Origin of the sequence: Bacillus sp. 1780r2a1, assembly GCA_024134725.1 — a bacterium.
Taxonomy (GTDB): Bacteria; Bacillota; Bacilli; order Bacillales; family Bacillaceae_H; genus Priestia; species Priestia aryabhattai_A.
The window spans coordinates 3676421-3907106 of sequence record CP099863.1 but is presented as its reverse complement, the minus strand read 5'-3'; the positions used below and the strand labels follow the sequence as shown (position 1 = coordinate 3907106).

The 230686-nt window shown below is 37.6% G+C and carries 230 protein-coding genes, 20 tRNA genes, 3 rRNA genes, 1 pseudogene, 5 riboswitches and 2 other annotated features (2 of these 261 cut by a window edge); of the genes and pseudogenes, 186 read left to right on the top strand and 68 right to left on the bottom strand.

Translation table 11 applies throughout. The features are described 5' to 3' along the window. Positions 1 to 470, top strand: the 3' portion of a protein-coding gene (locus NIZ91_19800; GenBank protein ID USY54916.1) for a YebC/PmpR family DNA-binding transcriptional regulator. Its footprint begins 250 nt before the window's first position; only the last 470 of its 720 coding nucleotides appear in the window; the start codon falls outside the window, past its left edge; it ends in the stop codon at positions 468 to 470. Between the two features lie 37 nt (positions 471 to 507). Here NIZ91_19800 and NIZ91_19795 read toward each other — a convergent pair whose 3' ends face one another. The 3 genes from NIZ91_19795 to NIZ91_19785 form a co-directional block, all read right to left on the bottom strand. Beyond that, a complete protein-coding gene (locus NIZ91_19795) occupies positions 508 to 1710 on the bottom strand; it encodes an MFS transporter (protein USY54915.1) in 1203 nt (400 codons plus the stop codon). Positions 1711 to 1858: 148 nt separating this feature from the next. Next, on the bottom strand, positions 1859 to 2050 hold the full coding sequence (locus NIZ91_19790) for a YozQ family protein (GenBank protein USY54914.1): 192 nt from the start codon (positions 2048 to 2050) through the stop codon (positions 1859 to 1861). 111 nt (positions 2051 to 2161) lie between these two features. Then, the gene (locus NIZ91_19785) at positions 2162 to 3136 is read right to left on the bottom strand and encodes an iron-siderophore ABC transporter substrate-binding protein (protein ID USY54913.1); all 975 of its coding nucleotides are present in this window, start codon (positions 3134 to 3136) and stop codon (positions 2162 to 2164) included. 183 nt (positions 3137 to 3319) lie between these two features. On the opposite strand from NIZ91_19785, the gene NIZ91_19780 reads away from it, so the two are divergent. The 6 genes from NIZ91_19780 (at position 3320) to NIZ91_19755 (ending at position 8328) form a co-directional block, all read left to right on the top strand. After that, positions 3320 to 4321: an iron ABC transporter permease gene (locus NIZ91_19780; protein ID USY54912.1), complete on the top strand. Its 1002-nt coding sequence runs from the start codon at positions 3320 to 3322 to the stop codon at positions 4319 to 4321. Next, entirely contained in the window at positions 4318 to 5367 is a 1050-nt protein-coding gene (locus NIZ91_19775) for an iron ABC transporter permease (protein ID USY54911.1), read from the top strand. Before NIZ91_19780 ends, NIZ91_19775 begins: the two co-directional genes overlap by 4 nt. Before the next feature lie 30 nt (positions 5368 to 5397). After that, the gene (locus tag NIZ91_19770; GenBank protein ID USY54910.1) at positions 5398 to 6222 is read left to right on the top strand and encodes an ABC transporter ATP-binding protein; all 825 of its coding nucleotides are present in this window, start codon (positions 5398 to 5400) and stop codon (positions 6220 to 6222) included. Next, a complete protein-coding gene (gene fhuF / locus NIZ91_19765) occupies positions 6215 to 6952 on the top strand; it encodes a siderophore-iron reductase FhuF (GenBank protein USY54909.1) in 738 nt (245 codons plus the stop codon). Before NIZ91_19770 ends, fhuF begins: the two co-directional genes overlap by 8 nt. Continuing rightward, positions 6945 to 7193, top strand: a complete 249-nt coding sequence (locus NIZ91_19760) for a YusU family protein (GenBank protein ID USY54908.1) — start codon at positions 6945 to 6947, stop codon at positions 7191 to 7193. Before fhuF ends, NIZ91_19760 begins: the two co-directional genes overlap by 8 nt. 217 nt (positions 7194 to 7410) lie before the next feature. Next, entirely contained in the window at positions 7411 to 8328 is a 918-nt protein-coding gene (locus NIZ91_19755) for a proline dehydrogenase (protein USY54907.1), read from the top strand. 51 nt (positions 8329 to 8379) lie between these two features. Here NIZ91_19755 and NIZ91_19750 read toward each other — a convergent pair whose 3' ends face one another. Then, positions 8380 to 8529, bottom strand: coding sequence for a YuzL family protein (locus NIZ91_19750; protein USY54906.1), 150 nt, complete (start codon positions 8527 to 8529; stop codon positions 8380 to 8382). Between the two features lie 181 nt (positions 8530 to 8710). On the opposite strand from NIZ91_19750, the gene NIZ91_19745 reads away from it, so the two are divergent. The 24 genes from NIZ91_19745 (at position 8711) to NIZ91_19630 (ending at position 32404) form a co-directional block, all read left to right on the top strand. Next, positions 8711 to 11095, top strand: coding sequence for a 3-hydroxyacyl-CoA dehydrogenase/enoyl-CoA hydratase family protein (locus NIZ91_19745; GenBank protein ID USY54905.1), 2385 nt, complete (start codon positions 8711 to 8713; stop codon positions 11093 to 11095). A gap of 12 nt (positions 11096 to 11107) precedes the next feature. After that, positions 11108 to 12286, top strand: coding sequence for an acetyl-CoA C-acetyltransferase (locus NIZ91_19740; GenBank protein ID USY54904.1), 1179 nt, complete (start codon positions 11108 to 11110; stop codon positions 12284 to 12286). Between the two features lie 21 nt (positions 12287 to 12307). Beyond that, positions 12308 to 14092, top strand: coding sequence for an acyl-CoA dehydrogenase family protein (locus NIZ91_19735; GenBank protein ID USY54903.1), 1785 nt, complete (start codon positions 12308 to 12310; stop codon positions 14090 to 14092). Between the two features lie 149 nt (positions 14093 to 14241). Continuing rightward, the gene (locus NIZ91_19730) at positions 14242 to 14598 is read left to right on the top strand and encodes an arsenate reductase family protein (GenBank protein ID USY57244.1); all 357 of its coding nucleotides are present in this window, start codon (positions 14242 to 14244) and stop codon (positions 14596 to 14598) included. Positions 14599 to 14711: 113 nt separating this feature from the next. Beyond that, a complete protein-coding gene (gcvH, locus tag NIZ91_19725) occupies positions 14712 to 15095 on the top strand; it encodes a glycine cleavage system protein GcvH (protein ID USY54902.1) in 384 nt (127 codons plus the stop codon). A 108-nt stretch (positions 15096 to 15203) separates the two neighbouring features. Continuing rightward, complete coding sequence (locus NIZ91_19720) at positions 15204 to 15446, top strand: YusG family protein (GenBank protein ID USY54901.1); 243 nt, start codon at positions 15204 to 15206, stop codon at positions 15444 to 15446. A 229-nt stretch (positions 15447 to 15675) separates the two neighbouring features. Next, positions 15676 to 16026 (top strand): toprim domain-containing protein, encoded by a 351-nt coding sequence (locus tag NIZ91_19715; GenBank protein USY54900.1) that lies wholly within the window; start codon positions 15676 to 15678, stop codon positions 16024 to 16026. 13 nt (positions 16027 to 16039) lie between these two features. Next, positions 16040 to 16339 (top strand): thioredoxin family protein, encoded by a 300-nt coding sequence (locus NIZ91_19710; protein ID USY54899.1) that lies wholly within the window; start codon positions 16040 to 16042, stop codon positions 16337 to 16339. 143 nt (positions 16340 to 16482) lie between these two features. Further along, positions 16483 to 16589: riboswitch (SAM riboswitch) on the top strand. A gap of 110 nt (positions 16590 to 16699) precedes the next feature. Then, on the top strand, positions 16700 to 17728 hold the full coding sequence (locus NIZ91_19705) for a methionine ABC transporter ATP-binding protein (protein ID USY54898.1): 1029 nt from the start codon (positions 16700 to 16702) through the stop codon (positions 17726 to 17728). Continuing rightward, positions 17718 to 18386 (top strand): ABC transporter permease, encoded by a 669-nt coding sequence (locus NIZ91_19700; protein ID USY54897.1) that lies wholly within the window; start codon positions 17718 to 17720, stop codon positions 18384 to 18386. Before NIZ91_19705 ends, NIZ91_19700 begins: the two co-directional genes overlap by 11 nt. A gap of 16 nt (positions 18387 to 18402) precedes the next feature. Beyond that, entirely contained in the window at positions 18403 to 19245 is an 843-nt protein-coding gene (locus NIZ91_19695; protein ID USY54896.1) for a MetQ/NlpA family ABC transporter substrate-binding protein, read from the top strand. A gap of 122 nt (positions 19246 to 19367) precedes the next feature. After that, positions 19368 to 19733, top strand: coding sequence for a carboxymuconolactone decarboxylase family protein (locus NIZ91_19690; GenBank protein ID USY57243.1), 366 nt, complete (start codon positions 19368 to 19370; stop codon positions 19731 to 19733). Between the two features lie 226 nt (positions 19734 to 19959). Next, a complete protein-coding gene (sufC, locus tag NIZ91_19685) occupies positions 19960 to 20745 on the top strand; it encodes a Fe-S cluster assembly ATPase SufC (protein ID USY54895.1) in 786 nt (261 codons plus the stop codon). A 17-nt stretch (positions 20746 to 20762) separates the two neighbouring features. Continuing rightward, entirely contained in the window at positions 20763 to 22070 is a 1308-nt protein-coding gene (gene sufD, locus NIZ91_19680; protein USY54894.1) for a Fe-S cluster assembly protein SufD, read from the top strand. After that, positions 22070 to 23290 carry a cysteine desulfurase gene (locus tag NIZ91_19675; protein USY54893.1) on the top strand — a complete coding sequence of 407 codons (1221 nt, stop codon included), beginning with the start codon at positions 22070 to 22072 and terminating at the stop codon, positions 23288 to 23290. The genes sufD and NIZ91_19675 overlap by 1 nt, the downstream gene beginning before the upstream one ends. Continuing rightward, on the top strand, positions 23280 to 23714 hold the full coding sequence (locus tag NIZ91_19670; GenBank protein ID USY54892.1) for an SUF system NifU family Fe-S cluster assembly protein: 435 nt from the start codon (positions 23280 to 23282) through the stop codon (positions 23712 to 23714). Before NIZ91_19675 ends, NIZ91_19670 begins: the two co-directional genes overlap by 11 nt. A 54-nt stretch (positions 23715 to 23768) precedes the next feature. Beyond that, positions 23769 to 25166 (top strand): Fe-S cluster assembly protein SufB, encoded by a 1398-nt coding sequence (gene sufB / locus NIZ91_19665; protein ID USY54891.1) that lies wholly within the window; start codon positions 23769 to 23771, stop codon positions 25164 to 25166. Between the two features lie 100 nt (positions 25167 to 25266). Continuing rightward, entirely contained in the window at positions 25267 to 26115 is an 849-nt protein-coding gene (locus NIZ91_19660; GenBank protein ID USY54890.1) for a DUF72 domain-containing protein, read from the top strand. Between the two features lie 148 nt (positions 26116 to 26263). Further along, positions 26264 to 26566 (top strand): DUF1805 domain-containing protein, encoded by a 303-nt coding sequence (locus NIZ91_19655; protein ID USY54889.1) that lies wholly within the window; start codon positions 26264 to 26266, stop codon positions 26564 to 26566. Positions 26567 to 26682: 116 nt separating this feature from the next. Continuing rightward, positions 26683 to 27774: an HD-GYP domain-containing protein gene (locus tag NIZ91_19650; GenBank protein ID USY54888.1), complete on the top strand. Its 1092-nt coding sequence runs from the start codon at positions 26683 to 26685 to the stop codon at positions 27772 to 27774. 69 nt (positions 27775 to 27843) lie between these two features. Beyond that, entirely contained in the window at positions 27844 to 28599 is a 756-nt protein-coding gene (gene yunB / locus NIZ91_19645) for a sporulation protein YunB (GenBank protein USY54887.1), read from the top strand. 70 nt (positions 28600 to 28669) lie between these two features. Further along, positions 28670 to 28858: riboswitch (Lysine riboswitch) on the top strand. Between the two features lie 123 nt (positions 28859 to 28981). Continuing rightward, the gene (locus NIZ91_19640; protein ID USY54886.1) at positions 28982 to 30562 is read left to right on the top strand and encodes a Na+/H+ antiporter NhaC family protein; all 1581 of its coding nucleotides are present in this window, start codon (positions 28982 to 28984) and stop codon (positions 30560 to 30562) included. A gap of 227 nt (positions 30563 to 30789) precedes the next feature. Continuing rightward, positions 30790 to 32304 (top strand): sodium-dependent transporter, encoded by a 1515-nt coding sequence (locus NIZ91_19635; protein USY57242.1) that lies wholly within the window; start codon positions 30790 to 30792, stop codon positions 32302 to 32304. Beyond that, on the top strand, positions 32294 to 32404 hold the full coding sequence (locus tag NIZ91_19630) for a methionine/alanine import family NSS transporter small subunit (protein USY54885.1): 111 nt from the start codon (positions 32294 to 32296) through the stop codon (positions 32402 to 32404). The genes NIZ91_19635 and NIZ91_19630 overlap by 11 nt, the downstream gene beginning before the upstream one ends. A gap of 67 nt (positions 32405 to 32471) precedes the next feature. On the opposite strand, the gene NIZ91_19625 is transcribed toward NIZ91_19630, so the two are convergent. Continuing rightward, on the bottom strand, positions 32472 to 33416 hold the full coding sequence (locus NIZ91_19625) for a M23 family metallopeptidase (GenBank protein USY57241.1): 945 nt from the start codon (positions 33414 to 33416) through the stop codon (positions 32472 to 32474). 342 nt (positions 33417 to 33758) lie between these two features. On the opposite strand from NIZ91_19625, the gene lipA reads away from it, so the two are divergent. Continuing rightward, on the top strand, positions 33759 to 34655 hold the full coding sequence (gene lipA, locus NIZ91_19620; protein ID USY54884.1) for a lipoyl synthase: 897 nt from the start codon (positions 33759 to 33761) through the stop codon (positions 34653 to 34655). A gap of 29 nt (positions 34656 to 34684) precedes the next feature. Here the strand turns inward: lipA and NIZ91_19615 are convergent, their stop codons facing one another. Then, on the bottom strand, positions 34685 to 35296 hold the full coding sequence (locus NIZ91_19615) for a YhcN/YlaJ family sporulation lipoprotein (protein ID USY57240.1): 612 nt from the start codon (positions 35294 to 35296) through the stop codon (positions 34685 to 34687). Positions 35297 to 35470: 174 nt separating this feature from the next. Here NIZ91_19615 and NIZ91_19610 point away from each other — a divergent pair, with 174 nt between their 5' ends. Then, entirely contained in the window at positions 35471 to 35746 is a 276-nt protein-coding gene (locus NIZ91_19610) for a YutD family protein (protein ID USY54883.1), read from the top strand. Positions 35747 to 35790: 44 nt separating this feature from the next. On the opposite strand, the gene NIZ91_19605 is transcribed toward NIZ91_19610, so the two are convergent. Then, a complete protein-coding gene (locus tag NIZ91_19605) occupies positions 35791 to 36057 on the bottom strand; it encodes a DUF3055 domain-containing protein (GenBank protein USY54882.1) in 267 nt (88 codons plus the stop codon). 106 nt (positions 36058 to 36163) lie between these two features. Here NIZ91_19605 and NIZ91_19600 point away from each other — a divergent pair, with 106 nt between their 5' ends. Both NIZ91_19600 and NIZ91_19595 read left to right on the top strand, forming a co-directional pair. Next, positions 36164 to 36601 carry a DUF86 domain-containing protein gene (locus NIZ91_19600; protein ID USY54881.1) on the top strand — a complete coding sequence of 146 codons (438 nt, stop codon included), beginning with the start codon at positions 36164 to 36166 and terminating at the stop codon, positions 36599 to 36601. Positions 36602 to 36727: 126 nt separating this feature from the next. Further along, positions 36728 to 37498 (top strand): TIGR01457 family HAD-type hydrolase, encoded by a 771-nt coding sequence (locus tag NIZ91_19595; GenBank protein USY54880.1) that lies wholly within the window; start codon positions 36728 to 36730, stop codon positions 37496 to 37498. Between the two features lie 43 nt (positions 37499 to 37541). Here NIZ91_19595 and NIZ91_19590 read toward each other — a convergent pair whose 3' ends face one another. Then, entirely contained in the window at positions 37542 to 38042 is a 501-nt protein-coding gene (locus NIZ91_19590; protein ID USY54879.1) for a phosphatidylglycerophosphatase A, read from the bottom strand. A gap of 235 nt (positions 38043 to 38277) precedes the next feature. On the opposite strand from NIZ91_19590, the gene yutH reads away from it, so the two are divergent. From yutH to thrB, 5 genes are all read left to right on the top strand, one after another. After that, positions 38278 to 39294, top strand: a complete 1017-nt coding sequence (gene yutH / locus NIZ91_19585) for a spore coat protein YutH (protein USY54878.1) — start codon at positions 38278 to 38280, stop codon at positions 39292 to 39294. A 108-nt stretch (positions 39295 to 39402) separates the two neighbouring features. Beyond that, positions 39403 to 40389 (top strand): D-glycerate dehydrogenase, encoded by a 987-nt coding sequence (locus tag NIZ91_19580; GenBank protein ID USY54877.1) that lies wholly within the window; start codon positions 39403 to 39405, stop codon positions 40387 to 40389. Positions 40390 to 40616: 227 nt separating this feature from the next. Continuing rightward, entirely contained in the window at positions 40617 to 41918 is a 1302-nt protein-coding gene (locus NIZ91_19575; protein USY54876.1) for a homoserine dehydrogenase, read from the top strand. Further along, on the top strand, positions 41918 to 42979 hold the full coding sequence (gene thrC, locus NIZ91_19570; GenBank protein USY54875.1) for a threonine synthase: 1062 nt from the start codon (positions 41918 to 41920) through the stop codon (positions 42977 to 42979). The genes NIZ91_19575 and thrC overlap by 1 nt, the downstream gene beginning before the upstream one ends. After that, positions 42973 to 43887, top strand: coding sequence for a homoserine kinase (gene thrB / locus NIZ91_19565; protein ID USY54874.1), 915 nt, complete (start codon positions 42973 to 42975; stop codon positions 43885 to 43887). Before thrC ends, thrB begins: the two co-directional genes overlap by 7 nt. A gap of 48 nt (positions 43888 to 43935) precedes the next feature. Here the strand turns inward: thrB and NIZ91_19560 are convergent, their stop codons facing one another. After that, a complete protein-coding gene (locus NIZ91_19560) occupies positions 43936 to 44172 on the bottom strand; it encodes a NifU family protein (protein ID USY54873.1) in 237 nt (78 codons plus the stop codon). A gap of 195 nt (positions 44173 to 44367) precedes the next feature. Here NIZ91_19560 and NIZ91_19555 point away from each other — a divergent pair, with 195 nt between their 5' ends. After that, on the top strand, positions 44368 to 44697 hold the full coding sequence (locus NIZ91_19555) for a YuzD family protein (protein ID USY54872.1): 330 nt from the start codon (positions 44368 to 44370) through the stop codon (positions 44695 to 44697). Between the two features lie 28 nt (positions 44698 to 44725). Here the strand turns inward: NIZ91_19555 and NIZ91_19550 are convergent, their stop codons facing one another. Then, on the bottom strand, positions 44726 to 45793 hold the full coding sequence (locus tag NIZ91_19550) for an NAD(P)/FAD-dependent oxidoreductase (GenBank protein ID USY54871.1): 1068 nt from the start codon (positions 45791 to 45793) through the stop codon (positions 44726 to 44728). 298 nt (positions 45794 to 46091) lie between these two features. On the opposite strand from NIZ91_19550, the gene NIZ91_19545 reads away from it, so the two are divergent. Continuing rightward, a complete protein-coding gene (locus NIZ91_19545) occupies positions 46092 to 46331 on the top strand; it encodes a YuzB family protein (protein ID USY54870.1) in 240 nt (79 codons plus the stop codon). Between the two features lie 53 nt (positions 46332 to 46384). Here NIZ91_19545 and NIZ91_19540 read toward each other — a convergent pair whose 3' ends face one another. After that, on the bottom strand, positions 46385 to 47062 hold the full coding sequence (locus tag NIZ91_19540; GenBank protein USY54869.1) for a DUF2225 domain-containing protein: 678 nt from the start codon (positions 47060 to 47062) through the stop codon (positions 46385 to 46387). Between the two features lie 223 nt (positions 47063 to 47285). Here NIZ91_19540 and dapF point away from each other — a divergent pair, with 223 nt between their 5' ends. The 3 genes from dapF to NIZ91_19525 all read left to right on the top strand — a co-directional run bounded on the left by dapF (position 47286) and on the right by NIZ91_19525 (position 49322). Then, positions 47286 to 48140, top strand: a complete 855-nt coding sequence (gene dapF / locus NIZ91_19535) for a diaminopimelate epimerase (protein ID USY54868.1) — start codon at positions 47286 to 47288, stop codon at positions 48138 to 48140. 73 nt (positions 48141 to 48213) lie between these two features. Further along, positions 48214 to 48579, top strand: coding sequence for an iron-sulfur cluster assembly accessory protein (locus NIZ91_19530; GenBank protein ID USY54867.1), 366 nt, complete (start codon positions 48214 to 48216; stop codon positions 48577 to 48579). Between the two features lie 290 nt (positions 48580 to 48869). Further along, positions 48870 to 49322 (top strand): hypothetical protein, encoded by a 453-nt coding sequence (locus tag NIZ91_19525; protein ID USY54866.1) that lies wholly within the window; start codon positions 48870 to 48872, stop codon positions 49320 to 49322. Between the two features lie 27 nt (positions 49323 to 49349). On the opposite strand, the gene NIZ91_19520 is transcribed toward NIZ91_19525, so the two are convergent. Continuing rightward, the gene (locus tag NIZ91_19520; GenBank protein ID USY54865.1) at positions 49350 to 50342 is read right to left on the bottom strand and encodes an NAD(P)/FAD-dependent oxidoreductase; all 993 of its coding nucleotides are present in this window, start codon (positions 50340 to 50342) and stop codon (positions 49350 to 49352) included. Between the two features lie 467 nt (positions 50343 to 50809). On the opposite strand from NIZ91_19520, the gene NIZ91_19515 reads away from it, so the two are divergent. From NIZ91_19515 to NIZ91_19495, 5 genes are all read left to right on the top strand, one after another. Then, entirely contained in the window at positions 50810 to 52024 is a 1215-nt protein-coding gene (locus NIZ91_19515; GenBank protein USY54864.1) for an NAD(P)/FAD-dependent oxidoreductase, read from the top strand. 129 nt (positions 52025 to 52153) lie between these two features. Further along, positions 52154 to 52477, top strand: coding sequence for a YuiB family protein (locus tag NIZ91_19510; GenBank protein USY54863.1), 324 nt, complete (start codon positions 52154 to 52156; stop codon positions 52475 to 52477). 116 nt (positions 52478 to 52593) lie between these two features. Then, positions 52594 to 53211: a 3D domain-containing protein gene (locus NIZ91_19505; GenBank protein ID USY54862.1), complete on the top strand. Its 618-nt coding sequence runs from the start codon at positions 52594 to 52596 to the stop codon at positions 53209 to 53211. Positions 53212 to 53359: 148 nt separating this feature from the next. Further along, a complete protein-coding gene (locus NIZ91_19500) occupies positions 53360 to 54841 on the top strand; it encodes a leucyl aminopeptidase (GenBank protein USY54861.1) in 1482 nt (493 codons plus the stop codon). A 180-nt stretch (positions 54842 to 55021) separates the two neighbouring features. Continuing rightward, entirely contained in the window at positions 55022 to 56350 is a 1329-nt protein-coding gene (locus NIZ91_19495) for a Na+/H+ antiporter family protein (GenBank protein USY54860.1), read from the top strand. Between the two features lie 39 nt (positions 56351 to 56389). Here NIZ91_19495 and NIZ91_19490 read toward each other — a convergent pair whose 3' ends face one another. Both NIZ91_19490 and NIZ91_19485 read right to left on the bottom strand, forming a co-directional pair. Further along, entirely contained in the window at positions 56390 to 56581 is a 192-nt protein-coding gene (locus NIZ91_19490) for a hypothetical protein (protein ID USY54859.1), read from the bottom strand. 118 nt (positions 56582 to 56699) lie between these two features. After that, positions 56700 to 57236 (bottom strand): HD domain-containing protein, encoded by a 537-nt coding sequence (locus NIZ91_19485; protein ID USY57239.1) that lies wholly within the window; start codon positions 57234 to 57236, stop codon positions 56700 to 56702. A gap of 279 nt (positions 57237 to 57515) precedes the next feature. Between NIZ91_19485 and NIZ91_19480 the strand changes: the two genes are divergently transcribed. Both NIZ91_19480 and kapD read left to right on the top strand, forming a co-directional pair. Then, a complete protein-coding gene (locus NIZ91_19480) occupies positions 57516 to 57899 on the top strand; it encodes a hotdog fold thioesterase (protein USY54858.1) in 384 nt (127 codons plus the stop codon). A gap of 231 nt (positions 57900 to 58130) precedes the next feature. Next, positions 58131 to 58745, top strand: a complete 615-nt coding sequence (kapD, locus tag NIZ91_19475; protein ID USY54857.1) for a 3'-5' exonuclease KapD — start codon at positions 58131 to 58133, stop codon at positions 58743 to 58745. 35 nt (positions 58746 to 58780) lie between these two features. Here kapD and NIZ91_19470 read toward each other — a convergent pair whose 3' ends face one another. Further along, positions 58781 to 59164, bottom strand: a complete 384-nt coding sequence (locus NIZ91_19470; GenBank protein USY57238.1) for a kinase-associated lipoprotein B — start codon at positions 59162 to 59164, stop codon at positions 58781 to 58783. 75 nt (positions 59165 to 59239) lie between these two features. On the opposite strand from NIZ91_19470, the gene NIZ91_19465 reads away from it, so the two are divergent. Continuing rightward, positions 59240 to 59425, top strand: coding sequence for a hypothetical protein (locus NIZ91_19465; protein ID USY54856.1), 186 nt, complete (start codon positions 59240 to 59242; stop codon positions 59423 to 59425). A gap of 97 nt (positions 59426 to 59522) precedes the next feature. After that, the gene (locus NIZ91_19460) at positions 59523 to 60053 is read left to right on the top strand and encodes a superoxide dismutase family protein (protein ID USY54855.1); all 531 of its coding nucleotides are present in this window, start codon (positions 59523 to 59525) and stop codon (positions 60051 to 60053) included. Between the two features lie 34 nt (positions 60054 to 60087). On the opposite strand, the gene NIZ91_19455 is transcribed toward NIZ91_19460, so the two are convergent. Together NIZ91_19455 and NIZ91_19450 are read right to left on the bottom strand one after the other, a co-directional pair. Then, positions 60088 to 61260, bottom strand: a complete 1173-nt coding sequence (locus tag NIZ91_19455) for a pyridoxal phosphate-dependent aminotransferase (protein USY54854.1) — start codon at positions 61258 to 61260, stop codon at positions 60088 to 60090. A gap of 208 nt (positions 61261 to 61468) precedes the next feature. Next, positions 61469 to 62296 carry an alpha/beta hydrolase gene (locus NIZ91_19450; GenBank protein ID USY54853.1) on the bottom strand — a complete coding sequence of 276 codons (828 nt, stop codon included), beginning with the start codon at positions 62294 to 62296 and terminating at the stop codon, positions 61469 to 61471. Positions 62297 to 62455: 159 nt separating this feature from the next. Here NIZ91_19450 and NIZ91_19445 point away from each other — a divergent pair, with 159 nt between their 5' ends. The 3 genes from NIZ91_19445 to yugI all read left to right on the top strand — a co-directional run bounded on the left by NIZ91_19445 (position 62456) and on the right by yugI (position 64722). Then, entirely contained in the window at positions 62456 to 62956 is a 501-nt protein-coding gene (locus NIZ91_19445) for an Lrp/AsnC family transcriptional regulator (protein ID USY54852.1), read from the top strand. Next, a complete protein-coding gene (locus tag NIZ91_19440) occupies positions 62956 to 64116 on the top strand; it encodes an aminotransferase (protein USY54851.1) in 1161 nt (386 codons plus the stop codon). The genes NIZ91_19445 and NIZ91_19440 overlap by 1 nt, the downstream gene beginning before the upstream one ends. A gap of 207 nt (positions 64117 to 64323) precedes the next feature. After that, on the top strand, positions 64324 to 64722 hold the full coding sequence (yugI, locus tag NIZ91_19435) for a S1 domain-containing post-transcriptional regulator GSP13 (protein ID USY54850.1): 399 nt from the start codon (positions 64324 to 64326) through the stop codon (positions 64720 to 64722). A gap of 40 nt (positions 64723 to 64762) precedes the next feature. Here yugI and NIZ91_19430 read toward each other — a convergent pair whose 3' ends face one another. Further along, on the bottom strand, positions 64763 to 64993 hold the full coding sequence (locus tag NIZ91_19430) for a DUF378 domain-containing protein (GenBank protein USY54849.1): 231 nt from the start codon (positions 64991 to 64993) through the stop codon (positions 64763 to 64765). A 210-nt stretch (positions 64994 to 65203) separates the two neighbouring features. On the opposite strand from NIZ91_19430, the gene NIZ91_19425 reads away from it, so the two are divergent. Beyond that, on the top strand, positions 65204 to 66367 hold the full coding sequence (locus NIZ91_19425; protein USY54848.1) for an iron-containing alcohol dehydrogenase: 1164 nt from the start codon (positions 65204 to 65206) through the stop codon (positions 66365 to 66367). 38 nt (positions 66368 to 66405) lie between these two features. Here the strand turns inward: NIZ91_19425 and mnhG are convergent, their stop codons facing one another. From mnhG to NIZ91_19390, 7 genes are read right to left on the bottom strand one after another with little or no spacing between them, the layout of a single operon-like run. Beyond that, positions 66406 to 66765, bottom strand: coding sequence for a monovalent cation/H(+) antiporter subunit G (mnhG, locus tag NIZ91_19420; GenBank protein USY54847.1), 360 nt, complete (start codon positions 66763 to 66765; stop codon positions 66406 to 66408). Then, the gene (locus NIZ91_19415; protein ID USY54846.1) at positions 66749 to 67033 is read right to left on the bottom strand and encodes a Na(+)/H(+) antiporter subunit F1; all 285 of its coding nucleotides are present in this window, start codon (positions 67031 to 67033) and stop codon (positions 66749 to 66751) included. Before NIZ91_19415 ends, mnhG begins: the two co-directional genes overlap by 17 nt. A gap of 1 nt (position 67034) precedes the next feature. Further along, the gene (locus tag NIZ91_19410; protein USY54845.1) at positions 67035 to 67511 is read right to left on the bottom strand and encodes a Na+/H+ antiporter subunit E; all 477 of its coding nucleotides are present in this window, start codon (positions 67509 to 67511) and stop codon (positions 67035 to 67037) included. Positions 67512 to 67517: 6 nt separating this feature from the next. After that, positions 67518 to 69002 carry a Na+/H+ antiporter subunit D gene (locus NIZ91_19405; GenBank protein ID USY54844.1) on the bottom strand — a complete coding sequence of 495 codons (1485 nt, stop codon included), beginning with the start codon at positions 69000 to 69002 and terminating at the stop codon, positions 67518 to 67520. After that, on the bottom strand, positions 68992 to 69333 hold the full coding sequence (locus NIZ91_19400; GenBank protein ID USY54843.1) for a Na(+)/H(+) antiporter subunit C: 342 nt from the start codon (positions 69331 to 69333) through the stop codon (positions 68992 to 68994). Before NIZ91_19400 ends, NIZ91_19405 begins: the two co-directional genes overlap by 11 nt. After that, the gene (locus NIZ91_19395; protein ID USY54842.1) at positions 69333 to 69755 is read right to left on the bottom strand and encodes a Na(+)/H(+) antiporter subunit B; all 423 of its coding nucleotides are present in this window, start codon (positions 69753 to 69755) and stop codon (positions 69333 to 69335) included. Before NIZ91_19395 ends, NIZ91_19400 begins: the two co-directional genes overlap by 1 nt. Next, positions 69755 to 72160, bottom strand: a complete 2406-nt coding sequence (locus NIZ91_19390; GenBank protein USY54841.1) for a Na+/H+ antiporter subunit A — start codon at positions 72158 to 72160, stop codon at positions 69755 to 69757. Before NIZ91_19390 ends, NIZ91_19395 begins: the two co-directional genes overlap by 1 nt. A gap of 276 nt (positions 72161 to 72436) precedes the next feature. Between NIZ91_19390 and NIZ91_19385 the strand changes: the two genes are divergently transcribed. The 3 genes from NIZ91_19385 to NIZ91_19375 all read left to right on the top strand — a co-directional run bounded on the left by NIZ91_19385 (position 72437) and on the right by NIZ91_19375 (position 74747). Next, positions 72437 to 72643: a hypothetical protein gene (locus tag NIZ91_19385; GenBank protein USY54840.1), complete on the top strand. Its 207-nt coding sequence runs from the start codon at positions 72437 to 72439 to the stop codon at positions 72641 to 72643. Between the two features lie 256 nt (positions 72644 to 72899). Beyond that, positions 72900 to 74249, top strand: coding sequence for a glucose-6-phosphate isomerase (locus NIZ91_19380; protein ID USY54839.1), 1350 nt, complete (start codon positions 72900 to 72902; stop codon positions 74247 to 74249). A gap of 93 nt (positions 74250 to 74342) precedes the next feature. Beyond that, on the top strand, positions 74343 to 74747 hold the full coding sequence (locus NIZ91_19375) for a YugN-like family protein (GenBank protein USY54838.1): 405 nt from the start codon (positions 74343 to 74345) through the stop codon (positions 74745 to 74747). A 20-nt stretch (positions 74748 to 74767) separates the two neighbouring features. On the opposite strand, the gene NIZ91_19370 is transcribed toward NIZ91_19375, so the two are convergent. From NIZ91_19370 to cdaS, 4 genes are all read right to left on the bottom strand, one after another. Continuing rightward, a complete protein-coding gene (locus tag NIZ91_19370; protein ID USY54837.1) occupies positions 74768 to 75544 on the bottom strand; it encodes a potassium channel family protein in 777 nt (258 codons plus the stop codon). Positions 75545 to 75610: 66 nt separating this feature from the next. After that, a complete protein-coding gene (locus NIZ91_19365) occupies positions 75611 to 75997 on the bottom strand; it encodes a VOC family protein (GenBank protein USY54836.1) in 387 nt (128 codons plus the stop codon). 95 nt (positions 75998 to 76092) lie between these two features. Continuing rightward, positions 76093 to 77523 carry an alanine:cation symporter family protein gene (locus NIZ91_19360; GenBank protein ID USY54835.1) on the bottom strand — a complete coding sequence of 477 codons (1431 nt, stop codon included), beginning with the start codon at positions 77521 to 77523 and terminating at the stop codon, positions 76093 to 76095. A 209-nt stretch (positions 77524 to 77732) separates the two neighbouring features. Further along, positions 77733 to 78359 carry a sporulation-specific diadenylate cyclase CdaS gene (gene cdaS / locus NIZ91_19355; protein USY54834.1) on the bottom strand — a complete coding sequence of 209 codons (627 nt, stop codon included), beginning with the start codon at positions 78357 to 78359 and terminating at the stop codon, positions 77733 to 77735. A gap of 221 nt (positions 78360 to 78580) precedes the next feature. Continuing rightward, a riboswitch (SAM riboswitch) is annotated at positions 78581 to 78687 on the top strand. 104 nt (positions 78688 to 78791) lie between these two features. Between cdaS and NIZ91_19350 the strand changes: the two genes are divergently transcribed. The 8 genes from NIZ91_19350 (at position 78792) to NIZ91_19315 (ending at position 84881) form a co-directional block, all read left to right on the top strand. Next, positions 78792 to 78935, top strand: coding sequence for a YezD family protein (locus tag NIZ91_19350; GenBank protein ID USY54833.1), 144 nt, complete (start codon positions 78792 to 78794; stop codon positions 78933 to 78935). A 95-nt stretch (positions 78936 to 79030) separates the two neighbouring features. Then, positions 79031 to 79741, top strand: coding sequence for a phosphoadenylyl-sulfate reductase (locus tag NIZ91_19345; GenBank protein ID USY54832.1), 711 nt, complete (start codon positions 79031 to 79033; stop codon positions 79739 to 79741). Positions 79742 to 79760: 19 nt separating this feature from the next. After that, complete coding sequence (locus NIZ91_19340; protein ID USY54831.1) at positions 79761 to 80816, top strand: anion permease; 1056 nt, start codon at positions 79761 to 79763, stop codon at positions 80814 to 80816. 38 nt (positions 80817 to 80854) lie between these two features. Further along, positions 80855 to 82003: a sulfate adenylyltransferase gene (sat, locus tag NIZ91_19335; protein ID USY54830.1), complete on the top strand. Its 1149-nt coding sequence runs from the start codon at positions 80855 to 80857 to the stop codon at positions 82001 to 82003. 12 nt (positions 82004 to 82015) lie between these two features. Continuing rightward, positions 82016 to 82615 (top strand): adenylyl-sulfate kinase, encoded by a 600-nt coding sequence (gene cysC / locus NIZ91_19330; protein USY54829.1) that lies wholly within the window; start codon positions 82016 to 82018, stop codon positions 82613 to 82615. A gap of 119 nt (positions 82616 to 82734) precedes the next feature. Further along, positions 82735 to 83511: a uroporphyrinogen-III C-methyltransferase gene (cobA, locus tag NIZ91_19325; GenBank protein ID USY54828.1), complete on the top strand. Its 777-nt coding sequence runs from the start codon at positions 82735 to 82737 to the stop codon at positions 83509 to 83511. Between the two features lie 16 nt (positions 83512 to 83527). After that, a complete protein-coding gene (locus NIZ91_19320) occupies positions 83528 to 84295 on the top strand; it encodes a sirohydrochlorin chelatase (GenBank protein USY54827.1) in 768 nt (255 codons plus the stop codon). 40 nt (positions 84296 to 84335) lie between these two features. Then, positions 84336 to 84881: a precorrin-2 dehydrogenase gene (locus NIZ91_19315; GenBank protein ID USY54826.1), complete on the top strand. Its 546-nt coding sequence runs from the start codon at positions 84336 to 84338 to the stop codon at positions 84879 to 84881. 15 nt (positions 84882 to 84896) lie between these two features. Here the strand turns inward: NIZ91_19315 and NIZ91_19310 are convergent, their stop codons facing one another. Both NIZ91_19310 and NIZ91_19305 read right to left on the bottom strand, forming a co-directional pair. Then, positions 84897 to 85574 carry an MgtC/SapB family protein gene (locus NIZ91_19310; GenBank protein USY54825.1) on the bottom strand — a complete coding sequence of 226 codons (678 nt, stop codon included), beginning with the start codon at positions 85572 to 85574 and terminating at the stop codon, positions 84897 to 84899. Between the two features lie 118 nt (positions 85575 to 85692). Next, entirely contained in the window at positions 85693 to 87273 is a 1581-nt protein-coding gene (locus NIZ91_19305; GenBank protein ID USY54824.1) for an AMP-binding protein, read from the bottom strand. Between the two features lie 689 nt (positions 87274 to 87962). Here NIZ91_19305 and NIZ91_19300 point away from each other — a divergent pair. The 28 genes from NIZ91_19300 to NIZ91_19165 all read left to right on the top strand — a co-directional run bounded on the left by NIZ91_19300 (position 87963) and on the right by NIZ91_19165 (position 102925). After that, positions 87963 to 89515: ribosomal RNA gene (locus NIZ91_19300) — 16S ribosomal RNA — on the top strand. A 224-nt stretch (positions 89516 to 89739) separates the two neighbouring features. Further along, positions 89740 to 92674: ribosomal RNA gene (locus NIZ91_19295) — 23S ribosomal RNA — on the top strand. Positions 92675 to 92827: 153 nt separating this feature from the next. Next, positions 92828 to 92943: ribosomal RNA gene (gene rrf, locus NIZ91_19290) — 5S ribosomal RNA — on the top strand. Together the 16S, 23S and 5S rRNA genes with 20 tRNA genes alongside form the textbook arrangement of a ribosomal RNA operon. 11 nt (positions 92944 to 92954) lie before the next feature. Next, a tRNA-Val gene (locus tag NIZ91_19285) sits at positions 92955 to 93030 on the top strand. Between the two features lie 10 nt (positions 93031 to 93040). Beyond that, a tRNA-Thr gene (locus NIZ91_19280) sits at positions 93041 to 93116 on the top strand. Between the two features lie 5 nt (positions 93117 to 93121). Beyond that, positions 93122 to 93197: transfer RNA gene (locus NIZ91_19275), tRNA-Lys, on the top strand. Between the two features lie 18 nt (positions 93198 to 93215). After that, positions 93216 to 93301: transfer RNA gene (locus NIZ91_19270), tRNA-Leu, on the top strand. 16 nt (positions 93302 to 93317) lie between these two features. After that, positions 93318 to 93392: transfer RNA gene (locus tag NIZ91_19265), tRNA-Gly, on the top strand. 12 nt (positions 93393 to 93404) lie between these two features. Further along, a tRNA-Leu gene (locus tag NIZ91_19260) sits at positions 93405 to 93493 on the top strand. 9 nt (positions 93494 to 93502) lie between these two features. Beyond that, positions 93503 to 93579: transfer RNA gene (locus tag NIZ91_19255), tRNA-Arg, on the top strand. Between the two features lie 4 nt (positions 93580 to 93583). Beyond that, positions 93584 to 93660: transfer RNA gene (locus NIZ91_19250), tRNA-Pro, on the top strand. Positions 93661 to 93665: 5 nt separating this feature from the next. Further along, a tRNA-Ala gene (locus tag NIZ91_19245) sits at positions 93666 to 93741 on the top strand. Positions 93742 to 93764: 23 nt separating this feature from the next. Next, a tRNA-Met gene (locus NIZ91_19240) sits at positions 93765 to 93841 on the top strand. Positions 93842 to 93853: 12 nt separating this feature from the next. Then, a tRNA-Ser gene (locus NIZ91_19235) sits at positions 93854 to 93946 on the top strand. A gap of 20 nt (positions 93947 to 93966) precedes the next feature. Next, positions 93967 to 94043 (top strand) — tRNA-Met (locus NIZ91_19230). 4 nt (positions 94044 to 94047) lie between these two features. Continuing rightward, positions 94048 to 94123: transfer RNA gene (locus NIZ91_19225), tRNA-Asp, on the top strand. Positions 94124 to 94132: 9 nt separating this feature from the next. Further along, positions 94133 to 94208: transfer RNA gene (locus NIZ91_19220), tRNA-Phe, on the top strand. 8 nt (positions 94209 to 94216) lie between these two features. After that, positions 94217 to 94292 (top strand) — tRNA-His (locus NIZ91_19215). Between the two features lie 9 nt (positions 94293 to 94301). Further along, positions 94302 to 94375: transfer RNA gene (locus NIZ91_19210), tRNA-Gly, on the top strand. A 4-nt stretch (positions 94376 to 94379) separates the two neighbouring features. Beyond that, a tRNA-Ile gene (locus NIZ91_19205) sits at positions 94380 to 94456 on the top strand. An 8-nt stretch (positions 94457 to 94464) separates the two neighbouring features. Next, positions 94465 to 94539: transfer RNA gene (locus tag NIZ91_19200), tRNA-Asn, on the top strand. A gap of 7 nt (positions 94540 to 94546) precedes the next feature. Continuing rightward, positions 94547 to 94637: transfer RNA gene (locus tag NIZ91_19195), tRNA-Ser, on the top strand. 15 nt (positions 94638 to 94652) lie between these two features. Next, positions 94653 to 94724, top strand: a tRNA-Glu gene (locus NIZ91_19190). 273 nt (positions 94725 to 94997) lie between these two features. Next, the gene (gene glgB, locus NIZ91_19185; GenBank protein USY57237.1) at positions 94998 to 96923 is read left to right on the top strand and encodes a 1,4-alpha-glucan branching enzyme; all 1926 of its coding nucleotides are present in this window, start codon (positions 94998 to 95000) and stop codon (positions 96921 to 96923) included. Beyond that, complete coding sequence (locus tag NIZ91_19180; GenBank protein USY54823.1) at positions 96874 to 98016, top strand: glucose-1-phosphate adenylyltransferase; 1143 nt, start codon at positions 96874 to 96876, stop codon at positions 98014 to 98016. Before glgB ends, NIZ91_19180 begins: the two co-directional genes overlap by 50 nt. A gap of 31 nt (positions 98017 to 98047) precedes the next feature. Beyond that, positions 98048 to 99073, top strand: a complete 1026-nt coding sequence (locus NIZ91_19175) for a sugar phosphate nucleotidyltransferase (GenBank protein USY54822.1) — start codon at positions 98048 to 98050, stop codon at positions 99071 to 99073. Then, positions 99070 to 100500, top strand: a complete 1431-nt coding sequence (gene glgA, locus NIZ91_19170) for a glycogen synthase GlgA (protein USY54821.1) — start codon at positions 99070 to 99072, stop codon at positions 100498 to 100500. Before NIZ91_19175 ends, glgA begins: the two co-directional genes overlap by 4 nt. A 13-nt stretch (positions 100501 to 100513) precedes the next feature. Beyond that, entirely contained in the window at positions 100514 to 102925 is a 2412-nt protein-coding gene (locus NIZ91_19165) for a glycogen/starch/alpha-glucan phosphorylase (GenBank protein USY54820.1), read from the top strand. 108 nt (positions 102926 to 103033) lie between these two features. Here NIZ91_19165 and NIZ91_19160 read toward each other — a convergent pair whose 3' ends face one another. Then, entirely contained in the window at positions 103034 to 103777 is a 744-nt protein-coding gene (locus NIZ91_19160; protein ID USY54819.1) for a TraR/DksA C4-type zinc finger protein, read from the bottom strand. A 368-nt stretch (positions 103778 to 104145) separates the two neighbouring features. On the opposite strand from NIZ91_19160, the gene NIZ91_19155 reads away from it, so the two are divergent. The 8 genes from NIZ91_19155 to NIZ91_19120 all read left to right on the top strand — a co-directional run bounded on the left by NIZ91_19155 (position 104146) and on the right by NIZ91_19120 (position 115621). Beyond that, positions 104146 to 105567, top strand: a complete 1422-nt coding sequence (locus NIZ91_19155) for an isochorismate synthase (protein ID USY54818.1) — start codon at positions 104146 to 104148, stop codon at positions 105565 to 105567. Further along, on the top strand, positions 105554 to 107302 hold the full coding sequence (gene menD, locus NIZ91_19150) for a 2-succinyl-5-enolpyruvyl-6-hydroxy-3-cyclohexene-1-carboxylic-acid synthase (GenBank protein USY54817.1): 1749 nt from the start codon (positions 105554 to 105556) through the stop codon (positions 107300 to 107302). The genes NIZ91_19155 and menD overlap by 14 nt, the downstream gene beginning before the upstream one ends. A 3-nt stretch (positions 107303 to 107305) precedes the next feature. Continuing rightward, complete coding sequence (gene menH, locus NIZ91_19145) at positions 107306 to 108130, top strand: 2-succinyl-6-hydroxy-2,4-cyclohexadiene-1-carboxylate synthase (GenBank protein ID USY54816.1); 825 nt, start codon at positions 107306 to 107308, stop codon at positions 108128 to 108130. Beyond that, the gene (menB, locus tag NIZ91_19140; protein ID USY54815.1) at positions 108127 to 108945 is read left to right on the top strand and encodes a 1,4-dihydroxy-2-naphthoyl-CoA synthase; all 819 of its coding nucleotides are present in this window, start codon (positions 108127 to 108129) and stop codon (positions 108943 to 108945) included. Before menH ends, menB begins: the two co-directional genes overlap by 4 nt. A gap of 62 nt (positions 108946 to 109007) precedes the next feature. Beyond that, a complete protein-coding gene (locus tag NIZ91_19135; GenBank protein USY54814.1) occupies positions 109008 to 110477 on the top strand; it encodes an o-succinylbenzoate--CoA ligase in 1470 nt (489 codons plus the stop codon). Then, complete coding sequence (menC, locus tag NIZ91_19130) at positions 110474 to 111580, top strand: o-succinylbenzoate synthase (GenBank protein USY54813.1); 1107 nt, start codon at positions 110474 to 110476, stop codon at positions 111578 to 111580. Before NIZ91_19135 ends, menC begins: the two co-directional genes overlap by 4 nt. A gap of 413 nt (positions 111581 to 111993) precedes the next feature. After that, positions 111994 to 112180, top strand: a riboswitch (cobalamin riboswitch). Between the two features lie 181 nt (positions 112181 to 112361). Beyond that, a complete protein-coding gene (locus NIZ91_19125) occupies positions 112362 to 114557 on the top strand; it encodes a ribonucleoside-diphosphate reductase subunit alpha (GenBank protein ID USY57236.1) in 2196 nt (731 codons plus the stop codon). 17 nt (positions 114558 to 114574) lie between these two features. After that, complete coding sequence (locus tag NIZ91_19120; protein USY54812.1) at positions 114575 to 115621, top strand: ribonucleotide-diphosphate reductase subunit beta; 1047 nt, start codon at positions 114575 to 114577, stop codon at positions 115619 to 115621. 33 nt (positions 115622 to 115654) lie between these two features. On the opposite strand, the gene NIZ91_19115 is transcribed toward NIZ91_19120, so the two are convergent. Then, the gene (locus NIZ91_19115) at positions 115655 to 115858 is read right to left on the bottom strand and encodes a hypothetical protein (GenBank protein USY54811.1); all 204 of its coding nucleotides are present in this window, start codon (positions 115856 to 115858) and stop codon (positions 115655 to 115657) included. 101 nt (positions 115859 to 115959) lie between these two features. After that, the gene (locus NIZ91_19110) at positions 115960 to 116118 is read right to left on the bottom strand and encodes a DUF1540 domain-containing protein (GenBank protein ID USY54810.1); all 159 of its coding nucleotides are present in this window, start codon (positions 116116 to 116118) and stop codon (positions 115960 to 115962) included. Between the two features lie 212 nt (positions 116119 to 116330). Here NIZ91_19110 and NIZ91_19105 point away from each other — a divergent pair, with 212 nt between their 5' ends. The 3 genes from NIZ91_19105 to NIZ91_19095 are packed head-to-tail and all read left to right on the top strand — an operon-like array spanning position 116331 to position 117890. Beyond that, positions 116331 to 116612, top strand: a complete 282-nt coding sequence (locus NIZ91_19105; protein ID USY54809.1) for a DUF2325 domain-containing protein — start codon at positions 116331 to 116333, stop codon at positions 116610 to 116612. Positions 116613 to 116652: 40 nt separating this feature from the next. Then, positions 116653 to 117420, top strand: a complete 768-nt coding sequence (locus NIZ91_19100; protein ID USY54808.1) for a PD-(D/E)XK nuclease family protein — start codon at positions 116653 to 116655, stop codon at positions 117418 to 117420. 20 nt (positions 117421 to 117440) lie between these two features. After that, positions 117441 to 117890: a flavodoxin gene (locus tag NIZ91_19095; protein USY54807.1), complete on the top strand. Its 450-nt coding sequence runs from the start codon at positions 117441 to 117443 to the stop codon at positions 117888 to 117890. 30 nt (positions 117891 to 117920) lie between these two features. Here the strand turns inward: NIZ91_19095 and NIZ91_19090 are convergent, their stop codons facing one another. Further along, entirely contained in the window at positions 117921 to 118958 is a 1038-nt protein-coding gene (locus tag NIZ91_19090; GenBank protein ID USY54806.1) for a cytochrome d ubiquinol oxidase subunit II, read from the bottom strand. 17 nt (positions 118959 to 118975) lie between these two features. Beyond that, complete coding sequence (locus NIZ91_19085) at positions 118976 to 120304, bottom strand: cytochrome ubiquinol oxidase subunit I (GenBank protein USY54805.1); 1329 nt, start codon at positions 120302 to 120304, stop codon at positions 118976 to 118978. A 154-nt stretch (positions 120305 to 120458) separates the two neighbouring features. Between NIZ91_19085 and NIZ91_19080 the strand changes: the two genes are divergently transcribed. Beyond that, positions 120459 to 120710, top strand: a complete 252-nt coding sequence (locus NIZ91_19080; GenBank protein ID USY54804.1) for a type B 50S ribosomal protein L31 — start codon at positions 120459 to 120461, stop codon at positions 120708 to 120710. 32 nt (positions 120711 to 120742) lie between these two features. On the opposite strand, the gene NIZ91_19075 is transcribed toward NIZ91_19080, so the two are convergent. After that, a complete protein-coding gene (locus tag NIZ91_19075; GenBank protein USY54803.1) occupies positions 120743 to 121789 on the bottom strand; it encodes a zinc ABC transporter substrate-binding protein in 1047 nt (348 codons plus the stop codon). 85 nt (positions 121790 to 121874) lie between these two features. Further along, positions 121875 to 123062, bottom strand: a complete 1188-nt coding sequence (locus NIZ91_19070; GenBank protein USY54802.1) for a GTP-binding protein — start codon at positions 123060 to 123062, stop codon at positions 121875 to 121877. 127 nt (positions 123063 to 123189) lie between these two features. Between NIZ91_19070 and NIZ91_19065 the strand changes: the two genes are divergently transcribed. Continuing rightward, on the top strand, positions 123190 to 123774 hold the full coding sequence (locus NIZ91_19065) for a carbonic anhydrase (protein USY54801.1): 585 nt from the start codon (positions 123190 to 123192) through the stop codon (positions 123772 to 123774). Here NIZ91_19065 and yidD read toward each other — a convergent pair. Beyond that, complete coding sequence (gene yidD, locus NIZ91_19060; GenBank protein USY57235.1) at positions 123771 to 123992, bottom strand: membrane protein insertion efficiency factor YidD; 222 nt, start codon at positions 123990 to 123992, stop codon at positions 123771 to 123773. The two genes, NIZ91_19065 and yidD, sit on opposite strands and share 4 nt — an antisense overlap. 167 nt (positions 123993 to 124159) lie before the next feature. On the opposite strand from yidD, the gene NIZ91_19055 reads away from it, so the two are divergent. Beyond that, positions 124160 to 124633 (top strand): S-ribosylhomocysteine lyase, encoded by a 474-nt coding sequence (locus NIZ91_19055; GenBank protein ID USY54800.1) that lies wholly within the window; start codon positions 124160 to 124162, stop codon positions 124631 to 124633. A 74-nt stretch (positions 124634 to 124707) separates the two neighbouring features. Here NIZ91_19055 and NIZ91_19050 read toward each other — a convergent pair whose 3' ends face one another. After that, positions 124708 to 125847, bottom strand: a complete 1140-nt coding sequence (locus NIZ91_19050) for a lysine N(6)-hydroxylase/L-ornithine N(5)-oxygenase family protein (GenBank protein USY57234.1) — start codon at positions 125845 to 125847, stop codon at positions 124708 to 124710. Positions 125848 to 126028: 181 nt separating this feature from the next. Between NIZ91_19050 and NIZ91_19045 the strand changes: the two genes are divergently transcribed. From NIZ91_19045 to ytkD, 4 genes are all read left to right on the top strand, one after another. After that, a complete protein-coding gene (locus NIZ91_19045) occupies positions 126029 to 126469 on the top strand; it encodes a DNA starvation/stationary phase protection protein (protein USY54799.1) in 441 nt (146 codons plus the stop codon). Positions 126470 to 126606: 137 nt separating this feature from the next. Next, positions 126607 to 126999: a phage holin family protein gene (locus NIZ91_19040; GenBank protein ID USY54798.1), complete on the top strand. Its 393-nt coding sequence runs from the start codon at positions 126607 to 126609 to the stop codon at positions 126997 to 126999. Positions 127000 to 127068: 69 nt separating this feature from the next. Continuing rightward, the gene (locus NIZ91_19035; GenBank protein USY54797.1) at positions 127069 to 127377 is read left to right on the top strand and encodes a hydrolase; all 309 of its coding nucleotides are present in this window, start codon (positions 127069 to 127071) and stop codon (positions 127375 to 127377) included. Positions 127378 to 127539: 162 nt separating this feature from the next. Next, on the top strand, positions 127540 to 128013 hold the full coding sequence (gene ytkD / locus NIZ91_19030) for a nucleoside triphosphatase YtkD (GenBank protein USY54796.1): 474 nt from the start codon (positions 127540 to 127542) through the stop codon (positions 128011 to 128013). Positions 128014 to 128058: 45 nt separating this feature from the next. Here the strand turns inward: ytkD and NIZ91_19025 are convergent, their stop codons facing one another. The 3 genes from NIZ91_19025 to NIZ91_19015 are packed head-to-tail and all read right to left on the bottom strand — an operon-like array spanning position 128059 to position 130620. Next, entirely contained in the window at positions 128059 to 128862 is an 804-nt protein-coding gene (locus NIZ91_19025; protein USY54795.1) for an ABC transporter permease, read from the bottom strand. Continuing rightward, a complete protein-coding gene (locus tag NIZ91_19020) occupies positions 128840 to 129619 on the bottom strand; it encodes an ABC transporter ATP-binding protein (protein USY54794.1) in 780 nt (259 codons plus the stop codon). Before NIZ91_19020 ends, NIZ91_19025 begins: the two co-directional genes overlap by 23 nt. Positions 129620 to 129621: 2 nt before the next feature. Then, entirely contained in the window at positions 129622 to 130620 is a 999-nt protein-coding gene (locus tag NIZ91_19015) for an ABC transporter substrate-binding protein (GenBank protein USY54793.1), read from the bottom strand. Positions 130621 to 130794: 174 nt separating this feature from the next. On the opposite strand from NIZ91_19015, the gene NIZ91_19010 reads away from it, so the two are divergent. Both NIZ91_19010 and NIZ91_19005 read left to right on the top strand, forming a co-directional pair. Next, positions 130795 to 131577 (top strand): prolyl oligopeptidase family serine peptidase, encoded by a 783-nt coding sequence (locus tag NIZ91_19010; protein USY54792.1) that lies wholly within the window; start codon positions 130795 to 130797, stop codon positions 131575 to 131577. Between the two features lie 61 nt (positions 131578 to 131638). After that, positions 131639 to 131881, top strand: coding sequence for a DUF2584 domain-containing protein (locus tag NIZ91_19005; protein USY54791.1), 243 nt, complete (start codon positions 131639 to 131641; stop codon positions 131879 to 131881). Between the two features lie 29 nt (positions 131882 to 131910). On the opposite strand, the gene pckA is transcribed toward NIZ91_19005, so the two are convergent. Then, entirely contained in the window at positions 131911 to 133503 is a 1593-nt protein-coding gene (pckA, locus tag NIZ91_19000; GenBank protein USY54790.1) for a phosphoenolpyruvate carboxykinase (ATP), read from the bottom strand. 274 nt (positions 133504 to 133777) lie between these two features. Continuing rightward, a riboswitch (SAM riboswitch) is annotated at positions 133778 to 133895 on the top strand. A gap of 134 nt (positions 133896 to 134029) precedes the next feature. On the opposite strand from pckA, the gene metK reads away from it, so the two are divergent. After that, positions 134030 to 135232 (top strand): methionine adenosyltransferase, encoded by a 1203-nt coding sequence (gene metK, locus NIZ91_18995; protein ID USY54789.1) that lies wholly within the window; start codon positions 134030 to 134032, stop codon positions 135230 to 135232. Between the two features lie 36 nt (positions 135233 to 135268). Here metK and NIZ91_18990 read toward each other — a convergent pair. From NIZ91_18990 to NIZ91_18980, 3 genes and pseudogenes are all read right to left on the bottom strand, one after another. After that, a pseudogene (locus tag NIZ91_18990) lies at positions 135269 to 136416 on the bottom strand (glycosyltransferase family 1 protein). Positions 136417 to 136436: 20 nt separating this feature from the next. Further along, entirely contained in the window at positions 136437 to 136967 is a 531-nt protein-coding gene (locus tag NIZ91_18985; protein USY54788.1) for a phosphatase PAP2 family protein, read from the bottom strand. Between the two features lie 237 nt (positions 136968 to 137204). Beyond that, on the bottom strand, positions 137205 to 137726 hold the full coding sequence (locus NIZ91_18980; GenBank protein USY54787.1) for a gamma carbonic anhydrase family protein: 522 nt from the start codon (positions 137724 to 137726) through the stop codon (positions 137205 to 137207). A gap of 104 nt (positions 137727 to 137830) precedes the next feature. Here NIZ91_18980 and NIZ91_18975 point away from each other — a divergent pair, with 104 nt between their 5' ends. Both NIZ91_18975 and NIZ91_18970 read left to right on the top strand, forming a co-directional pair. After that, entirely contained in the window at positions 137831 to 138607 is a 777-nt protein-coding gene (locus NIZ91_18975; GenBank protein USY54786.1) for a lysophospholipase, read from the top strand. A 31-nt stretch (positions 138608 to 138638) separates the two neighbouring features. After that, positions 138639 to 139697, top strand: coding sequence for a tetraprenyl-beta-curcumene synthase family protein (locus tag NIZ91_18970; GenBank protein USY54785.1), 1059 nt, complete (start codon positions 138639 to 138641; stop codon positions 139695 to 139697). 22 nt (positions 139698 to 139719) lie between these two features. On the opposite strand, the gene NIZ91_18965 is transcribed toward NIZ91_18970, so the two are convergent. Both NIZ91_18965 and NIZ91_18960 read right to left on the bottom strand, forming a co-directional pair. Next, positions 139720 to 140292, bottom strand: coding sequence for a methyltransferase domain-containing protein (locus NIZ91_18965; GenBank protein USY54784.1), 573 nt, complete (start codon positions 140290 to 140292; stop codon positions 139720 to 139722). Continuing rightward, positions 140289 to 141251: a TIGR01212 family radical SAM protein gene (locus NIZ91_18960; GenBank protein USY54783.1), complete on the bottom strand. Its 963-nt coding sequence runs from the start codon at positions 141249 to 141251 to the stop codon at positions 140289 to 140291. Before NIZ91_18960 ends, NIZ91_18965 begins: the two co-directional genes overlap by 4 nt. A 194-nt stretch (positions 141252 to 141445) precedes the next feature. Between NIZ91_18960 and NIZ91_18955 the strand changes: the two genes are divergently transcribed. From NIZ91_18955 to NIZ91_18925, 7 genes are all read left to right on the top strand, one after another. Continuing rightward, the gene (locus NIZ91_18955; GenBank protein ID USY54782.1) at positions 141446 to 141709 is read left to right on the top strand and encodes a YtzC family protein; all 264 of its coding nucleotides are present in this window, start codon (positions 141446 to 141448) and stop codon (positions 141707 to 141709) included. Between the two features lie 13 nt (positions 141710 to 141722). Further along, positions 141723 to 141878: a glycogen biosynthesis protein GlgD gene (locus tag NIZ91_18950; protein USY54781.1), complete on the top strand. Its 156-nt coding sequence runs from the start codon at positions 141723 to 141725 to the stop codon at positions 141876 to 141878. 169 nt (positions 141879 to 142047) lie between these two features. Further along, positions 142048 to 143244 carry an MFS transporter gene (locus NIZ91_18945; protein USY54780.1) on the top strand — a complete coding sequence of 399 codons (1197 nt, stop codon included), beginning with the start codon at positions 142048 to 142050 and terminating at the stop codon, positions 143242 to 143244. A 160-nt stretch (positions 143245 to 143404) separates the two neighbouring features. Next, positions 143405 to 144727 (top strand): GntP family permease, encoded by a 1323-nt coding sequence (locus NIZ91_18940; GenBank protein USY54779.1) that lies wholly within the window; start codon positions 143405 to 143407, stop codon positions 144725 to 144727. A gap of 191 nt (positions 144728 to 144918) precedes the next feature. Continuing rightward, positions 144919 to 145140, top strand: a binding site (T-box leader). 64 nt (positions 145141 to 145204) lie between these two features. Next, positions 145205 to 147619 (top strand): leucine--tRNA ligase, encoded by a 2415-nt coding sequence (gene leuS / locus NIZ91_18935; GenBank protein USY54778.1) that lies wholly within the window; start codon positions 145205 to 145207, stop codon positions 147617 to 147619. 122 nt (positions 147620 to 147741) lie between these two features. Continuing rightward, positions 147742 to 148053 (top strand): rhodanese-like domain-containing protein, encoded by a 312-nt coding sequence (locus tag NIZ91_18930; protein USY54777.1) that lies wholly within the window; start codon positions 147742 to 147744, stop codon positions 148051 to 148053. Between the two features lie 371 nt (positions 148054 to 148424). Continuing rightward, a complete protein-coding gene (locus NIZ91_18925; GenBank protein ID USY54776.1) occupies positions 148425 to 148604 on the top strand; it encodes a sporulation protein Cse60 in 180 nt (59 codons plus the stop codon). 4 nt (positions 148605 to 148608) lie between these two features. On the opposite strand, the gene NIZ91_18920 is transcribed toward NIZ91_18925, so the two are convergent. After that, positions 148609 to 149883 carry an NAD(P)/FAD-dependent oxidoreductase gene (locus tag NIZ91_18920; GenBank protein USY54775.1) on the bottom strand — a complete coding sequence of 425 codons (1275 nt, stop codon included), beginning with the start codon at positions 149881 to 149883 and terminating at the stop codon, positions 148609 to 148611. Positions 149884 to 150091: 208 nt separating this feature from the next. Between NIZ91_18920 and NIZ91_18915 the strand changes: the two genes are divergently transcribed. Beyond that, a complete protein-coding gene (locus NIZ91_18915; protein USY54774.1) occupies positions 150092 to 151738 on the top strand; it encodes a polysaccharide biosynthesis protein in 1647 nt (548 codons plus the stop codon). A 60-nt stretch (positions 151739 to 151798) separates the two neighbouring features. Continuing rightward, positions 151799 to 152515, top strand: a complete 717-nt coding sequence (locus NIZ91_18910; GenBank protein ID USY54773.1) for an rRNA pseudouridine synthase — start codon at positions 151799 to 151801, stop codon at positions 152513 to 152515. A gap of 181 nt (positions 152516 to 152696) precedes the next feature. On the opposite strand, the gene NIZ91_18905 is transcribed toward NIZ91_18910, so the two are convergent. After that, on the bottom strand, positions 152697 to 152918 hold the full coding sequence (locus NIZ91_18905) for a DeoR family transcriptional regulator (protein ID USY54772.1): 222 nt from the start codon (positions 152916 to 152918) through the stop codon (positions 152697 to 152699). A 391-nt stretch (positions 152919 to 153309) separates the two neighbouring features. On the opposite strand from NIZ91_18905, the gene pepV reads away from it, so the two are divergent. Then, positions 153310 to 154713: a dipeptidase PepV gene (gene pepV / locus NIZ91_18900; protein USY54771.1), complete on the top strand. Its 1404-nt coding sequence runs from the start codon at positions 153310 to 153312 to the stop codon at positions 154711 to 154713. Between the two features lie 43 nt (positions 154714 to 154756). On the opposite strand, the gene cysK is transcribed toward pepV, so the two are convergent. Further along, positions 154757 to 155695 (bottom strand): cysteine synthase A, encoded by a 939-nt coding sequence (gene cysK / locus NIZ91_18895; protein USY57233.1) that lies wholly within the window; start codon positions 155693 to 155695, stop codon positions 154757 to 154759. A gap of 259 nt (positions 155696 to 155954) precedes the next feature. Between cysK and NIZ91_18890 the strand changes: the two genes are divergently transcribed. The 3 genes from NIZ91_18890 to NIZ91_18880 all read left to right on the top strand — a co-directional run bounded on the left by NIZ91_18890 (position 155955) and on the right by NIZ91_18880 (position 160132). Next, on the top strand, positions 155955 to 156908 hold the full coding sequence (locus tag NIZ91_18890; GenBank protein USY54770.1) for an NERD domain-containing protein: 954 nt from the start codon (positions 155955 to 155957) through the stop codon (positions 156906 to 156908). 92 nt (positions 156909 to 157000) lie between these two features. Then, on the top strand, positions 157001 to 159145 hold the full coding sequence (gene pulA / locus NIZ91_18885) for a type I pullulanase (protein ID USY54769.1): 2145 nt from the start codon (positions 157001 to 157003) through the stop codon (positions 159143 to 159145). A gap of 171 nt (positions 159146 to 159316) precedes the next feature. Continuing rightward, complete coding sequence (locus NIZ91_18880; protein ID USY57232.1) at positions 159317 to 160132, top strand: phosphotransferase family protein; 816 nt, start codon at positions 159317 to 159319, stop codon at positions 160130 to 160132. 6 nt (positions 160133 to 160138) lie between these two features. Here NIZ91_18880 and NIZ91_18875 read toward each other — a convergent pair whose 3' ends face one another. Further along, the gene (locus tag NIZ91_18875) at positions 160139 to 160417 is read right to left on the bottom strand and encodes a YtzH-like family protein (GenBank protein ID USY54768.1); all 279 of its coding nucleotides are present in this window, start codon (positions 160415 to 160417) and stop codon (positions 160139 to 160141) included. 146 nt (positions 160418 to 160563) lie between these two features. On the opposite strand from NIZ91_18875, the gene trmB reads away from it, so the two are divergent. Beyond that, a complete protein-coding gene (gene trmB / locus NIZ91_18870) occupies positions 160564 to 161211 on the top strand; it encodes a tRNA (guanosine(46)-N7)-methyltransferase TrmB (protein ID USY54767.1) in 648 nt (215 codons plus the stop codon). Positions 161212 to 161321: 110 nt separating this feature from the next. After that, the gene (locus NIZ91_18865; protein ID USY54766.1) at positions 161322 to 162179 is read left to right on the top strand and encodes an MBL fold metallo-hydrolase; all 858 of its coding nucleotides are present in this window, start codon (positions 161322 to 161324) and stop codon (positions 162177 to 162179) included. Here NIZ91_18865 and NIZ91_18860 read toward each other — a convergent pair. Then, complete coding sequence (locus NIZ91_18860) at positions 162154 to 162459, bottom strand: PepSY domain-containing protein (GenBank protein USY54765.1); 306 nt, start codon at positions 162457 to 162459, stop codon at positions 162154 to 162156. The two genes, NIZ91_18865 and NIZ91_18860, sit on opposite strands and share 26 nt — an antisense overlap. A gap of 167 nt (positions 162460 to 162626) precedes the next feature. Here NIZ91_18860 and NIZ91_18855 point away from each other — a divergent pair, with 167 nt between their 5' ends. The 8 genes from NIZ91_18855 to murC all read left to right on the top strand — a co-directional run bounded on the left by NIZ91_18855 (position 162627) and on the right by murC (position 171635). Further along, positions 162627 to 163700 carry a M42 family metallopeptidase gene (locus tag NIZ91_18855; protein ID USY54764.1) on the top strand — a complete coding sequence of 358 codons (1074 nt, stop codon included), beginning with the start codon at positions 162627 to 162629 and terminating at the stop codon, positions 163698 to 163700. 71 nt (positions 163701 to 163771) lie between these two features. Next, complete coding sequence (locus tag NIZ91_18850; protein USY54763.1) at positions 163772 to 164284, top strand: DUF84 family protein; 513 nt, start codon at positions 163772 to 163774, stop codon at positions 164282 to 164284. A 176-nt stretch (positions 164285 to 164460) separates the two neighbouring features. Beyond that, positions 164461 to 164778, top strand: a complete 318-nt coding sequence (locus tag NIZ91_18845) for a thioredoxin family protein (GenBank protein USY54762.1) — start codon at positions 164461 to 164463, stop codon at positions 164776 to 164778. A gap of 79 nt (positions 164779 to 164857) precedes the next feature. Then, the gene (locus NIZ91_18840) at positions 164858 to 165661 is read left to right on the top strand and encodes a DUF1444 domain-containing protein (protein USY57231.1); all 804 of its coding nucleotides are present in this window, start codon (positions 164858 to 164860) and stop codon (positions 165659 to 165661) included. Between the two features lie 3 nt (positions 165662 to 165664). Continuing rightward, entirely contained in the window at positions 165665 to 166270 is a 606-nt protein-coding gene (locus tag NIZ91_18835) for a DUF4479 domain-containing protein (GenBank protein USY54761.1), read from the top strand. 297 nt (positions 166271 to 166567) lie between these two features. Next, entirely contained in the window at positions 166568 to 169249 is a 2682-nt protein-coding gene (locus NIZ91_18830; protein USY54760.1) for a DNA translocase FtsK, read from the top strand. 255 nt (positions 169250 to 169504) lie between these two features. After that, the gene (locus NIZ91_18825; protein ID USY54759.1) at positions 169505 to 170167 is read left to right on the top strand and encodes a nicotinate phosphoribosyltransferase; all 663 of its coding nucleotides are present in this window, start codon (positions 169505 to 169507) and stop codon (positions 170165 to 170167) included. 169 nt (positions 170168 to 170336) lie between these two features. Continuing rightward, on the top strand, positions 170337 to 171635 hold the full coding sequence (gene murC / locus NIZ91_18820; protein ID USY54758.1) for a UDP-N-acetylmuramate--L-alanine ligase: 1299 nt from the start codon (positions 170337 to 170339) through the stop codon (positions 171633 to 171635). A gap of 54 nt (positions 171636 to 171689) precedes the next feature. Here the strand turns inward: murC and NIZ91_18815 are convergent, their stop codons facing one another. Beyond that, positions 171690 to 172805 carry an aminopeptidase gene (locus NIZ91_18815; protein USY54757.1) on the bottom strand — a complete coding sequence of 372 codons (1116 nt, stop codon included), beginning with the start codon at positions 172803 to 172805 and terminating at the stop codon, positions 171690 to 171692. A 255-nt stretch (positions 172806 to 173060) separates the two neighbouring features. On the opposite strand from NIZ91_18815, the gene NIZ91_18810 reads away from it, so the two are divergent. From NIZ91_18810 to motB, 7 genes are all read left to right on the top strand, one after another. After that, complete coding sequence (locus NIZ91_18810) at positions 173061 to 173552, top strand: DUF948 domain-containing protein (protein USY54756.1); 492 nt, start codon at positions 173061 to 173063, stop codon at positions 173550 to 173552. A 22-nt stretch (positions 173553 to 173574) separates the two neighbouring features. Beyond that, positions 173575 to 174015, top strand: coding sequence for a YtxH domain-containing protein (locus NIZ91_18805; GenBank protein ID USY54755.1), 441 nt, complete (start codon positions 173575 to 173577; stop codon positions 174013 to 174015). Between the two features lie 121 nt (positions 174016 to 174136). Beyond that, positions 174137 to 174460, top strand: coding sequence for a bacillithiol system redox-active protein YtxJ (ytxJ, locus tag NIZ91_18800; GenBank protein USY54754.1), 324 nt, complete (start codon positions 174137 to 174139; stop codon positions 174458 to 174460). Positions 174461 to 174678: 218 nt separating this feature from the next. Next, on the top strand, positions 174679 to 175746 hold the full coding sequence (locus tag NIZ91_18795) for a bifunctional 3-deoxy-7-phosphoheptulonate synthase/chorismate mutase (GenBank protein USY54753.1): 1068 nt from the start codon (positions 174679 to 174681) through the stop codon (positions 175744 to 175746). A gap of 471 nt (positions 175747 to 176217) precedes the next feature. Next, positions 176218 to 177216: a catabolite control protein A gene (gene ccpA, locus NIZ91_18790; GenBank protein ID USY54752.1), complete on the top strand. Its 999-nt coding sequence runs from the start codon at positions 176218 to 176220 to the stop codon at positions 177214 to 177216. 78 nt (positions 177217 to 177294) lie between these two features. Then, the gene (gene motP, locus NIZ91_18785) at positions 177295 to 178104 is read left to right on the top strand and encodes a flagellar motor protein MotP (protein USY54751.1); all 810 of its coding nucleotides are present in this window, start codon (positions 177295 to 177297) and stop codon (positions 178102 to 178104) included. Between the two features lie 37 nt (positions 178105 to 178141). Then, on the top strand, positions 178142 to 178810 hold the full coding sequence (motB, locus tag NIZ91_18780; GenBank protein ID USY57230.1) for a flagellar motor protein MotB: 669 nt from the start codon (positions 178142 to 178144) through the stop codon (positions 178808 to 178810). Positions 178811 to 178860: 50 nt separating this feature from the next. Here motB and NIZ91_18775 read toward each other — a convergent pair whose 3' ends face one another. From NIZ91_18775 to NIZ91_18765, 3 genes are read right to left on the bottom strand one after another with little or no spacing between them, the layout of a single operon-like run. Next, a complete protein-coding gene (locus NIZ91_18775; GenBank protein USY54750.1) occupies positions 178861 to 180039 on the bottom strand; it encodes an acetoin utilization protein AcuC in 1179 nt (392 codons plus the stop codon). Beyond that, positions 180036 to 180680 carry an acetoin utilization AcuB family protein gene (locus tag NIZ91_18770; GenBank protein USY54749.1) on the bottom strand — a complete coding sequence of 215 codons (645 nt, stop codon included), beginning with the start codon at positions 180678 to 180680 and terminating at the stop codon, positions 180036 to 180038. Before NIZ91_18770 ends, NIZ91_18775 begins: the two co-directional genes overlap by 4 nt. Positions 180681 to 180696: 16 nt before the next feature. Further along, positions 180697 to 181329: a GNAT family N-acetyltransferase gene (locus NIZ91_18765; protein USY54748.1), complete on the bottom strand. Its 633-nt coding sequence runs from the start codon at positions 181327 to 181329 to the stop codon at positions 180697 to 180699. A 222-nt stretch (positions 181330 to 181551) separates the two neighbouring features. On the opposite strand from NIZ91_18765, the gene acsA reads away from it, so the two are divergent. Then, positions 181552 to 183267 carry an acetate--CoA ligase gene (gene acsA / locus NIZ91_18760; protein USY54747.1) on the top strand — a complete coding sequence of 572 codons (1716 nt, stop codon included), beginning with the start codon at positions 181552 to 181554 and terminating at the stop codon, positions 183265 to 183267. Between the two features lie 114 nt (positions 183268 to 183381). Continuing rightward, positions 183382 to 183597: a binding site (T-box leader), on the top strand. Between the two features lie 59 nt (positions 183598 to 183656). Next, positions 183657 to 184913 carry a tyrosine--tRNA ligase gene (gene tyrS, locus NIZ91_18755; GenBank protein USY54746.1) on the top strand — a complete coding sequence of 419 codons (1257 nt, stop codon included), beginning with the start codon at positions 183657 to 183659 and terminating at the stop codon, positions 184911 to 184913. 83 nt (positions 184914 to 184996) lie between these two features. Here tyrS and rpsD read toward each other — a convergent pair whose 3' ends face one another. Together rpsD and NIZ91_18745 are read right to left on the bottom strand one after the other, a co-directional pair. Continuing rightward, the gene (rpsD, locus tag NIZ91_18750; GenBank protein USY54745.1) at positions 184997 to 185599 is read right to left on the bottom strand and encodes a 30S ribosomal protein S4; all 603 of its coding nucleotides are present in this window, start codon (positions 185597 to 185599) and stop codon (positions 184997 to 184999) included. A 299-nt stretch (positions 185600 to 185898) separates the two neighbouring features. Beyond that, positions 185899 to 186378 (bottom strand): GAF domain-containing protein, encoded by a 480-nt coding sequence (locus tag NIZ91_18745; protein ID USY54744.1) that lies wholly within the window; start codon positions 186376 to 186378, stop codon positions 185899 to 185901. Positions 186379 to 186624: 246 nt separating this feature from the next. Between NIZ91_18745 and refZ the strand changes: the two genes are divergently transcribed. After that, complete coding sequence (refZ, locus tag NIZ91_18740; GenBank protein USY54743.1) at positions 186625 to 187278, top strand: forespore capture DNA-binding protein RefZ; 654 nt, start codon at positions 186625 to 186627, stop codon at positions 187276 to 187278. Here refZ and hisJ read toward each other — a convergent pair. After that, positions 187264 to 188061, bottom strand: a complete 798-nt coding sequence (gene hisJ / locus NIZ91_18735) for a histidinol-phosphatase HisJ (protein ID USY54742.1) — start codon at positions 188059 to 188061, stop codon at positions 187264 to 187266. The genes refZ and hisJ overlap by 15 nt on opposite strands. 310 nt (positions 188062 to 188371) lie before the next feature. On the opposite strand from hisJ, the gene ezrA reads away from it, so the two are divergent. After that, on the top strand, positions 188372 to 190063 hold the full coding sequence (gene ezrA, locus NIZ91_18730) for a septation ring formation regulator EzrA (protein USY54741.1): 1692 nt from the start codon (positions 188372 to 188374) through the stop codon (positions 190061 to 190063). Between the two features lie 53 nt (positions 190064 to 190116). Here ezrA and brnQ read toward each other — a convergent pair whose 3' ends face one another. Continuing rightward, positions 190117 to 191478 (bottom strand): branched-chain amino acid transport system II carrier protein, encoded by a 1362-nt coding sequence (gene brnQ / locus NIZ91_18725; GenBank protein ID USY54740.1) that lies wholly within the window; start codon positions 191476 to 191478, stop codon positions 190117 to 190119. A gap of 263 nt (positions 191479 to 191741) precedes the next feature. Here brnQ and NIZ91_18720 point away from each other — a divergent pair, with 263 nt between their 5' ends. The 4 genes from NIZ91_18720 to NIZ91_18705 all read left to right on the top strand — a co-directional run bounded on the left by NIZ91_18720 (position 191742) and on the right by NIZ91_18705 (position 196124). Further along, a complete protein-coding gene (locus tag NIZ91_18720) occupies positions 191742 to 192884 on the top strand; it encodes a cysteine desulfurase (protein USY54739.1) in 1143 nt (380 codons plus the stop codon). Positions 192885 to 192890: 6 nt separating this feature from the next. Then, positions 192891 to 194102, top strand: a complete 1212-nt coding sequence (thiI, locus tag NIZ91_18715) for a tRNA 4-thiouridine(8) synthase ThiI (protein USY54738.1) — start codon at positions 192891 to 192893, stop codon at positions 194100 to 194102. A gap of 96 nt (positions 194103 to 194198) precedes the next feature. After that, positions 194199 to 194393 (top strand): alpha/beta-type small acid-soluble spore protein, encoded by a 195-nt coding sequence (locus NIZ91_18710; GenBank protein ID USY54737.1) that lies wholly within the window; start codon positions 194199 to 194201, stop codon positions 194391 to 194393. 135 nt (positions 194394 to 194528) lie between these two features. Beyond that, positions 194529 to 196124, top strand: a complete 1596-nt coding sequence (locus NIZ91_18705; GenBank protein USY54736.1) for an amidohydrolase — start codon at positions 194529 to 194531, stop codon at positions 196122 to 196124. 41 nt (positions 196125 to 196165) lie between these two features. Here the strand turns inward: NIZ91_18705 and NIZ91_18700 are convergent, their stop codons facing one another. Then, positions 196166 to 196966: an NAD kinase gene (locus NIZ91_18700; protein ID USY54735.1), complete on the bottom strand. Its 801-nt coding sequence runs from the start codon at positions 196964 to 196966 to the stop codon at positions 196166 to 196168. A 158-nt stretch (positions 196967 to 197124) separates the two neighbouring features. Here NIZ91_18700 and sppA point away from each other — a divergent pair, with 158 nt between their 5' ends. The 8 genes from sppA (at position 197125) to NIZ91_18660 (ending at position 204038) form a co-directional block, all read left to right on the top strand. Beyond that, positions 197125 to 198138: a signal peptide peptidase SppA gene (gene sppA / locus NIZ91_18695; protein USY54734.1), complete on the top strand. Its 1014-nt coding sequence runs from the start codon at positions 197125 to 197127 to the stop codon at positions 198136 to 198138. 13 nt (positions 198139 to 198151) lie between these two features. Continuing rightward, on the top strand, positions 198152 to 198661 hold the full coding sequence (locus NIZ91_18690; GenBank protein ID USY54733.1) for an RDD family protein: 510 nt from the start codon (positions 198152 to 198154) through the stop codon (positions 198659 to 198661). Between the two features lie 88 nt (positions 198662 to 198749). Beyond that, on the top strand, positions 198750 to 199439 hold the full coding sequence (locus tag NIZ91_18685; protein USY54732.1) for a DUF2953 domain-containing protein: 690 nt from the start codon (positions 198750 to 198752) through the stop codon (positions 199437 to 199439). Between the two features lie 13 nt (positions 199440 to 199452). Further along, positions 199453 to 199911 (top strand): GerW family sporulation protein, encoded by a 459-nt coding sequence (gene ytfJ, locus NIZ91_18680; protein USY54731.1) that lies wholly within the window; start codon positions 199453 to 199455, stop codon positions 199909 to 199911. Positions 199912 to 200042: 131 nt separating this feature from the next. Continuing rightward, positions 200043 to 200543 carry a thiol peroxidase gene (gene tpx, locus NIZ91_18675; protein USY54730.1) on the top strand — a complete coding sequence of 167 codons (501 nt, stop codon included), beginning with the start codon at positions 200043 to 200045 and terminating at the stop codon, positions 200541 to 200543. Positions 200544 to 200703: 160 nt separating this feature from the next. Continuing rightward, positions 200704 to 201693, top strand: a complete 990-nt coding sequence (locus NIZ91_18670) for a class I SAM-dependent methyltransferase (GenBank protein USY54729.1) — start codon at positions 200704 to 200706, stop codon at positions 201691 to 201693. 200 nt (positions 201694 to 201893) lie between these two features. Further along, positions 201894 to 203084, top strand: a complete 1191-nt coding sequence (locus tag NIZ91_18665; protein ID USY54728.1) for an acetate kinase — start codon at positions 201894 to 201896, stop codon at positions 203082 to 203084. 120 nt (positions 203085 to 203204) lie between these two features. Beyond that, entirely contained in the window at positions 203205 to 204038 is an 834-nt protein-coding gene (locus tag NIZ91_18660; GenBank protein USY54727.1) for an EcsC family protein, read from the top strand. Positions 204039 to 204333: 295 nt separating this feature from the next. Here NIZ91_18660 and NIZ91_18655 read toward each other — a convergent pair whose 3' ends face one another. After that, positions 204334 to 204648 carry a hypothetical protein gene (locus tag NIZ91_18655; protein ID USY54726.1) on the bottom strand — a complete coding sequence of 105 codons (315 nt, stop codon included), beginning with the start codon at positions 204646 to 204648 and terminating at the stop codon, positions 204334 to 204336. A gap of 314 nt (positions 204649 to 204962) precedes the next feature. On the opposite strand from NIZ91_18655, the gene NIZ91_18650 reads away from it, so the two are divergent. From NIZ91_18650 to NIZ91_18620, 7 genes are all read left to right on the top strand, one after another. Continuing rightward, positions 204963 to 206171 (top strand): argininosuccinate synthase, encoded by a 1209-nt coding sequence (locus NIZ91_18650; GenBank protein ID USY54725.1) that lies wholly within the window; start codon positions 204963 to 204965, stop codon positions 206169 to 206171. Beyond that, entirely contained in the window at positions 206168 to 207556 is a 1389-nt protein-coding gene (gene argH / locus NIZ91_18645) for an argininosuccinate lyase (GenBank protein ID USY54724.1), read from the top strand. The genes NIZ91_18650 and argH overlap by 4 nt, the downstream gene beginning before the upstream one ends. A 153-nt stretch (positions 207557 to 207709) precedes the next feature. Next, entirely contained in the window at positions 207710 to 207880 is a 171-nt protein-coding gene (locus NIZ91_18640; GenBank protein USY54723.1) for a hypothetical protein, read from the top strand. Positions 207881 to 207997: 117 nt separating this feature from the next. Further along, complete coding sequence (ald, locus tag NIZ91_18635) at positions 207998 to 209119, top strand: alanine dehydrogenase (protein USY54722.1); 1122 nt, start codon at positions 207998 to 208000, stop codon at positions 209117 to 209119. A 97-nt stretch (positions 209120 to 209216) separates the two neighbouring features. Next, complete coding sequence (locus NIZ91_18630) at positions 209217 to 209897, top strand: metal-dependent hydrolase (protein USY54721.1); 681 nt, start codon at positions 209217 to 209219, stop codon at positions 209895 to 209897. 91 nt (positions 209898 to 209988) lie between these two features. Further along, complete coding sequence (locus NIZ91_18625) at positions 209989 to 210228, top strand: hypothetical protein (GenBank protein ID USY54720.1); 240 nt, start codon at positions 209989 to 209991, stop codon at positions 210226 to 210228. 88 nt (positions 210229 to 210316) lie between these two features. After that, the gene (locus NIZ91_18620; protein USY54719.1) at positions 210317 to 211633 is read left to right on the top strand and encodes a CBS domain-containing protein; all 1317 of its coding nucleotides are present in this window, start codon (positions 210317 to 210319) and stop codon (positions 211631 to 211633) included. A 33-nt stretch (positions 211634 to 211666) separates the two neighbouring features. Here NIZ91_18620 and NIZ91_18615 read toward each other — a convergent pair whose 3' ends face one another. After that, positions 211667 to 211966 (bottom strand): YtpI family protein, encoded by a 300-nt coding sequence (locus NIZ91_18615; GenBank protein ID USY54718.1) that lies wholly within the window; start codon positions 211964 to 211966, stop codon positions 211667 to 211669. A 259-nt stretch (positions 211967 to 212225) separates the two neighbouring features. Here NIZ91_18615 and NIZ91_18610 point away from each other — a divergent pair, with 259 nt between their 5' ends. Next, positions 212226 to 213158: a bifunctional oligoribonuclease/PAP phosphatase NrnA gene (locus NIZ91_18610; GenBank protein ID USY54717.1), complete on the top strand. Its 933-nt coding sequence runs from the start codon at positions 212226 to 212228 to the stop codon at positions 213156 to 213158. A 38-nt stretch (positions 213159 to 213196) separates the two neighbouring features. Here NIZ91_18610 and NIZ91_18605 read toward each other — a convergent pair whose 3' ends face one another. Together NIZ91_18605 and NIZ91_18600 are read right to left on the bottom strand one after the other, a co-directional pair. Next, positions 213197 to 213715 carry a DNA repair protein gene (locus NIZ91_18605; protein ID USY54716.1) on the bottom strand — a complete coding sequence of 173 codons (519 nt, stop codon included), beginning with the start codon at positions 213713 to 213715 and terminating at the stop codon, positions 213197 to 213199. Further along, entirely contained in the window at positions 213712 to 214047 is a 336-nt protein-coding gene (locus NIZ91_18600) for a YtrH family sporulation protein (protein USY54715.1), read from the bottom strand. The genes NIZ91_18605 and NIZ91_18600 overlap by 4 nt, the downstream gene beginning before the upstream one ends. 142 nt (positions 214048 to 214189) lie before the next feature. Here NIZ91_18600 and dnaE point away from each other — a divergent pair, with 142 nt between their 5' ends. The 7 genes from dnaE (at position 214190) to fxsA (ending at position 224485) form a co-directional block, all read left to right on the top strand. Further along, the gene (gene dnaE, locus NIZ91_18595; GenBank protein ID USY54714.1) at positions 214190 to 217540 is read left to right on the top strand and encodes a DNA polymerase III subunit alpha; all 3351 of its coding nucleotides are present in this window, start codon (positions 214190 to 214192) and stop codon (positions 217538 to 217540) included. 177 nt (positions 217541 to 217717) lie between these two features. After that, on the top strand, positions 217718 to 218947 hold the full coding sequence (locus NIZ91_18590; GenBank protein ID USY54713.1) for an NAD-dependent malic enzyme: 1230 nt from the start codon (positions 217718 to 217720) through the stop codon (positions 218945 to 218947). A 62-nt stretch (positions 218948 to 219009) separates the two neighbouring features. Further along, positions 219010 to 219624: a GntR family transcriptional regulator gene (locus NIZ91_18585; protein ID USY57229.1), complete on the top strand. Its 615-nt coding sequence runs from the start codon at positions 219010 to 219012 to the stop codon at positions 219622 to 219624. 243 nt (positions 219625 to 219867) lie between these two features. Next, on the top strand, positions 219868 to 220764 hold the full coding sequence (gene accD / locus NIZ91_18580; protein ID USY54712.1) for an acetyl-CoA carboxylase, carboxyltransferase subunit beta: 897 nt from the start codon (positions 219868 to 219870) through the stop codon (positions 220762 to 220764). Further along, complete coding sequence (gene accA / locus NIZ91_18575) at positions 220758 to 221735, top strand: acetyl-CoA carboxylase carboxyl transferase subunit alpha (protein ID USY54711.1); 978 nt, start codon at positions 220758 to 220760, stop codon at positions 221733 to 221735. The genes accD and accA overlap by 7 nt, the downstream gene beginning before the upstream one ends. Before the next feature lie 525 nt (positions 221736 to 222260). Continuing rightward, positions 222261 to 224021, top strand: coding sequence for a pyruvate kinase (gene pyk, locus NIZ91_18570; protein ID USY54710.1), 1761 nt, complete (start codon positions 222261 to 222263; stop codon positions 224019 to 224021). A gap of 74 nt (positions 224022 to 224095) precedes the next feature. Next, positions 224096 to 224485 (top strand): membrane protein FxsA, encoded by a 390-nt coding sequence (gene fxsA, locus NIZ91_18565; GenBank protein ID USY54709.1) that lies wholly within the window; start codon positions 224096 to 224098, stop codon positions 224483 to 224485. A gap of 72 nt (positions 224486 to 224557) precedes the next feature. Here the strand turns inward: fxsA and ytvI are convergent, their stop codons facing one another. Continuing rightward, the gene (gene ytvI, locus NIZ91_18560; protein ID USY54708.1) at positions 224558 to 225667 is read right to left on the bottom strand and encodes a sporulation integral membrane protein YtvI; all 1110 of its coding nucleotides are present in this window, start codon (positions 225665 to 225667) and stop codon (positions 224558 to 224560) included. Positions 225668 to 225805: 138 nt separating this feature from the next. Here ytvI and NIZ91_18555 point away from each other — a divergent pair, with 138 nt between their 5' ends. The 5 genes from NIZ91_18555 to NIZ91_18535 form a co-directional block, all read left to right on the top strand. Then, a complete protein-coding gene (locus NIZ91_18555; protein USY54707.1) occupies positions 225806 to 226264 on the top strand; it encodes a DUF441 domain-containing protein in 459 nt (152 codons plus the stop codon). A 365-nt stretch (positions 226265 to 226629) separates the two neighbouring features. Further along, positions 226630 to 227748 (top strand): citrate synthase, encoded by a 1119-nt coding sequence (gene citZ / locus NIZ91_18550; protein ID USY54706.1) that lies wholly within the window; start codon positions 226630 to 226632, stop codon positions 227746 to 227748. 91 nt (positions 227749 to 227839) lie between these two features. Next, positions 227840 to 229126: an NADP-dependent isocitrate dehydrogenase gene (gene icd, locus NIZ91_18545; GenBank protein USY54705.1), complete on the top strand. Its 1287-nt coding sequence runs from the start codon at positions 227840 to 227842 to the stop codon at positions 229124 to 229126. Between the two features lie 31 nt (positions 229127 to 229157). Further along, the gene (mdh, locus tag NIZ91_18540) at positions 229158 to 230096 is read left to right on the top strand and encodes a malate dehydrogenase (protein USY54704.1); all 939 of its coding nucleotides are present in this window, start codon (positions 229158 to 229160) and stop codon (positions 230094 to 230096) included. A gap of 171 nt (positions 230097 to 230267) precedes the next feature. Then, positions 230268 to 230686: the 5' portion of an enoyl-CoA hydratase gene (locus NIZ91_18535; GenBank protein ID USY54703.1), read on the top strand. 58 nt of this gene lie beyond the right edge of the window; 419 of the gene's 477 nt are visible here — the first part of the coding sequence; its start codon is at positions 230268 to 230270; its stop codon lies beyond the right edge, outside the window.

Sequence of the window (230686 nt, the reverse complement as noted above, 5' to 3'; positions counted from 1 at the left end):
ATGAAGGTTTTGGCCCGAACGGTTCAATGGTTATTGTTGATGCATTAACAAACAATGTAAACCGAACAGCTTCAGACGTTCGCGCTGCTTTTGGTAAAAACGGCGGTAATATGGGTGTTAGTGGATCTGTTTCTTATATGTTTGATGCAACTGCTGTTATTGGACTGGAAGGTAAATCATCCGACGAAGTTCTTGAGATTTTAATGGAAGCAGATGTTGACGCTCGCGATATTTTAGAAGAAGAAGATGCAGTGATTGTGTACGCTGAGCCAGATCAGTTCCACGCTGTACAAGCTGCTTTTAAACAAGCTGGTATTACAGAGTTTACAGTAGCAGAAATTGTGATGTTAGCTCAGAGCGACGTGACGTTGCCTGAAGATGCAAAAGCTCAGTTTGAAAAAATGATTGATGCACTTGAAGACCTAGATGACGTTCAACAGGTCTATCATAATGTTGACCTAAGCGAATAATAAAAAAAGACGTTCTCATGTAGAACGTCTTTTTTTATTAGGCTAATTCTTTTTGTTTTGTTTCAGATCCTAAGAAGATAACCGATGCAACTCCGATTAAGATTGCCCCTGCAAAAATGGCAAATATAACAGTCAGAGAAGTGCCTTGGGTTGTTAAATAACCAATAAGGAGTGGCCCTAGAATTCCCCCAATTCTACCAAAGGAAGCAGCCATTCCTGCGCCAGTACCACGAATAACGGTTGGATATTGTTCAGGCGTATATGCATATAAAGCTCCCCAAGCACCTAGGTTAAAGAAGGATAAAAGCATTCCCGATGCAAGTAATAACGCAAGAGACTCTGCAGTTCCGAAGAAATATGCACTTGCAGCTGTTCCGATAAGATAGGTGATTAATACAAATTTTCGTCCCATTCTTTCAATAAACCAAGCCGCCGTATAATAGCCCGGCAGTTGTGCAAGAGTCATAATGAGTACGTATTCGAAGCTTTTAATTAAGCTAAATCCTTTTATGACCATAACGCTTGGTAACCATAGGAACATACCGTAGTAGGAGAATACAACGCAAAACCAAAGAATCCATAGCATTATGGTTGGTTTACGATAGTCTTTGCTCCATACATGCTTAATATTATCTAAAACGGAGGGCTTATTCTCTGCAATTGATTGTGTAAACTTCGGAGAATCTGGAAGTTTGATACGCAAATAAAGTGCGTAAAAAGCAGGTAAAGCGGTAATTAATAGTGCAATTTGCCAACCGAAGTTCGGGATGACGAAGTATGAGATGAGTGCGGCAGCTAACCAGCCGTATGCCCAAAAGCTTTCTAGCAGTACAATAATTTTTCCTCGTCGTTCAGGAGCTACAGTTTCTGATACTAGTGTCGAAGCAACAGGAAGCTCCCCGCCTAGTCCCATTCCGATAATAAATCGTAAAATTAAAAATACCCATAATGTTGTCGATAAAGCAGACAAGCCGCTCGCAATCGAAAAGAGTAGCAGCGTGATAATAAAAACCCATTTTCGGCCAATTCGATCTGCAAGCAAGCCAAAAACAAGAGCTCCAACAGCCATACCGATGGAGTTAACACTGCCAATCCAGCTCATTTCATTAGGTGTAAGGTTCCATTCTGTATGTAGAGCTGCAATAATAAATGAAAGAATGCCTACGTCCATTGCATCAAATAGCCACCCGAGTCCGGCGATGTTTAATAGCTGACGTTCAGACAAGTTGTTATTACTCATAAGGTCCTCCTCTAACAGATGTCTTTACATTAGTCTTAAACAGTTTACAACTGTCTTTACATTTTGTCACTAGTAATTTTGAGCTTGGAAAAAGTAAGAGAGAAGGGAAGGGAAAGGAAAAAAGACGCTAGAAAGCGTCTTTTTAGCATTAACGATTTGTATCTTCAACCGTACCTTCTTGGTAAGTATCACTCATTTGTTCATGCGTTTCAGCAAGACCTTGAGATACTTCATCACTATTTTTATAGTCTTCAGACTTAAACTGGCGTCCTGCTAAATCATTTGTATTAACTGGTTTGATTTGCTTTTGGTTTTGGTTTTCATTTTCATTTTTATTCATAGTGTATCTTCCTTTCCATAGTGAAATAAACTTCTTTCTCAGTTTGTGTGAGTAGGGAAGGATATATGCACAAAAAAAGAGACAGCCTTTCTGTAAAGGCTGTCCTGTTGTTTATTTTTCACCTAAAAATACTTTTTCAATATCATCTAGCATTTCATTTGCAGCTAATACGCCACCTGCAGTGTTCCAAATTGCATCTTCTACTGGATATACGCTATCTGTTTTAGATGCGTTTAGGTTCTTAAATAACGGATCGTTTGTCCATTCTTTAGCTACTTTTGTTGCTTCGCCATCACCAGTTTCGTATGAGAAGTAGAATATCTTATCTCCGTCCATCGCAGGAATTCGTTCCTTTGTTGCGTTCATTTCTGCAAAGTCGCTTTTATTCTGTGATTCAGGACGAGCAAAGCCAAGTTGATCTAGAATGACACCAGAAAATGAATCTTTATGATAAATACGTACATCTCCAGCCGTAAAGCGTACAACTGAAATTTCTTCTTTCTTTTGATCTCCAAGTTTTTCTTTTAAATCAGCTACTCGGTTATCAAAGTCAGCTAATACTTTTTTACCTTCATCTTCTTTGTTCACTGCTTTTGAGTAAAGCTTAAAGTTTTCTTTCCAGTCGCCTCGTAACTCTTCAGCAAAAACGGTTGGTGCAATTTGGCTTAATTGATCATACACTTTTTCTTGACGCATTTTGTTACCAATAATTAAGTCTGGCTTTAAAGATGCAATCGTTTCAAGGCTAGGCTCACTTTCAGTACCTACGCTTTTAACACCTTCCATCTTGTCTTTAATATGGTCATACCAAGGGTTTCCTAACCAAGACTCTACTGCTCCGACTGGCTTAACACCCATAGCTAATAGTGCTTCCGTACCTTCATTTGTTAAAATAACAACACGTTTAGGTGTTCCTTCAATCTCTGTTTCACCCATTGCGTGTTTAATTGTATAAGACTGATCCTTTGCTGCGCTATCTTTGTTTTCTTTTTCACCTTCAGATGATGAGTTACCGCAAGCTGCTAAGAAAACAAGAACCATTACAGCCATCAGTGAGAATAAATATTTCACCTTAGACGCTTTCATTTAATGAACCCCCTATGTATGATTGATAATGATTTTCAATTACAACTATGATAATATTTCAAAAAGTAAGGGCTGTCAATAAAAAGTTGAAAATGATTATCAAAGTCATTGACACTTATTTTAATGTTCCCTAAACTAAAAGAAAGTAATAGTGAAATAGGCTACCTTAGAGGAGCAATGAAGATGATTTTGCAAAACAGAAAAATGAGAGTAACGGGTTTAATTTTAAGTATGGTCATTCTACTAATTTGTATCGGTTTAAGCATTATCTTAGGCTATACAGATACAAATATAAAAACAGCTATCAATGCGTTTCAGTCGTTCGATGGTTCAAACGAACACTTAGTTATACAAAATGTACGATTGCCACGTGCTCTAATAGGTGCAGTGGTGGGTGCATGTCTTGGAATTGCAGGTGCAATGATGCAAGCATTAACGAAAAATCCGCTTGCTTCTCCTGATATTCTTGGTGTGAATGCTGGGGCAGGTTTTTTCATTGTTGTTGCCATTATGATTTTTTCAGTGAATTCCCTGCAAGCTTTTACGTGGGTTGCATTTATTGGAGCGGCTTTAACTGTTGTAGCAGTTTATTTCTTAGGCTCTATCGGTAAAGAAGGGCTAACGCCTATAAAAATGACGCTGGCTGGGGCAGCCATCGCTGCATTTTTTTCTTCTTTAACACAGGGCTTACTCGTATTAGATGAAACTGCACTAGATCAAGTACTATACTGGCTGGCAGGTTCAGTGCAAGGGCGTAAGTTAGAAGTCTTATATAGTGTGCTACCTTATATTGCGGTCGCCGTTATCGCGTCCTTTATTATGGCAGGAAAAATAAATATTTTAAATATGGGTGAAGATGTGGCGAGGAGTTTAGGGCAGCGAACCATTGCTGTCAAACTAACAGCAGGTATACTCATTGCCATCTTGGCAGGAGGAGCTGTTGCCATTGCAGGCCCTATTAGCTTTGTTGGTATTATTATTCCTCATATCGTAAGAGCATTTGTGGGCCACGACTATCGTTGGATTTTTCCTTATAGCGCAGTAGCAGGTGGAATTTTGCTATTAATTGCAGATATTGCAGCTCGCTATGTTATTATGCCTGAAGAAATTCCCGTTGGTGTTATGACTGCTTTTATTGGAACCCCATTCTTTATTTATTTAGCAAGGAAGGGGGCTAAAGCATGAAGAAGTACCAACCAATTCGTTTAAAAAACTTTTCTTTTTTACTTAATATAAAAGCTACAGCTATTATTTCAATCTGTACTTTGCTACTGTGTGCGCTCTTTTTATTAAGCGCTGGAATGGGTGAATTATTCATTGGTCCATTTAAAATTATAGGAATTTTATTTGGTCAAGGCCTTGAGTTTGAAAAATTAGTAGTCACATCATTTAGGCTACCTCGTATTCTTGTCGCTATCTGTGCAGGGATTTGCTTAGCAGCAGCGGGAGCTATTCTTCAAGGCCTTGTTCGTAACCCTTTGGCATCACCAGACCTCATTGGTTTAACAGGAGGAGCTTCTGTTGGAGTGGTGTTATTTTTAGCATTATTTAGCGACGAAAAAAACTCCCTAACAGTTAGCATTCATTGGTTACCGCTCAGCGCATTTTTAGGCGCTTTAATTGTAGCAATCTTGCTTTATATCTTTGCTTGGCGAAATGGTGTATCACCCATTACTTTAGTATTGATTGGTATCGGTTTAACCGCTTTGACCAAGGCGATGACAACATTATTTATGATTATGGGTCCAATCTATCAAGCGAGCCAAGCTAACATTTGGATTACTGGCAGTGTCTATGGATCAAACTGGGCAAATGTATATACGATTGCACCAATTACTGCTGTTTTAATGATTCTTGCATTAATTATGGTTCGTAATCTCAATATTCAAGAGCTAGGGGAAGAAGTTGCCACTAATGTAGGAAGTCACGTTCAAAAAAATCGTTTACTGCTGCTTGTAATGAGTACGGCACTAACGGGTACCGCCGTCGCGTTTGCTGGAGGTATTAGCTTTGTTGGGCTATTAGCTCCTCATATTGCTCGCCGTCTCGTTGGTTCGTCGTTTGGAGCGTTGCTTCCATTATCGGCACTGATTGGTGCAATTTTAATTGTAGCTGCAGATTTAGTCGGAAGAACGTTCTTTTTACCACTTGAAATACCAGCAGGTGTTTTCACAGCAGCAATTGGAGCCCCATATTTTATTTACTTATTATATAAGCAGCGGAACGTCTGAACGTAATCTTTTCAAAAAGGAGTGAAAGTCATGCATTCATTAGAAACAAAGTCGTTAAGCTTATCATACGGAGAAACAATGATTATCAATGAATTAGATTTGAAGATTCCTAAAGGGGAGATTACGGTCTTTATCGGAAGTAATGGCTGTGGCAAGTCAACGCTTTTGCGTTCACTTGCTCGGCTTTTAAAGCCACAAACAGGCTCAGTTTTGTTAGAGGGATCTAAAATATCATCATTACCAACAAAAGAAATTGCTAAGCAGTTAGCTATTCTACCACAAGGACCGGTAGCACCTGAGGGTCTTACGGTTTTACAGCTTGTAAAGCAAGGGCGTTATCCTTACCAAAATTGGTTTCGCCAATGGTCGAAGGAAGACGAAGAAAAAGTTCAAAAAGCTCTAGAATCAACAGGACTAAGTGATTTAGCTGATCGTCAAGTAGATTCTTTATCTGGAGGACAAAGGCAACGTGCTTGGATTGCTATGACTCTTGCTCAAGATACGGATATTATCTTACTTGACGAACCCACAACGTATTTGGATATGACTCATCAAATTGAAATTCTTGATTTGCTATTTGAACTAAATGAAAAAGAGGAACGAACAATTGTAATGGTTTTACATGATTTAAATTTAGCATGTCGCTATGCGCATCATATTGTAGCACTTCAGGACAAACAAATTTATGCGCAGGGAAAACCTGAAGAAGTGATTACGTGTCAGCTGGTTCGTAACGTGTTTAATATGAATTGTGAAGTAACGGTTGACCCGCTTTTTGGTACACCGCTTTGTATTCCGCACGGTAGAGGAAGATGTGTGGTTCAAAAGGTTGGGGCTGGACTTCAGCATGCTTAACACAAAAGAACAGAAAGCGTTCGAAGAGAAGTTTAGAGCTACTTTTATACAAACGTCAGCCTATGAGATGAAGCTAGCTGAGCTTGCTGATGAGCGGAAGGTCGAAAATGCTCTCTCGTTTATTCAAAATAAGATAGAAGCGCCCAACTTCAGAGTGGTCGCTTCTATTTTTGCAAAAAGGCTCGGCTTTGTAGCCGCAGGCTGCTTATATGCTTTTTCAGTATGTCAAAAAAGAGTAGACGTGCAGCACCTCTCTTTACAGGCAGAGTGTGAAGACGATGGATTGTGGTTACCTCAAGTCTATTATATAAAACAAGCCATTACCCAAGTTGACGTAGCGAATCGGAACGAAGAACGAAAAGAAATAGTGACTGAACTCTTTTCTAAAGGGTTTGAGCCAATCTGGGATGCGCTTAATCAATATACAGGTATCTCAAAAAGAGTGCTGTGGGAAAACATTGCTGTTTATATTCTTTGGTTATATGATCAATTAAAAGAAGATAGCAGTGTCAATCAGCATCAGTTAGAAACAGACTTCACTTACCTTTTCTATGAAGCAACGGGTGATCAATTTGGGCAATATGAAGTCAATCCGTTAAAGTGCTATGCGCGAAGAGAAAGTCGCCAAACGTGCTGTCTATCCTATCAGCTGGCCGGCAAGAAAAAGTATTGTAAAAGCTGTCCCATTTTATGTCGAGCAAAATTCAAGGAGGCGTCAATTTATGGATAAAGAGTTTAACGAGAAATTTGATGTGCTTCTAGAGAAATATACAGAGCTTATGGTGGGGGAAACGAATTCAGATTTAAAGGATAAGATTGAAAAGTGGGCTTTGTATACGTATATTTCAAAGTCAATGCCACCGTTAATCAAGCATTGGAATCATCAATATCCTGAGGCTAAGCAAGAGATGATCGAACTAATTAAAGAAATAAAAAGTTTAAATGAACAGCTTCGTGAAAGCAAAAGCTAAAAGCTCATATATGACAATATGAGCTTTTTTGTCTAAATAAATTGCAGAACCGGACAAAAATCAGGTACATATACTAGTAAAGAAAAGACGATAAGTTACTGCTTGAATGTATCTCTATTTTCAAAAAAATGTTAAAGTGTATAATAACTGCTATATTACATGGTTCGGTAAGGAATTGCAGATTTAATATAAGGGAAGAAAAATCGGGGGAAATGCTATGGAACAATCAATGCGCAACTTTTTTTTGTTTTTATCTCAAAATAAAATGTTAACAAAGCTAGCGAAGCATTATGGCTTACGCTTTGGAGCCGCGCGTTTTGTAGCAGGTGAGACGATTGATGGAGCAGTGGACGTGGTGCGTGAATTAAATGAACAAGGGCTTGAAGTTACAGTTGATCATCTGGGTGAATTTGTTACAACGGAGGAAGAAGCTGCTTATATGACGGAACATTGTATCCAAGCAATCCGACGCATTCACGATGAGAAGCTTAGTTCTCAGCTTTCATTAAAGTTAACGTCAATGGGTTTAGATATTTCGACAGATTTAGTGATGAAAAATATGGAATATATTTTGAAGGAAGCAAAGCAATACAATGTATTCGTTACAATCGATATGGAAGATTACCAGCGTTGCGGAAAGACGATTAATATCTTTAAGGAGCTTAAAAAGCGTTATGACAATGTTGGCACTGTGCTTCAAGCGTACTTATATCGAACGGAACAAGATATCAAAAATTTAAGTGAATACGCTCCAAACTTAAGGTTAGTAAAAGGAGCATATAAGGAATCCGCAGCGGTTGCCTTCCCAGATAAAATTGATGTAGATGATAGCTTTAAGAACATTATTAAAGTACATTTGCTTAATGGCCACTACACCGCCATTGCAACGCATGATGATCAGATTATTGAGTATGCAAAGAAGTTAGCAGTCATTCATGATATTCCGCGTGATCAATTTGAATTTCAAATGCTATTTGGCATTCGACCTGAGCGTCAAAAGCAGTTAAGGAAAGAAGGATATAAGATGCGTGTATATGTACCGTACGGAAAGGATTGGTACGGGTATTTTATGAGAAGGTTAGCTGAGCGCCCAGCGAATGTAGCTTTTATTTTAAAAGGCATTGTGAAAAAATAACCTTCATGAAAAGAATCGAACAAGACGGTATTTCCTTGTTCGATCTGTAGCTTAGTTATCCTGCATATTTTGTTTTCCGTATTGTTGATTCTGAGATGTTTTTTTACCGTGGTTATGAACTTCTTGTGTTGGGCCAGCATTTCCTTTAACGCTAGCTGCGCTTACACCTGCGGATGAAGGGTCTTTTTTTAAGCGTGACATGATATCACCTCCTGGCCTTAATATAACCAAAGAGATAAAAAATAGTTGCAAATAATGATGTTCGTATATTGCGAAAATTTAAAAAGTGTTTTATAGTAGTATCAGAGATTAAAAGTAGCTCTCTTTTTTTTAATTATAAAATGAATGACTATTCATTCAATGTATAGAGGGGGATATAAGAATGAGCTTTAAAATTAAGAAAGCCGCTGTAATTGGCTCAGGCGTAATGGGATCTGGAATTGCAGCACATTTAGCAAATGTGGGAATCGAAACCTTGCTATTGGATATCGTGCCTAGTGAATTAAATGCAGAAGAAACAAAAAATGGACTGACGCTAGAAAGTCCACAGGTACGTAACCGAATGAGCTTAACTGCACTAAAAAATTTAGCTAAGCAAAAGCCAGCACCTTTAATGGCCAAATCACGTGTTTCTTTTATTAAGGCAGGGAATTTAGAAGATGATCTTGAAAAGTTAAGCCAATGTGACTGGATTATTGAAGTTATTGTAGAGCGATTAGATGTCAAAAAGCAGCTTTTTGAAAAAATCGATGCAGTAAGAAAGCCTGGTACTATTATCAGTTCAAATACTTCAGGTATTTCAGTTGAAGCGATGGCAAACGGTCGATCGAACGATTTTAAAGCACATTTTTTAGGCACACATTTCTTTAATCCGCCTCGTTATTTGAAATTATTAGAAGTTATTCCTACTAAAGATACAAAAGAAGAAGTTGTTCAATATATGAAAGGCTTTGGTGAAAACGTTCTTGGAAAAGGCGTTGTCCTTGCCAAAGATACCCCTAACTTTATCGCCAATCGAATTGGGACTTATGGTTTGCTAGTAACGGTTCAAGAAATGCTTAAAGGTGGTTATAGCGTCGGTGAAGTGGATTCGATTACGGGGCCACTCATTGGAAGACCAAAAAGTGCTACGTTTCGAACGCTTGATGTTGTAGGGCTGGATACGTTTATTCACGTTGCTAATAACGTTTACGATAAAGTAGATGGAAAAGAAAAAGATGTTTTTACCATTCCTGCATTTATGAAAGTCATGCAGCAAAAGGGTTGGCTGGGAAGTAAATCTGGTCAAGGATTTTTCTTGAAAAAAGGTAAAGAGATTTTAGAATTAAACCCGGATACGTTACAGTATGAAGAACGTCAAAAGCTTAGAACTACTAGTGTGGAATTGAGTAAACAAGCAAAAGGGTTCTCCAATAAAATGAAAGCGCTTCTATATTCAGATGACCGCGCAGGGGCATTTTTATGGAAAATCATTAGCCCGGTACTGCTTTATTCAGCACAGTTAAAAGGAGAAATTGCTGATGATATCGTCGCTATTGACCAAGCGATGAAGTGGGGATTTGGCTGGGATTACGGACCGTTTGAAACATGGGATGCAATTGGATTTAATGCCGCTATTGAAAAAATGGAAGCTGAAGGATTAGAAATGCCGGGTTGGATTCAGGAGATGAAAGAAAACGGATTTTCTGCATTTTATAAGGAGTTAGATGGGCAAAAAATTTATTATGATCACAATGAGTATAAGCCGGTTGTAGAGAACAAAAAAGTTGTCCACCTATCAGCTTTAAAAGCACAGGATAAAGTTATTAAAAAGAACAGTGGCGCAAGTCTAATTGATTTAGGAGACGACGTAGCATGCTTACAGTTCACATCACCAAATAATTCCATTGGCTTAGATATTGTTCAGCTCTTAAATGAATCGTTAGAGGAAGTGAATCGAAATTATAGAGGTTTAGTTATTGGAAACCAAGGTAAAAACTTCTGCGTTGGCGCGAATCTAGCTATGATTTTGATGGAAGCTCAAGACGATAATTTCTTTGAAATTGAATTTGTAATTCGTCAATTTCAACAGGCGATGATGAAAGTGAAATACAATGAAAAGCCTGTCGTTGCCGCACCATTTGCAATGACGCTTGGTGGAGGAACGGAGATTTGTTTACCAACTGCTAAAATTCAGGCATCTGCTGAAACATATATGGGGTTAGTTGAAGTTGGAGTTGGCTTAATTCCAGGTGGTGGTGGAAATAAAGAGCTTTATCTAAAGCAGTTACAAGGTCTTCCAAATGATGTGAACTTAGATTTGCAGCAGATTGCAAATAAAACGTTTGAAACTATTGCGACAGCTAAAGTCTCTAGTTCTGCTCTTCATGCAAGAGAACTAAATTTCTTAAACCATCAGGACGGTATTACCTTAAACCAAGATCATTTGCTTGAAGAAGCAAAACAGTCTGTTCTGTCATTATCACAAGCTGGCTATGAGCCACCAGTTCGCCAAAAAGTGCCTGTAGTTGGTGAGACTGGCTATGCAACTTTATTGCTAGGTGCCCAATCAATGAAATATTCAGGATTTATTTCAGATCATGATTATGAGATTGCAAAGAAGCTAGCATTTGTAATTGCTGGTGGACGCGTACCTTACGGAACAAAAGTGGATGAAGATTATTTACTAGACTTAGAGAGAGAAGCATTCTTGAGCCTAGTGGGAGAGATGAAGTCTCAGCAACGTATGCAACACATGCTAGTAAAAGGGAAGCCATTGCGTAACTAAGGGGGAGAAGGAATGAGAGAAGCGGTAATTGTAGCTGGTGCAAGAACACCGGTTGGAAAAGCGAAAAAGGGGACGCTTGCTACGGTTCGTCCTGATGATTTAGGTGCAATTACGGTAAAGGAAACGCTAAGAAGAGCCGGAGGCTATGAAGGACCAATTGACGATTTAATTATCGGATGTGCGATGCCAGAAGCTGAACAAGGTTTGAATATGGCCCGTAATATCGGAGCATTAGCCGGGCTCCCATACACGGTCCCTGCTATCACAATCAATCGTTATTGCTCTTCAGGCTTACAAAGTATTGCCTACGGAGCAGAGCGTATTATGTTAGGGCAGGCCAAAACTGTATTGGCTGGAGGAGCAGAATCGATGAGTATGGTTCCAATGTTTGGCAACGTTGCGCGTCCAAACATACAGCTAGTAGAAAATGCACCTGAATATTATATGGGAATGGGACATACAGCAGAGCAAGTTGCTTTAAAGTATGGAATTTCACGAGAAGACCAAGATGCATTTGCTGTAAGAAGTCATCAAAAAGCAGCTCAAGCTCTTCAGGAAGGTAAGTTTAAAGATGAAATTGTTCCTGTTGAAGTGACAATGAGACGTTTAAACAGTAAAAATAAGCTGGAAGAAAACAAGGTTGTCTTTTCACAGGATGAAGGCGTACGTGAGGGAACAACAGCCGGAATCTTAAGTAAACTACGACCTGCATTTTCCGTAACGGGTTCAGTAACGGCAGGTAACTCGTCGCAAACAAGCGACGGAGCGGCAACCGTGATGCTGATGGATCGTGAACAGGCTGAAGCAGAAGGCCTTCGTCCGATAGCGAAGTTTCGCTCGTTTGCAGTTGGTGGTGTTCCACCGGAAGTGATGGGAATTGGACCGATAGCCGCGATTCCAAAAGCATTAAAATTAGCGGGGCTTGAGCTTTCAGATATTGGGTTATTTGAGTTGAATGAAGCCTTTGCATCTCAAGCATTAGGTGTTATTCGTGAGTTAAACATCGATGAAGATCGCGTGAACGTTAACGGTGGAGCAATTGCTCTAGGTCACCCACTTGGCTGCACCGGTACAAAACTAACGCTCAGTTTATTACATGAAATGAAGAGAAGAAATGAACAGTTTGGCGTTGTAACGATGTGTATTGGTGGCGGGATGGGCGCTGCTGGTGTATTTGAACTATTAGCTTAATGAAATAAGGGGGATATGGAGATGGCAAATCAAACGGAACAAACAATTAAAGGTGGTAGCTTTTTAATTAATGATCTTTCCGCAGAGCGAGTATATACACCGGAGGATTTCACAAGCGAGCATAAAATGATTGCTAAAACAACGGATGAATACGTTGAGAACGAAGTACTACCACAAGTAGAATTTTTAGAAAAACATGAGTTTGATCGCTCAGTGAAACTATTAAAGCAAGCTGGGGACCTTGGATTACTAGGAGCTGATGTTCCAGAAGAGTATGGTGGTCTTGGATTGGATAAGGTTGCATCAGCATTAATTGCTGAAAAGATGTCACGTGCAGGAGGATTCTCTATCACACACGGTGCACATGTTGGAATCGGTTCTCTACCAATCGTGCTATTTGGAACAGAAGAGCAAAAGCAAAAATATCTACCAGATTTAGCAACTGGAGGTAAGATTGCAGCGTATGCGTTAACAGAACCAGGATCAGGTTCTGATGCATTAGGAGCGAAAACTGTTGCTCGTCTAAATGCAGAAGGAACTCACTACGTGTTGAATGGTGAAAAACAATGGATTACAAACGCTGGCTTTGCTGACGTATTTGTTGTGTATGCGAAAATAGACGGAGAGCAATTTTCCGCATTTATCGTCGAACGTGATTATGCAGGTGTGTCTGTTGGTCCTGAAGAAAAGAAAATGGGTATTAAGAGTTCCTCCACACGTACCTTGATTTTAGAAGATGCACATGTGCCAAAAGAAAACGTACTTGGAGAGATTGGAAAAGGGCACATTATTGCGTTTAATATCTTAAATATTGGCCGCTATAAGCTAGGTGTAGGTGCAGTAGGAGCTGGTAAGCGTGCCATGGAGTTAACTTCTGAATACGTGAATCAACGTCAACAGTTTAAGACTCCAATTGCAAAGTTTTCGTTAACACAAGAGAAAATTGCAACAATGGCAGCTAAATTATACGCTTCTGAAAGCTCTGTTTATCGTACAGTAGGTCTCTTTGAAGATAGAATGGGTCAGTTATCAGAAGAGCAACAAAAAGATGGGAAAGAAATTGCTGCTTCAATTGCAGAGTATGCCATCGAGTGTTCATTAAATAAGGTATTTGCGACGGAAGTGCTAGATTATTTGGTTGACGAAGGAGTTCAGCTTCACGGTGGTTACGGCTTTATGAGTGAATATGAGATTGAACGCTTATACCGTGATTCTAGAATCAATCGCATCTTTGAAGGGACAAACGAAATTAATCGTTTATTGGTGCCAGGAACGTACTTACGCAAAGCCTTAAAAGGTGAACTTCCGCTTCTTCAAAAAGCGCAGTCACTACAGGAAGAGCTCATGATGCTAATGCCTGAAGAGGCTGGAGAAGGCGCGTTAGATCAATCAAAACTATTAGTTCGTAATGGTAAAAAGATTGCGCTATTATTACTTGGTTTAGCAGCTCAAAAGTATGGCAAAAAGCTTGAGGGTGAACAAGAAGTTCTAGTTAATATCTCTGACATGATTAGCAACGTATATGCAATGGAATCAGCTGTATTACGTACAGAAAAAGCGATTTTGAAAAATGGAGAAGAAAAAAATCAGCTTAAAGTAAACTATACAAAAGTATTCTGTCAAGAAGCATTCAATAAAATCGAAGCGGATGCAAAAGAAACGCTTATTGCTGTAGAAGAGGGAGATACGCTACGCATGATGCTTTCGTCATTACGTAAGCTAACTCGTCACACGCCGGTCAACGTTATTGCTGTTAAACGAGAAATTGCAAAGGTTGTATTGGAAGAAGAACGCTTTATTGTGTAATTTTAAAGTATGGAATAAGTGCTGTGTAAAGAGGAGGGGTAGACACCTTCCTTTACACAGCTTTTCTTTGTTTAAGTGAGAACTAAAATAGGTAAATTAAAGTTGAATATGTTAAAATACGAAAAAGCAAAGAGAAAGGAGGAAAAATGATGAGCGTATTATTTTATTCATACCCTAAATGTGGGACATGCCGAAAAGCAAAGCAGTGGCTAGATCAAAGTGGGGTGGCATATGAAGAAATTCATATTATTGAAAATCCCCCAACAAAAGATCAGCTGACTAGCTACTATAAAAATAGCGGGTTGCCATTAAAGAAGTTTTTTAACACAAGTGGTAAGAAATATCGTGAGTTAGGTTTAAAAGACAAAGTTGCAACAGCAAGTGATGAAGAATTACTTGAAATCCTTTCATCTGATGGGATGTTAATCAAGCGCCCTTTATTAACTGACGGTGATAAAGTAACGGTAGGATTTAAAGAAGAAGAATTTGAAACAACGTGGAAATAAATTTAAAATTCTGTGCGGATTCAAATAGAAAAAACCTCCTTTTTACGTTACACTGATAAGAGGTAGTCGTTGCTATTCGTTAGCGGCATACATAATTTATTGGAGGGATTAAGATGAGTACACCAAAAGAGTTGCGTTATTCAGAAGAGCATGAGTGGGTAAAAAACGAAGGAGAAGTTTTCCGAGTAGGAATTACACACTTTGCTCAATCTGAACTTGGTGACATTGTATTTGTTGAGCTTCCAGAAGTTGGCGATAAAGTTGAAGCAGATGAGCCGTTTGGTAGCGTAGAATCTGTAAAAACAGTATCAGAGCTATATGCACCAATTAGCGGTGAGGTTGTAGAAGTAAACGAAGAATTAAGTGACAATCCTGAGTTTGTAAACGAGTCTCCATATGAAAAAGCATGGATGGTTGTAATTAAGCCTGCTGATTCAGCAGATGTTGAGAAACTTATGACAGCTGAACAATACGATGAAATGATTAACGAAGGTTAATTGACTTCATCTTAAGACATTTCATTTGGTATATCCATAATTTGTCTTCATGTACCTATAACAAAAAGGGCACTCTATTTAGTAAACAAGCTAAAGGGGTGTCTTTTTATGTTTGAACGTAAAAAAGTTGACGTAACGGATCGAATTACAGCAAAATTTCATGAAAACGGTATGCAATTGTATGTCGATAAAGAATCGATTGGCCATGTGAATTACGGTGCAACGGGTAATGAATACAATTTAGAGTCAGGCTACACGCAGGAAAATAATAAGATTTATCAGTATGCTGACGTCCAAACTGGAACTACACAAAAGTATACGGACTGTGATTCAGAAGAGGGTTGGTGCTAAATTTAGCATGAAATCTCTGCGTGAAAGGGTGATGGCGCCAACCATATAAGGTTTGGCGCCATCAGTCTAAAATGACCGAAAATAGTCTATTCTTCAATAAAAACAGTCCATATATGTTCTTTTTACAGCAAAATCTTTTAAAAAACAGGGGAACTGTGTTACATTAACGAATATTGTATAGCATAAAGGAATAACGTTACTATACAACTGATAATTATAGGTGATGACGATGCGTTTAATAGAAATTGAAAAAGTAATTATTGTAGAAGGTAAGTCTGACAAAAAGAGAATCGAGAGCATTATTAATGAACCTATTGAGATTATTTGTACAAATGGAACCATTAGCTTGTCAAAGCTAGATGAGATTATCGATTCCACATATGATAAAGATGTGTACATCTTAGTCGATTCAGATGATTCTGGCAATAAATTACGAAAACAGTTTAAAAAAGAACTCCCAGAAGCGGAGCACCTTTATATCGATAAAATGTATCGCGAGGTAGCGGCGGCACCAAGAAATCACATTGCTACGGTGCTCTTAAGTGCTAATATAGATGTTAACGCAGAATTTTTAATATAGAAGGATGAATAACATGGAAGAATGGACAGAAGAGCAGCTAGACGAAAAGCTAAATAAAGACGAGCGTACCGTCATTTTTTTTCATACCCCCCTTTGTGGAACGTGCCAATTAGCTAAAAAAATGTTAACAGTAGCGGAGGCGGTTATTCCAGAGTTAACAATTGGAATGAGTAATTTAAATTATATGCCTGCTAAAGCTTCTTTGCTTGAAATTGAAAGTGTTCCATGCTTAATTGAATTTGAAAATGGCGAAATGAAACAGAAGCTTTATGCTTTTCACTCCGTTGAACACGTAATAGAACGTCTTAGCTAAATAAGTATTTGTTTACAAGTGTGCATGGGATTATTATCCTATGCATATTTTTGTTGACACCCTTTCTGACACATGCTAGAATCACAAACATAAATGAATGAATATTTAATGAAAACAAAATAATTTTAATAATTTGTCGTTAACTCTTATCAAGAGAGGTGGAGGGACTGTGCCCTGTGAAACCCGGCAACCGTCAGACTAACTGAAATGGTGCCAATTCCTGCAAAGCATAAGCTTTGAAAGATGAGAGAAAGGATTTAATCATAAACCTTTCTGCTCATGTGTAGAAAGGTTTTTTTATTTTCAAAAAGCAAGGACACACTAAGCAGACAGAGCAAGTCAACAAAGAAGGTGAAGAAGATGATTACGTTACAAGATGTAACAAAAATATATGATGCTAAAAGTGGAAAAGTTACGGCTGTTGATCAAGTTAATTTGTCAGTAGCAAAAGGTGAAATCTTCGGTATCATTGGATACAGTGGGGCAGGGAAAAGCTCCCTTATTCGCTTATTAAATGGTTTAGAAACACCTACTTCTGGAACTGTCGAAGTGGCAGGGAACCAAATTGGAAAGGTTAAGGGTGCTAAGCTTAGACAAGCTAGACAGGAAATTAGTATGATTTTCCAACATTTTAATTTGCTTTGGTCTCGTACCGTTCAGGAAAATATTGCGTTCCCGCTTGAAATTGCAGGTGTTTCTAAAGGTAAACGAGCAGAACGTGTAAACGAGCTTATTAAATTAGTCGGATTGGAAGGGAGAGAAAACGCCTATCCATCTCAGCTAAGCGGTGGACAAAAGCAGCGTGTAGGGATTGCAAGAGCGCTAGCCAACAACCCAAAAGTTCTATTATGCGACGAAGCAACATCAGCACTTGATCCACAAACAACAGATTCAATTTTAGATTTGTTAGTTGATATTAATGAAAAGTTAGGTTTAACGATTGTTTTAATTACTCATGAAATGCACGTTATCCGTAAAATTTGTCATCGTGTAGCCGTGATGGAAAATGGGAAAGTAGTTGAACAGGGAGAAGTACTTGAAGTGTTCCGTAAACCACAGCAAAATATTACAAAACGATTTGTACAGCAAATCTCAGAGCCAGAAGAAACGTTTGAGACAGTTGAACAGGTGAAAGAACTTTATCCGAGTGGTCAAATTGTTCAGCTTACATTTGTAGGTGGAAAAGCAGAGCAACCGCTCATTACGAGTATTTTAAAAGCGTTCGATGTCACGATTAACATTTTACAAGGGAAGGTCTCTTATACACAAACAGGCTCTTACGGAACTTTGTTTATCCATTTAGACGGTGAAAAGGTAGAGGTTAATAAAGTAATCGAGTACATCCGTGAACAACAGGTAGAAATTGAGGTGATGACGGATGCTAACTGAATTATTTCCAAACGTAACGTATGATAAGTTCAGCGCAGCAACGATTGAAACACTGTATATGACAAGTATCTCAGTCGTTGCTACCTTTATATTAGGAATTATATTAGGCCTACTTCTATTTTTAACAGGCAAAGGACAGCTTTGGGAAAACCGCTTCGTTAATATTATTATAGGAGCGTTCGTAAATATTTTTCGATCCATTCCATTTATCATCTTACTGATTTTGCTCATTCCATTTACAAAAGCGATTGTAGGAACGATGCTTGGAGCAGAAGCAGCACTGCCAGCTCTTATTGTTGGAGCAGCACCGTTTTACGCGCGTATGGTTGAAATCGGCCTTCGTGAAATTGATAAAGGTGTTATTGAAGCAGCAAAGTCAATGGGAGCTACAACAAGCACAATTATTTTTAAAGTGCTGCTTCCAGAATCAATGCCTGCTTTGATTTCCGGTTTGACGGTTACAGCAATCGCACTCATTGGCTATACGGCAATGGCTGGAGCGGTTGGAGCTGGTGGTTTAGGAAACTTAGCATATTTAGAAGGCTTCCAGCGAAATAATAGTGATGTAACCCTTGTGGCGACAGTTTTAATTTTAGTAATTGTATTTATTATCCAGTTCATTGGTGATTTTATCACATCTAAAATTGATAAACGATAAGAGGAGGAAATATATTATGAAAAAATGGGTTTCAACATTTGCTTTATCATCTGCTTTAGTTTTAGGTTTAGCTGCTTGTGGTTCATCTGGAGGCAGTGGTTCAGATTCATCAGAAGACGAGAAGAAAATTGTGGTTGGAGCGTCAAATATTCCGCATGCTGAAATTTTAGAAGAAGCAAAACCATTGTTAGAGGAAAAAGGAATTGAGTTAGACATTAAACCATTCCAAGATTATATTCTACCTAATACAGCATTAGATGGAAAAGAAATTGATGCAAACTACTTCCAGCACATTCCTTATCTAGACTCTGTATTAGAAGAAAATCCTAATTATGATTTTGTAAGTGCAGGAGCGATTCATATCGAGCCAATTGGTATCTACTCTAAAAAATACAAGTCATTAAAAGACCTTCCGAAAAACGGTACGGTAATTATGCGTGATGCAGTAGCAGAACAAGGTCGTATTCTTTCAATTTTTGAAAAAGAAGGCGTAGTTAAGTTGAAGGAAGGCGTTAAAAAGCAAGATGCAACGCTTGATGATATTGTAGAAAATCCTAAAAACCTAACGTTTAAAGCAGATGTTGAAGGTGGTTTATTACCTCAGGTTTATAACAACAATGAAGGTGATGCTGTTGTCATTAATGCAAACTATGCTTTAGATGCTGGTTTAGATCCTGTTAAAGACCCAATCGCTGTAGAGTCAAAGGAAAACAATCCGTATGCAAACATCATCACGGTTCGTAAAGGTGATGAAAATAAAGAAGAAGTAAAAGCATTAGTAGAAGTGCTTCATTCAAAAGAAATTCAAGATTTCATTGAAGAGAAGTATAAAGGCGCGGTGCTTCCTGTAAACGAGTAATATATTAAAGTCGACTAGTTTAGATCTGGTCGACTTTTTCTATTTTTATCGTCAAGTATAACTCCGATTTGTATCATCCATACTAATGAGGAAAACTATGACGAATGGAGTTGGCAAGAGAGATGCAACAAGAAACAAATCATTCAACAGAACAGGCACTTCATAACTATAAGGTAGGAATTGGAACATTCAGCGAAAAACTTCCAAAGTTGACTGAAGCGTTCAACACTTTCACAGAGGCTTGTTTTGAAGAAGGGTCTATTTCTAAAAAAGACAAGCAGCTTATTGCATTAGGAATTAGCGTTGTAGCTCAAGATGAATATTGCATGATTTATCATACAAAAGGTTGCCTAGATAACGGAGCAACTGAGCAAGAGATTCTAGAAGCTTGTGGTGTTTCGGCAGCATTCGGTGGTGGAGCAGCGATGAGTCAATCGGTCACGTTAGTACAGGAATGCATGCAGGAGTTAAAACGTCAAACACACTAAATATAAATGATAAGCAGACGTTGCTTTAAAGGCTAGTTATGCCTATGAAAGCAACGTTTTTTGTACGTTTAAAATATGTATACATATAAGGGAAAAGCGTTTATCGCAAAAGGTTGCTATAAGTTTTCATTTGTTATAAGATTGTAATGAGAATAAAATGAGAATAATTAAAAAGATATAGGTATATCTGATTTTAGTATATACATCTATAACTGGAGGTTTTAGTATGGCAGGTTCAACTTTAATCATTAAAGATCTTCATGTGTCAATTGAAGGCAAAGAGATTTTAAAAGGTGTTAACTTAGAAGTTAAAGGCGGAGAGATTCATGCAATCATGGGTCCAAACGGTACAGGTAAATCGACTTTATCTTCAGCAATTATGGGACACCCTAAATATGAAGTAACACAAGGTAGCATTACACTTGATGGTGAAGACGTGCTTGAGATGGAAGTGGACGAGCGTGCGCGTGCAGGTCTATTCCTTGCAATGCAATACCCAAGTGAAATTAGCGGTGTAACAAACGCAGACTTCTTACGTTCATCAATTAATGCACGTCGTGAAGAAGGCGATGAAATTTCACTAATGAAATTTATCCGTCAACTAGACAAAAACATGGATTTCTTAGAAATGGATCAAGATATGGCACAACGTTATTTAAATGAAGGTTTCTCTGGTGGAGAGAAAAAGCGTAATGAAATCCTTCAATTAATGATGTTACAACCTGCTATTGCAATCCTTGATGAGATTGATTCAGGTTTAGATATCGATGCATTAAAAGTAGTATCAAAAGGAATCAACGAGCTACGTGGTAGCGACTTTGGTTGCTTAATGATCACTCACTACCAACGTCTATTAAACTACATCACACCAGACCATGTTCACGTTATGATGCAAGGTCGCGTGGTAAAATCAGGCGGTCCTGAATTAGCTCAGCGTTTAGAAGCAGAAGGCTATGACTGGATTAAGAAAGAATTAGGTATTGAAGACGAAACTGTAGGGCAAGAAGCATAAGCATTAGGAGGATTTCTATGACTATTGATACAAAATTACCATTTGATCAAGGGTACGTTCGCAGTTTTTCTGAAAAAGCTGCTGAGCCGAAATGGTTGTTAGATCTTCGTTTACAAGCTCTTGCGAAAGCAGAAGATCTTCCACTACCAAAACCAGATAAAACAAATATTACAAAGTGGAACTTTACAGATTTCTCAAAGCATGATGCTGAAGCAAAAGCAATTTCTTCAATTGATGAGCTTCCTGAGTCTGTAAGAGCACTTATTGATACAGAAGCGGTTAAAAACTTATATGTTCAACGTGACCAAACAGCTGCATATGCAACGTTAACAGATGAGTTAAAAGAACAAGGGGTTATCTTTACTGATATCCAAACAGCTGCAAAAGAACATGAAGAGCTTGTACAAAAGTACTTCATGAAAGATGGTGTAAAAGTTGATGAGCATCGTTTAACAGCTCTTCACGCTGCACTGCTTAACGGTGGCGTATTTGTTTACGTACCAAAAAATGTTGAAGTAAAAGAGCCACTTCAAGCCGTTTTCGTACGTGAAGACGAAGAGGCAGCACTTTTCAACCACGTTATTGTGGTTGCAGAAGATAATAGCTCTGTTACGTATGTAGAAAACTACATTGCTACTTCTGAAGAATCAAACGGTGTAGTAAACGTTGTGACAGAAGTATTTGCAAATAATAATGCAAAAGTAACCTTTGGTGCCGTAGACTACCTTGCAAAAGGAACAACTAGCTACGTAAATCGCCGCGGTGTTGCTGGTAAAGACGGTCGCATTGAGTGGGCATTAGGCTTAATGAGTGAAGGAAACACAGTTTCTGAAAACATCACATACCTAATGGGCGATGGTTCATATGGTGATACGAAAACAGTTACAGTAGGTCGCGGTGAGCAAAAGCAAAACTTAACGACGAGCATTATTCACTTCGGTAAAAATTCTGAAGGTTACATCTTAAAGCATGGTGTAATGAAAGACAGCGCGTCTTCAATCTTTAACGGAATCGGTAAAATTGAACACGGTGCATCTAAATCAAATGCTGAGCAAGAGTCTCGCGTATTAATGCTAAGCGAAAAAGCTCGTGGAGATGCTAATCCAATCTTATTAATTGATGAAGATGATGTAACAGCAGGACACGCAGCTTCTGTAGGTCGCGTAGATCCATTACAGCTTTATTATTTAATGAGCCGTGGTATTCCACAAGTTGAAGCTGAACGCCTAGTTATTCATGGTTTCTTAGCTCCAGTTGTAAATGAGCTTCCGGTTGAAACGGTGAAAAAACAGTTAACGGAGTTAATTGAAAGGAAAGTTCGATAATGAACGTTTCTGATATTCGCAAACAGTTTCCGATTTTAGACCAAGAAGTAAATGGACACCCGCTTGTTTACTTAGATAGCGCTGCTACTTCTCAAAAGCCAGTTCAAGTGATTGAAGCACTTGATAAGTACTATAGAGAATATAACTCAAACGTACACAGAGGTGTTCATACACTAGGCACGATGGCTACGGATGGTTACGAAGGTGCACGTGAAAAAGTAAGAAAGTTTATTAATGCGAAATCAACAGAAGAAATTATCTTTACGCGTGGAACAACTACAGCTTTAAATATTGTTGCTGCTAGCTATGGACGTGCCAATTTGCAACCTGGTGATGAAATTGTGATCACTTATATGGAGCATCACAGTAACATCATTCCATGGCAGCAAGTTGCAAAAGCAACAGGAGCAACATTAAAATATATTGATCTTACAGAAGACCATGCTCTTTCATTAGAAACGGTTAAAGAAACGATTACGTCAAATACAAAAATTGTTTCGGTTATGCATGTTTCTAACGTATTAGGCGCAATTAATCCGGTAAAAGAAATTGCGGAAATTGCTCACCAACACGGAGCAATCATGGTTGTAGACGGTGCACAAAGTACGCCTCATATGAAGGTGGATGTACAGGACTTAGACTGCGACTTCTTTGCGTTTTCTGGTCACAAAATGTGCGGTCCAACAGGCATTGGCGTGCTGTATGGAAAAAAAGAGTTATTAGAAAAGATGGAGCCAGTTGAATTCGGAGGGGAAATGATTGATTTCGTTAACCTATACGATTCAACATGGAAAGAGCTTCCTTGGAAGTTTGAAGGTGGAACGCCTATTATTGCAGGAGCAATTGGATTAGGTGCAGCTATTGATTTTCTAGAGGAAGTGGGCTTGGATAATATTCTTGCTCATGAGCATCGATTAGCCAATTACGCACTAGATCGTCTTTCAGAAGTAGAGGGTATTACCATTTACGGACCGAAAGAGCGTGCTGGCGTCGTTACGTTTAATCTTGATGATGTTCATCCACATGATGTAGCAACCGTTTTGGATGCTGAAGGAGTTGCTGTACGCGCAGGGCATCACTGTGCACAGCCGTTAATGAAATATTTAAATGTATCTTCAACTGCACGTGCAAGTTTCTACTTGTATAATACAGAAGAAGAAATCGATCAATTAGTGTCATCACTAATTAAAACGAAGGAGTATTTCACAAATGTCTTTTAACAATTTAGATACTCTTTATCGTCAAGTGATTATGGATCATTATAAAAACCCTCGAAATCGTGGGTCTTTAGAAGAAGATACGGTTCAAATTCAAATGAATAACCCAACGTGTGGTGACCGTATCGAATTATCACTTAAAGTAGAAGATGGCAAAGTAACAGATGCAAAGTTTGAAGGAGAAGGCTGTTCAATCTCTATGTCATCTGCTTCAATGATGACACAGGCAATTAAAGGGCAAGAGATTGAAACAGCTCTTGAACTTGCGAACATCTTCTCAGATATGATGCAAGGAAAAGAGTATGATGATAGTATAGATTTAGGAGACATTGAAGCACTTCAAGGTGTTTCAAAGTTTCCAGCACGTATTAAATGTGCAACATTAGCGTGGAAAGCGATGGAAAAAGGCCTAAAAGAACAGAATTAAGTCCTGTTAGGCCTTTGTTCATTCCCAATCCTATCAAGTAGGGGGTAATAACAAATGGCAAAAAAGATGCCGGAAATCGGCGATTATAAATACGGGTTCTCGGATAAGGACGTTTCTATTTTCCGTTCTGAACGAGGATTAACAAAAGAAATTGTAGAAGAAATTTCTCGCATGAAAGACGAGCCACAGTGGATGCTTGATTTCCGCTTAAAATCACTTGAGCATTTCTACAGCATGCCAATGCCACAGTGGGGCGGAGACATGTCTAGCCTGAACTTTGATGAAATTACGTACTACGTAAAGCCTTCAGAGAAGTCAGAGCGCTCTTGGGATGAGGTTCCTGAAGAAATTAAACAAACGTTTGATAAGCTTGGTATTCCTGAAGCAGAGCAAAAGTACCTAGCTGGTGTATCTGCTCAGTACGAATCTGAAGTTGTATACCACAACATGAAAGAAGACCTTGAAGCACAAGGAATCGTATTTAAAGATACAGATACTGCATTAAAGGAAAATGAAGAGATTTTCCGTGAGCACTGGGCAAAAGTAATTCCGCCAACGGATAACAAATTTGCTGCGTTAAACTCAGCTGTTTGGTCTGGTGGTTCGTTTATCTACGTACCAAAAGGGATCAAAGTAGATACGCCACTTCAAGCATACTTCCGTATTAACTCTGAGAACATGGGTCAATTCGAACGTACGCTAATCATCGTAGATGAAGGTGCACACGTACACTACGTAGAAGGCTGTACAGCGCCGGTTTATACAACTAACTCTCTACACAGTGCGGTTGTAGAAATCATCATTAAAAAAGACGCATACTGCCGTTATACAACGATTCAAAACTGGGCGAATAACGTATATAACCTAGTAACGAAGCGTGCTGTATGTGAAGCAAATGCAACAATGGAATGGGTTGATGGAAACATCGGTTCTAAATTAACAATGAAATACCCAGCTGTTATCTTAAAAGGTGAAGGCGCACGTGGTATGACATTATCAATTGCCTTAGCTGGTAAAGGCCAACACCAAGATGCGGGTGCGAAAATGATTCACTTAGCACCAAACACATCTTCTACAATTGTTTCGAAGTCTATTTCGAAGCAAGGTGGTAAAGTAACGTACCGTGGTATCGTTCACTTTGGTCGCAAAGCTGAAGGTGCTCGCTCAAACATTGAGTGTGATACGTTAATTATGGATAACCAATCAACATCTGATACAATTCCATACAACGAAATTTACAACGATAACATCTCTTTAGAGCACGAAGCGAAAGTTTCAAAAGTATCTGAAGAGCAGTTATTCTATCTAATGAGTCGCGGTATTTCTGAAGAAGAAGCAACAGAAATGATCGTAATGGGCTTCATTGAACCATTTACAAAAGAACTTCCAATGGAATATGCGGTAGAAATGAACCGTCTAATCAAGTTCGAGATGGAAGGTTCTATCGGTTAATAAATGATTTTTTAAACTCGCTTGTTTATACAAGCGAGTTTTTTTCATGAGTTTGTATTAAAATAATAGTACATAGCTTAATACATATTGGAGGGATTTTGTGATATACGTAGGCGTAACAGGGTGGGGAGATCATTCATCTTTGTATGAAATGGGCGTGCCTGCGCGAGATAAGTTAGCTGTATATGCAGGTCATTTTCCAACAGTTGAAGTAGACGCATCTTTTTATGCGATTCAACCTAAAACAACCGTCGAAAAGTGGGTAGCAGATACCCCTGATTCGTTTCAATTCGTTGTAAAAGCTTATCAGGGTATGACAGGTCATATGCGAAATGAAATACCGTTTGATAGTAAAGACGAGATGTTTGATGCATTTATGGATTCAGTCAGTCCTTATGTAAAAGCTAATAAGCTTGCAATGATTCTGTTTCAAATGCCACCTTGGTTTAATTGTACGAAAGAAAACGTTAATTATTTGCGTTACAGCCGTGAAAAATTCGGTGATCTACCTGTTACTTTAGAGTTTCGTAATCAGTCTTGGTTTACGCCACAGTGGTATGATAAGACGCTTATGTTTATGGAGAAAGAGAAATGGATTCATGGCATTTGCGATGAGCCACAAGCGGGTGAAGGGTCTGTACCGACCGTTTTACATCCTACGAGTGCTGAGAAAACGCTGATTCGATTTCATGGTCGAAACGTTCATGGTTGGAATAAAAGTGGAGACCCTAACTGGCGTAAAATACGCTTTTTATATCGTTATAACCATCAAGAATTACTTGAGTGGAAGCAGCATATTGAAGCATTAAAGCGAAAAACAAAGGATATTTATATCGTTTTTAACAATAACTCCGGCGGAGACGCAGTTGATAACGCTAAGGAATTAATTAGTTTGCTTGATATCCAGTATACAGATTTAGCACCTAAACAGTTAAATTTATTTGATTGACTGGTAAAACAGATTGATAAGCGCATATCGTTTTTAACAATTAATCTAGACACAAAGTATGTAATTTCTTGTATAATTATAAAAAAGTAGTCTAAAGCTCACTCTTTTTGAAAATCATCATATTTTGATTAAGAAAGGAGTGGGAAATTTGATTACATTGGAACCTGTTGTTATTAATGGTCATACGTTTAATGCGGTTACCGTACTGCTTCCCAAAACAACGCTGCTAACTGTGTCTTCGGATAAGGGATATATTATGTGTGGAGCATTAGATGTTGGCCTTTTGAATGAAAAGCTAGTTAGTAGACAGATTATTGCAGGAAGAGCAGTTGGTGTACGTACAATTGACGATCTGTTAAATGCACCTTTAGAGTCAGTTACTGTGGAAGCAGAACATTTGGGCATTTATCCAGGTATGATAGGGCGCGAAGCTTTATTAAAAATGATCTAGTTGAGAGAAAATGTCTTTATGCTCCATTTTTTGTCTGAAAGAATTTAAACGAGAGGTAGTAAAGGTTCTACCTCTTTTATAGCGATTATAAAATAATAGATAGTTAGGGAGTTACTATGAAATTAGTTGCAATTCAATCATTGAGCCCAGGTGTATGTTTGGCAAAACCAATATTAGATGAAGCCGGAAACACGCTAATTAATGCAGGCATACCTTTGACAGAGACTATTATTAATCGTTTAAAGCAGCGAGGTGTTACGTTTGTATACATAGGTGATAAACGAACAAATGATATTGTTGTGAATTCTACTATTCCACTTTCGCTTCGGAAAAAAGCAATGAAATCAGTGGAAGATGTCTTTCAATCTCTTCAAAAAAAGCATGAAAAAACGCGTGTTACGCTTTTAGAACAATCAGTTCGCGAAGTACATAAAATTGGCAATCAATTAGTAGATGAGATGATGAATAATGATGACGTACTGTCATTGTTAACGGATGTATATATATACGACAATTATGTATTTTCTCATTCTGTGAACGTAACTCTTTATGCCCTTTCACTTGGAAAAGAAATAGGGTTAACTCAGCCTGCTCTAGAAAAGCTAGGTGCAGGAGCTATGCTACATGATGTAGGGAAAATGTTAATTCCCCAAGATATTTTAAACAAGCCTGGAAAGTTAACGGATGAAGAATTTAAGTTGATGAAAAAGCATACCACATATGGGTACGAGTTATTACGAAGTACGCCTAATGTCTCTATGCTTTCCGCCACTTGCGCGTATCAGCATCATGAAAGGCTAGACGGATCAGGGTATCCACTAGGAATTAAAGAAGAGCGAATTCATCTATTTAGTAAAATTATCGCAATTGCGGATGTGTACGATGCCGTGACGTCAAATCGCGTGTATAGAAGCGCTCTCCTCCCTCACGAAGGGTTAGAAATTCTATATGCGGGGGCGGGAAGTCAGTTTGATAAAGACATGATAAGCGCTTTTAGACGAGCAATTGCAGTTTATCCTATTGGTCTTTTTGTAACGCTGAATGACCAAAGAAAAGGCGTAGTAAGCCAGCAGAACAAAGGTCTAAGTGATCGACCTTATATTCTTATTCAGGAGGAAGAAGATAGAATATTAGATAAACCTTATGAAATTGATTTAAAAGAAAGTCCGACATTAATGATTATCAGCAGTGATTTAAAACAAACATAGAAAACTTTTAGAAAATAGCGTTAGCCCTCCTTGTTTATGCATACATATAGCTTGTAAGGAGGGATTTTTTTGATTAGGGTTCGCCGAAGAGTATTTAAAAAGGGACCTATACCATTTCGCTATGTCGTACTACTAACAATTGTTTTTTTTCTTTTTTCTACTGGAGCAGGAATATGGTTAATTAATAGAGGAATTGAACCAACTTTAATGAAATATGCAGAAGCTCAGACTAAAGAGATTGCAACGCTTGTTATTAATAAAGCTGTTAATAAACAAGTGGTGGACCAGCTCGATGTGAATGATATTATTAAAACAGAAAGTACGCCAGATGGGCAGGTAGCCAAGATTGATACAGCAGTCGTAAATCGTATTAGAGCTCAAACTACATCTTTAGTTCAGGCTAATTTACGAGAAGCTGAAAAAGGGAACTTAGAAGAATTAGAGATTCCAACTGATATTAATATTGAATCAGATGAAAAGCTTAGGCAGCGGGGGATTGTCTATCAGGTTCCATTGGGGCAAGCTACAAACAATGCTTTATTGGGAAACTTAGGACCATTAATCCCGGTTAAATTTCATGCAATCGGAGATGTGCAATCAGATGTTGTACGGAAAATAGAGGAGTACGGAATTAACGGTGCTTTTTTAGAGATTTCAATTGAAGTTCAGGTTAATGTTCAGGTAATTATTCCCTTTGCTACAAAGCAGACAACTGTTCAAGCGACAGTGCCTGTAGGAATGGCAATGATTCCAGGGAGCGTACCGGATTATTTTAACGGTGGCACTAATTCAGCCTCCCCATCTATTGAACTAAAGAAAAAATAGCCGGTTGATAACTTTATATTTTACCGATATAATGTACTAGATATAATTATATACCATCACCTTATCAGATCGATGAGGTAGAGGATGCAAAAAGTATGAGTATGCTATGTGAGGATGACAACTGTGATCATAGTAAAAAGGATTTTTTGCCGAAGGAAAGAAAAAGAGTCACCTTTTCTTTTCTGGGGTTACCTTGAAAAAGGGTAACACTGTCATTATGAAAATACGTTTGTTTTCATGATGGAGGGCTACTGATCGTGATGGAGGATAACATAACATTACAAAGAGTAATGATAGTTATTTTCTATCATTGCTCTTTTTGCGTTTTTTTCTCTATAAGTAGTTCTCCCGTATGTAAGCAAGCTTATATTAGGAGGATCTCATGGAAGGAACTATTTTTTCGTTATTACCACCATTTATCGCGATACTAATGGTTGTTTTAACACGTAAAGTACTACTTTCCCTAGGAGTGGGAATTTTAGCAGGTGGATTAGTATTAACCGAATTTTCGATAGGTGAAACCATTCAAAAAATTTGGGGAAGCTTTGCTACCATTTTCTATGCCGATGGTGCAATTAATACTTCAAATCTATTTATTTTGCTTTTTCTTTTAATTTTAGGTGTTATTACGGCTTTTATCTCAATCATTGGAGGAAGTCGTGCCTTTGGCGAGTGGGCTTTAAAGCGTATTAAAACACGTCGTGGAGCTCATCTATTAACAGCCGTGTTAGGGATTATTATTTTTATTGATGATTATTTCAATGCACTAGCTGTTGGTCAAGTGAGTCGTCCAGTAACAGATCGCCAGCGAATATCAAGAGCGAAGCTTGCTTACTTGATTGATTCAACGTCAGCTCCTGTATGTGTGATTGCACCGTTTTCAAGTTGGGGTGCCTATATAATTACAGTTGTAGGTTCAATTCTAGCTGCACATGGTATGAATAATGTGTCAGCATTTTCAGCATTTGTACAGATGATACCTATGAATTTTTATGTATTCACTGCATTGATTATGGTGTTTATTGTAAGTGTTTTTGATATTAACATTGGACCGATGAAAAAGCATGAGGAACATGCTATTCGTACTGGTGAAGTAACGGATCCAGAAAAAGGAGCAGTACCAGGAGAATTAAAAGAAGATTTGCCAGTTAGTAAAAATGGTCGTGTATTTGATTTGATTTTACCAATTATTGTATTGATGATTGGGACAATCGGTGCGATGCTATGGACAGGCTACCAAGCAACTGAAGGACAAGCTACAATCTTTACAATGTTTGAGAATACGAATGTTCCTAATTCATTGATGATTGGTGGTTTATCAGGTCTTGTTGTAACGCTATTGTTATTTATTGTACGCACTAGACAATCAAGTGAGTTATCTAATTCTGTGCTTGGTAAAGGTATAGTAGCGGGGATTAAATCAATGCTACCTGCTATTTATATTTTACTGCTTGCTTGGATGATTGGAGATTTAATCGGTCAGTTAAAGTCAGGAGAATTTTTAGCAGGGATTGTCGAAAGCTCTAATTTAAATATTGCCTTCTTACCAGTGGTACTATTTGTTATTGCAGGCATCATGGCATTTTCAACAGGGACATCTTGGGGAACGTTTGGTATTATGCTTCCAATTGCAGGTGACATCGTAGGAAATATTGAACCAGAATTATTATTACCAGCTCTTGCAGCTGTATTAGCTGGTTCTGTTTGTGGAGATCACTGTTCACCAATCTCTGATACAACTATCTTGTCATCAACGGGAGCAGGAAGTCATCATATTGATCATGTAATGACACAGCTTCCTTATGCAATTATTTCAGCTGTGATCAGCATCATTGGTTATGTTGTACTGGGTTTAACAGAAAGTACGTTAGCTGGATTTGGAACAGTAATGGCTTTATTAATGGTATTTGTCTTAGTGGCTCGTAAAAAAGGGAATATAACAGAAACATCATTAGAAAAATAGAAGAATAAAAATAGAGCAGATACGCTTCATAACGTCTGCTCTATTTTTTATTGTTTAATTATCAAAATTTTCTATAAAAAATATTTTGACATACTATAGCATAATAGCTATAATTCTTCGTAAGATAGTTCTAAAGACAGACTATGCTAAATTATCAGAAAGTTTTAACAACTTATCAGGTAATGACAGAGATAAAAGAAAAGAGAGAGTGTAAGGGGGAAACTATGATGGAAAATCGTCCTCAATGGGGTACGAGAGCAGGTTTTATCATGGCAGCAGCAGGTTCTGCAATTGGTTTAGGGAATATTTGGAGATTTCCGGCGACTGCCTATGAAAATGGTGGAGGTGCATTTTTCTTACCATACTTATTTGCGTTATTGACCGCAGGTATTCCAATTTTAATCATGGAATTTGCAATTGGACATAAGTATAGAGGTTCATCACCATTATCGCTAGCAAGATTAAATAAGAAAGCTGAATGGCTAGGGTGGTGGCAAGTTGGTATTTCCTTTATTATCGCAGTTTACTATGCTGCCATTATTGCATGGGCCATGTCTTACTTTATCTTTTCCTTAAAGTTAAGCTGGGGTCAAGATACGGAAGGATTTTTATTCGGTGATTACTTGAAATTAGCTGAAGTGCCTGGTCAAACGGGAAGTATTGTATCAGGTGTCCTAATACCTCTTATCTTAGTTTGGGTAATAGCTTTAGGTGTGTTGCTAAAAGGTATTAAAAAAGGAATTGAAGCAGCAAACAAAATTTTCTTACCTACATTAATTGTTTTATTCTTTATCATTGTACTTCGCGCTATTACGTTAGATGGTGCAATGGAAGGACTGAATGCATTCTTTAAGCCAGACTGGAGTGCTATTGCAAATGGGAAAGTATGGGTAGCGGCTTACGGTCAAATTTTCTTTAGTTTATCTGTTGGTTTTGCCATTATGATTACTTATTCTAGCTATTTACCAAAGAAATCAGATTTAACTAATAATGCTTTTATCACTGGCTTTGGTAACTCAGCATTTGAATTACTAGCTGGTATTGGTGTATTTAGTGCTTTAGGATTTATGGCAATGCAGCAAGGCGTGAGCATTGATGAAGTAGTAGCAGGTGGAGTGGGATTAGCATTCGTTGTATTCCCTCAAATTATTAACGAGTTTCCGGCGTTTAATCAGCTGTTTGGATTACTTTTCTTTGGGTCGTTAACATTAGCTGGTTTAACATCACTTATCTCCATTATTGAAACATTTGTAGCAGGGGTACAGGATAAATTTAATGTATCTCGCACGAAATCTGTCTTAATGGGTGGCGGATTGGCTTCTGTTATTTCACTATTATTTGCAACTCAAGGAGGCTTATACTTCCTAGATGTAATGGATTATTTCATTAATAACTTTGGTGTTGCTTTAGCAGGTTTAGTTGAAATTATCTTAGTAGCGTGGGTTTTCCGCGAGTTAAGCAATCTCCAAAAACATGCGAATAGCGTATCTGATATTATGCTTGGTGCTTGGTGGAAAATTTGCTTAAGTGTAATCACACCAGTCGTTCTTGGATATATGATGTTTGATAATATAAGAACAAATATTTCAGAAAATTATGAAGGTTATGCAACGAGCTTCATTGTTCCGTTTGGGTGGGGAGTTGCAGGTTTGGTCATTGTTGTTGGGATTTTATTATCATTTAAAGGTTGGAAGAAAGAATCATTATCTTCTGTGAAGGAGGATACAACGTATGGAAAGTAGTTCAATAATTATGATGGTTGCCGGGATGATTATCATCTGGGGCGGCTTAGCTGCAAGTATTACTCATGCTGTGAAGAAATCAAAGGAAAGTAAAGCATAAAAAAGAGTGCTTAGAACATTGTTCTAAGCACTTTTTTTATTAAATAAACGTTTGTTTAAATTGTACACTATTTTTTCTTTTGACGATCGATTCTTTCCCATGACCGAAGCTGCGGGTAAGGATCAAAAGACCATTCGTTTCGACCGTTATCCTTATACATACCGTAATGTAAATGAGGAGGGAACTTTCCAGAGGTTCCTGGAGGTCCATAACCTGAACTACCCACTCCACCGATGACCATGCCAGGTTCTACAATTTGTCCCATTTTTAAATCCTTTGCAAATCCGCTTAAGTGTGCCAGGTAGTGATAGTTATTATTTAGGTCTCGAATTCCTATGCGCCAGCCACCATATTTATTCCATCCTTTTAGCTCAATTATGCCATAGCAAGGAGACTTGACTGGAACGCCATAGTTAGCGAAGATATCAGTTCCTTCATGAATTCTTCTTCCACCCCATCCACGAGCGTCACCCCATGTACTACGATAGCTGTAATTTGAACGAATAGGAACGGGAAACGAAGTTCCTTTTAAGTCAATACGACCATAGGTTTTAAAGAGCTTAGCGTTTCCAAGGATAATATCAACCGCTTTAGCTCGATGATAATAACTCCATAGAGCAATTTTAATATAATCCTCGTTTGTTCCAAAAGTTTGGATGTAGTTAGCCATTGTGAAAAGCATGTCCTCATCATTTAATTGATCAGCTTTCCCATCGCCGTTTCCATCTTTTCCTAAACCACCTAATAAAGAAATGGTTGAAGGATTTTGATCATTTAAATTGGGATTTAAAGAACCCGCCCATTTTTCTGGAGAGTAATAAATAGCGATTGCGCCTTTTTCTCTTGGAATATCCTTATGAGAGCGACGGATATTTCTTTCATATTGGTCAATTCCAGCAAAGTAATACCAAGGTATTGATGATACAGCTTCCATCTGTTGATATAATTCCATGCGCTTCGTATTTAAAGCTGCTTCATCATCGGCAGAAAGCGGTGCAGCCTGAGGTGAAATCGAACATGAAAAGCATAGTGAAAAGAATAACAGAAAAAGCACATATTTTTTCAATGAGCTTCCTCCTTCCTAATTAAGGTATAGTGTTAGTTTGTGAAACGATGAAAAATTTAATAAATAATAATTAATGGAAATAAAATGATGTTAAGGTTATATGAACAATAAGTGAAGCGTTATCATTAACGATTATCAAGGGATGAAGAGTAGAGATAAATAAGTGTAGAGCGCTTGTCGAATCACTCTTTTGTATGATAAAGTGACATGTAGTATATTTTTTATTTGACAATTTAAAAATCAGCATATAGGTTACAGACATTTTCTAGATTGATGGAGTTGATACTAATGGCAACAAAGGAAGAGTATGTCCGCAAACCCGAGTGGCTAAAAATTAAGCTAAACACAAACGAGAACTACACGGACTTAAAGAAAATGATGCGTGAAAAAAATCTGCATACGGTATGTGAAGAAGCAAAATGTCCTAATATTCATGAATGTTGGGCAGTTCGTCGTACGGCTACCTTTATGATTTTAGGGCAAGTTTGTACACGTGCGTGTCGCTTCTGTGCGGTGAAAACAGGCTTACCAACAGAGTTAGATTGGGAAGAGCCAGAGCGCGTAGCGGATTCAGTTCAACTGATGAACTTAAAGCATGCTGTTATTACAGTAGTGGCGCGTGATGATTTAAAAGATGGTGGAGCAGGTGTACTAGCGGAGACAATTCGCGCTATTCGCCGTAAAAATCCATTTACGACAATTGAAGTATTACCTTCAGACATGGGTGGAGTAGAAGAGAATTTACGTATGGTAATGGATGCTCGTCCTGATATTTTAAACCATAATATTGAAACAGTACGCGAATTAACGCCCCGCGTGCGTGCAAGAGCTACATACGAGCGTTCATTAGAATTCTTACGCCGTGCAAAAGAAATGCAACCAGATATTCCTACAAAATCGAGCATCATGATTGGACTTGGAGAAACAAAAGAGCAAATCATTGAAACGATGGATGATTTGCGAGCAAATAATGTAGATATCATGACAATTGGGCAATATTTACAGCCGACAAAGAAACATATTAAAGTTCAGAAGTACTATCACCCAAGTGAATTCGAAGAGCTTAGAGAAATTGCTTTAACTAAAGGATTTAGCCACGTTGAAGCTGGTCCGCTTGTACGTTCTTCTTATCATGCGGATGAACAAGTAAATGCTGCTTCAAAACAAAAGCAAAATAATGGGTAATGAAAAAGGCGATGTTTCCATCGCCTTTTTTATTTCATCTTTTCATCGGTTAGATGTTCATTCAGTTCGTTTGTTCCTTCACCATTTGCATTTTCACCATCATTCATCTTACGGCCCTGAGGAGATTTAAGCATCTCTTTAATGGTTAAATGAACCGATTCTTCTACAGAACTGTCTTTTGTATTTGCTTCACTGAAACGTTCTATATCTTGAATATGCTGTGGGTTATCCGATACGTATACGTGATAATAACGGGGCATAATAGACATTGCTGTTCGCTTTACTTGATCAGCGGTAGCATTTCGGTCTTTTGCATCTGTTTTATAAGCAATTAGCACATCTTCATCTGTTACAAGCGTAGCTACGTCATTAACATTAGGAATGGCTGAGCTAAGTTTGCTAATTGAATCGGCTGCTTCCTCACGATCAAGTGTAGCAATGTTTTGTGCTTTTTCTGTATCGTTAGCAACAGGTGATTTTTGATAACGTACGTATCCGTAATCAGTAGCATTATCTTTTTCTTTATTATATAAATCGTTATGATCAGCTACGTTAATAGCATTTGGATTATTAGGTGATAGTGCTTCATTATCTGTTTCGCTGCCTGCTTGACAACCTGATAATGCAACAACTGTTAACATACCGCAATGAATTAAATATTTTTTCACTGTAAACAACCTCCCTATCTATAGGTTGCAGCGATTGATCAAAAAATTGCCTGTTAATTGCTGGTTTTCATCTTTTTTAATCAAACGATTGTTTAGAAAAAAATTTCAAAATGTGGTATGGTAATTTTGAAGAGAAGAGGTGAAACAATGATTTGTGTTAATAATATTTGCTATGAAGTAATCAAAGAAGAAAGAGAAGGGTTTGATGAGGAAGCCTTTCGAAGTCGATACATTGATGTGCTTAGTCGCTATGACTATATATTAGGTGATTGGGGTTATAACCAACTGCGTTTAAAAGGTTTTTTTGATGATCGTAATCAAAAAGCTACATATGATACAAAAATAAGTACAATTCAAGATTATTTACACGAATATTGTAATTTTGGCTGTGCGTATTTTGTACTGAAAAAAGTAAATAAATAAAAAAGGTCAGCAGAAGGTTTACTTTCTTTCCGCTGCCTTTGTAATTAGATGACCTCGTATAAGAACTCTCTAAGTTCTTGACCATCTTCTTCTGAAAGCTTAAATACGTGCTCTAAATAATTTGGTTCCTCTAAATCATCTGAGCCAATAATAGCAAAGCGTCCTCCTTGAATATCTAAAACAAGATGCTTGCCATAATAGCGATCGGACTGAATGATAGCAAGGTCAAAACGTTGATTTTCACCCATAAAGCTAACAAATCGTGTTTTCGTATTTACTACATCATCATATAAATAAAAGCGTTCGCTCATTCTTTCGCTCCTTTCTTCTATCCATGCTTTTATCATATCAAATGAAAAAAAAAGTGGGAAGAAGCGAGTTAGAAAGTTTATAAGCGAAGCGTTAGGAGGAAACATCATGTACTTTGTAGATCGTCAAAAGATTGAACACATACTACGTTTTTATGAGCAGCATTTAGTTGTTTTTTCTGAACAACTTAAGTGGGAAAGTACAATCGAGAAAAAAGCGTTAGAAAGAGTTGTTCACCTCTTAATTGAAAACGTTTTAGATGTCGGCAACGCAATGATTGATGGATTCATTATGAGAGACCCTGGAAGCTATGATGATATCATTGATATTCTTGTGGATGAGAAAGTAGTACAAACTGAGGAAGAACAAGGGTTAAAAGCAGTAGTTAATTTGAGAAAAGTCCTTGTACAAGATTATTTAGATGTCAAACATGATGAAGTGATACATGTTGTTCAAGAGAACAAGGAGGTCTTAAATCAATTTCCAACTCGTATTCGTACATACTTAGAGAATGAATTAGGTCCTGTTTCAGCTTTTCGTAATTAACATGAAAAAATTTTAAGGTGATTTGTGATTTTAGGAAAAATAAGCTATTATCGCATTGTAAACCCATCCGCTTTCTTATAGTAAAGAAGGCGTTTTTATTATCGAATGAATTAGTAGGAGGCAGTTATGAAGCAGTATAAAGGCTATTTAATTGATTTAGATGGAACGATGTATAAAGGGACAGAATTAATTGCAGAAGCGCGTGATTTTGTCATTGGATTAAAAGAAAAAGGTATTCCGTATTTATTTGTTACGAATAATTCAACGAAAAGGCCTGCTCAAGTAGCAGAAAAGCTTGAAAGTTTCGGAATACCTACAACAGAAGATCAAGTATTCACAACAAGCCAAGCGACAGCTAATTATTTATATGACCGTAAACCTAACGGTACAGTGTACGTAATTGGTGCAGAAGGAATTCGTCATGCTCTTACTGAAAAAGGGTTCACAATTCAAGATGAAGATACAGACTTTGTAGTCGTTGGCTTAGATCAAGAAATCACATATGAAAAGTTAGCAAAAGCTTGTTTAAACGTCCGTAACGGTGCATTCTTCGTATCAACAAACGGCGATATTGCACTTCCAACAGAAAGAGGATTGCTTCCAGGGAACGGTTCTATCACGTCTGTTGTTTCTGTTTCTACTCAAACACAACCAGTATTTATTGGAAAGCCAGAGAGTATCATTATGGAACAGGCATTAGAAGTAATCGGTACACCGAAAGAAGATACTTTGATGGTAGGCGATTACTATGATACGGATATCTTAGCTGGAATGAATGCAGGGTTAGATACTTTGTTAGTTCATACTGGGGTAACAACAAAAGAGCTACTTAAGGGGTATGACAAGCAGCCAACTTATGCTGTTGATTCCTTAAAAGAGTGGATGGATAAAATATAATGAGCAAAAAGAGAGTGATTCCATTGGAATCACTCTCTTTTTTTTATTCAACATTTTCAGCTCTGTGTGCCAGACGACTGGAGGCAGCGGCGGCAATAGCACCAACAATATCATCAAGGAATGTGTGACATTTTCCAGATGATTTATCATTTAATTTTTCTAATATACCCGGCTTTTGCTTATCGATATATCCATAATTCGTAAAACCGATTGAACCATACACGTTTACGATGGATAGCGCTAAGATTTCATCTATGCCATACAAACCTTCGTCTTTTTCTAAAATAGATAAAAGCGGCTCTTCAACCTGTTTCTTTTCCGTTAAAATATCTAGTTGAATACCTGTAAGAATGGCATTCTGTACTTCACGCTTTGAAATGACGCGCTCGACGTTGTACTCACATTCCTGAATGTTTAAATTTGGGTGGTATTTCTTTTGTAGATAAAAAACGAGATCAGCAATGTCTCTTACTGTGACACCACGTTTTGTTAGCCATTCTCTTGCTGTTTTCTCCATTTCACTTTGCTGATGCTTTTTCTCCAAGTATCATCACCTAATTTCTTTTTATTTTTTAATGCTTAAAGGGATACAGAAGCATATGTTTAGAAGTAAATCATCTACTTCACGATTTGGTGAGCATATCATTACATCTTCTAGTATGACTCACTCGGAGGAAATCATAATAAATTGTGTAATTCTAATCTATTCGATTGTGCATAAATATTATGACAAGTATTGAATTTCTTTATGGAAAAACTTCAATCAATGAAATGAGGGGATGTACGTGAAGCAAGCAATTTATGAAGGTTATGGTTTACATCCTGATGAATTATTAACTTTAGGCGCTTATCAAGCCTTTCAATATCGGGATATCTTGTATACGATTATTCATTTAAATCAAGTGGAAGAAGATGAATTGAACGAGTTGTATCAAATGAGTCAGTTTCTCATGAGTCAAGGTGACCGCTATATCTCTACATTTATGCCAAATCTAGAGGGAAATATGATTACGGAATCTAATGACCTTAAATTTATGATTTGTCGGTCGATAGCAGCACCGCGAAATGACCAATTTGTCATCGGTTCAGAGTTAGCAGAATTTCATCAGCGCGGTAGAATGTTTCCTTATGAAGTTGAGCATTCAAAGCGATTGGGTCAATGGAAATCATTGTGGGAAAAGCGAGTAGATCAAATGGAAGAGTTTTGGTATGGGCGCTTGAGAGCTTTACCGAATCAAGAAATTGAAAAGAAGTTCCTCGAAAGCTTTCCCTACTATCTAGGGTTAGCAGAGAATGCCATTCAATATTTGGTAGATACAGAAATTGATGATTTGCCAAGAGCAGTGGATTCTGCTACGATTTGTCATCATCGATTTGGAAAGACGACTTGGGGAAGTCAGTATATCTATAAACTCCCAGTGGATTGGGTCTTTGACCATCCAAGCAGAGACTTAGCAGAGTATATTCGTGAACAGTATTTATCATCCTACGAGCTAAATTCCCATCAGCTTCATCATTTTCTAAGCGAATACGAACGTATTAATCCACTCTCATCATTTTCGTGGCGCCTTCTCTATGCGAGGCTGTTGTTCCCTGTACATTATTTTGAAGTGGTAGAAGGATATTATAGTGTTCAAAGCGAAGAACAAAAACAAAGCTATTACAAGCAATTAGAAGCTGTGTTAGATCACTCATCTCATTATGAGCGATTTCTAAAGCAGTTTTATCAATCCGTTGGTATTTCTACTTCACGTTACCATATACCAGAGGTAGGATGGTTATCCAGCGGTGTTTAAGTGGTATAAGTATAGTAAAAGCATATAAAGATAATGTGACGTGACGCCTATTGCGTTAAACAATAAAGCGTCACGTTATGTAATTAAAAATCAATGAGGTGATCGATAATGGACAAGCCGTTTATCTTTATTACAAGGAGTATACCAGAAGAATTTGTAGAACCACTACGCGCAGTGGCTGAAGTGGAGATGTGGCATTCTGAAGAAGAGCCGGTCCCGTATGACTTGCTCACAGAAAAAGCAAAGAAAGCTCAGGGACTTTTAACCGTTTTATCCGATAAGATAGATGAAGAATTATTAAAGTCAGCGACTCATTTAAAAGTAATTGCGAACCTGGCTGTGGGATTTGATAACATCGATATCCAGGCAGCCACAAATCGTCAAATCTATGTTTGTAACACGCCTGATGTGCTTTCAGATACTACGGCAGATTTAGCTATGACGCTTCTTATGACTACGGCTAGAAATATTTTGGAGGCTTCAGCACATATTAAAGAAAACAAGTGGACAAGTTGGAGTCCATATTTGTTAGCTGGTCGCGATATTCACCATAAAACGCTTGGAATTGTTGGGATGGGAAAGATTGGTGAAGTGCTAGCAAAGAGGGCAGCAGGCTTTGATATGAATATTCTTTATCACAATCGTTCTCGAAATGAACAAGCTGAGAACAGTTTACCTGTTACATATGTCTCAATGGATGACTTATTAAAAAAGTCTGATTTTGTTGTGTGCTTAACACCTTTAACAAAGCAAACTAAAAACATGTTTAATGAGCAAGCATTTAAAAAGATGAAGAAGTCAGCGATGTTTATTAACGTTTCTCGGGGTGGTGTAGTGGATGAAGCTGCTTTATTAAAAGCGTTAAATGAAGAGGAAATTGCAGCAGCCGGTCTGGATGTTTTTGTGAATGAACCAATTGATAGTTCTCACCCGTTAGCTATACATCCAAAAGTAGTAGCATTACCTCACATTGGAAGTGCAACAGTGGAAACACGTACAAGCATGATTAAACTAGCAGTCCAAAACATAGAAGGTGTTTTAGCAGGTAATTTCCCATCTACCATTATTAATAGAGAGCTTGTTCCTAATAGCTAAAGAATAAAAGCATTTCTTTTATAGAAATGCTTTTTGTATGTTAAAAAACAGGAACATACATGTTATGATAAGGAAATGAAATATTTAAAAAATTTAAATTTATCTTTTTATTCAACAAATAACAAGATAAATTTAAAGTAAAGTATTGTAAAAAAGAAAAAAAGGGTCTATAATGTCCACTATAAGAAAACAAATGTATTCGTGAAGAGAACATAGAGGTGAATAATATGACAAAAAGTATTTCAGTAGGATTATTAGGATTAGGAACGGTTGGTAGCGGAGTAGTTAAAATTATTGAAAATCACCAGGATAAGTTAAGCCACCAAGTTGGCTGTCCGGTAACGGTTCAAAAAGTGGTAGTTAAAAATATTGATAAGGTGAGAGACGTAGAGATTAGTAGTGAAAAATTATCAACAAACGTAGAGGATGTCATTCATAATCCAGAAGTAGATGTTGTCATTGAGGTTATGGGGGGCGTTGAAGAAACTAGAGACTATATCTTAACAGCTCTTCGTAATAAAAAGCACGTTGTAACAGCAAATAAGGATTTGATGGCGGTTTACGGTTCTGAGTTGTTAACAGTTGCATCAGAAAATGGTTGCGACTTATTTTATGAAGCAAGTGTTGCTGGGGGAATTCCAATTCTTCGTGGGCTTGCGGATGGATTGGCATCAGACCGTATTACAAAAATGATGGGAATTGTAAATGGTACAACAAACTTTATCTTAACAAAGATGACAAAAGAAGGAAGCGCATATGAAGAGGTGCTAAAAGAAGCACAAGAACTAGGTTATGCAGAAGCAGATCCTACTTCTGATGTTGGTGGCTTGGATGCAGCAAGAAAAATGGCAATTTTAGCTACGCTTGGTTTCTCAATGAAAATTGATCTTGATGATGTACAGGTTCAAGGTATCACAGAAGTAACAGAAGAAGATTTACAATATAGTAAGCAATTAGGATACACAGTGAAATTAATTGGATATGCACATCGAGATGGAGATAATGTTGAAGTGAGCGTTCAGCCAACCTTATTAGCAGATACACATCCATTGGCATCAGTTAGCGATGAGTATAATGCGGTTTATGTGTATGGAGAAGCAGTGGGGGAAACAATGTTTTATGGCCCTGGAGCAGGTAGTTTACCAACAGCAACTGCGGTTGTATCAGATCTTGTGGGTGTGATGAAAAACTTGAGACTGGGTGTAAATGGAAAGAGTGCCGTAACGCCTCAATTCCCAAAAAAGTTGAAAACACAAGACCAAAAGTTTTCGAAACATTTCTTACGTATTCACGTAAAAGACCAAGTAGGCGCATTTGCTAAATTAACAACACTATTTTCTGAACGCGGCGTAAGTTTTGAAAAAATTATTCAATTACCGGTTACAGGCAGCGAGCTTGCAGAGATTGTTGTCGTAACGCATAAAACATCTCAAAAGGATTATGAAGAAATTTTACAACAATTAAGAGACTTACCAATTGTTGAAAACGTAAAAAGCAGCTATCGAGTAGAGGGAGTTGGCATCGTATAATGTGGAAAGGTTTATTACACCAATATAAAGAGTTTTTGCCAGTAACAGAAGAAACGCCAATGTTAACACTTCATGAAGGAAATACGCCACTTATTCATCTTCCGTATTTATCAGAAGAACTTGGTATTAACTTGCATGTGAAAGTAGAAGGCCTAAACCCTACAGGTTCATTTAAAGATCGTGGTATGGTTATGGCCGTTGCAAAGGCAAAAGAAGAAGGCAGTAACACAGTCATTTGTGCATCTACTGGTAATACTTCTGCAGCGGCAGCGGCTTATGCATCACGTGCAGGCATGCGCTGTATCGTTGTTATTCCTAATGGGAAAATTGCGATGGGTAAGCTTGCTCAGGCTGTTATGTACGGAGCGGAAATCGTAGCTATTGAAGGAAACTTTGATCAAGCACTTTCAATGGTTCGAAAACTTAGCGAAACGGCACCTGTATCTCTTGTAAACTCTGTGAACCCCTACCGAATTGAAGGGCAAAAAACAGCAGCTTTTGAAATCTGTGAACAGTTAGGAAAGGCACCGGATGTTCTAGCCATTCCTGTTGGAAATGCCGGTAATATTACAGCCTATTGGAAAGGTTTTAAAGAGTATAATGAACGTAATCAGAGCGGTTTACCACTAATGCATGGGTTTGAAGCAGAAGGAGCAGCTGCAATCGTTCGAAATCAAGTAATTGAAAATCCAGAGACAATTGCAACAGCAATTCGTATTGGTAATCCAGCGAGCTGGGACTATGCGGTAAATGCAGCTAATGAATCAAAAGGAAAAATTGATGAAGTGACAGATGAGCAAATTTTAGACGCATATCGCTTAATTGCTAGACGAGAAGGTGTTTTTGCAGAGCCAGGTTCTTGTGCATCAATCGCTGGTGTAATAAAAGACGTCAAATCAGGAAAAATTGCTAAAGGTTCCACAGTAGTAGCAGTGCTAACTGGAAACGGATTAAAAGATCCGAACGTAGCAATTGACGCGCATGATGTTAAGCCAGTTGTATTGCCAAATGAAGAAGAGAAAGTGTTTGAATATATTGAAGGTGTTGTCGCTTCATGTTAACTTTTGATCGCTTTAAAATCACAGTGCCAGCGAGCTCTGCTAATTTAGGACCCGGGTTTGATTCTATTGGAATCGCTCTTGGGCGCTACTTAATTCTAACGGTAGAGCCAGCTGAACAGTGGCTGTTTGTTCCAGAGACAGATGATGTTAAAGGAATACCAACAGGCAAGGAAAACTTAATGTATCAGGTAGCTGAGGATGTAGCGAAGCAATATGAAGTAACTCTTCCAGCAGCAAAAGTATACGTATCAAGTGATATACCTTTAGCTAGAGGACTTGGAAGCAGTGCTTCTGCCATTGTTGCAGGTATTGAATTGGCTAATCAGCTTGCCCAGCTTAATTTATCACAAAAAGACAAGCTGCGTATCAGCAGCTTAATGGAAGGACACCCAGATAATGTAAGTCCTTCTATTTATGGGGGCGTCGTTATTGGATATCATCATGAAGAAGAAACGTATATCAATCATATTCCCGACTTACAAACTGAAGTAATTATGATTATTCCGAGATACGAATTGAAAACAGCAGATGCTCGCAATGCTTTGCCGAAGGTAATTGATTATCGAACAGCAGTAGAAGCGGGAGCAATTGGTAATATGCTTGTGTCCGCACTGATGAATCGTGATTTTAAAGCGGTAGGTACATTTATGGAAAAAGATTTATACCATGAGCCTTATCGAACAAAATTGGTGCCAGAACTAGCTATAGCAAGAGCGGAAGCCAAAAAGCTAGGAGCTTATGGAACAGCGCTAAGCGGGGCAGGACCAAGTGTTTTGTGCTTAGCACCTGTTGGAAAAGGTAAAGATATTGCCAAGCATTTAGCCGCAAAGTTATCTCATTGTGAAGTAGAGATAGTAGATATTGATACAAAAGGTGTATATGTAGATGCTCAAGTCGTAGCAAACTAAAGCAAAAACCCTCAAGCATCGCTTGAGGGTTTGTTATATAAGGGATTATTAGAAAACTTGTTCAACTTCTACAACACCAGGTACTTCTTCTAAAAGAGCACGTTCAATACCTGCTTTTAGTGTGATTGTTGAACTTGGGCAACTGCCACAAGCGCCTAGAAGACGTAATTTTACAATGCCATCTTCAACGTCGACTAATTCACAATCTCCACCATCGCGAAGTAAAAATGGACGAAGCTTATCTAATACTTCTTGTACTTGTTCATGCATTTCCATTTCAGCCATGATTATCGACTCCTTTCCTTCTCTAGTTCTATTATAAACGCTCTTACATAAAAAATCTATTCAAGAATCTTTGATTACGTTCGTTCAATTTGAAAAACGATGTCCTTTAAATGATTTTTGTGTACAATAAAAGTAAGGTAGGGTGGAAGCTTTCTTTATTGAAGGAGTCACGACAAGGGAATAGGGGGAACAAATGTGGAAAAAAACAGCGTTGAAATCTGTGTATATGGAGCAGAAATTATTTGTGCAAGCTGTGTGAATTTACCGTCTTCAAAAGACACACAAGAGTGGCTTGAGGCAGCGCTCAGTCGAAAATACCCAAATGAATCATTTAACATACGCTACATTGATATTTATAACCCGCCTGTAGATGAAAAAGAGAAGCAAGAGTTTTCACAAAGAGTAATTGATGAGGATTTATTTTATCCGGTTATTTTAATTAACAATGAAATAGTGGGAGAAGGGAATCCTAAGCTAAAGCGCATTTTTGAAGAATTAGAGAAATATGGATTTGTATCTGCATAAAAAAAACGCCCGTTAGGCGTTTTTTTGATTAACCATTATGGTACTTATACATCCACAAAATTCCTGACTTTAATAAGCGAGCAACTCGACCTGTAATGGCGCGGTCATTTACTAATCCAAATCCGTGCTTTTTACCTAAAGAACCTAATACGCCTTTAAGTTTAATAGTAGGTAGCTCAGCAGGTAACTCTTCATTTTTCCATCGTGCTGTTAACACTTGAACAATCTGCTCAGCTTGCCCCTCGGCTAATTGAGCGCTAGGAGCATGTGGTAAGCTAGCACAGTCTCCCAATACATAGACATTCTCATTGTTAGGCAGATTATGATATTTGGTTAACACTACGCGACCTTGAGGGTCTTTCTCAACATTTAAATCCCTAACAACTTTGTTTGGTTGAATGCCTGCTGTCCACACAATCGCATCACTTTTTATTGGCTCATCATGATTGTACAAGATATTCTGCTCTACTCTCGTGATATTAGCACTGTTTACAATTTCAATACCGTTAGACGTAAACCATTCTTGCACATAATTACTCAAACGTTCTGGGAATGAAGATAAAATTAATTTTCCTCTATCAAATAGCATGATATTTAAATCAGAACGACTTTCTTTTAGCTCACTAGCTAATTCAACACCGCTAAGGCCAGCTCCGACAATCGATACGGTTGCATTAGCAGGTAAATTGTTTAACGCTTGATATGTAGCGCGAGAAGCATCAATGGTTTGAATGCTATACGTATGTTCTGGTGCGCCAGGCACGCCGTGATATTTATCTTCACATCCTAGTCCAATAATTAAATCATCATAATGGAGAACTTCGTTATCTTCAAGGTGAACTTGGTTATTTTCAAGATCAATGTTTGTAATGAAGCCATAGCGAATAGATAAACGAGGATGCTCTGGGAAAGAAACACGAACGTGCTGATCTGAAATTGTTCCAGCTGCTAACGCGTAGAATTCAGTCTTTAATGAGTGATAAGGTGCTTTATCAACCAGTGTTACATGTACATCCTCTGGTAGTTGATTTGGAAAAAGTCGCTGTAGGACACGCATACCACCGTATCCTCCACCGAGTATCACAAGGTTCTTCATCTGGATTTCCCCTTTACGTTTAGACATTGTATTCTCTCTATACTAATTGAGTTACTTAAAACATATAGGCATACAAAACGAAACCGATACGTCAATCGCATTCGATTTTGCATAGCATATTTTACTTAAATAATAATTTAATATAACCTGTTTTGTTTGTATTCACATAAAAGTATAACTAAATTGAATAAAAACCACAATATGTTTCAACATAATTTCCTTATAAGCATGCAGTTTGAACATTTGACGTCCTTTTAAAAACAAGGTAGGATAAACAATTAGTAGAGAGGTGAGAATAGTGATTCAACCAATTATTGAATTTTGTATCAGCAATTTAGCTAGCGGTTCTCAGCTTGCTTTGGAAGAGTTAGAAAAAGATCCAAACTTAGATATTGTTGAGTATGGATGTCTGGGCTATTGTGGCAAATGTGCACAATCTCCTTTTGCTTTAGTGAACGGGGATGTTGTAGTTGCGGACACACCAGAAGAATTAGTAGCAGCTATCTACACACATTTGGAAGAGAACACAATGTTTTAATATAGAATAAAAACGGAAGCGACAATGCTATTAGTATTGTCGCTTCCGTTTTACTATGAAATGCTACGAATCTCATGCCATCTTTCTTTAGTTCGCTCAAATGTTTTCCGATCGGGATGATTTTTGTGCTTATAGATAATTTCTGAAAAATAGAGGAGCGCCTGCTGTTGGAACCCAAGCCGATAGTTTAGTTCTCCTATAATATATAGCAATCGAACTTCGCTGCTGTTAGAAGGAAATGTTTCTTCTAAATATGCTGTGGTGTAGAACTTTAATGCATGTAAAGCGAAAGCTCTTTCTTGTTGTTTGTCATCAAGCATTCGATATAGCCAGCTTAATCGTAGAGTAAGGCTTGCAAGCACAGAAGACTTTTCTTTTTTTATGTTGGCACAATAAATAGCCAGCTTGTAAGCATTTATCGCTTGTTGCAACGTTCGTTCTTGATCATAGGGCTGGTATTTCCAATTTTTCATGACCTTTTCCTTAACTTGATTTTCACTGCCTGGAGGAAAAAGTTTTGAGAACTGTTCAGTGCTGGCATATCCACACTTTGGACAGATTACGACATCATATACAATAGGATGGAACTGTGGATTTTCATAATCAACGAAAAAGTCAGTATCGTATCTTTGAGGCTTTAAAAAGCGAGACCGAACTTTTTTAGAATAAAACCTGTGGCTACACAAAGCACAAGAGCTTTTTTTATCATAAAGAGGATGTAAAGCTTTCAATGAACTTCCTCCTTTTAAAAATATATAAATCTTTTTAACTATATTATACACGGGTAAATTTATTTTGTGGGTCTTTTGTAATGTTTTTTGGAGCTTTTTCTTTGTAAATAAAAAACTCCTTAACCAATTTGGCTAAAGAGTTGGGAAACGGGGGATGTTCTTATTGTTTCCTACATTCAATGCTTTTATACTAAGACCATACTAAAAAATGATGGGTGATTAAATGAAAAAATTTGCTTTTACAAAAATGCATGCGCTTGGAAATAATTATATCTACGTCAATCTATTTGAAGAACATATCGCGGAAGAAGATTTAGCTTCTGTCGCGATTAAAGTATCAAACGTTTACACAGGTATTGGGTCAGATGGAATGATTTTGATTTGTCCTTCTACTAGAGCGAATGTTAAAATGCGCGTATTTAATAACGATGGTTCAGAAGCAAAAAATTGCGGAAACGGCTTAAGATGTGTAGCTAAGTATGCATATGAGCATAATTTAGTAGAAACAGAAGAGTTTACAATCGAAACATTATCAGGCCTTGTCTATGCAACTGTTCATTTGCAGGATAAAGAAGTAAATGAGGTAACAATTGACATGGGTACACCAAAGCTAAAGCCAGCTGAAGTTCCAATGCTTGGATTTGAAGGAAACAGCATTGTGTCAGAAAAAATGAAATTTGGTGATAAAGAGCTTATAGGTACGGCTGTATCAATGGGAAATCCTCACGTTGTATTTTACGTAGAAGATATTGAAAAAGCACCTCTTCATACATTAGGGCCAGTGGTTGAAAAAGATCCACGTTTTCCAGAAGGTGTAAATGTCGAATTTGTAGAGATTATGAATGAATCGGAAATGCATTTCCGCGTTTGGGAACGGGGTTCAGGTGTAACGCAAGCTTGTGGAACTGGTGCTTGTGCTGCAGTTGTTTCTTCTGTTTTAAATAATCTTACGCAAAAAAATACTCCCACAATTGTTCACTTAGCAGGTGGAGACTTAACCATTACATGGAAAGAAAATAACCATGTACTAATGAAAGGTCCAGCAGTTGTTATTTGTGATGGAGTTTATTACTATTAAGAACTGAAAGCAGAGTAGTTGTTCATCATTTACTCACAGCGTATACTTATAGGTAAAAGGAGGTCATCTAATTATGAGTCAAGATATCCTAGAAATTACAGAGGCGGCTAGCTTTCAAATAAAAGATATGATGAAAGAACATGAAGAAGAGAATGCTTACCTTCGCGTAACGATTAATGGAGGAGGCTGTTCAGGTTTATCATACGGAATGGGCTTTGCACATGAAGTTAGTGAAAACGATATGCAGTTTGAACAACATGGCATTCAAATTCTTGTTGATAAAGAAAGTGCCCCAATCTTAAAAGGAGTTAAGATTGATTACAAGCAGTCTATGCTTGGTGGAGGGTTTACAATTGATAACCCGAATGCCATTGCATCATGCGGCTGTGGATCTTCATTCCGTACGGCAGCGAACGCTGGTACACCGGAAGAGTGTTAACAAGGTACTAAAAACAGCTCTATTCTAATGAATAGAGCTGTTTTTTATTTTGATATTTTGACTTTGTGTGAATAACGTCAGCTTAGCTATTTCAATTTTTTTGTTAGGAATTCTAATTCTGGTGAGTTGTATAAAGGATATACGTATATGATGGCGCATAGAGTATGAAATAACGTGTGATGAAACATAACACAAGATGTTATTCTAATTGACTTAATTGTCAGAATTATTTATAATTTTATATAAGAAACCCAGTTTTATTTAGACTGGTTTTTAAGGGGGTGCAAAGTTTGGTAGAAGAAAATAATACACTACGAACAAATGCCTATAGTTACGGAAGCTTTTTTAGAAAAAATCGTTTAATAAAAATGATTCAACAACTAACTGCATGGTTTATTCCGATAAAATCTCAGAAGCAAGATAAAATTGAATCGATGCTTTTTATCCAACATATCCCCACACCATTGCCAATAAAAACTACACTCCTATTTTTGGATTCCAACAAACAGATATCAATTCTATATTTAAATACTCAAGAGCAAGAAGTGGCGCAGCTCATTTTTCAAAGTGTGGGATCGCCATTTAACCTGTTGCCGTACCACACTTATATAAGTGAATTGAAGAATTATCAGGTATCGACTAACTTAATTCGTGAAGAAGAGCTTAAATATGAAGTCCAGTTACAGACGAACGATAAAAAAGGGCTACATGCATTAGCTGAAACCCTAAAAAAAAGCGAATAACCATTCAAATGGTCATTCGCTTTTTGATTACGAGAACATTGATGTACTATGCATTGGTTGTAGGCGAGCTTTTGGATCAATGTATGCTTTTGCATTGTTAACGGCTGTAGGACCTTCACCGAACCCTGCAACAATTAGCTTTACCTTTCCTTCATATGTACAAATGTCTCCAGCTGCATAAATTCCAGGGATATTTGTTTCTTGCTTAGAGTTAACCACAATTGTATTCTTTTCTAATTCTAACTCCCACTCTTTAATTGGACCTAACGATGATACAAAGCCAAAGTTTACAATAACATCATCAACGTCTACCACAATTTTTTCTTCACCTTTTGTATTTTCAAGAACGACTTGCGTAATGCGCTCTTCACCAATAAATTCTACTGGGATGTAAGGTGTTTTTATATCTACTTTGGAGTTTTTTAATTGTTCTACGCTGTGCTCGTGCGCGCGGAATTTATCACGTCTGTGTGTCAGCGTAACTTGCTCTGCAATCGATTCAAGCATTAATGACCAATCTACTGCAGAATCACCGCCGCCGCATACTAATACCTTGCGTCCTTTAAAGGCATTCATATCATCAACAAAATAATGTAAGTTTGCTTTTTCAAATTGCTCTGCATTCTCTAGCTCGATTTTACGAGGCTTAAAAGCACCGTTTCCAGCTGTGATAATAATTGTTTTAGAATAATGAACTTCTGAATTAGTCGTTAATCGAAAAACACCGTCCGCTTGCTTTTCTACTTTTTCAACCGCTTGTTCTAGCGCAACAGTTGGGTTAAACTGCTTCATCTGTTCTTTTAAATTATTAACAAGCTCTTGTGCACGAATTTTGGGGAATCCAGCAACGTCATAAATATATTTTTCAGGGTATAAAGCCGAAAGTTGACCGCCTAATTGAGGTAAGCTTTCAATAATCTTCACACTTGCTTGGCGCATTCCACCGTAAAATGCAGTAAATAGCCCGGTAGGTCCACCACCAATAATGGTGATATCGTATACTTGTTTATCTTCTTTCATAATTTAGTCACCTCATTCGTTAATTTAGGTTAAAGAAGTCTACTGTTATGATAGCACAATTAAAAGATAAAAATTTATTATAAAGCACTGAAGGAGAAAGAAAACTTTTTAGCACTTCTATAAATATGGAAAAAAGAAGAATATAGCTTTCGAAATTCTATTATTTAATGAAGAGATTGAAAATTAAAAAGCTTATAAATCAATCGATAGGTATTGAAAAATAACGTGAAAAAGCATAATATGTTTTTAGATATAATATCGTTTCAGTAAGGGTTCACTATGTCATTTTACGTGAAATGGTTCACAAACTATTAGGAATACTATGAGGTAAAACCGGGAAAAGAAATGGATAGCAATCGCTTTTCTTGTTTACACTAACATAAAAAAGTAGACCTTATTTATAACTTTATGACTTTTAATCCAAATATTTGATAACTATAAACTAAAAAAAGGTGGATGACCATTCAATGAAAAAGCCGAAAATTGTTGTCTTAGGTGCTGGCTACGGTGGAATTATGACAACCGTTCATTTACAAAAGAAATTAGGTACAAACGATGCTGAGATTACGCTCGTTAACAAAAATGATTACCATTATGAAACAACATGGTTACATGAGGTTTCTGCAGGTACATTACACCACGATCGTTCAAGATTCCCAGTGAAAAGTTTAATTAATACAGGAAAAGTCAACTTTGTAAAAGACACTGTAATGGATATTAATACTGCAGAAAAGCGTGTTATTTTAGAAAACAGTGAACTTGAATATGATTACTTAGTTGTGGGGTTAGGGTATGAATCTGAAACCTTCGGAATTAAAGGGTTAAAAGAATATGCATTCTCAATTGCTAATATTAACGCTGCGCGTCAAATTCGTGAACATATTGATTACGTATTTGCAACGTACAATAATGAACCTGTAAAGCGTGATGAGTTATTAACAATCGTTGTTGGTGGTGCAGGATTTACTGGAATTGAGTTTGTTGGCGAGTTAGCCAACCGCGTCCCTCAGCTCTGCAAAGAGTTTGATATTCCGCGTGAAAAAGTACGTATTGTGTGTGTAGAGGCTGCACCAACAGCTTTACCAGGGTTCGATCCAGAATTGGTTGAATATGCAGTAACACAGCTTGAGAGAAAAGGTGTCGAATTTAAAATTGGCACAGCAATTAAAGAATGTACAGAAGAAGGCATCTTAGTTGAAAAAGATGACCAAGTTGAAGAAATTAAATCAGCAACTGTTGTATGGGCAGCTGGAGTACGAGGAAGTCATATTATTGAAAAAGCAGGATTCGAAAATAATCGTTGTCGTGTTAAGGTAAGCAACTCCCTTCTGGCACCAGGTCATGACGATGTATTTATCGTAGGAGATTGCTCATTTATGATTAATCCTGAAAATGATCGTCCATACCCTCCAACAGCTCAGGTAGCTATGCAGCAAGGTGAAACATGCGCAGAAAACATTTCACGCTTAATTCGTGGTGAAAAAGAGCTTAAAGACTTTAAAGCAGATTTAAAAGGTACGGTATGTTCTTTAGGGCATGATGATGCGATTGGCGTTGTATACGGCCGTAAGCTATTTGGTTCAAGCGCATCATTTATGAAAAAAGTTGTTGATAACCGCTCTTTATTCTTGCAAGGTGGAGCTGGTTTAGTTCTTAAAAAAGGGAAATTTAATTTCTTTTAAATAAATTAGAGCAAGGAGATTCTTATAGAATCTCCTTTTTTTTGTGCAATAAACGAAAAATTCTGTTATTGACGCTATTTGTTGACTTAAGTACACTTAAAGAAAGAAGGACGGGGAGATGGATCAAAAATGGCAATGAGTGTACCAGAATTAATTATTTCGATGTTGTTATTCTTTGTGTTGTTTTTTGGAATCGGTTTCTTATTGAATATGCTCTTAAGAATGTCATGGATTATGGCGATTACGTATCCGGTTATTGTGATTTTGATTGTAGATGAAGTACGAGCAGTTAAGTATGTTCAAGAACCTTTAACATCAATTGCTCAGCTAGGTGAACGATTTCTTTCATTAGCTACCGCAGATATCGTTATTTTACTATCTGGATTTTTAGGTGCTCTTATGGCAGGGATGGCAATCAAAATGCTTAGGGTAAGAGGATATCAAATGTTTTAAGTGGATAATATTGAATGCACCCTTTCTCATGAGAAAGGGGTTTTTGCTCTTTCTACGCATAATTTAACTTTCCTTTGGAAACAAATAGATTCGTGGGAGGAGTTGGAAAGAGTCATATGATTAAAACATTAATAAAGCGTATTGGTATGTCTTTGCTTGTTGTAGGAGCATTGCTGACAACCTATGAAGCTGTCACAGGAGTACCCGTTACCGTCTTATTTGAAAGTCTGCTAAGGGTTGATTCTACACCTGTTAATCATAGTCTTCGAGCGGATGCTTCTGAGAAGGAACCATTAGCAATTGAAGAGGCTTTTGATTGGTCAGCGTATCCAAGCCATACGGTGTTAGCCACAGGGTATACAGCAGGGTATGAGTCAACGGGTAAAAACCCTACAGATCCAAGTTACGGTATCACATATTCAGGTGTAAAAGTAAAACGAGATTTATACTCGACAATTGCTGCAGACTTATCAATATTCCCAATTGGTACAATTTTATTTATTCCTGGATACGGATACGGCGTCGTAGCGGATAAAGGTGGAGCAATTAAAGGTAATCATTTAGATTTATATTTTGAAACAGTAGCTGATGTCTATGAAATGTGGGGTAAAAAAGAACTTAGTGTATACGTAGTTGAAAAAGGTAAGGGAACCCTGTCTGAACAGCAACTAACGGCTCTTAATGAAAACAAATCGATGCAGGTATTTAGGCAAAAAGTTAATTTAGTTCGCTAACACCCATATGCTATGGGTGTTTTATTTTGGTTGCTATAAATTAGACGTAAGTGAATATATTCGTTATTTATAATTGTTCATGAGACAATATTACATATAAAGAGCTCTATAGCTTTTAAAAGGTTTTACTATGAAAGGATGATTGTAGATGATTCAGTTACATACTAATTTAAATTTAGAGAGAGAAACAGAAGCACTAGTAGTAGGGATTTTTCATAGAAATGATTCATTTGAAGGCCCTTTAGAAAAGATTAATGCGACATTTGATGATTATCTTTCGCAGCTTGTAAAAGCGGGAGATATAAACGTCAATGAAAAACAAGTCTCCACCATTCCAACGTTTAATAAGATTGGGGCAAAGCGCCTAATTTTTATTGGTTTAGGGAGAAAAAGTGGACTTACTGAAGAAAGCCTAAAAGAAGCCTACGGCAATCTCTTTCAACAACTGAAGAAAGCTCAATTTAAAGAGATAACGATTGAACTTTCAACGTTTACCACGGATGCTATTAGTGAGGAAACGACGGCTCGTTTATTAGGTGAAATGAGTCAACTATCTACATACGAATTTGAACATTATAAAAAGCGTTCTAACGTGCCAACTGTTCAGTTGGAAAAAATCAATGTCATTGCTTCTGATAGCGTGGAAGATGCTTTTGAGCATGGCTATGTGTATGGTAAAGCTACCAACTCAGCACGTACGCTTGTTAATTTGCCAAGCAATATGTTAACAGCAACAGACTTAGCAGAATATGCTCAAAAGTTAGCTAATAAGTATGGATTTGAATGCGAAATTCTTGAAAAAGAAGAGATGGAAACGTTAGGGATGGGAGCTTTGCTAGCCGTTAATCAAGGGTCCATAGAACCCCCTAAGATGATTACATTAAAATATCAAGGGAAAAGTGAGTGGAAAGATGTTATTGGCTTGGTAGGGAAAGGTATTACCTTTGATACAGGTGGTTATTCAATCAAATCAAAATCCGGGATTGTTGGGATGAAAACGGATATGGGTGGAGCAGCATCAGTATTAGGGGCAATGGAAGTGATTGGTGAAACAAAACCAAAACAAAATGTTGTAATGGTCATTCCATCTACGGATAACGTAGTTAGCGCAACAGCATTTAAGCCAGATGATGTTATTACAGCTATGAGCGGAAAAACCATTGAAGTATTGAATACAGACGCAGAAGGAAGACTAGCACTAGCAGATGCTATTACGTATGCAAAACATCACGGGGCTTCGTATTTAGTAGATGTAGCAACATTAACAGGTGGTGTGATTGTAGCTTTAGGAACAGATACAACAGGCGCAATGACGAATGATTCTACCTTTTATGAGAAGCTACAGGTTGCAAGTCAGCATACAGGTGAGACGATTTGGCAACTTCCTATTACAGAAAAAGATAAAAAGAAAGTAAGAAGCAGTAAAGTAGCAGATTTAAATAATTCGCCAGGGCGAGAGGGACATGCTATTATGGCAGGAACCTTTTTGTTGGAATTTGCAGAAAATACACCTTGGATTCACTTAGATATTGCTGGAACAGCTACAACAAATGCTGGTGGTGCATATGGTCCTTCTGGTGCAACAGGGGTCATGGTTCGAACGTTAGCTCAATTAATTCGTGATTTCTAAACAGGATAATCGTGAATAAAAAGCGTGGATAGTTCATTCATCCACGCTTTTTGTATAGTAAAAGTAATTAATCAAACGTTTGTTTAGATTTTCCATTGACATTTGATTGTAAGGCATTATAATGAGTGTATCGTTTTAATTCTCTAATTGTTTAATACACTAAAGTACGGAGGTTTCAAAATGAATGCAGTTTTAGTAGCTGTAGCTGTTATGCTTGTACTGAGTTTACTTCGTATTAACGTTGTTTTCTCTCTAGCTATCGGTGCTCTTATCGGAGGGCTTGTTGGAGGAATTAGCTTAACAGATACAGTCAACATATACACAGAAGGGCTAGGAAATAGCGCGTCTGTAGCGTTAAGCTATGGATTGCTCGGAGCGTTTGCCGTTGTGATTTCAAGAACAGGTCTTCCAGACGCAGTAGTAGCAGGCGCGCTCAAGATTGTTGGGCGTGAAGGAGATACAAAAAGAAAAGCACTTTCTAAAGTACTTATGTTATTAATTATCTTAATTATTTCATGCTTTTCACAAAATGTAATTCCTGTACACATTGCGTTTATTCCATTGTTAATTCCACCGTTATTAACAGTATTTAACCAACTGGAAATTGATCGTCGTCTTGTGGCAACTGTCATCACATTTGGATTAGTAACACCATACATGTTTCTGCCAGCGGGGTTCGGGAAAATCTATCATGATATTCTCGCAGCAAACATACAAGAGAACGGTTTAGCAGTACACAGCGGTGACATTGTTAAAGCAATGGCTCTGCCTGCGTTAGGAATGGTTATCGGTTTACTTGTAGCGGTCTTTATTTCATATCGTAAGCCTCGTATTTATAAAAATAGTAATCTCACGATGAACGAAGAAACTAGTAATACTGAACCTTCTTATACACGTAAAGGTATTATCGTTTCATTGATAGCTATTGTTGTTGCATTAGCTGTGCAAATTCCATTAAGCTCAATGATTTTCGGTTCACTTGCCGGCATTATAGTCGTATACCTAAGTGGCGTTGTGAAATGGAACGAAGCGGATACGGTTTTAACTGATGGTATGCGTATGATGGCATTTATTGGTTTTGTTATGCTGTCAGCTTCAGGCTTCGCTAAAGTGATTCAAGAAACGGGGGACGTGGAAACACTTGTTCAAGGTTCGGTTAATTTAATTGGCGGCAATCAAGTACTAGGAATATTATTAATGCTTGTAATTGGTTTATTGGTTACGATGGGAATTGGGTCATCCTTTTCAACCATTCCAATCATTGCTACAATTTTCGTGCCACTTTGTTTAGAATTAGGCCTTAGTCCTTTAGCAACTATTGCAATTATTGGAACAGCGGGTGCGTTGGGGGATGCTGGTTCTCCTGCTTCAGATAGCACGTTAGGACCAACTTCAGGTTTATCGGTAGACCGTCAGCACAATCACATTTGGGATACATGTGTGCCAACCTTTTTACATTATAACATTCCGTTAATTATTTTCGGATGGATTGCTGCACTTATACTATAAAGAAAAAAGCGGTTGAGCTATGGCTCAACCGCTTTTTCTTTAAACTTGTGATAATGTTGAAGCCGTTGAGTCACATTGGCCTAAAGCAGTTTCAACAGCCTGTAAAGACTGCTCAATACGCTCACGATTTGAACCTTTTTCAACAGTTTGAAGAGCTTGCTCAAGGCTAGCCTTAGCAGCTGTTAATGATGTACATGAATCTTGTACAAATCCTCTAGCATTTTTTTGCATGATATGTACCTCCTTTGTAATTTAGAATCCTTATGTAGTATTTGCGAATATATGGGAAATATAAGCTTTATTTTTGCACATAAAAAAGGATTAACTTTCAATAGAGAAGTTAACCCTTTTAACCTAGTTGCTTAAATTGTTCTGACCCAAGAATTCGTTCCACATTCTGATCAAGCTCTTCAATTTTTTTAACAGCTAAAGCATAATCCATTTGACGATAGTGATGCTTTCCACCGGGTTCTTCATCCGCTTCATCTGCCAATTTGACCACTTTCTGTAGAGGACGTTGATGAATGGTTCCTTCTGGTAAGTAAGAATCAGTGTGAAGTAAAATAGCTAAAGCAATTTCTTTTGCTGCTTGAGGTTCTTCTCCAAGGCGTATTAATAACTTGTGGGCGCGCTCAGCTCCCTTAATTGCATGAATATCATTCTTTTTATATTTTTCATAGTCCCACTGACCATTTGTATACCATTCATAGTGACCAATATCGTGAAGTAGGGCCGCTTTAGTTGCTAAATCTGGATTGACGTTGTACTGAGTGGATAAACGAAAAGCATGATACGCCACAGAAACTGCGTGAGCAACTCCAGATCTTGTTAAATATTTTTTAGCAATTGGGTGTGTGAAGATGTCTAGCAAAGTAACATGTCTCATCATATAATCCCTCCTAAAAAAAGACAGTAAAAAATTATTTCTAACAACAATAGCATATTTGAATAGAAAAAACAACGATAATGTCAGGTGAATAAACATAGAAAACACGTTGTATATTAGTTTATTCATATCGTGAAAACATGTACGTAATATTTTATTAAAATAGAAAAATGGACAAGAGGGGTCATTTGAAAGGAAAGAGTTTTAAAGCTTTTATGAAGAAGATAACCATTGTAAAATAAAAAGTATGAAGGTGAAATGATATAGCGGAGGGATAAGATGAATACCGATAATACGTTATTAAGTACACTAGGCATTGAAATAATTTATGCTAGCAAAGATCAAGTAGAGGCGACAATGCCAGTAGATGAACGAACAAAGCAACCTTTTGGTTTACTACATGGTGGTGCATCGGTTGCATTAGCAGAGACAGTTGCGAGCTTGGGAGGGTTTCTAAGTATAGATCAAGAGAAGGAAATATGCGTGGGCTTAGAAATTAATGCAAATCATATTAAAGGAAAAAGAGATGGGCTAGTGACTGCTATTGGTAGACCTATACATAAAGGAAAAAAAACAGCTATCTGGGAAGTTAAGATTACGGACGAGAAAAATGAACTCATTTGTATTTCTCGCTGTACGTTAGCAATACTGCCCAAAAAATAGGAAAAGACAGTCTGTAGAAGTAAAAATAAATTGTAAAAGATATGGCGGATATCCTAATCATAGAGACATGCTTTGGAATATAGTAATAACAAAGCATTCTTTTTTTATTGTCCAAAAGAATATTCATAATATTATAAAATATCAATAGAAATAAACCTATCTTTTGCATAAGCGTGCTATAATTATAATAGCAGTCTCGTAGGCAGGTTTATCTAAAAAGGGGTGATAAAGATGAACAATTATGAACAATATGTCTTTATTGACTTTGAATTTACAATGCCCGAATACAAAGGGTATCCCAAAGGCTTTTTTCCTGAAATTATTGAAGTAGGGTTAGTTGCTGTAAGAAACCAAGAAATACAAGACCGCTTTTCTTCATATGTTAAACCCACTAGTTTTCCAAAGTTAACGGATCGCTGTAAAAGCTTTCTTCACATTCAGCAAAAACAAGTAGATGATGGAATTACATTTGAACAATTAATTCAGCAGCTAGCTCAGTATGAAAACAGTACAATTATCACTTGGGGAAATATGGATATGAAAGTACTCAAGCAAAACTGTCAAAAGCAAAGTTTGAAATTTCCTTTAAAAGGAAAAGAAGTAGATTTATCTATGGAATATAAGCGTTTCTTTGGCGACCAAAACCAAACAGGTTTATGGAAAGCTGTTCAGGAATATGGAAAAGAAGGAACAGGTAAGCATCACTGTGCGCTTGATGATGCTATGACTACTTTTAATATTTTTAAGTTAGTAGAAAAAGACAAACGTTATTTACAAAAGCCTGAACCTACTACAATTGGCGATCGGGTCGACTTCTCAAAGCTGTTAAACAAATTTGCATTATAAAAGCCAAGTCACCGTAATGTGAATTGGCTTTTTGTTTAAAGTGCATAATCCTTTTGAAGTTGTTCGAGGCATTCAATGCTTCGTGTTGCGTAAGGATTATCTTTTAAAGAGAGCTCATTTATCAGTGATGTTAAAGCAGTCTTTAATGAATCTCTGTATGGTGGAATTTCACTTGTATATGCTTTAACCATTGGTTTGGGAATATTAGCTTGCTCGTTAAAGGCTAGTGCACGACGTTCATGAAAGAATGGAACATCTACTTGTTGAGGGTTATGTAAATCTCCTTGTTGAGGATGTTTGATAACAGCTTTTACTCGCACTACGTAGTGCTGGTCACGTACTTGTGTAATTTCCCCAATGTATTTTCCAGTCTTGTATAAAGCAGTTACGGAATCACCGATTTCTAAACTCATATTTATCTCTCCTTTAAGTAATGTTCTACTCATTATTATAAGTCATTATAGTTTAAAGTTCATAGGGAAAGGATGAAATTGATGCAAGCATTAATCATGAATCTATATCTTTATTTTCCAGAAGATAAAACAGAGTATATTCCAGCATTTATATGGATGTTGGTGTTTTTTATAGGAGCATTTCTGACATGGAGGTTTGTTATTAAAATTTCAAAAAAAGAAGAAGAGAAAATAAAAGAGCAAGAGCGAAAACATTCAGCAGAGTAACTGTTTGCTCGGATCAAAATGAAAGCGTTTAAAAATGAAAGTTGCTGGACAATCTATGGGAAGGTAACCATAAGGGAATCTGAGATTGGAGGGCAACATGAAGAAGTTACTACTAATTGGCTGCATACCATTAGTAATGTTAGTGGGGTGTGGTGAAAAAGACATTTCGAATAAAGAAGTAAAAGTATATAACGCTGATGGAGATAGCTTAGGTAACATAAAGTTAAAAGAGGTATCTGACGGCGTAGAGATTACGTATAAATTAAAAGGATTACCTCCTGGTGAACACGGTGTACATATACATGAAAAAGGCGTGTGCAAAGCCCCTGCGTTTAAGACAGCAGGTAATCATTTAAATCCAGACGATAAAAAGCATGGATTACTTCATCCAGATGGTCCAGAGGCAGGTGACTTAAAGAACATTATCGTAAAAGATGATGGAACTTTTGATGGGACAGATATGGCGCCTGAAGTCACTTTAAAAGAGGGAAAAGGTTCCTTAATTAAAACGATGGACGGCTCTTCAATCATTATTACGGAGAACAAAGATGATGGTATGTCTCAACCATCTGGAGATTCTGGTACGCGAATTGCTTGCGGTGTCATTGCTAAGAAACAAGAAAAATAAACTGAAAGGACGCAATCAAGCGTCCTTTTTTAGGTTAAGATAGAGCAACCTGTAGTTTCTTTAAGCCTTCTTTTAGTTGTTCTCGAGGACAAGCAATATTTAACCGAATAAAGCCTTTCCCTTCAGCTTCACCGTATTTCATACCGCTTTCAACAGCAATTTTCCCTTTCGTTAATAATAGATTGTGCAGGTCTTCATCAGGTATATTTAATGTTCGACAATCAATCCATAATAAGTAAGTACCTTCAGGGTTAATTAACTTGAGCGCAGGTAGATTTTCTTTAATAAAGCTTCTAGTAAAGTCAATGTTCTCTTTTAAATATGCTAAGAGTTCTTCTAGCCAACTTTCTCCATGTGTATAGGCAGCCTCTAGACCAATCGTACCGAATGTATTTAATGCGAAAAAGCCTTGTTTATGCTGCTGCTGTTGATATTTTTCACGTAATTCATTATTTGGAATAATAATAGCTGAAGCTTGTAAGCCAGGAACATTGAATGTTTTGCTTGGTGCTATGCACGTAATAGTACGATTTTTAGTATCTTCATTAAGAGAGCTAATTGGAATATGAACAGACGGTGTATACACTAAGTCCGAATGAATCTCATCAGATAAAATTAATACATCATACTTTTTGCAAAGATCAGCAATCTTCTCTAGTTCACCACGAGTCCATACCCGACCTACAGGGTTATGGGGACTGCACAAAATAAACATTTTCACTCCAGAAGCAAGCTGCTTTTCAAGAGCTGAAAAATCAATTGAGTAGCAATCTCCCTTTAAGAGCAGAGGACTTTCTATCAATTTACGTTCGTTTACTTTCACCATTTCAAAGAAAGGTGTGTATACGGGCGGTTGAATCAAAATTGAATCTCCTTTTTGTGTATAAGCCTGTATAGCCATACTAATAGCAAAGACAATTCCTGGACTGTATGTAATCCAATCTGTTTCAATGCTCCACTGATGGCGCTTTTGGACCCAAGAACGAATAGATTCATTTGTTGATTCAGTTGGCGTTGTATATCCAAAAACGCCGTGCTCTACACGCTTAGTGATTTCGTTAACCACTTTTTCTGGAGCTGCAAAATCCATATCAGCTACCCAAAATGGTAATAGATCTTTTTTACCAAAGAGACGTTCCATCCCGTCCCACTTTACGGAGTTAGTGTTCATGCGGTTAATTCTATTGTTAAAGGAATAGTTCTTCATAATATAAGCCTCCATATAAACTGATTTTTAAATCTATAAGAGAGAATTTAATTACCTGTATGATATCTTTTATTTTGAACATTTTATGTTTAAAAAGTCAAAGATGTTGCTGTTTAAAGAGTAAGGGAAGAACAAAAATTATTATATTCCTTTTTATAAATGATAATAGTCCTGCCTCTTTGACAGGACTATAGTTTGTTGCAGAAAATTAGCTTGTTAAGAAATCCATCATATAATTTCGAATATCGTCCGGGCATTCTTCTGGTAACAGATGCCCAGTGTCTTTTAATGAAATAAAAGTAGAGCTTGGCAAATCTTGTTGAAGCTTTTTTCCTAAATGAAGAGGAACAACTCTGTCTTCTTCTCCCCATATTAATAAACTTGGCTTATCAATTGCTCTCAGGTCTTTTTCTGTTAGGTCTCCTTCACGATCACGAATCATCTTTGATAATGACATGAAGATACGATCATCTAAAAAAGGAGCAGTATAGCCTTCAATCATTTCTTCATCAATGAGATCGTGATTAAATACGACATTCTGAAGGTTAGCTTTAACACCTTTACGAGCTAGCCAAGTCTTGACCCACAGATAGAAAAAAGGTAAATGTGACGACATGACGAGGCCAGAATGCAATCGTCCTAGGTAAGCGGAGCTACAAAGTAAAACTAGCTTAGATACGTATTGGGGCTGCAACTTTGCGATATTCAGGCAAATTTGACCACCCATTGAGTGACCAGATAAAATGACTTGTTCTAACTTCAAATGTTCGATAACTTCTAAAACAGTTTTTGCTAAATTTTCATAAGAATAATGAAAGGTTAATGATTTTTCACTTCGTCCAAATGGTGGTAAGTCTATTGCAACAATTGAGAATTTCTGTTTCAATAATGGAATGAGTCTTCTAAAGCTAAAGCTAGATGATAGAAATCCGTGTATGAATACAATTGTTGGCTTTTTAGGATCAAAATGATGTAATTCATAATATACGTGTACATTGTTAAAAGAACGATAGTGTGCAGTCTCTATTTGAATCATTGGTTTCTTCACTCCAGCAATCTTTTTTAACAGTTTGCCCAGCTATCTTATTTAGTTACATGCAAAATATAGAAGATGAATATGAAATCTCAATGACTTATGAAATTTGTTATAATGTAAAAAGTGAGAATATTTGATCATTTTCAGGAGGTTATTTACATGTTTTTAGATGAAAAAGAATTAGAAATACTTGAGATCTTAGAAAAAAATAGTCGAATCTCAATAGATACAATTGCTAAAATGGTTGACTTACCCCTAGATGAAGCGACGCTTATTGTGAAAAAGTTAGAGCGTGAAAAAGTAATTGTTCAGTATTCTACTGATATCAACTGGCGTCGAGTGGATGGACATGAAGGCGTAACGGCTATGATTGACGTGAAGGTTGCTCCTAAAAGAGGTGTCGGATTTGATGAGATTGCTGAACGAATTTATCGATTTCAAGAAGTTAAATCTGTTTATTTGATGTCTGGAGCTTATGATTTATCTGTTATTATCGAAGGGAAATCAATGTCTGAAGTAGCATTCTTTGTTTCAGAAAAGCTGTCAACATTAGATTCCGTATTGTCCACAACGACGCATTTTATTTTGAAAAAGTACAAACACGACGGAACGATTTATGAACAAGGTGATGAAGACCGTAGAATCGTGGTGTCTCCGTAATGAAAGAACGCTTGTCTAATACAGTACAAGAATTACAACCATCAGGAATTAGACGTTTCTTTGATTTAGCAGCTAGTATGGATAACGTTATCTCCCTTGGTGTTGGAGAACCAGATTTTGTTACATCTTGGTCTGTGCGTGAAGCCAGTATCTTATCCCTTGAAAGAGGCTATACATCCTATACAGCGAACGCAGGCTTGCTTGAGCTTCGTCAAGAATTAATGAACTATATGAAGAAGCAGTTTGGTGTTTCTTATGATTATCAAAATGAGATATTAGTTACAGTTGGAGGTAGCCAAGCATTAGATGTGGCAATGCGTGCTATTATTAATCCTGGGGATGAGATTATTGTGGTAGAGCCAAACTTTGTCTCATATAGTCCGCTTATAACTTTAGCTGGAGGAGTTCCAGTTCCTGTTGAAACAACAGCCGACACGGAATTTAAACTACAGCCAGAACAAATTGAAGCAGTTATTACCAAGAAGACAAAAGCACTGTTGCTTTGTTCTCCCAATAATCCAACAGGTAGTTCATTAACAAAGAAAGAGCTTGAAGCCATTGCTGATATTGTCATAAAACATGATTTGCTGGTGATTACAGATGAAATCTATGCAGAGTTAACCTATGATGAACCATTTACATCGATTGCTTCAATTAGTGAAATGAGAGATAGAACAATTATTGTCTCGGGTTTTTCCAAAGGTTTTGCAATGACAGGTTGGAGATTGGGGTATATTTGTGCCCCGGTAGACTTGTTACAAGCCATGTTGAAAATTCATCAATACACTATGATGTGTGCACCAACAATGGCCCAATACGGGGCAATTGAAGCATTGAAAAACGGGTCACAAGATGTAGAAGAAATGAGAAAAAGTTACAGACGAAGACGAAATTATATGGTCAAATCATTAAATGAAATTCAGCTTTCGTGCCATACACCAGGGGGAGCTTTTTATGTGTTCCCATCCATTAAAAAAACAGGCTTAACTTCTGAACAATTTGCTGAACAGCTTCTCTTAGAAGAGAGGGTGGCAGTCGTGCCTGGTAGCGTTTTTGGATTAGGAGGAGAGGGGCACGTACGCTGTTCTTATGCTTCTTCTATGGAATCTTTAGAAGAAGCTATAAAACGTATTGGCCGTTTCATGCAAAATAAGTTATAATAGAAAGACCATGCTAATGAGCCATGTCAAAAGTTAGCATGGTTTATTTTTTGCGGATAGAATCAATTTTCTATTTATAATTTAAGGGAAATATGGGAAATAATAAAGTATAATAAATATAACTAGTTTTTGATTCAAAACGTGAACTGTGCTATAATTTTAAATTGGCTATAAAGATGAAAATAAAAGGTATTTAGGAGTGTTCATATGTCAAAATTTGAAATCGGTACTGTTACAAAAGGAAAAGTAACGGGCATTCAACCATACGGTGCATTTGTTGCATTAGATGAAGAAACACAAGGTCTAGTTCATATCTCAGAAGTTAAACATGGCTTCGTAAAAGATATCAACGAGCACCTATCAGTTGGAGACGAAGTAAACGTGAAAGTTTTATCAGTAGATGAAGCAACTGGCAAAATTGGTTTATCAATTCGTGCTACAGAGCCTGCTCCAGAAAAAACAGAAGCAGCGCCTAAAAAGCAAGTAGCTAAAAAGCGTCAAGCAACTGTACAACACACTGAGTCTACTCAAGGATTCAACACATTAAAAGAAAAATTAGAAGAGTGGATTGAGCAATCAAACCGCGAAGATCTAATTAAAAAATAATGTTTAAAAAGCGCACTGCATTCTGCAGTGCGCTTTTTTCTTAGTGAGTTGTTCTTGGTTCAGTACGCTCTACTTCCGCAGATGGTTTAAATAATAAGCCTAGGTTAATTAAACCAGCTATTCCTACTAATCCGTATACAATGCGAGAAAGGGCAGCTGATTGTCCACCGAAAATGGCAGCTACTAAATCGAATTGAAAAAATCCAATAAGTCCCCAGTTAATTGCCCCAATAATCGTTAATACTAACGCAAATCGTTGAACACCACTCATTTATTCTCCTCCTTTCTTTTTGTACTCACTCATTAGCTTTAGATGTTTAAGAAAAAATATTCGTGGAAAGAACCAAAGGTGAACATAGGAAAAAACGTCAGATAAATGAAGAGTGAAAAAAAGGGTTTTCGGAAATAATCTGTGAGAAGTCACTTTGCTTTACATCTTATATATCGTTGTTCATAATGATGATTGTCAGGAGGTTTTTTTATGAAAAATTTCACTTTTTACAACCCAACAAAATTAATTTTTGGTAAAGGTCAATTAGAACAATTAAAAACAGAAGCAGCTCGCTTCGGTAAAAAAATATTAGTCGTATACGGTGGCGGAAGCATTAAGCGAAACGGTTTATATGACCAAGTAATGAATGAATTAAAAGAAATTAATGCAGAAGTATATGAATTAGCAGGTGTTGAACCTAACCCTCGTTTAACAACTGTAAAACGCGGAATTTCACTTTGCAAAGAACATGATATCGAGTTTTTATTAGCAGTAGGCGGAGGAAGCGTAATCGATTGCACTAAAGCGATTGCGGCTGGAGCAAAATATGATGGCGATGTGTGGGATATTATTAATCGTGATGCTGTAGCAAAAGAGGCTCTTCCTTTTGGAACAGTTTTAACTCTAGCAGCAACAGGGTCAGAAATGAATGCCGGTTCTGTTATTACAAACTGGGAAACAAATGAAAAATACGGATGGGGCAGCCCTGCTACATACCCGCAGTTTTCTATTTTAGATCCTGTTAACACATTTACAGTACCACAAAATCAAACTGTTTACGGTATGGTTGATATGATGAGTCACGTGTTTGAACAGTATTTTCACGATGCAACAAATACACCGCTTCAAGATCGTATGTGTGAAGGGGTTCTACGCACTGTCATTGAAACAGGTCCAAAATTAATAAATGATCTTGAAAATTATGAACTTCGTGAAACCATTTTATATAACGGTACAATCGCTTTAAATGGCATGTTACAAATGGGGCACCAAGGTGACTGGGCAAGTCATAACATCGAGCATGCAGTATCGGCTGTATATGATATCCCTCATGCAGGTGGTTTGGCTATCTTATTTCCAAATTGGATGAAGCATGTGATGGATGAAAATGTAGAACGCTTTAAGCAAATGGCTGTACGCGTATTCGACGTTGATACAGAAGGTAAAACAGATAAAGAAGTCGCTCTAGAAGGTGTTGATAAGCTTCGTGAATTCTGGTCAAGCTTAGGTGCTCCAACGCGCTTAGCTGATTATGAAATCGGTGAAGATAAATTAGACCTTATGGCTGATCGTGCAATGGCGAAAGGTGAATTTGGTCGCTTTAAAAAGCTAAATCGCGATGATGTAATGGCAATCTTACGCGCTTCTTTATAATAGAAAATGCCCTGTGCTGACTAGCACAGGGCATTTTTTTATTCAGACATGCTTCGTTTTTTTTGCTTGTCTTTTAGGTCGTCTCGAACAGTACCTTTCCAAACTGGAGATCCACTGTAATAAGCAGCTCTTCCTAATAGATGTCCGGCAACTGGCGATGTAATAAATACAAAAACAATACCTAATAATAGCTGTCCGTTAATAGAACCGTCCTTAATCCAGAAAAATAGTAAACACCCTACCAGGATAAGCAGTACACCAAGCGTAGCGCTTTTAGAAGCCGCGTGGCTTCGTGTATAGGTGTCAGGTAGCCTAATGAGGCCAATCATTGTAACAACAGTCAACAGAGCGCCCATTAGAATAATAATACCGATAATTAAATCACTGATCGCGGTCATATTCAATAATCGCTCCTTTTTCTAAAAACTTACCAAATGCAACAGTACCAACAAAAGCGATAATTCCGATTAAAAGAATTACTTCTACAAATGATGTTGTACGTAGCATAATAGATAAGATGGCCGTAACGGCTATAATGTTAATACCAATTGCATCTAAAGCCATAGCGCGGTCACCCGTTGTAGGGCCTTTAACGATGCGGTATACAAAACCAATCGTTGAAATTGAAATTAAAAGAAGCGATAGATTTAGCAACATTTCTAGCATATTAGCGGCTCACCTCCATAATAGCTTTTTCAAATGAATGTTGAATATCCTTAATTACCTCATCAATGTCATCCACGTTCATCGCATGAATATAGAGCGTGGAGTTATCGTCTGAAACATCAATTACTACTGTTCCAGGCGTTAAGGTAATCAGTAGTGAGAGAGTGGTAATCTCCCAATCTTTTTCAAGCTTCGTTGGCATGGCAAAGATTGCCGGCTTTATATTTAATTTCGGACGCAACACGTCTTGAATAACCGCAATATTTGCTTTAAATAGCTCGACGAGAAAGATAAGAAGCAGCTTAATAACCGCAAATATTTTCTCTAGATAAAACCTTTGCGGGAAAAATCTTCGAAGGACAAACAGCATAACTGCTCCCCAAAAGAAACCAATAAGGAAAGAAGGCCCTGTCCAAATACCTCTTAAAAACATCCATGTAACGGCAATTACTACGTTTAATAATAGTTGAAATGACATGCAGATCTACTCCTTTAACACCGATTCGATATAAATAGAAGGGTCCATGAGTGTTTCAGCTGCCATTGAAATATAAGGGAATACAACCTCCGCACCTAATCCTAAGAACACTGAGATCGCAAGTAGAATAGCTGCTGGATACAGCATTCCTTTTGTAGACCCTTTTTCTTGCTCCTCGGTTAATTTTGGTGCGCGCCAGAAGCAGTTCATAAAGATCTTCATCGCAGAATATAACACCATTAAGCTTGATACAAGCAATACCGTAACAAACGTATAGCTCTGTGATTCTAGTCCACCTTGGACAAGAAGAAATTTACCAACAAACCCACTTAGCGGAGGTATACCAGCTAGCGAAACGACAGCCACAAAAAACATCCATCCCAACTTAGGGTGCCGCTTAATTAATCCGCCCATCTCTTTTAGCTTAGCTGTCCCTGTAATAGCAACGATGGCTCCGCCTAATAAAAACAGTGCCGCTTTGATGACCATATCGTGAATCAAGTAATAGATTGCACCTTCGATTCCGGCCTGAGTTGTTAAAGTGATACCGTATACGATAACACCAACTGCAATGACAATATTATAGATTAAAATCTTATTCATATCGTTATAAGCAATAGCGCCCACTGTACCGATGACGATTGTTAGCAGCGCCGTATAGCCAATAAGTTGATGAGTGACCTCAGGCTGATGATAAAAAATTAGCGTGAATGTACGGAAGATAGAATAAATTCCAACCTTAGTTAATAGTGCACCAAAAAGGGCTGTGACAACGGGAGGTGGTGCATTGTAGGCACTAGGTAACCAAAAATACATTGGGAATAATGCGGCTTTTAGACCGAACACAATAAAGAATAAAATCCCAATTGTTGTCAAAATCCCAGGTTGATTAACTTCCGCAACCTTTTGTGATAAATCAGCCATATTGAGGGTACCTGTAACAGAATATAGATACGCTACAGCTATAACAAATAAAGCAGAAGAAATAACGTTAATGAGTATATACTTTAACGATTCTCTAAGTTGTGCTCGTGTACCTCCGATCACAATTAAAGCGTATGAAGACATTAACATTACTTCAAAGAAAACGAACAAGTTGAAGATATCTCCAGTTAAAAAGGCGCCAAATACTCCGACCATTAAGAAATGAACGAGTGGATAGAAATAGAATCGTTCTCGTTTTTCCCCGATTGAGCGAAAAGCAAATAGTATACAGCAAAGTGCAACAATGCTTGCTGTTAATACAAGTAAAGCAGCTAACATATCAGCAACTAAAATAATTCCAAACGGAGGTTCCCAGTTCCCAAGTTTATGAGTTAGAACTCCGTTTTTATATACAAGTTGTACTAAATACGCTGCAAATCCAGTTGTAGCAATTAATGATATCGTACTGATTATCCTTTGAAGTTTAATATTGTCTTTGAAAAATATAAGCACAACACCTACAACAAACGGGATAAGCAGCGGAATGATTACAAAATTATTCATCATTTTCATGTCCCCTTAACTTGTCCATATCGTCTGTTCCAAGTTCTTGATACGCACGATAAGCTAATACAAGAAAGAAGGATGTAACCCCAAAGCTAATAACAATTGCTGTTAAAATTAATGCTTGTGGTAGGGGGTCTGTGTAAGCAGGAGCATTTTCACCAAGTAAAGGAACTGTTCCTGCTTTCAATCCTCCCATGGTTAGTACTAGCAGATGCACGCCATGACTTAGTATTCCTGTCCCAATAATTATGCGCAATATACTGCGAGATAACATCAGGTAGACGGCTACTGTAAATAAAATCCCTGATACAATTGACATTAATATTTCCATTATTCACTCTCTCCAATCGTTTGAATAATGGTCATCGTAACACCCACAACTACTAGATAAACACCGAGGTCAAATAAGACAACCGTCGCTAAAGCTGTTTTACCTAATATAGGAAGGTAAAAATAGTCAAATGTGTGAGTTAGGAAAGGAACTTTAAAAATAAAAGCTCCTAATCCTGTTAATATTGCTAAAAGCAACCCCGATGCTGCTACTTTTTTATGATCAAACGGAATTACTTTAGATACCGTTTTTATATCAAATGCTATTAGTAGCAAAACAAGAGCAGCTGCAGTCGTAAGACCTCCTATAAATCCTCCGCCTGGTGTGTAATGACCTGCAAAGAAAAGGTGAATAGCAAAAATGATAATGATAAACGTTACGACTTTAGTCGTTGTTTGCAAAATTAAATCATTTTTTTTCATTATCTATTTTCCTCCTTTGCTAAGCGTAATCTAATCATGCTGTAAATTCCAAGCGCGGCAATACATAGTACAGCAATTTCAAATAACGTATCAAAACCACGGAAATCAACGAGAATAACGTTAACCATATTTTCTCCACCGGCTTCTTTGTAGCTATTGTTAATAAAGTATTGTGAAATTGAATCGAATAGCTTTGTGCTACTAGATGCAATTCCAACCAGCGTTACCGTGACTCCTACGAGTAAAGCGATAATCAAGTTTGGTAAATGGAATTTAACTCGTACTTTTTTCGGTTTAAATTCCGGTAGGTGATAGAAACACAGTAAAAACAATGCAACAGATACTGTTTCAATTACTAGCTGTGTTAATGCTAAATCAGGTGCTCTAAATAACACGAAGAACAGAGCAAGGGTGTAGCCAACAACACCTAATGAAATGATTGCTGTTAGACGTGACTTTGCAAAAACTGTTGTAATAGCTCCTAGAACCATAATTACAGCTAGGATTGCTTCATAAATACCGATATCCGCCATATTACTAGTGTCTACTTTAAATCCACCTTGTGTAAATAAAGTGATTAAAATAGCAGTACTAATAAAGGCGAAGATAACCAATAAATAGTCACGAATAAAGCCTGTCATCATAAATTTCATAATTCCATTTGATCCCTTTTCCATACCGGCTAATCCGTTATTATACGCATTGTTTAACGTAATAGACTCAGGGAACAAGTGATAGATTTTCGTCCATTTGTGTAAGGTTAAGAATAATAGTATACCTACAGCAATGACACCAATTGTCATAAAGAGTTCAGGCGTAAAGCCATGCCAAAATGTAATGTGAACATGGAACTGTTCACCAGCATCTAGCAAGCTTGGCGCAACTGAAGCCATGGTAGGTTCAATAATGCTAGACTCTAATATATTTGGAAATAATCCAAAAATAACGACCAGTGAAGCTAAAATAACAGGTGAAATTAACATACCTACAGGAGCTTCATGTGGTTTTTTCTCTAATTTTTCAGGTTGGTATTTACCGGTAAATGTTTTAAATACCAAAATCATGCTGTAAACAAACGTGAATATACTTGCAATCCAAGCAACAACAGGGAACAAAATTCCCCATGTTTCCATGTTGTAAATATCCATCTTTGTAACGTTGACCATTCCCGTAAAGAACATTTCTTTACTTAGAAATCCATTAAAAGGTGGAAGACCAGCCATTGCAAATCCACCAATTACTGCAATTGTGAATGTTACTGGCATAAGGGTCATTAGCCCGCCTAGCTTGCGAATATCACGTGTTCCCGTTTCATGATCCACAATCCCAACAACCATAAATAGACTACCTTTAAATGTAGCGTGGTTAATAAGGTGGAATACAGCTGCTGTGATTGCGACAACATAAATGTTATCGTCTAAGAATTCATAGTGTAAAGCTGCACTTCCTACACCAAGCAATGACATAATCATTCCAAGCTGACTGATTGTTGAGAAAGCTAGGATTCCTTTTAAGTCTGTCTGCTTTACAGCCGAGAAAGAGCCCCAGAAAAGGGTTATAATCCCAACAGTTGATACGAGCGTAAACCACACTGCGTGATCTGCAAAAACCGGACTTAGTCGTGCAACTAGGTAAATACCAGCTTTAACCATTGTTGCAGAGTGTAGATAAGCACTAACAGGTGTTGGTGCTTCCATTGCATCTGGTAACCAGATGTGGAATGGGAATTGTGCAGATTTCGTAAAGGCACCAAGCAAAACAAGAATCATTGCGGGGATAAAGAGTGAACTTGACGTGACAACATCTAAGTTTGCGACAATTTCTCTAATACTAAATGTACCGCTTGGAATTGATAGTAATACGATTCCTGCTAATAAAGCCAAGCCACCAAAAACGGTAATAAGCATTGACTTTTGAGCTCCATAGCGTGACTTCTCTCGTTGATACCAATAGCCAATCAGTAGGAAGGACGAAAGACTTGTTAATTCCCAAAAGCTATAAAGAACAATTAGGTTATCAGACAAGACCACTCCAAGCATAGCTCCCATAAACATTAAGAGATATACATAAAAGGTATGAAGTGACTCTTTCGTTTTTGATAGATAGTAGATGGAATACAGGACAACTAGCGTTCCAATCCCTGTAATTAGCAAAGCAAATAATAAGCCCAGTCCATCAATATAAGCATCAAAATTAATCCCTAAGCTAGGTATCCATTTCAATGAATATAAATACGAATTTCCGTTTGCAACCCCGCTTATATACTTCGTAAAGTAAATGAACAGCACAAGCGGTAATGGCAACACAAACCACCCTGTATGAATCTGTTTAAATGATTTATACAGAAGTGGAATAAGGAATGCTAATAAGAATGGTGAGATGATCACCAGATGTAACCAAGACAAAACACAAACCTCCTTGTGACATCCAATAGATTAGATTTTCTATGAATGATTATATAATACTTTAACAGTGCGTGCATCCTTGCTACTCAGTAGTATCAACGTTTTTTACCTGTCTTATTAAATAAATAGAAACTCGTCCACACAACCGTAAAAAAATTTTTTTTTTGAATAAAACTCGTCGAGTTTTGTCACCCTAATAGTGAGGTGATAAATGTGTATCTCAGACAAATTATAGCGAGTGGCTCAATATTTGGAATTTTAGTCACTGGAGGGTATATGGTGAATAATCATCTAACGGTTAAAGAACAGCAAAAGTTCAACATGTCTCCGGTTCAATATGAACAAATGTCTACATCCGCTGATACGGCTATTATTGAAAGGCCGGTTGAGCTACCAACTTATAAGCCAAGAGAATATGTAAAGATTGGGGCAACCAATTATGTCATTTCTGAAGGGAAATCAATTCTTGAAGAAAATGAATAAATATTGAATAGGGAAGAATTGAAAACGGTTTTAAGAATACGCTCTTTAAACCGTTTTTTATTGTGATGAAAAATGGTATTATGAAAAGCAAAAATCTTCTATTAGAAGGTTGTTTTATGAAAGAGAAAAAGTGTATAGTGAAAAAAGAATTGTAAAAGACTGAGGTAACAACATTTTTATTGATGTCTTTTACTTGAATTCATGGCATCCTTTCGATAAAGTGGAGGGAAAGAACAATTTAATGGAGGAAAAGAATATGACACATGTTCGTTTTGATTATTCAAATGCTTTATCTTTCTTTGGTGAACACGAACTTACATACCTTCGCGATGCTGTTAAAGTAGCGCATCATTCAATTCATGAAAAAACAGGGGCAGGTAACGACTTTCTAGGATGGGTAGACCTACCAACTAACTATGATAAAGAAGAGTTTGCTCGCATTCAAAAAAGTGCTGAAAAAATTAAAAGTGATTCAGATGTTTTAATTGTAATTGGAATTGGTGGTTCTTATCTAGGAGCACGCGCTGCAATTGAAATGCTACAACACTCATTTTACAACACGCTATCAAAAGAACAGCGCAAAACTCCACAAGTAATTTTTGCTGGAAATAATATTAGCTCAACATACATGAAAGACTTAATGGATGTCCTGCAAGATAAAGATTTTTCTATCAATGTTATTTCAAAATCAGGTACTACAACAGAACCTGCTATCGCTTTCCGTATTTTCCGTAAACTATTAGAAGAGAAATATGGTAAAGAAGAAGCACGTGGACGTATTTATGCTACAACAGATAAAGCACGTGGAGCATTAAAAACGCTAGCGGATGAAGAAGGATATGAAACATTTGTTATTCCTGATGATGTTGGGGGACGTTATTCTGTTTTAACAGCAGTAGGTCTTTTACCGATTGCAGCTGCTGGTTTAAATATTGAAGATATGATGAAAGGTGCAGCAGCAGCACAAAATGATTTTGCAGCTTCTGAACTTGAGCAAAACCCTGCATATCAATATGCAGTTGCTCGAAACGTTCTTTACAATAAAGGTAAAACAATTGAAATGCTAATTAACTATGAGCCAGCTCTTCAATACTTTGCAGAATGGTGGAAACAGTTATTTGGCGAAAGTGAAGGAAAAGACCAAAAAGGTATTTACCCTTCTTCAGCAAACTTCTCTACTGATCTTCACTCATTAGGGCAATATGTACAAGAGGGTCGCCGTGACTTATTCGAAACAATTGTACAAGTAGAAAAGTCGCGCCATGAGTTAACAATTGAGTCTGATGCAGCAGATTTAGACGGCTTAAACTACTTAGCTGGTGAAACAGTTGATTTCGTAAATAAAAAGGCGTTCCAAGGCACAATGCTTGCTCATACTGATGGTGGTGTACCAAACTTAGTTGTAAGCATTCCAGCTTTAGATGAGTATACGTTTGGCTATTTAGTATACTTCTTCGAGAAAGCTTGTGCGATAAGCGGCTACTTATTAGGTGTAAATCCATTTGATCAGCCTGGTGTAGAAGCATACAAGGTAAATATGTTTGCACTTCTTGGTAAACCAGGGTTTGAAGAGAAAAAAGCAGAGTTAGAAAAACGCTTAAAATAATGTAGCAAGTAAAAGTGCGGAATTCATTTCCGCACTTTTTTTGTGGATAATTTATAGTGAAAAGGAGATGTTAACAAATGAGGAGGCGAGGTAATGATTGAATTAGCTTCAAAATTAGAAGGCGAACTATTTAAACTATACGTGTTGGAACAAACATTAAAACCGTTAGGATACGTTATAGGAGGAAACTGGGATTACGATCACGGTTTTTTTGATTATAAGATAAATGATGAAGTTGGATATCAGTTTTTACGAATTCCCTTTCAAGCTATGGATGGTCAGCTAGATTCACAAGGGACAACAGTTCAAATTGGAAAGCCCTATTTGCTTTCACACAAATATCAAATTGGGCTAGATGATAATGTTCACGTAGGAAATGCTAATGCATCCTTTAACCAATTTGCAGAGCCTCAGGACCCAGATGCACAATTTCCTGAAGAATACATTTCGTTAGGAAAAGAACTGTTAAAAGAAGCAGAAGCAGCCTTACAAAGCTAAAAGAAGATAGCAGACGCTCATTACTCTTTTAGCTTTGTAACAAAAATATTCTCATGCATTAATTGGCTGATGATTTCATTCGTTTTAATAATTTCATTAACCCCAATTGTTTCTGCATTCCGGATATGCTTTTCAGTTAAAAGCTCAGCAATGAGATAGACGGAAGGATGAACGCCTTTAATTGCTACTAGTGTCACAATTGTTTGCATATCAGCTTGTTCTTCTGTTGTATGTTGGTCAGCAGTAATTAATACTTTTTTGGCGTTTGAAAGATTGGCTAAGGATAACGTATTAGAATCAGAAGCGCTGCCTTTAATGAAGTGTAATCTGTCACAAATCATTGGGTTTTTCTTTAGGCTACTATCAATTAAGACAATAACTTCTTCGTGAAAAGCCTTCTTATATTCTTCAATAACCAATCTAGCTCTTTCATTCCAGCCAATAATAATAAGGTGACCTTTACCTAAAAACTTTAAATTTCCTTCTAGATAGGCGTTTTCCTTTGACACTGCGATTGTAGCTAGTGAGACAAAATAGGTAGTAATAAAACCTGTACCAATCAAAATTAAAAGCATAGCAATTAACTTACCAATAACCGTGTCGGGTACAAAATCTCCATAGCCAATTGTTGAAATGGTAATGACTACCCACCAAATCCCATCAAAAACTGTAGAAAAGGTTTGCGGTTCAGTTATATGCATAATAGTGCCAAATAAAATAACTAAGCACGTAATAATAAATAGTAAACGTGTTATGACAGAACGGCGAAAAAAACGAAACAGAAGCCAATCGACCATAAAAAAACCTCCAAGCATAAGGGTCTAGTTACTAGTATGACCAACTTATGAAAGAGGTATAAGAACTTATCTTGTTTTTACTTCCATATATTCAATCCATTCACCGTCAGGCCCGTAAAAGAACAAATATTTTGCCCCGTTAGGCAACGTCACAATTTCTTCGTCTACAAAGGAAACGTTAAGTTTCTTTAAGCGAGAACGCTCTGCTTCAATATCATCTACTGTCAGTGCAAAGTGGTGAACTTTCCCTTCTGCTGGTAGAGTAGAGTTATATCCTTCAATTAATTCAACAATGATGTTGTTGTCTATTCCTAAAAAAGCTAGCTTTAAAGAAGGATCTGTATGTGGAAACTTGTCTAAAAGTTCTAATCCAACAATTTCTGTATAAAATGTAATCGATTTTTGAATGTCTTTTACCTGAATACCTACGTGCTCAAACCCTAGAATTGCCATAAATTATCACCTTTTCTTATTAGTTTCTGTATGATAGTTTAAATTTTCTGTTAAATATAGTCAAATAAGAAAGCAGCATAATAGCTGCTTTTTTATTATTTATCGATTTCTCGAGAACGCTCCCAGAAATCTAAATTATCTAACCCTTTAACAGAATCTTTATAGAAAACCGGATCTTTTCCTGCTTTACGCTGAGATAGGTAATCGTTCAGGACTGCAATTGCCACCTTACCTAATAAAATAATTGCAACTAAGTTTGTAATTGCCATTAGAGCCATAAATAAGTCTGCAAGTCCCCAAACAACGCCCAAGCTTGCAACTGAACCGAATAATACCATTAAGATAACGCCGAATCGGTAAAGGTTTAACCAAATTTTATTTGATGTTAAAAATTCAATGTTTGTTTCTCCATAATAATAGTTAGCTACTAATGAGCTGAATGCAAACATAAATAAAATGATAGCAATGAATTGAACAGCCCATCCACCGATATGTGTACTTAACGCAACTTGAGTCAATTGAATTCCTTCAAGTCCAGGCGTTGCGTATGCACCAGATAATAACACGATGAATGCAGTACAGCTACAAATGATTAGCGTGTCGTTAAAGACAGCTAAAGCTTGAATGAAACCTTGTTTAGCCGGGTGACTAACAGATGCCGCTGCGGCCGCGTTAGGTGCACTACCCATACCAGCTTCGTTAGAGAACAATCCACGCTTGATACCATTCATGATGGCAGCACCGACAGCACCGGCAAATGCTTCTTCAAATCCAAAAGCGCTTTTTATAATTAATGCAATCATATGTGGAATTTCTGTAATATTAATAGCTAGAACCACTAATGCTAATCCAATATATACAACGGCCATTACTACTACAATTAATTCTGATGCTTTGGCTACTCGTTTAATACCACCAAAAATGAGAACACCCACAATGGCTGTAACGACAATACCAACAATTAAGCGATCAACGCCAAAAGCTTCTTCGAATGCAAGTGAAATCGTGTTTGCTTGTACAGAGTTAAAAACTAATCCGAATGAAATGGTGATTAAGATAGAAAACAAAACGCCCATCCAACGTTTGTTTAAACCTTTTTCCATGTAATAAGCAGGACCACCACGAAATCCGTCTTTATCTTTTACTTTATAAACTTGAGCAAGTGTACTTTCAATAAAAGCTGATGCTGATCCAACTAAAGCAACAACCCACATCCAAAATACTGCTCCAGGTCCCCCGAGAGCAATTGCAGAAGCAACACCGGCAAGGTTTCCAGTACCTACACGAGCTGCTGTACTAATAGCAAAAGCTTGAAAGGATGTAATTCCTTTTTTATCGCTTCCGTCGGTCTTAGCGCCTTCACCTAACAAGCGAACCATTTCTTTGAACTGACTAAATTGAACGAATTTTGTACGAATTGTAAAATATAATCCAACTAATAAAAGAAGCGCAATCAATATGTAAGTCCATAAAAAATTATTGGCCTCATTCACAAAGTTGCTGAATAGAGTCGATATGGTTTCCATCCTAAAAGTTCTCTCCCTTAATTAATGATTAACCTTAGCTGTTCATAAAAAGTGTCATTTTAATAATGATTTTTCAAATGTGTAAGGTTTTCTGACATTAGTGATTATAGCGCGTTAGACGTATAAAAGGCAACCTGTAATAAGTTTTTTTTATCGTTTAATCTCTTTTTTTATAACTATAAGGTATGATGTCAGACAGGTGCAGCCGCTTACAAATTATTTTTACTGGAATGAATTGGATATAAACTTCCATCTAAAGCAAAAGAGATTCGACCGCTTTCTTCCGATACTACTAAGATAAGTGCGTCGCATTGTTCAGACATGCCAAGAGCGGCACGGTGACGTGTTCCAAGTTTTTTTTGCAGTACCTTTGTGGAGAGTGGTAATACGTTAGCTGCTGAAATGATTTGATTCTTTCTAATTACAACGGCACCATCATGCAATGGATTTCCAGGATAAAAGATGGTTTCAACGAGCGTCGAGGTAACAGGAGCATGGATAGGAATTCCTTTTTGAATTAGATGCTCCACGGAGTCATCCCTCTCAATAACCATTAAGGCTCCGTGATGTTTCTCAGATAAATTATGTATCGCGAGTGAAAGAGCTGCGTATTCGTGAGTATAAGGAGACAAGTAGTGTCTTAAATAATAAGATGCAGCTGTGGACTGGACGCTTTGAAATAATTTTCGTAAGTCTTCAAAATCACATAAAACACAGTGGTCACTGCTTTCTAGATGTTGCTGAATTTTCATTGCTTCCGCTGCTATTTGATTTAAATGATCTTGTAAACTTTGTTTGATTACATCATCTAATTGAAAAGAGTGACTTTCTATCATTGAACATAGCTCCAATCTAAAATAATCATTATGTTTTAATGTGTACGAAAGATATAAATCTATACTATAGGGATTTGAGTTAAGAGTGACGCCCAAAAAAACTGTGCATATAATAAAAAAATAATAGATATTTCTGTTAATTTAAAGTATAGTTTTCTTATCGGATAAATAATTTTTTTGTTGTTGACAAATATTCTAAATATGCTAAAATTTTTAAAAAATACTTATCCAGAGTGGTGGAGGGAACTGGCCCTTTGAAACCCAGCAACCTGCACATTGTGCAAGGTGCTAACTCCAACAAAATGATTTTCATTTTGAAAGATAAGGTGAATTTGTTGCCTAATCAGTCTTTCAAGTGTGAAAGACTTTTTATTTTTTATGAAAAAACAGAAGCCTGTTGAATATATTGTTAACAAATAAGGAGGGACTGTGATGGCACAAAACTCTGACTTAAATTCTGTTTTTGCAAGTGTAGAAAAAATGCTAAGCGACATGAAGTTTGGTTCAATCACGCTTGTGGTTCAAGATGGGAAAGTAGTTCAACTTGAGAAAAATGAAAAAGTAAGAATTAAATAAATAGCTGACTAGACAAACTAGAGGCGGTTTTATCCTTCACCACTGGGATAAAACCGTCTTTTTTGATTGGATAACAAAGTATTGGAGTGAAAATCATGAGTGTATATACGTATGAGAATTGGCCAAATCAATTTCCAAATTTTGATGAGCAAGATGAAACAAAAGGAGCTTTAAAGGCTTTAGAGTGGGCATATAACCACTACGGTGATTCTCTTATTTATGCATCTAGCTTTGGAATTGAAGGAATTGTATTAATTGATTTAATTTCAAAAGTGAAAAAAGATGCGCATATTGTTTTTTTAGATACAGGTGTTCATTTTAAAGAAACGTACGAAGTTATTGAAGCAATTAAAGCGAAATTTCCAGACTTACGTATCCAAATGAAAAAACCTAACCTATCGCTACAAGAGCAAGCTGAAAAGCATGGTGATGAGCTTTGGAAAACTGAGCCTAACCTATGCTGTCAAATTAGAAAGATTATCCCCTTAAAAGAATCACTTGCGCCTTATGATGCTTGGATCTCAGGGTTAAGAAGAGAACAGTCTGAGTCAAGAAGTAAAACAGAATTCTTTAATAAGGATGAGAAATTTAAGAAGGTTAAAGTTTGTCCATTAATTCACTGGTCTTGGAAAGAGATTTGGCGATATGTATATAAGCATAACTTGCCTTATAACAAGCTTCACGATCAAGGATATCCAAGCATTGGGTGTGAGCCCTGTACGCTACCTGCCTATAACATGGATGATTTGCGATCTGGAAGATGGGCAGGTACTAAGAAAGTAGAATGTGGCTTACATGAATCTTAAATGAAAGAGCTGAAAATTTATGCTTGTTTACATTGCTTTTGCGATCGCTCTCTTTTTTGCAATGAATATTGGTGCAAGTGGTGCAGCAGCTGCTATGGGAGTTTCTTACGGTTCAGGTGCTATTAAGCATCGCAAAGTAGCACTAGCTATATGTGCATTAGGTATTTTACTAGGTGCTGTTATTGGCGGAGGAGAAGTTGTTAAAACAATTGGTTCTGGTATTATTCCAGAAAGCATCCTAACAGTTGAGCTAGTTATTATTATTTTAGCTTCTGCAACTCTATCATTATTCTTTGCTAATTTAATTGGAATACCTCTATCAACTAGTGAGGTAACAGTAGGGTCAGTTGTAGGTGTTGGAATTGCCTATCAATCTGTTTATATCCAAAAGCTATTGGTTGTTATGAGCTTTTGGATTATTGTACCGATTGTTTCGTTTGTGATTGCCTTTGTATGTGGGTGGCTATTAAAAAAGAAAAAAAAGCCTACTCAACAAAAGTGGAAAAAACCACTTGCAGCTTTAGTAATAGCTACTGGCTTTTTTGAAGCTTTTTCAGCGGGTATGAACAACGTAGCAAATGCTGTAGGACCACTTGTTGGGGCTGGTATGATCAGTACATCAACTGGTGTTATAGCAGGGGGATTAGCCGTTGCAATAGGCGCCTTACTTTTAGGAGATCGAGTAATTGAGACAAATGGAAAGAAAATTACGGATTTCACAGTGGGTGAAGGGTGTATTATTTCTGGGACAGGAGCATCGTTGGTTACCGCAGCTTCCATATTTGGGCTTCCTGTTCCCCTAACACAGGTTACAACCTCTTCTATTATTGGCATAGGAGCAGCTAAATCTGGTTTTACTTCGGATCAAAGACGGGTTATTGTTCAGATGTTAAAAGTATGGGTTGTATCCCCAGTCTTTTCTCTTGTTATCTCTTACGGTTTAGTGAAATTAGTGGTTGAAACAGATTTTTATGCATTTGTGGTATTAATGAGCGGTTGTATTGCAACTTATGGCATTCTTAGTTTAATTAAAACAACAAAACAAAAACAAGAAAACCAAAAGATGACTGCTTAAATATAAATATTAGTTATTCATTGAGGAGGAATTTTAGGATGAGTTCAATTCAAGCACATGGTGGAGAATTAGTTAATTTGTATCAACCTGACTATGATTATACAGGTGTTACTAAAGAGATTGAATTAGATAATATTGCATTAAGTGATTTAGAGTTAATTGGAATCGGCGGATATAGTCCTATTAAAGGCTTTTTAGGACAGCGTGATTATGAATCTGTTGTGGAAAGCATGAGATTAGCTGATGGTACAGTTTGGAGTATTCCAATTACTCTTCCAGTTACAGAAGAAAAAGCGCAGGAGCTACAAGTAGGAGATCAAGTCAAACTTGTGCAAAATGGTGTGGTTTATGGTGTCTTAACAGTATCTGAAACGTACAAACCAAATAAGGAAAAAGAAGCAGAACACGTTTATCGTACAGCAGAACTAGCTCATCCAGGCGTGCGCAAATTATTTGAACGTCCCAATGTATATGTAGCAGGTTCGATTATACTTGTAAATCGTACGCAAAAAGATAAGTTTGAAACGTATTATTTAGATCCAGTACAAACGAGAGCAATCTTCAAAGAGCGTAACTGGAAAAAAGTTGTAGGTTTTCAAACTCGTAATCCAGTTCATCGTGCTCATGAGTACATTCAAAAATCGGCTTTAGAAATTGTTGATGGACTGTTTTTAAACCCACTTGTAGGAGAAACAAAATCTGATGATATCCCAGCGGATATTCGTATGGAAAGCTATGAAGTATTGCTTAAAAACTACTATCCAAAAGATCGTGTATTTTTAGCTGTTTTCCCAGCAGCGATGAGATATGCTGGACCTCGAGAAGCAATCTTCCATGCATTAGTGCGTAAGAACTTTGGATGTACACACTTTATTGTAGGTCGTGATCATGCTGGTGTAGGTGACTACTATGGAACATACGATGCGCAATTAATCTTTAATAACTTTACAGAAGATGAGCTTGGGATTACACCACTATTCTTTGAACACAGCTTTTACTGCAAGAAGTGTGAAGGGATGGCTTCAACTAAAACATGTCCACATGAAAAAGAAGACCATGTCATTTTATCAGGAACAAAAGTACGTGAAATGCTTCGGAATGGTGAAGTTCCACCAAGTACGTTTAGTCGAAAAGAAGTAATTGAAGTGTTAATAAAAGGATTACAGCAAACAGTAACTTCAAATTAAGGAGCGGTTGAATTGAGTAAATCAACAAATATTACATGGCACGAGTCAGGGATTGATAAAAAAGCAAGAAGGCAACAAAACGGACACTACAGCTTTGTACTATGGTTTACTGGCTTATCAGGTTCGGGTAAGTCAACCGTTGCAAATGCAGTAGCACAAGCATTGTTTGAAAAAAATATTCGCAACTATGTATTAGATGGAGATAACATTCGCTTTGGTTTAAATAAAAATTTAGGTTTTTCTGCTGAAGATCGTACTGAGAACATTCGTCGGATTGGAGAAGTTTCCAAGCTGTTCGTTGACAGTGGGCAAGTTGTATTAACAGCGTTTATTTCACCTTTTAAAGAAGACCGTACACAGGTGAGAGAACTCTTAGAAGCAGATGAATTTGTAGAAGTGTACGTAGAGTGCCCACTGGAAGAGTGTGAAAAACGAGATCCTAAAGGCCTTTACAAAAAAGCTAGAAGTGGTGAAATTCGTGACTTTACAGGTATCGATTCACCTTATGAAGCTCCGGAAAATGCTGAGCTGGTTGTAAATACATTTAATCAAACAGTCGAAGAATGCGTTGAAACAGTTTTAGCTTATTTAACAAATAAAAAATTCATTTAAAAAGTAAGAAATAAGGGCCCTCACATCGCAAAAGCAAAGCTGTGCTTTGCATAGTGAGGGCCTTTGCTTTATTCGTTAATAAGAGTAGATTAACAGTATTGAGAGGGTGAATTGGAAGAATGGGCAAAGTGTATTTGGTTGGGGCAGGTCCGGGAGATCCAGAATTGGTTACGGTTAAAGCAATAAAAGCTATTCAAAAAGCAGACGTAATCTTATACGATCGCTTGGTGAATAAAGAGTTGTTAGAGTATGCTAAATCAGAAGTAAATATCATTTATTGTGGTAAATTACCTAATTATCACACGTTGAAGCAAGAAACAATTAATAGTTTTCTAGTGAAATTTGCTAAAAAAGGTAAAGTTGTCGTGCGTTTAAAAGGGGGAGACCCTTTTGTATTTGGACGAGGAGGAGAAGAAGCAGAGGCGTTGGTAGAGAATAATATTGATTTTGAGATTATTCCTGGTGTTACATCGGGAATTGCTGCAGCTTCGTATGCGGGAATACCTGTTACACATCGTGATTATAGTGCGAGCGTCGCTTTTATAACAGGACATCGCCAAGACGAGCCTTGTAAAGCTGTTAAGTGGGAGCAGTTATCAACAGCTGTTGATACATTGGTGATTTATATGGGGGTTAAAAATCTTTCTTATATCTGTGAATCGCTTATTGAGCACGGGAAATCAAAAGATACGCCCATTGCACTTATTAATTGGGGAACGTATGGTGAGCAGCGCACAGTTAGTGGTAAACTAGATACAATTGTTGATATTGTAAAAAAAGAGAAGATAGGAAACCCAAGCATAATTGTTGTAGGCGAGGTTGTCCGCTTTCATGAAAAACTAAATTGGTTTGAACAGTTGGCTTCTACACAATATGCTTGTGTAGAAGAAGCTTAATAAAGAGGTGAATGATATGGATGCAGTATTGTATATTTGTCACGGTAGCCGAGTGAAAAAAGGCTGTGATCAAGCCATTGAATTTATTGAAAGAAGCAAAGTGAAAGTTGATGTTCCAATTCAAGAAGTGTGTTTCCTGGAGTTAGCAAATCCTACAATTGAACAAGGTTTCAAGAAGTGTGTGGAGCAAGGAGCTACTAGAATTGCAATTGTTCCTGTCTTATTGTTAACAGCGGGTCACGCTAAAGTGGATATTCCAGAAGAAATACACAAAGTTTATCAACACTATCCACATGTCAAAGTCGCTTATGGTACCCCTTTTGGTGTTGATGATCAAATTGTGGATATCTTATTAGAGAGAATTAAGGAGACTGAAGTCCCCATTCAAAAAGACGCAATGGTTTTATTAGTAGGCCGTGGAAGCAGCGATCCTGAAGTCAAAAACGATTTCCGTGAAATTGCCAAACGCTTGGCATATAAAGGTGGATTTGAGCATGTAGACACTTGCTATTTAGCTGCCACAACACCCAAGCTTTTAGATGGCTTAAAACAAGCAAGTGAATCTGGATATTCACAAGTGTTTGTATTACCATATCTTTTATTTACAGGGATTTTGATGAACGAAATTCGAACAGAGTTAAAAAGATGGAATAAAGCTGACCAAGAATTTATCTTAGCAAATTATTTGGGTTATCATAATGCCTTAAGTAATATTTTACAAGATCGAGTGAATAGCTTATTAAACAGTAAGGGAAATGAATACGATGTTTACCGTTACTCTTAATCTAGAAGGGGAAACGGTCCTAATTGTTGGGGGAGGAAAGGTGGCAGTTAGGCGTGTTCGAAAGCTGCTGGAACAAAAAGCGAAGATTATTGTCGTATCGCCACATGTGGAAAAAGATATCTATGAATGGGAAGAACAAGGAAAAGTAAAGGTGAAAAATCGCTGTCTGCAAAAAGGAGATTTAGCCAACACATTTCTTATTATAGTGGCTACTCATCAAGTTGATGCTTTAGAGATAATAGAAAAAGAAAAGAGTGAGAATCAGCTTGTCAATGTGGCTAGTGCACATAAAAAAGGAAATGTTTATATTCCTGCAAATTTCTCTAGGGGAGAATTGTCTATCGCTGTATCCACAAATGGAGCAAGTCCGTTGTTAACAAAGAAGATTATTAGAGATTTGCAAGTTCAGTTTGACGATAGTTATACACAATACACATATTTTTTGAAGCAGTGCAGAGAAATTATTCACAGTATGGACTTGCCATATGTGGAGAAGTATGAGTTATTAACAGAAGCGACAAAAGATGAGTTTCGGTTATCTGAAAAGTCTCGAGAGTGGTTTTTAAAACATTTAAAAAATGTCTAAAAGGCATTGTGCCTTTTAGACATTTTCAATTTCGATGCTTCGAATACCTGAAATCTTCTGTATTTCGTAATAAACTTCAGTGGTAGGGCGCTTTTGGTGAACAGACACTTTCATTCGAATATATAGTTGCCCCGTATCTAAATCTTTAATACGTATATTCTTTATCGTAATATCTTTTTCTTTAATACTGGCTGTTGTCTCAACAATATTATGTTTGTTCGCCAGTTTCAATTGAAGGATGAGATCTTTTTCACGCAGCTGTTTTGGTCCGAAAACGGTAATTAAAAACGGGAGGAGCTCAACGCTAATAATGAGCAAAATAACCCCTACAAAGGCCTCCATATAAAAGCCTGCGCCTACAGCAATACCAATACCGGCAGCTCCCCATATAATAGCAGCCGTTGTTAACCCTGAGATACTGTCATTTTCTTTGCGTAAAATAACTCCTGCACCAAGAAATCCAATACCAGACACAATTTGTGCTGCTAAACGCAATGGATCCATAGTAATGTTATCACCATCATTAAGGATATGGGAGGATTCGATTGAGACAATGGTTAACAAGCAGCTGATAATTGAAATAACAAGGGAAGTCTTTAAACCTACAGGCTTACGCTTTAATTCTCTCTCTAATCCGATAATAAGTCCTAATAGAGCAGATATACCAAGCTTTAATAACATTTGATGATCCATTTTATTCACCTATTTCACTAAACTGTGTTGTTTATATCTGTATGATAAGGTTTGAACAGATATGTATAGTTAGTATAGTAAACTATTTTTAGTGTTTAGAGGCGAAAAATATCATTTTTTATGAAAAATTTTGAAGTTGTTCCCGTAATTTGTATTTTTGGATTTTTCCAGATGCAGTCATTGGAAATGTTTCTACGAAATAGATAGATTCAGGTATTTTAAAGTGTGAAAGTTTGTTTTTACAATATTCTTTGATTTCAGATGCTGTTGCTTCTATACCTGGCTTTAACTTAATGCAAGCCACAACTTTTTCTCCGTAATGTCTATCAGGGACACCAATCACTTGAATGTCTTCAATTTTTGGGTGAAGATATAAAAACTCTTCAATTTCACGTGGATAGATATTTTCTCCACCCCTAATAATCATATCTTTTAAGCGACCGGTAATTTTAATATAGCCTTCATTATCAATGACGGCTAAATCACCAGTATGAAGCCACCCATCATCGTCAATGGTATTAGCCGTTTCCTCTGGCATTTTGTAATATCCCTTCATAATTAAGTAACCTTTTGCGCAAAGTTCCCCCTGTACACCTGTCGGTAACGCATGTCCATTTACTGGATCGATAATCTTTACTTGTACATAAGGGTGAGCTTTGCCTACAGTTGTTACCCGCCTTTCTAAGGAGTCGGTAGTAGTTGTTTGAGTAATAACAGGTGAGCTTTCAGTTTGTCCATAAGCAATGGTGATTTCATGAATTCCCATATCATTCATTACTCGTTTCATGACTTCAGTAGGGCAATTTGATCCAGCCATAATTCCTGTGCGTAAACTTGATAAATCGTAATTGTGGAAATTTGGAAGGTTTAATTCAGCGATAAACATAGTTGGTACACCATGTAAAGCGGTGCATTTTTCTTTTTCAATAGTTTCTAATACAGCGGTAGGATTAAACTCAACAATGGGCACCATGGTTGCTCCAACACATACTGATGCTAATAATCCCATAACGCAACCAAAACAATGAAAAAAAGGTACTGGGATGCAAAGTCTGTCTTGGTGAGATAACTTCATTGCGTTAGCTACTAAAAGAGCATTATTGACTATATTATTATGACTGAGCATAACACCTTTCGGAAATCCTGTAGTGCCAGAGGTATATTGCATATTAATTACTTCTTCAGGATAAACGTCTTGCTCAGCAAGAGCGAGTGCTTGATCTGAAATGTTCATGCTATATAGTAGAAATTGGTTCCAGTCCATTTGGTGTTTTTTATTATCAATGCTAATCAGATGTTGTAGTCTTGGAAGTTTATGAACAATAGATGAAATGATTGATGAATATGAAGTTGTTTTAAAGGAATCAATATAGAAAAGGGCAGTTGTATCAGAATGATGTAAAAGGTATTCTACTTCAGCTTCTTGATAACTTGTGTTTACCGTAACTAATACGACACCAATTCGAGCGGAAGCAAGTTGAAGTAAAATCCATTCCAAACGATTAGTAGACCATACTGCAATATGTTCTCCTTTCTTAATCCCTAATCCTAGGAGAGCTTTTGCAACTTTTGTTGTTTCGTTATACAATTCGTTATACGTATAGTGAATATTCTCTTGAGAGTAGATAACCGCTGAATGATCTTTAAATAAAGTACTGGTTTCTTTTAATAATTGGCCAATTGTTAAGTTTTTTAGCATCAGTATTGGTTCCCCCTAACTTAATGATTGCGCTTACATTTAATATTGTACCAGCACTTTCTTTATGTTTCATAAAAAAACTTCGACAACCTGCCTGGGGAGGTTTGTCGAAGTGTAGAGAAATTTGTTAATAGAGTAACTGATAAAAATAAGAAGTTAAAAGAGTAAATACTAAGCTGAAGGATGAGAGAAAAACGAAAGGGATTCCTTTTACCTTTCCTTCAGAGTTCATTAAGCGCAAAGATTCAAAATACGCTTGAGAAATTAAAAAGATGGACATAATAAAGGATACGTAGAGAGCGATTGAAATCCATAGGTTCATTACATCAACTTCCTATCTATTCAATGTTATTACTAGAAGATATGTGAGAGTAAAACGTTCTATTCCTATAAAAGTTCAAGCATCTAGTAAAATGGTTTTTTTACTATAGTTAACTTTTTGAAAAAAATATTAAAAAAATAGTTGCTATATGAATAATATGATGATATATTATTAAATGTCGCTGAGATAACACAGCAGACGCGCTGAAAAAAACGAAAAAATTATTTTAAAAAAGTTATTGACTTTATGAAGATAACTTGGTAACATTAAAAAGTCGCTTAAGAGCGGCGGTTGAACTTTGAAAACTGAACAAAGCGACAAACGTCAACGTTAATTTTTTAAAACTTTTATGAGCAAGTCAAACATTTCTTCGGAGAGTTTGATCCTGGCTCAGGATGAACGCTGGCGGCGTGCCTAATACATGCAAGTCGAGCGAACTGATTAGAAGCTTGCTTCTATGACGTTAGCGGCGGACGGGTGAGTAACACGTGGGCAACCTGCCTGTAAGATTGGGATAACTCCGGGAAACCGGAGCTAATACCGGATAACATTTTCTCTTGCATAAGAGAAAATTGAAAGATGGTTTCGGCTATCACTTACAGATGGGCCCGCGGTGCATTAGCTAGTTGGTGAGGTAACGGCTCACCAAGGCAACGATGCATAGCCGACCTGAGAGGGTGATCGGCCACACTGGGACTGAGACACGGCCCAGACTCCTACGGGAGGCAGCAGTAGGGAATCTTCCGCAATGGACGAAAGTCTGACGGAGCAACGCCGCGTGAGTGATGAAGGCTTTCGGGTCGTAAAACTCTGTTGTTAGGGAAGAACAAGTACAAGAGTAACTGCTTGTACCTTGACGGTACCTAACCAGAAAGCCACGGCTAACTACGTGCCAGCAGCCGCGGTAATACGTAGGTGGCAAGCGTTATCCGGAATTATTGGGCGTAAAGCGCGCGCAGGCGGTTTCTTAAGTCTGATGTGAAAGCCCACGGCTCAACCGTGGAGGGTCATTGGAAACTGGGGAACTTGAGTGCAGAAGAGAAAAGCGGAATTCCACGTGTAGCGGTGAAATGCGTAGAGATGTGGAGGAACACCAGTGGCGAAGGCGGCTTTTTGGTCTGTAACTGACGCTGAGGCGCGAAAGCGTGGGGAGCAAACAGGATTAGATACCCTGGTAGTCCACGCCGTAAACGATGAGTGCTAAGTGTTAGAGGGTTTCCGCCCTTTAGTGCTGCAGCTAACGCATTAAGCACTCCGCCTGGGGAGTACGGTCGCAAGACTGAAACTCAAAGGAATTGACGGGGGCCCGCACAAGCGGTGGAGCATGTGGTTTAATTCGAAGCAACGCGAAGAACCTTACCAGGTCTTGACATCCTCTGACAACTCTAGAGATAGAGCGTTCCCCTTCGGGGGACAGAGTGACAGGTGGTGCATGGTTGTCGTCAGCTCGTGTCGTGAGATGTTGGGTTAAGTCCCGCAACGAGCGCAACCCTTGATCTTAGTTGCCAGCATTAAGTTGGGCACTCTAAGGTGACTGCCGGTGACAAACCGGAGGAAGGTGGGGATGACGTCAAATCATCATGCCCCTTATGACCTGGGCTACACACGTGCTACAATGGATGGTACAAAGGGCTGCAAGACCGCGAGGTCAAGCCAATCCCATAAAACCATTCTCAGTTCGGATTGTAGGCTGCAACTCGCCTACATGAAGCTGGAATCGCTAGTAATCGCGGATCAGCATGCCGCGGTGAATACGTTCCCGGGCCTTGTACACACCGCCCGTCACACCACGAGAGTTTGTAACACCCGAAGTCGGTGGGGTAACCTTTATGGAGCCAGCCGCCTAAGGTGGGACAGATGATTGGGGTGAAGTCGTAACAAGGTAGCCGTATCGGAAGGTGCGGCTGGATCACCTCCTTTCTAAGGATTTTTATAAGACGTACGTTTTGAAACTTTGTTCAGTTTTGAGAGTTCAATCTCTCATTAATAGAAAGTACATCACTTTCTTCTTATCTAATAAGAAGAATTTTGAGTGCGATTGTTCTTTGAAAACTAGATAACAGTAATAGCTGAGGAAAAGTGAAACTTTTCTTTAATCAAACCAATAAATAACGCAACGCAAGTTGCACCATTTATTCGCTAATGGTTAAGTTAGAAAGGGCGCACGGTGAATGCCTTGGCACTAGGAGCCGATGAAGGACGGGACTAACACCGATATGCTTCGGGGAGCTGTAAGTAAGCTTTGATCCGGAGATTTCCGAATGGGGAAACCCACTGTTCGTAATGGAGCAGTATCTTTATCTGAATACATAGGATATTGAAGGCAGACCCGGGGAACTGAAACATCTAAGTACCCGGAGGAAGAGAAAGCAAATGCGATTTCCTGAGTAGCGGCGAGCGAAACGGAATTAGCCCAAACCAAGAGGCTTGCCTCTTGGGGTTGTAGGACACTCTATACGGAGTTACAAAGGAACGAGGTAAATGAAGAGGTCTGGAAAGGCCCGTCAAAGAAGGTAACAACCCTGTAGTTGAAACTTCGTTCCCTCTTGAGTGGATCCTGAGTACGGCGGAACACGTGAAATTCCGTCGGAAGCTGGGAGGACCATCTCCCAAGGCTAAATACTCCCTAGTGACCGATAGTGAACCAGTACCGTGAGGGAAAGGTGAAAAGCACCCCGGAAGGGGAGTGAAAGAGATCCTGAAACCGTGTGCCTACAAGTAGTCAGAGCCCGTTAATGGGTGATGGCGTGCCTTTTGTAGAATGAACCGGCGAGTTACGATCCCATGCAAGGTTAAGTTGAAGAGACGGAGCCGTAGCGAAAGCGAGTCTGAATAGGGCGTTTAGTATGTGGTTGTAGACCCGAAACCAGGTGATCTACCCATGTCCAGGGTGAAGTTCAGGTAACACTGAATGGAGGCCCGAACCCACGCACGTTGAAAAGTGCGGGGATGAGGTGTGGGTAGCGGAGAAATTCCAATCGAACCTGGAGATAGCTGGTTCTCTCCGAAATAGCTTTAGGGCTAGCCTCACGTAGTGAGAGTCTTGGAGGTAGAGCACTGATTGGACTAGGGGCCCCCAACGGGTTACCGAATTCAGTCAAACTCCGAATGCCAAAGACTTATCCGTGGGAGTCAGACTGCGAGTGATAAGATCCGTAGTCAAAAGGGAAACAGCCCAGACCACCAGCTAAGGTCCCCAAGTATACGTTAAGTGGAAAAGGATGTGGAGTTGCTTAGACAACCAGGATGTTGGCTTAGAAGCAGCCACCATTTAAAGAGTGCGTAATAGCTCACTGGTCGAGTGACTCTGCGCCGAAAATGTACCGGGGCTAAACGTATCACCGAAGCTGTGGATTGACATCTTTGATGTCAGTGGTAGGAGAGCGTTCTAAGTGCTGCGAAGCTAGACCGTAAGGACTGGTGGAGCGCTTAGAAGTGAGAATGCCGGTATGAGTAGCGAAAGACAAGTGAGAATCTTGTCCACCGAATGCCTAAGGTTTCCTGAGGAAGGCTCGTCCGCTCAGGGTTAGTCGGGACCTAAGCCGAGGCTGAAAAGCGTAGGCGATGGCCAACAGGTTGATATTCCTGTACCACCTCCCCGCCGTTTGAGTAATGGGGGGACGCAGGAGGATAGGGTAAGCGCGCTGCTGGATATGCGCGTTCAAGCAGTTAGGCTGATGAGTAGGCAAATCCGCTCATCATAAGGCTGAGCTGTGATGACGAGGGAAATATAGTACCGAAGTTCCTGATTCCACACTGCCAAGAAAAGCCTCTAGCGAGGCGGGAGGTGCCCGTACCGCAAACCGACACAGGTAGGCGAGGAGAGAATCCTAAGGTGATCGAGAGAACTCTCGTTAAGGAACTCGGCAAAATGACCCCGTAACTTCGGGAGAAGGGGTGCTCTGGTAGGGTGTATAGCCCGAGAGAGCCGCAGTGAATAGGCCCAGGCGACTGTTTAGCAAAAACACAGGTCTCTGCGAAGCCGCAAGGCGAAGTATAGGGGCTGACGCCTGCCCGGTGCTGGAAGGTTAAGAGGAGGGGTTATCCTTTGGGAGAAGCTCTGAATCGAAGCCCCAGTAAACGGCGGCCGTAACTATAACGGTCCTAAGGTAGCGAAATTCCTTGTCGGGTAAGTTCCGACCCGCACGAAAGGCGTAACGATCTGGGCACTGTCTCAACGAGAGACTCGGTGAAATTATAGTACCTGTGAAGATGCAGGTTACCCGCGACAGGACGGAAAGACCCCGTGGAGCTTTACTGTAGCCTGATATTGAATTTTGGTACAGCTTGTACAGGATAGGTAGGAGCCTGAGAAGCCGGAGCGCTAGCTTCGGTGGAGGCGTCGGTGGGATACTACCCTGGTTGTATTGAAATTCTAACCCGCAGCCCTGATCGGGCTGGGAGACAGTGTCAGGTGGGCAGTTTGACTGGGGCGGTCGCCTCCTAAAGAGTAACGGAGGCGCCCAAAGGTTCCCTCAGAATGGTTGGAAATCATTCGTAGAGTGTAAAGGCACAAGGGAGCTTGACTGCGAGACCTACAAGTCGAGCAGGGACGAAAGTCGGGCTTAGTGATCCGGTGGTTCCGCATGGAAGGGCCATCGCTCAACGGATAAAAGCTACCCCGGGGATAACAGGCTTATCTCCCCCAAGAGTCCACATCGACGGGGAGGTTTGGCACCTCGATGTCGGCTCATCGCATCCTGGGGCTGTAGTCGGTCCCAAGGGTTGGGCTGTTCGCCCATTAAAGCGGTACGCGAGCTGGGTTCAGAACGTCGTGAGACAGTTCGGTCCCTATCCGTCGTGGGCGTAGGAAATTTGAGAGGAGCTGTCCTTAGTACGAGAGGACCGGGATGGACACACCGCTGGTGTACCAGTTGTCTTGCCAAAGGCATCGCTGGGTAGCTATGTGTGGACGGGATAAGTGCTGAAAGCATCTAAGCATGAAGCCCCCCTCAAGATGAGATTTCCCATAGCGCAAGCTAGTAAGATCCCTGAAAGATGATCAGGTTGATAGGTCAGAGGTGGAAGCACGGCGACGTGTGTAGCTGACTGATACTAATCGATCGAGGACTTAACCAAATTAGAAAAGCGAAGGCGACTGTTCAATTGTGAAAGGCGTAGGAGCCGTAGTTAGACAGTAAACTTAGTACTCAGCAAATTGTTATCTAGTTTTGAAAGAACAAGATAAAAAAAGTCTTGCTTTTTTTCAAAAGTATTATATAATATAATATGTCTGGTGGCGATAGCAGAGAGGTCACACCCGTTCCCATGCCGAACACGGAAGTTAAGTTCTCTAGCGCCGATGGTAGTTGGGACTTTGTCCCTGTGAGAGTAGGACGTTGCCAGGCTTTTATATAATGGAGGATTAGCTCAGCTGGGAGAGCACCTGCCTTACAAGCAGGGGGTCGGCGGTTCGATCCCGTCATCCTCCACCATGAATATGTTGCCGGTGTAGCTCAACTGGTAGAGCAACTGACTTGTAATCAGTAGGTTGGGGGTTCAAGTCCTCTTGCCGGCACCACTTTCGAGCCATTAGCTCAGTTGGTAGAGCATCTGACTTTTAATCAGAGGGTCGAAGGTTCGAGTCCTTCATGGCTCACCATTTTAAATACACACACATGCGGGTGTGGCGGAATTGGCAGACGCGCTAGACTTAGGATCTAGTGTCTTTACGACGTGGGGGTTCAAGTCCCTTCACCCGCACCATTTAATTTCATAATGCGCGGAAGTAGTTCAGTGGTAGAACACCACCTTGCCAAGGTGGGGGTCGCGAGTTCGAACCTCGTCTTCCGCTCCACAAATAAGTCCTGCCGGGGTGGTGGAATTGGCAGACACACAGGACTTAAAATCCTGCGGTAGGTGACTACCGTGCCGGTTCAAGTCCGGCCCTCGGCACCATTTTAATAAGCGCCCGTAGCTCAATTGGATAGAGCGTTTGACTACGGATCAAAAGGTTAGGGGTTCGACTCCTCTCGGGCGCGCCATAAACGGGAAGTAGCTCAGCTTGGTAGAGCACTTGGTTTGGGACCAAGGGGTCGCAGGTTCGAATCCTGTCTTCCCGACCATTTATGGGGCCTTAGCTCAGCTGGGAGAGCGCCTGCCTTGCACGCAGGAGGTCAGCGGTTCGATCCCGCTAGGCTCCACCAATTTAATACATTTCTGATAATATGGCGGTGTAGCTCAGCTGGCTAGAGCGTACGGTTCATACCCGTGAGGTCGGGGGTTCGATCCCCTCCGCCGCTACCATATATAATATACGGAGGAATACCCAAGTCCGGCTGAAGGGATCGGTCTTGAAAACCGACAGGGGTGTTAAAGCCCGCGGGGGTTCGAATCCCTCTTCCTCCGCCATTATATTATTATCAAATTATCGCGGGGTGGAGCAGTCTGGTAGCTCGTCGGGCTCATAACCCGAAGGTCGCAGGTTCAAATCCTGTCCCCGCAACCAAAGTGGTCCCGTGGTGTAGCGGTTAACATGCCTGCCTGTCACGCAGGAGATCGCGGGTTCGATTCCCGTCGGGACCGCCATTATAAAAAGGCTCGGTAGCTCAGTTGGTAGAGCAAAGGACTGAAAATCCTTGTGTCGGCGGTTCGATTCCGTCCCGAGCCACCATCTATATGGCGATTGTGGCGAAGTGGTTAACGCATCGGATTGTGGTTCCGACACTCGTGGGTTCGATTCCCATCAGTCGCCCCATATAATTAAGCGGGTGTAGTTTAATGGTAAAACCTCAGCCTTCCAAGCTGATGTCGTGAGTTCGATTCTCATCACCCGCTCCATAATGGGCCTATAGCTCAGCTGGTTAGAGCGCACGCCTGATAAGCGTGAGGTCGGTGGTTCGAGTCCACTTAGGCCCACCATTTATTATTCCACAGTAGCTCAGTGGTAGAGCAATCGGCTGTTAACCGATCGGTCGTAGGTTCGAGTCCTACCTGTGGAGCCATTATATTGGGGAAGTACTCAAGAGGCTGAAGAGGCGCCCCTGCTAAGGGTGTAGGTCGCGTAAGCGGCGCGAGGGTTCAAATCCCTCCTTCTCCGCCAGTCGATTTTAATACTGGCCCGTTGGTCAAGTGGTTAAGACACCGCCCTTTCACGGCGGTAACACGGGTTCGAATCCCGTACGGGTCATATCTGAAAAGGTTTGCATTTATGCAAACCTTTTTTATTTATTTGAAAACCATCTAGTAAATAGATAGTTTTTTTATTTTCATAAAAATATTCAGAAAAGAAGGAAAAAATAGATGCTTTATGGAATGTAAATTAGATAATAGAAATGAAAGAAGAAAGGTTTATTTACTAGGTTAGTCGTTAGAAAAGAGGGTATAGTAAATAATGGAAATAAAAAAAGAGGAGTTTATTTACTAGGTTAATTGTTATCAAGGAGGGGTATTTTTGAATTCGATTGTTCAACCTACTGATTTTGACATCCATCTTTATCATGAAGGAAATTTGTTTCATAGTTATAAGCTCTTTGGGGCACATAAGTTAACACTAAACGGCATAGAGGGAGTACGATTTTCTGTTTGGGCTCCTAATGCTTCTGCGGTAAGCATTGTGGGTGATTTTAATGAATGGGACGGTTTAAATCATCCGTTAGAGAGATTAAACTCTCAAGGGATATGGACAATATTTATCCCAAATCTTGAAGAGAATATGATTTATAAATACGAAATTACAACTCATAATGGAACCAAAATATTAAAAGCGGATCCATATGCTTTTCATAGCGAAGTAAGGCCTAACACTGCTTCTAAAATTTATTCTTTAGAAGGATACAAGTGGGGTGATCAGTATTGGAAGCGTAAAAAGAAGCAACACGCTGTTTATGAAAAGCCTATGTGCATTTATGAGCTACACGCGGGTTCGTGGAAGATTCACGAAGATGGTGAACTATATACGTATCGTGAACTAGCTGAAGAATTAATTCCTTATGTACTAGAACAAGGTTTTACCCATATCGAACTATTACCGCTCGTTGAGCATCCGCTCGATAAATCGTGGGGATACCAAGGGACTGGCTATTTTTCTGCAACAAGTCGATACGGTTCACCACACGACTTAATGTATTTTATTGATCAATGTCATCAAAGCAGCATAGGCGTTCTTTTAGATTGGGTTCCCGGCCATTTTTGTAAAGATGCGCATGGGTTATATATGTTTGATGGTTCACCCACGTATGAATACAAGAACGAATTAGACCGTGAAAACTATACATGGGGCACGGCTAATTTTGATTTAGGTAAGCCAGAAGTGCAAAGTTTCTTAATATCGAATGCATTGTTTTGGCTAGAGTATTTTCACGTTGATGGCTTTAGGGTCGATGCTGTTGCCAATATGTTGTATTGGCCGAATTCGCATGAATTGGTTGAAAATCAATATGCTGTTCAATTCTTAAGAAAGCTCAATGAAGCGGTTTTTGCCTATGATTCAACTATTTTAATGACGGCTGAAGATTCAACAGATTGGCCACTAGTTACAGCTCCTACATATGATGGTGGGCTAGGTTTTAATTACAAATGGAATATGGGCTGGATGAACGATGTCTTAACCTATATGGAAGCAGACACTCATCAAAGAGCGAATCTTCATGAAAAGATGACTTTCTCTTTAATGTATGCCTTTAATGAAAATTTCATTTTACCATTCTCTCATGATGAAGTCGTTCATGGGAAAAAATCAATGTTAAATAAAATGCCTGGAGACTATTGGCGAAAATTTGCTCAGCTGCGATTATTATACGGCTATTTTATTGCTCATCCGGGCAAGAAACTACTATTTATGGGTGGAGAATTTGGTCAATTCGATGAGTGGAAAGACGCAAGTGATTTAGATTGGCAGCTATATGACTTTGACATGCACCAAAATTTAAATAGTTATTTTAAAGAGTTACTTAAAATTTATAAAAGAAGTAAGCCACTTTATGAATTAGATCATAAAGAAGAAGGTTTCTCTTGGATTGATGTGAATAATCGAGATCAAAAAATCTTTTCGTTTATTCGAACATCAACAAATAGTCAGGATAAGCTTGTAGTGGTATGTAACTTCTCAGATGTTCCATATCATGCATATAAAGTAGGTGTTCCTCTAAACACAGAATATGTTGAGGTCATCAATAGTGATCATGTTGATTTTGGAGGTTCTGGAGTTGTTAACTCAAAACCTTTAAAAGTAGTTGAGGAAGGGTTTCACGGTCTACCGTTTCATATTGAAATGGATGTACCACCCTTTGGGATTAGCATCATGAGAACAAAGAAAAAACGGGGGGAGAGAAAAAAAAATGTTAAAAAAGAAGTGCGTAGCGATGTTATTGGCAGGAGGAAAAGGTAGTCGATTAAGTTCACTTACAAAAAATTTAGCAAAGCCAGCTGTCCCATTTGGTGGAAAATATCGAATTATTGATTTTGCATTAAGCAATTGCTCCAACTCTGGGATTGAAACAGTTGGAATCTTAACACAGTACCAGCCTTTACTTTTACATTCTTATATTGGTATTGGAAGCGCTTGGGACTTGGATAGGAGAGACGGAGGCGTTACGGTATTACCTCCTTATTCAGAGTCATCAGGGGTAAAGTGGTACAAAGGAACTGCTAGTGCAATTTATGAAAACTTAAACTACCTATGTCAGTATGAACCTGAGTATGTGTTAATTTTATCCGGAGACCATATTTACAAAATGAATTATGAGAGTATGCTAGATTACCATATTGAAAAAGAGGCAGATGTATCTATCTCAGTGATTGAAGTTCCTTGGGATGAAGCAAGTAGATTTGGAATCTTAAATACAAACGAAGCTTTAGAAGTTGAGGAATTCGATGAAAAGCCACAGCATCCAAAGAATAATCTAGCTTCTATGGGTATTTATATTTTTAAATGGAATATTCTTAAAGAATATCTAGAAATGGATGCACGTAATCCTTATTCTAGTCATGACTTTGGGAAAGATGTCATTCCTCTATTGTTAGAAGAGAAGAAGCGCTTAATAGCATATCCATTTACAGGGTATTGGAAAGATGTTGGTACAGTTAAAAGCTTGTGGGAAGCGAATATGGACTTATTAGACGAAAGTGATGAGCTCAATTTATTTGATTCTTCATGGAAAGTATATTCAGTAAATCCTAGTCAACCTCCTCAGTATATTGCTCCAACAGCATGCGTAGTGGAATCGTTAGTAAATGAGGGCTGCGTTGTTGAAGGTAGTATTGAACGCTCTGTGTTGTTTCCAGGAGTACAAATTGGCAGCGGTTCAGAGGTCAAACGAAGCGTTGTGATGCCATCGGCTAAAGTGGGAGTAAACGTATATATTGAAAATGCTATTATTCCGTCAGATGTAATCATTCCAGATGGAACTATTATTAAGCCAACACAGGGAAAAGAAGAAGTCATTTTAGTGACTAATGAACTTTTAGAATCAATTTCATAATGCATTTAATTAACAGAGAGGATGAACTACATTGAATAATCAAATGCTAGGCATTATTGATGCTTGCACAACTATGAGCTCTTTACAACCATTAACTTTTTATCGTTCAATTGCGGCTGTTCCATTTGCAGGACGCTACCGCTTAATTGATTTTATGCTGTCGAATATGGTGAATTCTGGCGTCCAAAGCGTGGCTATATTTCCAAAGGACCGCTATCGTGCTCTTACTGATCATATTGGTTCAGGAAAAGAGTGGGATCTAGACCGAAAAAGAGATGGACTATTCATCTTTCCACCTGTAAAAAACGATTTAAAATTAGAAGACCCATCGCTAATTGCTCAATTCCGCTATCATATTGATTATTTCCTTCGAAGTAAACAAGATTACGTTATTATTGCAAATAGCTATACCATTTGTACCATTGATTTCAGTCAAGTATTAAAGCGTCATGTAGCTCAAGGTGCAGTTGTAACGTCAGTAGTGAGTGGTAATACTCCTCTAAACATATACATTATTAATAAAAAAACGTTACTCGATATCCTACAAAATGAAACCCAAGATTTTGATACGATTACAGAGCTTGTGCACTATCTTTCAGAGTCATCCAAAGTGATTACGTATGAGCATAATGGATACCTTTCTCAAGTGGATTCGCTAGAAGCATATTATAAAGCTAGTATGGATATTTTATCTCCAGACACGTGGAAGCAGCTATTTCTAAGAACTCGTCCAGTTTATACAAAAACAAAAGATGAACCTCCAACGCGCTATGCAAAAACAGCTGTAGTGAAAAATTCAATGATTGCTAACGGATGTGTTATTGAAGGGCATGTTGAAAACAGTATTATTTTCCGAGGTGTAAAGATAGGAAAAGGCGCAGTTGTTAAAAATAGTATTGTGATGCAAAAAGGAGCTATTCTTGAAAATAGCGTATTAAACTATGTTGTTTTAGATAAAGATGTAAAAATAGGTAGTCATGAAGAGTTGAATGGTGAACCTAATCTACCAAGAGTATTAGCAAAAGGAACAGTTCAAGGAGCGTTGATGAATTCGTGAATGTATTATTTGCAGTGTCAGAATGTGTACCGTTTATTAAAACAGGAGGATTAGCGGATGTAGCTGGTGCTTTGCCTAAGGAATTGAAGCAGCTGGGCACCAACGTATCTGTAATTATGCCCAAGTATAGCTTAATTCCTGAACAGTACAGTGAGCAGATGACTTTAGAAAAAGTCATCTATGTACAAGTTGGATGGAGAAGACAATATTGTGGGATTTATACGCTAGAAATGAATGGTACTCAGTACATTTTTATTGATAATGAATACTATTTTAAAAGAGATAGTCTGTACGGTCATTATGATGATGCAGAACGCTTTGCCTTTTTCTCTAAAGCAGTACTAGAAGCTATTCCAACTTTAGTAAATGAGCCGGATATCATTCATTGTCATGACTGGCATACAGCCATGATTCCTTTTTTATTAAGAGCGCAATATAATATGTATGACCATATTGAAACGGTATTCACTATTCATAACCTACAGTTTCAGGGGGTCTTTCCAAAGCAAAATTTATATGAGCTACTAAACTTAAATGATTATCACTTTACGTCTAATCAATTAGAGTTTTATGGCAATTTAAATTTTATGAAAGGCGGTCTTGTCTCTGCGGATAAAATTACAACAGTGAGCCCAACTTATCGAAATGAAATTCAAATGCCTTATTATGGTGAAAAGTTAGATGGATTACTAAGACAAAGAGACCAGGATTTGATAGGGATTGTAAATGGTATTGATGATCAGGCCTATAATCCAGAAGTGGATGAGTTAATTGCATTTAACTATTCAGCACAAGATTTAGCAGGTAAGAATAAGAATAAAGAAGATTTACAAGCATACCTTGGATTAGATGTGAAAAATAATGTCCCACTTGTATCAATGGTAACGCGGTTAACAAAACAAAAAGGGTTAGATCTTGTAAAGCATGTTTTTCATGAAATAACTCGTTTAGGTGCGCAAGTTGTTATACTCGGGACAGGTGAAGAAGAATTTGAATCATTTTTCAAAGACATGGAGTCTCAGTATCCCAATCAGGTAAAAGCAATCATTGGTTTCAATGAAGCGCTAGCCCATAAAGTGTATGCGGGATCAGATTTATTTTTAATGCCTTCAAAGTTTGAGCCATGCGGATTAGGTCAATTGATTGCGTTGCGCTACGGTGCAATCCCAATCGTCAGGGAAACAGGTGGGCTAAATGATACGGTCCTTTCGTATAATGAGTCTACTCACGAAGGAAATGGATTTACTTTTGCAAATTATAACGCTCACGATATGCTTTACACAATTGAAAGGGCAATTTCCTTTTACAATGATAAGGACGTATGGGAGAAATTAATGCGAGATGCTATGAGTCAAGATTATAGCTGGGCGCAGTCGGCATTTAAATATAATCAACTATATGCGAACTTAACATCTATTTCATCTTGAAAGGGTGATAAGCTTGTTCTCTAATAAAGAAAGCTTTCAAAAAGTATTTTTAAAAAAGTTAGAAATGACTTATGGGAAAAGCTTCAAAGAATCGACGGTACAAGATCAATACCATACGTTAGGAAATATGGTCAGAGAGTATATTAGTAGTGATTGGATTGCTACTAATGAGGCTCAGAGGTCAAATCATTCAAAACAAGTGTATTATCTCTCGATTGAATTTTTATTAGGCAGGCTATTAGGACAAAATTTACTTAACCTTGGAATAAAAGAAGTAGTTGAAGAAGGGTTAAAAGATTTAAATATTTCACTAGAAGAAATTGAGGAAATTGAGGCAGATGCTGGGTTAGGCAATGGTGGGTTAGGCCGTTTAGCTGCTTGTTTTTTAGATTCTTTAGCTTCTTTAAATTTACCAGGGCATGGATGTGGAATTCGATATAAACATGGGTTATTCGATCAGAAAATTGTGGATGGTTTTCAAGTAGAATTGCCTGAACAGTGGCTTCGTCATGGTAACTCTTGGGAAGTGAGAAAAGTTGATCAATCGATTGAAGTAAACTTCTGGGGAGAAGTTGAATATTACAATGATAATGGCAAACTAGCATTTCGACATATTAATGGAGAGTCTATTTTAGCTGTGCCGTATGACATTCCGGTAGTAGGCTATGATACGACTACGGTGAATACGCTTCGACTTTGGAATGCAGAACCTGCCTCATTTCCAGTACATAAAGACGTAATGCAGTATAAGAGAGAAACAGAAGCAGTATCCGAATTTTTGTATCCAGATGACACCCATGAAGATGGTAAAATTTTAAGATTGAAGCAGCAATATTTTCTCGTATCCGCTAGTTTGCAAAGTATTATTCGTTCCCATCGTATTGTGTACGGGACGCTTGCCAATCTACATGAAAAGGTAGCGATTCATATCAATGACACTCATCCTGTATTAGCTATTCCAGAATTGATGCGCATTCTCTTGGATGAGGAAAAGCTTAGCTGGGATGATGCGTGGCATATTACTACACAGACCATTTCATACACCAACCATACGACGTTATCTGAAGCTTTAGAAAAATGGCCAATTCACTTGTTTAAACCGCTTCTCCCTCGTATTTATATGATTGTGGAAGAAATTAATCAGCGCTTTTGTGAAGAGTTGTGGAAAAAATATCCTTATCAATGGAAAAGAATTGAGGATATGGCCATTATCGCGCATGATATGGTGAAGATGGCTCATTTAGCGATTGTAGGAAGTCATAAAGTAAACGGCGTGGCAAAAATACACACCGACATTTTAAAAAAGCGAGAAATGAAAAACTTCTTTGATTTCTATCCACAGAAGTTTATTAATAAAACAAACGGTATTACTCATAGACGATGGTTGTTAAAGGCGAATCCAGAATTATCAATGCTTCTCAATGAAACTATCGGTGATGACTGGGTGAAAAATCCTTACGCATTAAAACAGTTGGAGCCTTATGCTCAAGATAACAATTTTAAAGACCAATTAAAACAAGTAAAGCAACAGCGGAAAGATATTTTAAGCGAAGTTATCAAAAAGCAAACTGGTATTGAAATAAATCCAGAGTCAATCTTTGATGTGCAAGTGAAAAGGTTACATGCTTATAAGCGACAGTTGCTAAATGTACTTCATATTATGTATCTATACAATCGTTTAAAAGAAGACTCTAACTTTAAAATTATACCTAGAACTTTTATCTTTGGAGCAAAGGCTTCGCCAGGATATTACTATGCTAAGAAGGTTATTAAGTTAATTAACTCAGTGGCTGATGTAGTAAACAGTGATCCAATCACATCGCCGTTTTTAAAAGTTGTTTTCCTTGAAAACTACCGCGTTTCTTTGGCTGAAGATGTTTTTACAGCAGCCGATGTTAGCGAACAAATCTCAACTGCCAGTAAAGAAGCATCAGGCACTGGGAATATGAAATTCATGATGAACGGTGCTTTAACTATTGGAACAATGGATGGAGCAAACGTAGAGATTGCGGAAGCTGTTGGAGAAAACAATATGTTTATCTTTGGTTTATCATCTGAGGAAGTTTTACACTATCAACAAAACGGTGGGTATCGCTCATTTGATTATTATCATCATGATCAGCGAATAAAAAAAGTGATAGAACAGCTTATAAACGGCTTTTTTAAGAATACTTACGATTTATTTGAACCAATTTACGATTCGTTGTTAATGCAAAATGATGAGTACTACGTACTGAGAGACTTCGCTTCCTATGTTCAAGCACAAGAAAAAGTAAATCAAGCATACTGTGACAAAGAGAAGTGGTTTGAAATGAGCGCGTTAAATATTGCTCAATCAGGTTATTTCTCTAGCGATCGCACAATATCAGAGTATGCAAAAGAGATTTGGGAAATTAATTCATCAAAACAAATATTGTCATATTAAAAAAGGAGCCTCTAGGCTCCTTTTTTATCTATTATCACTAAAGAAATTATGGGAATTTCTTTATACATATATTTTATACAGAATAACAGCCGTATTACGCTACTCCTGTTATTCTGTATAATGCTCTTTTTCATGAGGTGGTAGGTCACCAAAAGTTGTCATAATACCTTCTTCATCTAAGGTCTGCTCATATTCTTCATGCTGTTTGGACGGGTATACAACAATTTCTTTTCCATATAAATCAGTACCTACGAAGTTCTCATAGTCTTCTACATATCCAACGTTTTCATCATGTTCAATGTATGTGTCGTTATAAGAAGAGATATCTCCTTCGAAGTCAGATGGTGATTCAGACGTTCCATATCTTTCGACGTCTTGCCAAGAATCTTCCGCGTCATATTCAGTTGCTCCGGAAGTATCCAAATCGTATTGTCCAAATGGATGACGAAGGTTCAATTCTTCGACGGGTCGTTGTCGTGATGTTTCTTGCGACGGACTATGCTCTTTACAGTACAAGGTGGTAGGAACTGCTTGGAGACGTTCAAAGCTAATATCTTTTCCACAAGTTTTACATTTTCCATATGAGCTTGTTTCCATAGCATTTAAAGCAGCCTTAATTTCCTTTAGCTCTTCGCGTGTATGTTCATATAATGCAATATCTTTTTCACGTTCGTAAATTTCACTGGCCATATCTCCAGGGTGATTATCATAACTTGATAATTCTCCGGTTGAATCATGTAAACTTTGGGATCTTAACCCAAAATCATTATTGTCTTTTAACTGATGCATTAGGCTTTCTTGTTCAGTTAATAATGCTTCCCTTAATTGATTTAGTTGCTTATTGGAAATCATAAGACTTCTCTCCCTTTTCCCTTGAATTACTCAATTCCACATTATTATGTGTTAAATGATTTAAAAAAATTAAGTTCTATCGTGTTTCACATGTGAAATGATTGGTATTTATGATGAAATGTGTAACGACTTCTTCCCTTAGTTATGGAAAAACTAGTCGATAAATACTTTCATTGCTGAAGGAAAGTAAATATTTTTTTAAGTTATATAATGCAACTTGGAAACAAAGAGCACAAAATCGGTAACTTTTGTTGAGATATGATACAATCTTATCAAGGGAATTCAGTTGTCAAACTAGATTTTTTTACAGCGAAAGTTTATAATAAATTGGTTAAAGACTTACGACATTATAAACGGGGGGACGTAGTGTGATTGCAATAACTGAACAGTTAATACATGATCATTTATCAGAGGCAATTGAATGTGCCAAAAATGAAAGTAACACAAAACTTGTCAGCGTAGTCAAAAAAGTAAGACCTATTGACCCCCTTATTTTTTATGCAAACGGCTATAGACAGTTTTGTAAAGAACGTTTCTTTTGGAGAGATCCGAACCAGCAGTATACGTTCGTTGGGTTAGGAAGAGCTTATACGCTGTCTTCCAAAGAAGGGTCTGAGCGTTTTTTTGATACAGAAAAACAATGGAAGCGCTTTAAAAGAGATATTTTGTATACAAATGACGTAGAGTTTCCAAATGGTACAGGTCCTCTGCTTTTTGGAGGATTCTCATTTGATCCTTATCAAAAAAAGGACAACCATTGGAACGATTTTTCCAATAGTAAATTTGTAATTCCCTCTGTTCTTTATACAGAGACGGAAGGGAATGGATATCTAAGTATAAACATTAAAGTAAGTGGTGAAGACAATATACAAGCTCATCTTAATCGTATTGAAGAGCTTGAAGGATTGTTAGGGAACCAAGAATATGACGGTAGTAGCTATTCATCGCCTTTACTATTAACAAAAGAAGAAATTAATGTACAAAGGTTTAAAAAAAATGTTCAAAATGCTACTTCGTTAATCCAACAAGGAAAAATTGAGAAAGTGGTACTAGCTCGACAGTTAAAAGCAACATTTACCGAAGCAATTTCGACAGAGTACGTTATTCAGCGTTTGTTGAGAGAACAACCTACAAGCTATACCTTCATTTTTGAGAATGAAAATCAACATTTTGTTGGGGCGTCTCCAGAGCGTTTGGTGCAAAAAGAGGGAGACTATGTTTTTTCGACTTGCTTAGCGGGTTCTATTAAGCGAGGAAAAACAAGAAAAGAAGATGAGCTTTTAGGTAATGAGCTTTTAAATGATCAAAAAAATTTAATTGAACATGATGTGGTTGTTCATATGATAAAAGAAGCAATGGAAGCCTATTGTATGGAAGTAGAAATACCTATGCAACCAACACTGTATAAAACGAAGCATATTCAACATCTCTATACACCTGTTCGAGGCAAAACGAAGAAAGATGTAACATTGTTTTCGCTGTTAAAAGAGCTCCACCCAACACCTGCTTTAGGAGGATATCCACAAAATGAATCTTTGTCCATTATTCGAAAGTTAGAACCATTCGACCGAGGATGGTATGCAGCTCCAATTGGTTGGGTTGATATTAATGGTAACGGAGAGTTTATTGTTGGAATTCGTTCAGGTGTAATTGAACGACAACAGGCGATGCTGTTTGCAGGTTGTGGAATTGTAGCGGATTCGACTCCTGAGAGTGAATATGAAGAAACAACGATTAAATTTAATCCAATGCTATCAGCTTTAGGGGGTATAGCAAGTGGACCATACTAATCAGCTAACTGCTTATGTAGCAGCTTTTGTAGACGAATTAGCCAAATTAGGTGTGAATCACGTTGTGGTAAGCCCCGGCTCTCGTTCAACACCAATTGCTATGTTAATGTCTGAGCATGAGAAGATAAAAGTTCATTTAAATATTGATGAGCGCTCGGCTGGTTTTTTTGCTTTAGGTATGGCAAAAGCAAAAAATCAGCCTGTTGCGCTTGTTTGTACGTCTGGAACAGCTGCTGCGAACTATTTTCCGGCGGTTGTTGAAGCATATTATTCAAGGGTTCCTCTACTTGTTATTACTGCAGATCGTCCACATGAACTGCGTGAGGTAGGGGCTCCACAAGCAATTAATCAACAATACTTGTTTAGTCACTACGCGAAGTGGTTTGTAGATACTGCTTTACCAGAAGCAACAGAAGAGCCAATTCGTTACATTCGAACTTTGGCTGGAAGAGCTGTCAGCCTGTCAGCTAGTGGTCCAAAAGGACCTGTTCACATTAACATGCCGCTTCGTGAGCCAATTGTTCCAAATCTTTCTTTGGAAAATTTATGGAGCTTACATGAACGTGAAAACTCTTATGTATCGTTTGATGAAGGAAAATCAATGCTTTCTAGCCAAGCTTTTGAGCATATTGGTCAGTTCATAAAAGACGAAACAAAAGGTTTAATCATATGTGGAGACCAGCTAAATAGTGAGGATAAACAGGCTATTGTAGAGTTATCAGATTATCTTCAATTTCCAATTATTGCAGATCCACTCTCCCAGATGAGAAGTGGTAATCACGATAAAGATCTTATCATCGATACTTATGATTCATTTTTGAAAAAAGAAGGAATTCAACCACTATTGAAGCCAGAAGTTGTCATTCGTTTTGGTGCCATGCCTGTATCAAAGGGGTTAACTTTATTTTTAAAAGCTTATGAACCAAAAGCTGTTTTTGTAGTAGATGAAAGCAACGGATGGCGAGATCCTACTCTTCGCTCCACACATATGATTCAGTGCAACGAAGGACTATTTGCTCGTGAATTACCTAAGTATATAGGGAGTAAAAAATCTTCTAATTCATGGAGCGAAAAGTGGATTGAATTAAATAAGCAAGTTAAGGATTCATTAAAAGCCAGCTTACAAGATAAGTGGTTTGAAGGTAGCATTGTAGAGGAACTGTCAAAGCTTTTACCAGCTAATTCGGCTTTGTTTATCGGTAACTCAATGCCGATAAGAGATGTAGATTCGTTTTTCTTTGCAACAGATAAAAAGCTTCACTTATTTGCAAATCGAGGTGCCAATGGTATTGATGGTGTAGTTTCATCAGCTTTAGGCGTTAGCACTGAATATGAGCATACTGTACTTTTAATTGGTGACTTATCTTTTTATCATGATTTAAACGGCTTGCTTGCTGCTAAAATGCATAATCTCAATTTAACAGTCGTGCTCATTAACAATGATGGTGGAGGGATTTTTTCATTCCTACCTCAGTCAAAAGAAGAGAAGCATTTTGAGTTTTTATTCGGTACACCAACAGGCTTGCAGTTTGAGCATGCTGCAAATTTATATGCTGGTACATTTAGTAGAGCTTATACAGCAGGTGAATTTCATGATGCACTAAAAGCTTCGTTTAAAGAGGGCGGACTGCATATTGTTGAGGTACCAACAGTTCGTACAGAAAATGTCGAAATGCACCGTGAAATCTGGAATAACGTTTCACAGGTAATAAATTTGTCTAAGTTTGAGGAATAAGAGATGCATTATAAATATGAAGGTGTTTCGTACCATGTTGAAGTGCAAGGGAAGGGAATGCCTCTGTTATTATTGCATGGTTTTACAGGCTCTTCTCAAACTTGGAGTACATTTGCAAAGTCTTGGGCACGTTATTATCAGGTTATTACAATCGACATTATTGGTCACGGGAAAACGGATTCTCCGAAAACAGTTTCTCTATATACAATGGAACAGATGATGAACGTCATTGTAGGGTTGTTTGACCAACTCCATATTGAAAAAGCCGTTGTCCTGGGTTATTCAATGGGAGCACGTCTAGCACTGGCGTTATCCTGTCACTTTCCGGAGCGAGTAAAAGCACTTATTATGGAAAGTGGGTCACCTGGTCTAAAGACAGAGGCAGAAAAAATTGCAAGGCAAGCTGCAGATGAAAAATTAGCTGTGTTTATTAAGAACCAAGGTATTGTTAAGTTTGTTGATTATTGGGAAAACATTCCTATGTTTGAAACTCAAAAACGAATGTCTGTACAGGATCAAGCGCTAGTTCGACAAGAAAGGTTAGCTCAATCAGAACGTGGTTTGGGAAATAGCCTATTAGGTATGGGAACAGGAGTGCAAGAATCTTATTGGGAAAGGTTAAATGATTTGCTTTTTCCAGTCCTTTTAATCACAGGTGAGCAGGATCGGAAATTTTGTGAAATTGCAAAAAAGATGTCTAATCAGCTCAAATTTTGTAGGCATAAAGTTGTTTTAAATGCCGGCCATGCAATTCATGTGGAACAACCAAGAATTTTTGGTAAAATAGTAAGTGAGTTTTTATCAGAACATGAGGAGGAAGAAAGATGACAGTTGAATGGGTATCTCAACGTAATTATGAAGATATTTTGTATGAAACATATAATGGAATTGCAAAAATTACAATTAACCGTCCAGAAGTAAGAAATGCTTTCCGTCCAAAAACGGTAATGGAATTAATTGATGCTTTTGCATATGCGCGTGATGATTCAAGCGTTGGTGTAATTGTACTAGCAGGTGCTGGAGACAAAGCATTTTGTTCTGGTGGAGACCAAAAAGTACGCGGACATGGTGGTTATGTAGGTGAAGACGAAATTCCTCGCTTAAACGTATTAGACTTACAGCGTTTAATTCGCGTTATTCCAAAGCCAGTTGTTGCGATGGTTTCAGGATACGCAATTGGTGGAGGTCACGTTTTACATATCGTATGTGACTTAACAATTGCAGCGGATAATGCAATTTTTGGCCAAACAGGTCCAAAAGTTGGAAGCTTTGATGCTGGCTATGGTTCAGGCTATTTAGCGCGTATTGTTGGTCATAAAAAAGCGCGTGAAATTTGGTATCTATGCCGTCAATACAACGCACAAGAAGCACTTGAAATGGGACTTGTTAACACTGTTGTACCATTAGAAGAGTTAGAAGCAGAAACAATTAAGTGGTGTGAAGAAATGTTAGAAAAGAGCCCAACAGCTCTACGTTTCTTAAAAGCTGCATTTAATGCTGATACAGATGGATTAGCTGGTATACAGCAATTTGCTGGAGACGCTACGCTTTTATATTACACAACTGATGAAGCAAAAGAGGGTCGTGACGCATTCAAAGAAAAGCGTAACCCAGACTTCAAACAGTTCCCACGTTTCCCATAATGCTCAAAACAGCTTGATGACACTCATCAAGCTGTTTTTTCTATGGAAAGGAGAATAGAAGCATGAATTTTTTACCTAATTGGTTAAGTCAACGAGCAAAAGTCACACCTAACCGAATTGCCATTGACTTAGAATCGGAATCAATTACATTTTTTCAGCTGCATAAACGAGTAGTGAAGCGAGCTTTTCAATTAGCGAGCTATGGTATAAAAAAAGGGCATACAGTTGCTATCTATATGAGAAATCGAATAGAGTATATTGAATTGATTCATGCTTTAGCTTACATAGGAGCAAAAGCTCTATTACTCAATACGCGCTTAAAGCAGCAAGAGATTCAATATCAATGTAGTGATGCAAAAGCAAGTTTTCTTGTTGCCGATGAGAGTTATGAAGAAACTATACTAATTTCAGGAACAGAACTAATTCAACTGCAAGAACTTACCCAGCGATATGAACAAGAAATTGTGCTTCAATCTCAGTATGACTTAAACGATACATATACAATTATGTATACGTCAGGTACGACAGGTAATCCAAAAGGAGTTATGCAGTCTTATGGGAATCATTGGTGGAGTGCTACTGGATCATCACTAAATCTTGGACTCCAGGCAAATGACTGCTGGCTCGTTGCGGTGCCTTTATTTCACATTAGCGGCTTTTCTATTTTAATGAGAAGTGTTATTTACGGCATGAGAATTGTACTACACTCAAGGTTTGAAGCTATAGAAGCAAACGCTGCTATCGAAACAAAAGGTGTAACCATTATGTCGGTCGTAACATCAATGCTAACCCAGATGTTAAAGGAGCTAGGTGAAAGAAAATATCCGGAATCATTTCGTTGCATGTTAACAGGAGGAGGTCCTGTGCCAAGAGGTCTCTTGGATGACTGTATGGAGAAAGGAATTCCTGTTTACCAAACATATGGGATGACAGAAACTTCTTCTCAGTGTGTAACGTTAGCTCCAGAAGACAGCATCCAAAAACTTGGATCTGCAGGAAAGCCCCTGATGCCTTGCCAGCTTAAAATTGTAAATGCTAGCGGTAAAGAAGTAACGAATGGTCTAGAAGGTGAAATCGTTGTGAAAGGCCCTAACGTAACGCCTGGGTACCTCAATAAGCCAGAAGAAACAGCCAAAGCGATAAAAGATGGTTGGTTATATACAGGAGATATTGGTAAGCTTGATGAAGATGGGTTTTTATACGTACTAGATAGAAGATCAGATTTAATTATTTCAGGTGGAGAAAACATCTATCCAGCGGAAATTGAGAGCACTTTATTAAAGCATCCACTTATTGTGGAAGTCGGTGTTACAGGAGTGCCTGATAAACAGTGGGGACAAGTTCCAGCAGCTTTTTTAGTAGTCACATCGCCAATAAAAAAAGAAGAGTTGCATATACATTGTCAGGCAATGTTAGCTAATTATAAAATACCAAAGTATTATTTTATTGTAGATGAACTGCCAAGGACAGCGTCCAATAAAATTGTTAGACGAAAATTACCTAAACTTATAGAACAGGGGCACCAGCTATGATTCAGATTCATAAAGCAACTATTCATGCTATTGAATTGAACCTGTTATCACCGTTTTCAACTAGTTATGGAACTGTGACAAATCGAGAGCTACTGCTTTTAGAAGTAGAAGATATAAATGGTGAAGTAGGGTGGGGAGAAGTGGTAGCATTTTCGACCCCTTGGTATACAGAAGAAACTATTAAAACGTGCTTTCATATGCTCAATGATTTTTTGCTCCCTGCTTTAATTGGTAAGCGATTAAGCACGCCTTTAGATTTGCAGGAACTATTTAATCCTATTAAGCGAAACCATATGAGTAAAGCAGCGGTAGATTGCGCGGTTTGGGATTTATTTGCTAAGAAGAACAATCAGTCGCTATCTCAAGCTCTTGGGGGCACAAAAGAAGCTGTAGAAGCAGGCGTAGTAGTTGGGCTGGATAATATTCATCGAATGATTCATAGAATAGATCAACATTTGAAAGCTGGATATAAACGTTTTAAAGTGAAGATTAAGCCCGGAACGGATTACGATCTTATTAAGCAAATTAGAAAGCATTATCCCAAACTTCCACTGATGGTAGATGCAAACTCTGCTTACTCCTTAGATGATTTGAAGTTGCTTCAAAAGCTAGACGAGTTTGATCTCATGATGATTGAACAGCCTTTAAATTCTAGTGATATTATTGATCACCGCCATTTGCAAAAGCATCTGCGTACACCCATTTGTTTAGATGAAAGTATTGTGTCTTACGATGATGCTAGAAAAGCAATTGAGTTAGGAAGTTGTCAAGTTATTAACGTAAAGGTTGGACGAGTAGGTGGTTTAACAGAAGCAAAGCGGATTCATGATTTGTGCCAGAAAAGTAATGTGCGACTATGGGTCGGAGGAATGCTTGAATCCGGTATATCAAGAGCTCATAATATTGCACTTGCTTCATTAGAACACTTCACCATCCCTGGGGATATTTCAGCTTCTGCACGTTATTGGAACAAGGATGTCATTCTCCCAGAAGTAGAAGTAAATAACGGGTTAATTCATGTGCCAAAAGAACCTGGTATTGGCTATCAGATTGATAGAGTGTTTTTAAATAAAGTTTCCACCTATCAAAAAATATATGAGTGATATAAATCCACTTTAAAAGTGGATTTTTTTATTGGGATTTCTTCTGAAGAGCCTGCTTTCTTATCGTTTATATAAAAGCTATCTATCAGGTGAAAAAAAGTTTGATTAAATTTCACAAATCAAATAGTATAACCAATCCGAAAAAACATGTTATGATGGAATAGTTTGATGAAAAATGAAGCTGTTTATAATAGCTAGTTGCTAATACATAACAAAACTTTTAAAAATTTCTTTTTTATATGTATGCAAGAAACCTTATTAAATAAAGGCGTAGAAGGGTATGTCAAGTAAGGGAAGGGAAAATGAGCGGAAATTTATTTTGAAAAAAATATTGTAGTTCTGTAAGTTGTCCCTTATAATGTGTTTATAACACAACATCTTGTTTTTAATTAAAACTTCATATACTATATTTTGTGTTTTCCAGTAAAAAAGGTGTCTGATAAAAGACTTAAAAGGGAATTTGGTGCAAATCCAAAACTGTCCCCGCAACTGTGAATGCTGATGAAATAAGGAATAGCCACTGTGAATAACAATCATGGGAAGGCCTTAGAGTAAAGCGAAGCATAAGTCAGGAGACCTGCCTTTTTTATGACGTTTTATCTTCTTCGGGAGGTGAGAGGATAGAGCGAGGATTGAGAAAAGACATTTCGTCTTCTTTTATCTTCGTTCTATTCGCTCACTGCGTCAGGTGAGCGATTTTTTTATGCTGGAGAAAAAGGAGGAACTTATTCTTATGATTAATACAACAGATTTAAATAAACTTGAAAAAGTAAATTATGATATGAAATTACTTGGTGAAAAATTTCCACAACTTGATTTTTCAGGGTATGAGGAAAAGGTAGTGGAAACAGTTGCTGCGAAAGAGAATATGACGGATGAAAAAATAGCAAACGTGTTTATTTTAGCAGCACTTGAGCGAATTTCTATGGATGAGCCGGATTGGACATATGTAGCAGCTCATATCTACTTACAAGAGCTATATCGCAAAGCTGCAGTTAATAGAAAATATGATCAAGGTGAAAGATATGGATTATTTTACCAACTAATTAAAGAACTTACAGACATCGGGATTTATAATAAACAGCTTCTGGATACATACTCTGTGGAGGAAATCAATGAGCTAGGCTTAGCCATTGATTATACAAAAGATAGCTTATTTACGTATATTGGTCTGTTAACATTAGCTGACCGATACTTAGCAACATCACATGATAAGCGTGTATATGAGCTACCACAGGAACGCTTTTTAATTATTGCTATGACGCTGATGGCAAATGAAAAGAAAGAAAATCGCTTAGCGTTGGTAAAAGAGTCATACTGGGCACTTTCTAATCTTTATATGACAGTAGCAACACCGACATTAGCAAACGCAGGGAAAAGCTATGGACAGCTATCAAGCTGTTTCATTGATACGGTCGATGATAGTTTACGAGGTATCTATGATAGCAATACGGACTTAGCAACATTGAGTAAAAACGGTGGTGGGATTGGCGTGTATCTGGGTCATATCCGTAGCCGAGGCAGCGATATAAAAGGGTTTAAAGGTGTATCATCAGGAACAATTCCTTGGATGAAACAGCTTAATAACACAGCTGTTAGTGTTGATCAACTAGGCCAACGCCAAGGGGCGATTGCTGTATATTTAGACGTGTGGCACAAGGATATTTTTTCTTTCTTAGATGCACGTTTAAACAATGGAGACGAGCGTCAGCGTACACATGACTTATTTACTGGCGTTTGCCTGCCTGATTTATTTATGGAAGCCGTTGAAAAACGTGAAGACTGGTATTTGTTCGATCCGCATGAAGTTCGTACGGTAATGGGGTATTCACTAGAAGACTTCTATGATGAAGAAGAAGGCAGCGGCTCCTTTAGAAATCGTTATCGTGAATGCATTGAAAATGAAGCTCTATCAAGAGAAAAAGTGCCTGCGATTGAAATTTTTAAACGAATTATGATTTCACAATTAGAAACAGGAACACCATATATGTTCTATCGTGATACAGTAAACCGCGCTAACCAAAACCGTCATGAAGGCATGATTTATTGCAGTAATTTATGTACAGAAATTACGCAAAATCAAAGCATGACAACAGTAGTTGAAGAAGTTACCGAAGACGGAAAAATTGTTATTACAAAACAACCAGGTGACTTTGTAGTTTGTAATTTATCGTCTATTAACTTAGCGCGTGCAGTAACGGAAAATGTGCTTGAACGCCTTGTACCTATTCAAGTTCGCATGTTAGATAACGTAATTGAACTGAATAATCTACCAGTTTTACAGGCAAAACTAACAAACCAGCGCTATCGTGCTATCGGCTTGGGTACGTTTGGGTGGAACCATCTATTAGCTCTACAAAAGATTGCTTGGGAAACAGAAGAAGCGGTTCAATATTGCGATGAGCTGTATGAAAAAATTGCTTACCTAACGATTCAATCAAGCATGGAGCTTGCAGAAGAAAAAGGAGCGTACCCTCTATTTGAAGGGTCTGATTGGGAAACAGGAGCTTATTTTACAACACGTGGTTACAACAGTAGTCAGTGGAATGACCTACAGGCGCTTGTAAAAGAAAAAGGAATTCGAAACGGATATTTAATGGCTGTGGCTCCAAATTCATCTACTTCTATTATTGCTGGATCTACTGCGAGTATTGACCCGATCTTCCGTAAGTTCTATTCAGAAGAGAAGAAAAACTATAAAATTCCGGTTACAGCTCCGGATTTGTCACCGGAAACCAATTGGTATTATAAGTCTGTTTATTTAATTGACCAACATTGGAGCATTAAGCAAAACGCAAAGCGTCAGCGTCATATTGACCAATCTATCTCGTTTAACATTTATGTTCAAAATGATATTCGTGCAAAAGACTTACTAGATTTGCACATGACTGCATGGAAAGAAAAGTTAAAAACAACGTATTATGTTCGCTCTACGTCTAGCGAAGTAATTGATGAGTGTGAAAGCTGCCATAGCTAAGAAAGGAGCCGATTTTGTTGACGAACAGTCTAAAGAAACGTGAGATTATGAATGAAAATGCCCCGAACCGCTCAACGGGGATTATTAATGGTGAAACCTCAAACATTTTAAATTGGGATGATGTCCGATTTTCGTGGGCGTTTCCAAAGTATAAACGCATGTTAGCTAATTTCTGGACGCCGTTTGAAATTAATATGGGACAGGACATCAAGCAGTTTCCGCAGCTTACAGCGGATGAGCAGGAGAGCTTTTTAAAGATTATTGGTCTGTTGGCTTTATTAGACAGCATTCAGTCAGATTATGCGAGTAAAGTGGCTGATTATGTTACAGATTCTTCAATCAATGCGCTGATGATTATTTTAGCTCAGCAGGAAGTTGTTCATAATCACTCTTATTCATATGTATTATCGAGCTTAGTGCCAAAAGCTAAGCAAGATGAAGTATTTGAATATTGGCGTACGGATGAAAAACTTCGTGCACGCAATGACTTTGTAACAAATGGTTATAAAGCATTTGCCGAAGATGCAACGGTTGAAAACTTTTTAAAGTCCATTGTATATGATGTTATTTTAGAAGGCCTGTTTTTCTATAGTGGCTTTGCATTTTTCTACAACTTAGCACGTAATCAAAAAATGGTTGCCACATCTACAATGATTAACTATATTAACCGTGATGAGCAGCTTCATGTAGGATTATTTGAAAAAATCTTTAAAGAAGTCTTAAATGAAAATCCTGAACAGCGTACGGCTGAGCTTGAAGAGTTTGTTACTTCAACATTTAGACAAGCTGCTCAGCTTGAAATTGAATGGGCTGAGTCAGTCATCGGTGAGAAGTTTGATGGAATTACGATGAAAGATATTCGTCAATACATCGAGTATATGGCGAATAAACGCTGTAATCAAATGGGCTTTGGGCGCGTAGCGTTTCCTGATGCACCAATTGAGAATCCACTACGTTGGATTGTTGCGTATCAGGAAGTTGACCTTGGTAAGACAGACTTCTTTGAACAAAAATCAAGACAATATACAAAAGCATCAGATGTAAATGGGTTTGATGATTTGTAAAATAAAACAGCTGACTAAAATTCTAAACCAGTTTTAGTCAGCTACCTGTGTCGAAACAAGACCTAGCTCAAGAGCACGAGTGGTAATAAGTAGATCAATTTCAGGTGGAATGTTTTCCAGTGTTCCACATTCATGTTGCCATAAATGAGCAAATGATTGCACATAAATAGGGAACGTTTGTTTATTGGCTTTAACAGCTTCCGTTTTAAAAAAATGAACAAGTTGATTTGTATTCATATATTACCTTCACTTTCGTTGATATGAAAAAGGACAACCCACGTGGTTGTCCTTTTTTTATTAATTAGTAAGAGAACAAAGTTTGTCTTAGGATAACCAATTTAAATATCTTCAGGTTTAAATGTTTTACAGTCTGTTTCACGGCTATTAGAAGCCTTTTTACCAGCATGGCTGACTACGTAAATTTCGTCTGCTCCACAGTGGTTGCCTTGCTTCCAATAATGACAGTTATTCACTTCACAAAGAATGTTTTGTGACATGTAATCCCCTCCTTTATACGCGTGATATATGTAGTATGGTCAATTTTCATTATTGTTATAATCGAGAGATTGGAAAATTAATTGAGAATTTTTATCAATTAACAATTGACAAAGAGAATCATTCTCAATTATTCTATGTATATAGCAAACAAGATTAAATCATCGTTAAGATTTTAAATAAACCTAATTTTATCGTACAGGAGGAGAAAGAAATGTCATCAGTTATGGTTGTTGGAGGAGATCGTTTAAAGCATATTACAGATCGGTTAGCAGGCGAAGGATTTAACGAAATTATTCATCTTGATGGAAGAAAGAGTAATATGGTGAAGCGAGAAATCCCAGATCATATTGGTTTTGTACTTGTGATTACAGATTTTATTAACCACAACATGGCGAAGGTGATTAAAGAGAAAGCGAAGAAACAGCAAAAGCCAATTTATTTTGTTAAGCATTCATGGAGCGCGATTCGCAAAGTGATTGAACAAGTATCATAAGAAGAAAACAACATGTGAGTGTATAAAGCGTGGTGACAGAATGCAGTTAAAAGTTCAAATTAAAACCTTGGCCAGTCATCATATTGAAGAATTTATTCAATGTCCTTATAAATTTTATCAGAGACAGCTAAGAGATCGTAAACAACAATTGGCTGATTGGCGAGATTTCGTAGGGGTAACCGTTCATAAGGTTGTCAAAGAATATTATCTGAAAGCTCCTTATGAAAGGTCTTCCTATCTAATTTTAAAATTGATTGAAAAGTACTGGTCTAAGCTTTCACCGGACCTTTTTCAATCACAAATTCATTATTATGAAGTGTTAGCATCTGTCAGTGACTACTTATTAGCTTTTCTTATGAGTGAGTGGCAAGATGATACTCCATTATTTGTTTATGAGAAATATGGGGTATACGTTCCGGAGTTAGAAACAAATATATCCTTGCTGATTGATGCTGCGTATTGGTCAGGCTCCTCTTATGAAGTCACAAAGTTTCTACTTGATGATCAATTAGAAGTAAAAGAAATGATGACAGCTTTTATCGTTGTTTTTACAAAGCATGCATTCAATAGAGTACCAAAAGCTATTCATTTTTATTCGCTGCTAACAGGGCGGAGAGAAACTGTTCATATTGAACCTGAAGATTATTCGCAATCAATTAGAAAGTTAAAAATGATGAAAGATATACTGGAAGAACCAAAGTTCTTTCAAAAAACTGCTTCAATAGAAGAGTGTAGAAACTGTCCACTTCGATTCGAATGCAGTACAGGTTCAGATATTCAAGCTGAGAAATTAACAATGTTGATATAAAAAGGTAGGTTTTTTTAAAAGTGAAAGAAGTATTATTAGCCTATGCAAGTATGTCTGGCAACACAGAAGCAATAGCAGATGTGATTGAAGAAGTATTAATAGAAGAGAAGTTAGCTGTACATCGTCTCGAAGTATTTGACTTAACACCAGAAGATATAAGAAATTTTGATCATATCATTTTAGGATCATATACATGGGGAGATGGTGAGTTACCTGATGAGTTTTTAGATTTCTATGACGAAATGGATGATATTGATTTTTCTCAAAAGAAGGTAGCGGTATTCGGTTCAGGTGATATGTCCTATGATATCTTTTGCGGAGCCGTAGATTTATTGGAAGAGAAAGTGCAGAGTCAAGGTGGCTCGTTAATGACGGCGGGGTTAAAAGTAGAGCTTGCTCCATATGGAGAAGATGTAGAAAAGTGTAAAGCTTATGCGTGCAGTATTGTTAAAGAGATAAAAAAGAAGTAAAGAACAGGTGAACCGTTCTTTACTTCTTTTTTAATATGGCTTCTTTCCAACATACTTTCGATTGTCTTTCATAAACAAGCGCCAGAAATAATAGAATCCGGGGAATAAAATAGCAAATCCTACGATATATGTTATAAATAACGAGCGAAAAGCATCAGGATGAGTAAATCCAGTTTCAATTGTTACATTTGGATAAATAACATATGGTAAATGACCTCTTCCATATACATAGCTTGCTAAAAAATATTGAAGAACGATTGCAACAACCGCTAATCTTGGCATTCCTTTTCCCTTTGAGGATGGAAGTAAAAGCGCGCCTCCAGCGACTAAAAATAAAAACAATGAAACAAATAAAATAGGCCTGTATTCCATCATATTATTATAAAGCCAGGTAGCTTCCATACGCAGTGTCACCATAATGAGAATAGCCATAACAAGTGAAATGGGACCTGTGATAAGTGCATCTCTTCTATATACTTCATATGCTTCCATTTCATCTGACGACTTGGAGTAATCAGCTAAAAGTAAAGATGATAGAAATAACGAAGAGCTGACAGCAAACCCGATAAAAGCATATACGTTTGGACTAGTAAATACTTTGATTAAGTTTAGTTTTTCAACTCCATCAATGGTATCGATGTAACCGCCTTGGCTAATTGGTAAAACAGCAATTAAAAATGCTGGAATCAATACGCCTGATATGCCAGAAATATAAACAAGAGCCTTTTGATGACGAGCGCCCTTGGTATAATGTGAAAATACAAGGAAACCACTTCTAAGTGCCAAAAGCAATAGAATAATACTTCCCGGAATTAATAGAACCGTTCCAAGCGTAAACGTAGCGCCAGGAAAGAAGCTAAATAAACCAACTACAATTGCAACGATGAATACATTAGTTACTTCCCAAGTTGGAGAGAGGTAGCGGTTAGCGATATTTGTAGCATTTGTTTTTTCACGATTAATATAAATCATTGACCAGAATCCCGCTCCAAAGTCCATTGTTCCCATAACAGCATAAATAAAAATAAATCCCCAAATGACTGTGATGGCAAGTAGTGAATCACCCATATCAATTCCACATCCTTTTAGTTCATATCTGCAAGCTCTTTTTCCAAGGGATTACGCTTGAAGTAATAAATAAGAACAAGTGAAACAGCAACAACGAGTATAGCGTATACAATTAAAAATAGAGCAAATAAAAATTCTAAATTAGCAGAGGTAGTAACGGATTCAGAAGTCTTCATAATTCGATAAATCACCCAAGGCTGTCGACCTGTACATGCAAAAATCCACCCGAATTCTACTGATAGAATAGCCAAAGGACCAGAAATAACGAATGCCCACATTAACCACTTTGGAAAACCACGTTTTTTCATAAACTTATACCAAGCAATTCCTAGAATAGATAGTAAAATAAGCAGCGAGCCGATTCCTACCATACCGTTAAAAAGAGTATGGATGAAAAGAGGAGGCCAATATTCTTCTGGAAAATCATTGAGGCCTGCAACAACCGTATCAAAGCGATCATCTGCTAAAAAGCTTAGTGCCCATGGAATCTCAATGCCCCATTTGACCGTTTGAGTTTCGCGATCTGTAAATCCACCGATAGTAAGCGGTGCGTAGTCAGTTGTTTCAAATAAACCTTCTGCTCCTGCGAGCTTTTCTGGCTGATATTCATAAAGAAGCTGCGCAGATTCATGCCCGTTTAGCGCTGTTAAAAATGAAAATATACCTCCAACAATTAGTCCCATCATTAAAGCTTTTTGATGGAAGCGATAAAGCCGAGGCTCTTTTCGAGAGCGAAGCATTTTAAATGCAGCGATGGATGCAATGACAAATGCCCCAGTTGCATAAGCAGAAACAGCAACATGTCCAGCTGTTGTAATAAAGCTTGGGTTAAAGAAAGCTCCCCATGGGTCAACATCTGTAATTTCACCATTTACAATACGAAATCCAGCCGGAGTTCCTTCAAAAGCGTGGACGTTTGTAATTAACACAGCTGACGCCACAGCTCCAATGGCTACAAGGATAAGGCTTACAATTCGCATTGTTCGCGAAATTCGATCAGCTGCATACACATAGATAGACAAAAATAGTGCTTCAATAAAAAATGCATAGATTTCAATTTGAAAAGGTAATGACATAACTTTCCCTACAACCTCCATAAAACCAGGCCACAATAAAGCTAACTGTACTCCAGCGATGGTTCCAGTTGGGATAGCAACGCCTAATAAAATCGCGGCACCTTTTGTCCAACGCTTTGCCATTAGCTCATAATCTTTGTCTTTCGTGCGCTGATAGAGAAGTTCTGCTAATAAAATCATTAAGGGAATTCCTACGCCTAGCGTGGCAAAAATAATATGAACTCCCATGGTCATACCAAACATCGAACGAGCAGTTACTAAATGTTCCATTGAAATACAACCTTTCCAATCAAGTATTGATAAGCCTTATTGTCCACTTTTTACCACGATTTATTCATTAATAAATTTTCGAAACAGAATACTTGAAAATAAGAATCATTACGATATAATAGATATATATCTCATTAAAGGAGAGGATTATAATATGAAACCAAATATTCATCCAGAATACAGAAAAGTAGTGTTTATGGATACCAATAGCGGATTTAAGTTTCTATCAGGTTCTACGATGAATACGTCAGAGACTGTTGAATGGGAAGATGGTCAAACATACCCATTGATTAAAGTAGAGGTAAGTTCTGATACGCACCCTTTTTATACGGGCAGACAGAAATTTGCTGATAAAGGTGGACGTGCAGAGCGCTTCATGCAAAAATATAATATGAAACAAAAATAACTAGCCAGTTGGCTAGTTATTTTTGTTTGTAGTTAGTTTAGAGCTTTTTTTAGCGTTTCAATGTTTTTATCCATAATTGAGAAGTAATCTTCTTTGTTCGCTACATCATCTTTTGTAGCAGACTCCAGGTTGTGAAGGGTAAGAGCTTCTGCACCTACTTCTTTTTGAACAAGCTTAGATACTTTAGGCTCTAAGTTTTGATCGAAAATAAAGTACTTAATGTTATGCTCATTTGCTTCTTTAATAATAGACTGTAGCTGCTTTTGTGATGGCTCATTTGTTGGAGACAAGCCTGCAACGCTAATTTGAGTCAATCCGTAACGCTTTTCCCAGTATCCATATGCAGCGTGGGAAACTAAAATTTCTTTATGCTTTCCTTCAGAAATAGTTGTTTCTAGCTTTTGGTCAAGTTCTTCTAGCTGAGCCTTTAAGTCTTCATAATTTTTTTCAAACTCTTCTTTTGAGTCTGGTTTTAGTTCTACTAATTCATTCTTAATGTTTTCAGCTAATTGAATTGATAGTACTGGGTCCAACCAGATATGTGGATCCGTATCTCCATGATCATGGGCGTGCTCATCTTCATGGGCATGCTCGTCTTCATGGGCGTGCTCATCTTCATGGGCGTGCTCGTCTTCATGGGCATGCTCGTCTTCATGGGCGTGCTCGTCTTCATGAGCATGTTCGTCTTCATGAGCATGCGTGCTTTCAGCTAGTTCAATACCTTTAGCTGCTTCCACCATAGTAACATCTTCATTTTTTAATGTATCCTGTGCTTTATCAGCAAAGCCTTCTAATCCAATGCCGGAGTAAATGAAAGCATCACCTTTCGCAATTTCCACCATATCTTTTGTTGTTGGTTCGTAAGAGTGAGCATCTACTCCAGGAGGGAGCACACTTTCAACATTCACTTCCTCTCCACCAATTTTCTTAGTGAAATCTTGCAGTGGAAAAATAGTAGTATAAACCGTTAATTTATCGTCTTTACCGCTTGTTTGTTCATTTGAATTATCAGCACCGCATCCAGCTAAAAATGTTGCTGTCCCTAACGCTAATGCCATAAATGTAGCTTTAACTTTCATATATATAATTCTCCTTTCGATTACTAGTTACGAACAATGACCTATGTCATTATATCGTAATAGTTACGATTTGAAAACTATAAATTTATGACTGAACTGTGAACTTAGGTAGAGGGTCGCGGAAAGTCGACCAATCTTGCTGCATTTCTAAATCAGTAAGTAAGCAGTGGTCAAGCGTTGAGATGATTTCTTCTTCATTCATTTCTAATCCAATAAAGACTAACTCATTTGTGCGGTCACCAAATGTATCATCCCACTTTTCGAGAAGTTCGGGCTCTTCCTTTAATGTCTGTTGTTTTTCAGCTTCTGAATATGCTGCTACCCATTCGCCTGCACCTTGAATCATAATCGATGTTCCTGCTTGCGAGAGCAGTCCTGCCATATCATTTCGTGAAGCTAACCAGAAAAAGCCTTTTGCTCGGACAATATCAACTGGCCAATTCTCAAGCCATGTCATTAACCGTTCTGGATGAAACGGACGGTTTCGTCTGTAAACAAAAGAAGAAATACCAAACTCTTCTGTTTCTGGAGTGTGGTGATCTGTATTTAACTCCTTAATCCAACCAGCCGCTTGGCTTGCTTTTTCAAAGTCAAATAGGCCAGTATTTAGAATTTCTTTCAGGTCGATCACACTTTTAATTGTTTGAATAATTTTAGCTTCAGGGTTCAGCTTTTTTAATACTAACTCCAGCTCTTTTGCATCTTCTTCAGTCAGTAAGTCGACTTTGTTCAGAAGAATGACATTTGCAAACTCAATTTGGTCAATGAGTAAGTCAACAACTTCACGCGTATCATGTTCATCATTGCCTTCTTTGCGATCCAATAAGCTTTCACCTGATGAAAAATCTTCCCAAAATCGATTGCCATCTACGACTGTAACCATTGTATCCAAAGAACATTTTTTTGTTAAATCAATCCCAAGCTCTTCATCGATATAAGTAAACGTTTGGGCCACGGGGATTGGCTCACTAATTCCAGAAGATTCAATCACGATATAATCAATATTCCCTTTATCAACAAGACGTTCAACTTCTTTCATTAAATCGTCTCGTAGCGTACAGCAAATGCATCCATTTTGCATTTCAACTAATGTTTCTTCAGTACGAGAAAAGCCACCTTGCTTTACTAAGTCGGCATCAATATTTACCTCGCTCATATCATTAACGATGACTGCTACTTTAAGTCCGTCTCTATTTTTTAAAATATAATTCAATAAAGTTGTTTTACCTGAACCTAGGTAACCACTTAATACTGTAACAGGTACTTGTTTCATATTGTTCTTCCTTCCTTCCTTTAAATAAGAATAATTACGATTTATGCTGTTACATCATATAAAAATTTTTAGTATAATACAAGAGAAACGATTAAAAAATTTTTAAATAGGAAAGGAAGTAGAAAACATGAATCTATTAAACGAGATCCTAGATTACAATGAGAAGTTTGTGGCAAATAACGAATATCGCAAATATGAGACAAGCAAGTTACCGGATAAAAAGATGGTTATTTTGTCTTGTATGGACACAAGATTAGTGGAATTACTTCCTCAATCAATGAACTTACGTAACGGCGATGTGAAGATTGTAAAAAATGCAGGAGCACTTGTATCTCATCCTTTTGGAAGCGTAATGAGAAGTATTTTAGTAGCTGTATATGCACTTCAAGCAGATGAAGTATATGTAATTGGCCACCATGATTGTGGGGCAGGGAAATTAGAGCCGATTTCATTTTTAGAAGCTGTAAAAGAGCAAGGGATTTCAGAAGAAGTAATTGATACAATTGAAAAGTCAGGAATTGATTTAAAAAGCTGGTTAAAAGGGTTCGATTCGGTTGAAGAAACAGTCCAACATACGACGTCTACAATTCGTAATCATCCTTTATTTGCAAAGCATATTCCTGTACATGGTCTTGTTATTGATCCAGGCACAGGAAAGCTAGACGTTATCGTAGATGGATACGAGTATGTGAAAGAAAAGCAAAATAGCTAATTTTTGTTGACAGGTTCTTTTTCAGGAACAGGATCCATACCTCCTGGATGAAAAGGATGACACTTGGAAATTCGCTTTATCGTTAGCCATCCGCCTTTAAAGGCCCCAAATCGCTTAATCGCTTCAACTCCATAATGAGAGCATGTTGGATAGAAGCGACATGTGGGAGGGGTGAGTGGCGAAATCACTTTTTGGTATACCTTTATAATACTCAGCATGATTTTAGCGAGCACTGATATCACACCTTTCTAAACAGATTCTTTTTTATAAATATATCGAAAGAAAAGCACAGGATGCAAATACCAGGTATATAGTATATTAAATTGATGAAAAAAATCGGAATTAAGTGTATGATAGGTAGTAAGAATAAAAAAGGAGTGATAGCATGCCATCAGTAGAAAGTTTTGAATTAGATCATAACGCTGTAAAAGCCCCTTATGTAAGACATTGTGGTGTACACAAGGTAGGTAGTGACGGCGTTGTTAATAAATTTGATATTCGTTTCTGCCAGCCGAATAAACAAGCAATGAAGCCTGATGTTATTCATACATTAGAGCATTTATTGGCTTTCAACATTCGCACTCACGTAGAGAAATATGACCATTTTGATATTATTGATATTTCTCCGATGGGTTGTCAGACAGGATATTATCTTGTTGTAAGCGGAGAACCGAAAGTAGAAGAAATTATTGATCTTTTAGAAGATACATTAAAAGATGCAATTACAATCACAGAAATTCCAGCTGCCAACGAAAAGCAGTGCGGCCAAGCAAAGCTCCATGATTTAGAAGGAGCAAAACGCTTAATGCAATTCTGGTTAAGTCAAGATAAAGAAGAGTTAGCCAAGGTATTCGGTTAACAAAAAAACTCTAGCTACTTGAGCTAGAGTTTTTTTGTTTAACCATAATGTCAATCCTTAGTGTTAGACCATTTTTATAAACTATTCACAATAAGCTGCGCAGCTTGTCTAGCACCAGAAATATTCCTAGCAATCGGCCCCACTTCTAGCTCAGCTAATGCTCCTGTTACATATAAATTAGGTCCCCATTGCAGGGAGTGAGAAACAATAGGGTAGCCACATTCACTGCAATTTAATTTATGCTCATCAATTAACGGTGTAAGCCACTGCTTTTCAGGTAATGTTTGAACAAAGCCAGTTGCTAAGATGACACGTTTCACTTCGATCGTTAGACCATCTTTAAGGTGAAGCGTATTTTTATCGTAATAATCCACTTCTCCATCTACTATTGATAGATGGCCTTTTTCCGTTAAACGTTTAACTTTTAAAAATAATTCTTGTGGAATCGAGCCTTTGTGACGAGCTTCTTTTATCAATTCACGCCTCTTTCGGTAGCTAGATAAACGTCGAAATGGATGCTGCTTTTTTGGACCTAGCCATGCAGGATCACTATCAAAATCGTGAATGCGAAACGGATGTCTTTTAATAAGGGTAACGTTCCCAGGATAAAGAGAAGATAGCTTAACAGCAGTATGTACGGCCGTTATACCTCCACCAATTACAGCAACGGGACTTTTTACTTCTTCTAAGCTGTGTAAAGCTGGATCGAAAATATGTTGAGCGTTGGGATTTTCTTGTGCCCAATGAGGAATTGCTAGTTGATTTCCAATTCCTACCGATAAAACGAGATTATAACTTGTAAATGCTTGTCCAATTTCGGTTTGGATGGTCCAGAGGTTTCCTGTACGCTCAGCGTGAATAACCTTTCCTTGGTGCCAACACTTATTTAACCTTGTATCTTCTATAACGTGGCGGCAGTGCTCGTTAAACAAATCTAAGGAAGGACGTTTATACCGCCCGTAAAAATTCTTAGTCTCACCTTTGATTTTGTTGAATTCTTGTAGACTAAAAGGCAAGCTATCAATATGATGTACAGAAGGAGAACGTAAATAAGGCATATCAATTAAACCGGTGCAGTGTTTCCAATTTGCTAAGGGCTCCTCATGTGGATCTATAATAGCTAAACGTTCAACTGTGGTCTTTTTTTCTTTTAAAAGAAAGTTGGCAAGGGTAGACCCTTGAATGCCCCCTCCAATAATTATCCAATCGTAAATCAAATGTATCCACCTCTTTAAATCGTAATCATTTCGTTTTGTGAAAATGATAATAAAAAAATGGTTCATCGTCAATAGCGGAAGAGTACGAAAAACTTCTAAAAAAATGTTTTAATCAAGGAAAAAGGGGTACTACTATACTAGAGATAATTGAAGTAGAAATCATTAAGGAGTGGGTCTTATGTCTAAAGAATTAACAACAATCGTAAATAAGCAAGTAGCAAACTTTAGCGTGATGTATATCAAGTTACATAATTATCATTGGTATGTAAAAGGCGAACAGTTCTTTACATTGCACGAAAAGTTTGAAGAACTTTATACAGAGACAGCAACAGTAATTGATGACTTAGCAGAGCGTTTATTAGCTTTAGGTGGTAGCCCGGTTGCTACAATGAAAGAAATTTTAGAAATGAGCGCAATTGAAGAAGCTCACGGAAACGAAACAGCAAAAGATATGGTATCAGAATTAGTAAAAGACTTCACTACGCTCACAACAGAGTTAAAGCAAGGTATGGACGTAGCCGGCGAAGTCGATGATGAGACAACAGGAGATATGCTTCTTGCTATTCATCAAAGTCTAGAAAAGCATATGTGGATGCTAAACTCTTTCTTAGGAAAGTAAAAACTTGCGAGCTTCTCGCAAGTTTTTTTATTTCGTAAAAGTGTACAAACGATAGTATATATGAAGAACATTTCTCACTATTTTTCATATGATAGTATGTACTACTATGTAAATAGTTGAGAGGATGAAAAGTGAATATGTACAAACTATCCTTGTTATCTGTGTCTAGTTTAGGTTCATTTATCTTTTTCTTAGTCGGAGAATGGAATTATTTATTGATGGCTCTTGTAGCATTGGTAGCCGTTGATTATGTGACTGGAACAGTTGCAGCATTTATTGATAAAAGTTTATCTAGTAAGGTAGGCTTTCGTGGCATTGCCAAAAAGGTCTTTATTTTTGCTCTTGTGATGATGGCTAACTTCATGGACCAAGTATTTTGGCCGGAAAATCATTTTATCAGAGATGTAACGATATTATTCTATATTTTAAATGAAATGATTTCTATTACAGAGAATGCTGGACGAGTAGGTCTTCCTGTGCCTACCGTTATTAAGCAGGCGATTGAAAAATTAAAAAATCAAATTAAATGATTAGTATAAAAGGAAACCATTATACAAATAAGAAAGGTAAGTCAGTATAAAGGAGCTGAATATCTTTCAATGAAAAAAACGTATTATGTATCCCTCGGTTCAGGTGAGATTTCTCAAGTAAGTACAGCATCGGAATGGAACTTTAAAATAAGTGCGACAGATTTGGAAGTAGAACAACTGCGAGAACGCTTAGATCAACGTTATTCAGATGATTGGCAAGGTTTTTTTCGAGCACATATTCCTTATCTAGAGTATCATCATGATCGTCAAAATGATGCTTATGATGATATGAATACTCAGTTATATCAAATGTTGTATGAACTCGGAGATGAAGAGGCAAAGGCTCATATTCGTACGATGGGAATTCTACCTTCCTGAAAATAATAAAATTGTAAAACTAGTGCTTCAATTTGTGATTATTAAGGGCTTTTACTGAGAATATTGATAGAAAATCGGTTACTTCTATTCGAAAAGCTAAGAGATAGTACTTAAATGTGTGATAAAATAAGGGAAAAAGATCAAATGGAGTTTGAGTAGACGATGTACACATTTAAGGACGCATACCATAATCAAGTTTTTTTATCATTTGAACGCAGTCCGTTTTCCAAAACTCCTCGTCACGTTTGGGTTGTTTGTCGATACAAAGGGCAATGGTTGCTTACTAATCATTCTAAGCGGGGATTGGAGTTTCCGGGCGGTAAGTTGGAGTTGGAGGAAACTCCAGAGGAAGCGGCAGTTCGAGAAGTATTTGAAGAAACAGGTGGAGAGGTAGAGAACCTCTCGTATATTGGTCAGTATAAAGTAGTTAGTAAAGGAAAAACAATTATAAAAAATATTTATTTTGCAAATGTCTCAAATCTAGTTCCAAAAGATGATTATATGGAAACAAAAGGCCCGGTCATTATTCAAGAAATTCCAGAACAAGGAATTCAAAAAAATACGAAATACAGTTTTATTATGAAAGATAATGTTTTACAGTACGTGATGAAGCATGTAAAGCGTACATTTTTATAAGAAACAAAGAGCCCTGTTATGCATGACAACAGGGCTTTATTAGTATCAATGGCGTGTTAGTCGTTTCTCTAAATAGGAAATCCCTTGGTACATTCCAGTTGCAAATACAGCAATAAGCAACAAGCTTAAAATAACGAGAGTAAAATTGAACACTTGGAAACCATAAATGATCATATATCCAAGCCCTTTAGATGACACAAGAAACTCTCCAACAATTACACCTACCCATGATAAACCAACATTCACTTTAAAAGTTGAAATAATTGCTGGCATTGTAGAAGGTAATATTGCTTGTTTAAAACAATCATGCTTAGTAGCACCAAAGCTTTGTAGTAATTTCACATAGTTTGGGTCCACTTCCTTAAAAGCTGTGTAGACAACAATAGCAGTGATGATAACGGAAATGATTGCGCCCATTGTTAAAATGGAAAAGAAACCAGGTCCAATGGCTACAATCAAAATCGGTCCTAGAGCTACCTTTGGCATAGCATTTAAGATAACTAAATAGGGATCCAAAATCTTTGCTAAACGATTGGAGTACCATAGCAAAGTTGCTAAAATGATACCACACAGCGTTCCGATAATAAATCCAAGCACAGTTTCAAACAAGGTAAAACCAATGTGTTCTAATAATGAACCGTCTCCTATTTTCTCAATAAATAAATTCCATACTCGGAGTGGAGAACTGAAAATAAGAGGATCAATCCATTTGAATGAAGAAGCTAGTTGCCATATTCCGAAAAAAGATAAGAAAATAAATAATTGAACTAAACGAATGATTCGCTTTTCGCTATTTACTGCGGCTTTGTATTGTTGGTGTAAAACATCAGGATTGTGAGGCTGATTCAAGTTGATCTAACTCCTTCCAAATCTCCATGAACAAGTCGTTATACACAGAGTGTTGTCTAGCTTCAAAAGGAGACAGTGTCTGAAGAATTGGTGGTACAGTAAAAATTCGAGCAATTCTTCCTGGGTTGGCTGAAAATAAAACGATTCGATTACTCATCGCAATGGCTTCTCCAATATCATGCGTAACAAGTACCGCCGTTTTTTCATAGGTCATGAGCGTTTTTGATACAAGCTCTTCTAACTTTAACTTTGTTTGAAAATCAAGAGCTGAAAATGGTTCATCTAAAAGTAGAATGCTCGGATTCGTAGCGAGTGTTCTCACAAGTGCTACACGTTGACGCATTCCTCCAGATAATTGATGTGGAAAAAAATCAGAAACGCCTTTTAATCCCATTTCTTCTAGAAGCATTAATGCTCGCTGCTCATGCTCTTTTGTGAGATTACGCTGAATTGTGAGTCCAAGAAGTATATTGTCTTTTATCGTCTTCCAAGGAAACAGGTAATCTTGTTGAAGCATATAACCAACTTCTGCAGTAGGCTCTTGAACAAGTTTGTTTTTAATGTTCACTTCACCTGAAGTTGGTTTAATTAACCCAGCCAAGATAGAAAGAAGTGTCGTTTTTCCACATCCGCTAGGCCCTAGAAAAGAAACAAATTCTCCTTCTTTAATTGACAGGTTGATGTTTTCTAAAGCTGTGGTGGCTGATTTGATTGTGACATATACGTGGTGGACGTTTGTAATTTGCAGGCCTGACATGGTTACTGCTCCATGACATCAGTTGCAATTTTGGTGTTGACTAATGTTTTATGCTCAATACGTTTAGGGAGTTCACCAGCTTCATCCATAATACGCTGAAGGTTTTCCCATTCTTCTTTATCTAACACTGGATTGGTAGCAAATGAATTTTGGGCTTTATATCTCTCAACAACGATTTCAATTGTATCGGTTGATGTGTCTTCAAAATAAGGAGCAATTGCTTCAGCAACTTCTTTTGCACTATGCGTATTAACCCACTGCTGTGCATTATAGATGGCTCTTGTGAATTTTTCAGCTGTTTCTGGATTGTCTTGCAAAAAGCTGTTTTTTGACATGAACGTGGTATAAGGAACTTTTCCTGATTCTTCACCAAAAGAAGCTACGATATAGCCTTTTCCTTCTTTTTCGAAAATGCTAGCCGTTGGCTCAAATAACTGGACATAGTCGCCAGTTCCGGATGCAAAGGCACTTGAAACGTTAGCGAAATCAATGTTTTGAATAAGTGTTAAATCGTTTTTAGGATCAATATTATGTTCCTTTAAGACGTACTCTCCAACCATTTGTGGCATGCCGCCCTTACGCTGTCCTAGGAATGTTTTTCCTTTTAACTGGTCCCATGAAAAGTTATCAACTTTTTCACGTGCTACTAGAAACGTCCCATCCGTTTGCGTGAGTTGCGCAAAGTTAATAATGGGATCATCAGAACCTTGTGCAGCTACATAGATTGAGGTTTCTGAGCCAACTAATGCAACATCTATGCCATCTGATAAAAGAGAAGTCATTGTTTTGTCTCCGCCCCACGTAGTTTTTAATTCTACATTTAATCCTTCTTTTTCAAAAAAACCTTTTGATATAGCTACATATTGGGGAGCATAAAAGATGGATCTTGTTACCTCTCCTACGCGTACAGTTTCAATTGAACCTTGTTTACCACAGCCAATTAAAGTGAAAGTTAAAATAAAAACAGTAATGATGGACAGCAGCCATTTTAGTTTTCGCATGGTATTTCCTCCTAACGTTAAAATAAGGTTGTAAATCAATTATGATGAAACATATTTATAGGCTAATACATGGAATAGGACTGATAGCGTGACTTTTTCTACAATAATGTATGATAATGGATAAAATAGTGTGAATGCCTGGTTAAAAACGATTGAATGATAAGGAGGATTTTTATGAAGGACGGAACTATTATTAGTCAATATCCTTTCCCATCTCCCAATCCACGCATTTCTTTGTCAATCGTGACGTATATGTGTCAAGGTTTAAAGATTAAGGGGATGTTAGCGGAGCCAAAAGAAGAAGGTACCTATGATGGTTTTTTATATTTAAGAGGAGGTATAAAGAATATAGGCACTGTGAGGCCAGGGAGGCTAATCCAATTCGCATCTCAAGGGTTCATTGTTATGGCTCCATTTTATCGAGGGAATCAGGGAGGAGAAGGTAACGAAGATTTTGGTGGAGATGATCGGTATGATGCTTTTGCTGCCTATGACTTGCTTGTCAGTCACCCTCGAGTTCATCAAAATCGAATTCATGTATTTGGTTTTTCACGAGGAGGCGTAATGGCTTTATTTACTGCCATTGAAAAAAGTGCAGCATGTTCACTTGTTTTATGGGGAGGCGTAACGGATATGGTTCTTACCTATGAAGAGCGAACAGATTTAAGACGTATGATGAAAAGGGTTATTGGTGGAACACCTTCAAAATATCCAGACAGGTATGAATGGCGTTCACCGCTAGCTCACGCACATAATCTGAATGTACCGGTATTGTTAATACATGGAAAAGAAGATGCAAACGTTTCAATTGAGCATGCATATCAATTAGAGAAAATGTTGAAGGAACATAGAAAGCCTGTAGAAAGCTGGTACTTTGATGAATTTCCTCATGCATTTCCTCCTAAGCAAAATCGAGAGACAGTCAAGAATTTAACTGAATGGATGAAAACAAAATAAAAGATATGCCAGCATAGAAAAACCATTGTACAATAGAGGAAAAGAAAGGGAGGTAAGAAGAATGGGAATGCCACTAGAATTAAATACGATGATTGTTACAAAAGGAAATGAGAAGCGAGTAGTAGATAATGTATTTCAAATTGAAAAGAAAGGCTACCGCTTATATCCTCTTGAGGTTCCGCTTAGTATTCATAAAACAAAGAATGGTGAACGCGTCGGTACGGGCGTTATTAAAAAGCTTGAGTTAGAGCAAAATAAAACCGTTGTTACATATGAGCTAATAAAGTTACACTCTACAAATTAAAAAAAGCCGGAATTAATTCCGGCTTTTCGTTATTTTGAAATGATAGGACCACCCATTTGTGAAATTTCTGGAGCTACGTTTGCAAAGCGCTCAAAGTTTTTTGTAAACTTTTGTGCTAGCTGGCGAGCTTTTTCCTCATATAAGTTTGCATTCTTCCATGCCTTTACTGGTTGAAGTACTTCATCAGGAACACCAGGAACATGTGCAGGAATTTCAAGTCCGAAGATTGGGTCTTGAACCGTATCTACGCTAATAAGTTCGCCTTCTAGCGCTGCTTGAACCATCGCACGTGTATAAACAAGCTTCATTCGCTCTCCAACTCCGTATTCTCCGCCGGTCCATCCCGTATTCACCAAATAAACATTTACATTATGCTCATCAATTTTCTTACCTAACATTTCAGCATAAGCTGTAGGTGGAAGAGGCAAGAATGGCTCACCAAAACAAGTAGAGAACGTCGCTTGTGGCGCAGTAATTCCACGTTCTGTTCCGGCAAGTTTACTTGTATAGCCACTTAAGAAATGATACATTGCTTGTTCTTTTGTTAGTTTACTAATTGGAGGTAAAACCCCAAATGCATCTGCCGTTAAGAAAACAATTGCCGTAGGGTGTCCTGCAACACTTGGTAAGATTGTGTTATCAATTGCTTGAATTGGGTAAGCAGCACGAGTGTTTTCTGTTAAACTATTATCATTGTAATCTGCAACTCTAGTATTTGAGTTAATCACTACATTTTCTAAAACTGTCCCAAATCGAATGGCATTAAAAATCTGAGGCTCTTTTTCTTTTGATAGCTGTATACATTTAGCATAGCAACCACCTTCAATGTTAAATACGCCTGTACTAGACCAACCATGCTCATCGTCACCAATTAGCCTTCTTGTAGCATCAGCTGATAGCGTTGTTTTGCCGGTGCCAGATAGTCCGAAGAATAGCGCAACATCGCCTTCCTTACCAACGTTAGCCGAGCAGTGCATAGGAAGTATATCTTTTTGAGGAAGTAAAAAATTCATCACAGAGAAAATAGATTTTTTCATTTCACCTGCATATTCTGTTCCACCAATTAAAACAACTCTTCGCTCAAATGAAATAATAATAAATGTTTCAGAATTTGTCCCATCAATGTCTGGAACAGCTTTAAAAGTAGGAGCAGATACAATTGAGAATGATTCAGCATCATTTTTTAGCTTTGTGTCTTCTGGACGAATAAATAATTGATGAGCAAATAAATTATGCCATGCGTATTCATTTACCACTTGGATTGGAAGCTGATATTTATCATCGGCGCCGGCATATCCATTAAATACAAATAGTTCATTTTGTTCCTTTAAATGTTCTAATACTTTTTTATAAAGTGCGTCAAATCGTTCAGATGAAAAAGGTTGATTAACATCTCCCCATTCAACAGTATGAGAGGTTAAGGAATCGCTTACAATGAATTTATCGTGTGGGGAACGCCCCGTATATTTTCCTGTTTCAACTTGAATAGCACCCGTAGAAGTCAATACGCCTTCTTGTCGCTCTAAAATCTTTTCGACTAATTGAGAAACAGATAGTTGGTGATTCACTTTTTCAGATTCCAGGAGATTGGCTAATTCAATAGACATATTAACAGTACTCATGTGCACTACCTTCCTTTTTTTAAAATGATGTTTAAATGTACAATTAGTATAACACATTACTTTAAATAGTCTATACTATTCGGGTAAAAATGTTCAAATGTTGCGAAAAGTTTTTTGTTTTAGAGAACACAAATCGTTTTTATGAAATGGTCTTATTAATTGAAGATTTATGTGAATAATAGGAAAGGTAAATGCAACCTTTGCATGATTTTCACAGGAATGTTATTGACATAATAGAGCATTTTCCTGTATGATATGTCCTTGAACGGATACTCTCTTATCCCGAGCTGGTGGAGGGACAGGCCCTATGAAACCCAGCAACCATCACCCATTTCAATAGAGGTGATAAGGTGCTAACCTGATGCAAGGGAATAAACCTTGATCGATAAGAGTGAAAGGCTTATGCAGAACTTGATACCTTTCCTCGATACAAGGAAAGGTTTTTTATATTGAAAAAATGTAAATGGAACACAATAAGGGAATGAGTACCGTATCACAATGTATCGTATTTAAAGGAGGAAAACTGATGTCAACACAACGTCGTCTGTTTACGTCAGAATCTGTTACAGAGGGACATCCAGATAAAATTTGTGACCAAATTTCTGACTCAATTCTTGATGCTATTTTAGCTGAGGATCCAAATGCTCGTGTTGCTTGTGAAACAAGCGTAACAACTGGTTTAGTATTAGTAAGTGGTGAAATCACAACATCTACTTATGTAGATATTCAAAAAACAGTACGCGACACAATTAAAGAAATTGGTTATACGCGTGCAAAATATGGTTTTGATGCGGATACTTGTGGAGTAATCACAGCAATCGGTGAGCAATCTCCAGATATCGCTGCTGGTGTAGACCAAGCGTTAGAAGCTCGTGAAGGTTCAATGTCTGATGAAGAAATTGAAGCAATTGGAGCTGGTGACCAAGGTTTAATGTTTGGTTACGCTTGTAATGAAACAAAAGAATTAATGCCGTTACCAATTTCTTTAGCTCATAAGTTAGCACGTCGCTTAACAGAAGTGCGTAAAGAAGAAATCTTACCTTACCTTCGTCCGGATGGTAAAACGCAAGTAACGGTTGAATATGATGAGAATAATCAACCAGTTCGTGTTGATACAATTGTTATCTCTACTCAACATCATCCAGAAGTAACGTTAGAGCAAATTCAACGTAACTTAAAAGAATATGTAATTAATCCGGTTGTTCCACAAGAATTAATTGATGAGAACACGAAGTACTTCATTAACCCAACAGGACGTTTTGTAATTGGTGGTCCTCAAGGTGATGCAGGCTTAACGGGTCGTAAAATTATCGTTGATACTTACGGTGGATACGCTCGTCACGGCGGTGGCGCATTCTCTGGTAAAGATGCAACAAAAGTTGACCGCTCAGCAGCATATGCAGCACGTTACGTTGCGAAAAACATTGTAGCTGCAGGATTAGCTGATCGTTGTGAGGTTCAACTTGCATATGCAATTGGTGTAGCACAACCAGTTTCAATCTCTATTGATACATTTGGAACAGGTAAAGTAACGGAAGAAGTACTAGTTGAAGTAGTACGAAACAACTTTGATCTTCGTCCAGCTGGTATCATTAAAATGCTTGATTTAAGACGCCCAATTTATAAGCAAACAGCAGCATATGGTCACTTTGGCCGTACTGATGTTGAGCTTCCTTGGGAGTTCACTGATAAAGCAGAAACTTTAAAAGCAGAAGCTTTAGCGAAATAATGAAAAGTCGCTGCCTCAAAAGAGGCAGCGACTTTTTTATTGCACAAATTCTAACCCATGGGTGGATTTAGTCGCGACTGCTTCGTAGCGAAGCAGTAATTGGTCAAATACAGAATCCCACGATTGCGTAAGAGCATAACGACGAGCAGCATCTCCGAACCTTAAGCGAAGCTGGGGAGATTCTAATAAAGTGCAGATGGATTCAATAAACTCTTCAAGTGAATTAGGGGTACAGAGGTAGCCATTTTTCTTATTGCTAACAATATGTTTTACCCTCCTGCATTAGCAGCAATAACAGGCGTCCCACAGGATAATGCTTCTAATACAACATTACCAAAGGTTTCCGTTTCAGAAGGGAATATGAATAAATCAGAAGCTGCGTATAGTTTAGCTAAATGCTTATGTTCTAAGAAGTCAATGAACGTAATGGAATCACATGCTTCTTGCTCTAGTGCTTCTTTGCTAGGTCCATCTCCAACGATAAGCCATTGTACTTGGTGACGTAGATGATTAGGAAGTAAACGTGATAGCTTTAATAAAAATGCTACGTTTTTTTCAGGAGATAAACGTCCAACGTATGTTAGAATATAAGGTCTTTTTATATTATATTTTATGCGGATATCAAATTTATCATAGTAGGGATGAAATAAATGATGATCGACTCCTCGAGACCAGATAGATACATCTTTAAAGCCTTGATTTAAGAGCTGCTTTTTTGTTTCAAGAGAAGGAACAAAGATTTCTTCAAACGGTTCATAAAACCATTTCATGTATCTCCACAGAAGAGGAGATAGGTGTCCCAACTTGTAGCTTGGAAGATAGTGCTCAAAATCAGTGTGATGAGAACCGACTAAAGGAATGCTAAGTTTTTTAGCTACGTGAATACCACTCAGACCCATTGAAAAAGGAGTAGCAACATGCATAATAGTAGGATTGAACTCTCTTATCTTCTTTTTTATTTTTACAATATTAGGTAAAGCAAACCGACATTGTGGATAAAGAAAAAATGGTATACTTAATGAATGATTAATGGGTAATGGACTAAATGTGCGAGATGATGATTCAGGTGCAAAAATCTCATAGTCAATTCGTTGACGAGATAAGTAATAAGTAAAGCGCTCTAATGTCTTTGCGACTCCGTTAATTTCAGGAGAAAACGTATCTGATATCAATGCAATCCTCATCCTACCACCTCCACTTTGATTTAGTAGAATAACTGTAGACCAATAATTCCAGAAAATACACCTAACAGCATGCCCACAAATACGTCAGTAGGATAGTGAAGCCCTAAATAAATCCGCGACACGCCTACTAAAAAAGCAAGTGGAAATAAAAAGAAAATCGAAATAGGTACAGCAATCATAATGGGTGCTAGAAATGAAAAAATGGCTGTTGTATGCCCGGATGGAAATGAGTGATCTTGTAAGGGATTATCCAATACTTTTGTTTCTTTTAATTGAAGGTAAGGGCGTTTTCTTGGATAAATTTTCTTTGTAATCGCTACAGGAATGTGGCTGATTGCTAGAGATAAAGCGCATGCGTAAGCAAGTGATAAAGATGCGCGATCAATGAATAACATCAGGAGTAGTGCCAGGCTAATCATTGAAGTTGCCCCACCGATATGGGTAATCGTGCGAAAAAAAGTGTTAAGGGGCTTGAAATCGAAATATTTATTTACGACTTGAAACAAGTGACACTCCCAATCATAAACTTGACGAATTAGTTTTGTTCGCATATAGCAACCTCCTTTAAGCCCATTATGTTCATAGATAAAGTCATTGGTGACGATGAAACGTTAAAAAAGTATATGTTTTCGTTTTTTAACGAATGTGTAGTCGCTATATTATATTGTAAGGAATGTTTGTAGAGCCAGTGCTAATCTTATGTAAAGAATGTGTGGATTTATTTAGTGCATACTAAGTAAGGTCGCTGTACAAAAAACAAGCAGTGGAGTTGACCACTGCTTGTTTCATTACTTGTTAATCGGATTAAGTGATTTATAATGTTGTCCTTTTTCAACATACTGCGTGCGAATTCTGTTCATATCTTTTATATCTTCATCCGTTAATTCACGGACAACTTTAGCAGGGCGGCCTAGTGCAAGTGTATGAGGAGGGATTTTTTTTCCGGGTGGTACCAAGCTACCAGCTCCGATAAATGCACCTTCTCCAACTTCTGCTCCATCCAAGATAATCGACCCCATTCCAATCAGTGCGTTTTTGCGGATGAGTGCGCTATGTAAAATAACTTGATGACCGACTGTTACGTCATCTTCAATGATGAGCGGCAAATTAGGGCTTTGGTGAAGGGTAGATTGTTCTTGGATATTAACACGCTTTCCAATAATAGTTGGTGACACATCACCACGAATAACAGTATTAAACCAAATGCTACTTTCATCGCCAATCGTTACATCCCCTGTAATTGTTACGTAATCAGCGATATAGCAAGTGGGTGAAATAGATGGCGTTTTTCCTTTATAAGGATAAATCATGCGTTCATCTCCTTTATTAGTTGAAAAAAGAGTAATAATCTTCTAATGTAAGTGTACATAGTTTTTTTTTACAGGTAAATAGCAAATGAAAGGGAGTAACTCTAATGCGTAAGTGGGAAACAGAAAATCCAAAAGGTGTGGTAGTCATTGTTCACGGCGCAGCTGAGCATCAAGGACGGTACCGCTGGCTAGTCGAAATGTGGCGTTCAGTCGGTATGAACGTTGTGATGGGTGACCTTCCTGGACAAGGTCTAACAACAAGAAGAAGAGGACACATCTTATCATTTGACGAGTACGTACATGAAATTGAGAATTGGGTAAAAGAAGCACAAGCTTATGATTTACCTATTTTTCTATTAGGACATAGCATGGGTGGGCTTGCTGTTATTCGAACACTTCAGTTGAAGAACTTACCAATATGGGGAGCAATCTTATCATCACCATGTCTAGGTCTAAAAGAACAAGTTCCAGCTTATTTAGACGTCTTGTCTAAAGGATTAAATAAAGTAATGCCAACGAAATTATTTGACTTAGGCTTGACTGTAGAAAAAGCAACAAGAAATCCAGAAGTAAGAGACGAAGATCAGAATGATTCATTGTATGTGACAAAAGTTTCGGTTCGGTGGTATCGCGAACTTGTAGAAGCGATTAATATGGCGTTTCGTGATATTGAAAAAATGCCTGATGTTCCACTTCTTGTTATGCAAGCTGGAGAAGATAAAATTATTGAAAAATTAATTGTAAAGCAGTGGTTTGACGAAGTAGATTTAAGCGAAAAAATCTATAAAGAATGGCCTCAGCTTTATCATGAAATCTTTAATGAACCTGAACGAGATTATGTTTTCACATATGCAAATAGCTTTGTTAACCTTCATATTTAATAAAGCTTGAAACAACGGAGGTGGGGAACCTGTGAAGATACCGTCTCATCCCTTGTCTTTAATGGGGAAAATTTATCGAGGCATCATGCCAACTGTACATGAAGAATTGAAGCAGTGGCGTTTAAAAGCAGAGAAAATACCAAATATAGAGCTTAGAACGCAGGCTTTAGATAGCATTAATACCAAAACCTTTCACTGTGAAGGAGGAGGTATACTAGCAATTTTGGCAAAAGACCAAATGGAGGCCTGCATTCGATTTATCGTTGCGTATCAGACCATTAGCGACTATTTAGACAATTTGTGTGATCGCAGCAATTCGCTCGATCCAAAAGATTTTGCTGCGCTCCATGAGTCCATGCCAGATGCTTTAACACCTGGTGCACCATTAAAAGACTATTACCGTTATCGAGATGATAAAGATGACGGCGGATATCTTAATGCGCTCGTTCTTACATGTCAACAGACGTTGGCTAAAGCAGTGAACTATGCTATCGTAGCACCTTATTTAATTGAGCTAGCTACGTACTACTGTGACTTACAGATACATAAACATGTACGAATAGAAGAACGTGTACCTAGGCTCGAGAAATGGTTTTCAGAGCATAAGGAAGCATTACCACAGATGTCATGGTATGAATTTTCTGCATGTTCAGGGTCGACACTTGGAATCTTTTGTTTAGCTGCTTATAGTTTTACAAAAGGTTTTACATTGCAACATGCAGAGCAAGTACGTAATGGATACTTTCCTTATATTCAAGGGTTGCATATCTTGTTAGACTATTTAATTGATCAAGAGGAAGATGTGGTAGGAGGAGATTTAAACTTTTGCTTTTATTATCCTCATCATCAAGATATGATGAATCGATTTCTACACTTTGTTACAAAGTCCGGTGAGCATGCTAAAAACTTACCAGATGCTCATTTTCATCGCTTTATTTATCAAGGTTTACTAGGTGTTTATTTATCAGATCAAAAAGTTCGAAGCCAAAAGAAAGTAGCTCGAAGTGCTAAAAGGCTTATAAAAGCAGGCGGGTCTTTGAGTTATTTTTTCTATGTTAACGGTCGATTATATCGAATGTTAAAAAGATAAGCTTTTGCCAGATGGCAAAAGCTTATCTTTTTTCAATTGCCACAATAAATGGCGGGTTATTTTGCTGGTTGATGAATTGATAGCGTAAAACGTGAACGAGCTGTTGGTCAAGATTTGACACATAATGGAGTACATCATCACGCTCTAGCTGTCCTTGTTCATGCCCATGATAAATAACAAGTACAATCAGTCCCTCAGGTGCCAATAGCTCAATAAGCTGTTCAATGGCTTGGATAGTAGACGTCGAGAGAGTAACAATTTCTTTATTTCCACCAGGTAGGTAACCGAGGTTGAAGATTGCTCCTGTTAGCTTACCATGTAGATAAGGTGGAATATGCTTTTTTAAATGACTATGGCTATCTTTTATAAGTGTAACTTGTTGTTCAATACCTTGTTTAACCAATCGTTCAAATGTATTGTGAATTGCTTCATCTTGGATATCAAATCCGTATACATGTCCATTTGCGCCCACTAATTTCGCTAGGAATGACGTATCATGACCGTTTCCAACAGTCGCATCAATGACTGTATCACCTTCGTTAACAGCGCTTGTTAATAGTGTACGGGCAAAGGGAAGAATGCGTTCAATTTTCATAATGTTGAAACACCCTTTGAAAAGAATTTTCCTTGATAGCTACTTCGACGTTTGAGCTCTTGGTCAATTGTGTTCAATACATTCCATTTATCCACGCTCCACATCGGTCCAATCATTAAATCAATTGGGCCATCTCCTGTAATGCGATGAACAATCATTTCTGGTGGTAGCATCTCAAGCTGATCGCAAACAAGGCTGATATAATCATCAAATGATAAAAATTCGAGCAGACCTTTTTCGTACTGCTTCACCATTGGTGTGCCTTTTAATAAATGCAAAAGGTGGATTTTAATACCTTGGACATCCATTTGTGCTACTTCCTTTACAGTTTCCATCATCATATCTTGAGTTTCAAGAGGAAGGCCGTTAATAATATGAGTGCAAACGCGAATCCCATGCTTTCGCAGTTTGTTCACACCCTCTAAGTAACACGCATGGTCATGTGCGCGATTAATTAATGCAGAAGTACTTTCATGGATTGTTTGAAGCCCCAGTTCTACCCATAAATACGTACGTTCGTTAAGTTCTGCTAAATACTCAACTACGTCATCTGGTAAGCAATCTGGGCGGGTAGCAATCGATAATCCGACAACTCCTGGTAATGCTAAAACTTCTTCATATTTTTGACGTAGTTCTTCTACTGGTGCATGTGTGTTTGTAAATGCTTGAAAGTAAGCGATGTACTTTCCGTCTTTCCACTTGTGATGCATCTTTTCTTTTATCTTGTTAAATTGTGTAGTTAAGCTTTCAGCTCGGTTTCCAGCAAAATCTCCAGATCCCGCAGCGCTACAGAAAGTGCAGCCGCCGTGTGCGACACTTCCGTCTCGATTTGGACAGTCAAATCCTCCGTCTAACGCCACTTTAAATACTTTATGACCAAAATGCTGCCTTAAATGGTAATTCCATGTGTGATAACGTTTATCTTCCGCTTTATATGGAAATGGGTTCACTTGACTCAAGTTAATACCCTCCTTTATCTATCTACGGTACGTGCCCTAAATACAACATCAAATTGTATCAGAAAAAAAGGAAAGTTCCAAAGGCAATTTGAAATTCTATATTTTACAAATGATTTTTTCTAGAGATATGTCGTAAATTTGCCCAAAGATGAGCAAAATACATCTGAAACTAAAGAGTGTGGAGGGAGATACCCATGGCAACACGTCAATCAGTAGATAAGCTTCTTCAACAATGTGAAGATGCGCTCCAATATGCGCAAAGTCAATTGTCTGAAGGAATGAAACAGGAACATTACAACGATACAGAATATACAAAGGCACAGCTTGGTCTTGAAAATGCCTATAAAGAACTTGAAGAGCTTGCTCATAGCGCAAATGATCAACAACGTGAACAGCTTTATCGTATGCGCCTTCAAATTCAGCAGATCCAAAACCGAATGATTTTAACTGAACATTAAGGGGGAAACAGTGATGGCTACTCGTTCAAACCAGAATAATCCGGAACAAAAAACAAAAAATGGAATCAACAATAACGATATTGAAGCAGGTAAAGATTTTGATCCTGTAAAAGAATTAAAAGCTCGTAATAGCAAGCGTGCACAGCCTGATAAATCGAAAACAAAGTAAGGTAAAAAGAGCGCGAAAGTATTTGCTTTCGCGCTCTTTTTCAATAGAAAGTTAATTGAAAACATTTTTAATTGACTTTCTATATGCTAACTCATTGCGAAATGCAGTAGAAAGGACTAGAATGTACGTTGGCTTTAAAAGTTCTCAACAATTGAAAGGAGAAATAGATATGCCAAAGTCATTATGGTTTTTAATCATTGGAATGTTAGTGAATGTTACAGGCGCTTCGTTTTTATGGCCTTTAAACACAATTTATATACATGATCATCTTGGTAAATCATTATCGGTAGCAGGCTTTGTTTTAATGCTAAATGCTGGTGCTAGCGTAATCGGTAATCTTATTGGAGGTACTTTATTTGATAAAATAGGTGGATACAAATCCATTTTGTCCGGTATTATTATTACTTTGATAGCATTAGTCGGGTTAGTTTTTTTTCACGATTGGCCTACATACGTGGTACTGCTTGTGATCGTTGGTTTCGGATCTGGAATTGTATTTCCATCTATGTACGCAATGGCCGGGACAGTTTGGCCAGAAGGGGGACGTAAATCTTTTAATGCTATTTATGTAGCTCAAAATGCCGGGGTAGCCATTGGTGCAGCTCTTGGCGGAATTGTAGCTTCTTATTCATTCACCTATATCTTTTTAGCAAACACGTTACTGTACGTAGTTTTTTTATTGATTGCATTTTTTACGTACAAGAACATTTCAGTTACAGGTTCAGCTCAAACGAATGTATTGCAAGAGGCTAAAGGAATTAAAAATCACTATAAGCTGATTGCTCTATTAACGTTATGTGTGGGCTATTTGCTGTGCTGGATGGCATATGTACAGTGGCAAACAACAATTGCTACTCATACATTAGAGCTTAACATCCCACTCTCTCAATACAGCATGCTTTGGACAATAAACGGCATTTTAATCGTTGCAGGACAACCGTTTATTGTACCAGTTGTACAAAAGTTTGCAAAAACGTTAAAAGTACAAATTATGATTGGGACGGCAATCTTTATTGCATCTTTTGTCATTGTTCTACAAGCCACGACTTTTGTAGACTTTTTAGTTGCAATGATTGTTTTAACAATTGGAGAAATGTTTGTTTGGCCAGCAGTACCTGCGGTAGCAAACGAATTGGCGCCAAAAGGTAGAGAAGGATTTTACCAAGGTATTGTAAACAGTACGGCTACAGGAGGAAGAATGATTGGTCCTGTTTTCGGTGGAATGATGGTAGATCATTTTGATGTTTCTATACTTGTGTATAGCTTAATTGCTTTTCTGTCCTTAACATTTTTCACAACATGGTTTTATGATGTGAGAATTAGAGAAAAGTCTACAAAACGTTATCAAGTAACGGTTTCAAAATAAATAAAAATCTAAAAAGCGGTGCTATATAGCATCGTTTTTTTGTTCTATAAAACCTGGCATGTCTCAATGGTTTGTCTAATAAGATAGTAGAAGTCAACAGAGAGGAGGTTATTCTCCACTTAATTGTAAACGCTTTCTAAAGTAAAAGGGGGAAGAAAACGTGCTTAGTATGATCGGATTAATTGGTGGTTTAGTCTTACTTATTGTGCTTACGATGAGAGGGATGAACCTATTAATTGCAGGACCTTTAAGTGCTTTGCTAGTAGCTTTAACCAGTGGAATGCCTCTGTTTCCACAGCTTGTTAAAGAAGGTGAAATAAACTTTGTTGGTAACTATATGTCCGGATTTACAGGTTTCGTGACATCTTGGTATCTAATGTTCTTACTTGGAGCAATCTTTGGAAAAGTGATGGAAGACAGTGGTGCAGCTGATAGTGTTTCAAAATGGATTGTAGAAAAGCTCGGTATGAAAAGGGCTGTATTAGCCATTGTTTTAGCCTGTGCTGTATTAACTTATGGCGGAGTCAGCTTGTTTGTCGTAGCTTTTTCTGTGTATCCTATGGCGGTAAGTTTGTTTAAGCAAGCTAACCTTCCACGACGTTTTATTCCAGCTGCTCTTGCTTTTGGTTCTGTTACGTTTACAATGACTTCAGCTGGGTCACCTGAAATTCAAAACTGGATTCCAATTGATTATTTGAATACATCACCTTATGCAGGTTGGGAAGTAAGTTTAATTGTGGCTGTATTAATGGCAGTGTTTGGCTATTGGTGGTTGAGGAAAATTATTACAAAAGCAGTGCGAAACGGTGAGCACTTCGTTGAGAGAGAGGCGGACCCAAGAACGGAGGAAGGAAGAGAGTTACCTCATCCATTGCTTAGTTTAATTCCTTTAGTTGTCGTTCTTGTTTGTTCATTTGTATTCCATAATTCATTGATGCAATCAGCTCTTATCATTGCTTTATTAAGTGGGATTATCGCTACGTATGTATTAAACCGTCGTTACTTTAAAGACTTCTGGGGAGCGCTATCTGAAGGGACGATGGGTGCTTTGATTGCAATTGGAAATACGGCAGCTGTTGTTGGATTTGGTGGAGTAGCCAAAGCAGCTCCTGCTTTTAACGTCGCTGTCGAAGCAATGACTAGTATTCCGGGCAGTCCATTAATTGGAGGCGCCATTGCAGTAAGCGTTATTGCAGGGATGACCGGATCAGCATCCGGTGGCCAAGCGATTGCCTTACCTCTATTAGCACCACACTATATGGATGCCGGTGTTAATCCTGAAGCACTTCATCGGGTTGTGGCCATTTCATCTGGGGTATTGGACTCACTTCCTCATAATGGATATGTTGTAACAACAATTAACGCCATTTGCGGTGAAACGCATAAGGATGCCTATGGATCCGTTGCAGCTATGACTGTGGTTGTTCCCCTCGTAGGGTTAGCGGTAGCTATTGCTCTCTTTACATTTGGAGTAGGTATTTAAAGAGTAAGAGGTTCAGCACATGGACATTTTAGCTGTTTATGTGCTGAATGTTTGGATATTTCTTGAAAAAGTGGGCATTATGTATGTTTTTAAGAGATTTGTTTATAAATAAGAAGAGAAACTTTGATAAAATGGTGTGAACAACTTGCAGTTTAATCACATATTATTTACAATACAAGGTAGTTACTATATGAAAAGCATTGAGAAGGAATAGTAGTGGGCGATACGAGCAAAGAGAGTTGACGGTTGGTGGGAGTCAACAAACGACCGTTCATGAACTCACCTTTGAGCTGTAAATGTGAACAAAGTAGCATTTATCGTCATCCGCGTTAAGGAAAATGAGTGAGTACATACATAATTTGTGCTAATGTGGGTGGTACCGCGGGAAGTTTATTCAACCTCTCGTCCCTTTCTTAAGGGATGAGGGGTTTTTTATAGTTCTAACACCATTGTCTTAAAATAGAAGGAGGAGTATTCATGGCCTTTAACCATAAGCAAATTGAGAAGAAGTGGCAACAGGTTTGGGAAGAAAATCATACATTTAAAACGACTGAAGATAAAGGAAAGCGTAAATTTTATGCGCTAGATATGTTTCCATATCCATCTGGAGCTGGCCTACATGTAGGGCATCCAGAAGGGTATACAGCAACAGATATTTTATCTCGTATGAAGCGTATGCAAGGATATAACGTACTTCATCCAATGGGATGGGATGCATTTGGGTTACCAGCAGAGCAGTATGCGTTAGATACAGGAAATGACCCAGCGCAATTCACAGAGCAAAATATTAACAACTTCCGTCGCCAAATCAAATCTCTAGGTTTCTCATATGACTGGGAGCGTGAAATCAATACAACAGATCCAAGCTACTATAAGTGGACGCAGTGGATTTTCTTAAAGTTATACGAAAAGGGATTAGCGTATATTGATGAGGTTGCGGTAAACTGGTGTCCAGCTCTTGGGACGGTATTAGCGAACGAAGAAGTTATTGATGGTAAAAGTGAGCGTGGGGGTCACCCAGTAGAACGACGTCCAATGAAGCAGTGGATGTTAAAAATTACTGCTTATGCAGATCGATTACTGGAAGATTTGGAAGAATTAGATTGGCCAGAGAGCATTAAAGAAATGCAGCGTAATTGGATTGGTCGTTCTGAAGGGGCACATGTTCACTTCACAATTGATGGACATGATGAAACGTTTACTGTGTTTACTACGCGCCCAGATACTCTTTTTGGCGCGACGTATGCCGTATTAGCACCAGAGCATCCATTTGTGGATAAAATTACAACAGCTGAGCAAAAAGCAGCAGTAGGTGCCTATATTGAGAAGATTAAAAGTAAAAGTGACTTAGAACGTACAGATTTAGCAAAAGATAAAACAGGTGTATTTACAGGAGCTTATGCGGTTAACCCAGTAAATGGCGAAAAAATGCCAATCTGGATTGCAGATTACGTATTAATGAGCTACGGAACAGGTGCAATTATGGCAGTTCCAGCTCACGATGAGCGTGACTATGAGTTTGCTGTTAAGTTTGAGCTTCCAATTAAGGAAGTTGTAGCAGGAGGAGACGTTTCGAAAGAAGCGTATACAGGAGATGGCGAGCACGTTAACTCTGACTTCTTAAACGGCTTAAATAAAGAAGAAGCAATTGAAAATATGATTGCTTGGTTAGAAACAAACAAAAAAGGTGAAAAACAGGTTACGTATCGATTACGCGACTGGTTATTTAGCCGTCAGCGTTATTGGGGAGAACCAATTCCAGTAATTCATTGGGAAGACGGTACAACAACACCTGTTCCAGAAAGCGAGCTGCCACTAGTACTTCCAAAAACAACGGAAATTAAGCCTTCGGGTACAGGGGAATCACCATTAGCAAACATTGATGAATTTGTAAACGTAGTAGACCCAGAAACAGGTAAAAAAGGCCGTCGTGAAACAAATACAATGCCACAATGGGCTGGAAGCTGCTGGTACTACTTACGCTACATTGATCCAAAAAATGAAGATGCATTGGCTGATGCAGAAAAATTAAAAGAATGGTTACCGGTTGATATTTACATCGGTGGTGCAGAGCATGCCGTTCTTCACTTATTATATGCTCGCTTCTGGCACAAGTTTTTATATGATATCGGAGTAGTACCGACAAAAGAGCCGTTCCAAAAGTTATTTAACCAAGGAATGATTCTTGGTGAGAACAATGAAAAAATGAGTAAATCAAAAGGTAACGTTGTGAACCCGGATGAGATTGTTGAAAGTCATGGTGCAGATACACTTCGTCTATATGAAATGTTCATGGGACCTTTAGATGCTTCCATTGCTTGGTCAACAAAAGGTTTAGATGGAGCAAGACGCTTCATCGATCGCGTATGGCGTTTGTTAATGGATGACAACTGTGAACTAAGTGATAAAGTGAAAGAAAGCGATGATAAAACATTAGAGCGCGTATACCACCAAACGGTGAAAAAGGTAACGGAAGATTATGAAGGGCTTCGTTTTAATACAGCTATTTCACAATTAATGGTGTTTATCAACGATGCATATAAAGTTGATGTTCTTCCAAAACAATACGTGGAAGGCATTGTGAAGTTACTTGCACCGATTTGTCCACACGTTACAGAAGAGCTGTGGAATAAACTTGGTCATGAAGAAACAATCTCATATGAGGCTTGGCCTGCTTTTGATGAAGCAAAATTAGTAGATGATGAAGTTGAAATTGTTGTTCAAGTGAACGGTAAAGTACGTGCAAAGCTAAACGTTCCAGCCGAAGCATCACGCGAACAGCTTCAAGATATCGCAATGGCAAATGAAAGCGTGCAAGAGCAAATTGAAGGCAAGACTGTCAGAAAAGTGATTGCTGTGCCAGGTAAATTAGTAAACATTGTAGCAAACTAAGAACTAATAATAGAGGTCTGAGGCAAGAGCCTCAGGCTTTTTTTATGTAAGTAGAATTTCATTTATCACTTTTGTTACAATAATAGCAGAGGCACGAATACATAATGAGAGGGTTGAAAAAGATGGAACAAGTAAAAGAAATTACAACAGAAGAGCTAAAGAAGCGTTTGGAACAAAATGAAGAACTTGAGCTAGTAGACGTTCGCGAAGATGAAGAAGTAGAAGAAGGTATTATTCCAGGGGCAAGACATATTCGCATGAATGATATTCCTTCACATATTGATGCTTTTGATAAAGAAAAAGAATATATCTTTATCTGTCGCTCAGGTCGCCGTAGTGAGAACGTATGTTATTACTTACAAGAGCAAGGATACAAAGTGCGCAACATGGTTGGCGGTATGCTTGAATGGGAAGGCGAGATAATTAAAAAGTAAATGAACCAAGCCGAGGCACAATCGTTTCAGCGAATGAGATACTCGAACTATCGAAAGGTAATGACTTTTGATAGCTTGGGTATCTTTTTGTCATTCTCAAAACCAGCTGGAAAATTAGTGGAAGAAACGCAACTTCTGTGGAAACTGAAGGAAAGGCTGATACCTTATAATCCGATGGAGTAAAATGGTTATTTGAATTTTAATATTTTAGTGGAGGTATCATTTATCTTCTAGCAAGAATTAGTTGGATTTGTTCCACACTCTTTTTAATTCAACGTATAAATTTTATAAGAATGTCTATAGTGATTGATACATATATTAATAGAAGTGTCCAAGCAGTGATAATCATGGGATGAAAGTGGTGTCGCGGTGTGGTTCAAGTAAAAGTATTTGATAAAGAGCATGAAAAAGATCTAGAAGTAGCTCTAAATCGCTTTTTGAAAAAATTTGATGATGACGATATTGTAGACATTAAGTATCAGGTCACAGTAGATGTGGATCGAGATGAACAGGTATACTGTTTTTCAGCAATGGTCATATATAAAGCCTAGCGCATTAATGCGCTAGGCTTTTGGCATACTCTCCTGCATTTGTTCCAGCAAGCCTTCCTGTTACTAAAGCTGACGTAATGTTATAGCCGCCTGTATAGCCATGAATATCTAAAATTTCGCCGCAAAAGTAAAGGCCATTCATGAGTTTTGAAGACATTTCTTTTGGGTGAACTTCCTTTACGGATACGCCTCCACCCGTTACAAATGCTTTTTCAAGAGATAACGTTCCATTTACAGAAAACGTAAATCGTTTCATCAAACCGACAAATTCACGAAGGCGATCATGCGAAATTTGTCCTGCAAGCTCTTGCTCTTCAATATGAGAAGCTTGAAACAAAAATAGTAAATAGCGCTCAGGCACAAATCCTTTTAACACATTTTTGATTGCTTTTTTGGGCTCTTCTTTTAAAAGTGAAACAACTTTTTGAAAGAGGTTTTCTTCGTTTATATCTGGAAATGAGTCAATCATCATTTCAACAGTCGTTGTCTTTTGCTTTTTAAGCTCTTTGACAACATATTGACTGCAGCGTAATACGGCAGGTCCAGAAATTCCAAAGTGCGTAAAAATCATATCCATTCGATGCGTAATAACTGGCTTTCCTTTTTTATTTAAAACGCTTAACCCGACGCTACGTAATGATAAACCTTGCAATGTTTTTTCTCGAATAAATGCTTCGTTTGAAGTGACGGGAACTTCGGTTGGGTAAAGTTCTGTAATGGTATGCCCTGCTGCTTCTGCCCAAGCGTATCCATCGCCTGTAGAACCTGTATGAGGAACAGATTTTCCTCCAACAGCTAAAATAACTGCCTTGGTGTGGATTACTTCACCTGTCTCTAACTGAACTTCTTTTACTGCATTGTTCTCATATACAACTTTTCGTACAGGCGTGTTTGTGCGTACATGAACGTTTAAACGCTTTAGCTCACCAATCAGTGCATCAACGACTGATTGTGCCTTATTTGATACGGGAAACATGCGTCCGTGATCTTCTTCCTTTAAAGCAATTCCAAGGTTTTCAAAAAACGAGATAATATCTTCGTTATTAAAAATTGAAAATGCACTATATAAGAAGCGTCCGTTTCCTGGAATGTGCTTAATAATTTCATCAATTGGAAGTCGGTTCGTGACGTTACAACGTCCACCACCCGAAATAGCTAGCTTCCGGCCTAGCTTTGTTCCTTTGTCTACTAATAGTACCTTTGCGCCTTTTTCACCAGCTGCAATCGATGCCATCAAACCAGAAGGTCCTCCTCCGATTACGATTACATCATAAATCATATCTTCACCAACCTGTCTATTTTATAAAATTTGAGTTTGTTCACTGACAAATGAACAAACTTTGGATAAAATGGGCTATAGTCTTGTTTTTTTTCTAGCTGCTAGCAGCAGTTAACATTAAAGCATGTCTGAAATAAAACTGCAACTTGATTCCTTTTTATTTTATCACTATTATCAAAGTGTAACATTACGTATCGGAGGCAAGCTTATGTCTGATTCAAAGCTATTACGAGGAACATTTGTGTTAACGTTAGGAACATATATTTCTCGTATACTAGGAATGATTTATATTTTTCCATTTGCAACGCTCGTTGGAGCTGTAGGTGGAGCCTTATTTGGTTATGGGTATAACCAATATGCTATTTATCTAAGTATTGCAACGGCAGGAATGCCGATGGCTGTTTCAAAATTCGTATCTAAATACAATGCAATGGGTGATTATTATACGAGTAGGAGAATGTATCGTGCAGGCCTTAAGCTAATGCTTGTCACAGGAATTTTATCTTTTCTCTTACTTTATTCTTTATCTCCTTTTATTGCGAATTTAACACTGGGAGGAGCAGATTTAGATAATTCGTTAGAAGACGTTGTCATGGTTATGCGTATGGTGAGCGTGGCGCTTCTTGTCGTACCTATTATGAGTTTAATGCGTGGATTTTTCCAAGGACACCAGTCTATGGGACCAACTGCTGTTTCACAAGTTATTGAACAGTTTGTCCGCGTTGTCTTTTTACTCGCTTCTACGTACATCGTGTTAAAAGTTGTCGGAGGCAGTCTAGCCTTAGCGGTTGGATTTGCAACGATGGGGGCATTTGTAGGTGCGCTCGGTGGATTAGCTGTCTTGTTATGGTATTGGAAAAAACGAAAGCCTCATTTAGATAAGATGGTACAAGAGCAAAAAGTTACGCCAACGCGTATTTCAACGGTTTCTATTTTTAAAGAGTTGTTTACGTATTCTATTCCGTATGTGTTTGTTGGGCTTGCAATTCCGCTTTACCAGTATGTTGATCAATTTACATTTAACCGTGCAATGGTAGCTGCAGGCCAAAAAGAAATTGCGGAGACGATGAATGGGATTGTGCAATCTTATGTACCAAAGCTAGTAATGATTCCTGTTTCATTAGCTACTGCTTTTGGATTAACGCTGGTTCCAACAATTACACGATCGTTTGTGAATCAAGATTACACGGCTCTTCAAAAGCAGATTGACCAGACGTATCAAACGATTATGTTCTTAGTATTACCAGCATCAGTTGGTTTGATGGCTTTAGCAGGTCCAGCCTATGGAACATTCTTTGGTATAGAAGACGTTAAAGCTGGCGGAACAGTCCTATTAGCTTACGCACCAGTGGCGTTATTATTTTCATTTTTTACTGTGAATGCTGCGATTTTACAAGGTGTGAATAAACAAAAATATGCGGTAATCAGTTTAGCATTTGGTCTAATTGTGAAAATTATTTGTAACGTACCATTTATTTATCTATTTCACGAGTTAGGCTCTATTTTAGCAACGGCTCTTGGCTATCTTGTATCTATTGCATATACATTTTATCTCATTAAAAAGTATGCGAATTATGATTACCAAGCATTTATCAAACGTACAGTATTAATCTTTATCTTCGTTGCTATTATGGGATTAAGCGTTAAAGTACTTTCCTTTATTTTAGGTTTCTTCCTAATGTACGATCAAAGCCGTATTGCAGCTGTAGTAATTACCTTTATTGGAGCAGGTGTTGGAGGGGTTATATACGGTGTAGCTACGTATCGTTCGACATTATTAGAGCGAGTAATGGGAAAACGAATTATCAACATAATTGAACGAAAAATTTTACGCCGTCGTCCAGCGAACGGTTAAGAATAGAGTGACTCATTCAATGGGTCACTTTCTTTTCGAATATAAATAGAGGGGGATTTTATGAGATTAGATAAGCTATTAGCTAATATGGGTTATGGCAGTCGAAAAGAAGTAAAAGGGTTATTAAAAACAGGAGCAGTAAAAGTAAATGGTAAAGCGATTAAAGACGCTAAGCTACATGTGGACCCAGAAGCTGAAGAAGTGTCCGTTCACGGAGAGATTATTGAATACAAAGAATTTATTTATTTAATGATGAATAAACCGCAAGGAGTAATTTCTGCTACAGAAGATCATCAACATGAGACAGTTGTTGATTTATTAGAAATTGACGACGCTATTTATGACCCATTCCCAGTGGGAAGACTAGATAAAGATACGGAAGGATTACTGTTATTAACAAATGATGGACAGCTTGCTCACCAGCTGCTTTCACCGAAAAAGCATGTTCCTAAAACGTATTTTGCGATTATTAATATGGAAGTGACAGAGGAAGACGTGGAGGCATTCAGAAAAGGAGTTACACTAGATGATGGATACGTTACGAAACCCGCAGAGCTAACAATCTTAAGAAGCGGTGAATCATCTGAAATTGAGCTAACCATTGTGGAAGGGAAATTTCATCAGGTAAAGCGTATGTTTGAATCGAGAGGTAAAAAAGTAACATACTTAAAACGAATTTCAATGGGTTCGTTGTCGTTAGATGAAGAGTTGGAATTAGGTGAATATCGAGAGTTAACGGAAGGTGAGCTAAATTTATTAAGGGGAAAAAAGGAATAAGAGGCGAAAGAAAAAGGAACCTGTACATAAATTGGTTCCTTTTTGTTCACTCTACGCAAGTGAAACAATTCACGTTTAAATGCACCGAAGTAAAGTCGGACATTCAAAGATACTCAACACACATGGTGAAAAGTATGAGGAATCTTTATCTCTGTATATAAATACTTACCTTTGAAACTTACTAGGATGAAATCTTGACCTTCTTCTCTGTCGTCGTCCATGTACCACGACTTGGACTATGAACTAAATCATTGTATGCTAAGACATTTAAATCACGCTGAATAGTTCTAGGAGTGATACCAAACTCATCAACAAGCTCTTGAGTAGTAACAGTTCCCTTTTTACTAATGAACATGTAAACGGATTTGATACGCGTTAGCATTCGATTAGTTGAAGGTTTCAAAAAACCACTTCCTTATTCGTTTTTCGTAAGGCACAACTTCTTTATAACTTTGAGATGTCAAGCACTATTTAAGTCCTCAGTTACATTGTACACAAAAAACCATAAAAAATAAAAGGGTAAAGCTTAATTTAATAATTAATTTACAAAAATTGATATAAATGAGATAAATATGTACTTTTTTGGCAGGTCTCCTTTCTTAAGCTATACATTATTTATTTAATGTATGCAAAATATAACCAAATAGACCTATTCGAGCATAAATTTAGAGAAAAGGTTACAACCCTTTACCCTTTTTGCAGCTAATTAAACACCTTAGATGCTTTTTAAAAAAAGGTGTGATAAAGTGGAAAATAGTACAAATTGAATACTTCTGAAATGGTGGAGGATAAATATGGAAGCTATCAATTGGATGGAAGAAGTCAAAAAAAGAGAACGCGATATCTTGGAAGAAACGAAACGTTTTTTACAAATTAAAAGTGTTCTCGATGAATCTATAAAAGAAGATGAGCCGTTTGGAGAAGGAGTAGCTAAAGCTCTTCATTTTTTATTGGATAAAGGACATGCTGATGGTTTTGTAACTAAGAACGTAGATGGATATGCAGGACATATTGAATTAGGAGAAGGAAAAGAATTAATAGGAGTTTTATGTCACGTTGACGTCGTACCTGAAGGTGATGGTTGGTCTGTTGATCCATACGGTGGCGAAATTAAGGATGGGAAAATTTTTGCCCGTGGAGCCATTGATGATAAGGGACCAACAATGGCTGCTTATTACGCTATGAAAATTGTGAAAGAGTTGAAGTTGCCGCTCTCAAAACGCGTACGTATGATTATTGGAACGGATGAAGAAAGCGATTGGAGATGTGTAGATCACTACTTTAAACATGAAGAAATGCCAACGATGGGTTTTGCTCCAGACGCTGACTTTCCTATTATTTACGCAGAAAAAGGAATTACCGATGTGGAGTTACACCAACAACCGATTCAAGGTACAGACGGAGAGTATGTATTAATATCACTTGAATCTGGTCGTCGCTATAATATGGTGCCTGATTATGCAAAAGCAGTTCTTGCTGTGAAAGAAGAAGTAGACTTGAAAAAAGCGTATGAGAACTTCTTAAATAAACATGACGTAAAAGGTACAGTTGAATTCAACAACAGCCGATATACGATTACTTTAGAAGGGGTATCGGCACATGGAAGTGTTCCTCAAAAAGGAAAAAATGCAGGGCTGTTGTTAGTAAGTTTTCTACATGAATTAGCATTAAATGAACAAGCAAGACAGTTTATTACATATGTTAATCAATATTTTGTAGACGATACAATTGGTAACAAAATCGGTTTGCATGTTCGAGATGATGTAACAGGTGACTTGACCGTAAACGTTGGTATTTTATTTTACACTGATGAGAAAGCCGGGCAAATTGGCTTAAACATTCGTTATCCAGTTGCCGCTAATATTGACAGTATTATTTCTACACTCAAGAAACAAAGTGAGACCTATCAAATCACTGTTAAGCATTTTTCTGATTCAAAACCCCATCATGTAGATAAAAACCATGAGCTTATTAAAACGTTACAGCAAGTGTATCAAGACCAGACAGGAGAAGAACCAACGCTTATTTCTATCGGTGGAGGTACATATGCACGAGCATTAGAAGCGGGAGTAGCATTTGGCCCACTCTTCCCTGGAAGAGAAGAAGTGGCCCATGAAAAAGATGAATATATGGTGGTCGAAGATTTAATGAAAGCAACAGCCATTTATGCACAAGCTATTTATGAATTAGCTAAGTAAAAGAAAAAGACGCTCAAAAGCATGAGCGTCTTTTTCTAACTTATTATGAATCAAAAGAGAATAAATCACTTGATAAGTAGCGTTCGCCTGTATCGCAGGCAATGCACACAACGACTTGGTCAGGGCTTAGTTTTTTAGCTACCTCGATAGCAGCATAGCAAGCTGCACCAGAGGATGGGCCAACTAAAATCCCTTCTTCAGCAGCCAGTCTACGCGTAATATCATACGCTTCTTCATCTTTAATCTTTAAAATTTCATCATATACATCCACATTTAAGGTATTAGGTATAAAGCCGGGGCTTGTTCCTACAAGCTTATGCTTTCCTGGTTTTCCACCTGATAAAACGGGAGAGCCAGCAGGTTCCACTACATGAACGCTCATGTTTGGATAGCGTTCTTTTAGCGCTTCACCAGTTCCTGTTATTGTACCGCCAGTACCTGCTGTAGCAACAAATGCAGCTAATTCTTTATTTAAATCATCCATTGCTTCGACGATTTCTTTTGCCGTGGTGTGGCGGTGCGCGTCTGGATTAGCTGCGTTTTTAAATTGCATCGGCATAAAAGCATTTGGAATTTCTTTTGTTAATTCTTCTGCTTTACGAATAGCTCCTGGCATTTTTTCATCTCCTGGTGTTAGCACAACTTCAGCCCCGTAAGCTTTTAATAAGTTGATACGTTCTTGTGTCATAGTATCTGGCATAACTAGAATTGAACGATAACCTCTTGCTGCAGCATTCATAGCTAATCCAATTCCAGTATTGCCACTAGTTGGCTCAATTATAGTTGAATTTGACTTTAAAAGGCCTGCCTCTTCAGCTTTAACAATCATATTAAAGGCAGCGCGATCTTTTACACTCCTGCTGGGATTGAAGAATTCAAGCTTTAAATAAACGGATGCACCGTCAGCTGGCTGAAGGCGATTCAATTTGACAAGGGGCGTATCCCCAATTAAATCTGCCATGTTGTTAACAACTTTCATTATAACCATCCTTTGCATCGATAGAATTAATAATCTTTTTTAACTTAGTATAGACAACAATAGTGTACAGCTACACTTTCACAGTCAGAAAAAGACGTGTTTTTTCTATCATAACATAATCTATCGCCTTAGTAGGATAAAAGGGTTTAAGCATCCTGTTTCACTAAAAAGCTCTAATTACTAGTGGTATCTTTGTTTTAATATTAGTAAAATTGAACCATAAAAACAATCTGGCAGCTTTTAGCGAGGAGAATGATTTGATATGGCGCAACTTATTAAGATACAAGACTATCTTTCACGCTATGAGAGAGATTTGTATCATTATTCATCTCAATTTACACGTGTGAAACAACATAATTGGGATAGAGCAAAGGATTATTTTTACAATGGAAAAGAAGCGGATATAGCTGAGTTAGAAGAATCCCTGACTCCAGAACAATCGCTTTTTCAAAAGGTAAAGTTCTTCTTTAAAAAAGATGAACTAGTTGAAATAGATAAACAATATATGGAGGTAGCAATAGAAAAAGAAGAAGGAGAAGAAAGCTTTGATGCTGAAAATCTCACTACGTTCGTGACAGACCCTAAAAACCTACAAGATTTAAAAGTGTTGTTTTTAGAAAACGTTTTTCAAATGCAAATGAGGTGGGCGACATCAACTTTATTTGAGCTTTCAAATGCAGATAAGCGATATTTTTATGATGAAAAGCTTCAATATTTTTTGAAAAGTTTTCCTGATACGTTTCTACTTATGTATAAGCCTGTGTTTTTAGTGAAAAAAGCCCCTGTTGAAGCAGAGGTCATTTTAATTACGCCTACAGAAACTATCTGCATTGCAATGGTTGAAGGGAAAAATGGCTCTGTGTTTCAGTATTCAAAAGAAAATTTTTGGACAGAGTTAATAGGGAAAGACAAAAAGAAAGTGTTAAATCCTGTGCTTGGATTAAATAGAACGGTGCAACTCGTAAAAAGCCTTTACCAATCGCATAACATTGATCGACCTATTCGAAAAGTATTGCTGAGTCGTAATGGATTCTTTGACTCTCCTAAAGAACCTTATCAAATTGATTTTATTGATAAGAGGAATTATGAAGAATGGTTCTATAGTTTAAGGCGTTTATCAGCACCTTTAAAATTTAATCAGCTTCAAGCAGCTGAGGCACTTTTAAAACATAGTCAAAGCATTTATTTTGATCGAAGTGAGAATGAATCATTTTGATGTGAAATTTAGTATTTATCTAATAGAAAATGCTTTCATTTCTCCAATTTGAACATATAATGCTCATAATAAGTTATGTAGGAGGAGAACAGATGGCTTATGATGATCAAAGATTTGAAGCATATTTAGATAAGATGGATATGGTTACCGTTCTTGTTCCTAAATCTTACTACAATGGAGAAGTGAATTCGCTTTGCTTAATGAGAGGTGACCAATCTCTTTCTTTAACGTTAAAGGATAAAAAAGTCTTACATGAAGCTATAAAATATGAATACTATTGTCCAATGAAAGTAGAGATTGGTGAAGAGTATCGAGTGGTAGAAGAACGTGGTGCGAAAGCAGACTTAAAGATAGGAGCCGTCATCCGGACTCCTGAATTCGATGATGCTTTCTTTTATAATGAATCAGATTTGGGCGTGAGTTTTACTACCCAACATATCCAGGTGAAAGTATGGGCACCAACTGCTACGGATGTAAAAGTAAAGCTTATCAATCCTGAAACTTTAAACAAAGAATATATTAGCATGACTCGCCTGACAAAAGGAGTTTGGACTGCGGCCTGTGGACTTGAAAAAGAAGGGTATTACTACACATTTGAGGTAACGGTCAACGGCGTTACGAGAGAAGCTGTTGACCCTTATGCAATAGCAGCATCAGTAAATAGTAAATATGGTGTGCTGGTGAATTTAAAAAAAACGAAGCAGTCACCGGTGCAAAAGGCTCCGCTTCCAAACCCTACCGATGCCATTATTTATGAAGTGCACATTCGTGATTTTACCATTCATCCCTCCAGTAACGTGTCCAGTAAAGGAACATATGCAGGATTTACTAGAGCGTCAACAGAAAGCGGTGTATCAACAGGCTTAGCTTACTTGAAGGAACTTGGTATTACACATGTGGAGCTTTTACCAGTTAATGATTTCGATGGCGTAGATGAATTGAATCCTTTTGATGCTTACAATTGGGGCTATAACCCACTCCTATTTAATGTCCCGGAAGGTAGTTATTCTTTGGATCCGACCAATCCAGTAGCCCGTATTCTAGAACTAAAGGAGCTTATTCAAACCGTTCATGAGAATGACTTGCGTGTTATACTTGATGTCGTCTATAACCATGTGTATATAAGAGAAGAATCTTCATTTGAAAAGATTGTTCCAGGCTATTTCTTCCGCCATGATGAATTTGGAATGCCTTCTAATGGAACTGGTGTAGGAAACGACTTTGCTTCTGAGCGTAAGATGGCACGCAAATTTATCGTGGATTCGGTTTTGTTTTGGGTGAAAGAATATGATGTTGATGGCTTTCGATTTGATTTAATGGGAATTTTAGATATTGAAACGATGAATATGATTCGACAAAAGCTGTTTGAATATGATTCATCGATTTTACTATTCGGTGAAGGTTGGGATTTAAATACCCCTTTATCCTCAGAGGAGAAAGCAACCATTTATAATTCTGATAAGGTACCAAACATCGGTTTTTTTAATGATCGTTTTCGAGATTTTATTAAGGGAAGTACTTTTAACATCTATGATAAAGGTTTTATTTGTGGTAACACTCATCGAATAGACGAAGTAAAGCAAGTAGTAGCTGGCAGTGTTTCTTATCAAAAAGGAGAAAAGTATTTATTTACCCAGCCTACCTCCTCAATAAATTATGTAGAATCACACGATAATCATACTTTGTGGGATAAATTGAGTAAGTGTAATTCCCATGAAGAGAAGCGAATCTTGCAAAAGAGGCAAAAGCTTGCAAGTGCAATGGTGTTATTAGCTCAGGGAATACCTTTTCTACATGCAGGACAAGAGTTTTACCGAACAAAAAAAGGCGTTGAAAATAGCTATCGTTCCCCAGATAGCATTAATCAATTTGATTGGGAACAGCGAAAGATTTATAAAGAGGATATCAAATGGCTACAAGCAGTGATTCAGCTAAGAAAAGCACACGGCGCTTTTCGCTTTCATACAACTGAGCTCATTAGGAAGCATATGAAGTTCTTAGAATCAGTACCAGAAGTTGTTGCATATTCTCTTGTTAATGTAGAAGAGTACGGACCATGGAAAGATATTATTGTCGCGTTTAACCAAGACACATCGACTCGTTATATTAACCTGCCACCGGGAAATTGGCATGTTGTAATTGATGGAGAAAATGCTTATCAGTATCCATTTACAAAAGTCCTTTCAGGTAAAACAGCCGTTCCTGCAGTTGGAGTTTTAGCATTATTTAAAACATAAGTGCTATTCTGCTACTTGACGAGAAAAGCGGGAAGAGGATAAAATTTATGAAGGATAGCTATTGGTATATGTCCGCAATAGCTGTCTTTTTTATTTAATAAAACAAATACACGTTGTTGATGATATAAATAGAAGTAAACATAACTTTAAATTTTTAATGAAATGTGTGTGTTGAAATTGAAGGTGAATTGGTTGGAACATATATTAGGAAGCGAATGGGAAGTGACTCCTGCTGGCGGTGCAACTGGAGATGCTTATTTCGCAAGGTTTCAAGACCGAAAGCTATTTCTGAAGCGTAATTCATCTCCTTTCCTAGCTGTTTTATCAGCAGAAGGCATTGTTCCAAAACTAGTTTGGACAAAACGAATGGAAAATGGAGATGTAATTACAGCTCAACACTGGTTAGATGGTCGAGAGTTGAAGCCACAAGATATGAACTCGGATAGCGTAACAGAGTTGCTGAGTAAAATTCATCACTCTAAAGAGCTATTGGATATGTTAAAAAGATTAGGGAAAGAGTCATTATTACCACAAGACGTTCTACTCGATATTCGAGCGAATGTAGATGTAGACTTGCAAAAAGAACTGATTGTTGAGCAAGGAATTATGTATTTAGAACGAGAAGTGGATTTTGTTCAACCAGAGGAATATGTGGTTTGTCATTGCGATGTCAATCATAACAATTGGTTACTAGGCGAAAATGAACAGCTATATTTAATTGATTGGGACGGAGCGATGATTGCTGATCCAGCCATTGACTTAGGCCTCTTATTGTATTGGTATATCGATCCAGCAGAATGGAAGAGCTGGTTAGAAAAGTATGGTATTACTTTAACTGATAACTTACAAAAGCGAATGAAATGGTATGTGGTGAGTCAGAGCATTTTATTTGTACAATGGCACCGTACAAAGCAAGAAGTACCAGAAATGAACTACTGGCTTAACTACTTAAAAGTATTGCTTGAAAATGAGCAGCTAAGCCAGTAAGTTTAATTAAGATAGACTAGATAGTTCTTCAACCCATTGAGATAGATTTTGTTTGTTTGTCTCAATGTGTTGGTCAAGATGTGCCGCGCTTTTTGCAGTTTGTGTATACTCGCAAATATTTTGAAGCGTACGATACACTTGTTCATTAGCAGTTCCATTTGCTAGCATTGCTTGAGCCAAACGTTCAACTTGTTCGCATTCTGAGACTGTTCCACAGCAGTCTGTTTGGTGATTTGATAAGATGTCCTTTAAGATAGCCATTTGATGCTGAGCGTTTAAAGGCATAGTGCATCATCCTTTCTCGTATGATGCTTTTATTTTTTTCTTTATAAATACAATTATTCATACGAATGTCGGTTGTACAAAATAACCGACATTTTCCGTGTGGTTCAATTTTGATAATTTTTGATAATATAGATGAGGTGTGGAGTATGAGACTAAGAAATAAACCTTGGGCAAAAGAAAAATTGGCGCAGTATCCACAATATGCTGTGGGAAACCCTGCAGAACATAAGGGAAAGTGGAACGAAGTATTTGAAAACAATAATCCAATTCATATTGAAGTAGGAACTGGAAAAGGTCAATTTCTACTTGGAATGGCTAAGCAAAATCCAAATATTAACTATATTGGTATTGAGTTATACGAGAGTGTAATTGTGAGTGCTTTAGATCGTATAATTGAAGCAGAAGTACCGAACTTCAAGCTGCTAAGTGTTGATGCAAAAGACTTAACCGAATATTTTGCTAAAGGTGATGTTGAACGAGTGTACCTAAACTTTTCAGATCCTTGGCCAAAAGTTCGTCATGCTAAAAGACGCTTAACGTACAAAACATTTTTAAATATCTATGAGCAAATTTTAATTGATGGTGGAGAAATACACTTTAAAACAGATAATCAAGGGTTATTTGAATACTCTTTAATGAGCTTTTCTGAATATGGTTTGTTATTAAAGTACGTAAGTTTAGATTTACATGCGAGTGAATTTGAAGGAAATATTATGACTGAGTATGAAGAGAAGTTTTCTCAAAAAGGAAGTCGAATCTATCGTTCAGAAGTTAAATACATGAACGAAAAGTAATATCAACAGGGACCTTTCAACTAGTGAAAGGTCCTTTTTATTTAAAAAAGACTATAAAAACGCAAATAGGCAGTGATACAATAAATAGGAATATATGGGAGGTGTAAAAAATGGAAACGTTAACAATAGGGGATGTAAAAGTTACTTGGTTAAACGGTGGAGACAATCATCTTGATGGAGGCGCTATGTTTGGTGTTGTACCAAAAGAGCTTTGGTCTAAAAAATACCCTCCTGCCTATGATAACCGTATTCCGATGAGAACTGATCCACTTTTAGTTCAAATTGGTAAAGAAGTTGTCTTAATTGATGCAGGTATAGGAAATGGAATGATTGAAGGTAAGCAAAAAAAACATTTTGGTATTACGGAAGAATCTCATGTAGAAACGGATTTAATGAAACTAGGGTTAACACGACATGATGTCACCAAAGTAGCGATGACACATATGCACTTTGATCACGTATCGGGACTAACAACGAAAAGTCAAGGTACATTGGAGTCTACGTTTCCAAACGCAGTTATTTACGTAAGCGAAGTTGAATGGAACGAAATGCAAAACCCTAATATACGTTCAAAAAATACGTATTGGAAGCAGAATTGGGAAGCTATTGAATCTCAAGTTGTACCGTTTCATGATTCTATTCAATTGCTCCCGGAATTTACGATGCACCACACAGGTGGGCATAGCGATGGACATTCTGTCGTTGTCATTAGTAGCCGAGGTGAGCAGCTTGTGCATATGGGAGATTTACTGCCAACTCATGCTCATCACAATGTTTTGTGGGTTATGGCCTATGACGATTTTCCAATGACATCTATTTCACAAAAAGAAAAATGGCTTCAATACGCATACAATCAAAATGCATGGCTTAGTTTTTACCATGATGCTTATTACCGAGCAATTAAGTGGGATACTAAAGGTGATATCATAAATGCAGTGAAATTTAATCAATCTTTACTAAGTCAATAATGTTACCGCTACTTTTATCAATGAAAAATTCATATTGTTCACGACTGCCGTCTACAGAGCGAGTAATACCGCCAGAGTAACCTTCAAAAGCGAGACCATACCTATTTATAACCTTGGTCGTCGTCTGAATCCAAGAGCCGTTAATAGGACCATTTTGTTTAAATGCCTGTTTTGCAATTTGCAGTGCTTCCATGGATGAAAGAGACGACTTTTTCTTTTGATAGAGATAAGCGCTTGCAAAACCAACAGCAATGCCTGTTATGAGCTGGGTATACTTCATAATAATCACCTTCTTTATTTAATGAAAACAAAAGCTCTTACTACAGTCCATTATACAAAAACATACTTTAATTGTTAAGCAATCCAGGTGTTTAAGGAAGAAGAATGGAAAGTATTTTGACTTTTCGCTACAATAAAGGGTAATGACATACATAAAGGAGACGAAAGATGAATTCAGAAACTTTATCATTATTTAAAACGCTAACAGAACTTCCGGGTGCTCCAGGGCATGAGCACGCAGTAAGGGCTTTTATGAAATCACAAATGGAGCCTTTAACTGATGAAATTATTCAGGATGGACTTGGGAGTATTTTTGGGGTAAAAAAAAGCAATGCTTCAGGTCCAAAAGTAATGGTAGCTGGGCATATGGACGAAGTTGGATTTATGGTAACCGGAGTGACGGATAAAGGAATGTTACGCTTTCAAACATTAGGCGGATGGTGGAGTCAGGTACTCTTGGCTCAGCGAGTCGAGGTTGTTACAAGAACGAGAAAGGTTACAGGCGTTATTGCATCGATTCCGCCACATCTGTTAGAAGATGCGCAGCGTAATAAGCCAATGGCTATTAAAAATATGATGATTGATGTCGGCGCCGATTCTAAGCAAGAGGTTGCTGATATGGGGATTCGTCCTGGAGATCAGATTGTGCCCATTTGTCCATTTACACCAATGGCTAATGAGAAAAAAATCTTAGCAAAAGCATGGGATAATCGATATGGTTGTGGATTAGCGATTGAATTATTAAAAGAAGTAAAAGATGAAAAGTTGCCAAATATTCTATACGCTGGAGCAACTGTGCAAGAAGAAGTAGGTTTACGAGGTGCTCAATCTGCTGCAAATATGATTAAGCCTGATGTTTTTTATGCGCTAGATGCAAGCCCAGCAAATGATATGTCAGGGGATAAGAATGCATTTGGGCAGCTTGGAAAAGGTGTACTGCTTCGCATTTTTGACCGGACGATGGTAACGCATCGAGGTATTCGAGAGTTTATTTTAGATACGGCTGAGACCAATCATATTCCATATCAGTATTTTGTTTCACCAGGTGGTACTGATGCAGGGCGTGTTCATACATCTAATAGTGGAGTTCCATCTGCTGTAATTGGTATTTGCTCAAGATACATTCATACACATGCTTCTATGATTCATGTAGATGATTATGCAGCTGCGAAAGAACTATTAGTGAAGTTAGTGCGTGCAACGGACGAAACAACAGTAGCTACTCTTAAAGAGCAAGTTTAATCTTAGAACAGTCGCTTGTAAAAAGCGATTGTTTTTTGTGTTAATTAAACAATAAGCAAAGGAGAGATAAAATGAATATTGCAATTGGAACGAAAAATCCAACTAAAATAAATGCTGTTAAAAATGTATTTGGACAAGAAATGACCTACCATTTGTTTGAGGTGCCTTCAGGTGTATCTAGCCAACCGTTTTCCGATGAAGAAACCATTCAAGGAGCCATTAACCGTTCAGAGAGAGCATGTAAAGATGAGATGGATTTAGGGATAGGATTAGAAGGTGGCGTAACAGAAACAGATTATGGGTTGTTTTTGTGCAATTGGGGAGCTTTAAGTAGTCCTTCTCTCAAAAAGCCAATTATTGCTGGTGGTGCAAGGATTTTATTACCTCATGAAATTGCAACAATGTTAAAGAAAGAAAAAATTGAGTTAGCGGAAGCTATGGAACGCTTTACGCATAAAAAAAATGTGCGTTCAAATGAAGGGGCAATAGGTATCTTCACATCGGAAATGCTCACAAGAACAACGATGTTTGAACACGTTGTTCGCATGCTGTATGGTCAATATCAGTTTCATCAAAAACAATAAATAGGATATACTAACACCTTAATAATACCGAAACGCTCTACATACTTAGAAGTAAGATACTTGCACCATCTTGTTGACTATGGTTTCATATGAATGACTGTACAATTAAAATAATGATAAATAAGATGTCTTTTTTGGGAAGCAACAAGGCATACAATATAAAGGAGGAAGTAACAATGAAAAAAATGGAGAGTATTGAACAATATAATGAGGTCATTAAAGAAGGAAAACATATTATGATGTTCTCAGCAGACTGGTGTCCAGACTGTCGTGTCATTGAACCAATTTTACCTGAAGTGGAACAGAAATATAGTGACTATACGTTTCACTATGTAGATCGCGATCAGTTTATTGATTTGTGCATTGAACTCAATATCTTTGGTATTCCAAGTTTTGTAGGATACCACAACGGTGAAGAGAGCGGGCGTTTTGTAAGTAAAGATCGTAAAACGCAGGAAGAGATTGAACAATTTATCGAAAGTTTAAAAGGATAAGCTACCGCTGGGCCTGTTGTTTTAACAAGAGGCCTAATTTTAAGCTTTTTTGGTGAAAAGGAGGGATTCCTTAGTGAAGATGACGAGTATTAAAATGAAAAAATTAATTCAAGATCGTTTGAAAGATGAAAATTTACGTTTTCAATTCGATCAAAAAAACGATACGCTACGAATTGAGCATTCTGAAACGAAAAAAGGATTAACTGTTTCACTACCAGGACTCATTGCGAAGTGGGAAGAAAAAAAGGACGCAGCAGTAGATGAAATGATATATTATATAAGAGAAGCTGTGCGCGTAATGAATGATGAACAACAATTAAACTCAAAAGAAAAGAAGATTCTTCCAGTTATTCGATCTACTTCTTTTCCAACGAAAACAAACGAAGATGTTCCGCTCGTATATGATGATCATACGGCAGAAACAAGAGTTTATTATGCCTTAGATTTGGGTAATACGTATCGATTAATAGATGAAAAGCTCCTTGAAAAAGAAAAGCTTGAGGTAACATCTATTAGGGAAATGGCAAGATTTAATCTTCGGTCATTGCCGATTACATATAAAAAAGATACGGTTGCGGGCAACGATTTTTATTTTGTTAATGCTAATGACGGGTATGATGCGAGCCGCATTTTAAATGAATCTTTCTTACAAGAGTTTCAAGATAAAGTAAAGGGAACGCTCACAATTGCTGTGCCTCATCAAGATGTTTTGATTTTAGCAGATGTTCAAAATGAAACGGGCTATGATATATTAGCACAGATGAATATGAGCTTTTTTGCTAGTGGAAGAGTACCCATTACAGCACTCTCTTTCTTGTATGAAAACGGGCATTTAGAGCCAATTTTCATTTTAGGAAAAAATCGTAGTAAAGGACGGAGTTAAGGAATGAATATTTTTTACAACAAAGAAGGTATCGGTGATACGCTAATCGTATCTCTTCAAGACATCGAACTGTCAAACCGAACGTTTGAAACAAAAAAGAACGTCACGCGCATCTTTGATGAAAAATCAAATGTTACTGCTGGCTATAATATTTTCGAAGCATCGACTGTTTTATCTTTCTCAGGGCGTGGACCGATTAAGTTAACAGAAGAGCTAGTAGCGGAAGTAAACCGCGTTATTCAAGAAAGTGGATTTTCTGAATCGATTGAAGTAGACTTATCTCCAAAATTTGTTGTGGGCTATGTTCAGGAAAAAGAAAAGCATCCAAACGCTGATAAATTGAATATTTGTAAAGTGGATGTTGGCACAGAAACGTTACAAATTGTGTGTGGTGCTCCAAACGTTGAGGCAGGACAAAAAGTTGTAGTGGCAAAAGTGGGCGCTGTTATGCCAAGTGGTCTTGTTATTAAAGATGCAGAACTTCGTGGCGTACCTTCTTCTGGTATGATCTGTTCTGCAAAAGAATTAGCTTTGCCAAATGCTCCTCAGGAAAAAGGAATTTTAGTGTTGGAAGAAAGCGCAAAAGTAGGAGAAGAGTTCTCAGCTTAATTCTATATAATACAAAAGTCGGATGTTGCTTTACACCTATGTTTCAAAGGATTACAGTTTGTGAAAAGCAATTGTCAATAGTTTTATAAATTTGATAAAATTAAAAGCCACTAGTAGTTCTAGTGGCTTTTTTGCATATTTCATAAGATATCGGGTATCTAGTTAATAGATTTTATAGGAACCCTATTGGATACATGGTAAAATGAATGAGAGTGTATAAAAATTGAAAATTTTACAAGAAGCATACAGTTTTTTATAAATAGAAATACGACTGTTAAGGAAGAAAGAGTGATAAAAATGGGTTTTATGCGAAAAATGATGGATTATCTATTAGGTTATGAAGTGAAAGAAATTATAGTAGATGAAGAAGGTCGACAAACAGAGATTCCATTAAATGAGCCTAAGAAAGAGACAGAAATGAAGCAAAGGCCAGTTCAAGAAACGGTCAATGAAAAAGCAGCTACTCCAAAGAAGCAAACACCAGCCCGTTTACCAAGACAAGAAAAAGGGACAACCCATCAAGACTTAGAGGCAAAAGTAGCTTATCACTATCCAAAAGGTCAATTTCGCTTTCCACTTATAGATGACAATCAATTTAGTCGTTCAGATGATTCACTAAGTCATGAAGTCCGTCGAAGAGAAAGACCTGCTGAAGAGGTGAAAAATGAACGAGAGTTTGTACGGAAAAGTCGTCAGATGAATCGAGAAGAACCGGCTCCTTTTCAACGTCCAGAATATGTGAAGCCAGTACAAGAGAAAAAAGTATCAGTTGCTTCTAAGCCGACTTCGCAAGTGAAGAAGCCGTTTCGTCCAACTGAAATCCCGTCACCTGTATACGGATTTAACAAGCGTCCAGCTAATCATCAACTTTCTCAACAGCATTCAGAAGTGGTCGAATTTGAGCTTTCGAGCTCAGCTGGAATAAAGCCGACTCCTACGTATGAATCTCTGCGAAAAGAAATTCGTAACGAAAGGACGTACGTAGAACCTCTAGTGCGCAAAGAACAGCAGGAGGAGAGTAAGGAAGTAGAAAACGTAGACTCGTTTAATGAACAGGTAAAAGATGTTTATGTCGAACCCCAAACAGTCCCGTCTTTACATATTGAAGAACGGCCACTAGAAGAAGTAGAGAAACCATCAATTCAGTTTGAGGGACATGGAACTATTGAAAGCATAGCGCCTGAAGTAGTAGAGAAGTCAGAATCTATAGAAGAAGATGTTCCACAGCAAGAAGCGCCTATTGTAGACGAGTTTGAAGAGGTAAAAGAGTCTCAGCCTGCAATTGAAGAAGAGCCACAAGCATATGCAGATGAACCGGAAGACACTAATCGAAAACCGGAAAAGTCAAGTGCAAGCTCATCAAATGGAGGCCGCAGGTTAGTTCCGTTTAATGTCATGATGTTAAAAAAGGACCGTGAAAAAGTCGCTCAATCGTCGTCTGTAGAGCGTTTGAAAACGCAGGAGAAGCAAGAGGAGTGTGAAGAAGAACCAACTCCTATCCTACTTAAAGAAGCAACACCATTAGCGGATTCTCAAGCGGAATTGTCGTATCAATTCCCTTCTATGTCAATGTTAAATGCACCATTAATTGAAATGGAAGAGGATCATGATTGGGTACAAGAGCAAAGTGACCTGCTTGATATGACGCTAAACAATTTCAACGTTCGTGCCAAGGTAGTAAATGTGACGCAAGGTCCAACCGTTACACGCTTTGAAGTTCAACCAGAGCCGGGCGTTAAAGTAAATAAGATAACGAATTTAACAGATGATATTAAGCTGAGTTTAGCAGCAAGAGATATTCGGATTGAGGCGCCAATACCAGGTAAAAATACAATTGGCATTGAAGTGCCCAACCAACAAAGTAAGCCGGTTTTGCTTAGCGAAATAGTAAACGACCCAGCTTTCACCCAAAATAAGTCACCTTTAACGGTAGCATTGGGTTTAGATATCTCAGGTGCTCCAGTAGTCACGGATTTAAATAAAATGCCACATGGTTTAATTGCAGGGGCCACTGGTTCAGGAAAAAGCGTATGCATTAACACAATTATTGTGAGCTTACTCTATAAAGCAGCTCCTCATGAGGTCAAATTGATGCTTATTGATCCAAAGATGGTTGAGTTAGCGCCTTATAACGGTATTCCGCACTTAGTAAGTCCTGTTATTACAGACGCCAAAGCTGCCACAACAGCTTTAAAATGGGCTGTAGAAGAAATGGAACGTCGCTATGAGCTGTTTGCGCATACCGGTGTGCGTGATATTACACGCTATAATGAAAAAGTAGAAGAGCATAGCGAGAAAAGCGGTAAGCTTCCATATCTCGTCATTATTATTGATGAGCTTGCAGATTTAATGATGGTATCACCTGGTGAAGTTGAAGAAGCAATTTGTCGTATAGCTCAAAAAGCGAGAGCATGCGGTATTCATTTGCTGCTAGCGACACAAAGACCTTCTGTTGACGTTATCACAGGTCTTATTAAAGCGAATGTCCCAACCCGCGTAGCCTTTTCGGTCTCTTCTCAAGTTGATTCTCGCACGATCATTGATACAGGTGGAGCGGAGAAACTACTTGGTAAAGGAGATATGCTATTATTAGAAAACGGTTCGTCTAAAACGGTTCGAGTTCAAGGGAATTTTGTATCAGATGAAGAAATTGATCGCGTCGTCGATCATGTAAAATCGCAAATGAAGCCAACTTATTTATTTGATCAGCAAGAACTGTTAAAAAAGCAGCAGACGTTTTCAACACAGGAAGATGATGAATTATTCTATGAGGCGTGTGAATTTGCTCTAAACCAGGACGGTGCCTCAGCATCAAGCTTACAACGCCGATTCCGTATCGGTTATAATCGCGCTGCAAGATTAATTGATATGATGGAGCAGCAAGGGATTATTTCCGAAGCGAAAGGTAGTAAGCCAAGAGATGTGTTAATTACGGAAGATGAGCTGCATGAACTTGAAAATAAAACAGCCAGCTACTAAAGTAAAGACCTGGCTTGCTACGGCTATTTTAGCAGGGTAGCTTAGCCCAGGTCTTTATGTGTGTAATGAGGTTAGGTTATTTTGGAAGTGTGAGAACCGAGATAAAGGTTTGTCAGATTACAAAAAATGATTTAGTATATGTAAGGGTAACATTTCGTTGTTTTTTCCAGTTTAATTTGGAAAGTATAATTATTAATGAGGATGTCAGCTCACAAGCGATATGCTAAGGCTCCTCGATAATGAGTGTGAGAAGCAATGGCGAATAACCATCAAGACATTATTGATTTAATTGAAATTCGGAAAGAAAAACAATCCCAAGCGGACGAGGCCATTCAATCCTTTTATAATGAGTACCTTTTGTTTGTGATGAGGTATACAAACATTCGAGAAAAAGTGAGAGCAGCTCACCTTTTTCGTGAACGTACAGGACTTTCACAAAAGCAAATGCAGCTAAGCGACAAAGAGCATTTATTTCAACAGTGGCTTGCATTTGATTATGTTACAATTCAAGGCCGAACGTTGTTGCAGCAGTTTATAAGTGAAAAAACAGCTACACGAAACGAAACATTTTTAATTCAAAGTGCGTTGTTTTTAACAAGTGTATTAGAGCCGATTGTTGTATCAAAAGTATGTGAGTCTTTTTACGTAAAAGGATATAGTCCATTGACAAACAAGCAGGTTATCATCAAAGATGTAAAAGGAAGGTTTAAAAACACAGATGTTGAAAAAGTATTATGGGTTCGGAAAATAAAGTCACTCGGTTATGACGTGTTAGTAGGCTCTTACTTTATACAAGCAGAAGCTAGTTTGGAGAAGCTACATCAATCACTGAACCAAGAAGAAAAGCTCAATTGGAGACAATTTTTAAAAAGATATGCGGTTACCTATTTGACTGAGGCCCGAGTCTTTCAGAAATAGCCAAAAGTCAAGGCTTTCAAAGCTTGTTGAGCAATTTGCAGAAGTGATATAATATGCAGCTGTTATCATTCTATACAAACAAATGCGAAGAATGACATGTTTGTAAGAGCAATTATTGATAACCGTCATATACTGTCTTACAGATAGACGAATGTTGGAGGTTCTTTATATGACAGTTTACCATTTTGTAGGTATTAAAGGAACAGGGATGAGTGCGTTAGCACAAATCTTAAATGATACGGGCTTTCAAGTTCAAGGTTCGGATATTGAAAAAGAAATCTTTACACAGAAAGCATTAGAAGAGCAGGGGATTCCTGTTCTACCTTTTAATAAAGAAAACATTAAAGAAGGCATGGTTGTAATTGCTGGAAATGCGTTTCCTGATACGCATGAGGAAATTGCAGAAGCCATGGAGCGCGACATACCTGTTGTTCGCTATCACCGTTTTTTAGGTGACTATATGAATCAGTTTACAAGTATTGCTGTTACAGGTGCTCACGGTAAAACATCCACTACTGGTATGCTAGCACATGTTATTCAAGGCGCTGAGCCAACTTCATATTTAATTGGAGATGGCACAGGGAAGGGCGTAAAAGATAGCAAATATTTTGCATTTGAGGCATGTGAATATCGTCGTCACTTCTTATCCTATACGCCAGATTATGCAATCATGACAAACATCGATTTTGATCACCCAGATTATTTTGCAAACATTGAAGACGTATTTAGTGCGTTTCAAGAGATGGGCTTGCAAGTGAAAAAAGGTATTATTGCCTGTGGTGATGACGAGCATCTTCAGCAAATACAAGCAAAAGTACCAGTCTTGTATTATGGATTAGGTGAAGAAAACGATTTTCAAGCTCGCAATATCGTGAAAAGTACGGCTGGAACAGCATTTGATGTATTTGTACGTAATACGTTCTTTGCATCATTTGAAATTCCTGGATACGGAGACCATAATATTTTAAATGCTCTATCAGTAATTGCCCTATGTCATTATGAAGACATCCCGGTAGCTGTGTTACAAGAGCGATTTAAGACTTATCAAGGCGTAAAGCGTCGTTTTAGTGAAAAGAGTGTTGGAAAGCAAGTATTAATTGATGATTACGCGCATCACCCAACGGAGATTAACGCAACAATTTCAGCAGCTCGTCAAAAGTATCCAAATCGAGAAGTAGTTGCTGTATTCCAACCTCATACATTTACAAGAACACAAACGTTCTTAGAAGACTTTGCTACAAGTTTACAGCATGCTGATAAAGTATACTTATGCGATATTTTCGGCTCAGCTCGTGAACAGCAAGGCAAGCTTTCAATTGAAGATCTGCGCAGTAAAATCAACGGAGCAGAGCTTATTAATGAACAAACAATTGAAACGTTAAAAGGTCATAATGAAGCAGTTCTTGTATTTATGGGAGCTGGGGATATTCAAAAATTTGAAGAGTTATACCAAAAAACGGTTTCATAATAAAAAAAAGCTCAGATTAATAATCTGAGCTTTTTTTAGTACTTGGATAATGGATTATTTCAAATTATCTGGATTTAATCCTTTTAATTCTTCTAATACGAAAAGACCGTCTTTACGTATCAATACATCGTCAAAGTAAATTTCTCCACCGCCATATTCAGGACGTTGAATCATAACCATATCCCAATGAATGTTTGATTTGTTACCATTGTATGCATCTTCATAGCATTCTCCTGGGGTAAAGTGAAAGCTACCATCAATTTTCTCATCAAATAAAATATCTTGCATTGGGTGTTGAATATATGGGTTTACACCAATTGCAAATTCTCCAACAAAGCGAGCACCCTCATCTGTATTGAAAATTTCATTGATACGCTCTGTATCGTTAGCCGTTGCATCAACAATTTTTCCATTTTCAAACGTTAGCGTTACGTTTTCAAACGTAAATCCTTGATATGGTGAAGGTGTATTATAAGCAATGGTTCCATTTACTGAATCACGAACAGGTGCTGTGTAGACTTCTCCATCCGGAATGTTCATTTCGCCAGCACACTTTACAGCAGGAATATCTTTAATAGAGAATGTTAAGTCTGTTCCTTTTCCTGTTAAACGAACCTTGTCCGTACGATTCATTAAATCAACAAGCGCATCCATCGCTTTACTCATTTTGCTGTAGTCTAAGTTACATACATCAAAGTAAAAATCTTCAAATGCTTCTGTGCTCATTTTAGCTAATTGAGCCATTGCATCATTTGGATAGCGTAGTACAACCCATTTTGTTTTTGGAACACGGATATCACGGTGGACTTTTTTACCGATTGTATTTCCATGAATACGCATTTTGTCTCCTGGTACATCGGATTGTTCAAAGATATTAGAACCTGAACGTAATCCAATATAAGCGTCCATTTGCTTCATCACGTTTGCTTCAAAATCAGCCATCATGCTATATTGCTCTTCTTGTGCACCTTGAAGGAGAGCACGATCTACCGTATGGTCTTTTAATAAAACAAATGGATATCCACCTGCAGCATATGCTTCGTTTACAAGGGCAGTTACAAGTTCACGTTGCAAGCCAAAGTTTTCAATTAAAACTTTTTCACCTTTTTGAAGACGAACGGAATAATTAATTAAGTTATGCGCCAAAGTTTGAATTCTAGGATCTTTCATATGTATTCCTCCTTTAAAATAAGCGACAACTGTCACTTTCTTATTGTAACCGATTATTTATTTTTTGTTGATGAATATGGAATGTTTTAGTTATACTTTCCAAAGGATAAGGCAATAAATAATAAAAGTTTAAGAAAATGAGGAAGATAGTGTATGATAAGGATAAACGCTTCCAATTTTTGATCCTATGTTTAAGTTATTTTAAAATTGGGAACGTATTTGTATCAACAATTATGAACGAGGAGGGGATTAAATATGATTCTTATTTTATATTTAAGCGCTGCAGTAGTCGCTATTGCGATTTTTTATCTTGTTGTTTCAGTATCAAAGACGCTTCGTTCTGTACAACAAACTCTTACATCTGTGGCAGGAACGCTCGACGGTTTGGAAAAACAAATGACAGGTATTACAACGGAAACAACTGCACTCTTACATAAAACTAATTTATTGGCAGAAGATATTCAACGAAAATCCGAAGCTTTAAATACCGTAGTGGATTCGGTGAAAGGTGTTGGAGACTCGATTCATGATTTAAATAAATCTTTAAAGAACGTGTCTACTAGCGTCTCCCAAAAGGTAGAAGAAAACAAAGAGACTGTTGCACAAGTTGTTCAATGGAGCAATGTAGCAATGGATGTGTGGGAACGATTGAAAGCAAGAAGAAAGCCTGTGCAACAATCTACTGTTGATTCCACTGCTGCTGAGTTAGTTGAACCATCAAAAAAACGCTCAAGATCTTATTCTTAAAAGTATACTGGAGGAGAAAGCAATGGCAAATAATCAATCAACAAATAAAGACTTTTTATTAGGAACGATTATTGGAGGAGTAGTAGGAGCAGCGACTGCTTTATTGTTAGCTCCGAAAGCAGGTAAAGAACTAAGAGCTGATTTAAATGAACAAGCTGCTTATGTTCGTTTAAAAACGGAGCAAGTGAAAAATAGCGCTGTTGAAAAAGGACAAGAATTTGCTCAAACTGCGAAAGTAAAAACAGCAGATTTGTCGCATACTATCTCCGAGCAATCATCACAAGTCGTAGATAAAGTAAAAAATTTTAGAAAAGCTGATCAGCATGAAGACAATTTACCACCAACAAGCCTCGAGGTACTTGCTGATGAAGTAGAGTCTCAAAGTGATGAAGACTTTCATCAAAAGCTAACGGAAGCCCAAGAAGCGTTAGATGAAGTAGAAAGCAATATCAATCGCCCTTAAATTTGCTAGTAAGCGTTCATCTACTTGAACGCTTTTTTTTATGACTATCCCATATGTTAATTTATTGTGAATGAGTAATTGGGAAGGTAAAATAAAGAAAAAACTTAAAAGGATGATGAAAATGAAGAAAATTACAAGCGTAGAAGAGTTTAATGAAGTAGTCAACGAAAATGAATCTTTTCTATTTTTAAAGCATAGTACAACCTGTCCAATTAGCGGCGCAGGTTATGAAGCATTCTCGAACTATGTAAACAACCAAAACTCAGTGAAAGCATACTATTTACACGTCCAAGACGCACGTCCACTATCAAATTATATTGCTGAGACATATGGTGTTAAACACGAATCACCACAAGCCCTTTTCTTTGAGAATAATAAAGTAAGTTGGGATATTTCACACTGGAAGATTACGGAAGAAGAACTAAGTAAAAGAGTAAGTAAATAAAAGGTAAAGAAAGCTTGCGTGCTGAAAGATTGCGCAGGCTTTTGCTTTATTGTGCTTCAGGTGAATTTCGTATAAAATGAATGTAACTTAGTCGTCTCCTCTATCTATATCCTCCTAGATCAACAGATTCTTCAAAGGACTTTTGTGTTTTAGTTATTTTCAGCAGCGAGATAAACACATGAATATTGATAACCGTAAAGGTGAAAGGGTGGAACCAAATGGCGAAACAAGATTTACAGCAACTACGTGCTCAAATTGATGAACTGAACCTACAGCTATTAAAAGTTATTAATGAAAGAGGACTGCTCGTTCAAGAGGTTGGTAAACTAAAAGGAGTGCAGGGAACGAATCGTTTTGACCCCGTCCGTGAAAGAGCAATGCTTGATTTAATTGTTGAGAAAAATGAAGGGCCATTTGAAACATCTACTCTACAGCATATCTTTAAGGAAATTTTTAAAGCGAACCTCGAGCTCCAAGAAGATGATCATAGAAAAGCACTGCTTGTCTCAAGGAAAAAAAAGCCAGATAATACAATTGTCACGGTAAAAGGAGAAGCAATTGGCAATGGTAGTCAGCGGTTTATTGCAGGCCCTTGTGCAGTTGAAAGCTATGAGCAAGTTGCTGCGGTGGCAAAAGCAGTAAAGCAGCAAGGAATTAAGCTTCTTCGCGGTGGTGCTTATAAGCCTAGAACGTCACCGTATGATTTTCAAGGGTTAGGTTTAGAAGGGCTGAAGATTTTAAAGCAAGTTGCTGATGAATACGATTTAGCGGTGATCAGTGAAATCGTGACCCCTGGTGATATTGAAACAGCACTTGAGTATGTAGACGTTATCCAAATTGGTGCACGAAACATGCAAAACTTTGAATTACTAAAAGCAGCAGGAAGTGTGAATAAGCCTGTATTATTAAAAAGAGGTTTAGCTGCTACAATTGATGAATTTATTAATGCTGCTGAATACATTATGTCAAAAGGAAACGGTCAAATTATCTTATGTGAACGTGGAATTCGAACATATGAGCGAGCAACTCGCAATACGTTAGATATTTCGGCTGTTCCAATCTTGAAAAAAGAAACGCATTTACCAGTTCTTGTCGATGTTACGCACTCCACGGGACGAAGAGATTTATTGCTTCCAACTGCTAAAGCAGCGCTTGCAATTGGAGCTGATGGAGTCATGGCAGAAGTTCATCCAGACCCAGCTGTTGCATTATCAGATTCTGCCCAGCAGATGAATATTCCTCAATTTAATGAATTTATGAATAAGTTAAAGCCGCTTTGTAATTGAAATGTATAAATGAGAAGCCTGAAACTCATGTTTCAGGCTTCTTGTATGAAAAACTGTACTGTTATAAGTAGAAAAAAGCAATAATGTTGCATCTTTACAATAAGTTTGCTAAAAATAGGAAAGGATAAAAAGACAGAATCATTTTTTGAAAATCTGGTGAAATTTGTCGGAAAAAGGCGCTAAAGGCGTTGCGGTTCAGCACATAGTGTCGTATAGTAGTTACAGATATTCGCTATAATTCTGTCAATTATTTTTTATTCAAGCCCCTGTATGTACGTGTATATACATAAGAACTTTTGATGATTTATGAATAGACGTTATATAGAATGGGTATTTAATGGGTATATAAAAATCATGAATGAAAATCTTACAACTATTTCGTTATATGCAAGAAGGATTTATATACGTAATTACAAGTTATCATTTTAGGACAAAATAAGTGAACAAGTAATATAAAAGGAGCGTGTCGTTATGAACGTAACAATTTATGATGTAGCAAGAGAAGCGAGTGTATCAATGGCAACGGTTTCGCGCGTTGTGAACGGAAACCCTAACGTGAAGCCTTCGACAAGAAAAAAAGTATTGGAAACAATTGAACGTTTAGGCTATCGTCCTAACGCAGTAGCAAGAGGGTTAGCAAGTAAAAAGACAACAACAGTAGGGGTTATTATCCCAGATATCTCAAGTATCTTTTATGCAGAACTTGCACGTGGTATTGAAGATATTGCTACAATGTACAAATATAATATTATTCTAAGTAACTCCGATCAAAATCAAGATAAAGAACTTCACCTATTAAATACAATGCTAGGTAAACAAGTAGACGGAATTATTTTCATGAGTGGTAATTTAACTGAAGAGCATGTAGAAGAGTTAAAAAAGTCACCGGTTCCGATTGTATTAGCAGCATCTATTGAATCTACAAACCAAATTCCATCTGTCACAATTGATTATGAACAAGCAGCATATGATGCGGTTAAGTCTTTAATTGACAATGGCCACAGTAAAATTGCGTTCTTAGCAGGTACTCTAGAAGAACCAATTAATCATGCCAAAAAATTAAAAGGCTATGAAAGAGCATTAACAGATCATCAAATTGATGTTCAAGATTCCTATATTGTGGAAGGCGATTACACGTACGATTCAGGTATTGAAGCAGTTGAAAAGCTATTCGAAGAAAGTGAAAAACCGACAGCTATTTTTGTAGCTACTGATGAAATGGCTCTAGGTGTTATTCATGGTGCACAAGATCGTGGATATAACGTGCCAAATGACCTTGAGGTTATTGGATTTGATAATACGCGTTTAGCTACGATGGTACGTCCGCAGCTAACTTCTGTTGTTCAACCAATGTATGATATTGGTGCGGTAGCTATGAGATTATTAACGAAGTATATGAATAAAGAAACGGTTGATAGCAGCATTGTTCAGCTTCCACACCGTATTGAATACAGACAATCAACAAAATAAAAACAAATTTCCATAAGTAGCTAATGAGCTTAGTCATGCAAAAACATATTGAAGTTGCCATTAGTGGGGAGAGAAGGTATGAAGAAATTTGATCTATTAACGCCTATAGGGATACTAATTGGTATCTCTATGGTTGCGTTTGGCGTTATTTCTAGCGGCGGAGTACAAGGTTTTTTAATTTTTATTGATTTCCCGTCCATGCTTATTGTCTTGGGGGGAGTTTTCGGAGCTCTATGCGTAAGCTTTCCAATTAGGCAGCTTCGTAATATGTGGAGAGTTGGTTTACAAGCTTTTCAATCAAAAGAATCAAACGTTGATGAGATGATTGGGAAATTTGTACAGCTATCAGAATTAGCAAGGCGTGAGGGATTATTAGCACTGGAAGCAGAAATGCACAAGGTTCATGATCCATTCGTACGAAAAGGACTCTTATTAGCAATTGATGGCGTAGAACCTGAAATAATTAAAGAAATGTTAGAAGCAGAAATTATTGGAGTTGAGGAACGTCATTCTAGGGGGAGAAACATGTTTGAAAAAGCTGGTGACTATGCTCCAGCTTGGGGAATGGTAGGAACATTAATTGGACTTGTTTTAATGTTACGGAACTTAAATACTCCTTCTACACTTGGTCCAAATATGGCCATTGCACTTCTGACGACATTATATGGTTCTCTTCTTTCAAATTTATTATTTCAGCCAATTGCAGCCAAGCTAGCAGTAAAAACAGAGCAGGAAGTATTTATGAAAGAAGTAGTAATTGAAGCTGTTGTCGGTTTGCAAAACGGTCAAAATCCTAGATTATTGCAAGAAAAGCTAAAAGCATTTATACCAGCTAAAAAAGTAGGACAATCTCAGCTTAAAGAGAGGACTAGCGTCCGTGAAGCGTAGAAAAAAAGTTCAGCATTCTTCACAGTCAAACAAATGGATGGTGACGTTTGCAGACCTTGTTACATTAATATTGGTGTTTTTTATTTTACTTTTCTCTATGTCTAATATCGATAATATTAAGTTTAAACAATTAGTAAACTCTTTGGGCTTATCAGAATCTAACGGGGTAAACGCTTCTATTATTGAATTTGAATCATCGTCGTATCCGCGAGAAAAAAACAATGAAAAAGGCGTTAGTAACAAGTCAGCGGAGCTTGATCGTATTCTCTTACAGGTACAACAATATCTTGAAAAAAATAACCTTCAAGAAGTGATAACGGCGAATCGGGATAAGCGAGGAGTCGTTTTGGTATTACAAGAACAGGTGTTGTTTGAAACAGGAGAGGCAGAGATTTTAAAAAAAGGCTATCCGTTTTTAAATGAGCTAGGTGAGCTTTTTACGACCATACCTAACCAGATTAAAATTGAAGGCTATACCGATAATCGACCGATTAAAACGTACCGTTATCCATCGAACTGGGAGTTGTCTACTGCAAGAGCAAGCAGCGTTATTCGCTACTTTACAGCTAATTATGATTTGAAGTCTGAGCAATTTATCGCTATTGGTTACGGGGAAGCAAAGCCTGTTGTTGAAAATACGTCAGAAGCCAATATGCAAAAGAATCGACGCGTTGAGATTATTATTTCTGACCCAACCAATGAATAGTTATTCAGAGCATGGCCTCTTCTCAGATTATGAGAGAAGGCCATGCTTTTTTAGTGAGATGAAGCTTCTTTCTGATGCGAACGAATAGGAAAAAGAGCTCGAGAGACAGTATGAGCATTCTTTTCCTCAATTTCTTGCCTTCTTGGAATCGGGTCATAGATTCCATCTTCATCATCCCACTTTGTACAGATGGGGATGGGAGCTTCCCTCTCCCACTTTTGAACCCAGGTTGCGGGTAAACTTCCCGTAATATCTTGCTTTTCTAACATCTCTAGCCAAATAAAGGACCAAGCGCGTGGAACTACACGCCAAATATCATATCCTCCACCACCTACTCCAATCCACTTTCCATTGCAGTATTTATGAGCAATCTCATGCGCGATTTTTGGAATTTCCCGATACATTCTAGTTGTGCCGCAAAGGTGAGTAAGCGGATCATAGTAATGAGAATCAGCACCGTTTTGAGTTAAGATCACATCTGGCTTGAAGAACGCAGCAATCTCTTCAAGTGATGTTTTATAGGCATGTAACCATGAGTCGTCTTCTGTATAGGCATCAACTGGTATATTAAATGAATATCCGTATCCTTTATTATGGCCACGCTCGTTTACATCTCCAGTTCCAGGGAATAGATATCTTCCCGTTTCATGAATGGATAAAGTACATACAGAAGGATCATCGTAAAAAGTCCATTGTACGCCGTCACCGTGATGAGCATCTGTATCGACGTATAAAATGCGGGCACTATATTTTTCTTGCATATAGCGAATAGCTACCGCACTATCATTATAAATACAAAAGCCAGATGCTTTTCCTCGAAAGCCATGGTGAAGTCCACCACCAAGGTTTAGTGCATGGTTAGCCTGTCCTGACATGACTTGGTCTACGGCAGTAAGCGTACCACCAACTAGAAATGCACTAGCCTCGTGCATGTTATGAAAGATAGGTGTATCTTCTGTCCCTAATCCATAGCTTTCAGCTTTTGTGTTCGATAAATTTCCTGATCCAGCATCTTTAACAGCTTGTATATAAGCAGGGTCATGAACGAGCGCTAGCTCTTCATCAGTAGCCATTCTTGGCAAGACAAGTTGTTTTTCTGTTAGCATTCCAGACTCCAGCAACAGTTCATAAGTTAGCTTTACTCGAAGCTGGTTAAAAGGGTGGTGTTGATTAAACTTATAAGTTAATAAATCTTCAGAGTAAATAAAGACGGCATCTTGTTTTTTCATAGCGTATTCTCCAGTGATTTTGGCCAAATAACTTCGTAGCCGTGATCACGTAAATCGTTAAGAATGCTAAGTGGATTAAACGTTTGAACCCTAAAAACGAGTACTTTATATCGATCATCTTTATCAGGGTATACTAGGACGCTTAAGATATTTGTACGGTGTTGACCGAATATAGCTGTCACGTCACTTAAAACACCCGCTTGATTTTTAACTTTTACTTCAATATGTGACCCAGGCTTATGTGACCCAGTTAACTGAATAAAGCTTCGCAATAAGTCTCGTTCAGTAACAACACCGATTAGACGGTTCTCTTGTGTAACAGGTATGCATCCGATTTGGTTTTCATAGAAGACGTTTGCGATATCTTCCACAAAATCAAGGGGATGTGCAGTAATAACATTTTTTTTCATGATGCGATAAATAGGTTCTGATAATTCAGTAGACTGTGAAGATGGATCTAGAATTGATGGGCTAGCATCTCGTATATCACGATCGGAGATAATACCAACAATATGATTTACATGATTCACAATTGGAATGTGACGAATTTTATATGTATCTAGCAAATGAAGTGCTTCAGCAATGGTATCAGTCGGTGCTAGAGTAATAACATCTTGAATCATAATTTCTTCAACAAGCATATAAAACGCCTCCTTATCAATACATAAAGCGATTTTGAAAACGTAGGTGGTCAAACGATTGAACGCTATCTAAATTGACTCTTTTTCCTATTCGAGCCATTAAACAGTTGGCAGGATGTGAGCTGATTTCTGGATCATCTGTTGCATACCAGGTTAATCCACCTGTGTTCATCATTTTTTCCATGATTTTACGGTATTCCCACACGTTTAAGCCTGTTCCTTTTAAATCCCAATGCCAATAATATTCTGTTGTAATAATAATATAATCTTCCATTGCATCATCCATCATTGAAACCTTCAATAAACTTTTTCCAATAGAGTAGCTTCTAAATGGAGCTGCCACCTCAATGGCACCTAGCTCAATTAAATTATCCATTTTCCCTTCAGACCATCTTTCTAGAGGGTCTGGGTATAAGAAGGTGACATAGCCAACAACGGTATGGTTAATACGTGCAACAATAATTCTACCTTCAGGTAAGTCGGCAATTTCAACTAGAGCTTGCTTTTGCTGTTCAGCGGGTCTAAAGGCCGTTAATTCTTGGTGGAAATCTAGCTGTGCTAATGTTGTAGAGGAAACGGGACCTTCAATGACTAACGTCCCAACAGGAGTTTTAACTTCTTTCATATTGTATGTTTTGATGTGATTCAACAAGGTCACCACCTTTATTCGGTCTTATCTGTATTATACATAAAATCGAGATAAATGAAGCGTTTTCAATAAATTTATCGAGAAAAAAAGGAAATTGGTAGAATTAGTCGAATTATTTTATCGAGAACAGAGCTTGTTTTTGAAGAATATTTTTAAAATTGAGAAAACTATTACTCTGTTATATAATAGGGATGAGAATATTTACATAAGGGGGAGTTTGTGATGAAGGTGGAAGCGCTTCCTGTAATTAACGGTGAGTATAATTTACAGGACTATGATCAAATGTATACAGAATTTGATTGGTCACAGGTGGAAAAAGAATTTTCTTGGCATGAAACAGGTAAACTAAACGCTGCCTATGAAGCAATAGATAGGCACGCAAACTCTACGAGGAAAAATAAAGTAGCGCTTTATTATCGCGATGCGAATCGTAATGAAAAGTATACGTATCGTGAAATGAAAGATTGGTCAAATAAAGCAGCGAATGTTTTAAAACAGGCAGATGTTGAAAAAGGAGACCGCGTTTTTATTTTTATGCCGAGATCTCCTGAACTGTATTTTGCTCTTATAGGTGCTATTAAATTAGGAGCTATTGTTGGTCCATTATTCGAAGCATTTATGGAAGGTGCTGTGAAAGATCGACTTGAAGACAGTGAAGCGAAAGTATTAATTACAACTCCAGAATTACTCCAACGTGTACCCGTCCAGGAATTACCCGCTTTAAAACATGTTCTTCTTGTAGGTGAAGAAGTGGAAGAGCATGGACCATTTTTAGATTTTAATCAGCGTATTGCACAAGCAAGTAAAGAAGTTGAAATTGAATGGGTTGATCGAACTGATGGTATGCTGTTGCACTACACATCAGGTTCAACTGGCAAACCAAAAGGTGTTTTACATGTTCATAATGCGATGCTCCAACACTATCAAACTGCTAAATGGGTGTTGGATTTAAAAGATGAAGATGTATATTGGTGTACGGCTGATCCTGGTTGGGTCACAGGTACATCTTACGGTATTTTTGGTCCATGGCTAACCGGCTCAACAAATGTTATTATTGGTGGACGTTTTAGTCCAGATTCGTGGTATCAGGCTCTTGAAGAGTACGGTATTACCGTTTGGTATAGTGCACCTACTGCTTTTCGTATGCTGATGGGAGCGGGAGATGAGCTTGTAAAGCGCTATAATTTATCTCAGCTTCGTCATGTTTTAAGTGTAGGTGAACCTCTTAATCCTGAGGTTGTGCGCTGGGGGATGAAGGTATTTCAAAAGCGCATCCATGATACGTGGTGGATGACAGAAACAGGTGCTCAAACAATTTGTAACTACCCGTGCATGAAGATTAAGCCGGGATCGATGGGCAAGCCAATTCCAGGCGTGACAGCAGCTATTGTTGATGATCAGGGCCAAGAACTTCCACCTTATCGAATGGGGAATTTAGCTATTAAAAAAGGCTGGCCTTCTATGATGCATACAATTTGGAATAACCAAGCAAAATATGAATCATATTTTATGCCAGGTGATTGGTACGTATCAGGAGATTCAGCTTATATGGATGAAGATGGTTATTTTTGGTTCCAAGGGCGAATCGATGATGTTATTATGACAGCTGGTGAGCGTGTAGGGCCATTTGAAGTTGAAAGTAAGCTTGTGGAACATCCAGCAATTGCTGAAGCAGGAGTTATCGGAAAACCAGACCCTGTTCGTGGTGAAATTATTAAAGCATTTATCGCATTAAGGGATGGTCATCAACCTTCGGATGAGTTGATTGAGGAAATCCGTCAGTTCGTGAAAAAAGGGTTGGCTGCTCATGCAGCACCACGTGAAATTGAATTTAGAGACAAGCTTCCAAAAACAAGAAGCGGTAAGATTATGCGCCGCGTCTTAAAAGCATGGGAGTTAGATCTTCCAACAGGTGATTTATCAACTATGGAAGATTAATTTAAAAAACTCAAAGAGATTTCTCTTTGAGTTTTTAGTTTTTTATCACATAGATTGCTACTTGAATTTTAAAATGAAATCATTCATAATAATGCTGTATAGATTTTTTTAATATAAAATGCAGAGATAGGAAAAAGTAGTAGCTGTCTCCCTGTTAAAGAGAGCTGGTGGTCGGTGTAAATCAGCCATAGACAGATATGAAGTACATCCTTGAGCATCTTTTGTGAATATTTTAGTAGCAAAAGACGGGAAGACCGTTACATCGTTTAAGTGGAAAATAACCGTTGTTATTTTCAAATAGGGTGGTACCGCGATATTTTCGTCCCTTCTTTTATAGAAGGGGCGTTTTTGTGTTGTTTTGAAAGATATATTAAAGGAGAGAAATTTAGATGAGCATTTTACAAGATCTTGAATTCCGTGGTCTTATTAATCAACAAACGGATGAAAAAGGGTTAAGTGAGTTATTAAATTTGGAATCAGTTCGCTTATATTGTGGATTTGATCCAACGGCTGATAGTTTACATATTGGCCATTTGTTACCGGTGTTAATTTTACGTCGTTTCCAGCAAGCCGGTCATCAGCCAATTGCATTAGTTGGTGGAGGTACAGGTCTTATTGGAGATCCAAGTGGGAAAAAAGCAGAACGTACGCTAAATGAAAAAGAAACGGTAGCAATGTTTAGTGATCGTATTAAAGGTCAGCTATCTCGCTTCTTAGATTTTGAAAACGGAGATAATCAAGCGGTTATTGCAAACAACTATGACTGGATTGGATCTCTAGATGTTATTACTTTCTTACGTGATATTGGTAAGAACTTTGGCATCAATTACATGATGGCAAAGGATTCAGTTCAATCCCGTATTGAGTCAGGAATTTCTTTCACAGAATTTAGTTACATGATTCTGCAGTCTTATGACTTCTTGAATTTATACAAAACGTATAACTGTAAGCTACAAATTGGGGGAAGTGACCAGTGGGGGAACATTACAGCTGGCCTTGAACTAATTCGTAAATCTGAAGAGGATGCAAAAGCATTTGGTTTAACAGTTCCGCTTGTAACAAAAGCTGACGGTACAAAGTTTGGTAAAACAGAAGGTGGAGCAGTTTGGTTAGACGCTGAAAAGACAAGTCCTTATGAGTTCTATCAGTTCTGGATTAATACCGATGACCGCGATGTTGTAAAATACTTAAAGTATTTTACGTTCTTATCTCATGAAGAGATTACAGCACTTGAAGTATCTGCTAATGAAGCACCTGAAAAACGTGAGGCTCAAAAGGCATTAGCGTCTGAAATGACGGAGCTTGTTCATGGGAAGGCAGCTCTAGAGCAAGCAATTCGTATTTCACAAGCTTTATTTAACGGTAACATTTCTGAGTTAACTGCAGCAGAAATTAAAGAAGGATTTAAAGATGTACCTTCTTACAATCATAGTGGTGAAGAAGTAGGACTTATCGATTTGCTTGTTGAAAGTAAAATTTCTCCGTCTAAACGTCAAGCACGTGAAGATGTAACAAACGGAGCAATTTATATTAACGGAGAACGTATTCAAGACCTTCAAAAAGTAATGACGGAAGAAGATCGTATTGAAGGGCAGTTCACAGTTATTCGACGCGGTAAGAAAAAATATACGTTGATTCAATATTAATGAAAAAGACGCTCCGAAACGAGCGTCTTTTTCATAAGTAAATAAAAAAAAGATTCCCCACACAGGGAATCTTTTTTTTACTATTAACGAGAGTAGAACTCTACGATTAGTGCTTCGTTGATTTCAGGAGATAGTTCAGTACGCTCAGGTAAGCGAGTGAAAGTACCTTCTAATTTTTCAGCATCTACAGTTAAGTAGTCTGGTACGAAGTTTGTAGCTTCTACAGATTCTTTAATAATTGAAAGGTTGCGAGATTTTTCGCGAACACCAATTACTTGACCTGGTTGTACACGGTAAGATGGGATGTCAACACGTTTACCATCAACTAAGATGTGACCATGGTTAACTAATTGACGAGCTTGACGACGAGTACGTGCAAGACCCATACGGTATACTAAGTTATCAAGACGAGCTTCTAAAAGAATCATGAAGTTCTCACCGTGCTTACCAGTTAATTTACCAGCAGCAACGAATAAGTTACGGAATTGACGCTCGTTTACGCCGTACATGTGACGTAATTTTTGCTTTTCTTGTAATTGTAAACCGTACTCAGAAATTTTCTTACGTTGTCCTGGACCATGTGGACCTGGAGCGTAAGGGCGTTTTTCTAATTCTTTACCTGTACCACTTAGAGAAAGACCTAAGCGACGAGAAATTTTCCAACTTGGACCTGTATAACGAGCCATGATGACTCCTCCTTGTTTGTGTTTTTATTTTATGCAAAACAAAAACAGACACATTCTAGCGATATGCTCATTTTGTTTTCATGTACCATCGCTCTAGCAGCAGAGAGTTACACGATACACCATCAGCTTATGCTGAGGAACAAAATGAAAAACATAAAGAAGATTGTATAAGCTGCAATATTTTACACAACGAGTATTATATGTTTTCTAATTAGAATTGTCAAGTCCATGTCTTTGAAATGTGATGAGGCATATTCACTATAAAAGAGGGGTTCTTAAGAACCCCTCTTTATTACTTATCACATTGCTTCTAGTAAAGCTTCAACAAACTTCTCTAAATAAGCTTGATCTAGCTCATCGAAACGGCTTTTAATTGGGCTATCAATGTCAAGCACACCAATTAATTTACCGTCTTTTACAATAGGAACAACGATTTCTGATTGAGATGCAGCATCACAGGCGATGTGACCAGGGAACTGATGTACATCAGCAACGAGCTGAGTTTGATGTGTTTCAGCTGCAGTTCCACAAACACCTCGTCCAAATGGAATCCTTACGCATGCCGGTAATCCTTGGAAAGGGCCAAGCACTAGTTGGTTTCCTTCCGTTAGATAAAATCCAACCCAGTTTACATCTTCTAAAAACTGATTTAAAAGTGCTGAAGCATTAGAAAGGTTTGCGATGAAATTATTTTCACCGTCAATTAATGCACGAAGTTGTTTTAAAACGAGCTCGTAATTTTTTTCTCTTGATTCGCTATAGTTTTCGACATGAAACATGTTATTCTCCTCCATTCAACATAAAACGTATAAAAATGTATCAAAGCGCGTCGTTCTGTTCATTACTTTGTCGATAAAAGATTACAGGAACTTAGAAGCTTATCACGAATTATGTAGATAAGCCGATAAAACCCTTTTAAATAATGTAACGATTTCTCTGGGATTTTGCAATGACTTTGATTGCGCATAAGAATACGTAATTTCTGTTTAAATATCACTTGATTGAAAAAAGATGAGGTGGTAAAAATGGCTACTCAAGCTAAAACGAAGGAACGAATTATTGACGCTGCGGTTTCATTATTTAACGCGAAAGGCTTTGATGGAACTTCAGTACGCGAAATTGCTACAAGAGCAAAGGTGAACGTAGCGAATATTTCATATTACTTTGAAGGAAAAGAAGGTCTATTAGAAACCCTTGTTACAACTTACTTTGAAGGCTATATAGCAGCGCTTGAAAATGAATTTGAGCTCAGAGAATATAAAGATGCTAAGGAATGTTTACAAGGGATGATTGCTGCTGTACTGAATTATCAGCATGAAAACCGTACAATTGCGCGACTTGTTTATCGTGAGATTTCACTAGACACGACGTTCATAAGAGAAGTTATGACAACATACCTGGCAAAAGAGAAGTATTATCTTAAAACTGTTTTAGAAAAAGGAATGGAGAGCAGGGAATTTCGAAAGGTTAACGCTTCATTTATCATTATCCAGTTAAAAGCGCTGCTTTCGATGCCTTACCTCCATCCACAATATTTAACAGAAGTATTATATATCATGCCTCAAGAAACTTACTTTTTAGAACAATACACTGGTGAACTAACCGCTTGGATTCAAACGATGCTATATGAACAGTGTGAATCGAACAAGCAAGTGCACGTGCGTTTAACAAGAAAATAGCGCTTCGTAACCTTGACCGAGGTCCTTCGCACAATGGGCATCTGATCCATAGACAAGAGGGATCTTTTTTTGGCGTGCTAATTCAAGCACATTAGGAGCAGGGTATGCTTCTTGACAAAGAGGTTTAAATAGCCCAGCTGCATTATAATCAAGCTCTAAGTTATTTTTCTGAATGGCTAATAAAATCGTATTGATTTCTTCAGTAAACGGATTAGGACACGGAAATTGCTTTTGGAACTTATGAACGAGCGTCATATGTCCTATTCTCTGTGGCTTAAAAATTCCTAAGTCACAATTTATAGACTTCAACAACGTTTCGTAGTACTTATCATATGTTTTGCTTACACTTCCAAATTTCTGTACAATATGAGCAAATGCTTCGGGGCTATAATCTAAACAAAAGTACTGACGGTCAAACCTTAAAAAGTGAACAGACAGTATGCTGTCGTCTAAGTGAGGGCCGTATTCATTTAAGAATTGCGCAGTTTCCGTTTCAAATCCATCAATATAATCCACTTCAAGTCCAACATTGATCTTTAAGTCGTTGGCATACTGCTCTTTTATGCGATGGACATCCTTTAAATAACCTTCAAGCTGTGCCATAGACATGCTGCTATCTTGTTGTGGAGTAGGATCAACAAAACTCTCGGGAAGTGGGGCATGCTCTGTAAATGAAATTTCCTGAAATCCTAATTGGATGGCTTGTTCTGCATAAGCTTGTAATGAATCTTTTGAGCCATGTGGACAAAACGGTGTGTGAATATGACGGTCTACCTTTGTCAATTTGCATCATTCCTTTCGTTTTCTTTAATTGTAACGTTGCAGTCTAAAACTTCAACTGTACAACTCGAAATTTCAACAATTTTGTCGATAAGTTTAGAAAAGCAAAAGGTTTTTTTTGAAAGAAATGACAAAACGAGATACGGTCGACAAATTACCAATATTTTGTGCAAAAAAATTAAAATTTTTGCTCAAAAGCAAGGCTTTACATGGTATCATAAAAACATTGACGCTTAAACATTTAAAGGATTACAATAACCCTTTTTATAAATAGGAAACTTGTCATGTAGAACGTATTGTAAGGGGGCTTAGTATGGAATTTATTATTGCACTAATCATACTAATTATCGGATTAGTTGTGTACGGAATGTTTTCACGAAAAAAAATCTATCAAGAAATTGACCGGCTTGAATCACGTAAGATGGAGTTAGCAAACATGCCGGTAGCAGAGGAAATTTCAAAAGTAAAAGAACTAAACATGACAGGTCAAACTGAAGAGCTATTTGAACGCTGGCGTGAACAGTGGGATGATATCGTAGCAACTGAGCTTCCAAAAGTTGATAAATTACTTTTTGAGACGGAAGAATGTGCAGATAAATACCGCTTTAAAAAGGCGAAGCAGCTATCTATACATATTAATGAACTGTTAGATAAAACAAAGACTGAAATTGAGAACATATTAACGGAACTACAAAACCTCATTGGTAGTGAACAAGATAATCGTCATGATATTGAAGAGCTTAACCAGTTACACCGCCATGTAAAGAAAAAGTTGCTAGCGCATCGCTATTCATATGGAAAAGCTGAAAAAACGCTTGAAGCAGCAATTGATCATGCAAAGAAGCAGTTTGCTGTTTTTGAAGAAGAAACAGTAAATGGAAACTATTTGCAAGCACGTGAAACGGTTCTACAGCTAAAAATTGATTTAACGGCAATTGATACATGCTTAGAACAAATTCCAAAAGTATTAGTAGAATGTCAAACTACGCTTCCAGCTCAGTTTTCGGAATTGCTTGATGGATTTATTGGGATGACAAGGGATGGATACGTGTTAGATCACCTGCAGGTTGAAGAAACGATTGAATTTTTAAAACATGAAACAGACACGATTATTCAACAAATTGAAGAGCTTTATGTAGAAGAAGCAATGGCAAAGCTAGATAGCGTAAATGAACGTTTAGAACAGTTATATGATGCTTTAGAACACGAAGTGTATTCATATCATAAAATGAATCAGGAATCTCAAACGGTTTCACACTTTTTGAAAATTTTACAAGATAAAAACCGAGAATTGAGAGATGAAACACTGTTCGTACAGCAAAGTTATCATTTTAAAGAGAAAGACTTAGAGCTATATTACAAAATGGACCGCGAATTAAAGCGTTTAACGAATCTTTACTATAATATCACAGATAAAGTAGCGGAACATAACTTAGCTTATAGTGTGATTCAAGAAGAGCTTGAAGATGTGTCGAAGCAACTCAAACAGCTTCAACAGTCGCAAGACTCTTATAGCGATATGTTGCAAGCATTGCGAAAAGATGAGTTGACAGCTAAAGAGCAGATTGAAGAGTTGAAATCTCAGCTCATTGAAGCAAAGAGGTTAATTCAGAAAAGTAATTTACCTGGTGTACCTGAATATTATAAGGTTCAGTTAGAGAAAACGATGCACCTGTTGAAGGACGCAACGTTAAAGCTTCAGGAAAAACCGCTTAACATTCAAGCAGTCCAAACTCTTCTTAGTGAAGCTGTAGAAGCTGTAAAAGAGACGTTTGAAGAAACAGAAGCAATTCTAGAAGAAGCACAGCTTGTTGAAAAAATGATTCAATATGGGAATCGTTACCGTAGTCAGTATGGATCAGTAGCTCAAGCACTACGAGATGCAGAAGAGCTCTTCCGGAAATATGAATACAAAGAGGCTCTGAATGAAGTGGCTAGTGCCATTGAACAGGTCGACCCTGGTGCGGTAGAAAAAATTCAACAGTTTATGGTAACAAATAGATAGAATAAAAAAACGCCAGCTTAATTAGCTGGCGTTTTTTTATTGGTGATAGGAATTTATGAAGCCTTGCGAGAAGAGGATTCCACATCTTCGATATAACTTCCGCGAATCTTACTAATCATATAGCCGATGATACAAGCAATAAGTGTTGGAATTAACCAACCCATTCCGTCGCTATAAAGTGGAAGGTAGCTTGTAAATAACTTGTCAATGCTTGCAATTTTTAAATTAGCAGCATTTAGTCCATCAAAAAGACTAAAAAACGCACTTGTAATGACTGCTAGTACATATACTTCACGTCCAAATCGTAGTGCTGATGCAGCCAAAGAAAGAACAATTAAGCTAATAGCAATTGGATAGATAAATGTAAGGATTGGCACTGAAATAGAAATTAATTGTGTAAGCCCTACATTTGCAATAATTGCACTAAATATTGTGAGTATTACTACAAAGCCTTTATAGGAAAGCTTTGGGAATATACGATGAAAAAAAGAACTACAAGCAGAAATTAAGCCGATTGATGTAGTTAAACATGCGAATGTAATTGCTAATCCTAAGATAATCGTTCCAAAGCTACCGAATAGTTCCCTAGCAACAGCCGTTAAGATAGCTCCTCCATTGGATTGCATGCCGATAGACTCTACGCTGGATGCGCCAATGTAAGCTAGTGATACATATACTACAATCAATCCAATCGCAGCAATAAAACCTGCTTTAATACAAATAGCCGAAAGTTTCTGACTATTTATAATACCTTTTTCTCGAATACTTGAAATGACAACAATCCCAAACACAAGAGCCGCAATAGCATCCATTGTTAAATAACCATCAACAAACCCTGCTACAAATGAAGCTGATTCGTATCTTGGTTGTGGAAGCTGAAATTCTCCCATTGGTGTCAGTAAACTTTTTAGAACAAGTATAGCTAAGACTGTTAATAATAAAGGTGTTAAAATCTTACCTATGCGATCTACAATTTTTGTTGGATTTAATGATAGAAATAACGTAATACCAAAGAAAATAATGGTATAGATCATTAAAGGTACATTACTAGCTAATGCGCTATCGGACAAGAATGGTGTAACGCCGATTTCAAACGCTACAGTATCTGTCCTTGGAATACCAAAAAAAGGTCCAATTGCTAGATATAAAACAATTGTAAAAAATATTCCGAAAATAGGGTGTACTCGGTTTGCTATTTTTGTGAAATCTCCATTGGTTTTGGACGTGGCGATAATTCCTAGTAACGGTAATCCAACACCCGTTATTAAAAAGCCAATTGTTGCACTCCATGTATTTACCCCTGCTTGTTGTCCTAACGAGGGCGGAAAAATCATATTACCTGCACCAAAAAATAGGGCAAAAAGCATTAAACCAATAGCTAACGTCTCTTTGCGAGTTAGTGCTTCTTTTTTCATAATGCCTCCTATATTCTATAGAAATAGTATAAAGTTTCTGATACATACTATCATATTTCATAAAAAAAATGTCGAAAATTTTAAAAATCTAAATATTCAGTTTAATTATCTGGGCAGTTATATGATATTTAGACTTCTGTTTAGAAAGGTAATTAAGAGTATTATCTGTTTCATTTGGATAAATAAACAACATCATTTAAAAAATAATGAAGGTATGCTATGATAAAAAGTTGTTTCTAAATATTTTTAAAGGGGCGTGCACATTGATTTACTTAGATAATAGTGCTACTACTAAGCCTTATGATGAAGTTATTCAATCTTTTACAAAGGTTGCTACAACATATTATGGAAATCCTTCTTCGCTCCATCAGTTTGGTGTTCAAGCGGAAAATCTTATGACAAAATCAAGAGAGCAAGTAGGACAATTATTACACGTATCACCAAAAGAAATTATTTTTACATCTGGGGGTACGGAGGGAAATAACATGGCAATAAAAGGTGTAGCCATGAAATATAAAAATAGAGGTCGTCATATTATCACAACGGCTATTGAACATGACTCCGTTCATGAACCTTTTAAACAACTACAAGAGCTTGGTTTTGATGTAACATACTTACCTGTTTCTAGAGACGGGTTTGTAAATCCTCATGACCTTAAGAGTGCAATTAGACCTGAAACCATTTTAGTTTCAATCATGCATGTTAATAATGAAATCGGAACAATTCAGCCGATTGAAGAAATCGGGGAAATATTGAAGGAGTATCCAACGGTTTTGTATCATGTAGATCATGTTCAAGGTATTGGAAAAGTTCCTCTTTCGTTGCGAGGTGCTCATATTGATTTATGCACAATATCAGGTCATAAAATTCATGGTTTAAAAGGAACAGGGATTTTATATATAAGCCAAGGGGTTGAACTTTCACCATTGATTAGTGGAGGTTCTCAAGAGTTACAGAAGCGCTCTGGCACTGAAAATGTGCCTGGAGTTGTCTCATTTGCAAAAGCGCTTCGTTTAACTATGGAACATGCATCGAAGAATAGTAATAAAATGAAAAAGATGCAAAGTGAACTGAAAGCTCAATTGGAAAAGCACGAACGTATTATTATGAATACTCCAGTTGAAGGTTCTGCTCCTCACATCTTAAATTTCACTGTAAAAGGAATTAAAGGGGAAGTATTCGTTCATGCTCTAGAGGAAAAAGGTGTTTTTGTATCAACAACATCAGCTTGTTCTTCTAAGCGTCAAAAGCCTAGTAAAACATTATTAGGAATGGGAAAAAGTTACGAAGAAGCCGATCAGTCAATTCGTATTAGCCTGTCTCATGTTAATGATTTTAATGAAATAACGCCAACAGTTAATGCAATCTTCACAGTCATTGAAGAACTAAAAAAAGTAATGGGGTAAAAATAAATGATTTATAACCATATATTAATTCGTTATGGAGAAATCTCCACTAAAGGACAAAACAGAAAAAAATTTGTTGCTCAGCTACGTCAAAATATTGTCCACGCTTTAACCGAATTTTCTAACGTGGATATTAAATACACAAGAGATCGTATGTACATCCACTTGAATGGAGAAAACCATGAGCCGATTGTAGAACGTCTTCAAGAAGTTTTCGGTATTCAAAGCTTTAGCTTAGCTTTAAAAGTAGAAAATGAATTAGAATCGATTCAAGAAGCTGCATTAAAAGCGATGAAAGAGTTTGATGTAGAGAATAGAACATTTAAAGTATCAACACGTCGTGCTTATAAAGAATTTCCGCTTGATACTAGCGAGCTTAACTATGCGGTTGGTAGTCATATTTTGCGAAATACAACAAATTTAAAAGTGGATGTACGTAATCCTGATGTAAATGTAAGAGTAGAAGTTCGTCGTGAAGCCACGTACATTACGTGTTTTGACTATCAAGGAGCTGGAGGGCTTCCTGTAGGGACAAGTGGACGCGCAATGCTTATGCTGTCGGGGGGAATTGATAGCCCGGTTGCAGGTTACCTAGCAATGAAAAGAGGACTAGAAATTGAAGCAGTTCACTTTTATAGCCCACCGTTTACAAGCGAGCGGTCTAAGCAAAAAGTAGTTGATCTTGCTCAAAAGCTTACGAAATATCATTCGAATATTAAGCTTCATATCGTGCCGTTTACAGCTGTTCAGCAAGCTATTCAAAAACAGATTCCAGAAAATTATACGATGACATCTACAAGAAGGATGATGCTTCGTATTACAGATCTATTGCGTACTCAAAGAGAATCCTTAGCAATTGTAACAGGGGACAGTTTAGGACAGGTTGCTAGCCAGACTGTTGAAAGTATGTATGCAATTAATGAAGTAACAAACACGCCAATTTTAAGGCCACTTGTCACAATGGACAAAACGGATATTATTAAGATTGCTCAGCAAATTGATACGCATGAGATTTCAAATCGTCCATATGAAGATTGCTGTACAATTTTTACACCAAGTGCACCAAAAACAAAGCCAAAACGTGAAAAAGTAAATCGATACGAAGAATTTTATGATTTTGATACGCTTATAAAAGAAGCAGTTCAAAATACAGAAACCCTTGAAATAAAGGCGTTAGAGCCACAAAATCTACTTGAAAATGATGCCGATTTATTTTAATAAATAAAAAAGATAAAAATTACCAAAAAAAAAGCGTATGAAGCCATGTGTTTTGACACACTCTATATTCAACAAGCAACGAGGAGGTGAAAACACATGGCAAACACAAACAAATTAGTAGCTCCTGGTTCAGCAGCTGCTATCGACCAAATGAAATACGAAATCGCTTCTGAATTTGGTGTAAACCTTGGACCAGAAGCAACAGCTCGCGCTAACGGTTCTGTTGGTGGCGAAATCACTAAACGTTTAGTTCAAATGGCTGAACAACAACTTGGTGGTAGCTACAAATAAGTCATATTAATTGAATAATGATGGCTAACGAAGAGTGAGGGAAACCTCACTCTTTTCGTTTGGGTGATTTTCTTTTGTCATTTGTGGCAAAGCTTTATACTAAATGTAAAGTGCGTTTGGGAAAGGGAGAGAGAGATGGGAACATTGTTTTATGGTGGAAAAATTTACACAATGGCTCAAGAAGGAGAATGGGTAGAGAGTGTTTTTGTGAAAAATGGAGTAATTGAAGACCTAGGCTTCGAACGTAATGTCAGAAATGCACAACAAAATGATATTCAAAACGAAGTGAACTTAGGTGGCAGCGTTATGTATCCCGGCTTTGTTGATAGCCATTTACATCTAATTGGACACGGAGAAAAACTGCTTCGCTTAGACTTGTCCCAAGCGTCTTCTGCCAATGAGGTATTGAAGTTAGTTGAAGAAAAGGTTAAGAAAACCCCATTGGGAGAGTGGATTATCGGAGAAGGATGGGATGAGAACCAGTGGGATGACCCCGAATTACTTCATCATCGAGATTTAGACGTACTGACAGACCAACACCCAATTGTTCTTAAACGTGTTTGTAGACACGGACTGCTTGCAAATGGCAAAGCATTAAAAATAGCGAACATTTCTAAAGGCACGAAATCTCCAGAAGGAGGTGCCATTCACGTTGATGAATTGGGAAGGCCAACAGGTTTTTTAGCAGATCAAGCACAGGAATTGGTAACCAAACACATTCCAGTTGTATCAGAAGCTTATTTAGAAGAAGCTTTGCAGGTTTCAATTAAAGATTGTGTCCAACATGGGCTTACAGGTGTACATACGGAAGATTTAAATTATTATGGGGGGTTTACCCGGACATACCAAGCATTTAAGAAAGTGATAGAGGATCAAAAAAATTTATTTCGCTGTAACTTACTTGTTCATCATGGGGTTGTAGAGTCAATGGACCAATATGTGAAACAGCAGTCTACTCACTCTGCATTTTTAGAATTTGGTGCGATGAAAATTTTTGCTGATGGTTCATTAGGTAGTCAATCTGCACTGCTTAGCTTTCCATATAAAAGTGATCCATCAACAAATGGACTAGCTATTCAAAGTCTATCAGAGCTCAAACAGCTTGTTCGAAAGGCGAGAGAGCTTAGCAGGCCTGTAGCTATTCATGCTATCGGTGATTTAGCTTTTGAATACGTATTAGATAGTATTGAGCAATATCCACCTAGTGAAAATGTGCGGGATCGTATTATTCATGCACAAATCTTAAGAAAAGATTTGATTGAAAGAACCAAGCATTTACCCGTTGTATTAGATATTCAACCGCGCTTTTTAGCAAGTGATTTTCCATGGGTAATTGATAAAATAGGTGAGGAGAAATTGAAATATTGCTACGCCTGGAAAACGCTATTAGATAGCAATATTATGTGTGCAGGAGGCTCAGATGCACCTATAGAGCCAATTAACCCACTATTAGGAATACACGCAGCCGTAACGCGTAAAGTAGGGCCAGGAGACTTACCTGAATATATGCCAAACGAAAAGGTAACAATGTTCCAAGCGATTCAATTATTTACCTTAGGGAGTGCCCAAGCGACTAGTGAAGAACATATAAAAGGAAAGATTGAAAAGGGATACGTTGGTGACTTTACAGTGTTTAAAAAGGACTTATTTGAAGTAAACGTGGATGAGCTACTTGAAGTTCAAGTTCATTTCACCATTATAAACGGGGAGATTGTCTATAAGTGCTCATAAAAAAAGAGGTGTGCTGTAAAGCACGCCTCTTTAAATAATATTTATAAGAATGTACGCTGTACGCGTTGCCAAAATGAATTATCTTTTAATTTTACAGTTTTGATTTGGCGATCGCTTAGACGCACTTGGATTTGATCCACATGTTTTGTACTGATTGCTTCGTTATCTAAGCCAATAACAGGGTAATGGCTGTTATCGTTTGAGAGCTTTAGTGTTAATGTGTGCTCACTGCTTAAAATAAAAGAAGACCCAAGCGTACGGTAATTGTTATTGTTTAAAGATGCAAGTTCGCTGATTTGCATACACGGTAAAAGCGGATCAACGACGGCACCGTTAACAGATTTATTATAAGCGGTACTTCCTGTTGGTGTTGAAATAACCATACCATCGCCACGGAATGTCTCAAAGTGATTTTCATTAATAAACACGTCCATTGTAAACGTTTTTATTAATGCGGATCGCACAAGACATTCATTTAGCGAATGGAGTGTAGTGCCTTGATCAATAGTTGTTTCTAATACAGGAAAGCGTCTTACCTCAATGTTTTCGGAAGTAATAGCATCAATCATTTTTTCCTTTTCATTAATATGAAAATCACAGTAGAAATTTAGCTGCTCAGATGTTGCTACCCCTGCATATAAGCAGTCATCTCTAAAACCTGTTTGACGGACAGCCTGTAAAAAAGCACCGTCATCTCCAATACTTACGATAATATTTGCATCTTTCGCATGCTCTACTACTGTAAAATCATAATTAACCGCTAACTCTTGTAAAGGTTTTACTGCGGCATTCGTTTCTTTATTTCTAGGATGAAAGAAATAAACATTGCGACGATTTGACATATGTAGTTCCCCCTTGTTTTCCCGTCTTTGATGTAAAAAAATAGTATAAAAGTAAACTTTCTTACAAAAGTTTGTTACAATAATTATATCACTATTAAAACATAAATTGAAAGATTATTCTTTCAATTTGTACTCAGGATTAATTTAGGAGGGTTTTCATGAATACGAAAAGGTGGGTAGCACTGGCCATCGCAGTGGGTGTATTTATTATTTCAATACTAGTAAACACAGTTTCCGCTTTTCTTTTTGCTAGTGATGAGGAAAGTGGCGTTGCTGGATTCTTTGGTGGAAGTACTAGCGAGCTAACGGAAACGGTAATTGAAGAGGGTGCGTCTCTTAATAAGATTGCTGTTTTAGAAGTGAACGGCACGATTCAAGATACCGGAGATAGCACATCAGTGTTTTCGCAAGGGGGCTATAATCACGAGCTGTTTTTAGAGCAACTTGATGCAGCTAAAGATGACGACATGGTCAAAGGAATTATCATAAAGGTGAATTCACCAGGTGGCGGAGTAGTAGAAAGTGCTCAAATACATAAGAAAATAGAAGAGATTCAAGCTAATACAAAAAAACCTATTTATATTTCAATGGGTTCAATGGCTGCATCTGGCGGTTATTATATCTCGACATCAGCTGATAAAATTTATGCAACTCCGGATACGCTAACAGGTTCACTAGGTGTTATTATGCAAAGCGTGAACTATGGAGAGCTTGCTGAGCGTCTAGGAGTAAGAGATGTCACGATTAAGAGTGGTGAGCATAAAGACATTATGTCCCCTACAAGAGATATGACAGAGGAAGAACGTCAAATTATGCAAAAGCTTATTGATAACTCATACAGCGGCTTTGTTGATGTAATCTCAAAAGGGCGTGACTTATCGGAAAGTAAGGTCCGTGAAATTGCTGACGGAAGAATCTATGATGGACGTCAGGCGAAAGAGTTAAAATTAGTTGATGAACTAGGGTTTTTTGAAGACAGTTTAGCAGATATGAAAAAGCAATATAAGTTAAAAGATGCTCAGGTTATTGAATACGAATCAGGCTTCGGTTTTCCTTCATGGTTATCTATGAGTATGAACAAAATGATGGGAAGTGATCAGCAGCTATCTTCTATTTTGAAATCATTAGCTGAGCCAAATTCTCCTCGTATGATGTATCTATATCAAGAATAGAGGTGGATGAATAATGGAAAATAACTCATATGATAAAGAAATAGAAATAAAGGGTGTTGAACATTCATCACCTTTAGAGGATAAAATAGTAAATCCTTCTGTAGTTGAAAATCGCTATGCTGGATTTTGGATGCGCTTTTGGGCATACCTACTTGATATCATTGTAGTAGGAAGTATTAACGGCATTGTTGTAAAGCCAATTTTTAAAGCGTTTGATCTTGCTCAAGTTGATCAATTATTCTCACCTTTTTGGTTCATTACGGCACTGACATTTTACGGTTATTTTATTTTAATGACCAAGTTCTTTGGGCAAACATTAGGAAAGATGGTGTTCGGCTTAAAGGTAGTCTCATTAAATGGAACTCCGCTTAGCTGGTCAGTCGTTTTGTTCCGAGAAGGGATTGGACGTTATATTTCAAAAACGGTTCTATTTATTGGTTATATCATCGTTGCCTTTTTACCTAAAAAGCAAGGTGCGCATGATTATTTTGCAGAGACTGCGGTAGTGCATGAAATAAAATAATATAGAAGGCCTCTACTCAATGAGTAGGGGCCTTTCTTGTTAGGTTTAACTTCATGATGTATGGGACATAATGGAAGGGGAAAAAGGAGTGAAGAAAGTGATATGGGTGTCATGGGTTATCGCAATACTACTTGTCCTTGTGTTCATAGTGATGGTTACGAAAATTACGGTATATATTGACTTACGACATGCCAAGGATAACGATTATTATCGCGTGACGTTTATGGCGTGGTTTAAGCTCATTCGCTATACATATGAAATACCAGTGGTAAAGGTTCAAAAAGATTCCAAAACCCTGCTTGTCGAAGAAAAAAGCGGAGCGGGAGAAAATACAAATAAAGATAAATGGAAAGACTATTCCGTTGAAGACGGTCTCAATCTTCTGGAAGATGCAAAGCAATTCTTAGAACATGTTGTTGGCTTTCATACTATTTTCCAAAAATTTTTAAATCGGGTAGCAGTGAAAAACCTAAAGTGGCATACGCGAGTAGGTCTGGGTGACGCAGCTCTCAGCGCTATTTTAGTGGGCGTTGTATGGTCTGCAAAAAGTGGTGTTGTTCATCTACTAGACCGCTATATGAGGCTGAAAAATCCTCCTACGATGACAGTAGTGCCAGTCTTTCAACAGATGTGGTCTGAAACCATTTTTCAATGCATAATTTCATTCCGATTAGGCCAAGCTATATTAGTAGGTTTACGTTTAGTTAAGCACTGGCGCAAGATTCCTCGCTTTTATAAGCCTGAAAGCGAAAGTAAGGCGCATTCTGTTAAAACATAAGGAGGTTACTTAAATGGGAGAACATCCAATTAAGAGTCTAATGTCCACAGCAATGGAAAATTTAAAAGAAATGATTGACGTCAATACAATCATTGGAGACCCAGTAGAAACACCGGATGGAAGTGTTATTCTAACGGTATCAAAAGTAGGATTTGGCTTTGCTGCAGGAGGCAGTGAATTTAGTGGAGAAGGGCAAAAGTCATCTTCACAACAAGGCGGTCAGTCATCTGATTCAAGCCATCCGTTTGGTGGAGGAAGTGGTGGAGGAGTATCAATCACGCCAATCGCTTTCTTGATTGTCAGCTCAGCTGGAATTAAAATGCTCCATTTAAATGAAAGCACGCACTTATACGAGAAAATACTAGACACGGCCCCTCAAGCAATCGAACGCATGCAGCATATGTTTAAAAAAAATCGTCATGATCATGACCATCACGACCGCCATGATAGTAATGATTCGTTTAATCTATAAACTACAAGCTCTCGTTGTATAATTATAAAAACGAGGGCTTTTTATATGAAGGAAAACGCATTTAATTGCAATCTTTTTATATAGGCGCTAATATGAAGGATGTACATATTTATTTAGGGGAGGAATCATTCGTGACAACAGTTAAGTTTAAAGGTAACGATGTAACATTACTAGGGAATCAAGTAAAGGTAGGAGACAAAGCGCCTAACTTCACGGTTCTTGCAAACGATTTGTCAGAAATAACGTTAGATGACACAAAAGGTTCAGTGCGTCTAATTAGTGTTGTTCCTTCTATTGATACAGGTGTTTGTGATGCACAAACTCGCCGCTTCAATGAAGAAGCATCAAAGCTAGACAATGTGAAAGTATTAACAGTAAGTGTTGATTTACCGTTTGCACAAAAGCGCTGGTGCGGTTCAAATGGTATTGAAAACGTACAAACGTTATCAGATCACCGCGATTTATCTTTTGGTGAAGCATTTGGCGTAACTATTAAAGAACTACGTTTATTAGCTCGTTCTGTGTTTGTGGTAGATTCAAACGACGAAGTAACATATGTTGAATATTTACCAGAAGTTACGGATCACCCAAACTATGAAGCAGCAATTGAAGCAGCAAAAGCAGCTAAGTAATTGAACATGCTTTAGACAAAGAAGGCGGAAAACATTGTTTTTCGCCTTCTTTGTGCGGCATGAACTATTTGTGATAAAATAAAATTCTTTGTTAGAGTTCTATATAAAGCATTGTAATGAAAGATAGATTAGTAAATGGAAGGTTCAAGGAGGAGTAGACGTGAGCGAGTTATCAAAAATGGAGCAGTTGTTTAAGGTTATCGATCAGAGTGCAGTAATTTTACGAAAAGAGCTAGACTGCTTATATCTAGAAGCGGTTGCTGAAACAGGTGAAAACTTATTTCAAGAAGACATCTTACAAGACGAATTAGATGAGGTAACGAAAAAAAGATTACAGAAAGAGTATAGCTCTATAAAACTGAATCAATTTGAGAAAGAGACAATTCGAAAAGCATATCAACTAGCAGTTTTAAAAGGAATGAAAGAAGCTGTTCAACCTAATCATCAAATGACACCAGATGCAGTAGGGTTGTTTATGGGATATGTCATTGGTAAGTTTATGCAAGGTAAAGAAAAATATACGGTGCTAGATCCAGCAGTAGGAGCTGGTAATTTAATTACCACGATTTTAAATATGCATTCATATTCAATTGAACAAGTGTATGGCGTTGATATTGACGATTTATTGCTTCAGTTAACCTATGTAAATGCAAACCTTCAAAAGCACGGTGTAGAGTTATTTCACCAAGATAGTTTACAGCCACTATTTATCGATCCTGTTGACCTTGTGGTTTGTGATTTACCAGTAGGCTATTATCCAAATGATGAAGGTGCTGCTCAATATAAAGTAAAGTCAGAAGAAGGGCATACGTATGCTCATCATTTGTTTATTGAAAAAAGCTTAAACCACGTTAAATCAGGTGGATATGTAGTCACGCTGATTCCAAATAATTTATTTGACTCTGAGCAATCTCATCTTCTGCAGCCATTGCTTAAAGAAGAAGCGATTGTACAAGCAATCATTCAACTTCCGCTATCAATGTTTAAGCAGGAAGAAGCAGCAAAAAGTATTCTGGTTTTACAAAAGAAAGGTGAGGGAGTAACTCCACCAGAGAATGCACTTCTTGTGAACCTACCTAAGTTTAGCAATAAGCAAGGAATGAACGATATTATGAATCAGATGAATGAATGGTTTAAGTTAAATAAATAATTTGTCTTTTTAGAAAATAATGATTTTTTTATGGTGGCGCTTTTAATCGTGCATAGCCCTTGAAATCTATAGTGGTGAATGATTAAATGAATAAGGATAGAATTTGTGTCGAAATGCATAGAATATTGTAGAGAATATCGTTTTGTACTTTTTCGTCAAGTTCATAATGCACGTATATAAAAAGGAGCTGTTTTTAGTATATGTCAAAAATTATCGCAATTAATGCTGGTAGCTCATCTTTAAAGTTCCAGCTGTTTGAAATGCCAAGCGAAGCAGTTTTAACAAAAGGTTTAGTAGAGCGTATCGGCTTAGACGACGCTGTTTTCACTATTTCAGTAAATGGTGAAAAACAAACAGAAGTAAGAGAAATCCCAGATCACTCTGTAGCAGTTCAAATCTTAGTAGATAAGCTTTTATCCCAAGGAATTATTGAGTCATATGATGAGATTACAGGTGTTGGACACCGCGTTGTTCACGGCGGAGAGAAATTTGCTGACTCTGTGTTAATTACAGATGAAACACTAGCTGAAATTGAAGCACTATCAGATTTAGCACCTCTTCATAACCCAGCTAACGTTGTTGGTATTAAAGCATTCCAAGCAATCTTACCAAATATTCCAGCAGTTGCAGTATTTGATACGGCATTCCATCAAACAATGCCTGAAAAATCATTCTTATACAGCTTACCTTATGAGTACTATGAAAACTATGGTGTTCGTAAGTATGGTTTCCACGGTACATCACATAAGTATGTATCAGAGCGTGCGGCTGAACTATTAGGTCGTCCAGTTGAGCAACTACGTTTAATTTCTTGTCACTTAGGTAACGGTGCAAGTATCGCGGCAATTGAAGGTGGAAAATCAATTGATACATCAATGGGCTTCACGCCGTTAGCTGGTGTAGCAATGGGAACTCGTTCTGGTAACATCGACCCTGCGTTAATTCCATTCATCATGGAGAAGACAGGAAAAACTGCAGACGAAGTACTAAATGTGTTGAATAAAGAAAGTGGCTTACTTGGTGTATCTGGTATCTCAAGTGATTTACGTGACTTAATTAAAGCAAGTAGCGAAGGAAACGATCGTGCAGAAACAGCTCTTGAAGTATTTGCTGGTCGTATTCATAAGTACATTGGTTCTTATGCAGCTCGTATGTCTGGTGTAGATGCAATTATCTTTACTGCAGGTATTGGTGAGAACAGTGATGTTGTACGTGCTCGTGTACTTCGTGGTTTAGAATTTATGGGCGTGTATTGGGACCCAGCATTAAATGATGTTCAAGGAGAAGAAGCATTTATTAGCTATCCTCACTCTCCAGTAAAAGTTATTGTCATTCCGACAAACGAAGAAGTAATGATTGCTCGCGACGTAGTTCGTTTAGCAAATATTTAATAGCATAAAAAAAGCTAGCGTCTTTCGCTAGCTTTTTTTGTTTTATGAAAATAGGTGTCTTTCTAAACATTTGTTATAATGGAAACAAATTCTATTACTTAGCTTTAAAGGAGTGAAAGCATGAGCCTAACCAATCGAGAAGAGCAGTTGTTACACGAAATTCAGGAGTGGGAACAAACATTGGATGAATATGATCAAAGTCAGATTGAAATTACATATGATGAATGGCTGCATAAAGCCGTTAGTCTTGTACCTGAGCATATTCTACAAGAATATTTAGCCAAAACAGATGATTTTATGTTTCACTTTACATCCTTTATTCAAAATACAGATATTCAGATACAAGCTGAGAAACAAATTATTAATACAGCGCGCGTATTTCAACCAGATATTACAGATATACCAGAACTTCAATCACTACAGATTGATCAACTATCTTACATTTGTGACCAACAGCTAGCCAAACAAAGGCTTTATGCATTGGGACAAGGCGCTTTATCCGGTACGGGAAAGACTCTATTAGTAGGTACAGATATTCCAGCTTTGTTATTTATTAATTTACAATCGATTCAAAAAGCAGCAATGAGCTATGGCTATAATATCCATACACCGTTTGAACTTATGATGACGTTAAAGGTATTTCATTCAGCGTTATTGCCGCCCGAATTGCAAAAAGCAGGTTGGCTTGAATTGACAGAAGAAATTCAACATGGCGTAGATCCTTATTTTTATGAAGGCAGAGATCAAGTAGTAACTGAAGCGCTTGTTTATAAAGCTGCTGCTCAGATTGGGAAGAGCCTACTTATAATCATCTTAAAGCGAAAGGCATATGGTCGTATTCCGTTACTAGGTATGGCAATCGGTGGAGGAATGAACTATAGATTTACAAAGCAAGTAACAGATTATGCGAAGCGATTTTATCAATATCGTCTTTTAATAGAAAAAAGTAAATGACGAGGCCGGGATATAACGCCATAATTCCTTCTCAAAGACAAATTATGGCGTTTGGAAATGAGTGAGGTTGGAGAAAAACATGTTGATTCCATTGAGCTGCAGAAAAGCTTGAGCCTCCTCACTGCTTTGTGGCGCCTCAAGCTTTTCTCTACCTCCTCTACAAATTGCGTGCCTTATTCTTCATTTCACTCTTTTTTAACTTATTATCTCCACCAACAAAAAACCGAACGGTTGAGAGTTGAATCTCAACCGTTCGGATAGATCATTAACGGAAACGCTTATGTCTTGACCTTGTTTACAAATGAGTTTTAGCAGATACATCTTGTTCCGTACGATACCAAATCCATAAATCATTAATAATAGAGGCCAACTCAGCAATTTCTTCGTTTAATTTACAAGACTTTTGAAAGTTATCTTCTTCCTCTAGAGCTGCCTGTTTTTTATTAATTTTCCTTTCGATTTCTGCAATCCGATCAGGAATTAAGCCTCTATTTTTTTCCCACTGACTTAAAATCTTGTCTTGCAGTGCTGGAGTATATTCATTCCATGAATGTTCTAAAACAGGAATAGAGATACCCAACCTTTTATTATATAAGAACATATTTTGCATAAATAAACGCCTCACTTGCATCTAAAATCTTTTCACCAATGCTTTTTCCAATTTAAAAATACAAACTTATACTGTTTATGATAAAGGAAGTAATGAGAAAAATCATGCGTTTTATTACTTTATATATGCAATTTTATTTTACAGTTAGAGCATATTTATCTCATAAAATAAGGTTTCAGAAAGATTATTTGTGAATTTATATACTTTTTTATGAATAAGTATTGAAAAAAACTAATAAAGTTGTTAAAGTAATAGTAGATTAAATGAATAAAAATTTATTGAGATGTATTTATATATATTAGGAGGAAATGTTGATGAGTAATCCGAAAATTGTTCTTGCATATTCAGGTGGTTTAGATACTTCAGTTGCTATTAAATGGTTACAGGAAAAAGGTTATGATGTGGTCGCGTGTTGTTTAGATGTTGGTGAAGGAAAAGATTTAAACTTTATTAAAGAAAAAGCTATTACAGTTGGAGCGGTAGCATCACACGTGATTGATGCAAAAGAAGAGTACGCAAATATTTATGCATTAGCAGCTTTGCAAGCTCACACATTATATGAGGGGAAATATCCATTGGTATCTGCGTTATCAAGACCTCTAATTGCAAAGAAGCTTGTTGAAGTAGCTGAGCAAGAAAATGCAGTAGCCGTGGCGCATGGTTGTACAGGAAAAGGAAATGACCAAGTTCGTTTTGAAGTGTCAATTAAAGCCTTAAATCCAGATTTAGAAGTTATTGCTCCAGTACGTGATTGGAAATGGTCTCGTGAAGAAGAAATTGAGTATGCGAAACAGCATAACATTCCAATTCCAGTTAACTTAGACAGCCCGTTTTCAATTGATCAAAACCTATGGGGAAGAAGTAACGAATGTGGTGTTCTTGAGGATCCTTGGGCTGCTCCACCAGAAGAAGCTTACGATTTAACTGCTGCATTAGAAAATACGCCGGATACTCCTGAAACGGTTGAAATTGAATTTGTTCAAGGCGTACCTGTTTCATTAAATGGCCAATCGTATACGTTAGCTCAGCTTATTCTTGAACTGAACGATATTGCTGGAAAGCACGGAGTTGGACGTATCGACCACGTAGAAAATCGTCTAGTTGGAATTAAGTCACGTGAAGTATATGAGTGTCCAGCTGCGATGACTCTTATTAAAGCTCATAAAGAGTTAGAAGATTTAACACTTGTAAAAGAAGTAGCACACTTCAAACCTATTATCGAGAAAAAACTAACAGAAGTTATTTATGAAGGACTTTGGTTCTCACCGTTAACAAATTCATTACTAGCATTCTTAAAAGATACGCAACAATATGTAAACGGGACAGTACGTGTGAAGCTGTTTAAAGGTCATGCGATTGTGGAAGGGCGTAAGTCTCCAAACTCTCTATATAACGAAAAACTTGCTACGTATACAAAAGAAGATGAATTTGACCATAACGCAGCAGTAGGATTTATCTCTTTATGGGGACTTCCAACAAAAGTTAGCAGCATGGTGAATACTAAGAAGGTGACGACAGTATGACCAAATTGTGGGGAGGACGTTTTACGAAACGTCCTGAACAATGGATTGATGAATTTGGAGCATCCATTTCGTTCGATCAACATTTAGTAGAAGAAGATATTGAAGGTAGTTTAGCTCATGTATCTATGTTAGAAAAGTGCAAGATTCTTTCTAGTGAAGAGGCGAATCAAATTAAAGCAGGGTTACAAACCCTGCTTCAAAAAGCAAAAAATAAAGAGCTTACGTTTTCTGCTCAGTACGAAGATATTCATTTGAATCTAGAAAAGCTCTTAATTGATGAAATCGGTCCTGTAGGTGGAAAACTGCATACAGGTAGAAGTCGTAACGATCAAGTTGCAACTGACATGCATCTATATTTAAAGAAACATGTCCAGCAAATCATCCAGCTAACAAAACATTTACAGCATGTATTAGTTGAAAAAGCTGATCAGCATGTTGAAACGATTTTTCCTGGCTACACTCATCTACAAAGAGCGCAGCCTGTATCGTTTGCTCATCACTTGTTAGCATATGTATCAATGTTTAAGCGTGATTCTGAGCGATTTGAAGAATCGTTAAAACGCATTGATATCTCTCCGCTAGGAGCAGGAGCGCTTGCTGGTACAACATTCCCAATTGACCGTTACTATAGCGCTGAGCTGTTGGGCTTTGCAGATATCTATCAAAACAGTATGGATGCAGTAAGTGATCGTGATTTTATTTTAGAATTTTTGAGCAACAGCTCAATTTTGATGATGCACTTATCTCGTTTCTGTGAAGAGTTAATTTTATGGTCGAGTCAAGAATTCCAGTTTATTGAAATGGATGACACGTATGCCACAGGAAGCAGTATTATGCCACAAAAGAAAAACCCTGATATGGCTGAGCTGATTCGTGGGAAAACGGGAAGAGTTTATGGACACCTGTTTAGCTTATTAACAGTGTTGAAAGGTACGCCTTTAACATACAACAAAGATTTACAAGAAGATAAAGAGGGTATGTTTGATACAGTTACAACGATTGAGGGTTGCTTGACAATCTTTGCTGGAATGATTGAAACTATGACTGTTAAAACAGACGTTATGGAATCATCAACCAAAAAAGATTTTTCTAATGCAACAGAATTAGCAGACTACCTCGCTTCAAAAGGGATGCCGTTCCGTCAAGCTCATGAAGTTGTAGGCAAGCTTGTTCTAGAATGCATTCAGCAAGGGATTTATTTAATGGATTTACCATTAGAAAACTACCAAGCCGCAAGCAATTTGTTTGAGGAAGATATCTATCATGTACTTGACCCAAAAACTGCGGTTAACCGCCGTAATAGTGCGGGTGGTACAGGTTTCGACCAGGTAAGACAAGCAATCTTAAAGGTTAAAGAGGATTTAAAACAAGAAATTAATGCATAAAAAATACGCACTTACTGAAGTGCGTATTTTTTATGCATATTTTTTGTAAAAGCATATAGAGTTACAATCCCATCTACGTCGTGCATAACTCCAACAAGTTAGAAGAAAAATAGTGGGGAATAAAACAACATGTTAGCTAAGGAGAGATTAACAATGAAAGAAAAAAAGAAACCTCAGCACGTTTATGAATATGATCATGAAGGAGAAAAAAAAACGTTTCAACAATTAATGGACTCCTACTCAAGTGGTGTAGTAGGAGATGGTCACATGGCTTCAACATTTGAAAATGTTGAAGATAAAAGTGACAACGAACTATATGAATAAAAAGATGGATAAACTATAGGTAAGGCAAAAACTCCCCACTTTATAAGCATAAGGTGGGGAGCTTATTTTACATATCATTCATATGATAAATAAACAATGAATTAAGGAGTGACAATCGTGAAAATAGGTGTTCCAAAAGAAATTAAAAACAATGAGAATCGCGTTGCTATTACACCAGCTGGCGTGACGGCATTTACAAATGCCGGTCATGAGGTATGGGTTGAAAAAAATGCCGGTGAAGGGTCTGGATTTACGAATGAACAGTATGTAGAAGCTGGAGCAACCATTGTTGAAACAGCTCACGATGCGTGGAGTGCAGAAATGGTTATGAAAGTAAAAGAACCATTGCAAGAAGAGTACAATTATTTTCGTGAAGGGTTAATTTTATTTACGTATTTGCACCTTGCTGCTGAAGAAGCATTAACAAAAGCATTGATTGAAAAGAAAGTAGTAGGTATTGCCTATGAAACTGTGCAGCTACCGAATCGTACGCTTCCTCTTTTGACACCAATGAGTGAAGTAGCTGGAAGGATGTCTTCGCAGATTGGCGCACAATTTTTAGAAAAAACAAAAGGTGGCAAAGGAGTGTTACTAAGTGGTGTGCCCGGTGTTCAACGAGGAAAAGTGACAATCATTGGTGGCGGAGTTGCGGGAACAAATGCTGCGAAAATTGCTGTTGGTCTAGGAGCAAATGTAACCATTATTGATTTAAGCGCAGAGCGACTTCGACAACTAGACGACTTATTTGGCAAGGAAATTACAACATTAATGTCAAATCACTATAACATTGCAGAATCTGTGAAGGATTCAGATTTAGTAATTGGAGCAGTATTAATTCCAGGTGCCAAAGCTCCAAAATTAGTTACAACTTCCATGATTAAAACAATGTCTCCTGGCTCAGTTGTCGTAGACATTGCTATTGACCAAGGTGGAATTTTTGAAACAACAGATCGTATTACGACACATGATAACCCAACGTATGAAAAGCACGGTGTTTTACATTATGCGGTAGCTAATATGCCTGGAGCTGTTCCTCGTACTTCAACCATGGCTTTAACGAACGTGACTGTTCCTTATGCACTTCAAATTGCAACCCTAGGATATAAAAAAGCATGTTTGAAAAATCCGCCGTTACTTCAAGGAATTAATACATTAAACGGCTTTGTAACATATGCAGCGGTAGCTGATGCACATGGATTAACATACTCTGATGCTACAACATTGTTAGAGCAAGCATAACCGATTTATAATAAAAAGAACGTACCCTTTCTGTTTAAAGTAGTATAGAAAGGGTATGAACTAGTTAATTAGTGATAATGACAAAGGAGAGGTTATTATGCACATTTCGTATCATGGACATTCGGTTGTGAAAATTGAAACGCAAGGGAAAACGATTTTAATTGACCCATTCATTACTGGGAATGGTCAAACGGATTTAAATGCAGACGATGTACAGGCAGACTATATCTTACTAACCCACGGTCATAATGATCACGTAGGAGATACAGTTGCTATTGCCAAACGAACAAATGCGCAAGTAATTGCTATTGCTGAACTCGCTACATATTTAGGTTGGAAAGGTTTAAACGTTCATCCAATGAGCATTGGCGGAGCTTATACGTTTGAATTCGGTAAAGTTAAACTTACACAAGCTTTCCATGGATCAAGCTATACGGAAGAAGACAACAAGCAAATTGTTTACACGGGTATGCCAGCCGGTTTATTACTAACAATTGAAGGAAAAACTATTTATCATGCGGGCGACACGGCCCTTTATTCCGATATGAAGTTATTAAGCGATTACCATCCAGATGTAGCGTTTTTGCCGATTGGCGATAACTTTACAATGGGGCCAGAGGATGCAGCAGTTGCAGCTTCATGGATTAATGCCAAACTAGTCGTTCCAATCCATTACAATACATTCCCTGTTATTAAACAAGATCCTCATGAGTTCGTTCAATCCTTAAAAGGAATTGAAGGAAAAGTTTTAAATCCTGGAGAAGGTTTAGAGTTATAAGAGAAAAAGCAAGACGGTGCAATTTTAATGTGCATCGTCTTTTTTTGGGTGTACAAGCATACTATGTAAATAAAAAAGGGGGAATGTATTGGTGTTAAAGCGAAATAGAGCGCTTTTATATTTGTTGCTGTGTGGCCTTATGCTTTATTATGTAAAGCCCTATATTGTCATAAGCATAGATAGTCTTCAAGGGATTTTTAGCCTTGCTTGGTTAGGGTTAGCACTGCTAGTTGTAGGTGGTAATGTATCAGCACTTTTATACGCGAAAAAAGAAGAGCAAAAAAAGCTTTTGCAACAAAAACTTCGCAAGCCAACTCGTCAAAGAGGATGAGATTGAATCCCGCTCCTTCCACCTTTATAATAAAAAGAAAAGAGTAAAGCGCCGAGTACGTCCGGTGCTTTAGAAGGGTGAAGTACATTTGGCGACAAAACATGAACAGATACTACACTATATTGACTCGTTACCAATTGGTGAGAAAATATCAGTCAGGCAGATTGCAAAAGAGCTGACGGTAAGCGAAGGTACTGCTTATCGAGCTATTAAAGATGCAGAAAATAAAGGGTACGTTTCTACAATAGAGCGTGTTGGGACCATTCGAATTGAGCGTAAGAAAAAAGAAAATATTGAAAAACTTACGTTTGCCGAAGTTGTAAATATTGTAGATGGACAAGTGTTAGGCGGACGAGAAGGGTTATATAAAACGCTTAACAAATTTGTTATAGGGGCAATGAAGCTGGATGCCATGATGAGATATACAGAAGCAGGCAACCTTTTAATTGTTGGAAACCGAGTAAATGCACATGAACTAGCTTTAGAAGCCGGAGCAGCTGTTTTAATTACAGGAGGATTTGATACGGAAGAGTGGGTGAAAAAGCTCGCAGATGACTTGAAACTTCCGATTATTTCTACAAGTTATGATACGTTTACTGTTGCAACCATGATTAACCGTGCCATCTACGACCAACTAATTAAAAAGGAAATTGTACTGGTTGAAGATATCTTAACGCCAGCTGAAGAAGCTGTTAGTCTAAAGCTTAATGATACAATTGCCACGTGGCATAATCTTAACACAAAAACGCATCACAGTCGTTTTCCGGTAGTGGATGATCAGATGAAAGTTCACGGGATGGTGACTTCTAAAGATGTCATTGGTTATGATGTGCAAACCCCTATTGAGAAGGTAATGACCAAAAATCCAATGACGGTACATGGCAAAACGTCGGTGGCATCTTCTGCTCATATGATGGTTTGGGAAGGTATTGAAGTTCTACCTGTAGTTGATGATTCTCACCATTTAGAAGGAATTATCAGTCGACAAGATGTCTTAAAAGCACTTCAGATGATTCAAAGACAGCCTCAGGTTGGTGAAACAATTGATGATATTGTCACTAATCAATTCATCGATGTAAAAGATACAAAAGCGGAACCATTCTATCGTTGTGAAGTGACACCGCAAATGACAAACTATATGGGAACTATTTCGTACGGGGTATTTACAACGATTGTAACAGAAGCGGCAAATCGAGCACTTCGTTCATTTAAAAAAGGTGACTTAGTTATTGAGAATATTACCATCTATTTCATTAAACCTGTACAAATTGACAGCATTGTTGAAATTCGACCAAAAGTATTAGAGTTGGGACGAAAGTTTGGAAAGGTAGATGTTGAAGTATACAATGAGGGCGTCGTTGTTGGTAAAGCAATGCTGATGGCACAGCTCTTAGAACGTGTATGAAAAAAGTGTGCACTCATTCAGTGCACACTTTTTTCATGAAGACGTTTGAGCTTCTTTTGTAGCAAGAGGAAGATAATACTTATATGCGCGAATACCTGTAATAATACTTCCGAGACCAAATAAAGCAAAGATGATACCGATAATGAGAGACGTTGTAGTTGCATAAATAAACCACTGGTTAATTCCAAAAAAAAGTACAAAAGCTCCGAGTGAAATGCTCGATTTTGCAGAAATCCATTTGCGCTCAATAGGACGTTTGGAGCGGACATACTTAACTTTTAAATAGAAATAAAAGACAAATGAAATGACAATTAAAATGGCGAGAATAGGCATTAATTCATTCAGCTCCTTTTAAAGATAATGACTTATCGGTGGTAAAATATCTAAAAAATTTCGGCTTCATAGCCCTGAATGCGTTTTCTTTAAGCTGTATGTAACAGACTACTTATTCTTATTCTATCGATAGATGCCAGAAAATTCTAGTATTAATTAATTCTGCTTTTAAACTTCTAGCTATCTATGATTTAATAGAACTAGCTATTAGGTTTGGTACATAAATAGTTTGCTAATTTATCGATGGGAGTGCTGCTAGATGAAAACACAAATTTTAGATGCAATTAAAAGTTTCGATACAATTATTATTCACCGTCATGTAAGACCAGATCCTGACGCATATGGTTCTCAATGTGGGTTAGCAGAGCTTTTAAAAACATCTTTTCCGGAAAAAAATATTTACGTAACAGGAAAAGAAGCGGAATCTCTTAAGTTTTTATATCAAATGGATGATGTTGCTGATGATTTGTATGAAAATGCACTCGTTATTGTATGTGATACAGCCAATCAAGAACGAATCTGTGATCAGCGATATGCAAAAGGGAAAATGTTAATTAAAATTGATCACCACCCGAATGAAGACAAGTACGGAGATTTACTATGGGTGGATACAGAAGCATGTTCAACAAGCGAAATGATCTATGAATTTTTCCTTCATGGTAAAGAGGATGGACTTATGTTAAATGATCGCGGTGCCAAATTAATCTTTAGTGGAATCGTAGGAGATACGGGGCGCTTTTTATTTCCAAGCACAAAGCCTAAGACTTTCCGCTATGCAAGCGATTTGATTCAATATGATTTTGAGTTCAAAAATGTTTATGATGAGATGTATAAAACAAAAGAAAACGTAGCACATTTGCACGGCTACGTACTGCAAAACTTCTCCCTATCGGAGTCGGGAGTTGGATATATGAGAATACCAAAAGAAATTCTTGAAAAGTATAATGTAACACCAGCAGATGCATCACAGCTAGTTAGTTCGTTAGGGCATATTGAAGGTATAAAGGTATGGGTATTCTTTGTGGAAGAAGAAGATCAAATTCGAGTAAGGTTAAGATCAAAAGGGCCGGTTATCAACACAATTGCTCGTAAGTATAAAGGAGGAGGTCATCCACTTGCAGCTGGTGCTTCCATTTATTCTTGGGATGAGGTTCAGCCACTGCTGCAAGATTTAGAAGCACTATTTCAGTAAATGTTTAAGCAGGCGTACATTCTCTTAGTACGCCTGTTTTACATAACTTTTTCTACTTTCTTTATGCGAATTTCAATTGACAAAGTGGTGTAAAAGTAAATTTGATGCACTTCGACTTCATAAATCATTTTATCGAATTCATATTTTTTATTTTCGATTGCTTTTTTTAATACGTTTCGTGCGTCATACGCACTCTCAATATCTTGAGCAATTAAATGCAATGCTTCCTCTTCAACGCTAGCTTGAAGATGGTAAGAAGTGAGAGAGCCTAATTTATATTGCTTCGTATTTGTTAAATTTACTTTTACTTCTTGAATTAAAATGTTTTTTTTCATTTTTTTATTTAATTCTCGTACATCTTCTTGCCAAATTAGGCTGTTTTTTTCTGCTCTTTCTAGCTGCTGTTCAAGCTGCACTAATGATTTTGTTTGTTCATGCTGTAGCTCACCATAAATAATTAAAAAAACGCCCCAGCTAACAATGGCACCGATAACTAATCCAGCGAAAAAACGTTCTAAATCTGACCGCTTATATAGACGTTTGTTTGGGACTCTCATAAACCTAAGCTCTCTTGAGTTAACCATTTAATAATTAGTGCCCCTGTTTGAGCACCACCCATCGCTGAAAGTATTAACAAGATTTGTTTTACAACATCTTTAGTAGCACCTTCAAATAAGCCACGTTCAAAACTATAGAACGTATCAAAGGTGCCTCCAATTGCTCCCACAATTGCCCAGATTTTTAAACTGTTACTTAAAGTATACATGATATGAAATGGAGATTTACCAATTAAAAATCCTGCAAACGAACCAATTAAAGCACCGCCAAGAATAATACCTAATGAAGTGAAGTAGCTCCAAATAAACAATGACATAAAGGGCTCTTTCATCTTTTCCCTCCTTTTATACATTTTCTATCATTTCTGCTGTAATTCATGTATATGGACAAACAAAACAAGTTATGTGATTTGTATGGAAGAACAACAAAATTTATAATGGATATAAATACATAAAAAGAAGGTGGGAAGACTCGTGCCTTTTGTTCATCTACAATTAAAAAGTGCATATAGCATCTTAAATAGTACAGTTCGAATTACGCAGCTAGTCGAACGTGCAAAAGCATTAGATTATAAAGCTGTTGCTCTAACGGATGAAAACGTGATGTACGGAGCTATCCCTTTTTATAAAGAGTGCAAAAAAGCCGGTATAAAGCCAATCATCGGTTTGACTTTACATGTGCTAAAGCAAGAAGATGAATCGTTTTCTTATCCGCTTGTTTTACTTGCTCAGAATGAGAAGGGTTATGAAAATCTAGTGAAGTTGAGCAGTCTTGTTCAAACAAAAGAAAAGAACGGTGTGAAAAAAAAGTGGCTCCCTCATTATAAAGAAGGCATAATTGCTTTTACGCCTGGATTATCAGGAGAAATTGAATCACTTGTTTTAGATAATAAGCTAGATGAAGCGAGACAAACGATGGCATTCTTTAAACACATATACGGAGAAGAAAGCTTTTATGTGTCTCTTCAACGTCACGGAAATCAAGAGCAGGCTGTAAACGAGGAGCTTCGTAACTTAGCTAAAGAATTGAATGTGAAGTTACTAGCTACTAATGACGTGAAATACCTTGTTCAAGAAGATTATGAGGCCTATGAATGCCTAACTGCTATAGGTGAGGGTAGTATGCTTCAAAGTCTGATAGAAGAGGATTCGGATAAGAAAGAATACTACTTTAAAACACAGTCTCAAATGGAGAGCCTGTATACAGATGTTCTTTCCGCTGTCTATGAAACAAATTGTGTAGCCGAACGGTGTAACCTGGAGCTTTCACTTGGTAAAATGATGATTCCATCCTATCCAATCCCAAATAGTGAAGATACGGCGGATAGCTATTTACAGAAGCAGTGTCAAGCAGGGTTGAAGAAGCGTTTAGGCACAGTACCCCCTGAATATGCAGCACGACTAGATTATGAACTTAGTGTTATTCAAGAGATGAAGTTTAGCAATTACTTTCTAATTGTGTGGGATTTTATGCAGTATGCGCATCAAAATGGAATTATTACAGGTCCGGGACGTGGTTCAGCAGCAGGTTCTTTAGTTGCTTATACGTTAGAAATTACCAATGTTGATCCAATTAAGCATCATTTATTATTCGAGCGGTTTCTAAATCCTGAACGAATCTCAATGCCCGATATTGATATTGATTTTCCAGATAATAAGCGTGACCAAGTTATTCAATATGTTGCTGAAAAATATGGTCAAATTCATGTGGCTCAAATTATCACGTTTGGAACATTGGCTGCTAAAGCTGCCATTCGAGATGTTGGAAAAGTTATAGGAATAGATAAAGAAGAACTGTCCATTATTTCAAAACTGTTACCATCTAAGCCAGGAGTCATGCTACAACAAGCGGTTGTACAATCTAAGCCTTTCCGTGAGTATATTCAAACTACGCCGACTAGACAAAAGCTTTTACAATTAGCGATGCAAGTAGAGGGGCTTCCGAGACATACGTCTACTCACGCTGCAGGCGTTGTTATTAGCGACAAACCGTTGACATCGTATACGCCTATTCAAGATGGTCAGCATAATGTGTACCTCACTCAGTATCCAATGGAAGCACTGCAGGATATCGGCTTACTTAAAATGGACTTTCTAGGTCTTCGTAACTTAACGTTAATTGATTATATTCTTGCAAAAGTGGAGCGAGATACAGGGAAAAAGCAGAAACTATCAGATATCCCTATGCAAGATGCTAAGACGTTTCAGCTTTTAGCAAGTGGTGATACAACTGGAATCTTTCAGCTAGAATCAGACGGCATGCGTAAAGTATTAAAAAAGTTACAACCAACGGAACTAGAAGATATTGTAGCAGTCAATGCTTTGTATCGTCCTGGACCGATGGAACATATTCCAACGTATATTAAAAGAAAGCACGGCTTAGAAAGGGTTACGTATGTTCATGATGTACTAAGACCAATTTTACAAACCACGTATGGAGTTATTGTTTATCAAGAGCAAATTATGCAAATTGCTTCGCAAATGGCAGGATTCTCACTAGGTGAAGCTGACCTTTTAAGGCGCGCCGTCAGTAAAAAAGAAAGTACGACGCTCCAGAAAGAGAGAAAGCATTTTGTTGAAGGAAGTAAACTGCAGGGGTATAGCGAAGAAGTCTCAGACCAAGTTTATAATTTAATTGTTAAGTTTGCTAACTATGGATTTAACAGAAGTCATGCCGTTGCATATAGCTTTATTACTTATTACTTGGCCTATTTAAAAGCACATTACCCTCTTCAATTTTTTGCAGTTTTATTAACCAGTGCGATTGGAAATCAATCAAAAAGTGAGCAATATATTCAAGAAATGAGAAAAAGAAAGATTGCTCTTTTACCGCCATCTATCAATCGAAGCGCGTTTGCTTTCAATGTAGAAAAGAAACAGATTCGCTTTAGCTTAGGAGCAATTAAATATGTAGGTGGAACAGTGGTTCAAGAGGTACTTAATGAGAGAAAGAATAAACCATTTGAGGATCTATTTGACTTTTGTATGCGCGTATCGACGAAGGTTGTAAATAAAAAAATTCTTGAAATGCTGATTAACGCTGGTTGTTTCGACGAGTTTGGTGAAAACCGCGCCACTCTTATTGAAACGATAGACGTGGCATTCGAGCACGCACAGCTGGTTGATCCACAAGATGATTTTGGCATGGAGTTTTCCCTCAAGCCAAAGTACATTATAGTAGATGAATTCAGCGAACAAGAAATCCTAGAACGTGAAAGAGAAGCAGTAGGCTTCTATTTATCAAATCATCCAACTTCTCAGCATGAAAGGTTAATGGAAGCTCATTCTACAATCTCACTATGCGATATTGCAAACTGTAAAAGTGGTACACAAGTTTCAGTTATTGGGCTTATCTCAAGTGAACGCGTCATTCGTACCAAACAAGGTGAACAAATGGCCTTTATTGCAATTGGTGATGAAACAGGCGATGCGGATGCAGTAGTGTTTCCGAGAAGCTACGAAAAATACAAACAGCTGTTAAGTATTGGACAAATTGTATTGATTAAAGGCAAGGTGGATATTCGAACAAATAAACAACAAATTGTTGCACAAGAAGTTTATTTAGCAAAGGAACTTGAAGAAGAGCTACCGAAACAAGAAGTATATTTAAGGATAAAGTCATCAGCTCAAAGTGATAAAGTAATTCGTAGTATTTATAAAAAAATTAACAGTGCTAAAGGAAATGTACCAGTTCTGGTGTACTATGAGTTAGAGAAGCGATTATTACGCTTACCGTCGGACTATTTTATTTCACTAGAAAGTGATATCGTTACACAGTTTAAAGACCTATTAGGAGATGAAAATGTCGCTGTAAAAACGCTATAGTCTTTACAGATTGTAGATGATGTTATATTGTAAAGAAGTTAAAAAAAAAGTGGTCTGACCACTGTTACTTAATTTTACATTTACTTAGATGCAATAAAATTGAGCACTTAACGCTTAACTGCATCGTTTCTATTTTAATAGCTATATGTATACTTATATCGAATGAGGAGTGAGCTCATGTCTTTACGCGAAGAAGCACTGCATATGCACCGTATCAATAAAGGAAAGTTAGAATCTAAATCGAAAATCCCTGTTCGAAATGCTCAGGACTTAAGCCTAGCTTATTCACCTGGAGTAGCTGAACCTTGTAAAGAAATTTATGATGATGTGAATAATGTGTATGAGTATACAATGAAAGGGAATATGGTCGCAGTGGTATCTGACGGAACTGCGGTTTTAGGATTAGGAAATATTGGTCCGGAAGCAGCTTTACCCGTAATGGAAGGTAAAGCAGTATTATTTAAAAGCTTTGCCGGAGTCGATGCGTTTCCTATCTGCTTAAAGACCACAGATATTGACCAGATTGTAGAGACAGTAAAGCTATTAGAACCAACATTCGGTGGAGTAAACCTAGAGGATATTGCGGCACCAAATTGTTTTGAAATTGAGGAACGCTTAAAAAAAGAAACCAATATTCCTATTTTTCATGACGATCAGCACGGAACTGCAATTGTAACGGTAGCTGGCTTGGTAAATGCACTGAAGTTAGCAAATAAGAAGATGTCAGAAGTGAAGGTAGTAGCCAACGGTGCTGGAGCCGCGGGGATTGCCATCATTAAATTATTGCATCGCTACGGCGTGCGCGACATTATTATGTGTGACTCAAAAGGTCCAGTTTATGAAGGTAGATCGTTTGGAATGAATAAAATAAAAGACGAGGTAGCCGCTTATACCAATCGTCAAAAAGTAACGGGCACTTTAGAAGATGCACTTGCTGACGCAGATGTGTTTATTGGTGTATCTGTCGAAGGGGCTCTAACAAAAGAGATGATTCACAAAATGAATGAGGATCCGATTGTTTTTGCAATGGCCAATCCAATGCCTGAAATTATGCCGGACGATGCAAAGAGTGCAGGTGTCAAGGTAATTGGGACAGGAAGATCTGATTTTCCTAACCAGGTGAATAACGTACTGGCGTTTCCTGGTATATTTCGCGGTGCCCTAGATGTACGAGCTACTCATATTAATGAGCAGATGAAAATTGCTGCGGTAGAAGCAATTGCAAGTCTTATCTCATCAGAAGATTTACATGAAGATTATGTTATTCCAGCACCATTTGATCCTAGAGTTGCACCAGCAGTAGCAGCTGCTGTGGCGAAGGCAGCGATGGAAACAGGTGTTGCAAGGTTACAGGTTGATCCAGATGATATTGCATTAAAAACGCAGCGTTTGGCTATCATTGAATAAAGTAAGATAGCGAAAAAAATGTGTGGATACTAAGCGGATAAGGTGAGTGAAAAAATAGGTTGATGAATGAACGTTCAAAAGTTTATGTAGAAATCTTAAAGCAAATTCGGCAATTGATGCAGTCTAATCAGCTGCAAACAGGAGATAAAATTCCGTCAGAGCGAGAGTTAGCAGAGCGACTAAATGCCGGTCGCTCTTCTGTGCGTGAAGCACTTCGCGCATTGGAGTTGCTAGGCCTTATCGAAACACGAAGGGGCGAAGGCACGTTTATTAAAGAAGTAGGCGATCATCAGCTTATCGACATTTTAGCAACGTTTCTCTTACATGATAACAAGCCAAAAGAAGACTTAATCGAAACAAAATATATGTTAGAAAAAGCATGCTTAGAATCCATACTACAAAATAATAAAAGTATTGTTGATCAGCTAGATAACAAAACCCTAACAATTAAGCATCTATTTGAGCAGCTATTTCGGCTTCAAACTAATCGATTGTTACAGCGAATTTGGTTAATTGTTAGTAACTTTTACTATACATTTCAACAGTCAACAACGATGCAAAATCAAGCCCAAATCGCGTTATTAATTCATGCTATTAAACATGGAAACGAGCATGATGTTTTTACGATTCACAAGGGGTGGTATCATCCTTTTGATGATTCAAAAAATGTCGAATAGCACGTTGCATGTTTCTACACAAAATGTACAACTTTTCTTGTAAAGTAAATATCAACTAGTACACAAAATGAAGAATTATGAGTCGATTCATACTTCATGGTCTGTTTTCACCGATTGTGTAACCTATTTTTGAATAATAGGTGATAAACGCTCTATTGGTTTCAGACTGATGCTTATTATATGGTAAGCAAAGGATACGAAGACGGATTCTTTTAGATAAAAGAATCAAAAGGAGGTTACACTTTGTTAAGAGATCTATTTACTAAAAATACAAAGAATACAAAGAATACAAAGAATACAAAGAAGAGAAAGTATGCTTCAGTTCCATCAGAACACCTAAAACAAGATGTACCTGAAGGAATTATGACAAAATGTAAAAAATGCAAAAAAATCATGTACACGAAAGAACTTAATAAAAATCTAAAAGTGTGCTTAAACTGTGGGCATCATCATCAAATGACTGCTCAAGAAAGAATTAGTAGCTTAATTGATGAAGGCACATTTATTGAATATGATCGTACAATGCGCTCTCAAAACCCTCTAGAATTTCCCGATTACGTTGAAAAATTAGAGAAAGATCGTGAAAAAACAGGGCTTAGTGAGGCTATCGTAACGGGTGAAGGCGACATTAATGGTTTAAAAGTAGTCGTCGCTGTTATGGATTCACATTTTAGAATGGGAAGCATGGGGTCTGTTGTAGGTGAAAAAATTACAAGAGCTATCGAAAAAGCAAAAGATTTAGGCGTACCGTTTCTTATTTTTACAGCATCAGGTGGAGCTAGAATGCAAGAAGGTATCTTAAGTTTAATGCAAATGGCTAAGACAAGCTCAGCGTTAAAAATGTATAGTGATAAAGGTGGACTCATTATTTCAATTATGACGCACCCTACAACCGGAGGCGTATCTGCTAGTTTTGCTTCGCTAGGAGATTACAACTTAGCAGAGCCCGGTGCTTTAATCGGTTTTGCAGGTCGAAGAATTATTGAGCAAACGATTCGAGAAGAATTACCAGAGGACTTCCAAACAGCAGAATTTTTATTAAAACACGGACAATTAGATGCGGTTGTGGCGCGTCATAACTTAAAAGAAACGCTCACAAATATTTTAGACATTCATGTAGGAGGTGACGTACAGTGGTAAGTGAATTAGAATTTGAACGCCCAATTGTGGAGTTGCGTAATAAAATTGCAGAGTTAAAAGAGTTTGCAACAAACACGGATGTTGATTTATCAACAGAGATTGAAAAGCTAGAAAAGCGTTTGGAAAAAGTAGAAAAAGATATTTATAATCACTTAAGCCCATGGAATCGTGTACAGATTGCGCGTCATCCTGAACGTCCAACTACGCTTGATTATATCTCAAGATTGTTTACTAATTTTTTAGAGTGCCATGGTGATCGTTATTACGGTGATGATGAAGCTATCGTGGGAGGCATTGCGAAGTTTCAAGGTGTACCTGTTACGGTCATTGGACATCAGCGCGGTAAAGATACGAAAGAGAATATCCGTCGCAATTTTGGAATGCCACATCCTGAGGGCTATCGTAAAGCGTTACGTTTAATGAAGCAGGCTGAAAAGTTTAACAGACCAATTATTTGCTTTATTGATACAAAAGGTGCTTACCCAGGAAAAGCAGCGGAAGAAAGAGGACAAAGCGAAGCCATCGCAAAAAATCTTTTTGAAATGGCTGGCTTAACTGTACCTATCGTTTGTATTGTTATTGGAGAAGGAGGAAGCGGAGGAGCATTAGGACTTGGTGTAGGAAACCATCTTCATATGCTTGAAAACTCCACGTACTCAGTTATATCTCCAGAAGGTGCTGCTGCGTTATTATGGAAAGATGCAACGCTTGCTAAGCAAGCAGCAGAAACAATGAAAATTACCGCGCCTGATTTAAAAGAACTAGGTATTGTGGATGAGGTTGTGGAAGAGGTTAAAGGTGGAGCTCATCGTAATATTGATGAACAAGCAAGTTACATGGAAGCGGCGATTCGTAGCTCTTTACAAGAATTAACAAAACTCACAAAAGAGCAATTAGTTGAAGAGCGTTATGAAAAATACAAAAAAATTGGACAATTTTCAGCTGAAACCGATGCCATCGGTGTAAAATAAACAATAAAGCATCCTCTATTTTGATAGGGGGTGCATTTTCTCGTTTCTACAATAGCTCTTCTCTATTGTGTTTCATAGTTCTTCATGGTATTTTATAGACAGCAAAACCCTATAGGATTCTTAAGAAGAAGCCTGCATTTTCCTTCAATGGATTTAAAAGACATTGTTATAGGGAAAGCAACTCGCTTCTTTTATTGTAATGCCTAAAACCAATTTTATAGGCATGCTTGTCAAATAGACGGGAATAGTAAAATCATTAGATAAACCAAGTTAATTGTAATGAAAAATCAACTCGTTAAGCGTAAAAATTATGCTATGAGTATACAATACATCATGTGTTGTGATAGTCTATTTACTGCTTACATAATAGTTTTTTCTTTGGTTTCAGTGAGCATATCATTGCCTGACTAAACTACATATTGCTGTTAGAGTTTAAAGTGAAAAGTAATTAGGCCAGTGACTTTGAGTGCAAAGTTTGTATTAATTGAGAAGCTTGGTTATACCACTATATAGGAGGAAGATAGAATGCGTAAAACAAAAATTGTAGGTACTATTGGTCCAGCAAGTGAGAGTGTAGAAAAGTTAGTTGAACTATTTAACTCTGGTTTAAATGTTTGTCGTTTAAACTTTTCACATGGTGATTTCGAAGAGCACGGTGCACGTATTGTTAACATTCGTGAAGCAGCTCAAAAGACAGGAAAAACAATTGGAATCTTACTTGATACAAAAGGTCCTGAAATCCGTACAAATACAATGGAAAATGGTGCAATCGATTTAGAAGAAGGTTCTGAGATCATCGTGTCTATGAAAGAAGTAGTAGGGACAACTGAAAAATTCTCAGTTACGTATCCTGGTCTAGTCGACGATGTACACCCAGGTTCTAAAATTCTTTTAGATGATGGTTTAATTGGACTTGAAGTATTAGAAGTTAATAAAGCTGCTGGTGAAATCAAAACAAAAGTATTGAACCCAGGTACTTTGAAAAATAAAAAAGGTGTTAACGTACCAAACGTAAGTGTAAACTTACCAGGTATCACAGAAAAAGACGCAAACGACATTGTGTTTGGAATCGAGCAAGGTCTTGACTTCATTGCTGCCTCTTTCGTTCGTCGTGCGTCAGATGTATTAGAAATTCGTGAGCTATTAGAAAAACATAATGCTACACACATTCAAATCATTTCAAAAATTGAGAACCAAGAAGGTGTCGATAACATCGACGAAATTCTTGAGGTGTCTGATGGTTTAATGGTTGCTCGTGGTGACTTAGGAGTAGAAATTCCTGCTGAAGAAGTACCATTAGTACAAAAAGATTTAATCAGAAAATGTAATGAGCTTGGTAAACCTGTTATCACTGCAACACAAATGCTTGATTCTATGCAACGTAATCCACGTCCAACTCGTGCAGAGGCAAGTGACGTAGCGAACGCAATCTTTGATGGTACAGATGCAATTATGCTATCAGGTGAAACTGCTGCTGGTTCTTATCCAATTGAAGCTGTTCAAACAATGCATTCGATTGCATCACGTGCAGAACAAGCACTTAACTACCGTGAAATTCTACAACAACGTAGTAAGCAAGTTGGTACATCAATTACAGATTCAATTGGTCAATCTGTAGGGCATACTGCACTTAACCTAAATGCAAGTGCAATCGTTGCTCCAACTGAAAGTGGATATACGGCAAAAATCGTTTCAAAATATCGTCCGCAATCTCCAATCGTAGCGGTAGCAGCAAACGATTCAGTAGCTCGTCGCTTAGCTTTAGTATGGGGCGTTACACCAGTTGTAGGTGAGCGTTGCACAAATATTGATGACATGTTAGAGCATGCTGTAAACGACGCTGTGAAAACGGGTATTGTATCACATGGTGATCTAGTTGTTATTACAGCTGGTGTACCTGTTGGAGAATCTGGTGCTACAAACCTAATGAAAGTACAAGTTGTAGGAGATGTGCTAGCAAAGGGTCAAGGAATCGGACGTAAGTCAGCAGTTGGCCAAGTAGTTGTAGCGAAAAGCGCAGCTGAAGCAAATGAAAAGATGACAGAAGGTGCAATTTTAGTTACAAACAGTACAGACCGCGACATGATTAGTGCAGTTGAAAAAGCAAGTGCATTAATCACAGAAGAAGGTGGCTTAACAAGCCATGCAGCTGTTGTAGGACTAAGCTTAAGCATTCCTGTCATTGTAGGCGTAGAAGGCGCAACAGCAACGTTCCAAGATGGACAAGATATTACAGTGGATTCAGCTCGTGGCGTTGTATATAACGGGCATGCAAGCGTTCTGTAAGTCATAAATAATTTATAAAGGAGAAGGTTTTTTACCTTCTCTTTTTCTATAGTCAGATAGAAGGAGAGTTGACGGTGAAATTTCTCGTTCCAATTTTAATTATTATTCCTGCTATCGAAATTACGTTATTGCTAACAGTAAGTTCAAAAATTGGTATTTTACCAACGTTTTTCTTAATTTTAGCAACAGGAATATTAGGGGCTTATTTAGCAAAGAAGCAAGGTGTAAAGACCTTACAGAGAGCAAGTCAGCAAATGAATTCTGGACAAGTTCCTGGCGATGCAATTGTAGATGGACTTTGTATTTTAATTGGTGGACTTTTATTATTGACGCCAGGCTTCTTTACCGATACAACGGGTTTTTTATTACTTATTCCGACAACAAGAAAATTTATCAAGCCAACTGTTATGAAGCTGTTTCAACGACTATTTCAAAACCGTAGCCGTTTTACAATTATTCGTTAATAATGAAAATTATAGCGTTCATTAAAAAAGAGTGTGCTGTCAATGAGAGAACTGTTCTCATGAAGCACACTTTTATTTTGCCATAATAAAGTTTTTGATATCGTGAAATATGCCGGCTGAATAGAGCGTACGAATAATAACTAGTAAGATAGGCCCGACAATTAATCCAAGAAAACCAATTAATTTAAAGCCGACAAACAAAGCAACTAAAGTAGCTAAAGGGTCTAATCCAATACTAGATGATAGAATTTTCGGTTCCATAATTTGGCGTTGTACGATAACAACCAAGTATAAAACAGATAAACCAACAGCAAAGGAAATATTTCCAGTTGTAAACGCATAAATAATCCAAGGTACGAAAATGAGTCCAGTTCCTAAATAAGGTAATAAATCTACAAAGCCGATAAGTAAAGCGATGGTAATTGAATAATCGACTCGTAAAATGAGCAGACCAATAAGAACAATAATTGTTGTAATGGAAATAAGCGTGAGCTGAGCTTGGATAAATCCAAAGAGTGCTTTTTTTAGCTCTCCTACTACAGCTTCACTACTCTGTTTTACTTTTGGTGATAAAAAGCTTTTACTAAATGTAAGAAAACGATTCCAGTCTTTACTAATAAAGAAGGTAGCAAGTAAAGAAAAAATAACAACAGTTGCGATATTAGGGAGCCATCCGAGAAAAGTTGGAATGGCTTGTAAAAGTCGTTGTACAAAATCTCCTACATTTGTTGTAATACTACTGCCGACATTTTGAATATTTGTTAAAATAGTTTCTTGTTGATTATGGTTTAAACTGTTAAACATGGAAGCGATTTGGTTATAAAGAGGAATCAGTTTGCTGGCAATGAAATTTTCAATGTATACGATGACGGCTTCAAAATTATTTGGAACGACTTTTGCTAGATAGGTTGTACCAGCTATTATTTCAGTTACTAAGAGCGTAATTGAGCCTGCTAGAATGGAAAAAATAAGCATGATTGAAATGAGAACAGCAATGTAGCGTTTACACTTTAACTTACGCTCAAAAAAGTTTACGATTGGGTTCATGAAGAGTGCAATGATAAAGGCAATGATGAATGGATAAAGCAGCGTTGAAAGGTAATAAGCGACTAGAAACGTGACGGTTAAACCAGTCAATAAAATCACGGTGCGTAAAAAGCGAATCCAATAGATCTTAGGCAAGTAGTTAACAACCTCCTTTAAAAGTGGTTTTGTTAGTATTTTACAACTTTTATGAAAGAGTGAAAAGAAAAAAGTGAGGTTTTCACTAGAAAATAAAGTTCAAATAAGTATCAAAGTAATGAAAGGAAGGGGAAACAAATGTTTTCACAGCCAGTTATGTTTTTAGCTATTTTATTCGTTATAGGATTAATTGCAAAAAATCAGTCGTTAATCATAGCAGTAGGTTTCTTATTAGTTATTAAATTAATAGGTCTAGACGGTAAAGTATTCCCTTACTTACAGTCTAAAGGAATCAATCTAGGGGTAACCGTTATTACAGTTGCGGTATTAGTACCGATTGCAACAGGTGATATTGGTTTTAAACAATTGGGAGAAGCTATCAAATCCTCATATGCATGGGTTGCATTAGCTGCTGGAATCCTAGTGGCAATTATTGCTAAATATGGACTGACTTTATTGTCGGAAGATCCTCATATCACAACAGCTCTTGTATTTGGTACAATCCTAGCTGTGGCGCTATTCCAAGGAGTTGCAGTAGGACCTCTGATTGGTGCTGGAATTGCCTATTTATTTATTAAAATTACAGAGTTATTTTAGTAGAAATTTTTTTATAATAACAATTTTTTTAAAATTTATTTACTCTTTTCATTCACAAAAGTCAGATAATTGTTTATAATATAGTTTGAAGCCGCATCTCATTACATACAATTGTATGGTATAACGTATACGATAAAACAACTAAAAAAGCATACTAGATAGCATATTTTCTTTATGTTATTTAGCAATACGAAAATGTAAGCATTTTCTTTTTTTATCAGGGTCTTAAGAAAACCCTATGAGAAACGATGCGCTTCTATAGAAATGTCTTATGTGATGTGGAATTGAGCCAGCGCTCAATTAATTTATTTTCGTATGTACAATAGGGTGTATGGGGAAATCTTTTCTGTAAAGGAGATGGGAATATGACTGCGACTCGAGGTTTAGAGGGAGTTGTTGCGACAACTTCAGCGGTAAGCTCCATTATTGACGACACGCTAACTTATCGTGGTTACAATATTGATGATTTAGCAGACTATGCTACATTTGAAGAAGTAGTTTATTTGCTTTGGCATGGAAAATTACCAAATAAAGAAGAGTTATCTATTTTTTCTAGGTTACTAGCAGAGAATGCTAAATTACCTCATGAAGTATTAGATCATTTCAAAACATATCCAATCAAAGATGTTCATCCAATGGCAGCTTTAAGAACAGCCGTGTCACTAATTGGTCTGTACGATCCAGAAGCAGACCTAATGGATGAAGAAGCTAATTATCGTAAGGCAGTTCGCCTACAAGCCAAATTACCAACAATTGTAACAGCCTTTTCACGCATTCGAAAAGGAATGGATCCAATTGAACCGAACGAAAACTATAGCATTGCTGCTAACTTCTTGTACATGTTAACGGGTAATGAACCGACTGACATTGAAGTTGAAGCATTTAATAAAGCACTTGTCTTACACGCTGACCATGAACTAAATGCATCGACATTTACCGCTCGTGTCTGTGTAGCAACTCTTTCAGATATTTATTCTGGCATTACAGCAGCAATCGGAGCCTTAAAAGGTCCTCTTCATGGTGGTGCAAATGAAGCTGTTATGAAAATGCTATCTGATATTGAAACGGTAGAAAATGCAGAGCCTTATATTCGCAGTAAGTTAGCAAATAAAGAGAAGATTATGGGCTTTGGTCACCGTGTGTATCAGCAAGGAGATCCACGTGCTAAACATTTGAGGGAGATGTCTGAGAAGCTTACAAAACAAGCTGGAGACGCTACTCTTTATGAAATGTCTGTAAAGATTGAAGAAATTGTTACAAGTGAGAAGAAGCTGCCACCAAACGTAGACTTCTATTCTGCTTCTGTCTATCACAGCTTAGGAATTGATCATGATTTGTTTACACCAATCTTTGCGGTAAGCCGTGTATCAGGTTGGGTAGCGCATATTTTAGAACAGTATTCAAACAATCGATTAATTCGTCCACGTGCCGATTATATCGGTGAAGGAAAACAAGCGTATATCCCGATTGAGCAAAGAGATTAACTTTTATGTGAGAAAGTGCTCAGCGTGAGTTGAGCACTTTATAATAAGCTACTAAGCTAATAAGCTTTAAAACTTCAAGGGGGTTATTTTTATGACAAACGGACAAAAAATTACGGTAACAAACGGAGTGTTAAATGTACCTAACAACCCAGTAATTCCATATATCGAAGGAGACGGAATTGGTCCAGATATTTGGGCAGCAGCATCTCGTGTATTAGAAGCAGCTGTTGAAAAAGCATATGATGGCGAAAAAGAAATTGTTTGGAAAGAAGTATTAGCAGGGGAAAAAGCATTTAACGAAACTGGCGAGTGGTTACCAGCTGAAACATTAGATGTTATTCGTGAGTACATAATCGCGATTAAGGGACCATTAACAACGCCAGTAGGTGGTGGAATCCGTTCACTAAACGTTGCTTTACGTCAAGAGTTAGATCTATTTACTTGCTTACGTCCAGTGCGTTATTTCGAAGGTGTTCCATCACCAATTAAACGTCCAGAAGATACGGATATGGTTATCTTCCGTGAAAATACAGAAGATATCTATGCTGGTATTGAGTATGCAAAAGGTTCTGAAGAAGTTCAAAAGTTAATCAACTTCCTACAAACTGAAATGGGTGTTAACAAAATCCGCTTCCCTGAAACATCAGGTATTGGTATTAAACCAGTATCATCTGAGGGTACAGAGCGCTTAGTACGCGGAGCAATTAACTATGCAATCGAGCACGGTCGTAAGTCTGTAACCCTTGTTCATAAAGGGAACATCATGAAGTTCACTGAAGGTGCCTTCAAAAACTGGGGTTATGAACTAGCTGAAAAAGAATTCGGCGATAAAGTATTTACTTGGGCTCAATATGACCGCATCGTTGAAAAAGACGGAAAAGACGCTGCAAATAAAGCACAAGCAGAAGCAGAAGCTGCTGGAAAAATTATCGTAAAAGATTCAATTGCAGATATCTTCTTACAACAAATTTTAACACGCCCTCGTGAATTTGATGTAGTTGCAACAATGAACTTAAACGGTGATTACATTTCGGATGCTTTAGCTGCACAAGTAGGTGGAATTGGTATTGCACCAGGTGCCAACATTAACTATGAAACTGGACATGCAATCTTTGAAGCAACACATGGTACTGCTCCTAAGTATGCGGGTCTAGACAAAGTAAATCCTTCATCTGTATTATTATCAGGTGTGTTAATGCTAGAGCATTTAGGTTGGACTGAAGCAGCTACGCTTGTAATGGAATCAATGGAAAAAACAATTGCTTCTCAAGTAGTAACATATGATTTTGCTCGTTTAATGGATGGAGCAAAAGAAGTAAAATGCTCTGAATTTGCAGATGAGTTAATTAAAAACTTAGGAAATCAAGTAACAGTATAATAGTAAAAGAGAACGATTTGGGGGAATTAACATGTCAAACAAACGAAAAAAAGTCTCAGTTATTGGTGCTGGCTTTACAGGTGCAACAACTGCGTTTTTGATCGGACAAAAAGAGTTAGCTGACGTTGTATTGGTGGATATTCCACAGGCAGAAAACCCAGCTAAAGGTAAAGCGTTGGATATGTTAGAAGCAAGCCCAGTACAAGGTTTTGATGCTAATATTACAGGAACAGCCAACTATGAAGATACAGCTGATTCTGATGTTGTCATTATTACAGCTGGTATTGCACGTAAGCCTGGTATGAGTCGTGACGATTTAGTTACGACAAACCAAAAGGTAATGAAGTCTGTAACGCAAGAAATTGTTAAATACTCACCAAATTGTTATATTATTGTGTTAACAAACCCAGTTGATGCGATGACTTATACAGTATTTAAAGAATCTGGATTTCCAAAAAATCGTGTAATTGGTCAGTCTGGTGTACTAGATTCAGCTCGTTTCCGTACATTTGTCGCGCAGGAACTGAATGTCTCAGTTAAGGACGTTACTGGCTTTGTACTAGGGGGACACGGTGACGATATGGTTCCTCTTGTACGTTATTCATACGCAGGTGGAATTCCACTTCAAACGTTAATTCCACAAGACCGCTTAAATGCTATTGTGGAGCGTACGCGTAAAGGTGGCGGTGAGATTGTGAATCTTCTAGGAAATGGTAGTGCTTATTATGCACCTGCTGCAGCTCTATTGGAAATGACAGAAGCTATCCTAAAAGATCAGCGTCGTATTTTACCTACAATTGCGTATTTAGAAGGTGAATATGGTTATAGTGGTATCTACCTTGGCGTACCAACAGTTCTGGGGGCAAATGGTATTGAGCAAGTAATTGAGTTAGAGCTAACTGAACAAGAAAAAGCAGCTCTAGATCAATCTGCTGATTCAGTTAAAAACGTGATGAGCGTTCTTATCTAATAAGTAAGAAAGCACTGATTAAACAAAAGCATCATTTATAAAAGAAAAACAGGAAAATTCGAGGGAAACCTCGAATTTTTTTGTTGTAGAAGCTTCACTATCTTATACAAGAACTGTTCGTGTAATTCGTGGTTGTTTCTACAAGCTACAAATAGAAAGGATGAAGTAGCAATGGTGCTAGGGAAAAAACAAAAGATTGGAAGAACTATAAAACAAATTCAAGTTGGTGAAAAGCTTTCACTTACTGAACGCATAGAGGATAAAGATATTCTCTTATATCTAGGTCTAACCAATGACGCCAATCCCCTCTATATTCAGCATGATTATGCTGCACAAACAGTATTTAAAAAGCCAATTGTTCCAGCAATCATGATCAATGGAATGATGACAGCTGCTATCTCCAAATACCTGCCAGGTCCGGGAAGTCATGTTTTAAAGCAAACCGTCTCATTTCCTAAGCGTATTTACCACTACAGTACAGTTGAATTTTTATTTGAAGTAGTTGATAAAAATATGGAAGAAAAGACAATTACAATTGACGTACAAGCAACAGATGAAAACGAAGAAAGTGTTGTACAAGCTCAATTTAT

Coding starts and splice junctions, on each gene's coding strand:
- menB (USY54815.1), top strand. CDS start 108,127: ATGACAGTTGAATGGGTATCTCAACGTAATTATGAAGATATTTTGTAT.
- cobA (USY54828.1), top strand. CDS start 82,735: ATGGGCAAAGTGTATTTGGTTGGGGCAGGTCCGGGAGATCCAGAATTG.
- NIZ91_19735 (USY54903.1), top strand. CDS start 12,308: ATGGCAAATCAAACGGAACAAACAATTAAAGGTGGTAGCTTTTTAATT.
- NIZ91_19650 (USY54888.1), top strand. CDS start 26,683: ATGAAATTAGTTGCAATTCAATCATTGAGCCCAGGTGTATGTTTGGCA.
- NIZ91_18850 (USY54763.1), top strand. CDS start 163,772: ATGAATATTGCAATTGGAACGAAAAATCCAACTAAAATAAATGCTGTT.
- mdh (USY54704.1), top strand. CDS start 229,158: ATGTCAAACAAACGAAAAAAAGTCTCAGTTATTGGTGCTGGCTTTACA.
- sufB (USY54891.1), top strand. CDS start 23,769: ATGGCAAAAAAGATGCCGGAAATCGGCGATTATAAATACGGGTTCTCG.
- brnQ (USY54740.1), bottom strand. CDS start 191,478: ATGAAAAAAGAAGCACTAACTCGCAAAGAGACGTTAGCTATTGGTTTA.
- NIZ91_19405 (USY54844.1), bottom strand. CDS start 69,002: ATGATGAATAATTTTGTAATCATTCCGCTGCTTATCCCGTTTGTTGTA.
- fhuF (USY54909.1), top strand. CDS start 6,215: ATGCTTAACACAAAAGAACAGAAAGCGTTCGAAGAGAAGTTTAGAGCT.
- NIZ91_18805 (USY54755.1), top strand. CDS start 173,575: ATGGCAAATAATCAATCAACAAATAAAGACTTTTTATTAGGAACGATT.
- NIZ91_19020 (USY54794.1), bottom strand. CDS start 129,619: ATGTCAGGCCTGCAAATTACAAACGTCCACCACGTATATGTCACAATC.
- NIZ91_19090 (USY54806.1), bottom strand. CDS start 118,958: ATGGGTGATTCACTACTTGCCATCACAGTCATTTGGGGATTTATTTTT.
- NIZ91_18590 (USY54713.1), top strand. CDS start 217,718: ATGTCTTTACGCGAAGAAGCACTGCATATGCACCGTATCAATAAAGGA.
- NIZ91_19690 (USY57243.1), top strand. CDS start 19,368: ATGCAACAAGAAACAAATCATTCAACAGAACAGGCACTTCATAACTAT.
- NIZ91_19100 (USY54808.1), top strand. CDS start 116,653: ATGCAGTTAAAAGTTCAAATTAAAACCTTGGCCAGTCATCATATTGAA.
- NIZ91_18950 (USY54781.1), top strand. CDS start 141,723: ATGGCTACTCGTTCAAACCAGAATAATCCGGAACAAAAAACAAAAAAT.
- NIZ91_19085 (USY54805.1), bottom strand. CDS start 120,304: ATGGAACATTTAGTAACTGCTCGTTCGATGTTTGGTATGACCATGGGA.
- ytkD (USY54796.1), top strand. CDS start 127,540: ATGTACACATTTAAGGACGCATACCATAATCAAGTTTTTTTATCATTT.
- NIZ91_18745 (USY54744.1), bottom strand. CDS start 186,378: ATGTTTCATGTCGAAAACTATAGCGAATCAAGAGAAAAAAATTACGAG.
- trmB (USY54767.1), top strand. CDS start 160,564: ATGAGACTAAGAAATAAACCTTGGGCAAAAGAAAAATTGGCGCAGTAT.
- NIZ91_19380 (USY54839.1), top strand. CDS start 72,900: ATGACACATGTTCGTTTTGATTATTCAAATGCTTTATCTTTCTTTGGT.
- lipA (USY54884.1), top strand. CDS start 33,759: ATGGCAACAAAGGAAGAGTATGTCCGCAAACCCGAGTGGCTAAAAATT.
- NIZ91_19610 (USY54883.1), top strand. CDS start 35,471: ATGATTTGTGTTAATAATATTTGCTATGAAGTAATCAAAGAAGAAAGA.
- NIZ91_19795 (USY54915.1), bottom strand. CDS start 1,710: ATGAGTAATAACAACTTGTCTGAACGTCAGCTATTAAACATCGCCGGA.
- NIZ91_19515 (USY54864.1), top strand. CDS start 50,810: ATGAAAAAGCCGAAAATTGTTGTCTTAGGTGCTGGCTACGGTGGAATT.
- yugI (USY54850.1), top strand. CDS start 64,324: ATGTCAAAATTTGAAATCGGTACTGTTACAAAAGGAAAAGTAACGGGC.
- NIZ91_19430 (USY54849.1), bottom strand. CDS start 64,993: ATGAGTGGTGTTCAACGATTTGCGTTAGTATTAACGATTATTGGGGCA.
- NIZ91_19635 (USY57242.1), top strand. CDS start 30,790: ATGGAAAATCGTCCTCAATGGGGTACGAGAGCAGGTTTTATCATGGCA.
- NIZ91_19580 (USY54877.1), top strand. CDS start 39,403: ATGGACAAGCCGTTTATCTTTATTACAAGGAGTATACCAGAAGAATTT.
- NIZ91_18875 (USY54768.1), bottom strand. CDS start 160,417: ATGCCTTTAAACGCTCAGCATCAAATGGCTATCTTAAAGGACATCTTA.
- NIZ91_19640 (USY54886.1), top strand. CDS start 28,982: ATGGAAGGAACTATTTTTTCGTTATTACCACCATTTATCGCGATACTA.
- NIZ91_19445 (USY54852.1), top strand. CDS start 62,456: ATGTTTTTAGATGAAAAAGAATTAGAAATACTTGAGATCTTAGAAAAA.
- NIZ91_19485 (USY57239.1), bottom strand. CDS start 57,236: ATGAGACATGTTACTTTGCTAGACATCTTCACACACCCAATTGCTAAA.
- NIZ91_19615 (USY57240.1), bottom strand. CDS start 35,296: ATGTTAACAGTTGTTGCATTATCAGGTTGTCAAGCAGGCAGCGAAACA.
- NIZ91_19460 (USY54855.1), top strand. CDS start 59,523: ATGAAGAAGTTACTACTAATTGGCTGCATACCATTAGTAATGTTAGTG.
- NIZ91_18890 (USY54770.1), top strand. CDS start 155,955: ATGGCGCAACTTATTAAGATACAAGACTATCTTTCACGCTATGAGAGA.
- thrC (USY54875.1), top strand. CDS start 41,918: ATGTGGAAAGGTTTATTACACCAATATAAAGAGTTTTTGCCAGTAACA.
- NIZ91_19550 (USY54871.1), bottom strand. CDS start 45,793: ATGAAGAACCTTGTGATACTCGGTGGAGGATACGGTGGTATGCGTGTC.
- NIZ91_18690 (USY54733.1), top strand. CDS start 198,152: ATGGAAAATAACTCATATGATAAAGAAATAGAAATAAAGGGTGTTGAA.
- NIZ91_19310 (USY54825.1), bottom strand. CDS start 85,574: ATGGATCATCAAATGTTATTAAAGCTTGGTATATCTGCTCTATTAGGA.
- NIZ91_19775 (USY54911.1), top strand. CDS start 4,318: ATGAAGAAGTACCAACCAATTCGTTTAAAAAACTTTTCTTTTTTACTT.
- NIZ91_19375 (USY54838.1), top strand. CDS start 74,343: ATGATTGAATTAGCTTCAAAATTAGAAGGCGAACTATTTAAACTATAC.
- NIZ91_18665 (USY54728.1), top strand. CDS start 201,894: ATGTCAAAAATTATCGCAATTAATGCTGGTAGCTCATCTTTAAAGTTC.
- NIZ91_18975 (USY54786.1), top strand. CDS start 137,831: ATGCGTAAGTGGGAAACAGAAAATCCAAAAGGTGTGGTAGTCATTGTT.
- gcvH (USY54902.1), top strand. CDS start 14,712: ATGAGTACACCAAAAGAGTTGCGTTATTCAGAAGAGCATGAGTGGGTA.
- NIZ91_19070 (USY54802.1), bottom strand. CDS start 123,062: ATGAAACAAGTACCTGTTACAGTATTAAGTGGTTACCTAGGTTCAGGT.
- sat (USY54830.1), top strand. CDS start 80,855: ATGAGTTCAATTCAAGCACATGGTGGAGAATTAGTTAATTTGTATCAA.
- cdaS (USY54834.1), bottom strand. CDS start 78,359: ATGATAGAAAGTCACTCTTTTCAATTAGATGATGTAATCAAACAAAGT.
- NIZ91_19790 (USY54914.1), bottom strand. CDS start 2,050: ATGAATAAAAATGAAAATGAAAACCAAAACCAAAAGCAAATCAAACCA.
- NIZ91_18845 (USY54762.1), top strand. CDS start 164,461: ATGAAAAAAATGGAGAGTATTGAACAATATAATGAGGTCATTAAAGAA.
- NIZ91_19105 (USY54809.1), top strand. CDS start 116,331: ATGTCATCAGTTATGGTTGTTGGAGGAGATCGTTTAAAGCATATTACA.
- NIZ91_19360 (USY54835.1), bottom strand. CDS start 77,523: ATGGAAACCATATCGACTCTATTCAGCAACTTTGTGAATGAGGCCAAT.
- NIZ91_18795 (USY54753.1), top strand. CDS start 174,679: ATGGCGAAACAAGATTTACAGCAACTACGTGCTCAAATTGATGAACTG.
- NIZ91_18775 (USY54750.1), bottom strand. CDS start 180,039: ATGAAAAAACAAGATGCCGTCTTTATTTACTCTGAAGATTTATTAACT.
- NIZ91_19465 (USY54856.1), top strand. CDS start 59,240: ATGCAAGCATTAATCATGAATCTATATCTTTATTTTCCAGAAGATAAA.
- NIZ91_19730 (USY57244.1), top strand. CDS start 14,242: ATGAGCGTATTATTTTATTCATACCCTAAATGTGGGACATGCCGAAAA.
- NIZ91_18860 (USY54765.1), bottom strand. CDS start 162,459: ATGAAGTATACCCAGCTCATAACAGGCATTGCTGTTGGTTTTGCAAGC.
- NIZ91_18650 (USY54725.1), top strand. CDS start 204,963: ATGAGTAATCCGAAAATTGTTCTTGCATATTCAGGTGGTTTAGATACT.
- NIZ91_18855 (USY54764.1), top strand. CDS start 162,627: ATGAATTCAGAAACTTTATCATTATTTAAAACGCTAACAGAACTTCCG.
- NIZ91_19370 (USY54837.1), bottom strand. CDS start 75,544: ATGGTCGATTGGCTTCTGTTTCGTTTTTTTCGCCGTTCTGTCATAACA.
- NIZ91_19530 (USY54867.1), top strand. CDS start 48,214: ATGAGTCAAGATATCCTAGAAATTACAGAGGCGGCTAGCTTTCAAATA.
- acsA (USY54747.1), top strand. CDS start 181,552: ATGAAGGTGGAAGCGCTTCCTGTAATTAACGGTGAGTATAATTTACAG.
- icd (USY54705.1), top strand. CDS start 227,840: ATGACAAACGGACAAAAAATTACGGTAACAAACGGAGTGTTAAATGTA.
- NIZ91_19750 (USY54906.1), bottom strand. CDS start 8,529: ATGTCACGCTTAAAAAAAGACCCTTCATCCGCAGGTGTAAGCGCAGCT.
- NIZ91_18920 (USY54775.1), bottom strand. CDS start 149,883: ATGATTTATGATGTAATCGTAATCGGAGGAGGACCTTCTGGTTTGATG.
- NIZ91_19440 (USY54851.1), top strand. CDS start 62,956: ATGAAAGAACGCTTGTCTAATACAGTACAAGAATTACAACCATCAGGA.
- NIZ91_19080 (USY54804.1), top strand. CDS start 120,459: ATGAAACCAAATATTCATCCAGAATACAGAAAAGTAGTGTTTATGGAT.
- NIZ91_19065 (USY54801.1), top strand. CDS start 123,190: ATGAATCTATTAAACGAGATCCTAGATTACAATGAGAAGTTTGTGGCA.
- NIZ91_18910 (USY54773.1), top strand. CDS start 151,799: ATGAGATTAGATAAGCTATTAGCTAATATGGGTTATGGCAGTCGAAAA.
- NIZ91_19410 (USY54845.1), bottom strand. CDS start 67,511: ATGTCATTTCAACTATTATTAAACGTAGTAATTGCCGTTACATGGATG.
- NIZ91_19385 (USY54840.1), top strand. CDS start 72,437: ATGGTGAATAATCATCTAACGGTTAAAGAACAGCAAAAGTTCAACATG.
- NIZ91_19785 (USY54913.1), bottom strand. CDS start 3,136: ATGAAAGCGTCTAAGGTGAAATATTTATTCTCACTGATGGCTGTAATG.
- NIZ91_18915 (USY54774.1), top strand. CDS start 150,092: ATGTCTGATTCAAAGCTATTACGAGGAACATTTGTGTTAACGTTAGGA.
- NIZ91_19755 (USY54907.1), top strand. CDS start 7,411: ATGGAACAATCAATGCGCAACTTTTTTTTGTTTTTATCTCAAAATAAA.
- NIZ91_19715 (USY54900.1), top strand. CDS start 15,676: ATGCGTTTAATAGAAATTGAAAAAGTAATTATTGTAGAAGGTAAGTCT.
- NIZ91_19630 (USY54885.1), top strand. CDS start 32,294: ATGGAAAGTAGTTCAATAATTATGATGGTTGCCGGGATGATTATCATC.
- NIZ91_19045 (USY54799.1), top strand. CDS start 126,029: ATGTCTAAAGAATTAACAACAATCGTAAATAAGCAAGTAGCAAACTTT.
- NIZ91_18705 (USY54736.1), top strand. CDS start 194,529: ATGGGAACATTGTTTTATGGTGGAAAAATTTACACAATGGCTCAAGAA.
- leuS (USY54778.1), top strand. CDS start 145,205: ATGGCCTTTAACCATAAGCAAATTGAGAAGAAGTGGCAACAGGTTTGG.
- NIZ91_19415 (USY54846.1), bottom strand. CDS start 67,033: ATGCTAGAAATGTTGCTAAATCTATCGCTTCTTTTAATTTCAATTTCA.
- NIZ91_19480 (USY54858.1), top strand. CDS start 57,516: ATGAATACCGATAATACGTTATTAAGTACACTAGGCATTGAAATAATT.
- NIZ91_19350 (USY54833.1), top strand. CDS start 78,792: ATGGCACAAAACTCTGACTTAAATTCTGTTTTTGCAAGTGTAGAAAAA.
- dapF (USY54868.1), top strand. CDS start 47,286: ATGAAAAAATTTGCTTTTACAAAAATGCATGCGCTTGGAAATAATTAT.
- NIZ91_19520 (USY54865.1), bottom strand. CDS start 50,342: ATGAAAGAAGATAAACAAGTATACGATATCACCATTATTGGTGGTGGA.
- NIZ91_19010 (USY54792.1), top strand. CDS start 130,795: ATGAAGGACGGAACTATTATTAGTCAATATCCTTTCCCATCTCCCAAT.
- NIZ91_18655 (USY54726.1), bottom strand. CDS start 204,648: ATGCAAAATATGTTCTTATATAATAAAAGGTTGGGTATCTCTATTCCT.
- NIZ91_19600 (USY54881.1), top strand. CDS start 36,164: ATGTACTTTGTAGATCGTCAAAAGATTGAACACATACTACGTTTTTAT.
- NIZ91_19605 (USY54882.1), bottom strand. CDS start 36,057: ATGAGCGAACGCTTTTATTTATATGATGATGTAGTAAATACGAAAACA.
- pulA (USY54769.1), top strand. CDS start 157,001: ATGGCTTATGATGATCAAAGATTTGAAGCATATTTAGATAAGATGGAT.
- NIZ91_19395 (USY54842.1), bottom strand. CDS start 69,755: ATGAAAAAAAATGATTTAATTTTGCAAACAACGACTAAAGTCGTAACG.
- NIZ91_19340 (USY54831.1), top strand. CDS start 79,761: ATGCTTGTTTACATTGCTTTTGCGATCGCTCTCTTTTTTGCAATGAAT.
- motB (USY57230.1), top strand. CDS start 178,142: ATGGTGACGTTTGCAGACCTTGTTACATTAATATTGGTGTTTTTTATT.
- NIZ91_19305 (USY54824.1), bottom strand. CDS start 87,273: ATGCTAAAAAACTTAACAATTGGCCAATTATTAAAAGAAACCAGTACT.
- NIZ91_18640 (USY54723.1), top strand. CDS start 207,710: ATGAAAGAAAAAAAGAAACCTCAGCACGTTTATGAATATGATCATGAA.
- ytfJ (USY54731.1), top strand. CDS start 199,453: ATGGGAGAACATCCAATTAAGAGTCTAATGTCCACAGCAATGGAAAAT.
- NIZ91_19055 (USY54800.1), top strand. CDS start 124,160: ATGCCATCAGTAGAAAGTTTTGAATTAGATCATAACGCTGTAAAAGCC.
- NIZ91_19760 (USY54908.1), top strand. CDS start 6,945: ATGGATAAAGAGTTTAACGAGAAATTTGATGTGCTTCTAGAGAAATAT.
- NIZ91_19510 (USY54863.1), top strand. CDS start 52,154: ATGGCAATGAGTGTACCAGAATTAATTATTTCGATGTTGTTATTCTTT.
- NIZ91_18600 (USY54715.1), bottom strand. CDS start 214,047: ATGAAAGAGCCCTTTATGTCATTGTTTATTTGGAGCTACTTCACTTCA.
- tyrS (USY54746.1), top strand. CDS start 183,657: ATGAGCATTTTACAAGATCTTGAATTCCGTGGTCTTATTAATCAACAA.
- sppA (USY54734.1), top strand. CDS start 197,125: ATGAATACGAAAAGGTGGGTAGCACTGGCCATCGCAGTGGGTGTATTT.
- NIZ91_19720 (USY54901.1), top strand. CDS start 15,204: ATGTTTGAACGTAAAAAAGTTGACGTAACGGATCGAATTACAGCAAAA.
- ezrA (USY54741.1), top strand. CDS start 188,372: ATGGAATTTATTATTGCACTAATCATACTAATTATCGGATTAGTTGTG.
- citZ (USY54706.1), top strand. CDS start 226,630: ATGACTGCGACTCGAGGTTTAGAGGGAGTTGTTGCGACAACTTCAGCG.
- menC (USY54813.1), top strand. CDS start 110,474: ATGATTCAGATTCATAAAGCAACTATTCATGCTATTGAATTGAACCTG.
- NIZ91_19670 (USY54892.1), top strand. CDS start 23,280: ATGTCTTTTAACAATTTAGATACTCTTTATCGTCAAGTGATTATGGAT.
- thrB (USY54874.1), top strand. CDS start 42,973: ATGTTAACTTTTGATCGCTTTAAAATCACAGTGCCAGCGAGCTCTGCT.
- NIZ91_19345 (USY54832.1), top strand. CDS start 79,031: ATGAGTGTATATACGTATGAGAATTGGCCAAATCAATTTCCAAATTTT.
- NIZ91_19455 (USY54854.1), bottom strand. CDS start 61,260: ATGAAGAACTATTCCTTTAACAATAGAATTAACCGCATGAACACTAAC.
- sufD (USY54894.1), top strand. CDS start 20,763: ATGACTATTGATACAAAATTACCATTTGATCAAGGGTACGTTCGCAGT.
- pepV (USY54771.1), top strand. CDS start 153,310: ATGGAAGCTATCAATTGGATGGAAGAAGTCAAAAAAAGAGAACGCGAT.
- NIZ91_19160 (USY54819.1), bottom strand. CDS start 103,777: ATGATTTCCAATAAGCAACTAAATCAATTAAGGGAAGCATTATTAACT.
- NIZ91_18610 (USY54717.1), top strand. CDS start 212,226: ATGAAAACACAAATTTTAGATGCAATTAAAAGTTTCGATACAATTATT.
- NIZ91_19745 (USY54905.1), top strand. CDS start 8,711: ATGAGCTTTAAAATTAAGAAAGCCGCTGTAATTGGCTCAGGCGTAATG.
- NIZ91_19075 (USY54803.1), bottom strand. CDS start 121,789: ATGAAAGTTAAAGCTACATTTATGGCATTAGCGTTAGGGACAGCAACA.
- NIZ91_19500 (USY54861.1), top strand. CDS start 53,360: ATGATTCAGTTACATACTAATTTAAATTTAGAGAGAGAAACAGAAGCA.
- NIZ91_19035 (USY54797.1), top strand. CDS start 127,069: ATGAAAAAAACGTATTATGTATCCCTCGGTTCAGGTGAGATTTCTCAA.
- NIZ91_19115 (USY54811.1), bottom strand. CDS start 115,858: ATGAATACAAATCAACTTGTTCATTTTTTTAAAACGGAAGCTGTTAAA.
- metK (USY54789.1), top strand. CDS start 134,030: ATGTCAACACAACGTCGTCTGTTTACGTCAGAATCTGTTACAGAGGGA.
- argH (USY54724.1), top strand. CDS start 206,168: ATGACCAAATTGTGGGGAGGACGTTTTACGAAACGTCCTGAACAATGG.
- yidD (USY57235.1), bottom strand. CDS start 123,992: ATGCTGAGTATTATAAAGGTATACCAAAAAGTGATTTCGCCACTCACC.
- thiI (USY54738.1), top strand. CDS start 192,891: ATGATTTATAACCATATATTAATTCGTTATGGAGAAATCTCCACTAAA.
- NIZ91_18605 (USY54716.1), bottom strand. CDS start 213,715: ATGAGAGTCCCAAACAAACGTCTATATAAGCGGTCAGATTTAGAACGT.
- NIZ91_19575 (USY54876.1), top strand. CDS start 40,617: ATGACAAAAAGTATTTCAGTAGGATTATTAGGATTAGGAACGGTTGGT.
- NIZ91_19595 (USY54880.1), top strand. CDS start 36,728: ATGAAGCAGTATAAAGGCTATTTAATTGATTTAGATGGAACGATGTAT.
- NIZ91_18980 (USY54787.1), bottom strand. CDS start 137,726: ATGATTTATCCTTATAAAGGAAAAACGCCATCTATTTCACCCACTTGC.
- NIZ91_18865 (USY54766.1), top strand. CDS start 161,322: ATGGAAACGTTAACAATAGGGGATGTAAAAGTTACTTGGTTAAACGGT.
- NIZ91_18770 (USY54749.1), bottom strand. CDS start 180,680: ATGCTTGTTGAAGAAATTATGATTCAAGATGTTATTACTCTAGCACCG.
- NIZ91_19740 (USY54904.1), top strand. CDS start 11,108: ATGAGAGAAGCGGTAATTGTAGCTGGTGCAAGAACACCGGTTGGAAAA.
- NIZ91_19400 (USY54843.1), bottom strand. CDS start 69,333: ATGGAAATATTAATGTCAATTGTATCAGGGATTTTATTTACAGTAGCC.
- NIZ91_19125 (USY57236.1), top strand. CDS start 112,362: ATGAAATTACTTGGTGAAAAATTTCCACAACTTGATTTTTCAGGGTAT.
- rpsD (USY54745.1), bottom strand. CDS start 185,599: ATGGCTCGTTATACAGGTCCAAGTTGGAAAATTTCTCGTCGCTTAGGT.
- mnhG (USY54847.1), bottom strand. CDS start 66,765: ATGACCGCGATCAGTGATTTAATTATCGGTATTATTATTCTAATGGGC.
- ytxJ (USY54754.1), top strand. CDS start 174,137: ATGAAGAAAATTACAAGCGTAGAAGAGTTTAATGAAGTAGTCAACGAA.
- NIZ91_19505 (USY54862.1), top strand. CDS start 52,594: ATGATTAAAACATTAATAAAGCGTATTGGTATGTCTTTGCTTGTTGTA.
- NIZ91_18835 (USY54761.1), top strand. CDS start 165,665: ATGAATATTTTTTACAACAAAGAAGGTATCGGTGATACGCTAATCGTA.
- NIZ91_19700 (USY54897.1), top strand. CDS start 17,718: ATGCTAACTGAATTATTTCCAAACGTAACGTATGATAAGTTCAGCGCA.
- NIZ91_18555 (USY54707.1), top strand. CDS start 225,806: ATGTTTTCACAGCCAGTTATGTTTTTAGCTATTTTATTCGTTATAGGA.
- NIZ91_18815 (USY54757.1), bottom strand. CDS start 172,805: ATGAAAGATCCTAGAATTCAAACTTTGGCGCATAACTTAATTAATTAT.
- NIZ91_18585 (USY57229.1), top strand. CDS start 219,010: ATGAATGAACGTTCAAAAGTTTATGTAGAAATCTTAAAGCAAATTCGG.
- NIZ91_19490 (USY54859.1), bottom strand. CDS start 56,581: ATGCAAAAAAATGCTAGAGGATTTGTACAAGATTCATGTACATCATTA.
- NIZ91_18965 (USY54784.1), bottom strand. CDS start 140,292: ATGAAAATTGAACGCATTCTTCCCTTTGCCCGTACACTATTAACAAGC.
- NIZ91_19780 (USY54912.1), top strand. CDS start 3,320: ATGATTTTGCAAAACAGAAAAATGAGAGTAACGGGTTTAATTTTAAGT.
- NIZ91_18700 (USY54735.1), bottom strand. CDS start 196,966: ATGTCAAATCGTCGCAATGTTTATTTCTTTCATCCTAGAAATAAAGAA.
- NIZ91_19675 (USY54893.1), top strand. CDS start 22,070: ATGAACGTTTCTGATATTCGCAAACAGTTTCCGATTTTAGACCAAGAA.
- NIZ91_18630 (USY54721.1), top strand. CDS start 209,217: ATGCACATTTCGTATCATGGACATTCGGTTGTGAAAATTGAAACGCAA.
- NIZ91_19770 (USY54910.1), top strand. CDS start 5,398: ATGCATTCATTAGAAACAAAGTCGTTAAGCTTATCATACGGAGAAACA.
- NIZ91_19695 (USY54896.1), top strand. CDS start 18,403: ATGAAAAAATGGGTTTCAACATTTGCTTTATCATCTGCTTTAGTTTTA.
- NIZ91_18825 (USY54759.1), top strand. CDS start 169,505: ATGGCGAATAACCATCAAGACATTATTGATTTAATTGAAATTCGGAAA.
- NIZ91_18830 (USY54760.1), top strand. CDS start 166,568: ATGGGTTTTATGCGAAAAATGATGGATTATCTATTAGGTTATGAAGTG.
- NIZ91_19560 (USY54873.1), bottom strand. CDS start 44,172: ATGGCTGAAATGGAAATGCATGAACAAGTACAAGAAGTATTAGATAAG.
- NIZ91_18710 (USY54737.1), top strand. CDS start 194,199: ATGGCAAACACAAACAAATTAGTAGCTCCTGGTTCAGCAGCTGCTATC.
- yutH (USY54878.1), top strand. CDS start 38,278: ATGTACGTGAAGCAAGCAATTTATGAAGGTTATGGTTTACATCCTGAT.
- NIZ91_19365 (USY54836.1), bottom strand. CDS start 75,997: ATGGCAATTCTAGGGTTTGAGCACGTAGGTATTCAGGTAAAAGACATT.
- NIZ91_19710 (USY54899.1), top strand. CDS start 16,040: ATGGAAGAATGGACAGAAGAGCAGCTAGACGAAAAGCTAAATAAAGAC.
- ccpA (USY54752.1), top strand. CDS start 176,218: ATGAACGTAACAATTTATGATGTAGCAAGAGAAGCGAGTGTATCAATG.
- murC (USY54758.1), top strand. CDS start 170,337: ATGACAGTTTACCATTTTGTAGGTATTAAAGGAACAGGGATGAGTGCG.
- pyk (USY54710.1), top strand. CDS start 222,261: ATGCGTAAAACAAAAATTGTAGGTACTATTGGTCCAGCAAGTGAGAGT.
- NIZ91_19705 (USY54898.1), top strand. CDS start 16,700: ATGATTACGTTACAAGATGTAACAAAAATATATGATGCTAAAAGTGGA.
- NIZ91_18615 (USY54718.1), bottom strand. CDS start 211,966: ATGCCTATTCTCGCCATTTTAATTGTCATTTCATTTGTCTTTTATTTC.
- NIZ91_19005 (USY54791.1), top strand. CDS start 131,639: ATGGGAATGCCACTAGAATTAAATACGATGATTGTTACAAAAGGAAAT.
- NIZ91_18955 (USY54782.1), top strand. CDS start 141,446: ATGGCAACACGTCAATCAGTAGATAAGCTTCTTCAACAATGTGAAGAT.
- NIZ91_19040 (USY54798.1), top strand. CDS start 126,607: ATGTACAAACTATCCTTGTTATCTGTGTCTAGTTTAGGTTCATTTATC.
- refZ (USY54743.1), top strand. CDS start 186,625: ATGGCTACTCAAGCTAAAACGAAGGAACGAATTATTGACGCTGCGGTT.
- pckA (USY54790.1), bottom strand. CDS start 133,503: ATGAGTACTGTTAATATGTCTATTGAATTAGCCAATCTCCTGGAATCT.
- NIZ91_19425 (USY54848.1), top strand. CDS start 65,204: ATGAAAAATTTCACTTTTTACAACCCAACAAAATTAATTTTTGGTAAA.
- NIZ91_18840 (USY57231.1), top strand. CDS start 164,858: ATGACGAGTATTAAAATGAAAAAATTAATTCAAGATCGTTTGAAAGAT.
- NIZ91_19135 (USY54814.1), top strand. CDS start 109,008: ATGAATTTTTTACCTAATTGGTTAAGTCAACGAGCAAAAGTCACACCT.
- kapD (USY54857.1), top strand. CDS start 58,131: ATGAACAATTATGAACAATATGTCTTTATTGACTTTGAATTTACAATG.
- NIZ91_18930 (USY54777.1), top strand. CDS start 147,742: ATGGAACAAGTAAAAGAAATTACAACAGAAGAGCTAAAGAAGCGTTTG.
- NIZ91_19180 (USY54823.1), top strand. CDS start 96,874: ATGTTAAAAAAGAAGTGCGTAGCGATGTTATTGGCAGGAGGAAAAGGT.
- NIZ91_19450 (USY54853.1), bottom strand. CDS start 62,296: ATGATTCAAATAGAGACTGCACACTATCGTTCTTTTAACAATGTACAC.
- motP (USY54751.1), top strand. CDS start 177,295: ATGAAGAAATTTGATCTATTAACGCCTATAGGGATACTAATTGGTATC.
- NIZ91_18810 (USY54756.1), top strand. CDS start 173,061: ATGATTCTTATTTTATATTTAAGCGCTGCAGTAGTCGCTATTGCGATT.
- NIZ91_19320 (USY54827.1), top strand. CDS start 83,528: ATGGATGCAGTATTGTATATTTGTCACGGTAGCCGAGTGAAAAAAGGC.
- sufC (USY54895.1), top strand. CDS start 19,960: ATGGCAGGTTCAACTTTAATCATTAAAGATCTTCATGTGTCAATTGAA.
- NIZ91_18660 (USY54727.1), top strand. CDS start 203,205: ATGAGCCTAACCAATCGAGAAGAGCAGTTGTTACACGAAATTCAGGAG.
- NIZ91_18985 (USY54788.1), bottom strand. CDS start 136,967: ATGCGAACAAAACTAATTCGTCAAGTTTATGATTGGGAGTGTCACTTG.
- NIZ91_18945 (USY54780.1), top strand. CDS start 142,048: ATGCCAAAGTCATTATGGTTTTTAATCATTGGAATGTTAGTGAATGTT.
- NIZ91_19015 (USY54793.1), bottom strand. CDS start 130,620: ATGCGAAAACTAAAATGGCTGCTGTCCATCATTACTGTTTTTATTTTA.
- menH (USY54816.1), top strand. CDS start 107,306: ATGCATTATAAATATGAAGGTGTTTCGTACCATGTTGAAGTGCAAGGG.
- NIZ91_19495 (USY54860.1), top strand. CDS start 55,022: ATGAATGCAGTTTTAGTAGCTGTAGCTGTTATGCTTGTACTGAGTTTA.
- NIZ91_19110 (USY54810.1), bottom strand. CDS start 116,118: ATGTCACAAAACATTCTTTGTGAAGTGAATAACTGTCATTATTGGAAG.